Raw genomic sequence first — 187528 nt, 5'->3', positions numbered from 1 at the left:
CAAAGGCATCGCTGGGTAGCTATGTGCGGAAGGGATAAGTGCTGAAAGCATCTAAGCATGAAGCCCCCCTCGAGATGAGATTTCCCATCACTTTATGTGAGTAAGATCCCTGAAAGATGATCAGGTAGATAGGTCTGAGGTGGAAGCGTGGCGACACGTGCAGCTGACAGATACTAATCGATCGAGGACTTAACCACAATTTATAGCGAACTCGGAATACTTTCTTTTCTTCATACCTTTATCTAGTTTTGAGGGAATAATTTTCTCAAGAAACACTTGAAAAAATTATATAACTCGTTATAATAGTACTTGTCCCTAAAAAGGACAGCGTCTGGTGACTAAGGCGAAGAGGTCACACCCGTTCCCATGCCGAACACGGAAGTTAAGCTCTTCAGCGCCGATGGTAGTTGGGGGATCTCCCCCTGTGAGAGTAGGACGTCGCCAGGCTTTATAATGGAGGATTAGCTCAGCTGGGAGAGCATCTGCCTTACAAGCAGAGGGTCGGCGGTTCGATCCCGTCATCCTCCACCATAGTTTTTTGCAAAACAAGCAGAAGCAAGATTTAAAATAAACCTTGCATTCTCGAATCGAATATAGTATAATCGATTCTTGTGAGACAAAAAACACTTGCCGGTGTAGCTCAACTGGTAGAGCAACTGACTTGTAATCAGTAGGTTGGGGGTTCAAGTCCTCTTGCCGGCACCACTTTAAATTTGTACGAGCCATTAGCTCAGTTGGTAGAGCATCTGACTTTTAATCAGAGGGTCGAAGGTTCGAGTCCTTCATGGCTCACCATTGTTTTTCTTCATTGGAAAACAACTTTTCAAAAAAACATGCGGGTGTGGCGGAATTGGCAGACGCACCAGACTTAGGATCTGGCGCCGCAAGGCGTGGGGGTTCGACTCCCTTCACCCGCACCATATTTTGCGGAAGTAGTTCAGTGGTAGAACACCACCTTGCCAAGGTGGGGGTCGCGGGTTCGAATCCCGTCTTCCGCTCCATTACAGGTTCTTAGCCGGGGTGGCGGAACTGGCAGACGCACAGGACTTAAAATCCTGCGGTAGGTGACTACCGTACCGGTTCGATTCCGGTCCTCGGCACCAGAAATTATACAACATGCGCCCGTAGCTCAATTGGATAGAGCGTTTGACTACGGATCAAAAGGTTAGGGGTTCGACTCCTCTCGGGCGCGCCATTCATTTCGGGGAGTAGCTCAGCTTGGTAGAGCACTTGGTTTGGGACCAAGGGGTCGCAGGTTCAAATCCTGTCTTCCCGACCACTTGAATTTTTATAATATGGGGCCTTAGCTCAGCTGGGAGAGCGCCTGCTTTGCACGCAGGAGGTCAGCGGTTCGATCCCGCTAGGCTCCACTTGGTTTTTTTACGAAGCGAAGCGCAGTAAATAAACTTCAAAAGAGTCGCGCAGCAAAGCATTATATACTTTTGTGAAGCTGGAAGCGATGCAGTTTCAATAACATGGCGGTGTAGCTCAGCTGGCTAGAGCGTACGGTTCATACCCGTGAGGTCGGGGGTTCGATCCCCTCCGCCGCTACTTAACGGACCTTTAGCTCAGTTGGTTAGAGCAGACGGCTCATAACCGTCCGGTCGCAGGTTCGAGTCCTGCAAGGTCCACCACTATTATTGATTTATATTACGGAGGAATACCCAAGTCCGGCTGAAGGGATCGGTCTTGAAAACCGACAGGGGTGTTAAAGCCCGCGGGGGTTCGAATCCCTCTTCCTCCGCCATTATTCCCTTATCGTCGCGGGATGGAGCAGTTCGGTAGCTCGTCGGGCTCATAACCCGAAGGTCGCAGGTTCAAATCCTGCTCCCGCAATACAAGAGGCTTTCGCCAAGAGCGAAAGCCTCACATGGTCCGGTAGTTCAGTTGGTTAGAATGCCTGCCTGTCACGCAGGAGGTCGCGGGTTCGAGTCCCGTCCGGACCGCCATTTCTAAGAATTTTATCAAGAAATCTTACTCAAAACTAAGAGGGTTTCGATAAGCAAGAAGGTCGAGGAAGCAACCGAGTGAACACCGGAGCGCACTGACAGGTGCGTGAGGATGTGAGCGAGGGCGCTGACGAAGAGATTCGCAGCTTAGCGGAAGCCGAAACTATTATGGCTCAGTAGCTCAGTTGGTAGAGCACGTCCGAATAAACTTCAACGAGTAAGCTTCAGCGTACAGCTCGAGCTGTAACTTGAATAATCTCCCTGAGAGCTGGACGATATTTACCCGATTTAAGGTTCTTATATGAAATATACTATTATGGCTCAGTAGCTCAGTTGGTAGAGCAATGGACTGAAAATCCATGTGTCGGCGGTTCGATTCCGTCCTGAGCCACCATCTTTTAAAGTAAATATTATGGCGATTGTGGCGAAGTGGTTAACGCATCGGATTGTGGTTCCGACATTCGTGGGTTCGATTCCCATCAGTCGCCCCATTTGGTTTTTGCGGGTGTAGTTTAGTGGTAAAACCTCAGCCTTCCAAGCTGATGATGAGGGTTCGATTCCCTTCACCCGCTCCATGGGCCTATAGCTCAGCTGGTTAGAGCGCACGCCTGATAAGCGTGAGGTCGGTGGTTCGAGTCCACTTAGGCCCACCATGGTTTTGTTCCACAGTAGCTCAGTGGTAGAGCTATCGGCTGTTAACCGATCGGTCGCAGGTTCGAATCCTGCCTGTGGAGCCAATTTGGAGAAGTACTCAAGTGGCTGAAGAGGCGCCCCTGCTAAGGGTGTAGGTCGGGTAACTGGCGCGAGGGTTCAAATCCCTCCTTCTCCGCCATCTAAATATGGCCCGTTGGTCAAGCGGTTAAGACACCGCCCTTTCACGGCGGTAACACGGGTTCGAATCCCGTACGGGTCATCCCAAGAGACTATCTGTTAAGATAGTCTCTTTTTCTATGTCTAAATATATTTGATTTGATGATTTAGTTATCACTTATTACTTTTATACCTGCTGCAGTCTTTCAGTGTCCTCAGCTATGCGAGAAGCGGCCGTTCAGCGCCGTACAGATTAGGGGACTGTCGCTTGGGCTAAAGGACTCTAAATAGAAAATAACAAAACTAAAGTCCTCTAGGGTGTCTATAAAGGACTTTAAAAGAAAGAAATGTAAATTAAAGTCCTCTAAAATGGTTCTAAAGGACTTAAGAAAACAAGCATGAAATTTAAAGTCCTTTAAAACGTCTCTAAAGGATTTTAGAAAGGAAAAAGTAGAAATAATGTCCTGTAGAATACTTCTAAGGGACTTTAAAAATCCCAAATCAGAGTTAAAGTCCTCGAGCGATCCCCCTATAGACTTTAAATATTGATTCAGAATCAAAAGCCCTATAAAGAAGTTACCTCCAAAAAACTCAAACTCCCCTCTTATTTCCCAAGAGGTAAAGGCGTGTAACGTCTTGTTCTCTTCTTGAAGAGTCTCTTATTAGGACATCAACGGAAGCTTGAGGAAGAAATGATGTAGGAAAAGAGTATCTATCCCAGCATCATCAAAAGCAAGAAAGAAGAAATAATGTAACTTAACCTCCCCTGCCCTGCCCCAGTCCATTGTCCATGCTTAAATAACCTCTCATATAAATAATCCAACTCCCTCCCTTTTATATCCTAAAAACTTTTCGACAAAAGTTGTCACAATCCATTAAATATCCCCTCTTTTTAAAAGTCAAATTTCGTGTTAAACGCTTACATATCAAGGCATTGTCGGAATTCTTCGAAATGCCACTAAAGGATTTCCTTCTGTTTGAACGAAGAATTATATAAAATACATTTAAATTTAACTGCAGGTGAAAGAGATGAATGCCGTGATTCCTACTGATTTTAATATTCATTTGTTCCATGAAGGGAACTTATTTGAAGCCTGGCGCATGTTTGGTGCACACCGGATTGAAAATGGTGAAGGATACAGCACCTCCTTTTGTGTTTGGGCTCCTGCTGCTCATTCTGTGAGTGTAGTTGGAAGCTTCAATGATTGGGATAGTAAGGGCTATGAATGCAAGAAGATTAACGAGGAAGGTATCTGGTACTTGGAAATCAAAGAAGACCTTCTGAATCATACTTATAAGTACGAGATCGTGACAGCGACTGGGGAAATCCTGTTGAAGAGCGATCCTTTTTCCTTTTTTAATGAGCTGCGTCCTAATACGGCTAGTGTCGTATACAATCTTGATGGATTCCAATGGACAGATGAAGAGTGGCTGGTGAAGAAGAATGAGGTGCTGCCTTATGATCAGCCGATGTTCATCTACGAGGTCCATCTGGGGACTTGGCGGAAGAATGGTGAAGAAGAGTTTTTGAGTTATCGGGAAATGGCCGCTGAAATTATTCCTCATGCTGTCTCACATGGTTTTACTCATATTGAATTGCTTCCAGTCATTGAACATCCCTACGACCGGTCGTGGGGCTATCAGGGGACAGGCTATTTTGCTCCCACCAGCCGATATGGCTCTCCAACTGATTTCAAATATTTCATTAATGAATGTCATGCTCATGGTATCGGGGTCATCCTGGATTGGGTTCCCGGACATTTTTGCAAAGACGCCCATGGGCTTTACCGGTTTGATGGATCGTTTATGTATGATTATGCACATCCCCATGACCGCGAGAATTACACATGGGGAACGGCGAACTTTGATCTTGGAAAAGGCGAGGTACAGAGTTTTCTCATCTCCAGTGCGCGGTTTTGGATGGAGGAATACCATATTGATGGTTTCCGGGTAGATGCGGTAGCGAATATCATCTACAGGGCCAACCAGGATCAGAAAAGTGTCAATCATGAGGGAATTGGTTTTTTAAAAAAGCTGAACAAGTCTGTATTTGATTTTGATCCACATGCTTTGATGATCGCAGAGGACTCCACTGATTGGCCCCAGGTTACCTCTCCTGTCCATTATGGAGGGCTTGGATTCAATTATAAATGGAATATGGGCTGGATGAACGATGTCCTCAAATACATGGAATCCCACCCATCTGAACGAAAGGAACAGCATTCGCTGATTACATTTTCTCTCTTATATGCTTTCTCGGAAAATTTCATCCTGCCGTTTTCACATGATGAAGTGGTTCATGGGAAGAAGTCATTGCTGGATAAGATGCCGGGTGATTATTGGCAGAAATTTGCCCAGCTTCGTTTGCTCCTTGGATTCATGACGGCCCATCCCGGGAAGAAGCTTTTGTTCATGGGCACTGAAGTGGCGCAATTTTCTGAGTGGAAGGACCTGGAGCAGGTTGACTGGCATTTGCTGCTTTACGAAAAACATCAAAAGTTTAACACATATCTTAAGGAACTCTTGCATTTATATAAAAGGTCGCCTTCATTGTATGAGCAGGACCATAGGTCAGAAGGTTTTGAATGGGTGGATGTGAATAACTCTTCCCAGCAGATTTTTTCATTTATCAGAAAAGCTGAAAAGCCTGAGGATTATACGCTCGTTATCTGTAATTTCAGCCCGCTCGTTTATCACAACTATAAAGTCGGGGTGCTGAAGGCAGACGGCTACAGGGAAATCTGGAACAGCGATCATCATCGGTTCGGCGGTTCCAATCAAATCAATCCAGAGGTTTTGACTGTCAAGAATGAGGGTTACCATGGGAAACCATGTTTTGTGGAGATGACAATTCCACCATATGCAGTAGTGTATTTAAGACCAATTCATCACAGGAAGGAGCGCATTAAATATGGCAAAGTCAAATTGTGTCGCAATGTTGTTAGCAGGAGGGAAGGGCAGCAGATTAAGTTCACTGACTAAAAGCCTGGCAAAACCGGCAGTACCATTTGGAGGGAAATATCGTATCATCGATTTCACCCTGAGCAACTGTACGAATTCAGGGATTGAAACAGTAGGTGTGCTGACACAGTATCAGCCCCTTCTCCTTAACTCTTACATAGGGATTGGAAGTGCGTGGGATCTGGACCGGAAGAGCGGCGGAGTGACAGTACTTCCTCCTTACGCTGAATCTTCGGAAGTCCGATGGTATACAGGGACTGCCAGTGCTATATTCCAGAACCTCAATTATATTGAGCAGTTTGACCCTGAGTATGTTCTCATTCTCTCGGGCGACCATATTTACAAGATGGATTATGAAAAAATGCTGGAATACCATATAAGCAAAAAAGCGGATGTGACCATTTCAGTTCTTGAGGTTCCATGGGATGAAGCCAGCCGCTTTGGAATCATGAATACTTCAGAGGATATGAGAGTAGTAGAGTTCGATGAAAAGCCGCAATTCCCCAAAAATAATCTGGCTTCCATGGGGATCTATATTTTCAACTGGTCGCTCCTGAAAGAGTATCTTGAGATGGATGACCGAAATCCGGAATCAAGTCATGACTTTGGGAAAGATGTCATTCCTTTGCTGCTTGAGGAGAAGAAGAAGTTAATGGCCTATCCATTCAAGGGTTATTGGAAGGATGTCGGGACAGTCAAGAGCCTGTGGGAAGCGAATATGGATCTGTTGGATGACGATTGCGACTTGAACCTTTTTGATCATGAGTGGCGGATTTATTCAGTGAACCCTAACCAGCCGCCTCAATATATCTCGGAAGACGCAGTAGTTGAAGGGTCATTGATCAATGAAGGCTGTTATATTGAAGGAATCGTTGATCACTCCGTGTTGTTCCAGGGGACAAGAGTGGAAGCGGGGGCACATATCAAACAATCGGTCATTATGCCTGATGCTGTAGTCGGAAAAGGGGCTTATTTGGAAAAAGTAATCGTACCGCCGAATGTCCGGATTCCGGATGGAGTGTGCATCATTCCTGAGGAAGGAACTGATGAGGTCATCCTTGTAACAGAAACGTTCCTTGAATCGATTATGGAAGAAGAGGAAGTACAATAATAACTCATCTATGTGACAGGGGGAAAACACGTGAATAAATCAATGCTTGGTGTAATTGATGCAACCACTTATCATCAGTCTCTGGAGGACTTACTGTTAAACCGTTCATTGGCAGCTGTTCCGATTGCAGGCCGGTACAGATTAATCGATTTTATCTTATCCAACATGGTGAATTCGGGAATTCACAGTGTAGCGATCTTTCCTAAGTATCAGTATCGTTCGCTGATGGACCATTTAGGTTCAGGGAAGAATTGGGATCTCAATAGAAAGAGGGATGGATTATTCTTTTTTCCGGCACCTGCTATTGATTCCACAGACCAGGGGATGGGGTCTTTCAATCATTTTGCCCACCATCTGGATTATTTCCATAGAAGCAAACAGAAATATGCTCTGATCAGCAATTGCAACACGATTTTCACGACCGATTTCAATCCAATGCTTAAACGCCACATGGAAACCGGCAGTGATATTACAAAGATGAACCAGGAGCAAAAATCCATGGAGATTTACCTCATGGAGACGTCCCTGCTGATCGACTTGATTGAGACACGGGAAAAAACAGGCTATACCTGTATGAAAGACGTAGTAGAGGATGCATCCAGCAATTTAAAGGTGTGTGACTATGAGCATCTCGGGTATGTCGAGAGAATCGAATGCATTCAAAGCTATTTTAAAGCAAGCATGAACCTATTGAAGCCGGACTGCTGGAAACAGTTGTTCCGCAAAGAATATCCTGTACTCACCAAGGTGAAAGATGAACCTCCTACAAGATACCAGAAAGGCGCAACCGTGAAGAACGCCATCATCGCAAATGGCTGCTTCATCGAAGGGGATGTAAAGGAAAGCACGGTGTTCAGGGGAGTGAAAATTGGAAGTGGCAGCTCCGTCTCTAACAGTATTATCATGCAAAAAAGCCAAATTGGAGAGAATTGTGTTTTAGAATATGTCATTCTGGACAAAGATGTGAAGATAGAGGACGATGTGCAGCTTGTGGGAAGCCCGGAGAATCCGGTTGTCATTAGAAAAGGAATGATTCAAGGAGCGTTGATGAACTCGTGAAGGTATTATTTGTTGTCTCGGAATGTGTCCCTTTCATAAAATCGGGCGGGCTGGCAGATGTAGCAGGCTCTCTGCCGAAAGAATTAAAGAGCCTTGGAACTGACGTCAGAGTGATTCTGCCTAAATATCAATCCATTGCAGAACCATATAAGAACAAAATGAAACAGGTATCCGAGTTTTCCGTTTCCATTGGCTGGCGGGAGCAGTACTGTGGAATTGAATCCTTGGAGCTTGATGGGGTCACGTTCTACTTTGTTGATAATGAATACTATTTTAAACGGGATGGCCTTTATGGCTATTGGGACGACGGTGAAAGATTTTCCTATTTTACAAAAGCTGTATTGGAAAGCTTGGCACATTTGGATTTTTATCCAGATATCCTTCATTGCCACGACTGGCATACAGCAATGATCCCCTTCCTTTTGCGAACACAGTACCAATGGAGGAAAGGATACAGCTTTATCCGCAGTATCTTTACGATTCACAATCTGCAGTTTCAGGGGATTTTTCCTAAAGAAGTCATGACAGAACTGCTGGGGATTGAAGAATCCTACTTTCATCCTGACCAGCTTGAGTTTTACGGAAATATCAATTTCATGAAAGCCGCACTTATTTCCAGTGACTATATTACAACAGTCAGTCCGACGTACCGGGATGAAATCCTGACAGCCTATTATGGTGAAAAGCTTGAGGGTGTCTTAAGAGGCCGCGCAGGCAGCCTCCAGGGGATTTTAAATGGCATAGATGACTCATACTATTCACCGGAAGCGTGCAGTGAGACAGCCCCATATACGAAGGAAGACCTCAATGGGAAAAAAGAGAATAAGAAAAGGCTTCAGCAGAAATTCGGATTAGAACAGAATCCCGATGTGCCGGTGGTTTCAATTGTCTCAAGGCTTACCAAGCAGAAAGGCCTTGACCTGGTCAAGGGAGTCTTTCATGAAATCATGCAGGAAAATCTGCAATTTATCATTCTCGGTACAGGCGACCATGAATTTGAACAATTTTTTAAAGAAATGGCACACGCCTACCCAGAAAAACTGAGAGTCCATATTGGCTTTGATGAAGGACTTGCCAAGCAGATTTATGCCGGGGCAGACCTCTTTCTGATGCCGTCCAGATTCGAGCCATGCGGTCTGGGGCAGATGATTGCCTTGAGATACGGAACGCTTCCTCTTGTAAGGGAAACAGGGGGATTGAATGATACCGTTATGTCGTATAATGAGGAAACACAAGAAGGGCATGGGTTCTCATTCAAAAACTTTAACGCGCACGATATGCTTTATACACTAAATCGGGCATTGTCGTTTTATCAAGAAGACAGGGAAACATGGAACAGAATTGTCAGGGAAGCTATGGGGATTGATTGTGGATGGGCCCAGTCTGCGTTTAAGTACAATCAGCTTTACGCAAAAATTTCATCCAGGAGTGAGAGCCATGTTTTCTGATAAAAATGATTTCAAGGAAGTGTTTCTGAAAAGGCTTGAAATGATGTACGGCAAAACCTTTCCTGAATCGACTTCCCGTGATCAGTATTTCACGCTTGGAAATATGATCAGAGAGTACATCAGCATTAATTGGATCGGCACGAATGAGCAATATCGGTTCAACGGGCAGAAGCAGGTTTATTACCTGTCGATTGAATTTCTGCTTGGCCGTCTGCTTCGTCAAAATCTTATGAATCTGGGAATCTATGAAATAGTAGAATCAGGGTTGAATGATCTTGGTATAGACCTGGAGGAAATTGAGGAAGAGGAAGCGGATGCGGGTCTCGGAAATGGCGGCCTGGGAAGGCTTGCGGCTTGCTTCCTTGATTCTCTTGCATCACTTGATCTCCCGGGACATGGATGCGGGATCAGATATAAGCACGGATTATTTGAGCAAAAGATTGTTAAAGGATTTCAGGTGGAATTGCCGGAACAATGGCTTCGCCACGGCCATGTCTGGGAAGTAAGGAAGCCTGATTTGGCAGTCGAAGTTCTCTTCTGGGGAAGAGTGGAATCATATGAAGACAATGGCCGCTGGAAATTCCGCCAAGTGGATGCAGAGGCAGTGACAGCGGTACCATACGATATGCCGGTCGTCGGCTACCAGACTTCTACTGTCAATACTTTAAGGCTTTGGAGTGCGGAGCCGTCCTCCTATCAGGCTGGCAAGGATATGATGAAACATAAAAGAGAAACAGAGGCAATCACGGAATTTCTCTATCCTGATGATACTCATGATGAGGGAAAAACCTTGCGTTTGAAGCAGCAATATTTCCTCGTAAGCGCTAGCCTCCGTTCCATTCTGAGGTCCTATTTGTCTAAGAAGCGTGACATACGAGAGCTGCATGAGTTCATCTCGATTCATATCAACGACACCCATCCAGTCCTGGCGATTCCTGAATTGATGAGAATCCTGCTTGATGAGCATGGATTGGACTGGGAAGAGGCATGGGGAATTACAACAAAAACCTTTGCCTATACAAATCACACGACCTTATCGGAAGCGTTGGAACGGTGGCCGGTCAGAATCTTCGAGCCATTACTCCCTCGAATTTTCATGATTGTTAATGAAATTAATGAGCGTTTCTGCCAAAGCCTCTGGAGCAAATATCCAGGTGATTGGGGAAGGATTGAAGAGATGGCCATCATTTCCCATGGGGAGATCAAGATGGCACATCTCGCGATTGCAGGAAGCTTTAGTGTAAATGGTGTTGCAGCCATCCATACTGAGATATTGAAGAAACGTGAGATGAATCTGTTCTATCAATTTTATCCTGATAAGTTCAACAATAAAACAAATGGGATCACCCATCGCAGATGGCTTTTGAAGGCAAATCAGCCGCTTGCCAAGCTTGTGACCAATGCAATCGGCAATGAATGGGTGCATCAACCGGAGAAGCTGCAGGATCTCCTTGCTTTTAAGGATGACAGGATGTTCCTTGAAGAATTGCAAAAGGTCAAAACCTACAAAAAACAGAATCTTGCCCGAAGGATAATGGAACAAAATGGAGTGGAGGTTGATCCGGAGTCGATCTTTGATGTGCAGATCAAACGTCTCCATGCTTATAAAAGGCAGCTGCTGAATGTTCTGCATATCCTTCATTTATATAATCGATTCAGGGAAGACTCCAGTTTTGACATGCATCCAAGGACCTTCATATTCGGGGCAAAAGCATCACCAGGCTACTATTATGCTAAAAAAATCATCAAGCTGATTGATTCTGTTGCTAAACTTGTCAATAATGACCCGGTGGTAAAGGGCCGGATCAAAGTGGTGTTTATGGAGAATTACCGGGTATCATTGGCAGAAGACATTATCCCTGCAGCTGATATCAGCGAACAGATTTCAACAGCAAGCAAAGAGGCATCCGGCACCGGGAACATGAAATTCATGATGAACGGGGCATTGACAGTGGGCACCTTGGATGGTGCAAACATAGAGATCCTTGAAAAGGCAGGACCGGAAAATATCTTTATCTTTGGCCTGACGGCTGAAGAAGTGATGAAGTACTATGCCGAGGGTGGATACTATTCCATGGAATATTACCATCATGATGAACATATCAGGCAGGTAGTCAACCAGTTGATCGATGGTACATTGCCTGACTCTGCGGACCATTTTGAAGAGGTGTTTGATTCCCTGCTTACCGAGAATGATCAGTATTTTGTCCTTCGGGATTTTGCTTCCTATGCAAACATTCAGGAGAAGGCAGGCAAAGCGTATGAGGATAAAGACCAATGGCTGAAAAAGAGCCTTATCAATATCGCAGGCTCCGGCTATTTTTCGAGTGACCGGACCATTAGAGAGTATGCAGAGCATATATGGGGCATTGCCGGAAAGCAACTGCAGAAGAAATAAAAGAAGGGAAACACCAAATCACTGGTGTTTCCCTTTACCGTTTAGCTTAAGCGGCAAATCCAAAAAAATGCGCCGCTTAAGCTTTTTATGTAGAGGACCGATTCCACCCGGCCCTCAAGTGTGAGTAAAGATATCTATTGATCATCAGGTACGGTACACCTGTGATTTTATTTCTTTTTATCAGAAACGTAGCTGTCTCTTCTTTTATAAGGAATGTCTCCGATTGGTGACTCCAGATCTTCACGATCCAGTTTTTCTTCATATTCTTCCATTTTTTCATTCCGGACGAATTTTCTGTCCTTTCCTTCTATATCTGTTGCAGAAAAGGAATCGATGTCTTCTGTGTTTCCATCATTGGACCGGATTCCGTCCTGATACATGGAATCATAATCGTCGTAGGTTCCCTGGAAGTCTGACGGCGTTTCGGAAGTCCCATATCTGCCTGCTTCCTGAAAGCTGTCCTGATAGTCTTTGATTTCATCTCTCCGGCCTTTGATGTAACTGTCGTTCTTAGGAGGAGTCAGGATTTCTTCCTCTACAGGCCGGTCTGTCGCACGGGATCTCTCTGGTGTATCGTCTTTGCAGTAAAGGGTGGTCGGCAGGACTTCCAATCTTTCATAGTTAATCTCTTTGCCGCAAACCTTACACTTCCCGTATGTTCCATCCTCCATGGCAGAAAGCGCTTGTTTTACTTTCTCCATTTCTGACTCCGCATGGTCATCAAGGGCAAACCCTTTCTCACGCTCGAATAATTCTGTCCCCAAGTCGGCAGGATGGTTGTCATAGGTGTTTAGTTCCCCATAACGCTCCTGCTCGCTTTGGCCATGGAGTGTTTTTTTGTCATTATCCAAATGCTGCTGAAGCTGTTCCTTTCGTTCCAGCAATTCATTCTTTAACTTGCCAAGTTGTTTGTCGGTCAACATCCGTTTCACGTCCTTTATTCCTGTTTTTATATCGTAGTAAACATCTCAGTGTGAAAAAGTTAAATTGATTTTCTGGTATGTTGTACTTTATCCAATATGTGCAGGACGGAAACATTATTTTCGGGATGGAAAACATTGAGAGGGTGAACTTCTTTCTTGGAGAGAGTTTGTTAACTTAGCTAACGTAAACATTGTTTGTTGTTTTAAAGTGAATATGTTGATTTCCGTTCCGGGTGTTCGACTCCGCGGGGCGGGCGTTGAGCCTCCTCGGCTGCGCCTGCGGGGTCTCACCTGTCCCGCTAGTCCCGCAGGAGGTCGTACACCCTCCACTCCAATCAACATTGCGGGAAAGATGAGAGTTCATGTTAAACAAATATCATTATTTTCATTGCTTTTTAGCGCACATGTCACCTTTAATTCTTCTCAAGACACTTTGCCATTGCTTTTTCGGTGTTCATGTCCTATAGAACTCTTTTGAAGACACTTTGCCGTTGCTTTTCCAGTGTTCATGTACTATAGAACTTTTCTCAAGACACTTTGCCGTTGTTTTTTCGGTGTTCATGTCCTATAGAACTCTTCTGAAGACACTTTGCCGTTGCTATTCCAGTGTTCATGTCCTTTAGAACTCTTCTCAAGACACTTTGCCATTGCTTTTTCGGTGTTCATGTCCTATAGAACTCTTCTGAAGACACTTTGCCGTTGCTTTTCCAGTGTTCATGTACTATAGAACTTTTCTCAAGACACTTTGTTGTCGAATTTTCCTCGTTCATGTCCTATAGAGCCTCCAGTGGACATTGAGAAGTTGGGAGCTCTATAATCACAAATAAAAAAACCAATCGCATGTACGATTGGTTTTTCTTGAACTAGATATAGCTGATGAACAATCCGATTGAAAGCAGGAACCCGAAAATGGTGTTGGTTTGGGCTGTTGCTTTCATGGCTGGCATCATTTGAATCGGCATGGTCTTTCCGATAAATCCTTTGTATGCTTTAAAGGCCTTCGGAATACTGATTAAACTGATGAGCAGCCACGGAGTGAATGAACCGGCAATGACCAATGCGATCACCCAGATATAGGAGAGCGCAAATGCTGCTCCCAAAAGGTTGATTGCATTCTTTCTTCCGATAAGGATTGCCAGCGTTTTTCTGCCGTTTTCTTTATCTCCATCCAGATCGCGGATGTTATTGGCCATCAGGATCATCCCAACCAGAATAAAGATTGGAATAGAAATCAGAATGCTTAGTGACGTCACAATTCCTGTCTGAATGTAGAAAGAGATGAGGATGATGACAATCCCCATGAAAAAGCCTGCTACAATTTCACCGAAGGGCGTATAGGCAATTGGAACAGGTCCACCAGTATAAAAATAGCCCGCCGCCATGCAAACTAAACCTATTACTGCCAGCCACCAGCTGCTGTTTGCACAAATGTACAGGCCGAGCAGGAAGGCAATCCCGTAAAGGCCGAATGCGAGTCCTTTTACCGTAGAAGGCCTGACACCATTACGGACGATGGCACCGCCGATCCCGATAGAGTTCTCATTATCGAGGCCTCTGGCATAATCATAATATTCGTTGAACATGTTGGTTGCGGCTTGAATCAGTATGCTAGCTGCCAACATTGCTAAAAAGAGAAGCCAGTCAATATCCCCGTACTGAACGGCTAAAGCAGTTCCTAACAGAACGGGCACAAATGCGGCTGTAAGAGTATGCGGTCTGGTCAGCTGCCACCAGATACGCCAGCCTTTATCTGACTCCACAATATTGGAAGTATATGTCTCCATCTTGGTCCTCTCCTTAATTGTGGAAAATAGTTAAGTTACAATTACTTTACAGATTAAAGTTTAGGTAAAGGACACAAAAGTGTCAATAACTTTTTCAAAAAGCCGAAAGGTGTTATTTTCCATATCTGCCGGCATAATTCGTTCCGTTTCTCAAATATCTCAAAAGAGGTTATTATATAATAAGGAAATAAAGTGATGAGCGTTGACACGACTATATGTCAGGTGTATCTTATAATAGGTTTAAATCATAGTGAAGAGGCTTTTGAGATCAGAATAAAGCCTGTTTTTAATCAAACATGCTCTTTTTTCGCCAAAAAAGTTTGAAAGTCATAGGGAGAGCGGGTAAACACATTAAAAATAAGTTGAATTTATAGCAGAATGTTTATGAAAAGGGCCGGAAGAAGACTTTATGGGGGGATTGTTTTGAGTATTATTCAAGATATCAAAATCGGAGGAAGCTTTGAAAAGGCATTGGCAAAAGCGAAAGCTGAAGGCAATCCGGTTTTATACAGTGCAGTTCAAAAAGTCAGCCGCTTAAACCCCCTTTCATTTTATTCAAAGGGCTTTTCACTTTATAATGGAGAGCGCTTTTATTGGAAGGATAAGGAGAACACTACCCAAATTGCCGGTTTAGGCAGCACATATATGCTTCGAAATGATTCTGAGGATCATCGTTACACTTCGATTGAGAACGAGTGGAAGCGCTTAATCGAGAATGCGGTGATTGAGTCCGAGGGGGAAATTCCCGGGACCGGTCCTCTTTTATTTGGAGGCTTTTCATTTGATCCATCCGTTCAAAGGTCAGAAGAGTGGACTGATTTTTCGCATGGGATTTTTCAGCTGCCGACCTTTATGCTGACATTGATAGGAGAAGAGTGTTATCTAACGACCAACATTCTTTGTACATCACAAGATGATGAAGGGTTATTGGATATCATCGACAAGAAACAGAGGGAGTTATTTGAACAACTCCAGGAAAGGGACTCCAAGTTAGACCTGCTGAAAGCAAGTGAAATAGCCCCGGAAGAATGGAAGGCGGCCCTTGAAGAAGTGGTTTCACAGTTGAAAGCAGGTAAGATGGATAAAGTCGTGCTGGCACGGAAAATGCAAATGACGTTCAAGGACAAGCCCTGCTCAGATGAAGTCATTCAAAATCTTTGGGATGAACAGCGGGACAGCTTTATTTTCTCATTTGAAGTAGCCAACAGCTGCTTCCTTGGCGCGTCCCCGGAAAGACTTGTCAAAAAAGAGGGAGCGGAAATCCTTTCAACCTGCCTTGCCGGATCAATAGCACGCGGAACAAATCCCAAGGAGGATCAGGAGTTGGGTGTCAGCCTGCTTCAAGATGAAAAAAACCGTCACGAACACAATCTGGTCGTTGAAATGATAAGAGACGTTCTTCATCAGTATTGTTCAGATGTACAAATGCCGAATGAGCCCGCATTGATGAAGGTTAGGGATATTCAGCATCTTTATACACCTGTAAAAGGGAAAGCGGAAAAAGGGACTTCAATTTTGAAATTTGTTTCACAGCTTCACCCGACTCCGGCACTGGGTGGTGTTCCAAGGGAAAAGGCAATGGAAACCATCAAGCATGCTGAAAATATGGACAGGGGTCTTTATGCCGCACCAATGGGGTGGATGGACTCCTATGGAAACGGTGAATTTGCAGTAGCTATCCGTTCGGGTCTAATTTATAAAGATGAAGCGTATCTGTTCGCAGGATGCGGGGTTGTTGCAAATTCCACTGCTGAAAGTGAGTACCGTGAAACACAAATTAAATTCAAACCAATGTTTCGTGCATTAGGAGGAAATACTGATGGACTATGATCATCAGAAAGCATTAACTGAATATCTTTCTGCTTTTATAGAGGAATTACACCGTACGGGAGTCAACAAAGTCGTTATCAGTCCGGGTTCACGTTCCACTCCCCTGGCAATGCTGTTTGCAAAACATCCGAATATTGAAGTGTTTATCAATATAGATGAACGATCAGCCGCTTACTTTGCGCTGGGCCTGGCAAAATCGGAAAAAGAACCGGTTGCCATCCTATGTACATCAGGGACAGCGGCAGCAAATTATTACCCGGCTGTAATCGAAGCAAGATATTCGAGAGTGCCGCTGGTCGTGCTCACTGCTGACAGACCTCATGAGCTGAGGGAGGTTGGGGCTCCGCAGGCCATTAACCAGATTAATCTTTTTGGCAGCCATGTAAAATGGTTTGATGAGATGGCGCTCCCGGAACATAACGTTGCCATGATCAGTTATGCCAAGAGAGCTGCTTCACGTGGTACAGCTGTTGCACGCACGGTTCCTGAGGGGCCGGTCCATTTTAATTTTCCTTTACGCGAACCTCTGCTTCCGGATATGGCGGCATCCTTTAAGGAGGAGAAAAGCCAGACAGTCATTACACATGGATCTGCTGGAGTTTCGCCGGCTGTTCTTGACCGCCTGGCTGCGAGTCTTAGCCGGAAGCGGAAGGGAGTCATTGTTTGTGGGCCTCAGGCTGATTCCGAGGTCGCTGAAGCCATTACCAGGTTTGCCGAAAAGCTGAAATTCCCTGTGCTGGCAGACCCGCTCTCTTCTTTAAGAAGCGGTCAACATGACCAATCGCAGGTCATTGATGGGTATGACAGCTTCTTAAGGGCCGATAAATTCAAATCGCAAATGAAGCCGGATGTGGTGATCCGGATAGGGGCGATGCCTGTTTCCAAAGCTCTGACGCTTTATCTAAAAGATCAGGAGATCGAACACTTAGTAATTGATTCAGGAGGGTTGTGGCGGGATCCGACTGGGAAAGCCACAGAAATGATTTATGCTGATGAAGCGCAGGTTTTGAATGGATTATCAGATATTGTGGAAGCATCAGTTGAAAATGATGAATGGCTGAATAAATGGGTTATGATCAATCGTAAAACACAAGAAGTGACAGCGAGCTACCATGCAAATAATAACCCGTTGGATGAAGGGATGGCCGTCAAGAGTTTAATTGAGGCGCTTCCGGAGAACTCAGCCGTTTTTGCGAGCAACAGTATGCCGATCCGGGACTTGGATACATTTTTTATGAACAACAATAAAAACATTATCGTGATGGGCAACCGGGGAGCCAATGGCATTGATGGTGTAGTCTCCACAGCCATGGGGGTAAGTGCATCAGGAAGGGCGACATATCTCGTGATTGGCGATCTGGCTTTTTACCATGACATGAATGGCCTTCTGGCAGGAAAGATGTACGGGCTCAACCTGAAAATCCTTTTATTGAATAACAACGGGGGCGGGATCTTCTCCTACTTGCCGCAATCAAAAGAGAAGGAGCATTTTGAACTTCTGTTTGGAACACCGGCTGACCTCGATTTTTCCCATGCAGCAAACCTGTATGAAGCCCATTATAAAAAAGCTGAGTCCTATGAGGAATTCATGGATGCATTATCGGATTGGGAAAAGGGTAACGGTTTATCCATCATTGAAGCCATTACCAACCGGGATGAAAATGTCCATAACCATCGAGAAATGTGGAATATTGTTTCCCGGGAAATAGAAAAGATGCTGTAGTTTGTCAAATGAGCCATATTTCTGTACTGAATGTGTGAATTATTCCGGGAAAAGTGCAAATTATATCCTGAAGGGAAATCTTTTTACAGAGGATAATGAAAATGTTTTCTATTAATGGAGTACAGTATCATGTCGAAATGAAAGGCGTTGGGATGCCGGTCCTGCTTCTTCACGGGTTTACTGGGGATGGGAGTACGTGGGATAAGGTCTTCCCTCATCTGGGAAATTACATGACGATTACTGTCGATTTGCTTGGGCACGGCAGGACCGACTCACCTGAAGACCCGGACCGGTACCGGATGGAACACGCCGTGGAGGATTTGAACCAAATTCTAGATGAGTTGAAAATCGAAAAGGTCTATCTGCTTGGATACTCAATGGGAGGAAGGCTGGCTCTCGCGTTTTCATCTGCCTATCCAGAGCGTGTCAAAGCCTTGATTCTGGAAAGTTCTTCACCCGGGTTGAGAAGGAAAGAGGAGCGGACCCAAAGGGCTGCCGGCGATGAAAAGCTTGCGGAAATGATCCTCACAAGAGGGCTGGACTATTTTGTAGACTATTGGGAAAACATTCCCTTATTCTTATCTCAAAAGTCATTGCCTGGTGATGTCCAAGAGGAAATCAGAAACAACAGGCTGTCCCAAAATCCGAAGGGCCTTGCTAATAGCCTGAGAGGCATGGGGACGGGAAAGCAGCCTTCCTATTGGGAGGAACTAAGGGACCTTCCTATGGAAATGCTATTCATTACAGGTGAATTGGACAACAAGTTCTGCTTGATTGCAGAAGACATGAAGAAAGAAACCAGGAATTCTGCCATTGTAAAAGTAAATGGTGCCGGACATGCGTTACATGTGGAAGAACCAGAAAAGTTTGGTACAATAGTAAGTGAGTTTTTAAAGAATACATAAGGAGGTTTTCCCGTTATGTCATTTGAATGGGTAAGCGAAAGAAATTATGAAGATATTCTGTATGAAACATATAATGGAATTGCGAAGATCACGATCAATCGTCCTGAGGTCCGCAATGCATTCCGTCCGAAGACAGTAATGGAGTTAATCGATGCGTTCGCCTATGCGAGAGATGATTCCAAAGTAGGCGTTATCGTCCTTACAGGTGCTGGAGAGAAAGCATTTTGTTCAGGAGGAGATCAAAGCGTCCGCGGCCATGGCGGATATGTCGGTGAAGATGAAATTCCTCGTTTGAATGTCCTTGACCTGCAGCGTTTGATCCGTGTAATTCCAAAGCCGGTAATCGCAATGGTGGCAGGATATGCAATCGGAGGCGGTCATGTCTTGCACGTAGTATGTGACATCACTATCGCTGCAGACAACGCTGTATTTGGACAAACAGGTCCGAAAGTGGGAAGCTTTGACGCTGGATATGGTGCTGGATACCTTGCTCGTATCGTAGGCCATAAGAAAGCAAAGGAAATCTGGTACCTATGCCGTCAGTATGGCGCACAGGAAGCTCTTGAAATGGGCTTGGTCAACACGGTTGTACCTTATGAGAAACTTGAAGAAGAAACAGTACAATGGGCATCTGAAATGCTTGAGAAGAGCCCGACTGCCCTTCGCTTCCTGAAAGCTGCATTCAATGCAGATACGGATGGCCTTGCAGGTCTTCAACAGCTTGCCGGTGACGCAACACTTCTATACTATACAACGGATGAGGCAAAAGAAGGCCGCGATGCGTTCAAGGAAAAACGCAAGCCGGACTTCGGTCAATTCCCTCGTTTCCCTTAATGGGAAAGATGTTCAGAGTCTGAGCATTGCGGTTGGATGACATATAAAAAGGGCTTGATGGAATCTTTTCCATCAAGCTTTTTTCAATCTGCCAAGAGAAAACTACATGTATACGAATACAACAGTAACTAAAGATAAATTAAAGAACCATACTGGATTGGAGACTTCGAAATGGAGAATCATTTATTCCTTCCCAACTTATTGAAACAAAGAGCCTTTTTGACTCCTGAAAGAAGGGCATTGACGTTTAAGGAGCATCGATATACATTCCGGGAAGTTTATGATATTGCAGGAAGATGGGCAGGGGCCCTGCGGAATCAGTTTGATTTAAAGCAGGGGACAAAAGCAGGTGTGCTGATCAGGAATACAAAAGAAGGATATTTCTTACTGCTCGCTCTTCAGCAGGCAGGGGTAACAGCAGTCATGTTGAATAACCGTTTGACCAATGAGGAGTTGGAATTTCAAATACAAGACACTGATATTGATGCTTTATTTTATGATAAAGAATTCCAGAAGCCAGCCTATTTGCTTAAAAGGAGCATCAATAATGAGAGGGTATTCTCGCTTTCTGAAGTAGAGTCACAGCAAACAGAAGAATTCCAGCCTCAGGAACAGACAGAAATGGATAGTATTTGCACGATAATGTATACTTCCGGGACTACAGGCAAGCCCAAAGGTGTTTTGCAATCATACAATAACCATTGGTGGAGTGCAGTGGGGTCAGCTTTGAACCTCGGTCTCAAAGAAACTGACGTATGGCTGTGTGCTGTGCCGCTGTTTCATATAAGCGGTTATTCGATATTGATGAGAAGCATTATTTATGGAATGGAAATCAAGCTTTATGAAAAATTTGATGACGCAGCTGTCAATCAGAATTTGAAAGAAGGCGGCATCACGATTATTTCCGTGGTAAGTGCAATGCTCCAAAGGCTTTTGAAGGACCTGGGAGAAGATACCTATCATCCTGATTTCCGCTGCATGCTGCTCGGTGGCGGACCAGCGCCGAAAAGTATGCTGGACCAATGCAAGGAAAAAGGGATCCCTGTCTATCAGACCTACGGGATGACTGAGACATCGTCCCAGATTGTGACCCTTTCACCAGAGGACAGCTTAAAAAAATTAGGTTCAGCGGGTAAGCCTTTGTTTCCCTGTGAATTAAAAATTATGGTTTCCGGGCAGGAGGCAGCTGCAAAAGAACAAGGTGAAATTGCTGTCAGGGGGCCGAATGTAACGCAAGGCTACTTCAATCGGCAAGAGGCAAACACAAAGAGTTTTGAAAACGGCTGGTTTCTGACCGGGGACATCGGATACCGGGATGAACAGGGCTTTTTATACGTTCTTGACCGTCGATCTGACCTGATTATATCCGGAGGGGAAAATGTCTACCCGGCAGAAATTGAATCTGTTCTTGTTTCCCATCCTGATATTGCTGAAGCTGGTGTAATCGGAATTGATTCAGAACAATGGGGACAGGTCCCGGCTGCCTTTATTGTTGCCGAAAAGAAGCTTAGTATTGCTGATCTGCAGGATTTTTGCCGAAACAGGCTTGCGGGGTATAAAGTTCCTCATTATTTTTATTCTGTAGAAAGCCTGCCTAGAAACGCATCCAATAAATTATTACGCAAGAACCTGAGGGAGCTTGTAGACAAGGGGAAAATCAATGAAAATTGATAAGATTATCCTGCATGTTATAAAAATGAAGCTGAAGAAGCCTTTCTCGACTCATCTTGGAACAGTGAATGAACGGGAAGGTATTATAGTGGAAGTTATCGATGATAACGGACTCCGGGGCTATGGAGAAGGAGTGGCTTTCAGCACTCCGTGGTATACGGAAGAAACGGTTGGTACATCGCTGCATATTTTGAAAGAAGTGTTAATTCCACTTCTGCTCAAGTCATCCATCACGCATCCGAAAGAAGTATTTCCATTATTTTCGACAGTCAGAAGAAATAACATGGCAAAAGCCGCATTGGAATGTGCGGTATGGGACCTTTATGCAAAACAGCTGGGCCAGCCTTTATGGAAGGTGCTTGGAGGAACAAGGGAAGTAATTGAAGCCGGTGCAGTGGCTGGTGCCCCGGCCATTGAGGAAACCATTGCCCAGGTCCATGGTTTTGTGAGAGATGGTTATAAGCGGATCAAAGTAAAAATATCCCCTGAAACTGATTATGAATTGTTAAGAGCGGTCCGTGAAGAATTTCCACAACTTAAATTAATGGCCGATGCAAACTCTGCTTATACATTAAAAGATACAGCCCATCTTAAAAGGCTAGATGAGTTCAGGCTGGAAATGATTGAACAGCCATTAGGGATCGACGATATTTATGAACACAGCCTGCTTCAAAAAGAATTGAAGACTAATGTCTGCCTCGATGAAAGCATCACTTCACTCCATGATGCCAAAAGTGCGATTTCCTTGGGAAGCTGCCGTTTCATCAATATAAAGCTTGGCCGGGTAGGAGGATATGTACCCGCAGTATCGATGCACGATCTTTGCGGACAGCAAGGAGTTCGAGTTTGGTGCGGAGGCATGATCGAATTCGGGATATCCCGGGCTCATAACATTGCCCTCTCCACCTTGAAAGGATTTGATTTTCCTAGTGATATCTCTTCATCATCGCGATATTGGAAAGAGGATATCATCGAGCCTGAAGTGGTTGTTGAAAATGGGAAGATTTCGGTTCCGGAAGCACCTGGGATCGGAGTGGAGTTGAACCGGAGAAGGCTGAAGCAAGTATCTTTATATACAGAAGAATATTCATAAAAGAAGGAGGCTGAATAGATCAGCCCCCTTTTTTTCCAGGATTCAGCGGCCTGCGCTATCCGGATTTCTGCTATGAAAGAGGTTCAAATGTCTTACAATCTGTCTCATGCTGGTCATCTGCCTGTTTTCCTGTATGGCTGACAACATATATCTGCTCAGCAGAACACTTATTTCCTTTTTTCCAGAAGTGACAGTTGTTCACTTCACAAAGTACGTCCTTTGCCATCTTCATCACTCCCCTTTAGAAATGCCGTACATGCTTATTGTTTATTTTCCAGGGGAGCTTTATGAGTGGAAACTATATCTAGGATTTTTGCTTTAAATAACGTTTATCATTCATAAATAAACTCCAAAAGTACACAAACCCTGGAAACAGTATCGCAAAGCCGACGATATAGGTGATAAAGACAGCCTTAAAGGAATTAGGGTCTGTAAAGCCAGAGCTGATGGTAACTTCCGGATAGATGATATAAGGCAGATGTGCCTTGCCGTAAACGTAGCTTGCAATCAGATACTGCAGGGTGATGGCAATGACAGCAATTCTGGGCATCCCCCTGATTCCTTTTTTATCTGTCGGCAGGAACAACGCCGCACCGGCGACCAGGAAGCCGAGCAATGAAAAGACAAGAAGAAGTTGGTCGTCCATCATTTTATCGTATATCCATTGTGCTTCAGTCTTTAAAGTGAACATGATCAGCAATGCGGAAGCGAGTGATAAAGGCCCTGTAATCATGGCATCTCTTCGATAAACATGATAGGCCTCGAGTTCCTCGGATGCTTTCGAATAATCCGCAAGCAGCAGTGAGGACAGAAACAGGGTCGAACTGATGGCAAAGACGATGAAGGCATACTCATTAGGACTGGTAAAAAGCTCTCCCAGCAGGAGGGTCTGCCCGTCTTCAAAATCAACAAATTCACCGTGGGAAATCGGAAGTACACTGATCAAAAGTCCGGGAATTAACAGCCCGCATATCCCTGAAATATAAGTCAGCACTTTTCGGTAATCTTCCGCAACGTGGGAGAAAACCAAAAATGCACTCCGGAGGGCAAGCAACAAAAGAATCATACTCCCCGGAACTAAAAGGACAGTACCCAGGGAATAGGCTGCACCCGGGAAAAAGCTGTAGACAGCCACCACAATGGCTACGATGAAGGTATTCGTCACTTCCCAAGTAGGTGAAAGGTAACGGTTGGCGATATTGGTTGCTTTTGTTTTCTCGCGATTAATATAGACCATGGACCAGAAACCTGCTCCAAAATCCATGGTCGCCATGACGGCATAAATGAAAACGAATCCCCATAAAACCGTGATAGCCAATAATTCATTCGACATCTTTTCACCTCCATTGTTGTTCTCAGGTGTATGTAGTTGAGGTTACGAGAAAAATCCAGTATTTGTGTGCTCTACCTTGTTAAGATCATCTTCAGCGGTATTTCTTTTAAAATAATATAGAAGAACCGAAACCACTGCGATCCCTAATACAACATAGACTGAAGTAAAAGCGACAAACAAAGTTCCCAGATTTCCAGTTGTGGTTACGGAATCCTCTGTACTCAGCATTCTGTATATCGTCCATGGCTGTCTGCCGGTACAGGCAAATATCCAGCCAAATTCGATAGCTAGTATCGAGAGAGGCCCTCCAGTAATAAATAACCACATCATCCATTTAGGGAAGCGGTCCTTCTTAAGTAATTTGTTCCAGACATAAGCGATAAGGCCGAGCAAGATTAACAGGCTGCCGATTCCTACCATCGCATTGAAAAGGGTATGGACAAAAAGCGGAGGCCAGTATTCTTCTGGAAAATCATTAAGTCCTATGACTTCAGTTTTAAAACTGTCTCCTGCAAGGAAACTCAAGGCCCATGGAACTTCAATTCCCCACTTCACTTCCTGTGTTTCCCTGTCCGTGAATCCCCCGATTGCGAGTGGAGCATAGCGCTGGGTCTCGAACAACCCTTCCGCAGCTGCAAGTTTTTCAGGTTGATATTCATGCAGCATCTGGGCAGATTCATGTCCGTTGATGGCTGTGAAGAAGGCGAAAATACTGCCGACAATCAGACCGAGCATCAGGGCCTTACGATGAAACTTATACACTCTGCTGCCAAAATCTGCTTTCATCATTTTGTAAGCAGCGACTGAAGCGATGACAAACCCACCTGTTACATAAGCGGATAATGCTACGTGACCTGCTGTTACAAAGAAACTGGGATTGAAGAATGCTTTCCATGGATCCACATCAACAATCTCACCGTTGACCATCCGGAAGCCTGCCGGCGTCCCTTCGAATGCATGGACATTGGTGATGAGCACAGCGGAAGCAAGGCCTCCGATTACAACCAGCGTCAAACTCAAGATACGCATCCATGGTGCAATCCGGTTAGCGGCATACACATAGATTGACATGAATAACGCTTCCACAAAAAAGGCATAGATCTCAATTTGGAATGGGAGGGCCATGACCCTTCCGACGACTTCCATGAAACCCGGCCAGAGAAGAGAAAGCTGGACACCTGCAATCGTCCCGGAAGGAATCCCGACTCCAAGCAGGACGGCAAAGGCTTTTGTCCACCTTTTTCCCATAAGTTCATACTCGCGGTCTTTCGTCTTTTGATAAAGCAGTTCCGCAACAAGGATCATCATCGGAATTGCAACTCCAAGAGTGGCAAAAATAATATGAAACCCCATCGTCGTTCCGAACATCGACCGTGCAATGACCAAATCATTCATAATGTTACTCCTTTAGCTAGTGATTGACGTTTTTATTGTCCTCCAAACAGAACAAATTATGCAGAGTTATCCAAATGTGGAAAGAAGAATGGCGTCTGGATTGAGAGCAGTAATAAAGACCGAAGATGATGTTTTGATTATAGGAAGTCCTATCCTAAAGTGAGGGGGCGCAGATCCATAAAATAAAGGAAGATTTTTCCTTTAACCTGCAAAAATGACTGATTGAGCGAAAAATAAGGGATGGTCTTTCCCTTATTCCTGGTACAGCCCCCTATTTTTCATGATTTCATATGAATAGCGGAAGATATTTCCCTTATTTCAACTATTTTTAGTTACTTTTCCTTGATAAGGGAAGTTTCTTCCCTTATTTTCATAAGCTCACATTGCTGATTTTCTTTGGCCCCATAAAATATACCGTTTCGCAAGTTACTTGGTTACATAAATCGCTGGACTCCAATATATGTTCCAGTGTTAAGGAAAAGTGTGCGAAACTAAATGCGAAAAGACACTTGAAAGTAGATGATTTACTGTAATACCAATAAAAAATAGCATACGAATAATAGTGCAAATTCGTATGCTAAAAACTATGAATTAATATGGTTTGTACCTCTAAACTGAAGTACTGTCAATCAAAGTCAGCGCTTTTCCCGATCATTCACTGCCAAGGGCTTTCTGCAGTGTTTCTATATTTTCATTCATTAAATCAAAGTAATCTTTATCCTGATTGATATCTTCCTGAGTTCGTACTCCGAGGTTGTGCAGGGTCAGTTTTTCGGCACCGATTTCTTTTTGGACGACCTCAGTCAGGCGGGATGTTCCATTTTGCTCAAAGATGATGTAGGATATGTTGTTTTCTTTTGCATCATCAATGATGTTTTTCAATTCCTGCTGAGAAGGTTCATCAGTGGATGAAATTCCAGAGATGGCTACCTGTTCAATGCCGTAGCGTTTTTCCCAATAACTGTAGGCAGCATGGGCAACAAAGATTTTGTTGTTCTCCGCATTGGCTGCAGTTGTTTCAAAGGATTCATTCAACTCATCCAGCTGGGAAACAAGGTTTTCATAGTTTTCTTTGAATGCTGCTTCCTGCTCAGGCATTTCTTCAGATAGTGTTTCGTAAATGCTGTGAGCCAGCTCCTTTGCATATACGGGATCTAACCAGACATGCGGGTCGACATCATGACCATGTCCGTGAGCGTCTTCTTCATGCGCATGTTCTTCCTCATCAGAGTGCTCTTCGTCTTCATGCGTATCATCTTGCCCGCTTTCCACGCTGCCTTCCAATGCAGCTCCGGTCGCAACCATTTGGACATTTTCATTTTCCAGTACGCTTTCTGCTTTATCAACAAAGCCCTCAAGGCCAAGGCCGATATAGAAGAAGATGTCTGCGTCGGATAATTCCATCATATCCTTTTGAGAAGGCTCGAATGTGTGTTCATCCGCTCCTGGCGGATAGATGGATTCTGTTTCCACATATTCACCGCCGATTTTTTCTGTGAAATCACTTAAAGGATAGACTGTTGTATAGACTTTCAATGTATTGGAATCAGTGCTGTTTCCTTGATCAGTCTCTGTTCCGCAAGCTGCGAGCAGCATGAGAAATGTAATGCTGATTAACATTTTTACGCGTTTCAATGATATTCCTCCTTTTATTCATATATGAGCGAGTCAAAATTATTTTTATTATTTAAAAAGTAATCATTACGATTTATGCTCCCTAGATGATTTTACTATCATCATTCCTTAAAAGCAAGAAAAAAACCATCAAGATTTTTTTCTTGATGGCCATACTTCGGGTACTTGATCAATCCCACCTGGATGGAAGGGATGGCATTTTACAATTCTTTTTATCGTCAGCCAGCCTCCCCGTATGGCTCCGAATCGTTTGATGGATTCCATTCCATAGTGGGAGCAGGTGGGGTAGAATCTGCAGGTTGGAGGCTTGAGGGGTGAAATGACTAACTGGTAGAATCGTATGATTCCGAGGAATATTTTTTTCATGACAGCCTCTCCGTTCTTTTATATCAGAAATATACCATTTGCCAGATAGATAATAAAGCAGGATGTCTGGACTATACAAAAAAAGAACAATTTTCCTGAGGAAAGCTGCTCTCTTTTTAACCGATTATGATTGTTTCGTATCATCCTCTTTTTGATTTTCATCATCATTCAGATGGGGATTGTTCTCAATCGGATCCACTGTGTGCTTATAGTCATATGCTTTGCTGGTTGTCAGTACGCTTACGATAATGATGATGAAAATAAGGATGATCGAAATAATAAGTACACCAACATAACCCATAATTCATTCCTCCCTTACTTTATATTTTACCATGAAAGTAAAAGCGGATTAATACTATCATCTTAAATTGGCGAATTGAAAGGGTAAAGAAAGACCCCCAAAGATTATCTTCTTTGGAGGTTCGTGGTTTAATGAATATTTCTTTTGTAATTGTGCCGATTCTCATGATCGCCGGATGTCAGCTTTTCCTTTAACGTTTCCAATATGTATAAGCGTATAAAATATTGAAGCTCTTCATTGTCCATTTCTTCGATGATGTTCAGCAGTTCCTGTCTTGACGATTCCTCAAGGATTGTCAAGGCAATCATGTCCAAGTCTTCATCGGTTCCCCTGATTTTGCCTCTGTAGATTTCATATAGTTCCTCCACTAGTTTCAAGCATTCCACCTCCTGACACATTTTTCACATTTTTATGACCGCCATAGTTCTTTCTTCATATGATAAAAAAAGGGGACAACTATTTAATCAATATTTACCCTTTTTCCAATAGGTTAATCCCATTTTATTGTTAGAAGGGAGGGAGTGGGATGAACAAGTTCATTATTCCTTTTGCATCCATCATAACCTCGACTGTCTCCAATATGGCAAACAGCGGCTGGAGCAAATTACTTACTTTTTTGATCATTGCAATGATCCTTGATTATCTGACAGGTCTGATAGCAGCAGGAATCAATGGCAAACTCTCAAGCAAAATAGGGCTGAAAGGGATAGGCAAAAAAGTCATTATATTCAGCATCGTGGCTGCAGTTCACCTTATTGATACTATACTTGGAAATCAGCATATTATTCGGGATTCCACAATAATTTTTTATCTTTGTAATGAAATATTATCCATCATTGAAAATGCGGGACGTGCAGGACTGCCGATTCCTCCGTTCTTAAGCAGTGCAGTGGAATCGCTTCGCAACAAAATAAAAATCAAGAAGAAAAAGAACTCTGAATAAGAATTAAAGGTTTGAGGAAAAAGATAAATACTATTGTTAAGGGGTGGAACTCATGGCAGAAGAAAAACATGATTACTACATTGAAATCGCAACAGGAGAGATATCCAGAAGTTCTACCGATTCTCCATGGAATTTTAAAATCTCAGCGACAGATGAGGAAATCACCAGGTTACGGGAAGTATTTGACCAGCAGCATTCCACTGACTGGCGGAATTTTTACCGTGCCCATACTCCATATCTTCAATACCATTTTGACAAAGACAATGATGCCTATGATGACAACCTGCTCCATGCGTACCAGATGATTTACACTTTGGGCGATGAAGAGGCAAAGAATCATATCAAGAGCATGGGGATATTGACAGACCTGACCTGACAGCATTCACAAGAGTGCTGTTTTTTTTCGTTCAAGGGAATGAAGGAGTCCGTGAAGAGTAGTATAATGAGGTTGGGTATGAGAGAGTGAGATTTTTCAAAAACATTAGCGGTCTGGATACATGAGTAGAGAGATTTCCGGTAAGAGATGTATCTGCATTAGCGGTCTGGATACACGAGAAGAGACATTTCCGGTAAGAGATGTACCTGCATTAGCAGTCTGGATACATGAGAAGAGGATTTTGCCGTAAGAGATGTACCTGCATTAGCAGTCTAGATACATGAGTAGAGAGGTTTCCGGTAAGAGATGTACCTGCATTAGCAGTCTGGATACATAAGAAGAGGATTTTGCGGAAAGAGATGTACCTGCATTAATGATCCAGATACATAGGTAGTTTTTTAGAAGGCTGTATTCAAAAGATTGTAGATTTTTTTACAATAGTTTATTCGGGATATATTACGAAAGGTTGATTGGAGCGTAGGGTGTATGATCTCCTGCGGGACTAGCGGGACAGGTGAGACCCCGCAGGCGAAGCCGAGGAGGCTCAACGCCCGCCCCGCGGAGTCACACACCTGAAGCGGAAATCAACTAACTCATCCAGATAGAAACAAGCAATACTAAAAGAACCTTTTAAAACTGGCATTAAAGGGAATGGATTCAATCCTTGTATAAGCACTCACACACTTTTTTTAAAAAGAGTAAAAATAGAAATGGTGAAATGTGATGGAAAAGTTTATTGATTTTAATGGTTATGAAGTTCAATTGGAATTAGGTCATCCTGAGTTTCCGATGCAACCGAAGCATGTATTGGTGGTAGCCCGGTATAATGGGGGCTGGCTCCTGACCAATCATAGTGTACGCGGCCTCGAGTTTCCAGGGGGAAAAGTGGAAGAGGGGGAGACGCTTGAAGAAGCAGCCAAAAGAGAACTCTATGAGGAGACAGGCGGGACAGCCTCTAAGCTGATCAGGATCGGCACTTATATGGTAAAACAACAGCCCCCTTTCGCGAAGGCAATCTTTTTTGCTGAAGTGCAGGCATTAGAGGAAAAAGATAATTACCTAGAAACGAATGGCCCCCGGGTCTGGGATGGAGAATTGGAAACAGTCAAAAAAGACGGACGTTTCAGCTTTGTGATGAAGGATGATGTAATCAGTACTACGCTGGAATACCTAAAAGTCCAAGGGTACATACACTAAGAAACGAGGCGTTTGCTAAGCCTCGTTTTTTTACGATCTTATTAGTTTTTTCTCAATCATCTCGACGATTTTATACATGAGAGTGGCAAAAACGGCGATGATCAGCAGGGAAAGCAGCACAAGTGAGAAGTTGAATACCTGGAAGCCATATATGATCATATATCCAAGTCCTTTTGCGGAAACCAGGAATTCTCCGACTATGACCCCTACCCATGACAACCCGACATTGACTTTCAAAGTTGAGATAATGGTAGGGAAAGAGGCGGGAAGAATAGCTTCCTTAAATGTTTGTTTTCTGGTTGCCCCGAAGGTTTCCATGACTTTTAGATAATTGGGGTCCACCTCCCGGAAGGATGTATAGACGACGATCGTGGTGATGATGACAGAAATGATCGCACCCATGGCAATGATGGACGTAAAGCCGGGTCCCAAGGCAACGATAAGGATCGGGCCGAGTGCCACTTTAGGCATCGCATTCAAGATGACCAGATAAGGATCAAGAACTTTTGAGAGAAAAGGGGACCACCATAATAATGCAGCCAGCAGTGTTCCTAACAGTGTCCCGAGGATGAAACCTGCAACTGTTTCTCCCAAGGTGATCGTAATATGCATAATGAGTGATCCATCACTGATCTTTTCGATGAACAAATTTCCGATCTTATAGGGAGAACTGAAAATCAGAGGATCGATCCATTGTGCCCTGCTCGCTGTCTCCCACAAACTAAAGAAGGAAATAAAGATGAGCAGTTGATATAACCGGACCATCTTCTTTTCTTTTTTCAGGCTTTGTAAAAATTGGTGATGCTGCTTCTCTGTATTATTTTGTGGACTCAAGTGACTCCAACTCCTTCCATATGTGCTGAAAGCAGTCTGAATAGGATTCATGGTTTCTTGACAGGAACGGTTTCAATTCCCTGAGCTCTTCCGGAACGTCAAAAACCTTATGGATCCTCCCAGGCTTTGCAGACAAAAGGACAATCCTGTCACTCATCGCTATTGCCTCCCCGATATCATGGGTGACAAGCAATGCGGTTTTGTTGAATGCTTTTAACGTCTCGAATACGAGGTCTTCAAGCTTTAATTTAGTTTGATAATCAAGGGCAGAGAAGGGTTCATCCAGCAGGAGGAGCTTTGGTTCGACAGCCAGAGTCCGGACAAGGGCGGCGCGCTGCCTCATGCCTCCTGATAATTGTCGTGGAAATTGTTTCGAGACACCCTCCAGGCCGATTTCGTCCAGCAGGTTCAATGCCCATCTTTTCTTTTCTTCCGTCAACAGGTCCATGGTTTTCAGTCCGAGCAGGATGTTCTCCTCGATTGTCTTCCACGGAAATAAGTAGTCCTGCTGCAGCATATAGCCAATCTTATGTTTGCTTTTTTTGAGTGAAGCACCTTCAATTGTGACCGTTCCCGAACTGGGTTCAAACAGCCCTGCGATGATGGACAATAAGGTGGTTTTTCCACAGCCGCTTGGCCCCAGAAACGAGACAAACTCTCCTTCCTGTACAGTCAGTGAGATGTCTTCCAATGCGGTAGTGGCAGAGCTCGGTGTGAAATAAGTGTGATGGATTTGACTGATTTCCAGAAGCTTCATCCTGTTGTCCCTCCTTGTGATTCATGTATAAGAGAAAGAGGGGTTAGCCCCATATCGGACTAACCACCCGGTGCTCTCACCACACTTTATTCAGCAATGACTTCTTCAGCTATAGTGGTATTGACCAATTTGCCATGCTCAATACGCCCTGGAAGTTCACCAGCTTCATCCATGATGTCCTGCAGGTTATTCCATTCCTCTTCATCAAGGATCGGATCTGTGGCAAAAGACCCTTGGCTTCTATACCGGTCGACTACAGTTTCGATGATATCAAGATCTGTATCTTCAAAGTAGGATTGGATCACTTCAGCTGTTTCCGCCGGGTCATGTTCTTCCACCCACTTCTGTGCTTTATAGACCGCTCTTGTGAATTTTTCAACAGTTTCATTGTTTTCTTTCATGAAACTTTCTTTGGCCATAAATGTGGTATAAGGAACATGGCCGGACTGTTCACCAAAGGAGGCAACAATGTGGCCTTTTCCTTCTTTCTCAAATATAGAAGCAGTAGGTTCAAACAGCTGGACATAGTCTCCCGTTCCGGAAGCAAAGGCGTTTGCGATGTTGGCAAAATCAATATTCTGAATGAGGTCCAGGTCCGCGTGCGGATCGATGCCTTGTTTCTTTAGAACGAATTCCCCCACCATCTGCGGCATGCCGCCTTTACGCTGGCCGAGGAAAGTGGAGCCCTTCAGCTGCTCCCAGTCAAAGTTCTCTACTTTTTCCCTTGACACAAGGAAGGTTCCATCGGTTTGCGTCAATTGGGCAAAGTTGATGACCGGGTCATTTGAACCTTGCGAGTCAACATAAATACTTGTTTCAGATCCTACCAATGCTACATCAGCTCCATCGGCAAGGAGGGTGGTCATCGTTTTATCCCCGCCCCACGTAGTAGTCAGTTCAATGTCCAGTCCCTCTTCCTCAAAAAATCCTTTTTCCAGGGCTACATATTGGGGTGCATAGAAAATGGAACGGGTAACTTCTGCAATCCTTACTTTTTCTAGTTTCTGTTCTTTGTTTGCACAGCCCCATACACCGACTGAGAGAATGAGGATCATAAATAAAGAAAAACTAATCTTCAGCAGCCTTTTCAAATTGGTTCCTCTCCTTTAATCTGTCATAATCCGAAGCATAGTGGCTGCAATGAGTCGCTGCGCCGGAATGACAGACATATATTGTTTGCTACCTATCGTATGTGAAAATGAAAATTGTGTGATAGCCTATGTCACATTGATGTTTTTAGGCAGGGACGAAAAGGGGTAAAGGACTTTATCTGATAAGTGACTAAAAATAAAAGGCATTATTAATAAAATGAACAATGAAAGGATGAGACGATGAAGAGCGGCACGATCCTTGAAAAAGAAATGTTTCCTTCACCGAATCCAAATGTTGAGCTTTTTTCCATTACATATTATGCAAACGGCCTTCGTGTGAAGGGCATGCTGGCACAACCAAAAGATAATCAAGCATATCCGGGTTTTCTGTATTTAAGAGGGGGCATCAAAAATGTGGGACAGGTCCGTCCTGCCCGTATTGCACAGTTTGCTTCCGAAGGATTTGTCGTGTTTGCTCCTTTTTACCGCGGAAATCAAGGAGGGGAAGGCAATGAGGACTTTGCAGGAGATGACCGTCACGATGCCTTTGCGGCTTTTGATTTGCTGCAGGATCACCCCAGAGTCTCCGGCCGTAAAGTTCACGTTTTTGGATTTTCACGGGGAGGTGTGATGGCCTTACTCACAGCAATTGAAAAGAAAGAAACTGCTTCCATCGTAACCTGGGGCGGCGTATCCGATATGGTGCTGACCTATGGGGAAAGAAAAGATTTGAGAAGAATGATGAAAAGAGTGATTGGCGGGACACCTAAGAAATATCCATTGAGATATAAGTGGAGAACACCATTGTATCGCCTGGAAGAAATAGAGGCCCCGGTGCTGATCGTTCATGGAGCCAAAGACCAAAATGTTTCCATCGAACATGCTCACTTGCTCGAAAGAAGGTTGAAAGAGCTGGACAAAAAGGTGGATACCTATTATTTTGAAGAGTATACACATTACTTTCCTCCGGCAATCAACAGGGAAATTGTTGTCATGGTGTGCAGCTGGATGAAAAAATACAGTTAAAGGGGAGTGCGGTTCATGGGAATGGGTCTCGAATTAAATACAATGATCGTGACAAAAGGCAAAGAAAAGAGGCTGGAGGAGAATACCTTTCAGCTTGTGAAGGAAGGATATCGTCTATACCCGATGGAGATCCCAGTGGAAGTTAAAAGAACGAAGAATGGGGAAACAAACGGCATTGGTGAAGTTACAAGACTGCAATGGGAAAATGGTGAAACAGTTATTACATACCAATTAAAGTCACTTAACAGCACAAATTAAACAGAAAAAGAGGCGGGCTCATTAAACGAGCCCGCCTCTTTTTCTGTATTCAATTATGCGTTAACCGGTCCGCCCTTGGATTTTATTTCTTCAGGGACATTCGAGAATTTATTAAAGTTATTTTTGAATTTACCTGCAAGCTCTTTTGCTTTCTCTACATAAGCTTCCTGGTCAGACCACGTTTTGCGCGGCTGAAGAACTTCATCAGGAACACCTGGTACATGAACAGGGATTTGAAGGCCGAAGATATCATCAGAAGCTGTTTCAACATTAGCCAGCTCACCTTCAAGTGCTGCTTGAACCATTGCACGAGTGTAAGAAAGTTTCATTCTGCTTCCAACGCCGTACTCGCCGCCAGTCCAGCCAGTGTTTACAAGGTAAACCTGCGCATTGTGCTCATCGATCTTCTTGCCGAGCATTTCTGCATATACTGTTGCAGGAAGCGGCAGGAATGGAGAACCGAAGCAAGTTGAGAATGTAGCTTGAGGAGAAGTGATTCCTCTTTCTGTACCTGCCAGTTTAGATGTATATCCACTCAAGAAGTGGTACATCGCTTGTTCCTTAGTCAGTTTGCTGATTGGAGGAAGGACCCCGAACGCATCTGCCGTAAGGAAAATGATCGTATTAGGATGTCCTGCGACACTCGGGTCAACGATATTGTCGATTGCTTGAAGCGGATAAGCTGCACGTGTATTTTCAGTCAAAGTGCTGTCTTCATAATCCGGGATGCGTGTGTCTTCATCGACCACGACATTTTCTAGAACAGAGCCAAAACGGATGGCATCAAAGATCTGAGGTTCTTTTTCACGTGTAAGGTCAATTGTTTTTGCATAGCAGCCGCCTTCAATGTTAAAGACGCCATTAGGAGACCAGCCATGCTCATCGTCACCGATCAAACGGCGGTTCGGGTCAGCGGAAAGAGTTGTTTTCCCTGTACCGGAAAGACCGAAGAACAACGCAACATCACCTTCCTGACCAACGTTTGCTGAACAGTGCATGGAAAGAATGTCGTTTTCAGGAAGCATGAAGTTCATGACAGAGAAAATGGACTTCTTCATTTCACCTGCATATTCTGTGCCGCCGATCAGTACTGTTCTCTTTTCGAAGGAGACAATGATGAACGTTTCAGAGTTCGTTCCGTCAACAGCCGGATCAGCTTTGAAAGTCGGAGCTGAAATAACGGTAAACTCTGCTTGATGATCTTTTAATTCTTCAGCAGTAGGGCGGATGAAAAGCTGGTGGGCAAACAGGTTATGCCAGGCATACTCGTTCACGACCCTGATTGGCATGCGGTGCTTAGGGTCTGCTCCTGCAAATCCTTTGAATTCAAAGATTTCTTCTTTTTCTTGTAAGTATTCGATCACTTTATTATATAATTTGTCAAAGCTTTCAGCGGAAATCGGCTGGTTAACAGAACCCCATTCGATTTTATCTTTTGTTGAAGGCTCTTCAACAGTGAACTTATCCTGTGGAGAACGGCCAGTGTATTTGCCTGTCTCTGCACGGACAGCACCTGAATTTGTCAGGATTCCTTCATTCCGATTCAAAACCTTCTCAACTAATTGAGGTACGGATAATTGTACTTTCGTATTTTTTCCATTAAGTAATTCATTTAGTTTATTAGACAGGCTAACTGAAGTCATATTAAATAACCTTCCTTTGTACTGTATTTATTGCTCTCCTTTTCATCATCCCCAACAAAAAGGAGAGCGTTATTTAGATACCCCTTTGTTTCTCAAAATTAGTATAACACAATAAATCCATTAGTCTATACTATTTAAAGATTTTTAAACGATGTTTTTAAATTGTCACATTTGTCCAGTAGAATTAAAATCACACTGTAGTAATGATTTAGTCTTAAAGACAAGGCAGTAAACATTTATTTTCTGAAAATGAGGAATAACATATATTAAGTTATGCTATTAAACTGCCGATAAAATGTTACCGCTTTCACCAAGATTCTTATATTATATAGGAAGTTTTGCGGGAATTTAAGCAAAGATTCTTAGATTCTGAAAGAAATTTTCTGATTCGGCCAAAGTAATGAAAATCAATCAATCTACACGGTACTTCAGCTTAATTCGCCAGAATATTTGGCATTAAATAAATATGTTGACACGTTTTGACAAAGTGAGTTAATATTGACCATTGAACGGATACTCTTATTCCGAGCTGGTGGAGGGACAGCCCCAATGAAACCCAGCAACCTGTTTGAGGAAAATAGCTTTGAAACATGAAAGCAGAATTCCTTAAACAAAGGTGCTAAACTGATGCAAGGTTCTCCTTGATCAATAAGAGTGAAAGGCGCGGCTTTAAATCACAACCTTTCCTCTATTAGTAGACGGGAAGGTTTTTTTATTGGAATTTTCCAGCCTGGTAGTTGAAGTCTTTTGATAAAATACCAATGTTTACTTCATACTACTAAGGGAATGAGTACCGTGATTGCACATTGGGAACAGAGCTGGTTTCTGTTCTAATAATTATTTTTTTCTAAGGGAGGAACACCGATGTCAAAAAAACGTCGTCTGTTTACATCTGAGTCCGTAACGGAAGGACATCCAGATAAAATTTGTGACCAAATTTCCGATTCAATCCTAGATGCAATTCTAACAAATGACCCGAACGCACGTGTAGCTTGTGAAACGTCTGTTACAACTGGTCTTGTGTTGGTTGCTGGAGAAATTACAACAAGTACTTACGTAGATATTCCTAAAATTGTCCGTGAAACAATCAGAGGAATTGGCTATACACGCGCGAAATACGGTTTTGATGCTGAAACTTGTGCGGTGCTGACTTCCATTGATGAACAGTCTGCTGATATCGCGATGGGTGTTGACCAGGCTCTTGAAGCACGTGAAGGACAAATGAGTGAAGAAGAAATTGAAGCAATCGGTGCCGGTGACCAGGGCTTGATGTTCGGTTTCGCTTGTAATGAAACAAAAGAGCTTATGCCTCTTCCAATTTCATTAGCTCATAAAATTTCCCGCAAATTGACTGAAGTGCGTAAAGACGATGTACTTCCATACCTGCGACCTGATGGTAAAACTCAGGTAACGGTTGAATATGATGAAAATGACAAGCCTGTCCGCATCGACACAATCGTCATTTCCACTCAGCATCATCCTGAAGTTTCTTTAGAGCGCATCCAAAGAAACCTTAAGGAATATGTTATCGATCCTGTTGTACCAAAAGAACTTATCGACGAAGATACTAAATACTTCATCAACCCAACAGGACGCTTTGTTATCGGTGGACCTCAAGGGGATGCTGGTTTGACTGGCCGTAAAATCATCGTTGATACGTACGGCGGATACGCGCGTCACGGCGGCGGTGCATTCTCTGGTAAGGATGCAACGAAGGTTGACCGTTCAGCTGCGTACGCTGCTCGTTATGTAGCGAAAAACATCGTTGCTGCTGGCCTTGCTGATAAATGTGAAGTTCAGCTTGCGTACGCAATCGGTGTAGCTCAGCCGGTTTCCATTTCAATCGATACATTTGGTACAAGCGATGTTTCTGAGGATACATTGATTGAAGTTGTCCGCAACAATTTCGACCTTCGTCCAGCAGGAATCATCAAGATGCTTGACCTTCGCCGTCCAATTTACAAACAGACAGCTGCTTACGGCCACTTTGGCAGAAGCGATCTTGATCTTCCTTGGGAGCGCACTGACAAAGCTGAGGTCCTTAAACAGCAGGCCCAAGCATAATGCAATAGTATTTTCAGCCCGGAGTATATACTGCTTCGGGCTTTTTATTATAGCTGGAAAGCCTAACGGTATAGAATAGTTCTGGCCAGGGAGCATGGAATGAAGGGATCTAATGAATCCCTGCTCTCAGAATGTCGAGCAGGGAGCATGGAATGGGAGCAAATAAAAATCAAGGCTCTCAGAATGTCGACCAGCCAGCAAGGAATCAGAGAAATAGGAAATCTGTGCTCTCAGAATGTCGAACAGACGGCATGGAATGGAGAAAAAAAGGATTCGATGCCGCCAGGATGAGTCTACGATGCCGTAATACTTTGCATCACTTCAGGTCTTCTTTAAAAAGGACTGTATCCTAAAAGATTTTTATCATTGCTACTTTTTATATTCATAGTTGATTGGAGCGGAAGCTGTGCGATCTCCTGCGGGACTAGCGGGACAGGTGAGACCCCGCAGGCAAAGCCGAGGAGGCTCACCGCCCGCCCCGCGGAGTCGTACAGCTGCAGCGGAGATCAACATCCCTTATAAAACCACAATATTTTGGACGAAAAAAAGCCCCTTCCAAACAAATGGAAAGGACTTTTGCCATTCTATTCCCATTTTCCATCCACAGAAAGAATAACTGGAAGGGATAATGGGTAAAAAACAGTAGAATCTATTACTTAAGAGGTTTTAATGATTTATAATATTGGCCTTTTTCGGCGTACTCCCTGGAAATTCTTTTCATCTCGCTGATATCATGATCATTCAGCTCTCTGATCACTTTAGCAGGGCGTCCGAATGCCATGCTGTTAGGAGGAATCACTTTGCCGGGAGGGACAAGGCTTCCGGCGCCGATAAACGCTCCTTCGCCGATTTCAGCGTTATCAAGGATGGTCGAGCCCATGCCGATGAGAGCTTTTTTTCTGATTTTACAACTATGCAGAATAACGCTGTGGCCAATAGTGACTTCGTCTTCCAAAACTAAAGGGTTATTGGGGCTTTGATGAAGTACAGAGTTATCTTGAATGTTGACTTTGTTCCCGATGATTGTCGGTGCCACATCACCGCGGATAACTGAATTGAACCATACAGAGGATTCTTCGCCTATTTCAACATCACCCGTAATCGTTACATAATCAGCAATATAGGCACTATCGGCGATTTTTGGTTTTTTACCATTATATTCATAAATCATTTTGCTTCTCCTTTCAAAGGGCAGGTATAATTAATCTTAATAAATTGAGTTTATCATAATTTTGGAAGCAGCATTAAGGAGGAATAGCCATGTGGAAATGGGAAACTGAACAGGAAGCGAAAGCGGTCATTGTCATTATTCATGGTGCAATGGAGCATCATGGCCGTTACGGGTGGCTCATTGAAATGTGGCGGACATCCGGCTATCACGTCGTCATGGGGGACCTGCCGGGCCAGGGAATGACCTCCAGGGCGCAAAGGGGCCATATTGATTCTTTTGATGAGTATATCATCGAAGTGAAGGATTGGGTCCAGGCGGCATATCAATTCGATTTGCCGGTGTTTGTCATCGGGCACAGCATGGGAGGCTTGGTTGCGGCCAGGATGATGCAGGAGTCCCACATCAACATTGCAGGGTTGATTTTATCATCCCCTTGTTTGGGCCTGGTGGATTCGATTCCGAAACCGCTGGAACTACTGTCACATGTTTTGAATAAAGTGGCACCGCACGTGAAATTTTCTTCTGGATTATCTGTAGACCTTGCTACCAGGAATGAGGAAGTAAGGGAAATTGACAGCAATGATTCATTATATGTAACCAAGGTTTCAGTCCGCTGGTACAGGGAACTTGAAAAGGCGATAAAGCAGGCATTTATAAATATCCAGAAAATGCCCGATGTTCCTTTGTTGGTCATGCAGGGCGGAGATGATAAGATTGTAGATAAGTCTCTCGTGAAAAAGTGGTTCAATGAACTTTCGCTGTCTGAAATGCATTATAAAGAATGGCCTAAGTTTTATCATGAAATATTTAATGAACCTGAGCGTGATGAGGTTTTTGAATACGCAAAAAACTTTGTGGAAACAAGATTAAAAACCATTGGTTATATTGTGCAAAAGTAAATCCATTGAAGAAAACTGTGTGAGGTGAAGTATATGTCCATTCCCACTCATCCAATTTCGCTGATGAGTCAGGTTTATCGAAAGGTATTTCCAACCGTTCATAGTGAACTGGCCAATTGGACGAACCTAGCAGAATCAATCCCAAATGAAGAATTGAGAACGCAGGCATTGGCAAGCATCCGTCATAAAACCTTCCATTGTGAAGGGGGCTCGATTTTAGCTTTGCTTGCCTTAACGGAGAAAGGCAAGGCAATCAAATTCATTGTTGCTTACCAGACGATCAGTGATTACCTGGACAACTTATGTGACCGGAGCACATCGCTTGACCCCGAAGACTTTTCGGCTCTCCACGAATCGATGAGAGATGCCCTGACGGCAGGGGCCCCGCTGAGAGATTATTACCGGAATAGAGAAGACCAAAATGATGGCGGCTACCTGGCGGGACTTGTACAAACCTGCCAATCCGTGTTGGCGGAAGTGCCGGGATACACATCTATCAAACCTTATCTTCATGAGCTATGCGATTACTATTGTGACTTGCAAATACATAAACATGTCAAACAAGAAGAAAGAACGGACAGGTTGAAAAGTTGGTTTTATCAATATAAAGACAACCTTCCGGAAATGGACTGGTATGAGTTCTCTGCCTGTTCGGGGTCGACACTGGGAATCTTCTGCCTGGTATCATATGGACTGCGGGAAGACTTTGAAAGCTTTCAGGCGGATTCTATCCGCAATGGCTACTTTCCGTATATTCAAGGCTTACATATCCTTCTGGATTACTTTATCGATCAAGAGGAAGATATCGAAGGCGGGGATTTAAACTTTTGTTTTTATTATGAAAGCGAAGATGAGCTTAAGCGAAGATTGCTTCACTTCCTGGAAAAGGCAGATGAAAACACAAGCCAGCTGCCCCACGCTGATTTCCACCGCCTGATCAACAAAGGGCTGATTGGTGTATACCTATCAGATGAGAAGGCATGGAAACAGCAAAAGGTATACTCTTTCTCAAAAGAGTTCCTGAATGCTTCAGGCTGGGTGACAAAGTTCTTTTATTATAATGGAAAAATTTATCGTAAGTTACAGGGGTGGAAGAAAAGCTCCTGAAGGAAACAGATGACCGAGTAAAAGGTCATCTGTTTTTTTTGTTTTTGAGGACCTTTAGATTTGTAAAAAACCGAATAAAACCAATAGTTGGTCATAATTAGTAATTTAATAGTCAAAAAGATTCATTATCTAAACCGGGAAAAGAGCCACCTGAATTCCACTATATGGAACCATAACCACCATGAGTCCTATATGGAAAATTTTATTATGGTACTATAGAATCCTTTTTATTCTGAATAGCTGTATTTTTCTGAATAATACGTTATATTTACATTTGTTAAGCAAAAATCTCATTTCATTTACATAAAGGAGGAATCACGTGTGAAATCACGTAAAGTGTTATCTTTAGCGATTACGGCTGCCATGAGTATCGGCGCATTTGCCGTTCCCGCTTCTGCAACAAGTGTCGTACCAGAGAATGTATTAGCTAAACCAAGTAAGGAAATCCATCATCATTCCAGCAGTCCAATTGACTTGGGGATTGCAAACGATGAGCGTTTAATAGAAATGCTTAAAGAAGAAGGGACAATTGCTAAAAATGCCACTCCTGCTGAAGCAGAAAAAGCATTGAATAAATTCCTGGCTAAAAAAGCTGATGCAGCTGCTAAGAAAGCAGGCGGGGAATTGGAAGATGAAGCAGCAGAAACTAAGGCAAAGCTTCAAAAAGAAATGAAAAAGAACAGTTTGACAAGTGGTAAAGGAAATAAACTTGGTCAAGCCAAGAAAAATGCTCCAGCGGGTGTTGAAGAGGAAGAGTATGATGGGGAGAAACGTACAGATAAAGTATTGGTTCTTCTAGTTGATTATCCGGATAAGCCTCACAACACAATCACTGCTGATGAAACGGATATGCACTATGAAGGTGAAGATGCATACTCCCGCGAGCATTATCAGGACATGCTTTTCGGTGATGGCGGCTGGGAAGGCCCGGATGGTAAAACATATGTATCCATGAAACAGTATTATGAGGAGCAATCCGGCGGAAGTTATTCTGTGGAAGGTGAAGTTGCAGGCTGGTATACAGCAAGCAAACCGGCTGCAGCATATGGCGGAAACTATCCGACGGAAGATGACAGCGATGTGGATGCACGCGGACTTGTTAAAGAAGCTCTTAAAGCTGCGGCTGCTGACCCAGATGTGAACATTGCAGATTATGACCAATGGGATCGTTATGACCTTGACGGTGACGGCGATTATCTAGAGCCGGATGGATTGGTAGACCACTTAATGGTTATCCATTCCGGTGTCGGTGAAGAAGCTGGCGGAGGGTCATTAGGATCTGACGCAATCTGGTCTCACCGCTGGAATCTTGGCGGAGTTACTCCAATTGCCGGTACAGAAGCGACTGTAGATTATTGGGATGGACAGATGGCAGCTTATGACTACACAATCGAACCTGAAGATGGAGCGGTTGGTGTAATGGCGCACGAATTCGGACACGATCTTGGCCTGCCGGATGAGTATGATACTCAATACACTGGAACTGGTGAAGCTGTAGCTTACTGGTCCATCATGGCAAGCGGAAGCTGGGCTGGAGATATCGGCGGAGCAGAACCTACAGGATTCAGTCCTTATGCGAAAGAAATGCTTCAAAATTCTGCAGTGGTGGATAATGAAGGCACAAAAGGTAACTGGTTAACAGGAACAGAAGTGGATCTTGATGAAATTGATGGAGAAGGCTTAGAAGTCCTTCTTGATGAAGCTGCGACTAAAGGAACAAATAACGATGTAGTTAAAGTTAACCTTCCACAGAAAGAAACAGTGATCACAACTCCAGCAAGCGGTGAAAATGCCTATTTCTCTGGAAGTGGGAATGACTTGCACAATGTCCTTTCTACCACTGTTGATTTGACTAATGCCACAAGTGCTGAGTTCAACTTCAAAACATGGTATGACATTGAAAAAGATTGGGATTATGCTTACGTAACGGTTAATGGTGAGCAAATTGCTAGTGATATCACTACTGATACAAATCCATACGGTTCTAACCTTGGGAACGGCATAACTGGTTCTTCTGATGGTTGGATCGACGCATCCTTCGACCTGTCTGCTTATGCAGGACAAGAGGTTGAAGTGGCAATCGAGTATGTAACAGATACAGCTGTTGCAAACCCTGGTTTATATGCAGATGATCTATCTATCGTTGTAGACGGTGAAGAAGTATTGGTTGATGATGCTGAAGGTGATGCTAAGTTCACTCTTAGCGGTTTCGAGAAAAATGACGGAATCAAGCGTTCAGAGCATTACTACTTGCTGGAATGGCGCAGCCACAACGGTGTGGATGAAGGTCTTAAAAACATCCGCCGTGGTGACAGCTTGATGTCTTATGATGAAGGTCTTGTTGTTTGGTATGTAGATAATCTTTACGGAGATAACTGGACTGGAGTCCACCCAGGTGAAGGGTTCCTTGGTGTGGTCGATGCTGACCAGCATACAAACTACTGGAGCGATGGAACAGTCGGTTCAACTCGCTATCAGATACACGATGCCGCATTCAGCCTTGAAAAATCGGATAAAATGTTCTTGGATTATTCAAGCTTGCTTGGACGCACAATGAAGGATAACTATACTAAGCGTACTCCATTGTTTGATGACAGTGCAGACTACAGCAACAAAGATATGGTTGATGCAGGACGTAATGTACCTAACTACGGATTAAACTTCCGTGTTGTTGGACAAAGTGCAGACGGAACTGTAGGTAAAGTGTTGCTTTATAAAAAATAATACTTACGAATGTATAGGGTGAGGGCCATCAGGCTCTCACCCTTTAAGCATGTTGTTGGACATTTTTCACTCAAGAAATGATAATAATAGGCACAAGAATAAGAATGGAAGGAGTTGTAAGTGGCTGTGTCTTTGAAATTGAGCGTATTAGATCAATCACCGATCGCAGAAGGGATGAGCCCTGAAACAGCTCTTAAAAATACAGTGGAATTGGCCAAGTACGTTGAAGAGTTAGGCTTCTCTCGCTTCTGGGTTTCAGAACATCATGATACAAATACCCTTGCCGGCTCTTCACCTGAAGTCCTGATTGCTCATCTGGCTGCGAAGACCGAGAAGATCCGAGTCGGGTCAGGCGGCGTGATGCTTCCGCATTACAGTGCCTATAAAGTAGCAGAGAACTTCCGGGTTCTGGAAGGACTCAATCCCGGACGAATCGATCTGGGGATAGGAAGGGCTCCGGGAGGGATGCCAAGAGCTTCCCTGGCATTGAATAACGGCAGCTACCGGGATGTGAACCAGTACCCTGAACAAATTGATGACCTGCTCGGATATCTTACGGATGAACTGCCTGAAAACAATCCATACGAAGGCCTGCAAGCATCGCCGATTGTAAGTACAAAGCCGGATGTGTGGATGCTTGGTTCAAGTCCATCCAGTGCCATGCTGGCGGCCCAAAAAGGGCTTCCTTATACCTTTGCTCAGTTCATAAACGGTGAGGGCGGTCCGCAGTATACTAATGACTATCGGAAGAACTTTACTCCTTCACCGTTCCTTGATAAGCCGAAAAATATGGCTGCGGTTTTCGTTATTTGCGCAGAAACAGATGAAGAGGCAGAAAGAGTGGCTTCCAGCATTGACCTGTCCATCATCATGGTCGAACAGGGAATGAGTTCGAAGGGGACACCAAGTCCTGAAAAAGCGGCTGCTTACCAATACAGTCCATTTGAAAGAGCAAGGATTGTTGAGAACCGCAAACGCATGGTAATCGGAAACCCACAGAAGGTTAAAAAGCAGCTGTTGGAACTGAGTGAACAGTATCAAACAGATGAAATCATGCTCGTGACCATCACATATGATTTTGAAGATAAGCTGAAGTCATTCAAGTTAGTGGCTGATGAGTTGCTGTGATTTACTGTCACCTTACTCAATGCAAGGCTGAAAAATATAACAAAAGGGATGTCCCATAGCGGGACATCCCTTATCTTTTTTCCAGAGCTACAATAAACGGAGGGTTATTGATGCCGTTCATGAATTGATAACGAAGGACATGGACATAATTTTGGTCGAGCCTTTCCACATATCTAAGAATGTAGTCTCTTTCGACAGCTCCTTCGCGGTGTCCATGATAGATGACAAGGACGATGATTCCTTCGGGTGCCATCATATCCAGAAGGGCTTCTATTGCTTTAATCGTAGTTTTCGGCCTGGTGACAATTTCCTTATCCCCGCCTGGTAAATAGCCAAGATTAAAAACGGCCCCTGTTACTTTCCCGTAGTGTACAGGGGGAATGACATTGCCCACTGTTTCGTGGCCTTGTTTAAAAAGAGTCACCCTGTCCTGTAAGTTGTGCGTGTGTAGCCTTTCCCTTGTATTGAAAAGGGCGTCTTCCTGAATGTCAAAACCGTACACGCGGCCATTTTCCCCTACCAGTTGTGCGAGGAAAAGCGTGTCGTGCCCGTTTCCTAAGGTTGCATCAATGGTGATATCTCCAGGTTTTACTGCCGTGGCAAGCAGGTTGCGTGCAAACGGGAGGACTCTTTCAAGCTTCATACTTCCACCCCCGCCTTATAAAATTTTCCCTGCCAGCTGTCTCTGCGCTGAAGTTCAGTATCTATGGCATTCAGGACATTCCATTTGTTAACACTCCACATCGGCCCGATCATTAAGTCGATAGGCCCATCCCCGGTAATCCGGTGGACAATCATTTCAGGAGGCAGGATTTCCAGTTGATCACAGACAAGGCTGACATATTCATCGAATGAAAGGAATTCAAGCTGTCCTTTTTCGTACTGCTTCACCATCGGAGTGCCTTTGAGTAAATGAAGAAGGTGAATCTTTATTCCCTGTACATCAAGCTTGGCGACTTCTTTGGCCGTTTCCATCATCATCCTGTAATCTTCCTGAGGGAGTCCGTTGATAATATGGGAACAGACGCGGATGCCATGCTTTCTTAGCTTATTCACACCTTCCACATAACATTGATAATCATGTGCCCGGTTGATCAGTCCGGCCGTTTTTTCATGAACGGTCTGAAGCCCGAGCTCCACCCAGAGATAGGTCCTTTCATTCAGTTCTGCAAGGTATTCAACTACATCGTCCGGCAGGCAGTCGGGCCTTGTTGCAATTGAGATGCCGACGACTCCTTCCTGTTTCAGGACCGTTTCATATTTTTCCCTGAGCTCTTCAACAGGTGCATGCGTATTGGTGAAGGCTTGGAAGTAGGCCATGTACTTGCCGTCTTTCCATTTGCGATGCATTCTTTCTTTTATATCATTAAACTGCTTCTCAAGGGGATCGACACGGCTTCCGGCAAAGTCTCCTGAACCTGCAGCGGAGCAAAAGGTGCAGCCTCCGTAGGCAACAGTGCCGTCACGGTTGGGACAGTCAAATCCTCCATCCAAAGCTACTTTAAAAACTTTATGTCCAAAGTGATTGCGCAAATGATAATTCCATGTATGATACCGTTTTACGTCAGCGGCATACGGAAATGGGTTTGTCTTGTTGATGACAAACACCTCCTTAAGTCTCTCTCTGTAGTCATAATAGAAGCATTTTACCATGAAAAGACAGCATATCCAATTACAGCAGGGTTACAGTTGAAGAAGGAAAAAATTTCTACTGATGAATCCATTACTATAACAAACAATAATCACAGAAGCATAGCTTCATTCTGAAGTTTTTGGAGGGATAACGATGGCGACTAGACAATCTGTGGATGAGTGCCTGCAAAAGTGTGAAGATGCACTGCGTTATGCACAGGAACAATATAAAGCAGGAACAAAACAGGAACATTATCATGATCAGGAATATACAGATGCCATGCAGAAAGTGGAAGAAGCGGTCAATGACATCAGACACCTCGCTAATAGTGCCAACTCACAACAGCGTGATCAGCTTCACAGGATGCGTTTGCAGCTTCAGCAATTCCAAAATGAAATGGTTCTGTTAGACCATGATCCAGAATCAGTGGGAGGGAAACTGCATTGAAGAAACGTTCTAAACAAAATAACCCGGAACAGAAAACGCAAACCGCGGAAAGAAATCTGGATACGGAGTTTGGGGAAGAATACAATCCGGTAAAAGAAGTTAAAAAAAAGAATCAGAAACGGGCTCAGCCTGTGAAGTCCAAGAATAGAGAACTGGAAAATTAGAGATAAAAAGAGGAGTGCCGGAATAATTCCGGCACTCCTGATCATTAATTCAACTTAGTTATCCGGCCTTCGATTTGCGGATTCACTTCGCCTTTTGTCTGGATATAGTTCACTAATGCATCCAGATCCACTACGTTGATTGTGCGGTCAGCAATCGTCGCCAGGATGGCATATCCGTCACCGCCGTCAGCCATATAGTTGTTGACTGTGATGCTGTAAGTTTGAGCAGGAACAACTGCTGTTCCGTCATTGGCAATGAGAGAAACGATACGGTCTCCCGCTGGACGGGTTTCATCGTACGTTACCTCTAGTCCGGAAACATGCATGATTCTTGTTTTGGATCCCCATTGCTGCTCGAACAGTTCTTTGATTTGAGCGCCTGTAATATTCATTGTCACCAAATCATTTCCGAACGGCTGAACAGTAAAGGCTTCCTTCCAAGTGATTTCCCCGGCATCAATATCCCCGCGGACACCGCCTGAGTTCATAAAGGCAAAGTCAGTGCCTGTCTGGGCTCTCATCGAGTCAGCAATCAGGTTCCCCATTGGCGACTCACCCGCAGCATTTGTTTCTCTGCTGATGTATTCAGTTGCTGTACCGATTACTCTGTTTAAAATTGGAGCAACATCAGCAATATAACCATCAAGAACAGCTTTAATTTCTGCATCAGGTTCGATACCGTCACGATAAGTTGTCACGATTTCAGCCGTTTTGCTTATGAAATCATTCGTGTCCGGATCGATCAGTAAATCAACGTCAGAGAAAGCTGTACCATAAGAAAAGGATTGAACAAGAAGCTTGCCATCTACCGTCGCATTTGTGTAAGCGTGGTTATGTCCACCGAATAGTACATCGACTTCATCATCGACGGCAGCAGCAATCTCGGCAAGTTCCCCGGTTGCAACACCATCAGTGGAATTAACAGGGCTATGAGTCAGAACCACAATCGCCTCGACGCCCTGAGCTTTCAATTCTTCAGTATACTTATTGATTGCTTCTGCTTCATCAGTGAATTTCACACCCGCTGTTCCGCTTGGAATAACGATTCCAGGGGTATCGGAGTAAGAAACACCGATGAACCCAACCGGCACTCCGCCGATTTCTTTGATTGCATATGGATCAAGGATCGGTTCACCAGTCTCTTCATCCACAACGTTTGCTGCTAAGTAGCCAAAATCGGCACCTTCGAACTCACCGTATTTCTCGGCTGTTTTTTCATGGCTGCCGCCGGAAATCAAGCGGTTCATTTCTTCTACGCCTTCATCGAATTCGTGGTTTCCTACTGTTCCAAGGTCAAAGCCGATGCGGTTCAAGATATCGATTGTCGGCTCATCTTGCAGCAGTGCGGAAACTGGTGAGCTTGCCCCGACTGCATCACCTGCATGGACCATCAAGGTATTGTCAACTTCTGCTTCTCTTTGCTTCAGGTAAGCTGCAAGGTACTCAACTCCGCCTGCATTGATCTTACTGTTATACGTATCCAGCTGTCCGTGGAAGTCATTGATTCCCAATAATTGAAGAGCAATCGGGAATTCTACATTATACTTTCCATAGCCTTCTGGAGCTTCAGAAACAAATTCAATAGAATCATCTGCCGGAAGAGCTTTTTGGGCATCCATGGATGTCTGGAATGTCACGTTTACCTTAGAGCTGACAGGTGCGAACTTCCAGTTGCCGTCCGCTGTTGGGTCGATTGAACCTCGTTCACGGATAAAGTCAATGATTGCCTGGCGGTTTTCATCAGGGTAGATCTCTGTCTGTGTGCTGTTTTTAACGCCAGGGAATGTGCCGCTTGCACGATAGTTATTCGTCACAACCAGGAACTCTTGATCAAAATCAATTGGTTCACCATTGTATTCAAGGTTCTTGATGCGGTTTGCATCAGCGTTAACAAGCTTGCCGTCTTTATCGTATTTGGCTGGTTCCGTAACATCAATCTCATACGAAACACCATCGATGACATCATAGTTGTAAGTAGGGAAGCCACTGTTTAACAAAGATTGTTCTTCACTTACACTTTCGTCAATCTGCTTGAATTGCCCTGCTGACATTTCAAGCCATTCTTTTACATCAGCACCGGTGATTTTTACCGTTGCCACTGTATTTGGATATAGATACAGATCAGCTACGTTCTTGATGGCAATTTCACCTTCAGGAATATATGTGTAGTAGCTCGATCCGTTTCTTCCTGCTTTAAACGGAGCTCCAGCAGACAGGATTGGAAGATCGGCGTCAGCAGTTCCGGCCAATTGTTTTTCAATATACCACTTTTGCGCATTCGTTACGATCTGAATGGAAGGGTCATCCTGTACAAGGGCAAAGTAACTGTGAATATCAGCTGTCGTTGTTCCAACAGGCTGATTAACGTAGTTGACGGTTCCTTCATGCGCTTCTTTTACTGCATCCAGGATCTCCTGGTCTGCATCAACCAAAGGTGTTTTAGTCCCTTTATCATAAATCGCTCTCAGGTTGGTTTCTGAGTTTTTAACTTCCCATTTCCCTTTTACTTTTTCAATTGTAAGGTCCATGACGCCAAGCTGATTGCCCCAGCTTCCAGGCATAACAACCGGTACACCATTGATCGTGCCTTTATCAAGGTCAACACCAGGCAGACTTCCGAAATCCCCCGGGAAGTTCAAGTGGTTATGTCCGGAGATGATGGCATCTACACCTTCAACTTTCGTCAGATCATAAGCAGCGTTTTCTTCCATTTCCACTCTCTGCTCATCACCGATACCCGAGTGTGAAAGGACAACGATCAGGTCTGCGCCTTCCTCTTTCATTTTAGGAATATTCTTTTCTACAGAATCTACGATATCTTTTGTGATGACTTTACCATCAAGATTGGCTTTGTCCCACTGAACAATCTGAGGAGTGACGGCACCGATGACGCCTACCTTGATCACTTTCGTTTTACCTGAAGTATCGACTACTTTTTTCTTGAGTATTTCATAAGGTTTTACATAGTTTTCATCATTAGAAGGGTCATTGTCCCCATCTTCCTTATAGATATTTGAATTGACGTATGGAAAAGGTGCATCATCCAGGACTTCATCCAGGTAATCCAGTCCATAGTTAAATTCATGGTTTCCTAGTGTTGCAGCATCATAGTCCAATAGTTCCATTGCCTGGAAGACTGGATGTTTTTCGCCATCTTCCAAAACGTCGACTTTTGCCTTGTAATCACCAAGCGGATTCCCTTGGATCAGATCTCCGTTATCAAATAACAAAGTGTTTTCTTTCTCAGCTCTTGCTTGTTTGATCAGTGTAGCGGTTTTGGCAAGGCCGAATTCATCAGTAGATGCATCTTTGTAATAATCATAGTTGTAGAGATGTGTATGAATGTCCGTTGTACCCAGGATCCTTAATTCTACTTCATGTTTTCCGGGACTGGCAGGTTTCCCGGCATGATCAGGCTTTTGAGCCATAACCGTCTCCCAGGAAATTGGTGAAGCGAGTACGGATAATGCCATGGCTGTTGCGGCAGCTGTTCTTCCAACTTTCTTGCGGAAGTTTTTGTTCAAGTTTTCCATCCCCTTAATAATAGATTCAATTCCAACTATAATTATAGGGGTTTGTATAATTGTGGGAATGGTCTAATAGTTGCGAGTTTTTTTAACCTTTCGTGTAATTATTGTAAATAAGTAGTCCTTTGGAACCGCTTTCTTTTTTTAAAACTATTAATCAGTAAGATTCGTTCTTTCTCTTTCGTGGTAAAAGAAAAGTATAAAGGTTATATAGAAGGAGGATGAGTATGGAATCTTTGAAAGAACTTTTGAAAGAACTGCTGTTAATCAACAGCTCGACTAGAGAAGGCAGCAATAAGGCGGTCGAATTCTGCGGTCAATGGCTTGAGGAAAATGGACTGCCGGTCAATATCATCCAAAATAATGGCTATAAAATGCTTGTGTCTGAAATAGGCAGCGGAGATAAGAAGGTCATCTTCAATGGACATATTGATGTTGTCAGCGGCCATGATGAACAATTCATCCCGCGGGAAAAAAATGAAAAGATATATGCCCGGGGCTCCGCCGATATGAAAGCGGGGGTTGCCTGTATGATGCAAACGATGGTCGCTTTAAAGGATAAGGGTCTCAATACCAAGATTCAGCTTCAGATCGTCTCAGATGAAGAAATCGGAGGATTTAACTGTACAGGCTATCTCGTTGAAGAAGGGTATACAGGTGACTTTGTCATCTCTTCCGAACCGACTCAGCTGGGCATTGCCTTGCAGGCAAAAGGTGTTCTAAGGCTCAATGTGGAAGTGGACGGGGAGCCTGCGCATGGCAGCAGACCTTGGGAAGGCGTGAACGCCATTGAAAAAGCTTTTGATGTTCATAACAAGATTAAAGAACTTCCTTTCATGCAGGAAAGTTCAGAGTATTATCCAATGCCTTCATTAAACCTTGCCATTATTGAAGGCGGCGACGTTTATAATAAGGTTCCGGAAAAGTGCATGCTGAAGTATGATATACGATATCTGCCGGAACAGAACAAGGACCGTGTTGTTCAGGAGATAGAGGAAGCAGTGGAAGGTCCTGTGTTTATTTCGATGTTCAGTAAACCGGTAAGAACCGATATAGATGATTATTATGTTCAGAAAATCAAAGCGGCGGTCGAGGAACACACAGGAGAAGAGGCTGTATTTTTCGGTCAGCATGGGGCGGCGGACACTCAATTCTTCGCCCAGCTCGGCATTCCGGCAATTGAATTCGGTCCAGTCGGGGAAAACTGGCACGGAAACAGGGAAAATGTTGAAATCGACTCGCTCTATATGTATCATAAGATGCTGATTGATTTCGCGCACAGTGTTTAATTTTTTATAAAGGCAGCTTCGGCTGTCTTTTTTTGTTGAACTGAGTTTTATTAGGAAAGTTCTGGACATTCATCCTGTTTTTGGAATTATCTCTCTATTTCAAATCGTATTGCAGAGGAGGATGAAAACCCCTATAATCATTTTGGGAATCGAAATATCTATAGGGAAAGGAAGCGCTCATTATGCCTAAATCATTGTGGCTGTTAATCGCTGGTATGATGGTGAATGTCACGGCAGCATCATTTTTATGGCCGCTGAACACCATCTATATCAACTCGCATCTTGGCAAATCATTATCAGTCGCTGGATTGGTTCTGATGTTGAATGCCGGGGCAAGTGTCATTGGGAATCTGTTCGGAGGAAGCCTCTTTGACAAAATTGGGGGATACCGCTCAATTTTAACCGGAATCATCATTACCCTGCTGGCACTTGTCGGCATGAACTTCTATCACGGATGGCCTCATTATGTGATTTTTCTTGCTATTGTCGGTTTTGGTTCAGGGATTGTTTTTCCATCTATGTACGCAATGGCAGGATCAGTCTGGCCTGAAGGCGGACGGAAGTCATTCAATGCAATCTATGTTGCGCAGAACGTCGGGGTTGCGGTCGGTGCCGCACTCGGGGGATTAGTCGCTTCTTATTCCTTTCAATATATCTTTCTTGCAAACTTGATTATGTACGTGGTTTTCTTTCTGATTGCATTCTTTGGGTACAAAAATATTTCCGTCAATACCGGGAAACAGACTTCACTTATCCAGGAAGGCGGCTTTATTAAAAACAAATCCAAGTTTACGGCTTTGATGCTGATATGTTCTGCCTATATTCTGTGCTGGATCGGCTATGTGCAATGGCAGTCAACGATTGCCAGTTATACACAGGAGATCAACATCAGCCTCAATCAATACAGCCTGCTCTGGACCATAAACGGAGCGTTGATTGTCCTGGCGCAGCCGCTGCTTTCAAAAATAATCAAACGTTTTGAAAATAACTTGAAAATGCAGATCCAGATTGGGATTGTCATCTTCATGATTTCATTCGGTTTTGCTGCTATGGCTGACGTTTTCCATATGTTTGCGATTGCGATGATCATCCTTACCATTGGGGAAATGCTGATCTGGCCGGCGGTGCCTACCATTGCCAACGACCTGGCACCTAAAGGAAGAGAAGGGTTCTATCAGGGAATCGTCAACAGTACAGCAACCGGCGGAAGAATGATCGGTCCGCTGTTAGGCGGAATCATGGTCGACCTTTTCGGAATTTCAGCGCTGTTCACTTCGCTTATCGGGTTATTCGCTGTGGCGATTGTCATCACAGCAGTTTATGACAGATCCCTTAAGAAAAATGAAACTGTGTCTGTTTCCATTTCATAATCTCAAAGGCTATCTTCTTTAATGAAGGTAGTCTTTTTTGTTTGTAATTATTTATATATTTAACTCTTACATTTTCTCTACCATTTCTTAATATTAGATTAACACTAGATTCCTATAATGATTCTTGTAATAAGAATTTGGGAGGGAATTGACAATGATCAGCAAAAAATTAAAAAAGAAGCTTCTGCCTTTGGCCGTTATGTCTACTGTAGCTTTTGGAAGTTTAGCGGGAACATCGGCGGTTGCAGATGCAAAGGGACCTCAGAAAGCAGATAATGCAGAAATCAAAAATGTAATCTTCCTGATTGGAGACGGTATGGGAGTATCTTATACTTCTGCTCATCGTTACCTAAAAGACAGCGCTGAATCCAAATTTGTGGACCGCACAGTACTTGACCAATACCTTGTTGGACAACAGATGACATACCCGGAGGATCCAGAGCAAAATGTTACAGACTCTGCCTCTGCAGCAACAGCAATGTCTGCAGGAATTAAAACATATAACAATGCAATTGCCGTTGATAATGATGGTCATGAAGTTAAGACAGTGCTGGAAGCGGCAAAGGAGCAAGGTAAATCTACCGGCCTGGTAGCTACATCAGAAATTACACATGCAACACCAGCATCTTTCGGTTCACATGATGAGAGCCGAAAAAACATGAACGCCATTGCGGATGACTACTTCGATGAAATGATTAACGGAGAGCATAAAGTGGATGTGCTTCTTGGCGGTGGGACGAACCTGTTTGTTCGAAGCGACCGAAATTTAATAGAAGAATTTCAACAAGACGGTTTCAGCTATGTAACAAATAAAGATGAATTGATGAAAGATAGAAATGGACAAGTTCTTGGTTTGTTTGCTGAGCGTGGTATGCCGAAGATGCTTGATAGGACAGAAGACATTCCTTCTCTTGAAGAAATGACGACTGCAGCCATTGACCGATTGAATAAAGATAAAGATGGTTTCTTCCTGATGATTGAAGGAAGCCAAATTGACTGGGCCGGACATGATAACGATATTGTTGGTGCCATGAGTGAAATGGAAGATTTCGAAAAAGCTTTCTCTGCAGCCATCGAGTTTGCAAAAAAAGATAAGCATACACTAGTCGTCGCGACAGCGGATCACTCTACTGGCGGATACTCTATCGGGGCAAACGGAATCTATAACTGGTTCGGTGAACCGATTAAAGCAGCAAAACGAACTCCTGACTTCATGGCGGCAGAAATTGCAAACGGAGCCAATGTCGAAGAAACACTTAAGAAGTATATAGATCTTGAATTAACTTCTGAAGAAATCCAGTCCGTTAAAGTGGCTGCTGCCGGGAACAAGGCAGTAAACATCGATAACGCCATCGAGAAAATCTTTGATGTCCGTTCAAACACAGGATGGACTACTGGCGGACATACAGGTGAAGACGTGCCGGTCTATGCTTTCGGACCTCATTCTGATCGTTTCAGAGGACAAATCGACAACACAGATAATGCAAAGATCATATTCGACCTGCTGGAAAAAGGCAAGAAAAAGACAGTCATCGAGGACAATTAACGTTAAGGAGCTCCCGCTGCTCACCAAAAGCAGCGGGAGGTCCTTATTATGAATGAAGGAGTTTAGATATGAAAAAGCTGGTTCTGATTTTCCTGCTTATAGGAACTGTATTATATGGCTGTTCAGACAATAGCAGCCCGGCATCCTCTGGGGAAAAAGAGGTAAAAGCCGCAAGCGGTTATGACAGTGATTATGCACCTAACCCACAGGTTCCAGATGATCGCACACTCTTGAAAAAAGCAGATTCCCATCTTGATGAAAAAGGTGAAGTGACCCTGATTAACGGCAGTTTTCCAGGAGACGTCCACGAACTGGGGCCCATTAAATTAACAGTGCATGATACCAAGTTGATTCACCTGGTTCCTGATTACAGTCTGATTGATTATTTCCATGTACTGACTCATGAAGAGGAATTCGATTTTTTAAAGTTATTTGTGGAAATAGAAAACGCATCCGATTCATCCGTTAACTTTGCTCCCATAGCCTTGCTGGAGACGAATACGGGCGAGAAAATTGATTGGGAAAAAGATATCTACCTGGAAGAGTTGAACGGGGAATTGAAGGGTGGAGACAAGAAAAAAGGGAATCTTGGCTTTATTCTTGAGGATGCTGAAAACCTTGACTGGATTGAGATTACAACAAGTGATGTTTTCGATGAAAAGGCAAATAAGATTCAAGAATCGAAAAAAATTCGGATCGAGTTATAGAAAAACTCTCAGGACACTCTGCCTGAGAGTTTTTTACCTATTAATCTATTTTCTGATTGGAGCAATGTTATGGTTATGGTAGAAACGGTTATCCGGATCATATTTGGTTTTTACCTCAACCAGACGGTCATGGTTTTCTCCGTGGGTCGCTTTGATTACTTCTTCACCAGGTTCGATGCCGTTTAGATACGAAGCGTTTCGATGAGAGTGTTCCAAAAGACCGCTGTACACGGAGTCCACCCATTTTTTGCAAAGTTCTTCTGGTACATGCATAGCCATCATGTCGACGAGCAATACACAACTTGCATCACGCATGGAAAAGGCAGTTGCGTCTGCAGGGATGCGGTTCATTTTTCCATGCAGGGACCAGAGCTGAACCAGTACACTTGGGGCAGGTGCACTATCGATTTTGCTCAGCAGTGTATCCACCGTTTCCTCAGTCAATTCTTTAAAGTATAAAGATGTTCCATACACAGGGATGTGATTTTCCACCATGATATCCAGCTTGCTTTGGAGTGCTGTATATGACATGACACTCGTTCCATCAACGATTGGCTCAGCCAGCTTACGGAGAGGCTGGATTGCTGTCTCCCCTTCTTTAGGATCACCTGCATACATTCCAGTAATCATCACGACTTTCTTCATGTGAAGGAACTCCGGAAGAAATGGTGCTGGCGGCAAGGTAGTAGCAGTGATGTTGATGGAAATTTCATCAGGTGCGTCACTCATGAACTTTTGAGCTTTTAAAATAATTTCCTTTGCATCCTTATAATCGTACATTACATCAAGGGCGAGGACCTCAGGACCCACTTCATGAAGCTGAAATTGGAACTCGGTTACAACACCGAAATTTCCACCGCCGCCACGCAAAGCCCAAAACAGGTCAGGGTGATTGTCTTCATTGATTTCCAGTAATTCACCTTCTGCCGTCACCAGTTTGGCACCTGCAAGGTTGTCACAAGTCAGGCCGTACTTTCCTCTTAAGTAACCAAGTCCCCCGCTTAATGCAAGTCCGGCAACGCCTGTTTCCGAAACAGTCCCTGTTGGCACGGCAAGGCCATACTTCTGTGTTTCTTTGTCAATGTCCTGAAGCAGTGCCCCGCCTTGTACATAAGCAATTTTATTGTCTTCATTTACAGTGACTTTTCTCATCTGGGACAGGTCGATCATCACTCCGTCATCACACACCGCCGTGCCGGCTACATGATGACCGCCTCCTCTGATGGAAATAGATAAACCGTTCTCGTTTGCGAACTTGACAGCTGCCATTACATCCTCAGCAGATTCACAAACGACGATTGCGCCGGGCTTTCGGTCTATAGCACCATTCCATACTTTCCTCGTTTCATCATACTTATCTTGGTGGGGCAGGATTAAACGGCTGCCAACCTTTTTCTCCAGTGTTTCAAACATGTTTTTTTCCTCCTGTTTTATGTAGGTGTTTCAAGCTTTTATTATGTATAATAGGTATATCGCTTGGAGTTCATTATAACACACAAAATACTATTTATGGGTCTGATTTCCAAAAATAAAGGATGTTTTTCCTGGTCCTTATTTCATGCCGATGCAGAGAGAAAGCAGTCCAGAATAAAATATTTAACTTTTTAGGCTTGCAACACAGTATATTTTTGCATAAAATAGTGAATACAATAGTTGTATATAATTCAACGTTGATAAGGAGCAGTAGTGATGTGGAGCCGCTTTAGAGAGTTGACGGCAGGTGCAAGTCAACCGGAAACCATCATGAACTCGCCTTTGAGTTGCAGGTGTGAACCTAAGTAATGCCTGCCGTTTTCCGCGTTAAGGATGGAATCAAGTGAGTGCGTGTACACTAATCTGGGTGGTACCGCGGGAGATTATCAAAGACCTCTCGTCCCAATTATTATTTTTAATAATTGGGGCGGGAGTTTTTTATTGGGCTTTTTTAATAGAAACCCGACACAACCAAAAGAAAAGGGAGGTTCCACAATGAGCTTTAACCACAAAGACATTGAACAAAAGTGGCAGCACTATTGGGAAGAACACAAAACATTCAAAACTGAAACGGAACGGGATAAACCGAAATTCTATGCATTGGATATGTTTCCATATCCATCAGGTGCCGGCCTTCATGTAGGCCACCCTGAAGGATATACAGCAACAGACATCCTTTCACGCATGAAAAGAATGCAAGGCTACAACGTGCTTCATCCAATGGGATGGGATGCATTCGGGCTTCCAGCTGAGCAATATGCATTGGATACAGGAAATGATCCGGCAGAATTCACGGAAAAAAATATCAACACATTCCGCCGCCAGATCAAATCACTAGGGTTTTCTTATGACTGGGACCGCGAAGTCAATACGACTGACCCTCATTACTATAAGTGGACTCAATGGATTTTTACAAAGCTGTATGAAAAAGGCCTTGCTTATGTTGATGAAGTAGCCGTGAACTGGTGCCCCGCGCTTGGAACGGTACTTGCCAATGAAGAAGTCATCGATGGAAAAAGCGAGCGCGGAGGACATCCGGTTGAGCGCCGTCCAATGAGACAGTGGATGCTTAAGATTACGGCATACGCTGACCGCCTTCTTGAAGACCTTGAAGAAGTTGACTGGCCTGAAAGCATTAAAGACATGCAGCGTAACTGGATCGGCCGTTCTGAAGGAGCGGAAGTCAATTTCGCAATCGACGGAACAGATAAGAAGTTCACGGCATTCACTACACGCCCTGACACTCTTTTCGGGGCTACTTATGCGGTATTGGCGCCGGAGCATCCATTAGTTGATGAAATCACAACGAGCGGGCAAGAAGAAGCTGTCTCTGCTTATATTGATAAAGTTAAAGCAAAGAGTGACCTTGAACGTACTGACCTTGCAAAAGATAAATCAGGCGTCTTCACTGGTGCATATGCGATCAACCCTATCAACGGCGGCAAAATGCCGATCTGGATTGCCGACTACGTATTGATGAGCTATGGAACAGGTGCCATCATGGCCGTCCCTGCACACGATGAGCGTGATTATGAATTCGCTCAAAAATTCGATCTGCCAATCAAAGAAGTTGTTGCCGGCGGAGATGTAGAAAAAGAAGCGTACACTGGCGACGGTGAGCATGTTAACTCTGACTTCTTGAACGGACTTGGCAAAGAAGAGGCGATTACAAAAGCAATCGAGTGGCTTGAAAAAGAAGGTGTCGGTGAGAAGAAAACGACTTACCGTCTAAGAGACTGGCTGTTCAGCCGCCAGCGCTATTGGGGCGAGCCGATTCCAGTCATCCATTGGGAAGACGGCACGACAACAACTGTACCGGTTGAAGAGCTGCCTTTGACTCTTCCGAAAACGACTGAAATCAAGCCGTCCGGAACAGGCGAATCCCCTCTTGCCAACATCAGCGAGTGGGTAAACGTAACAGACCCTGAAACAGGGAAAAAAGGACGCCGTGAAACGAACACAATGCCGCAGTGGGCAGGAAGCTGCTGGTACTACCTTCGTTACATCGACCCTCATAATGATGAGGCGATTGCAAGCGAAGAAAACCTCAATCACTGGCTTCCGGTTGATATGTACATCGGTGGTGCAGAGCATGCGGTCCTTCACTTGCTGTATGCACGTTTCTGGCACAAGTTCCTATATGATATCGGTGTAGTGCCAACGAAAGAGCCATTCCAAAGATTGTTCAATCAGGGAATGATCCTTGGTGAAAACAATGAGAAGATGAGTAAGTCAAAAGGCAACGTGGTCAATCCGGATGAAATCGTCTCAACTCATGGTGCAGATACGCTTCGCATGTACGAAATGTTCATGGGACCTCTTGAAGCATCTGTTGCATGGAGCGAAAACGGACTTGATGGTTCCCGCCGCTTCCTTGACCGTGTCTGGAGACTTCTTGTTGACGAGAACGGAAACATCAGTGAGAAAGTGAAAGACGAAGCGAACAAGGATCTTGAAAAGACGTATCACCAAACTGTGAAAAAAGTGACTGAAGACTTTGAAGGACTTCGTTTCAACACTGGTATTTCTCAAATGATGGTCTTCATCAATGACGCTTACAAAGCAAATGTCCTTCCTAAGGAATATATCGAAGGGTTTGTGAAATTGCTTGCACCGGTTACTCCTCATATTGCGGAAGAGCTTTGGAGCAAGCTTGGCCATGAAGGAACTCTTGCTTATGCAGATTGGCCGGCATATGATGAGTCCAAACTGGTAAGCAATGAAATCGAAATCGTCTTCCAGGTGAATGGAAAAGTTCGTGCGAAGCTGACTGTGCCTCGTGACATCAGCAGAGATGAACTTGAGAAAATCGCCCTTGAGGACGGAAAAGTTCAGGAATTCATCGAAGGCAAGACAGTAAGAAAAGTGATTGCCGTTCCTGGCAAACTTGTTAACATCGTAGCAAATTAATTTTTGATCAGCCGGTGCCCCATGGGTGCCGGCCTTCTTATTTTTCCCTTGTATAGAGCTTTGATATAATGAAAAAATAAAGCTGAAAGGTGGTTACATAAATGCCGGATTATAAAACAATCACGACAGATGAATTGAAAAAGATGCTTGATGAGGGAGCAAATCTTGAATTAGTAGATGTCCGCGAAGATGAAGAAGTAGCAGAGGGCATGATTCCTCAGGCGAAACATATTAAAATGGGTGATATTCCTGAGTCTCTGGACAAGTTTGAAAAAGAAAAAGAGTACATCCTGATCTGCCGCTCCGGCAACCGCAGCGGTAAAGTCAGCCAGTTCATGCATGACCGCGGCTACAAAGTCGTCAACATGGAAGGCGGCATGCTGGAGTGGGAAGGCGAAACCCAGCCGAAGGATCAATGCATATAAGTTAGTTTGGAGCACGCTTTGGGCGTGCTTTTTATTTTGGGGAGGCGGCTCGCAGGAATATTTTTGTCGTATATTGTCTAATCGCCGATAAATGGGAAAAATCGCCGATAAAGTTGGATTATCGCTGATAAATTTCTGGAATCGCCGATAAACCTGCCCCAATCGCTGATGAATTTTAAAAATCGCTGATACGACTGCAGTATCTCGAAGGAAGCCAGGTGAATATCGATATTCGACAGGCTTCTGCCGATAAACGACAGGATTTGGTTGTTATTCGACAAAGAATGGTCGATAAACGACAAGGTACAGTCGATATTCGACATGCATGCGGATTTTCGTGAAGAAAAAAAGCCAGGGCTGCCCCCTGGCTTTACTCTTCTAGTAGGCACGCGCCCAATATACAAGACTTTCCGCTTCTTTACCGCAGCAAACACATTCGTCAGAAACTTTTTCTTCATCAAAAGGAATGCAGCGGGAAGTGGCACCGGTTTCCTCTTTAATTTTGTCCTCGCATGCCTGGTCGCCGCACCACATGGCTTTGATGAATCCTTTGTTGGTATTGAGTTTTTCAGTGAACTCTTCAAAATTCAAGGCTACACTTGTTTTTTCTTCACGATGTTTTAAGGCTTTTTGGAATAGATTGTTCTGTACATCATCCAGAAGTTGAGCGATCTTGCTCTCCAGTTCATCAATGGCAACCGTAACTTTTTCGCCTGTATCGCGGCGAGCGATGATGACCTGATTTTGCTCGATGTCGCGCGGGCCGGCTTCCAAACGAAGTGGGATCCCTTTCATTTCATACTCATTGAACTTCCAGCCAGGCTTTTTATCGCTTGCATCAATGCCAACCCGGAAAGAGCCGGCCAATCGATCTTTCAAATCATATGCAAAATCGAGCACACCTTCTTTATGCTGGGCAATTGGCACGATCATCAGTTGTGTCGGCGCCGCTTTTGGAGGGATGACCAAGCCGCGGTCGTCACCATGGACCATGATCATTGCTCCAATGATTCGGGTTGTGAAGCCCCAGGAAGTCTGCTGGACATACTGAAGGTTGCCTTCCCGGTCGGAGAACTGGATGCCGAACGCTTTGGCAAACCCGTCACCCAGATGGTGGGAGGTACCGGACTGCAGGGCTTTTCCGTCATGCATCAGGCTTTCGATGGTATACGTATATTTTGCTCCAGCAAATTTCTCTTTTTCTGTTTTTTGGCCTTTTATGACTGGAATGGCCAGAATGTTTTCGCAAAGTTCGGCGTAGACTTCAAGCATTTTTACTGTTTCTTCATGAGCCTCTTCATCCGTTTCATGGCACGTATGGCCTTCCTGCCATAGGAATTCAAGGGTGCGGAGGAACGGTCTTGTTGTTTTTTCCCATCTCACCACGTTTGCCCACTGATTATAAAGCTTTGGAAGGTCTCGGTAGGAATGGATGATATTTTTATAGTGCTCGCCGAAAAGGACTTCTGAAGTAGGGCGGACACACAGGCGTTCCTGCAGTTCTTCATCACCGCCGTGGGTGACCCAGGCTACTTCCGGAGCAAATCCTTCTATATGATCTTTTTCCCTTTGCAGAAGGCTTTCAGGAATAAAAAGCGGCATATAGACATTTTCGTGTCCTGTTTCTTTGATTTTTTTATCTAATGCATCTTTGATGTTTTCCCACAAGGCATATCCGTATGGACGGATGATCATCGACCCCCGGACACTGGAATAATCAATCAATTCGGCTTTTGTGACGACATCGGTATACCACTGGGCAAAATCTTCATCCATGCCAGTGATGCTTTTTACAAATTCTTTTCCCATTCCTTGCACCTCCGAAATTTTTCATATAAACAAAAAAAGCCCTGCCATGTCAGGGACCAGAAAAACTGGCGGTACCACCCTGATTCAAAGCAAAGCTTTACTCTCATATCATGATAACGGTTTGAACCGCTGTATGCGCTACAGAACTCAAAGGCAGGTTCGAATGGCAGCCAATAGGAGCCTTGCAGCCTGGAGCTCCCTCTCTGTCAGTGACCAGATCATTCTACTAATCCTTTTCAATGTTTCATTATTTTTAAGTATTATATTTTCCCCTGAAGAAAAAGTCAATTTAAATTTTTTGTGAAGTCGCCTGGTATAAATGAGCTGGTTTGTACTACATAGTAAAAAGTGATTGAAAATTAGAAAAAGTGTCCAGAATGCTAATAGAATATGTAAAAGGGAGAAATGATCATGATCCAGGTAAAAGTATTTGATTATGAGCATGAAAAAGATTTGGAGAAGGATATGAATAAATTTCTGAAGTCGGTGGATGAAAACAGTATCGTCGATATCAAATATCATGTCGCGGCGATGCCGGAAGATGAGGATGACGAGCAGATTTACTGTTTTTCAGCAATGATTGTTTATAAGAAATGATTCAGCTTAATGGTGAAGCTTCAACACGTTAAAGCGCTAAGAGGGACTGTCCCTCTTAGCGCTTTAGTGTGATAAAGTGTTTTGCTTTTTAGTGTTGTTCCAGGGCACTCAATGCGGCGTTTACGCCTGCGAGTCTTCCGGTGACGAGGGCGGAAGTGATGTTGTATCCGCCAGTGTATCCGTGAATATCGAGGACTTCTCCGCAGAAGAAGAGCCCGTCCATTTTTTTGGAAGCCATTGTTTTGGGCTGGATTTCTTTGACTGAAACCCCGCCGCCTGTTACGAAGGCTTTCTCAATGGAAAAGGTGCCGTTTACGGTGAAGGTAAAACCTTTGGCTAAGCGGGCAAACTCCCTTATTTTTTCGCCTGGGAGAGTAATTCCTTTTTGGTCCGGATCAATCTCGGCACGCTCTAATAGAAACAAAAGATACCGTTCAGGCAATAAGCCTTTCAGGATGTTTTTGACTGCTTTCTTCTCATCTTCTTTTTTGATAAGCGAATTCAATTCCTGGAACAGCATCTCCTCGTTTTTCTCCGGAATGCTGTCGATGTGCATGGTAACATGTGTCAGGTTCCACTTTTTCATAGCCTTGACGACGTACTGGCTGCATCTGAGAACGGCAGGGCCGGAAATGCCCAGATGCGTAAAGATCATGTCCATCTTATGGGTGATCAGCGGTTTTCCTTTTGGGTTTAATACGCTTAGCGCCACATCACGTAAAGACAATCCCTGCAATTCACGTTCTTTGATGAAAGGTTCATCAGAAGTTAACGGAACTTCGGTAGGGAATAAATCCGTGATAGTATGTCCGGCTTCCTCTGCCCATGCATATCCGTCACCTGTTGAGCCGGTATGGGGAACGGATTTTCCACCTACCGCAATGATGACAGAATCGGAAGAAAAGGTTTCCCCGGTTTCCAGCGTCACTCCGGCTGTCCTGCCGCCCTCATAGTTCACTTTTCTCACCGGGGAATTTGTCCGGATATCAACACCAAGGTCGCTCATACGATTCAACAGTGCGTCCACAACGGACTGTGCCTTATTTGAAACGGGGAACATTCTCCCGTGGTCTTCTTCTTTCAGCTCAATTCCCAGTTTTTCAAAGAATGCAATGATATCTTCATTATTGAACTCCGAGAAGGCACTGTAAAGGAAGCGTCCGTTTCCTGGGATATGTTTGATGATTTCATCAATGGGGAGCCTGTTTGTGACATTGCAGCGGCCCCCGCCTGAAATAGCGAGTTTTCTTCCCAGTTTATTTCCTTTATCTATCAGGAGGACTTTCCCGCCGTTTTCTCCTGCGGCGATGGAAGCCATCAGACCCGATGGCCCTCCTCCGATTACGATTACATCATAGTTTTTCAATAGATCCACCAACTTTCAAGCTTTCACCGCTAATTTTAATGGTATTTGCCATAGATTACAAACTATTCCCCGATAGCTTTCTAGTTGTGTTTCAGAAGTCTGAATAGTAAACTACGTATAGTGTGAAATTAGAAGTTTCGGAAGGGAATTTTTATGTCATCGACTTTAATTAGAGGTACGTTTATTTTAACGCTCGGCGTATTTATTTCAAAGTTTCTCGGTCTTTTTTTTGTTATACCGTTTTACGCTTTACTGGGCAATGAAGTTGAACCGACTTCCTTGTATTCATACGGATATGTTCCTTACACGATCTTTTTGACCATTGCGACTGCGGGTGTTCCGCTCGCTGTGTCAAAGTTCATTTCAAAATATAATTCGCTGCAGGAATACAGCGTCGGCAGGAAATTGTTTAAATCCGGCTTGGTGTTGATGACCCTGACCGGTATCGTTTCATTCCTGATTATGTATGCCTTTGCACCATTCTTTGCGAAGGTCACAATCCCGAGTGATGAGCAGGTCATCACGGTTGCGCAGGTCACAACGGTTATCAGGGCTGTCAGCTTTGCCTTGATCATCATTCCGTTCATGAGTTTGATCAGGGGATTTTTCCAGGGACACAACTCCATGGGACCAACAGCTGTATCACAGGTCATTGAACAGATTGTCCGGATTGTGTTCCTGCTGGTTGGTGTTTATGTCGTTCTTTATGTCATCAAGGGCGAAATGACAACTGCCATCAGCGTCGCTACTTTCGGTGCATTTGTCGGAGGGGTTGCAAGTCTTGCCTCCTTGATTTGGTATTGGTTCAAGAGGAAGCCGCATTTCGATAAGCTGCTGGAAGAGGATAAAGGAACAGTTGATATCTCATTGGTCGAAATTTATAAAGAAATCATTGCTTATTCGATTCCGTTTATCTTTGTCGGAATTGCGAATCCTCTGTTTCAGTTAGTCGATCAGGTGACATTCAACAGGGCGATGGGCGCAATCGGAAATGCCGATATTGCGGATACAGCTTTTGGGGTCCTGAACTTTGCAGCCCATAAGCTTGTCATCATCCCGGTTTCGTTGGCGACTGCTTTCTCGATGTCCTTGCTTCCTTTGATTACGTCCGCTTATACGCAGAATGAATATGGGAAGATGAACCGCCAGCTGGACCAGACATTCCAGATTCTTTTATTTTTAACCGTTCCTGCTGCCTTTGGGATTTCCTTGCTGGCTGAACCTACCTACACTTTATTCTACAGTCATAGCGACCTTGGGACAGAAGTATTGAGAACGTATGCCCCTGTCGCGATTTTGTTTGCATTATTTGCGGTCACAGCAGCGATCCTGCAGGGAATCGATAAGCAGAAGTATACTATTCTCAGCTTGCTTGTCGGTTTGCTGTTGAAACTGGCCCTGAACATCCCGCTGATTAAATTGATGGAAACCCAAGGTGCCATCCTTGCTACAACACTGGGGTACCTGGCTGCAGTCATCATCAATCTTGTGGTGATTAAGGTTTATGGAAACTATCAGTACAATTCCGTATTCAGAAGAACCTTGCTGATTCTGATGTTCAATGTTGTAATGGGCGTCGCTGTCATCATTCTGTACGGGATCCTGACTCAATTCCTTGACCCGTCAGCCAAGATGCAGGCCATTGTCCTCGTCGCTGTATGCGGTCTTGCGGGCGCCGGTATCTATTTCTACTTAAGCTTCAGGTCAAGGCTTGCCGACAGGCTGTTCGGTGAACGGGCTGCCAAGGTGAGAAGAAAGTTAAGGCTTGGAGAGTAGCAATTCCTTTTATAGAAATCAATAGTAGAGGTAAAATAAAAAGAGGTGGACTTTGTTGAAAAGTCACCTCTTCATTTTTGATAAAGGCTATGCTGCTAGTAACCGAGCTGCCGCTGGATTCTTTCAACCTGGCGCTCCAAGCGGTCTACACGGCGGTCAAGCCGCTGATACTGCCTTTCCAGACGGTCCAATCTAGTTTCAAAAGAACCGTAACCTCCGCCATAGCCGCCATCGTAGCCCCCGCCGTAACCCGGGGTCTGCGGAAATTGCGGAAGCGGAAGGAAAAGCCCGCCCTGTCCTTGTTGTCTATGATACATAAGTGCACACCTCGCAGTATTTATATATTCACTACAGCCTATGCGAAAAGCTCGAAAGGGTATAGGCAAACACCTAAAAGAATGGGAAGTGACTAAGAATTGAGAATCGATAAATTATTATCCAATATGGGATATGGAAGCAGAAAAGAAGTGAAAAAACATTTAAAAGGCGGAGGGACGCTCGTAAATGGGGAAGTGGTCAAAGATCCAAAGTTCCATGTTGACCCGGAACAAGACACCGTTACGGTTCATGGGGAAGAAGTTGTCTATAAAGAGTTTGTTTATTTGATGATGAACAAACCGCCGGGAGTCCTGTCCGCTACGGAAGATGCAGAAGGCGAGACCGTCATTGATCTCCTTGAATTGGAAGATCAAATTTTCAATCCATTCCCGGTCGGAAGACTTGATAAAGATACAGAAGGATTACTGTTGATCACGAATGACGGCCAGCTTTCTCATCAGCTCCTATCTCCTAAAAAACATGTTCCGAAAACTTACTTTGCCGTGATAGATGGAGAGGTAACAGAAGAAGATATCAAAGCTTTTGCTGATGGTGTTACACTGGATGACGGGTATGAAACAAAACCGGGTGAACTTGAGATCATCTCTTCAGGATTAAGATCGGAAATCAACCTTACAATCACTGAAGGAAAATTCCATCAAGTGAAAAGGATGTTCGAGGCAGTAGGCAAGCGGGTCGTTTATCTCAAAAGAATGTCCATGGGGCCGCTGCCGCTGGACGAAACGCTTGAGCTTGGAGAGTATCGGGAATTGACAGAAGAAGAAGTTGAGGAATTAAAAAACTATAAGATTGAATAAGAGTTTGATGATTAATTGCTGAAAAAGAGCTGGTGCAGAAGGCATCAGCTCTTTTTGGTGTTTATACTCAATTATCGCTTCCAGTTTCAGCTATGTAGCTAGGAGGTCATCTTAACCTTCTTTTCCGTCGTTGTCCACTGGCCCCGGCAAGGACTTTCTACCAAGTCATTGTAAGCCAAAACATTCAGATCTCTTTGAATGGTGCGCGGAGTAATGCAGAACTCATCTACAAGGTCCTGTGTTGTGACAGTACCATTCTTTTTGATGAAAATGTAGATTGATTTGATTCGAGTCAGCATTCGATTTGTTGAAGGTTTCAAAAAACCACTCCCTCATCTTTTTTCCCAAAGGCCAGCCTGCATATCAGCTTTAAGAGTTTTTCTCATCAAGGAAATTTATCCGTTTGAGACAGCTCCTTTTCATTTGGTTTTCATAGATGCCGGAACAACTTCTATTTTACTCCTCTTCTACCCTGATTTCTAGAAAAATGTCCAAATTTACTAAAAATTAAATAATTCTTAAAGCCATTGATACATTTATTATATGTAAATAATAGAAAAAAATTAAAAAAATCAGAACTTTTTTTCCGATAATCCGTACTTATCTTATGGAGGGGAAAATATGAAAATTCTAAATGTAGATATAAAAAAGGGCGGGTATGAAGCTGGGAAAACAATGATACATACTATATCTTTTGCGATTTCTTCCGGAAAAATTTTGGGGATGATCGGTTCCAATGGAGCTGGAAAAAGCACAACCATCAAAGGGATGATGGGGCTTCTGCCGTTCATGGAAGGCAGATCGGATATTGAGGAAGGAGTCTCTTATTCTTATATTCCGGAAAGGCCGGTTTATTATGATGAGCTTACCCTTTGGGAACATATTGAATTTGTGGGCAGTGTAGAAAATATCCCACAGGCGATTTATAAAAAGAGAGGGGAGGAACTTCTTAAGAAGTACCGGTTGATTGATCATGCTCACCAGTTTCCATCTACCTTTTCAAAAGGGATGCAGCAAAAAGGAATGATTGTCCTGGCACTGTTGACAGAACCTGAACTTTTGATCATTGATGAACCGTTCATAGGACTTGACCCGAATGCAACCAAATTGATGCTGAAGTCTTTGGAAGAAGAAAGAGCCAGAGGGGCAGGCATTTTAATGTGTACACATGTCCTGGATACGGCCCAAAGGGTTTGTGATGAATTTGTGGTCATCAACCAGGGGACGATGCTTGCATCGGGCACCCTTGAAGAAGTTTTAAAAGAATGCGGGACAGAGGGAGGAAGTCTCTATGACTGTATCCCGGACGAGGAGGGGGAGGAACTTGAGTAGTTTCAAACTTTTCTTCAAGAGATTCCGAAATAACTTCCTGTTTCAATACAATGTAATCAAATCTGTCGCAGACTGGACCGTCATGCTTTATATCATTATTCCCACCGTTGTCATAGGTGGGATGATTTATCGTTCCTGGTGGATCGAAATCCCGGAGTGGGCTGTGTCCATTCCATTTGAACTATTCTTTCTGATTCCTTTTCTCTACATCCTTACCGGGTATTTTCGAACTTATATTCTTGGGGCTGATCAGGTGTTTTTGGTCAAGCATTACAAGGTATTTCTGGGATTGAAAAAATGGGGTGTAAGCAGCACATACGGCATGACTTTGATTTTGACAGCTGGGATCGGTGTGCTTATAGCTCCTTTTTGGCTGCAGCATTACAACACCGGGCTGTTTGTCCTCCTCATCTATTTATTGTTTCTTCTATCATCAAAATGGAGCCACATGGCCATAAAAGGAAAATTGGCCCGTTTACAGAAGGGCTGGAGGAGAACACTTCTATTTTATTTGACAATCATTGTGCAGTTACAACTTTGGGGTGCTGCTTATCAATTCATATATCATAGACAGTATATTATTCTTGCTGCCGAAATTATCGTTTTGATGACTGCCTCTTTTGTTATGAATCGCAGAAGGATACACAGTAAGAATTCCATCCAAAGAGATTTACGGATTGAAGGGGACTTGAAGGTGAAGTGGATTTCCCTTATCTTCATGTTTTCGTATCAGGTTGAAAAAGAACTTGTTTCTTCAGAACGAACCAGACCCAGACTTTTCAGCAAATCTCAGGTCGTTTTTAAAAGGAGGACGCCTTTCTTTGGTTATCTGGAATTATTCACTAAAGCCCTTATCCGAAACTTCACGTATAGTACAACCTACTTTCAATCGATAGGAGCTCTGACCTTCTCGCAAGTGGTCCTGCCCCCTCTATGGCTCAAACTCGGGGCTGCAGGATTGGTGGCCCTTTCGATTCTTGCCTGGAATGAGTGGGTCTGGACCAAGCTTATCTCTAAGCATCCTATCGGAAACAAGTACAGCAGCAAAACAGAATTGTTGAAAGCTCAAACAGCAACACGGATTGCCGCTTTCATTCCGTATTTCTGCATCATAGCCTTCACGCTGCTGCGTTATCTTGGTGTTTTTTCTTAATGACCTGGAAGGAAACGGTCCCCATCCAATTGTGAAGTTGTGAGGATTTGCATGAGGGCGTAGAACGTATAGAATAGAGAGTAGTCAAACATATAGATAAAGGAGACTTAAGAATGAATATTAACTGGATGGAAGAAGTAGAAAAACGGAGAGATGATCTTCTGCAAGATTTGCAAAAGTTCCTGCAAATCAAAAGTATCCTTGATGAAGACAATACGACAGAAGAGGCTCCGCTTGGAGAGGGAGTCAAAGAAGCACTTACATATTTATTGAACCTTGGAGAAAAAGATGGCTTTAAAGCCAAAAATGTCGACCACCTTGCAGGACATCTTGAATTTGGCCAGGGAGAAGAGCTGCTGGGGATACTTTGCCATGTCGATGTTGTTCCGGAGGGGGACGGCTGGAGTGTCGACCCGTTTGGCGGAGAAATCAAAGATGGCAAGATTTTTGCAAGAGGAGCCATGGACGATAAAGGGCCGACTATAGCCGCCTATTATGCCATGAAAATAGTGAAGGAATTAGGAATCCCGCTTGATAAGCGTGTCCGCATGATCATCGGGACAGATGAAGAAAGTGACTGGCGCTGCGTCGAGCATTATTTCAAAGTGGAAGAGATGCCGGCCATGGGGTTTGCACCTGACGCGGATTTCCCCATCATTTATGCCGAAAAAGGGATTGCCGATTATGACCTTGTGATGGGGGCGCCATCTGATAACCAGGACACGGGCATCACAGTGATGAATTTCGAATCCGGCAGACGCTATAATATGGTTCCCGACTTTGCAAAAGTGAAGATTGCGGTTTCAGCAGACCATTCAACGCTTATACAGGATTATGATGCATTCATGGAAAAGCAAAGCCTGACCGGGAAGTACTACATGGAGAATGGGGACCTTTTCCTTGAGCTTGAAGGCGTTTCAGCACATGGGATGGAACCGGATAATGGAAAAAATGCAGGATTGCTGCTTGCAGACTTTTTAAGCACTGCGAGGATTGATTCAGCTTCCAAGAAGTACTTTTCCTTTATCAAAAATTATCTCTGCGGTGATTCAAGAGGGAAGAATTTTGGAATCAATTATGAAGACGACATTACTGGACCGCTGACCATCAATGTCGGCAAGCTTCGATATGACCACCAAGAAGGCGGTTCACTTGGATTGAATATGAGATATCCTGTTACATTTGAGCTTAATGGTGCAAAAGATAAATTGAATGAGCTTGTGAGCCAGCATGGTTTCTCAATTGAAAACTTCTCTGACTCCAAACCGCATCATGTGGATAAAGATCATGTATTAGTAAAAACCCTGCAAAAGGTTTATGAAGAGCAGACGGGTGATAAAGGGGAACTATTAAGCATTGGCGGCGGAACATATGCCCGTTCGCTGGAGTCGGGAGTGGCATTCGGTCCGTTGTTCCCTGGAAGAGCGGATGTTGCCCATCAGAAGGATGAGCACATGTTTGTCGAAGACCTCCTGAAAGCAACGGCAATCTATGCACAGGCGATTGCGGAGCTTGCAAAAAAATAGTTTCTGAAAGGGAGAGAAGAAATTGAATTATGTTATTCTAAACGGCCAGATCCTGGAGCGGAATGAAGCAAAAGTCGATATTGAAGACAGAGGTTACCAATTCGGAGATGGTATATACGAAGTTATCCGTGTATACAACGGAACTTTTTTTACGGCTGACGAACATCTCACCAGATTATTTGAAAGTGCTGAAAAAATCGGTATGACCCTTCCCTGCACCTTTGAGGAGCTGAAGAACCTGTTAGCCTCTTTGGTCCAGCGCAACAAGGTTAATGATGGCATCATTTATCTTCAATTTTCCCGCGGGGTGGCAGCCCGGCAGCATCATTACCCTGATAAGAATGTGGAACCGGCGTTCACAGCTTATACTAAGGAAATGCCAAGGCCGAAAGATAAGCTGGAAAATGGTGTGCAAGCCAAGCTCGTTGAAGACGTCCGCTGGCTTAGATGTGATATCAAAAGCCTCAATCTGCTGGGCAACATCATGGCAAAGCAGGAGGCAGCTGAGGCAGGCTGTTTTGAAGCCATTCTTCATAGGGGAGACAAGGTTACAGAGGGATCCTCTTCAAATATGTTTATTGTAAAAGATGGTACGATCAAGACCCACCCTGCAACCAATTTGATCCTGAACGGAATTACCCGCAGAGTGATCCTGGATATATGTAAAGAACAAAATATTCCGGTACAAGAAGAAGAATTCACGGTAGAAGAACTTCTCTCCGCTGATGAAATCTTCCTTGCGAGCACAACTTCAGAAGTAATGCCGATTGTTAAAGTAACAGGGGGAGAGTTTGAAGCAGGTGAGCCGGGAGAGATTACGAAAAAATTGCAAGCCGTGTTTGAGAAAAAAATAACGCAGCAGTGCGGTTAAATAATATGAAGATAAACAGCCTTCAGTCAAGAGGCTGTTTATTTTTATTGAAATGGAAACCGCTGAAATATCTTATTGCCTAAATTTTTCAGATTTGTAATAATTGGTAGGGTTGCTCATCAAGTTAACAGGCATCCATCACTTGGACAAAGCGGGGGAACCTTATGGATAAGGTATTACATGATATAGCCAATTACATTGGCAGGGCAGATAAAAGGATCATTATTGGAATTTCGGGCCACGGTGCATCAGGAAAAACAACATTTGCTCAAAACCTTTCAAAACTCTTAGGCAGCGAAAATGTGAATTACATTAATACAGATACATACATAATTGGTTCTAATCTGAGACAGTACACGACGATTCATTATGAATATATGAACGAACATCATCAGGATAAAATGACAGCCTGCCATCCTGCCGCTCATACTATTTATGCATTAGAGAGAGACGTGCGGATGCTGAGGGAAGGGTTTGACCTTTATACGATTGGGACAAATTTTACAAAGAGTGTGTTCGTCTCTTCCCAGAATAAGATAAACATTGTGGAAGGGATGACTGTCGCTTTTACCAATCCAGATCTCTATGACTTAAAGATTTATTTCTATACAGACGGAGAAACCGAACTGGTGAGAAGAAGCGTGCGTGATGTTTCCGGGAGAGGGACAGATATCAATTACTTAAGGAAATCTCATGACCAGCGCAGAATTCAATACGAGTTATTCATGCATCCTTATCATAGTGATTTCGATATAGTCATCAAGAATTCGAATGAGGGCTATGAGGTTGAAAAAGATGAAATATTGAATTTAAAATAACGGAATACCTTGTTTAAAAGACTCGCCAGAAGGCGAGTCTTTTGCTGTCTATTCATTTAGAAGGTGGATAATCTTTTTTTGAAATTCCACTGCTTCAAATGAAATTTCTTTATTCTTGTTATAGATGACCCAAAAATAATTGAGGATCTTGCCTGGATTCATAAAGGGGATGATTGACAGATTCCCTTTTTTGACATCAGGGTGGTTTTTAAAGGTAAAGTTATACACCAGGGAGGAAGCATGTCCATCCAAAAGGGCGCTTTTCAACACTTCAAGATTATTGGTCGTAAAAAGAAGGGAAGCATTCGGCAGATATTGATTGTTGAATTCGTTGGAACGCTTCGAGCTGTACATGACCATCTTTTCTTCTTTTAGATCCTCTAAAGTTACAAAATCTTTTAGGTAAAGGGGAGAGTGTTTTCCTGCACAAACACAAGCATATCCTGTGTACATTAATTTATAATCAATGAAATCACTGATATTAAGGCCATTTAACTCTTCCTCGCTAAAAGGCGAGAAAGCCAGGTCTATTTCTCCATGGATGAGTTTATTCAAAATCTCCTCTTGATCCAGCTCTATTATTTCTACTTTGACATTTCTGTGTTCTTTGTGAAAAAGCAGGAAAGCATCATAAACAATATAGGTTATGGAAGGAGAACACCCTATCTTCAGGAATTTTTCTTCCTGGTTAATAGAGAGCTCTTTATACATTTTTTCAACGTTGGAAAGGATTTCATTTCCTCTGTTTATAATTTTTTTTCCCTCTGAAGTCGGAACGGTACCTTTTCTGGACCTGGAAAAGATCGTCACTCCTAATTCCTTCTCCAATTGCGAAATAGATTGACTTAAAGCTGAAGGGGATAAGTGCAGACGTTCAGCAGCTTTTGTAATCGACCCTTCTTTGCTTACTTCCAGGACATATTTGATTTGTTCAAAGTTCACAGTAGAATGACATCTCCTTCAAAATGATTAAGTAGAACTTAAACAAAGTTTAGTATGATTAAATTTACATTAATATTAACACGTTTTATAATCTTTAGGAGTATTGAATTTACAAATTCTGTTTAATGGACTCTGGAGGAGATCTTTTTGAGAGAGTGTGAAATTCATAAACGTATCGAAGAAACCAGGTCACGGCTGTTCAGGTCCGCTTCACAAAATGGGATGAATAGTGAAACGACGATTAAGATAAGCCAGGAGCTTGATATTCTTATAAATTATATTCAGAGAAAACAAATCACTAAAGGACAGATGGAGTGTTGAGATAAGGGAATCAATAAAGAAACACGGCTCCTGTAAGCCGTGTTCCACCAAGTTTTAATGTATTTTTCCATTTTTGTCTACATAGATGGATCTTACAATCGTTCTTTCAAACTTGTTTCCTGCTGCAGTCTGCCCGCTGACGTCCAGAGTGATTGTATAAACACCTTCTTCTTTATAGGTGAATGGCACTTTCCCTTTAGTGGTCATTTTCATAAGGGATTGTTTTTTCTTTTTGCCATCTTTATTGATGTTGATGTTAACTTGCAAATCTTTTACCTTGTTCCCCTTGTTTTTCACTTCAAGCGTTGTGTCGTCAAGGACGATTTCTTCATTAATGTCGGAATGGAAGCCGGCTGTCATCAGGTAAGCTGCCTTGTTCATTTTCGCTGTCACCGTCCATTGTCCTGCTTCAGGGTTTGGTATTTGAAAGCTGTGATGGTGTCCGCCTTTGAAAATCCCGTCATCTAATGAATGGAGGAAGTGGTCGTACACAGTGCCTGAAGGACTAATTATCTCTATATCTTTAGTCTTTTTATCACTCAGCCAGTCCAGGTCAAGCTTTGCCACATTTTCTTCCACCTGAAAGGTTTCCCGTGCTGTTTTTTCAAATTGTCCTCCTCGGTGAAGAGTGCTGATTGCTGCCTCTATTTCAGTTGAAGACAAAGGAGGGGACTCTTCTGATGCAAGGGTGGCAAATTGCTGCACACCGGTCGTCAAATAAGGACGGAAGTATTGAAAGGTTTCTCCTTCACGAACAGTGGTATGATTCCACTTTCCGACGCGGACCTCCGTACTGTAGGGAAGGCGGGAACTTGCCACTGTAACGGCTCCATCATTTGAACCATAGGAGCTTAAGTATAATCCACCCCAGTAAAGAGAGGATCCAAAGCTTCCCCAGCTGGTTCCGGCTAAGGTATAAACTGGATTTTTCAAACGATTGCTATGTGAATCAATCTGGGTGCGGTAGTTCTTCATGTAACCTGTCTGAAGTGAATAGGTAGCATCATTCTTGCTTCCTAAGATACTTGCAAGCCATCCGGCCCAGCTGCTGTAGGCAAGATCGGCAAGCTGCGATCCGTAATGTGGAGTTGATAGAGTAATAAGGTTCGAGACATAAGGGTATGCATTGTATTCGACCAATGCATTCTGGGAATCAATCCCGCCTTTGCTGTGAGCAACTATGACGATCTTTTTCTGCCCAAAATAATTATAAATATCGTGAAGCCTTTCCTTGATAATCGCTCCGTTTTCCCGCATGTCCCTGTCTGGATGAACATCGATAAATGCTGTTTGATATCCATTATTGTAGGCAGTCTGATACATATTATTGTTTTCCCACCAAGTCTTCGATGAACTGTTGATTCCGTGAACAAAGACAAGTACCGGCTTATTCGGATCAATATAACCAGGGGCATCACCGCTGTACCATTGCCCGGGGACACCGCCTGGATCATCTTTTCCGCCTATCGTTCCGGCATGGGCGCTGACTGGAAGAAACAAAAACAATACTAACAACATCAATCCCAACCTTTTCATATTCCCACTCCATTTCGTTCGAAATAGGGGAAGTTCTCCCCATTTATCCTATCTGAAAACAGGTGCTATTCAGAAGCATTTTTTGGAAAATGAGCATATGGACATAGGGAAGGCAGGAAAAAGGATGGATTAAACAGAAAAAAGGCTCAGAAACCGTTGAAAAACAGTTTACCAAGCCTTTTGGTATTACTTGATTAAGCTTTCCTTGATATCTTCAAGCATCTTTGTATTGGCGATTGGTCCAGTATATAACCAGCTGGAGTCATCTGCAGCATATTCGTAGATATTGCCGTTCTTCACCGCAGGGATGTTCTGCCAGATATCATCCTGAAGTGCATCAGCCCCATTTCCATCACTGTTGATGAGGAAGATATGATCAGCATCCAGCTCAGCTAACTTCTCCAGGGAGATTTCCGACCAGTTCGCTGTCGAATTATCTGAGATTTCCTGTACCACATTTGGAGGTGTTACGCCAAGATCATTGTATAGTACGTCTCCGCTTGATAATGCATCATTTACGATATAGAAGGTGTTGCCCACCAACCAGATGGCTGCGATGGATTCATCATTGATGGATGCCTTCAGCCCTTCTTTGGTTTCTTCCACTTTTTGATTATATTCTTCTAATACTTTGGCAGCTTCATCTTCTTTTCCGAAGACTTCACCGATTTTTTGAAGTTCTTCTCTCCAATCGTTATTCTGCTCAGTACCTACTACGTAGGTCGGTGCGATTCTGGAGTATTGGTCATATTTGTTTCCTTCTACCATTTCAGCGGAATCCATAATGATCAGGTCCGGTTCAAAGCTGGTAACGGTCTCCAGCGGGAGGTCATATGGAATAGTCGGAACATCAGCCAAAGAATCTTGAAGGTAGCCTTGGACTGTAGCACCGTCCGCGACCGACCATTGAGCAGCTGGAGTGATATCTAACGCAACTAAGTAATCTTCCAAGTAAGAAGCAATAACACTTTGGGGTTCTGCAGGCACTGTAACTTCATGACCCATTGCATCTGTCAAGGTTCTTTCCGTCTCTGCATTTTCGTTCGTGGAATCTGCCTGTCCTTCATTTGTGTCCGCTGCTGAATTGTCATTATTGTTTCCGCAAGCGGTAACTGTCAGGAACAGTGCAAGCATCAGGGATGTTATGTACATGGATTTTTTCTTCATCTTTCTTTCCTCCTATGATAAAAAGCTATTCTGTTAAGCTATAAAGATGATAACAATTCTCATTATCAATTACAAGAGGGAATTGAAAATATTTTTTGCAATATTGTTAAAAGAAGGCGCAGCCTGCAATGCATGAGATTGCCCTTCTATCTTTTGTATAATATAATGAAAATTATTCTCATTTATTTTTATGTTTTTACGATAATAATCAGATAGTTTGGTAGGAGGGTTTTTTTCATGTCCAGCCAGTCTTCGGCAGATCATCTGCCCCCTAAAAAGGACTTGCGGTCTGCAGCAATGATTCCGCTTTTATTACTGGCAGGCGGTTCGATAGCGCTTGTATTCACTATGGGTTTATCCATTATATATGGAGCTTCTGACATTGATTTGGCAACTATTTGGCTTAGCCTGACGCAATTTGATGCATCCCTGCCGGCGCATCAGATCATTATGAATCTGAGGATTCCCCGTGCATTGGCAGGCGCATTGATTGGAGCGGCTTTAGCGATGTCGGGTTCAATTATGCAGGGGATGACAAGGAATCCACTTGCCTCACCTTCCATTATGGGGGTGACAGCAGGTGCCATGTTCATGATGGCGATTGCCTTGGCCATGATGCCATCAGCATCCAATCTAACATTAATGCTGTGGGCGTTTCTAGGTGCGGGTCTCGGAACCTCGATTGTCTTTCTGGTGGGCTCGGTTTCCAAGTCAGGCCTGACACCAGCAAAACTGGCTCTTGCCGGGACAGCTGTAACAGCTTTATTCACTTCGGTCTCATCTGCGATCACCATTCACTTTAATATAGCGAAGGATATCAGTTTCTGGTACGCAGGCGGATTATCCGGTGTTCAATGGGTGCATATCAAACTCCTTGCTCCTGTTGCTTTGTTTGGAATAATCCTGGCGCTATTAATAGGAAGGTCGATTTCTGCCCTCAGTCTGGGGGAGGACATGGCGAGGGGCATGGGTCACCGAACACATTTGGTTAAATTCGCCGGGACCATCGTGGTCCTGCTGCTGACCGGTGCTGCAGTGTCTGTGTCGGGTACGATCGGCTTCATTGGATTGGTGATTCCCCACATTACAAGATTTCTTGTAGGAGCGGATTATCGGATCATCATACCATGTTCTGCGGTACTTGGAGGGATCCTGCTCGTTGCTGCTGATACTGTATCACGCATGATCAATCCTCCATTCGAGACGCCTGTTGGCACTGTCACGGCTTTGGTCGGTGTTCCCTTCTTCCTCTACTTGGCACGCAAAGAAGGGAGGAACCTTTGATGTCACCCGATGTAAAGAAAAATTGGAAGCTTTCCATTTTGCTTATTCTTTCAATATTTGCTGTACTTGTTCTGAGCCTGAACATGGGTGTAATGAAAATTTCGCCGATGGAGGTGTTCCAAACCTTTACGGGGAATGGGACTTCCCAAAACAGTATGGTCTTATACCACTTTCGGCTCCCAAGAATGATGATTGCCCTGCTGATTGGGGCTGGGATGGCTGTGTCAGGGGCCATCTTGCAAAGTGTCACACAGAACGAACTGGCGGACCCAGGCATCATTGGGATTAACGCAGGAGCCGGTTTCTCGGTCGTACTTTATATTTATTTCTTCCAAAGCAGTGTAATGGAGGCATCCTCTCTTTCCATCTTCATATTGCCGATTGCATCTCTGGCTGGATCATCCATAGCAGCTGCGCTGATTTATGCGATCTCTTGGAAAAATGGAATTTCCCCGATCAGGCTGATATTGGTCGGTATCGGGATCAATAGTGCCTTTTCTGCATTGATCATGATTTTTCAGTACATGATGGACCCGAAGGATTTTACGAGGGCGACCGTCTGGCTTTCTGGAAACATATCCGGGACGGATTGGTCATATGTTTTGACATTGCTGCCTTGGATCCTGATCTTGATACCGCTGGCAATTATTAAAGCCCGGACATTGAATTCTCTCCATTTGGGGGATGATGTGGCAGCAGGATTGGGAACGCATGTTGAAAGAGAAAGGCGTGTTCTGTTATTCATTGCTGTAGCACTTGCAGGAGCGAGTGTCTCTGTTGGAGGCGGAATTGCATTTCTAGGTCTTGTGGTGCCTCATCTGGCCCGAAAGCTCGCCGGCGCAAGGCACGGAGCAATGCTCCCGGTTTCTGCACTTCTCGGGGCGCTTTTGCTATTAGTGGCCGATACGATCGGTCGTAATATTTTGGCACCTTCAGAGATACCTGTGGGGTTAGTCGTATCTGTTGTCGGCGGTATTTATTTTATTTACTTGTTGATGAAATCGTAGATTAATTTTAGGGAACGGGTACCTTTGCTCGTTCTCTTTTTTCGTTGTTTAAGAAATTATAAAAGTCTTAGAGTGTGATAACAAAGATTGTTATCCAGCACCCAGCACCTCGGGTTACTGATTTAAATTTAAAAAGAGGTGGCTCTAGGGAAGCCCAGGACATCAACAAAGGAGCGAGAGGGAAATGATGCGCCCTAAGAGTGTCTATACTGTCATCAAAAGAGAAACGGGAGGAAAATGGTGTACCCAAAGAGTGTCTATACCGTCATCAAAAGAGGAACGGGAGGAAAATGGTGTACCCAAAGAGTGTCTATACCGTCATCAAAAGAGGAACGGGAGGAAAATGGTGTACCCAAAGAGTGTCTATGCCATCATCAAAAGAGGAACGGGAGGGAAATGATGTATCCAAAGAGTGTCTATGCCATCATCAAAAGAGGAACGGGAGGGAAATGATGTATCCAAAGAGTGTCTATGCCGTCATTAAAAGAGGAGCGAGAGGGAAATGATGTATCCAAAGAGTGTCTATGCCGTCATCAAAAGAGGAGCGAGAGGGAAATGATGCTCCCAAAGGGGGTCTATTCCCTCACCAAAAGAGGAGCGAGTAAACAATGATGCCAGTTAAAACCGGCAGATTTCTCGCTGGAGTTTCCTTGCTCTATCAACGAAAATACAGCTTCTATCAACAATTTTCTCTGGTCTATCAACGAAATTTGAATTCTATTAACAAGATTCACTCCTTTATTAACAACTTTTCCATTTCTATTAACAAGTCCCTTTTTTATATCCGAATAAAAGCTGTTTCTAATACATAAAAAAGCCGGTCCCCATGGGAGGCCGGCATTTGCTTATTTATCTTCATAAGGATCGATCGTTTGAATGGTACCATCTTCGTTATATTTCAATTCCGTGAATTTTACAGAGCGTTTATGATCCACTCCACCTGATAATGAGCAGTCGTGATAGAACAAATACCATTTATCATTGAACTCGACAATGGAGTGGTGCGTTGTCCAGCCGCTTACAGGAGTCAAAATCGTTCCCTTGAACGTGAATGGTCCCTGAGGATTTTCGCTGACGGCATAAACAATTTTATGAGTTGTGCCTGTTGAGTACGACAGGTAGTAAAGTCCATTATACTTATGGACCCATGGGCCTTCAAAATATCTTCGGTCTTCGTCGCCTGCAAGGATTGGATTTTCGTCCTCATCCACAATCGATATTTCCTGAGGTTCATTTTTGAAAGTAAGCATGTCATCGCTTAATTCTGCCACTCTTGGTCCGATGGCAGGGGCTGTTGCCGGTGGTCCTTCCGTCACATCAGCAAGGAAAGTCCCAGTCTGCCATTTTTCCAGCTGGCCTCCCCAAAGTCCTCCGAAGTAAATGTAGGATTTTTCATCCCCATCGACTAATACTGCGGGATCAATGCTGTAGCTTCCCGGTATGTAATCTTCTTGTGGTGTAAAGGGGCCTGCAGGGTTGGAGCTTGTTGCCACACCGATTCTGAAGATACCATCCTTGTCTCTGGCAGGAAAGTATAGATAATACGTATCATTTTTGTATGCAGCATCCGGAGCCCACAGCTGTTCGCTTGCCCATGGAATATCTCTTAGGTGAAGAGCTTCTCCATGATCCACACACGGTGCATTTTCGTCTTCCATTGATAATACATGATAATCTTCCATTGCGTATTGGTCCCCATTGTCGTTAGAAGGACCGTTATGGTCAAGGTCATGAGAAGGGTAAATATAAAGCTTGCCTTCAAAGACATGAGCAGAAGGATCGGCCGTGAAAATATGCGTAACTAAAGGTTCATTTTGTTTTGATTTTGTTCCCATCATAACTCTCCCCATCTGTTAAATTTAAACGCTTACATTTTTAGTATAGCGGAGTTTCTGTACTTTGTATATCGAGGAAACTAAGTTATCGATGAAATCCAATAATAATGGAATTTCTGATAAAAAAAGTAGAATTTTTCATAGAAAAGAACCAGACGAAGCCTGGTTCTTTCCCCTTTATTCAACCTCTACAGTTACCGGAGTAATGTCCATCTCGACATTTACAAAAGAATAATCATCTTTGCTGCCGTCTTTATATCCCCAGAAGCCTTCTGTGTGCTCCCCTTTGCGGAAATCCAATTGGAATCCTTTTCCTTCAGCAAAACTGTAGCTTGTAATTTCTTTTTCTCCATAGTTGTCTGCCAAACTGTAAGAAATGAAGTTTCCCAAGCTTCCGTGAGGCGTCAGCACTCCTGTATGAGGGGCAGCGTTATAATCATAATATTCGTAGTCCTTTGTTGAAATTTTATGATCACTGATAGTAAATTCTTTTGTCTTCAAATCCAGTGTATCGCCTGACTTAATCCAAGAAAGACGGATGTTTTGAAAGAAAGATGGTGCTGAATTTTGGATTTCTGCCTTTGACAGATCAACTACGGACACACCGCCTCTGCCAGCAACAGTTAAATCTCCTGATGCGTTATCGTACACCAAGGCTGTGTCTTCATCGATTCCATAAGCAAAATGTTCTTTCTCACCGTGTTCTTCCGCTGTTGCAATCAGGCGCCCGAGTCTCGCTTTCTTATCGAAATGCTGATCGATGATACCATGAGGGAAGAACCCTAACCCTTTCTCTAGATAACCCGGTCCGCCTTCCTGCTGGGTCATACTGTCATATTTTTCAGTAAACCCATGAGCGAGTGTATCATAGCTGCCGCCACCGGCGAGCATGACATTGCTCATGATGGCTGCACCTGCACTCGTTCCGCCGATGACACCGCCTTCATGATAAATGTCCCAAATGCTTTGTAAAACTTTTGACCTTGAACCATCCTTATTCAGGAGGGAAGCCGTAATATAAGTTTGATCTCCGCCAACGAACCAGATGGCATCATAGCTTTTGACTTTTTCCGCCAGCCTGTCATCATTTTTATTCGTTTCCCATGCTGATTCATCTTTCTCAGTGCCCTTAAAATCATGATTTGAAATTTCGATGATTTCAATGTTCTGAGGTGGGACTCCATAATGCTCTAAATCAGCCTTGAAAGCATAAGAAGACTTTAAGCTTGAGCTCGCTGCCGGAATAATCCCGATTTTTCCATTCTTACCAGCCCTGGTTATGAATTCGTTGTAGACTTCCTGATTGCTGCTGCCAAGAGCGCCGCCAACCATCACTAAGCTTCCTTTTGTTCCATCCTTCACGCCTTCGTTCTTTACGGTAAAAGTAGATTTTCTATAAACATCCTGGAATAATTCCGGACTTTTCTTAAAAGATACAGCAGCCGGTTCTATACTCATTTTCACATGTTCAAGTGAATATGAATCTTTCTGTCCGTCTTCATATCCCCAGTAACCATTTGTGTCCTCATCCTTTTTAAAACTCAGCTTGAAGCCTTTTCCATTTGAATCGTATAGATAGCTTTCCACTTGGTCGCTGCTCTTATTGTCGACAAGAGAGTATGCCAGATAATGTTTCAATGTCCCATAGGAAGTGAGGACGCCTGTAGCAGGAAGCGGTTTGAAGTCATAATATTCATATCCTTTTGTTTCAAGTTTATCTTCCTTGAAAGTGAACTTCTTCGAGTCAAGGTCCAGTTCATCTCCTGCTGACAAGTAACTGACATCCACATCTTCAATTCTTTTTCCTTTTTTCCTGGCACCATTCACATCAATGACAGCAACACCGCTTCGTCCCGTGACCGAAATCGTTCTTTCCTGATTGTTGACGACCATGGCTGTATCTTCATCAACACCATAAGCAAAGTGTTCCGATTTATACTTTATAGCTGTTGCGGCCAGACGTCCCAATCTTGAACGCTCATCAAAATGCTGATCAACGATGCCCCATTGAAAGAATCCCAGCCCTTTCTCTATGTAGACCGGAGCATAATCTTTGGAAGGGTCGGAGGTATCTTTTTTAATGAATTCCTGTCTAAAACCACCAAGGCTGTCGCCTCCTGTAATCATCACATCACTCATGATGGCTGCACCGGCACTTGTTCCACCGATTACAGCACCGTCTTTGTAGATATCCCAAATAGCATCTAAAGCTTTCGTGTTCTTCCCATTTTTCTCAAGAAGAGTATCAGTGATTTTCAGTTGATCTCCTCCAACGAACCAAATGCCGGTCAGACCCTTAATTGTTTCTGCCAGTTCGTTACTATTGCTGTTTTTAACCCACGTACTTTCATCTTCATCAGTTCCGCTGAAGTCATGTGAGGACAGCGGCAGAATTTCAACCGACAATTCATTCACCCCCAAGTTCACCAAGTCTTCTTTGAAAGCTTTGGAGGATTTCAATGAACCGGAAGCTGAAGGAACAATCCCTATCTTCGCGTTTTCCTCACCACCCGCTAGTTCAATAAAAGACTGATATACCTCCAGATTGGTATTTCCAAGTGCACCTCCCGCGATCACAAGATTACCCTTGATGCCTGCTGTCTCTTTGTTCGCCAGTACCCCCGAAGTGCACATACTGCCGACTAATAAAAAAACAACTGCCAAAATAAGAAGTTTTTTCAACTCACCATTCTCCCTTCACACCTTGATTTGGTTATTCATTAGTAGGTATGCAAGTTTTATGCCAGTGAAAAAAACACCGAATCTTCAGATTTTATTTGGTTGCAAGAAGGTATATTGGTTGAAATGGGTGATTAAAGGATGAATTCATTATGAATAATAACCTATTAAAATAATCAGGAGCCCAAACTCATATTTATTTAATATTGAAACTTTCAGTCTTTCTAAATCGTAATATACATAAACATCCAAAATGGAAGCAAGGGGGAATGGGGATTGGAGAATGTTATTAAAGTCGAAAATCTATCCAAAAATTTCGGTTCGGTTCAAGCGGTGAAAAACATTTCCTTTTCAGTGAAAAGGGGAGAGATATTTGGGATTATCGGGCCGAATGGAGCCGGCAAGACGACGACACTTGAAATGCTGGAAGGAATCAGCAAACCGACACAAGGGACGATTGAGGTGCTTGGATTGGTGCCAAGTCAGCAATTACGGGAGTTAAATAAGCGGATTGGAGTTCAATTTCAAGCAACCTCAATCCAAAAGAAGATGAAAGTGAAAGAGGCCCTTGACCTTTTTGCATCATTCTACAGTGATTCAACAAAGAAAGATTACCTGATTGAACTATTGAACCTGAATGAGAAGTTGAATGTCCATTTTGAGGATCTCTCAGGCGGGTGGAAGCAAAGGGTGACCTTGGCGCTGGCAACTCTCCATAGTCCGGAAATTGTGTTTCTTGATGAACCGAGTATGGGACTGGATCCGCATGCCAGGAGAGAGATGTGGTCAATGATCAGAATGTTAAGGGACGAGGGATGCACAATTGTGGTCACGACCCATTATATGGAGGAGGCGGAGAAACTCTGCGACCGGGTAGCGATGATTTACAACGGGGAATTGAAAGCACTCAATACACCTGCAGAGCTGCTGAAAAATCCTGCAGGACACTACATTGCCTTTGAAAGTGATCAGGTTGAAGAGAGGTTTTTGGAGTCCTTGCCTGAAGTGATGAGGATCGAGAAAGAGGAGAAGCTGTTTAAGGTATTCAGTGAGAACAAGCAGGTAACAGCCTATCACATTTTTACATATTGCCATGATAATCAGATCCATCTTTCCGATTTCAGGTTTGAAAAAGGATCTCTTGATGATTTATTTGTTCATTACCTGGAAAAGGAGGAGGCGGTTGGATGACAGCTATCACAAAGCTTGCTGCTTTAGAAACTAAGATGTTTTTCAGGGACCGTCTCAGTGTTTTCTGGACATTTCTATTTCCAGTGGCCATGATTTGGCTGTTCGGTTCCATGTTTGTCGGCCAGGAAATGGATTCCCGCATGTTTGCCGAGATGTTTGTTCCCGCCTGGATTGGAGTCAATATCGTCACGACATCTTTCTTTACCCTTGGAACAGTTTTGACAGGATATCGTGAAACAGGGGTGCTGAGGCGCTATCAGTCGACACCGCTTCAACCATGGAAGATCCTGGCCGCCCATACTTTTCAAGGGACTGTCATTTTTGCCATCTCGGCTGTCCTGCTGCTGGTTTTCGGAATCTTAATGTATGATTTAACGCTGCCCGCATACATCGGCAGTACGTTACTGGCATTACTGGTCAGTATCCTAGCTTTCTTCCCTTTTGCCCTGTTCATGACTTCGCTTGCCAAAAATACCCAGAGTGCCGCTGCTATCAGCTCCTTGTTCTTGAATCTGATGCTGTTTTTATCTGGAGCGACCTTCCCGCTTGAAATGATGCCGACCATCCTCCAGTATGTCGCAAAGGTCCTGCCTTTGTACTATGTCATTCAAATGCTGAGGGGGACCTGGAGTGAGGCGCCTATTACCGACTTTGGGCTTGAAGTCATCGTTCTGCTGGGAATAGCTGTTGTCTCGACCATTCTGGCTTCACGTTTTTTCCGTTGGAGTGATAAATAATACAAATAAAGGGCGATTGCTTAGTCCAGCAGTCGCCCTTTAATTTGTTAAATGGACTTTCAGAACATTACCGATGAATAGAAGACCATACATATCCAAAAGCTATAGACATGAAACCATTAGGTGTTATATAATCTTATATGAAACCAAAAGGTGTTATTTAAATTGCAAGTAAGGAGTGTTTTTATGAATAAAGTACAGGATATCCAGCAAACGGCAACATTCAAAGCCCCGATTGACAAAGTGTGGGAGACAGTATCAACGTCTGAAGGTATCTCTTCATGGTTCATGCCGAATGATTTTGTGCCAGAGGTCGGCCGTGAATTTCATATTCAATCTCCATTCGGGCCGTCACCTTGTAAAGTACTTGAAGTCGAAAAACCAAACAAAATCTCTTTTTCCTGGGATACGGATGGCTGGGTCGTTACTTTCCTTTTAAAAGAAAAAGGAGATGAAACGGAATTCACCCTTATTCACAGCGGATGGAAAGAAGCAGAGACAGTATTGCCTAAAGCCCGAGAAAAAAGTTCTATTGTCAGAGACCGGATGAACGGCGGATGGACTGGCATTGTGAATGAAAAACTTCGAAAGGTGCTCGAAGGATAAGTGGGTGCGGCCAAGCATGATGTTTTTCAGGCGATAGCCGAACCGACCCGCAGGGAAATATTGAGGCTCCTGGCCAAAGGCGACTTGTCCATCGCTGATATAACTTCCCATTTCAAGGTCAGCAGGACTGCCATCACCAAACATTTACAGATTCTTTCTGAAGCTGAGCTGGTCTCATCGGAGAAAGCCGGAAGGGAAAAGATTTATCATCTTCATCCGGAACCCCTTGGAGAAGTGAAGCAGTGGCTTGCCTATTATGAACAGTTCTGGTCCAATAAACTGTCCATATTAAAGCATGTTCTGGAGAATAATGAGGCAGAGGATAAATAAAGAAAGGTCCAGAGAAGTTGTTCTCTGGACCTTTAAGCTTATTAGAACCTGAACAAGTCACTGGACAGGTATCTTTCACCTGTATCGCATGCGATACATACCACAACATCCTCCGGGGATAGCTTCTTAGCTACCTGAATGGCTGCATAGCAGGCAGCGCCGGAAGACGGTCCTACCAGGATGCCTTCTTCGCTTGCCATACGGCGCGCGATGTCATAGGCATCTTCATCTTCGATTTTATGAATTTCATCGTAAACATCCTGATTCAGGATTTCGGGAACAAATCCCGGGCTTGTTCCAACTAGTTTATGTTTGCCGGGCTGACCGCCGGAAAGGACAGGAGAACCGGCAGGCTCCACGACGTGGACCTCAATATCTTCATAATGCTCTTTGAGCACTTCACCAGTTCCTGTGATTGTTCCGCCGGTCCCCGCTGTCGCTACGAACGCAGATAATGGTTTGCCCAGTTCTTCCATCGCTTCGATGATTTCAACGGCAGTTGTCTTGCGGTGTGCGTTTGGATTCGATTCATTTTCAAACTGCATCGGCATGAAACTATTTTCAATCTCATCGGTCAGTTCTTTCGCTTTTTGAATGGCACCCGGCATTTTTTCGTCACCAGGAGTAAGAACGACTTCCGCTCCATAGGCTTTCAGAAGATTGATTCGCTCTTGTGTCATGGTATCCGGCATGACAAGAATGGCTCTGTATCCTCTGGCAGCCGCATTCATGGCAAGTCCGATACCGGTATTGCCGCTGGTGGGTTCAATAATCGTGGAACCCTCTTTCAAAAGTCCGGATTTCTCAGCCTCGACGATCATTTGGAAGGCAGCGCGGTCTTTTACGCTTTTACTCGGATTGTAGAATTCAAGCTTTACATAGATATCCGCTCCGCCTTCAGGTTTAAGACGATTCAATTTAACCAGTGGAGTATCACCGATCAAGTCAGCTATATTTTGGACAACTTTCATTTTATTACGCCCTTTCTAATTGTCTATACAGTCATTTTAAGGCAGCAAACAGCTTTTGCCTTTAATTAAAGTGATTATATTATTATGTTACTAATTCTCATAAATCTTATCAAATATATAAGTTTTAAAACCTTGGTAAAAGGATTTCCGCTCCAGGTGCCCGACTCGCTGGCATGTAATCAAGTTTAGAATACGAGCCTAAAGGATATTAAAAATGGCAATAATTGTGATGAGACTGCAACTTGGTTTTCTTATTTAGATATCTGTTGATAGCCATGTCTGCTAAAATAAGAATAATGAAAAAACGGGAAGGTGTGTATGATGAAACAACACCATTATTTTTATGCTGTGCCGCTGCCTCAAGATACCCAAAAACAAATCGAGGAATGGGCATCTGAAATTAAAAGCAGCCTGCCGTTTCAGCGCTGGGTCCATCCCGAAGATGTACATATCACTTTGGCTTTTCTAGGCGGAACCGAAGAAGACCGGTTAAAAAGAAGCATGGAAAGAATCCATAGCGTTACGGATGGTGTATCCACATTTCAGTTGGAAACCAAAACGCCTGGAGTTTTCGGTAATCCTGCATCACCCCGGGTCCTCTGGGCAGATGTAAGTTCTTCAACTTCATTATCCGCCCTGAGAGACACAGTATACTCAGCATGTCAGCTGGAAGGTTATGAACTGGATAAAAGACCGTTCAATCCGCACATTACCCTTGCCAGGAAGTGGAAGGGAGAAGGGAAGTTCAGCAGCAGTCTGCTGGAGCATTATTTGCTGTCCGAGCCTATCAGTTTCCAAGTCGAAGAGTTTGTCCTATACCGCACGCATCTTGACAGGATACCTAAATATGAAACCATTGAGAGATTTAAATTAAATAGAGGTTGAAAAATATTATTCGTAAGAAACACTGAAAACAAACATATAATGCAAGAGGGGAAAAAATTTATGGCACAATTAATTAAGCTGCAGGACTATATTTCAAGATATGAATTGGATACTTATCGTTATCCTACCCAATTTGTCCGGTTAAAAAAGCAGCAGTGGGAAAAATGGAAGGAAAGCTGGGAACAAGGGGATCTCCTATTCCAGGATGAACCCGGGGAAATGGAAGAAGTGGAGAAAAAGGGCTTGATATCGAAGGTTGGCGGATTCTTTAAGCGCCGTGAAAAAGACAGCATGGATGAGCCTTTGAATTCTGAGGTGTACACATCTCAATCGGAAGAAGATGCAGAAATGGATTTAAAGATAACGGAACTTCCTTCCACCGAGGAAGAATTGAAGCATCTGTTCCTCGACCAGCTGTTTCACTTCCAGCTTAGATGGGCGAGTTCCACTTTGACAGAAAAGTCCTATGTGGATAAAAGCTATACATCGGATGAGCGCCTTAAGTATTTTTTAAAAAGGTTTCCGGATAATATCTTTCTGATGTATTTTCCTGTGTTCAAGTTCAAGAATGCACCGATGGAAATGGACATTCTCCTCCTCACACCGACAGACATTTGGTGCCTGACTTTCCTGGAGGAGGAAGATGGAGCGGCATATATAGGATCCCAGGAACGGTTTTGGCTGAAAAAATGGGGAGACCGGGATATGAAGGTGTTAAATCCGCTCATTTCCCTCAATCGAATGGAATCGGTCATCTCCACTGTCATGAAGCATCTCCAGCTCGATCTTCCTATAAAGAAAGGGATCATTTCACGCAATGGATATGTCGACTATCAAATGGCTCCTCATAATTTATATCTTATTGACAAAAGGGAGCATAAAGGGTGGTTTGAAAAAATGAGGTCGGTGCAGTCCCCCATTAAAAATGTGCAGCTGAAGCTTGCAAAGGGACTTCTTGATTTTTGCCAAAGCACTTCTTTTAAGCGGTCGGGGTGGCAGATGGACTACGATTCAGTTTTTCAAAGCGAAGAGGAAAAAGAATGATGAGAACCATTTATATTGTCAATATCAATGCCAAAGACAGTTATTCCATACAGGTGTGGAAAAGACTGCAAAGGCAATTGTTGGTTCCAAGAGAAGATGTTTTTTACACCCGGTCTGCTGAAGAAGTAAAAGACATTGTCCAGGCTGCTTTCGATAAAGATCCCGCTCAAAAGCTGTTCGTGGTCGGAGTCGGCGGAGATGGTACCATCAGCGGCATTATCAACCATTGTGCAGGCTATGAAAATGTTACGATCGGTTATTTTCCTGCAGGAAGCGGCAATGATTTTGCCAAAGGATATCTCTGGCCTGTAAAACCTGAACTTGGGGCCGATGTCATTCGACGGATTCAGCAGGAACAGCATAAAGATAGATTCTACGATACAGGATATTATGTACTGAATGGGTATCGCAAGGGGTACTTTGTGAATAGTATGGGAGCAGGGTTTGATGCAAAAATTGCAGAAAAGGCGGGCAAATCTTCAATCAAAAAGTGGTTGAATAAACTCTCAATGGGCAAACTGATTTATGCTCTTCTGGTACTTTCAGAAGCAATGACTTATAAGCCGATCTGTATTGAAGCAGTCATCAACGGCGAAAAGAAAACGTTCAATGGTACATGGTTTATAACCATTTCAAACCAGCCGTTTTATGGAGGAGGAATGAAAATCTCGCCATCGGCTGATCCTTCTGACGGACTCCTTGACCTGACTGTTGTCCACAGCCTGTCGAGATGGAAGCTGCTGTTGGTTTTCCTATCTGTTTTTTCGGGGAAACATACGTTATTTAAAGAGGTTGAAACTTATAAAGTGAAAGAAGTCTATATAATAACCCATGCTCCTGTCCCTGTACAGGCGGACGGTGAATATATCGGTATACTCAAAGATACCGGAAAGCTACATATCGAAGTTCAGCATCATAATTGGAAGACAGCGGAGATGAGCTGAAATCACGGGGGAGGTGTTTGTATGTTGATCATTCAGAGAAGTTTTTTTGCCTATTTAGATAAAATGAGAACGATAACAATCCTGCTTCCCCATTCTTACTATGAAGGACAATCTTCTGTCTTTTTTATAAAAGAAGAGAACAATGAAAAGACCCCTCTTGCCATTCAGGAAACACACCCGCTTCAAGGACAGAATAAATACATCTGTTCTTTGGAGTTTGAACCGAAACTGGACCGGACTTATTATATTGAAGATGAACATGGAACGATAACAGACCTCCAGATCGGAGCGGTTATCAGGACACCTGAATTTGATGAAAAATATTATTATGATGGCAGCGATCTGGGGGTAACCCTTAAGGATGATGAAACGATTTTTAAGGTATGGGCGCCGACTGCAACAAAGGTGAAGGTGAAGATCACCGACCCTCAGATGAAGTCACTGAAACAATATGAAATGAACAGGGGGGAGAAGGGAGTATGGTCCTTCACTCTTAATGAAAAAGCAGAAGGATGGTTTTACACCTACCTGACCTGCATTAACTTGCATTGGCATGAAGCAGTTGATCCTTATGCGAAATCGGTGTCGCTTAACAGTGAGTGGGGAGCCATTGTCGACCTGGTTAAGAGTACTCCTCTCGAGTCACTTCCTCCTATAGAATCCAAGACGGACAGTATTATTTATGAATTGCATGTACGGGACTTCTCGATCCAGGAAGAAAGCGGGATGAAACATAAGGGAAGATATCTCGCATTCACAGAGGAAGGAACGGAATCCCCTGAAGGACTCAGCACAGGACTCGACTATTTGAATGATCTGGGTATCACACATGTTGAACTTCTGCCTGTCAATGACTATGAAGGAGTTTCAGACCTCAGGGACGACGGCAGGTATAACTGGGGCTACAATCCCTTATATTTCAATTCGCCGGAAGGCAGTTATTCCAGCTGTCCCGAGGACCCTTACTCCAGGATCAATGAACTTAAATCAGTGATTCAGTCCCTGCATAATCGGGGAATCCGGGTCATTCTGGATGTTGTCTACAATCATGTTTATATAAAAGAGGATTCTTCTTTTGAGAAAATCGTGCCGGGATATTACTTCCGTCATGATGAAAATGGTATGCCTTCCAATGGGACCGGGGTAGGAAATGATATTGCTTCTGAAAGAAAAATGGTGCGTAAGTTTATCATCGACTCCACCCGCTACTGGATGGAAGAATATAAAGTTGATGGTTTTCGCTTTGATCTAATGGGGATTCTTGATGTGGAAACAATGAATCATGTGCAGGAAGAGGCGGAAAAAATCCTGCCGAATGCACTGGTCATCGGAGAAGGCTGGGATTTGAATACACCCCTGCCTCAAAACCTTAAAGCCAATATCCGTAATGCAGCCAAAATGCTTGGAATCAGCCAGTTCAATGATTCTTTCAGGGATGGAATCAAAGGGAGCACATTCAACTTATATGACCGGGGATTTGCACTCGGACACAGCGGGCTTGAAAAAAGAGCAGCTGAAGTACTCACAGGAAGCATCGGTTTAACGAATGATCCTGGATTGTTTACACATCCATCACAAACCGTAAACTATGTGGAATCCCATGATAACCATACACTTTGGGATAAAATTTCAGCTTGTTGTTCAAATGAAGTTGAGAAAGAAAAGCGGCATATCCTGGCAAGTACAATGGTACTGCTTTCCCAAGGAATCGTGTTCCTGCATGCAGGACAGGAATTTTTCCGTACAAAACAGGGAGTCGAGAACAGTTATAGGTCTCCGGATGAAATCAATCAGCTGGACTGGAAAAGAAGAACATTATACCAGGATAAGGTTGAGTACATTAAAGGGCTGATTTCCATCCGAAAAGCCCATGGAGCTTTCCGGTTCACTGCTTCGGAATTGATCAAGAAACATGTTCGCGCAGACCACAGCTTACAAGGTACGGTCACTTTGCATTTTCAAAATGTAAAAGCCTACGGACCCTGGAATGAACTTTTTTTGATATTCCATGCAAATGAAGAAACCATATCTGTTCCCTTGCCGGAAGGGGAAACAGCCTGGAAACTCATATCTGACGGCCGGAAAGCGGGGCTTGAAGCATTGGAAGAACTGGAGGGAGACAGCTTGTCAGCCGGACCGGTCAGCTGTTACGTATGCTGCAGGTAGTTTGAATAGGACTTGACGAAACAGGGGAAGAGACGATAATATTGAAAAGGATGGCTATTGAACTTTTTGCCCAATAGCTGTCTTTTTTATTTTAAAGACATTATTTTAATATAAATGAAGCGAACCAATAGAAGGTGAATATTATTGGAACACTTATTTGATCAAGAATGGGAAATCGTACCGGCGGGCGGAGCAACGGGAGAAGCCTTTTTTGCCCGTTATCAGGAGCAGAAGCTTTTCCTGAAAAGAAACTCTTCTCCTTTTTTGGCTGTTCTTTCAGCTGAAGGAATTGTCCCTAAACTTGTTTGGACGAAGAGAATAGAAAGTGGTGACGTCATCACAGCCCAGCACTGGCTGAACGGGAGAGAATTGAATCCCGATGAGATGGAAGAGGAGAGGGCGGCCAAGCTCTTAAAGAAAATCCATTCCTCCAGGCCGCTGTTGACGATGCTGGAAAGATTGGGGAAAGAACGTTTTCAGCCCGAACATATGTTGACGGAGCTGGAGACGGGCCTCGACTTCGAATTACTTTCACATCCGAAGGTAAGGGAAGCCTTGCATTTCCTGCAAACAGACCTGCCAAACATTTCCCATGACGAATATGTCGTATGCCATGGGGATGTTAACCATAACAACTGGCTGTTGTCTGATAACAACCAGCTGTATCTTATTGACTGGGATGGAGCCATGATTGCCGATCCTGCAATCGATATCGGGCTTCTTTTGTATTGGTATATCCCTGAGGAAAACTGGGAAACATGGCTCTCCCAATATGGAGTTCCGTTAACAGAAAATCTCCGATTGAGGATGAAATGGTACGTAGTGTCGCAAACCCTTATATCCATACAATGGCATAAGGGAAAAGCACGATTCCACGAAATGAATCATTGGCTGAAGTACCTGCATTCCATCGTTTAAGAGAGAGTATCCATATTCTGGACCCATTGAGACAGATTACTTTTTTGAGAAGTGATATGGGCATCCAGATTGGATGAATTGATCCCATCCTGGCTGTAGTTATACACTTCCTGAAGAATCGGTTTGATCCCATCGCCGATATTGGTATTGACCATCAAGGATTTCACCAGGCGTTCCAATTGTTCACACTCTGCTACCGAACCACAGCAATCGTCAGAGTGATTCGTTAATATATCCTTTAACAAGTTCATTTGATCTTGATGTCCGAGCGGCATACAAACACCCTTTCCGGTTTGATATAAAGAAAAGAATTCACACTTAGTTTGTGAATTCTTTTTTTGTTTATTCATGGCCGCTGTATGGTTCGGTAAATACAAAAGCCGCCACGAAAATCGTGGCGGCTTTTTCATATCTTATATTGAGATAGAACGCTGAGTCAGTTTCTCGAAAGGATATACGAACAAGCTGTACCCTACAAACATAACAGTCATTCCAGCTAGAACAGAAACCTCAGCAGCCATATTTAATAATTTCATCATAAACATTTCATCCCCTTTGGTTTATTTCCAAGACCGATCAACAATGTACATTAATAACCTTACCAGAATGAACCTCTAATCCAAATTGGCATAGGGACGGTCTGAACAGCCCTATCAGGGATAAACCTCAATGTAAACGCATACAAAGGTGTGAACTATATAAATACAGGAATATCCTCAAGGATACTTCAGATTATAGAAACAAGGACCAAAATCTGATTCTTTCCGACATTGCTTGCAGAGAAAGGGATGTCGTGGTATTGTTTTGACGATAAGAAATTATATTTTATTGCTTTTTTTTAAAATGAAAAGAGCCTAAGAAAAAAGAGGTGTCTATATGCGTTTAAGAAATAAACCATGGGCAAGCGAAAAGCTTAATGATCATCCTCAATATGTCATTGCCCAGCCGGAAGAACATAAGGGTAAATGGAATGAAGTATTCGGGAATGATAATCCCCTTCACATTGAGGTTGGAACGGGTAAAGGACAGTTTGTGACGGAAATGGCCAAAGCCAATCCTGACGTTAACTATATTGGTATCGAGTTGTATGAAAGTGTCATTGTGTCGGCTTTGGACAGGATTATTGAAGCGGACATCCCTAATGTGAAATTGATGAATGTCGATGCCAAAAATCTGAAAGAGTATTTCGAGAAAAATGATGTGGACAGGGTCTACCTGAACTTCTCAGATCCATGGCCGAAAAGCCGCCATGAAAAAAGGCGTCTGACATATAAAACGTTCCTGAAGCTGTATGAGGATATCCTTGTAGATGAAGGTGAAATCCATTTCAAGACAGATAACCAGGGATTGTTTGAATACTCCCTCAAAAGTTTCTCTCACTACGGACTTTTGCTGAACTTCCTCAGCCTTGACCTTCATAACAGCGATTTTGAAGGCAACATCATGACGGAATACGAAGAAAAATTCTCATCAAGAGGACAGAGGATTTACCGCAGTGAAGTACAGTATCCAAAAAAATAATTTGAACAAAGAGCAGCTCATGAGATGGGCTGTTCTTTTTTATGAGCAGAGCCTTTTAAATTGTAAAGGACTTTAAAAAAGAAGGAGGGATACAAGAGTCCTTTAAAAGTGTTATAAAGGACTCTAAAAAAGGGGAAAGAGAAACTTAAGTCTTTTAAAAGCCCCTTAAAGGACTTTAAAAAAGGGAAAGAGAAACTAAAGTCTTTTAAAAGCCCCTTAAAGGACTTTAAAAGAAGGAAAGAGAAACTAAAGTCTTTTAAAAGCCCCTTAAAGGACTTTAAAAAAGGGAAAGAGAAACTAAAGTCTTTTAAAAGCTCCTTAAAGGACTTTAAAAAATGAAAAGGGAAACCAGCGTCCTTAAAAAACCTCATCGATGAAAGTCAACCAGTTTCAATTGCAATAAATTTTCTGATAATATGAAGAGGAAGAAAGGGGAGAGATTATATGGAATCATTGGAGCTTCAAGGCCTGACCTTTAAATGGCTTAATGGAGGGGTAACCAGGATGGATGGCGGTGCGATGTTCGGCGTGGTGCCAAAGCCGCTGTGGTCCAGAAAGTACGAGGTCAATGACAAAAATCAGATCGAGTTAAGAACAGATCCAATCTTTTTTCAGCTCGATGGTAAAAATATTCTGATCGAATCCGGAATCGGAAGCGGTAAACTTACAGATAAACAAAAGCGGAACTATGGGGTAACGGAAGAATCCTCTATAGAAGATTCTTTGAAAACACTGGGGGTGACCCCGGAAGACATCGACATCATTTTAATGACTCATATGCATTTCGACCATGCGTGCGGGTTAACGAAATATGAAGGAGAAAAATTGGTGCCTGTATTTCCTAACGCGGAGATTTACACTTCCCAGACGGAATGGGATGAAATGAGAAATCCTAATATCCGCTCCAAGAATACATACTGGAAAGAAAACTGGGAGAGTATTGCTCACCAGGTAAAACCATTTTCAGAAGAAGTGGAAGTCCTTGATGGAGTAAAAATGATTCACACAGGAGGCCACAGTGACGGCCATTCCATCATCGTCATTGAAAGAGGGGAAAACAAACTCATTCATATGGCAGATCTCATGCCGACACATGCGCACAAAAATCCGTTGTGGGTCCTGGCCTATGATGATTATCCGATGACATCAATTTATGCCAAGGAAAAATGGATCCAAAAAGCCATTGATGAAGGGTTTTGGTTCTTGTTTTATCATGATGCGGTATATCGTGCATTGAAATGGAATGAGCAGGATGAAATAGAAAAGACTATAGATCGGGAAAAATAATAAAAAACTGAAAGGCATCCGCCTTTCAGTTTTTGTTATGATATTTGCTCAATGTTCAAAACAGTTCCATTTGTGGAGTCGGCAACAAATTCATACTGCTGCAGTTCCCCATCCTGCCGCCGGGATATTCCTCCGCGGTATACTTTGGTTTTGACTGGATACATTTCATAGCTCTCTGGGACCATACCGATCCAGGAGCCATCGATCGGACCTTCTTTTTTAAAAGCATCTTTGACTGTCTGCAGAACTTTTTCAGGAGAATGCAATGTTTTTGTATCAAGCGTTTCTTTCAGTAAGTATCCTCCGGCAATTCCCACTCCTGCACCGAGTAAAAACGATTTCCAATTCATTACTTTTCCTCCTCGAACGAATATTTCTGATTATATTATACTAAACTTTCCAAGAAGGTACACTTTAAAGGGCTGACTGATTTTAAGCAAGATTTGTGGAAAGTCGCTTGAAAGTTCTGTAAAATAGAAAAAGGATATCATCAATACATACATAAAGGGGTTTAACCATTATGAATCAAGAGACAATGGAATTGTTCCGCACGCTGACAGAATTGCCTGGAGCACCGGGTAATGAGCATGCGGTACGTAAATTTATGAAACAAGAGCTTACGAAATACTCAGATGAGATCATCCAAGATGGATTGGGCGGTATCTTCGGAGTAAGAAAAGGAAAAGAGAACAGCCCTAAAGTAATGGTAGCCGGACATATGGACGAAGTTGGGTTCATGGTTACTTCCGTGACAGAAAACGGAATGATCCGCTTTCAGACATTAGGCGGCTGGTGGAGCCAGGTTCTATTGGCACAGCGCGTTCAGGTCATTACTGATAATGGCCCGGTAACCGGTGTGATTGGTTCCATTCCTCCTCATTTGCTGGATGAATCACAGCGCAGCAAACCAATGGATATTAAAAACATGCTAATTGATATCGGCGCAGACGATAAAGAAGATGCGAAGAAAATCGGTATCAAGCCTGGCCAGCAGATCGTGCCTATCTGCCCATTCACACCGATGGCAAACGAAAAGAAAGTCCTTGCAAAGGCTTGGGATAACCGCTATGGCTGCGGACTTTCAGTTGAACTTCTTAAGGAACTGAAAGATGTGGAACTGCCAAATACTCTGTATTCCGGAGCTACAGTACAGGAAGAAGTGGGACTGCGCGGAGCCCAGACAGCTGCCAATATGATCAACCCGGATATCTTCTTTGCCCTTGATGCAAGCCCGGCAAATGATATGTCAGGAAGCAAAAACGAATTCGGCCATCTTGGAAAAGGAGCTTTACTGCGTATCCTTGACCGTTCAATGGTCACACACAGAGGCATGAGGGAATTCATCCTGGATACAGCGGAATCCAATGATATCCCTTACCAGTATTTCGTTTCTCAAGGCGGTACAGATGCAGGCCGTGTTCATATCTCAAACGAAGGTGTACCAAGTGCGGTAATCGGTATCTGTTCACGTTATATCCATACGGCTGCTTCAATGATTCATGTTGACGACTATGCAGCTGCTAAAGAATTACTGACGAAGCTTGTAAAAGAATGTGACCGTTCCACTATTGACAGCATTCTTCAAAATTCTTAATAGTGATTTGTGAAAGAGGGGGCTGACCTCTCTTTCTTTTTGTACAATGGTTAGGAGGATTTCCATGATCGTAGGAATTGGGACAAAAAACAAAGCAAAAATTGCAGCGGTTCAAGGCGGTTTTTCTGAATTGCTTAAAGAAGAGATCCAGTATGAAAGCTTTAAGACGGAATCCGGTGTAAGTGAACAGCCTTTTTCCGATGAAGAGACGATTCAGGGCGCCATCAATCGTGCTGCCGCTGTGCTTGAAATGTCAGGCGGCCATATCGGCATTGGTTTGGAAGGAGGAGTGGTCCAGACCGGGTATGGCCTGTTTCTCTGCAACTGGGGGGCACTGGTTGAAAAGGGAAAGCATCCTATCATAGCAGGCGGTGCCAGGATTCTTCTCCCGGATTCCATTGCCAAAAGACTGGCTGAGGGTGAAGAATTGGGTCCGGTCATGGACGATTACTGCCAGAGTGAAGGAATCCGCCATCATGAAGGGGCGATGGGGATTTTTACAAATGGGGCTGTCAACCGGGACGAAATGTTCAAGCATACGGTCAAGCTGCTTGTGGGCCAGTGGGAATTCAGGAGAACGGAGTCTTAGCGCATAGGATTTAGGAGATATTCACTCCATTGAAAAAAGGAAGCTGACAAGGCTTCCTTTTTTTATTTCTCATCAAAAATATAAGACAGCGCTTTAAGGGCCTGATTGACAGTTTCAACCGTTACATTTGCTTTGTTGGAAAGTTCTTTGAGCGGGTGATGAAGTTCTTTAGGACGGATTAAGATCAACGGCTTCCCTTTGGCGATGGCAGCACTTGCATCCATTGCCGTGTTCCATTGTTTATACTTTTCTCCGAATAAGGCGATCACCAGATCCGCCTTCTGCATTAAAATCTCTGTACGAAGATTGTTGAAATCAGACGCTGCGTGATCTTTAAATACGGCATCCGGCTGTTCTCCCAGTATTTCTTCTCCAATATTATCTGAGCGTTCATGGTATTCCATTGGACCGACAAATGACAGGGGCAGCTGCAAAGCTTTGGCCTTTTCTTTAATTTCATTTCTCCAGTCACTGTGAATCTCACCGGCTAAGTAGACCGTTAATTCCATATACAAAACCTCCACAAGATCATTTGTTTACATTTTAGCATGAATAGAAAAGGTAAACGAATGGAAAGGCTCTCATGAATTGTCGAAAGATGGGGAATATTAATAAATAGAGGGTTGTCAATAGTGCTTTTTGAGGGGTATGATAGAAAAGAACTATTGCTAGGCAAGGAGTGATGTGGATGTCAAAGTCAATCATATTCAAGCTTTCTGTCATTCTTATTCTAATGCTGACAGCAGGATGCAGCAGTGCAACGCTGGAGGAAAGTCAGGAAGAAGCAGTGGAGACTGTGAAAGAAACTTTCGAAAATCCTGTCGATGATGCTAATGAGGAAACAGAAAATTTCCAGTTTCATCTCCCATCTGGTGCTTCAATTAAAGAAGAAAATGCTAATAACGTCATTATTGAAGATGGAAATAATACTTATATTTTATTTTATAATCAAAACGTTGCAGCGGACAGCGAACAGCTATATGAGCTGGCTGTACAAGACGACACTAGCATCATCAAAGAGGATACATTCAATGAAGGGGACAGGTTTGGGTACTTTGTGATCCGCGAAGTGGAAGAGGATCAATTCGAAGTGACTGTCGGCATCGGCGGAATTAAGATGACCACACAATCTGTAAAAGATGATCTTGTGGATGATAGTGAATTCATGATGAAAGTCGTATCTTCTGTGAAAAATAAATAAATGTTGATTACCATTTGCGCTTGATCGGGGATCAGGCGTTTTTATTTTGTCAAAATAAGTTCATATAAACGGGAATTAAGGGAAGACAAAGGAAGAGAAGAAAATTTTAGTGGACATTTATTACATGTGTCTTTACACTAGTAAATGGTTCTGTTTGCTTATGAATATAGAAAAAGGAGGCCAATCATGAAAGAATTTTTGGATAAACAGGGAGTCAAGCCTTCAGCAAAAGTATATTTTATTGATGCCCTGTCCTATATGGCACTCGGTTTGTTTTCATCTTTAATTATCGGACTTATTATAAAAACAATTGGGCAGCAGCTCGGCTTTAACTTCTTTGTTGATATGGGAGACCTGGCAATCAGCCTGATGGGACCTGCCATCGGAGCTGCCATTGCTTATGGACTTGGGGCACCGCCGCTGGTTCTATTTGCTGGTGTGGTGACCGGTGCAGCCGGTGCTGCGTTGGGTGGTCCGGCTGGAGCTTATGTAGCAGCCGTACTTTCAACTGAAATCGGAAAGCTTGTCAGCAAGACAACCAGGATTGATATCATCGTCACTCCGCTTGTGACGATAGCAGCCGGTTACACTGTAGCTGCCTTGATCGGCCCGTGGATCGGAGAATTCATGGTACTTTTCGGAAGCTGGATTGAATGGGGGACTGAACAACGTCCTGTAATCATGGGAATTCTTGTTGCAGCCTTGATGGGCTTGGCATTGACAGCTCCTATTTCATCTGCCGCCATCGCCTTGATGCTGGATTTAAGCGGTGTGGCAGCCGGGGCAGCGACAATCGGATGCAGTGCCCAGATGGTCGGCTTCGCGGTCATGAGTTACCGTGAAAATAAATTTGGCGGTCTCCTGGCGCAAGGCATTGGAACATCCATGCTGCAGGTGCCGAATATCGTCCGAAACCCGCGCATACTGATCCCGCCGACATTAGCCGGAATGATCCTTGCTCCGATAGGCACCACATTGTGGGTCATGGAAAATAACGCAGCCGGAGCTGGAATGGGCACTAGCGGTTTCGTAGGGCAGATCATGACGCTGAAAACCATGGGCTTTTCCCCGGATGTCTGGATGAAAATCCTGATCCTGCATATTGTTGGACCTGCGGTTCTGACGCTGGTAATATCTTTTTATATGAGAAAAATCGGCTGGATCAAGTCTGACCAGCTTTATATCAGTACAGGAGGAAAATAACATGCAAAAACTTTCCAGTATGGAAGAATTCAATTCAATGAAGGAAAGCGGAAAGCACATCTTTATGTTCTCCGCAGACTGGTGTCCGGACTGCCGGGTGATCGAACCGGTGCTTCCTGAAATCGAGGAGAACAACTCAGAATACACATTTGTATACGTTGACAGAGATGAATTCATTGATTTATGCGCGGACCTCGGAGTATTCGGCATACCGAGCTTTGTGGCCTTCCAAGACGGAAAAGAACTTGGACGGTTCGTCAGCAAAGACAGAAAAACCAAAGAACAAATTGAAGAGTTCATCCAGGGACTATAAAATCATTGAAAAACAGAGGAGCACCCATGCTCCTCTGTTTTTAGTATCTTCAGTGACAGGCACACCCCGGGATTTTTTTAAAGGCAGGGGTTGTCAAGCAAATGCTTGAATATGCCTTCGTTTGATAACATAAACATCCTGTTAGAAAGTGAACATCTCCTTATAATGGGGTGATTAAGGAGGAAACAGGGGATTATAGAAAGGCTCTCCGTTTATAATCAGGTGATTAAGAAGGAAACACCGGATTATAGAAGGAACCCTGTTTTATATTAGTATGTTTAAGAACTGCCCTTACTAAAATGAAAAATCCCTTTACTGCTGTTGCCCCTTTCCGCACAACATCCCCTTTCATTTTGTATCACAGGCCTTTTATTGTACAATAAGAACGATTAAAGTATGCTCCTGGCGAAGAGGAGGACAACCAAATGGATGCAAAGAAAATGAGGAAGAAGCTTGAAGAGAAGCTTTCTTCTCCTGACCGCAAGTTTATTTTTGATAGAGAAAAAGAGGTCTTGCGTATAGAGAATACCAAAACGGGAAAAGGGATCAGCGTTACCCTGGCACCGATTGTGGCAAAATGGGAAGTTTCTAAAGATAAGGCAGTCGATGAAGTGGTTTACTATGTGGAAGAAGCCCTGGAGGTAATGGGGTATCAGCATACATTAACTGATAAAGAGAAGAAGATCTTCCCTGTGATCCGCTCAACATCTTTCCCGACTGAAACCCATGAAGATGTACCTTTTATAACAGAAGAACATACAGCGGAAACCCGGATTTACTATGCTGTAGATCTTGGGACTACATACCGGATGATTGATGAGAAATTGCTGCAAACGGAGGATTGGACACCTGACAAAGTAAAAGAAGCGGCTCTTTTCAACCTTCGATCCCTTCCGATTAAGTTGAAGCAGGATACACTTGCCGGCAATGTGTTTCACTTCTTAAATACGAATGACGGCTATGATGGAAGCCGGATCCTGAACACTTCCTTCCTGAAGGACATGAAATCAAAAGTGGAAGGCGAGATGACGGTCTCAGTGCCTCATCAAGATGTCTTGATAATTGGTGACATCCGCAATGAAACAGGGTATGATATTCTTGCTGAATTGACAATGAGCTTTTTTACTAACGGAAAAGTTCCGATTACTTCTTTATCATTTCTCTATGAAGATAACGAATTGGAACCGATTTTTATATTGGCTCAAGACCGTAAATCTGGAAGGGAGAAATAAGAATGAATGTTTTTTACAATTTAGAAGGCATTGGAGATACTTTAATCATTACAATGGTTCCCGGGTTTGAAGGAGAAAAGTCATTTGATAAAAAGGGTGACGCAGTAAGGATCTTTGATGAAAAGACTGGCGAAACGCTTGGTTATAACTTGTTTAACGCTTCATCATACATAAACGTTGAAGGTAAGGGACAAGTTGAAATGAATCAGGACAAGCTGCAAGAAATCAACGCAGCGATTCAAAAGAATGGATTCGACGAAGAACTAAAGGCGGATTTCTCGCCAAAATTCGTAATTGGTTATGTTCAGGAAAAAGAAAAGCATCCGAATGCAGACAAGCTGAGTGTGTGTAAAGTGGATGTAGGCAGCGAAACACTGCAGATTGTTTGTGGTGCACCGAATATTGACAGTGGACAAAAAGTAGTCGTTGCTAAAGTCGGAGCTGTTATGCCAAGCGGAATGCTCATTAAAGATGCAGAACTAAGAGGCGTGGCTTCTTCAGGCATGATTTGTTCAGCCAAGGAACTGGACCTTCCAGATGCTCCTAAAGAAAAAGGCATTCTGGTACTTGATGAAGATGCAAAAGTTGGAGAACCATTCTCATTCTAATAAGTGATTGAAAAAAATTGACTCAAATGGAGAATTTTAATCCGCTTGAGTCAATTTTTTTATCGGGAAAGCACCTCTTTCATGAGCAGCTTGACTTACATAGGATTATGGAGCAGGAAGCCAATTATGGACAAAATCTCCCATTCTGGTGATTTTACTCGAATTTTTTCTATTAACTGTTAAAATGAATAGTGATTACAGTAGAGAGAGTGATAACAATTGAGTTGGTTAAAGAAAATGTTTGGTAGATTAAAAGAAGATGACATTCACTCAGATGACCCCTCTTATCAAGAGGAGAGACAAATAGATCAACCGAATAAACCCAATGATAAAAATAGAGAAATAGAAGCAAAAGTATCCTACCACTATCCGAAAGGTGAATTCCGGTTCCCGATCATCCCTGATAAAAGGGATTCCGGCAGGGAAGAAAGAACTGTCCGTTCAGAGCAGAGAAGGCAGAGGCGCAGTACTTCCATGAACGAGGAAGCGCCTGTTGAAAAGGAAAGGGACGTTCAAGCAGAACAAAAGAAAGAAGAAAAGCTAATTAAGAAAAAAGACGATGCGGCGAGACGCCCATTCCGACCGACTGAAATCCCTTCCCCGATTTATGGTTTCAGCAGGCCGGTTAAGAAGAAAGAACCCATCCAATTTGAATTAAAAAATAGTGAGCCAAGAGGGTGGATGAAATCAGAGAATCTCCATCAAGAGGAGAAAACAGGCTCAGAGAATCTTAGTGTAGAAGAATCTGATACTGCTTACAATGCTGATGTACAACCGGCCTCTGAACATACCGACTTGAAATCGAACATCTCCAATCCTGCAGCAAGTCATCATACAGAGGAGCCGTTTCAAGGCGTACATACAGAAACTTCGTTTGACATGGTGACAGCAGAGGAAGTCCAGGAAGGAAAAAATACAGATGTTGAGCCAGGGCCAGAACTAACGGAATCATCCATTCTGCAAATGGAAGAAAGCATCTTGGAATCAGATGATAACGAAGAAACTGAAGAACATGAAAACTATTCCTCTTCAGCTGAAGTGCAAGAGCCAATTGGATATGAGACCGAAGAGGAATCACAGCAGGAAGATTCAACACCTGAACCAGAACCAAAACCAGAACCAGAACCAGAACCAGAACCAGAACCAGAACCTGCTTCTAAGCGTTCGCACCTTCCGTTCAATGTCCTGATGCTAAAACAGGACAAGCGGATGATGGACCGGAATAAGCGCCTGGCTGGGATGAGGTCTGAAAGGGTCCAGGAAGAAGACACTGAGACTGCAAGTGCAGCAACTGAAGAGGTAAAGGAAGAAACCATTGAACAAAATCCGCTAGTAGAGGACCTTGCAGTTTCTGACGAAATCGAAACTGAAGAGGCTTCTGCAGAAGAAACTCGGCATGTTGAACAAGATGAACAAATTCCAACAGATGAAGAGGAGACTGTAAAAGAGGACCAATCTCAACAAGGACAGTCTTCTAAACGTTCTCATCTTCCTTTCAACGTCTTGATGTTGAAGCAGGACAAAAGGAAAATCAATCAGCCTCAGGTACCTGAACCTGCTCCTTCTTCCGCAGAGCCGGCGGTTACAGCAGAAAAGAGCCAAGTGGATGATACTTCAATAAAAAAATATGAAGAATTGGCCGGCCAGCCTTTAGAGAATGAAGGCTATGCCTTTCCACAATTGAACTTTCTGGCTCCTCCGGTAGTAAAGGAGTCCAGCGGTGAGTGGCTTGAGACACAGAAGAATCTGCTGAATGACACACTCGCAAACTTCAATGTCAGGGCCAGGGTTGTTAACGTTACAGAGGGACCTGCAGTAACCAGATTCGAAGTACAGCCTGAGCCGGGTGTCAAAGTGAACAAAATCACGAACCTGTCTGATGATATTAAATTAAGTCTGGCTGCAAGGGACATCCGTATCGAGGCACCGATTCCAGGAAAGCATACGATTGGAATTGAGGTTCCGAATCAACAAAGCCGCCCGGTAGCTCTAAGCGAGATCATTTCAAGCAGTCCGTTCCAGGAAAGCTCATCGCCGTTGACAGCCGCTTTGGGCCTTGATATCTCAGGAGAGCCGATTGTGACGGATTTAAACAAGATGCCCCATGGACTCATTGCGGGTGCTACAGGTTCAGGAAAAAGTGTCTGCATAAACTCCATATTGGTCAGTTTGTTATATAAAGCATCTCCCCATGACCTGAAGATGCTGCTGATTGATCCGAAGATGGTGGAGCTTGCTCCTTATAACCGCATGCCCCATCTTGTCAGCCCGGTTATTACAGATGTTAAAGCTGCTACAGCAGCGCTTAAATGGGCAGTTGAAGAAATGGAAAGAAGGTATGAGTTATTTGCCCACGCGGGTGTCCGCGACATCAGCAGATATAATGTGAAAGCCGAGAGAAATGGAGAGAAGAGCCAGAAGCTGCCGTATCTAGTCATTGTGATTGATGAGCTTGCAGACCTGATGATGATGTCCCCGGCAGATGTAGAAGAGGCCATTTGCCGTATCGCCCAGAAAGCAAGGGCTTGCGGAATTCACTTGATCATTGCGACTCAGCGTCCGTCGGTGGATGTAATCACAGGCTTAATCAAGGCAAATGTACCTACAAGAATAGCGTTTTCCGTATCATCCGGAGTCGATTCCCGGACGATCATCGATGCAAGTGGAGCGGAAAAGCTTCTTGGGAAGGGTGACATGCTGTTCCTTGAGAATGGTTCGTCGAAGCCTGTACGGCTCCAAGGTACCTTCGTTTCTGACGATGAAATTGATGAAATTGTGAATCATGTCAGGGAACAAGGAGAGCCGGATTATTTGTTCCAGCAGGATGAGCTGCTGAAAAAAGCTCAGGTCGACGAGCAGGAAGATGAACTGTTTTTTGAAGCATGTGAGTTTGTGGTGGACCAAGGAGGGGCTTCCACTTCCCTTATTCAGAGGCATTTCCGGGTCGGATACAACCGGGCGGCCAGACTGATTGATATGATGGAAAGCCACGGGATTGTATCAGAAGCAAAAGGAAGCAAACCAAGAGATGTGTTAATTTCTTCTAGAGAGCTTGGAGAGCTGCAAGACACTAGTACAATCATTTAATAAGTGGTATTCTTAAAAGACAGACTAAATCACAAAAGATACATGTAACTGAATAGCAAAGAAGTGAAGGATGTTCGTATCGTTCTTCACTTTTTTGTTTCGTCTGATAAATTAAATCTTATTCTTAAAATAAACGAACAACTTAATAGACGTGTACAGTTGATGGTAAGGAGCTTTTAGGATGAAAGAAATTCAGTTGAAACTTCAGGGGAAATTGAAAAGGTTGACAAATGAAACATTCAAGTTCGATGAGAGGGTCAAAGAAGGCTGGTTCTCTGCCGTTTACTTTTTAAAAACAAGAGAAATCGCAAAAAAGTATAAACCTGATACAATCATCACGATGCAATTCTTCCAAAAGGAGCATGCCGTTCTTTGTGGTACGGATGAAGTCATTGCCCTGCTTCATACATTTGCGGAAAATCCGGAGGAACTGGAGATCCACTCTTTAAAAGATGGAGACAAAATCTCACCTTTTGAGACTGTTCTTACAGTTAAGGGAAGGTATCAGGATTTCGGCTATCTTGAAGGAATTATTGACGGAATTCTTGCGAGAAGATCCTCGGTAGCTACAAATGTTTATAAGTTGATGAAAGCAGCTTCGCTTTCAGGGAAACAGAAACCGGTCATTTTTATGGGTGACCGTGATGACCATTACACCCAGCAGGCAGGCGACGGATATGCCGCTTTCATCGGCGGATCTACTGCACAAGCGACTCATGCAATGAATGAATGGTGGGGCAAGCAGGGGATGGGTACCATGCCGCATGCTCTGATCCAGCTTTTCAATGGCGACATTGTCGCAGCTACCCAGGCATACAAAGAAACGTTCCCCGAAGATGAATTGATTGCACTCGTTGATTATAATAATGATGTAATCTCCGATGCCCTCAAAGTGGCAAGGGAGTTCGGTTCTGAGCTGAAAGGGGTCCGTGTTGATACTTCCAGGACAATGATTGATAAGTATTTTGTCAGAAACCAGCAGGTACTTGGAACTTTTGATCCAAGGGGCGTCAACGCTGAGCTGATACAGGCGCTTCGCCGCGGGTTGGATGCAGAAGGCTATCAGCATGTGAAAATCGTTGTGTCTGGAGGGTTCACTGAGGAACGCATACGATCTTTCGAAGAGAATGAAGTACCTGTAGATATGTATGGGGTCGGAGGAAGCCTTTTGAAAGTAAATATCGGCTTCACCGGTGATAATGTAACATTAGACGGAAAGCCGCAGGCCAAAGCAGGAAGAAAGTTCAGATGGAATGAGCGTCTGGAAAAAGTCGAATGGCAATAGGTGTGAATGAAGGGTGAAGAAACAAGAATCGCTGATCAACCTTGCATCTTATAAGCGGAAAAAACAGCAGCAGGCTGAAAAGCATACGGAGGATCTGTATGAGCAAAGCCTGCTTTTTTTGGAAAGAGAGACGAACATCAGGGAAAAGGTCAGGGCGAAGTTCATATTCTCAAAGAAATTTTCCCTTCCGCTTGAGCGTGTTCCATCAGGTTCCGATTTGGATACCCTTTTCAGGCAGTGGCTGTTATTTGATTATAAGACCGCAGCAAACAAAACCGTATTCCATCAATTCCTTAACGTGAAGTCGGGACAGATGAAGGAAACGGACAGGATGCTTGGCGCCCTGTTTCTAACAGCCCCATGGGAACCGGTGGAAATACTGGAATTTGATTGCGATGAAAATTCATTAATTGTGCAGAATATATTACATAAGCATAAAGAAATGGTCAGGTGTCCTTATACTCAAGAAAAAGCCTGGAAACCCGGGAACATGGCTTTTATAAGAAAAATTCCTTTAGTTTCAAACGGGATGTTAATCGGGCCGCCTTTCAGGGTAAAGGATGGAGAAATATTTGAAGGTCTTAGGGACCATTATGAAAACATGAGTACGGACCATGGCATTACATGGAGAAGCTATTTGAAGGAAAATGCCGCACGGTTCATTGCTCAGTCACTATAAAGTCGTACTTGCCGTTCATAGCCACTGGAAGAAAAAGATGATATAATCTTTTCATTATAATACGGTCAATATACTGAAGTTGTTATGGTTCATTAAGTATTTCTGTTTTTGGCAGGCCTGCGGGTCCATCCGAGGCTGGCAAAAATGGATTAATGTCATATACTGCTTACAGAAAGATGATTGTTGGAGGTTCTAATATGACAATATACCATTTCGTTGGAATAAAGGGATCTGGAATGAGCGCGTTGGCCCAGGTGCTTCACGATATGGAGTATGAAGTACAGGGCTCAGATGTAGAGAAGTATTTTTTTACACAGAAAGCTCTTGAAGATTCTCAAATAAAAATCCTGCCTTTTCAGAAGGATAATATCGGCGGGGATATGAGTGTTATTGCAGGTAATGCATTTCCGGATACACATGAGGAAATTGAAGAAGCAAGAAATCAAGAGCTGCCGGTCACTAGATACCATAGCTTCCTTGGTGAATTCATGCAGGAGTTCACATCTGTAGCAGTGACAGGAGCCCATGGAAAGACATCAACCACTGGTCTTCTTGCGCATGTCATCAGAGGGGCGAAGCCTACCTCCTATTTGATTGGCGACGGAACCGGGAAAGGCGAAAAAGATGCGGAGTATTTCGTGTTTGAAGCCTGCGAGTACAGAAGGCACTTTCTATCCTATCATCCTGACTATGCCATCATGACGAATATAGATTTTGACCACCCTGATTATTTTGCGAATGTGGATGATGTTTTTCAGGCATTCCAGGAGATGGCGATGCAAGTCAAGAAAGGAATCATTGCCTGCGGTGATGATGAACACCTGCAGAAGATTCAGGCGAAAGTTCCCGTCCTTTTCTACGGATTTGCCGAAGAAAATGATTTCCAGGCAAGAAATGTAAATAAAACACCAGAGGGAACGACTTTTGATGTGTTTGTAAGGAACGAATTCTTTGCCACTTTCTCCATTCCGGGCTACGGAGATCACAGCATCCTGAATGCTCTTTCTGTTATCGCCCTGTGTCATTATGAGGATATCGACACTGAGGTTGTTAAAGAGAGGCTGGCTACATTCCAAGGGGTCAAGAGAAGGTTCTCTGAAAAGAAAATCGGAGAGCAGATCCTGATTGATGACTATGCTCATCACCCAACGGAAATCAAGGTGACCATTGAAGCGGCCAGACAGAAATTCCCGGATCGGGAAATCATTGCTGTATTCCAGCCCCATACATTCACAAGAACGCAGACATTCTTAAACGAATTTGCCGACAGTTTGTCAGAAGCTGACCAGGTCTATCTGTGTGAAATTTTTGGTTCGGCCCGCGAAAATCATGGGAAGCTCTCAATAGATGACCTCAAAGATAAAATTGAGAATGCCAAAATCATCGACGAGCATGATACAAAGCCTTTGATGGCTCATGAAAAAGGAGTTCTGATCTTCATGGGAGCCGGGGACATCCAAAAGTTTCAGAATGCTTATGAGGAAACACTCAGAAACCATGTAGAATAAAGTGAACACAAAAGCTGACAGCCAGAATACAGGCTGTCAGCTTTTTTAATTTGTACAACTTTAACACTTTAAAGCGTGAAGAGGGACTGTCCCTTTTTCTGCTTTAAAGTGTTAAAGTTAAATTATTTTCGTGAAAGGTGAAACCTTTTTCAGACTTATTCGTCTTAGCAGTAAAAAGAAAATGAGGTGACAACAAGGTGAAGAGTGTCACAGAAAATGAGCCGGATTTTAATGGCTGCAGGGATATTTGGCTTGAGGCCATTATGGATGGATACGGTGAAAATCTTACAAAGCTCGCTTATAACTATGTGAAAGATTGGAAACTGGCAGAAGATATAGTCCAGGATGTTTTCGTTACCTGCTATCACCATTTTGAAAAGATAGAACAAATCATTTCTTTTAAAGCCTGGATTTACAGACTCACAATAAACAAATCAAAGGATGTTCTAAAAAGCGGCGCTTACCGAAAAACATTTGTTCATTCAAATTTACTTACTCTCTTTCGATCAAATGAACCCTCACCGGAAATGATGACGATTAAACGCAGTGAAGAAGAGTTTCTTTCGGTGAGTGTCTTATCGCTCCCTGTAAAATACCGTGAAGTGATTATTCTTTATTACTATGAGGAAATCACAGTTGAAAAGATTTCTGAGATTTTGAAAATGAAACCGAATACTGTCAAAACCAGATTGAAAAGGGGCAGAAACAAGTTAAGAAAGATAATGGAAAGGAGGGAAAAGCATGAATAGTCAGCTTGAAGATTTGAAAAAATCAATGGATGCGACTACCCATAAAGGAGATCACTTCACAGAAGCCCAAAAACAAAATATCAAATCAGCCATTCATTCAGAAACGGTGGAAAAAAGAAATCCAAACAGTGGATTGATATTTTTAATCTTAACGGCCGCCGCAGCAATAATGATTATCTTATTTTCAGCTCATGGGCTGCCGAATTTAGAGTTAGAGAGTAGAGGTTCGAATCCAGCAGTGGTAGACAATTGGGAGATTCGAGATGAATATGTGGAAAAGAATATTAAGATTTTAAATGTATACCCCGAACCAGAACTGACAGCAGGTAGAAGGTCTGGATACATTTTCAGTTTCCAAGAACCTTTTGAAACCTATAAAGGAAAGAAAATATCAATCAATGCTCTCAACAAAGACACAGGAGAAAAGATTAATGTGTTAGCTCCTGAAAAGATAACTGAACCATCACCAGGCTACAGCAGCCTTCAGCGATTTACCGCAGGTTTTGAGATTCCGTACGGAGGGCTGTGGAAATTGGAGGTTCTTCTTGACGGCGATGTATATGGAGATGTTGTTTTATCTGTTGGTGAAAAACAGGATATCGTTCTGCCTGATGATATTCCTGCCTTTGTGCAGGAGGATGATTTCGAAGAAATTGACTGGGAGAGAAAAGCCAATAATTTTAGAGGAGGCATAATTGGCAATGAAAACAAATCAGGTGTAATCGGGGCCGATATGCCGAGTTTGACACCGCAGAAATGGATGTGGCATCTATGGGGGAATCAAACTTCAGAACTGACAGTGGTTGGGTTACATCGGAAATCCCAAACCGTTCACCCGATCCTGGATAATGGGTGGGCATGGACCATGCAATTAGGCGGAGCGGTAAATGGAGCCGATGCCCATGTCCCTACTGCAGTGACCATACCGAAACCAGGCGAGTGGGCATTCCTTCTTTATGATGGAGAAGAGTTATTTGATGTACTGGTGATGAACATTGAAGAATAAAAAGAGATTTCGATCCATAATACACAAAAAAGAAACCCGCAGCCACATCAAATGAGCTGCGGGTTATTCATATTTACTTCAGGTTCTCAGGATTCAGTTGCTCCAGTTCAGGAAGGGTGAAGCGGCCGTCTTTGCGGATCAATACCTCATCAAAATAGATCTCTCCCCCGCCATACTCAGGTCTTTGAATCATGACCATATCCCAATGGATGTTTGAATGGTTTCCGTTGTACGCCTGTTCATAACATTCACCAGGTGTGAAGTGGAAACTTCCATCAATTTTTTCATCAAACAGGATATCCTGCATTGGATGAAGGATATACGGGTTCACTCCAATTGCGAATTCACCTATGTAACGCGCGCCTTCATCTGTATCAAAAATCTTATTGATTCTTTCCGTATCATTGGCCTCAGCAGAAACAATTTTTCCGTTTTCGAATGTGAGCTTCACGTTCTCGAAGGTGAAGCCGTGATAAGGAGAAGGAGTGTTATAAGAGATGGTTCCGTTCACAGAATCTTTGACAGGAGCCGTATAGACTTCTCCATCCGGGATGTTCAAACGGCCGGCACATTTAACGGCAGGAATGTCTTTGATGGAGAAGGTCAAATCAGTTCCTTCACCCGTAATGCGAACCTTATCCGTCTTATTCATTAATTCAACCAGGCTGTCCATGGCCTTGTCCATTTTAGCGTAATCAAGATTACATACATCGAAGTAGAAGTCTTCGAAAGCCTCTGTACTCATTTTGGCAAGCTGAGCCATTGAGGCGTTCGGATATCTCAATACAACCCATTTTTTCTTTGGAACACGGATTTCACGATGAACTTTTTTACCTACCGTGTTACCTTGGATCTTCATCTTTTCATCAGGGACATCCGCCTGCTCATTGATGTTGTCTCCGGAACGCAGACCGATGTAAGCATCCATCTTTTCCATGACATTGGCTTCAAATTCAGCCATCATTTCGTATTGCTCTTCTTGTGCTCCCATCAACAGCGAGCGGTCCACTGTATGGTCCTTCAGTGATACAAATGGAAAACCGCCTGCTTCATAGGCTTCCTTGACGAGGGCAGTCACAAGCTCGCGCTGCAAGCCAAAGTTTTCAATCAATACTTTTTCACCTTTTTGCAGCTGGACAGAATAACGGATTAAATTTCTCGCCAGCTTTTCAATACGAGGGTCTTTCATATATGTATTCCTCCTAAGTAAGGGTCCTTCACTGTGGGCAGCAAAGGGATTTTTTTAAAACCTAATTATATTGTAACCGAAAAATGAATTATTTTTATATATGAAGATTGTATTTTAGTTGAATGTCGTAAAGTGGTGCCTGGCTCAAAACACAAACCCTCTCTCTATAGAAAAAACCAAACATGGATATAATAAACTGATGGAATCAGGCAGGATATTCACGCTTTGATGGAGAAACTAGTGTTTAAGGACACTTAGTGCCGGGTAAAGAATTGCTATAAACAGGAGGTGCTCAAGGAATGGAAATAATTTTATATTTGAGTGTGGCTGTAATTGCTATTGCGTTCCTCGTATTGGTAATCAGTCTGACCAAAACCCTTAAGTCGGTCCAATCGACTTTAGATAGTGTTTCCCATACCTTAGACGGCTTGGAAACACAATTACAGGGAGTGACAAAAGAATCTGCGGATCTCCTACATAAGACCAACAGGCTTGCGGAGGATATCCAGCAGAAATCAGAGGAACTGAATACGGTTGTCTATGCTGTCAAAGATGTAGGCAGTTCTATTCAAGGTTTGAACTCTTCCGTAAAAAAGGTGACAACATCGATTTCAACTAATTTAGAGAAGAATCAAGAAAAAATTTCTCAGGTTGTTCAGTGGGGAAAAGCAGCTATGGAGCTTCGTGATAAGTGGAAGACCAAAGAGAAGCCTTATCATGGAACAAGAAATGCTTATGCCGCTGAAGAGGCGAGAGCTTCTGCAGAGATGGACAGACGTGAGAAGATGATCCGAAGAGCAAGACAAAATTAATTATATTAATTCAGGGGAGGATGTTACGATGACACAACAACAACAAAATGATGTTTACAAAAATCAGGTGAGCCATGGCCATCCAAACGGAGGCAGCAGCAATACTCATGAAGGCAGCATCAATGCTAAAGACTTCTTGATCGGTTCCTTGATTGGCGGAATCGTAGGAGCGGCTACTGCTCTATTCCTTGCACCAAAGTCCGGGAAAGAGCTTCGTGAGGACCTGAATACACATGCAGGTACGCTAAAGGAAAAAAGCAGCCAGTGGAGAGATACAGCTATGGAGCGTGGAAATGAACTTGCTGCTGCAGCTAAAGAAAAAACATCAGGAATTACAAAGACTGTTCAGGACCAATCCAATAGTCTGGTTAACAAAGTGAAATCAAGCAATAATAATGATAGCAGTGAAACTGAAGGAGAAGAGCAGCTTCCTGTTGAAACAGAGCAAAACGATGCTCAGGAGCTTAATCAAAGACTTGAAGAAACAAAGAAAGCTTTTGATGAGACTGAGCAATCTATCCATCAATAATGGAGGATGGTGCAGGCAGGCAGCTGCCTCACCGTTTTCTGCTGAAAGGGGCAAGGATGTTGAAAAAAATAGAAACGATTGAAGAATTCAACCAGCTTCTTGAAGGAAAAGAGAAATTCTTTTTCCTTAAACACAGCTTAACCTGCCCAATCAGCGGCAGTGCTTTTGATGAATATCAAAAGTTTGCTGAAGAAACGGGAGAAGAGGATGCCTATTATTTGGCTGTCCAGGAATCCAGGGACTTGTCTAATCACATTTCGGAAACATTCGGAATCAAGCATGAGTCTCCACAGGCCTTCCTGTTCAAGGAAGGGAAGCCGGTTTGGAATGACTCCCATTGGAACATCAAGAGCCAGGAATTGAAAAGTTTATAAGACCCACAAAAAGCCTGAAGGTGTAGAAACCTTCAGGCTTTTTTGCTGATGGGCATTTCTATGGCTTATACAGATAGCGGCCAGCGGATTTCTAATTTATCCCCTGTCTGTATGCTTTCGTAAAAGGTGGTTTCTTCCCCGTTCTTCAAAAGCAGGAATTTCCCCTGGGCATTGGAGGGCATATTAATTTCAACATGGCGGAAGAGGTCCTGGAATATAAATGCTCCTGTTTCTTTAGCTATTGCTGTTAATTTATCTCCTGAATGAATCAGGCAGTTTTCATCAATCTTATCTCCATTGCGAAAGACCTCAGTGATTTGCTTGGAAAGCTCGAGCTCCTCATCATTAAAAAACACCTTGATTTTATCACTTAATTGCATTTGTCTTTTATCCATGATCATTTTGAGTGTCGGGGCTTCTGCCTTTTTCATCTCTATGACGTCCCCGTTTTTGACGACTGTCGACAGTCTGGACTCTCTTCCGTTTATGGTGATTCTTCCAGAGAAGGCAGGTATGAATGTCTCTTTTTCATTGATGGCGATATGGAAAGTCTTTAAAAGTGGAAGCAGGTCTTCATGTCCTGTCCGTTTTAATACAGTTTCTACAGAAGGAAGCGGCTCCATTTCAATTCTGTCCCTGTCATTCACGATGACATCCATGGCTGCCGGTTTGCCGTTTACTTCTACATTCATGTCAATAGAATAAGGCTGCTCATTTAATGTAAAAGAAATGTTAGGCTGGGTTTCAATTAAATCCGAGATCCTGATGACTGGTGCTTCCCCGTTTTCACCTCTCGTTACCGTTATTCTGTCTCCATTTTGAATAGGTTGGTCAATTGTGCTTTTCTGCCCATTTATCATAATCGTCGGTGCATTTCCATGTTTGCCTGGAAGTGTGATGGATTGGCCGTTTACTGAGATGATCATGGCCATTCCTGGTTTGCCGTAAAGTTTGTTTATTTTTAGACCGGCTGCAAGCAGGCAGTCTCCAATAGTCAATTCCTTCACTTCAAATAACCGGACAGGCTGGTCGTTCACATGGGCTGTCACGTATTGGACAGGTGCCTTCTTTGCTGCGATGGCAATCCCGATCGGTGTCACGAGCTCAGGTCCATTGGATATCTGATCAACGATTTTCAGGTCCTGAATGGCATCGATGCCGCGGACTGCTACCCGGTTAACCGGCAGCTGCAAAGCACTGGCTAATCTTTCAGGCAGTTCGGGTGTCAGGCTGCCACCGCCTACAAGCATCACTGCTTTTGGGGATTTTCCATTATTGAGTCGGAGAACCTCAGCTTTTATTTCTTCCGCCAGATGATTAATGGAAGGTGAGATCTTTTCTACTGTCTCTTTACGGGAAATCTCTGTTTCAAAACCGAGTATATCTGACACCGTAATGGTCTCCTGATTGATTAAATCTCTTTTGGCTTTTTCGGCGAGCGAGAAGTCCAGAAGAAGAGCATCGCTGATGGCTTCTGTTATTTCATCGCCTGCAGTCGGGACCATTCCAAATGCGATGATGGTTCCCTTGTCCGTTAAAGCGATATCGGAAGTGCCGGCGCCAATATCGACCAATGCCACATTCAACCTTCTCATTGAAGCGGGGATAAGAACGTTTATGGCTGCAATTGGCTCAAGTGTCAATGCATCCATTTCCAGCCCAGCCCTGTTTAATGCTGCCAGAAGGGACTCAACGACAACCTTTGGCAGGAATGTGGAGATAATCTCTACCGTGGCTGTATCTCCTTGCTGATCGACAAGGCTGCCAATCTCCTCACCATCCAATTTATAATATAGAACCGAGTATCCAACACAATAATAATGATAGGTTTTATCTGTATCCTGAGCGGCAATTGCCTGTGCCTGCTGGACAGCACTGAGTTCCAAGTTAAGGACATCTTCTTTTGTCAAAAGCGGCTTGCCGGAAATGGAGATGGAGGCACTTGCAACCTCAGTTTTCAAAGCTCTTCCGGCCGCCGCTACACATACTTTGTGGAGGGGGCCATGCTTCTTTTCCATCTCGGCTTTTATATAAGAAATGACGGCTGCCACCGCAGGAACATCATGGATCTGCCCATCAAGCATTGCCCGTTCCTTATGCTCTTTTGAAAGAATGTCAATGACCTCATATTGTTTCTGTTCATTTTCTATCAAAATAATACCCACCACTGAACGGGTACCGATATCCAGTGCAAAAATCTTCTTATTCTCGGTCACTTTATACACCCACTTTAATCTATTTCAATTTATTTCAGAGATTGAAAGTTGAATCGGAAACCACTAAATACTTTAATGCGTGAATGCGTTGAAAGAATAAAGTGTTTTCCGTGACTTTTACTTTACATTCCATTATAATAAATCCTATTATAAAAAATGTATCATACTTTTGTAGAAAAAAGTCATGCAGTGTTGGAATTTCAAAATAAAAGGATGTCAATGCAGAGAGGATGTTTGGTTGTGAGTAATAAAGAGCTCGACCAGCTGAGAAGCCAGGTCGATGAGATAAACCTGAAGTTATTGGAAAGCATCAATGAACGTGCCCGTCTCGTACAGGAAATCGGCAGGGTAAAAGAGAAGCAGGGAACGAGCCGCTTTGATCCTGTCCGTGAAAGAGATATGCTGAACAACATCATTGCCAACAATGACGGCCCTTTTGACAACACCACGATTGAACATATATTTAAAGAGATTTTCAAAGCCGGACTGGACTTGCTTCAGGACAGCCACCGCAAGGAGCTTCTAGTATCAAGGAAGAAAAAGCCGAGTGATACGATTGTCAGAGTGAATGGAGAAGACATTGGTGACGGAAATCCTCACTTTATCTTTGGACCATGTGCAGTAGAGTCCTACGAGCAGGTCTCAGAGGTTGCAAGTGCTATCAGAGGAAAAGGATTGAACCTTATCCGCGGGGGCGCTTTTAAACCTCGTACATCTCCATATGACTTCCAGGGGCTGGGACTTGAAGGATTAAAAATCTTAAGAAAAGCTGCAGATGAACATAATCTGGCAGTTGTCAGTGAAATCGTTAATCCAGCCGATATCGAACCTGCATCTGAATATGTGGATATCATTCAGATCGGTGCCCGAAATATGCAGAACTTTGAATTATTAAAAGCTGCGGGTGCTGCAAGAAAACCTGTTCTATTGAAAAGGGGACTATCTGCGACATTGGAGGAATTCATGAATGCCGCTGAATATATCATTTCCCAAGGGAATGGTGACATCATTCTCTGTGAAAGAGGCATAAGAACATATGAACGCGCGACAAGAAACACCCTTGATATTTCTGCGGTGCCAATTCTGAAACAGGAAACACATCTTCCTGTATTTGTTGATGTCACTCACTCTACAGGACGTCGCGACCTGCTGCTGCCTGCTGCAAAAGCAGCACTTGCCATTGGAGCTGACGGCGTAATGGCGGAGGTCCACCCTGACCCGGCTGTGGCCCTTTCTGATGCTGCCCAGCAAATGAATTTAGAACAGTTTGATCATTTCTTTTCTGAATTAACTGGCGGTAAATAAGTTCCGCCTTGATTGGTCATCTCATCGATGGCCATTTTTTGTGGAAATTATTTTCAAAAAGCTTCAATTAGGGTAGGGTTAAAAGTAGATTCTTTGCAGTTAAGCCCTTGCTCAAGTATGATATATCTATATTTCATACAATGGACATGAAAAGATTTTCACAGCATTTTTTAAAGATGGATAATTAGTGTAAAATAAGGACAATCAGCTAAAACGAAATCGAAGGAGTGGATTCCATGAATGTAACGATATATGATGTAGCCAGGGAAGCGAATGTTTCCATGGCTACCGTTTCCAGGGTAGTAAACGGAAATCCAAATGTGAAACCGGCAACAAGGAAAAAAGTAGTCGAGGTCATCGAGAGACTTGGTTACAGGCCAAACGCAGTGGCAAGGGGTCTTGCCAGCAAAAAAACGACCACTGTCGGGGTCATCATACCGGATATCTCCAATATCTTTTTTGCAGAACTTGCCCGGGGAATCGAAGATATTGCAACGATGTATAAATATAACATCATCCTCAGCAATTCCGATCAGAACACTGAGAAAGAATTGCACCTCTTGAATACCATGCTTGGAAAACAGGTTGACGGGATCGTGTTCATGGGCGGAAACATCACAGAGGAGCATGTAAGGGAGTTTGAAATGTCCCCTGTCCCTATCGTATTGGCAGGCACTGTCGAAGATTCTCAAAAGACTCCATCCGTTAATATTGATTATCAAGCTGCGGCATATGATGCAGTTAAAGAACTGATTGATAAAGGCCATAAAAAGGTTGCATATGTCAGCGGTCCATTCCATGACAAGATCAACAATGAAGCAAAACTTCCTGGTTATAAACAAGCATTGGAAGAAGCGGGAATCGACTATGATGAAGAACTTGTGATTGAAGGGGATTATACATATGATTCCGGGCTTGAAGCTTGGCAGAAATTGAGTGAACTGAAAGATAAGCCGACTGCCGTATTTTCAGGAAATGATGAAATGGCACTTGGTGTTGTTCATGGAGCCCAGGATGCAGGTGTAAATATTCCTGAAGAAGCAGAAGTCATCAGCTTTGACAATACACGGCTTGCTTTAATGGTCCGTCCTCAATTGACATCGATTGTCCAGCCTTTATATGATATCGGGGCTGTAGCGATGCGCCTGCTGACGAAATATATGAATAAAGAAAAAGTGGATGAGCATATTGTTGTCCTTCCTCACCGGATTGAAGAACGGGGTTCAACCAAATAAAATACTTGTTGAAAAGTCTTCTGCTTAAGTGGTTTTTCATTAGAAATGACGTGTGGGTGCCATGCGTCATTTTTTTATTGCTTTTCGAAGGCTATATAGTTTAATACTCTATATAAAATTTTTTTTTTCATAAATCATTTCAAGCATCATAACTATAAAGGAGTCGACAGATAGTTTCCACAAATCATGAATGGGGGAGAATCATGATGCTGAAACAAAAGGCTAGGGAGCTTCTTGATTCAATGCAAGCACCGTCAAAGGAAGACCTTAAGGAGACTCTCGTAAATCTTGACCTGGCGCTGGAGGATTTAGTGGATTTTTTGGAGCCTGCCAATGGGCGGCCGTACTATAGAAAGCTTCTGTATCAAAATGAAGAGGTGGAGGTCCTGGTCATGAACTGGTCACAGCTTGAATGTGCTCCACATGATCATGGAGAATCGCAAGGGTGGATTCAAGTAATGAAGGGTACATCGGTCAATGCCGTTTTTGAGGTGGATGAAAAAGGCTGGCCTTCAGAGCTGTTTGAAGAGAAGCACCATCAAGGAAAATGCTTTTATGCACCGAAAAGAGGCGTCCATAAAATGAAGGCAGGCGGTGGCAGGGACTTGGTTACTCTCCATTTATACTCTCCTCCGATCAGCGGAATGAAAGTATATGACCTGGAGAAATGTGCGGCCTGCATCGTATCTGACGATTGCGGAGCCTGGTGGCCCGAGGAAACGAGACAAAAAGTGAAGGAAATAAGGTTAGAGAAAAACAGGGTGAAATAATTTGGAAATGGAAATGTATTTCAGGTGTGAAGGAAGAAGACCCGTCATGAGTGACGGGTCTTTATCTTTTACATTGTCTCATAAGCAGCAGTTATTTATTGAGCAGAAGTTTTGTTATTATTCTGCTGCTGTCTCAATTGATATAGTGCTTTTTCAACTGTCTGGGCATTCTTTTCCGTGATTTCCGGCTTCCGGGGGATTTCGGGGTATATCCCCGGAGGATCATCCCAGCTTGCCGGAAGAGTGACGGGAGCTTTTTCCTGCCATCGTTCTGTCCAAACTTTTGGAAAATGAGAGAGGCTTTCATTGCGTTCTATCATTTCCATCCACAAGAGACTCCAGGCACGAGGGACGACCCGCCAAATATCATATCCGCCTCCGCCAACAGCAATCCACCGGCCGTCACAGTATTGATGGGCAAGTTCATGTGTGATTCTGGGAATTTCCCTATAAATCTTCATGGTGGAAGACAAGTGTGTCAGCGGGTCGTAATAGTGTGCATCCGTACCGTTCTGGGATAGAATGACGTCCGGCTTGAAGAATTTTATGACTTCCCTGAAGGAAGTTTCATAGGCCTGAAGCCAGGAGTCATCTTCTGTAAAAGCATCCAGCGGGATATTAAAGGAGTATCCATAGCCTTTTCCATGCCCCCGTTCATTGATATTCCCGGTCCCGGGAAACAGATACCGTCCGGTTTCATGAATGGACAGGGTGCAGACATCCGGATCATCATAGAATGACCACTGCACTCCGTCGCCATGGTGAGCATCTGTATCTATATACAATACTCTGGCCCCATACTTCTCCTGCATGTATTTAATAGCTACAGAGCTGTCATTATATATGCAGAACCCAGAGGCCTTTCCTTTGAACCCGTGATGCAGACCGCCACCAAAATGGGCAGCATGTTTTGATTTTCCTTCCATTACCCAGTCGACTGCTGTAAGCGTGCCTCCCACCATAAGGGAACTGGCTTCATGCATTCCTTTAAAAATAGGGGTGTCTTCCGTTCCGATCCCATAGCTTTCGGCTTTGTCGGGAGGGAGATTTCCGCTTCCCGCCGCTTTGACAGCGCTTACGAAAGATGGATCATGAATCAGGTGGAGCTCTTCATCAGAAGCCATCCTTGGTTCAACTATATCGTCTTCTTTCAATGCTCCCGTTTCTTTAAGTAAATCGATTGTCAACTTGAGCCTGAATTGATTGAACGGGTGGTTGTCGGAAAAACGGTAGTCTAATAGCTTATCAGAATAGACAAATACGGCTTCCTTCGTCATGATGACATCCCGGGCATGTTAGGCCAGAGCACTTCATACCCTTCTTTCTTTAAATCGTCAATCACGGCCATCGGATTGATTGTCCGTACTCTGAAGACAAGTATCTTATATTTTTCATTTTTTCTGTCAGGATAGACAAGGACACTGTGTATATTTGCATTATGATTCCGGATGATACCTGCCACTTCATATAAAACACCCGAACGGTTTTCCACTTTCACTTCAATTTGAGACCCGGGCTGGTGTGCCCCAGTCAATTGGATCAGTGTATAGAGGAGGTCCGTTTCTGTAATGATGCCGACCAATTTATTTTCTTTGACAATCGGCAGGCAGCCAATATGGTGTTCATAAAACAGGGCAGCCGCTTCCTCGACAAAGTCCAGCGGGTGTCCTGTGATGACATTTGTTTTCATAATCAGCTTCAAAGGGTTTTGAAGTTCTTCCTCAGCTTTATCCTTTTGAAAGATAGAGGGAGTTCCATCTTTCACATCCCGGTCACTGACGATACCGATGACCTCCATGTTGTCATCGACAATAGGAATATGCCTTATTTTCTTGTCCCGCAGGGTTTTGATCGCCTGTTCTATCGTATCATCTGCTCTTAGTGTCTCTACTTCTGTTTTCATGATTTCTTCTACTATCATGGTTTTCCATCCCCTTTGAGAGAGTCATTAATACATATAGCGGTTCATGAATCTCAATCTGTCAAACTGTTGGACAGAATCACTTTCGATTCTTTTTCCGATTCTGGCCATCAGGCAGTTGGCCGGGTGTGAACTGATCTCAGGGTCGTCCGTCGCATAATATTCCAACCCGCCTGCATTCATCATCTTTTCCATGATCTTTCGGTATTCCCAAACATTAAGGCCGGTGCCTTTCAAATCCCAGTGCCAATAATATTCAGTTGTAATAATGATATAGTCTTCCATGGCATCGTCCATCATCGACACCCTCAGTAAATTCTTGCCGACCGAAGCTCCCCTGAACTTTGGGATGACCTCGATTGCACCGAGTTCAATCAATTCTTCCATATTGCCCTGTGACCAACGTTCAAGCGGATCAGGGTACAGATATGTAACATAGCCGACAATGATGTTATCTTCCCTGGCTATGATGATTCGTCCTTCCGGCAGTCCAGCTATTTCCACAAGGGCCTTATGCTGTTTTTCAGGTGTGCGGAAGGCCGTCAAATCTTCATGGAACTCTAAATCTACCAATTCATTTACGGGAACAGGCCCTTCAATGATGATATTTCCTTTTGGTGTTTTCAGTTCCATTGCGTTATACGTTTTTTGGTGGTTCATTTTGTCACCGCCTCGAAATAATATCCATAGTCATTATGACATAAAACAAGCAGAGAAAATAGAAGCCTCAAGCGCTCTATTAAAGCCTTTTTATGAAACTTTACATATTGGAGAAGAACTTCTCATACCAATATTATAACAAAAACCAAAAATCGAACAATTTTTAAAATTGAGAAAAATAGATTTTTGTAATATAATAATATAGTAAATTCTTACATAAGGAGGAATCGCTCGAATGAAGTTGGAAGCGCTGCCAGTAACCCAAGGAAACTATAACCTTTCCAGTTACGAAGATACCTACAAGGATTTCGATTGGAATGAAACGAAAAAGAACTTTTCCTGGAATGAAACAGGCCGTGTGAATATTGCGCATGAAGCAATCGACCGCCATGCAGAATCCTTCAGGAAAAATAAAGTGGCACTGTATTATACTGATGACAGCAGAGATGAAAAGTATACCTTCAGGGAAATGAAGAACCTGACAAACAAAGCAGGTAACGTCCTGAAAACATATGGTGATGTGGAAAAAGGAGACAGGGTGTTCATCTTTATGCCAAGATCACCGGAGCTATACTTTACTGTTCTTGGAGCACTGAAGCTGGGCGCCATTGTAGGACCATTGTTCGAAGCGTTCATGGAAGGTGCTGTAAGGGACCGTCTTGAAGACAGTGAAGCGAAAGTCCTGGTAACTACGCCTGAACTGCTTGAAAGGGTTCCGGTTGATGAACTGCCTGCACTCGAGCATGTATTCCTTGTCGGAAATGATGTAGAAGAAAAAGGGAAATACGTTGATTTCCTTACACGATTTGAGGATGCGAGCGATAAGCTTGATGTAGAGTGGGTGGAATTGTCCGACGGCATGATTCTCCATTACACTTCCGGCTCCACAGGCAAACCTAAGGGTGTCCTTCATGTCCATAACGCGATGCTTCAGCATTATCAGACAGCCAAATGGGTTTTGGATCTCCAAGAGGAAGATGTATATTGGTGTACAGCAGATCCAGGATGGGTAACGGGAACTTCCTATGGAATCTTCGGTCCGTGGCTCACAGGTGCTTCAAACATCATCGCGGGCGGCAGATTCAAGCCGGAAAAATGGTATAGCACGATCCAAAAATACGGCGTTACTGTTTGGTACAGTGCACCCACAGCTTTCAGGATGCTGATGGGAGCAGGGGATGAGGTCGTTAAACAATTTGATCTAAGCAGCCTTAGACATATCCTGAGTGTCGGCGAGCCTTTGAACCCTGAAGTTATCCGCTGGGGTATGAAGGTGTTCAATCTCCGCATCCATGATACATGGTGGATGACAGAAACCGGCGGACAGGTGATTTGTAACTATCCTTGCATGGAAATCAAGCCAGGCTCCATGGGGAAACCGATTCCTGGCATCCAAGCGGCTATCGTCGACGACCAGGGGAATGAGCTTCCTCCATATAGAATGGGGAACCTTGCGATCAAGCGTGGATGGCCGTCCATGATGAACGCCATCTGGAAAAACGAACAAAAGTATGATTCCTACTTCATGCCTGGTGACTGGTATGTTTCAGGTGATTCCGCCTACATGGATGAGGACGGATACTTCTGGTTCCAAGGCCGTATCGATGATGTCATCATGACTTCCGGAGAAAGGGTAGGACCATTCGAAGTGGAAAGCAAATTGGTTGAACATCCTGCAGTTGCCGAAGCTGGTGTCATCGGGAAACCGGATCCGGTTCGCGGGGAAATCATCAAGGCATTCGTTGCATTGCGTGAAGGATACGAAGTAACGGATGAACTGAAAGAGGAAATCCGCCAATTTGTGAAAAAAGGTTTGGCTGCCCATGCAGCACCTCGGGAGATCGAGTTCAAAGATAAACTTCCAAAAACACGCAGTGGTAAAATCATGCGTCGCGTGTTGAAAGCGTGGGAACTTGACCTTCCAACTGGCGACCTTTCTACAATGGAAGATTGATTTAAAAAGCGAAACCGCTCAGTAATCTGGGCGGTTTTTTTGTGATGTTAATGCGGTATAGAAAAAGAGGTGTTCCGCTATGCGGAGCACCTCTTTCAAATTATTATCCTTGACTGTTATTGTTTCCTCCAGAACCTGAGTTGTTGCCGGTGCCTGAATCTGAATCAGAATCAGTGACTCCTCCGCCGTTTCCGGAGTCAGCGCTGCCGTCTCCCTGGCCTGAACCGCCGCCGGAGTCACCAGTGTCTGGTTTTGGCTCTTCGGGTTTATCCGGTTTTGGCTTATCCTCTTTAGGAGGTTTTGGTTCCTCTTTTTCTTTTCCAATTCGTACCGTATTCGATTTACCTGACTGTTTGCCGGCCACATCCACCGCAACGACATAGTATTCACCGTCACCGAGAGTGGAGACCAGGTTTTCATCAGATTTGATGCTTGCTACTTTTTGTCCGCTTACTGTAAAGACTCTGTAACCGACGACATCGTTGCTTGCTGATGCAGTCCAGGTTACTTTATTGCCGGAAGCGCTGGCCTTGACTGTTCCAGGTGCTGCCCCATCATCTTCTATCTTGTTTTCAGCAACAAGGATATTCTTATACTTTTCCGAGTCAGCCGGAATCAACTGTCTTGGATCGGCCTTGATGCCATTCAGGATATTCTCAACGAAGTCAGGGTTCAATATGACTCCCGGCTGTGAGAACTCAGCTGGAGTGGAGTCCAGAGCCAAATACTTCTTGCCGTTTATCATCACATAACGGCTGCTTAAAAGACTGTCGTCCGTTTTGTTTGGAACATATTGTGCATTGAACAGGTCGCTCTTCACCAATCCGGCCTGGCTGCATGCCTCTGAAGGAAGCAGGCCTGAAATACCACAGAAAGATCTGGTTACGATACCTTCTGGAGCCTGGAATGATGCTTCAGGATCGATTAAATCCGGTGCAAGGTCATGCGCATCATTCAGGAAGTAAGACCATAAACGTATGTTTCTTAAACCATAATGTCCGTAGGTTTCCATGGCTCTGTACATTGATTTAGGATCATCATATCCGAACCATGTACCGAAAGTAATGCTTGGATTTGATGCGATGAACCAGTGGTCCTTGTAGTCCTGAGTGGTTCCTGATTTACCTGCCCAATCGGAAGAGAAGTTAAGGAACCGCTTCGCGTAACGTCCCGTTCCTGCATAGTGGTCAAGGGTGTCCCTCATCATATCAATGGTTAGATAAGCTGTTTGCGGACTGAATACATCCACAGGCTCAATTTCATGCTGGAAAATCGTATTGCCATCTTTGTCTACAATCTTTTCGATCATATACGCATCGATGAACTTACCGCCGTTAGCAAATGTTGTATAGGCGTTTGTATTTTCTTCAAGGGTAACTCCGCGCTTCATTCCTCCAAGGGCAAGAGCATAGTTCTCTTTTTCGCCGCTTGTCAGTGTGGAGAAGCCCATTTTTTCAAGGAACTGAATCGGCTGTTTGTTGAAAATCCGTGTATATAGGCGGGCTGCAGGAATATTCAAGGATTCTGCCAACGCATATCTGGCAGGAATCAAACCATTATAATTAAACGAATAGTTCTGCGGATTCCACATAACTCCGTTCCCTGCCATGATGGACATTTCAACATCCGGAAGCGGAGTACCCGGTCCGATTTCACCGAACTCAAGTGCCGGTGCATATACAAGAAGCGGCTTCATCGTCGATCCATTCTGGCGGATGGACTGAGTGGCATGGTTAAGCTGTTCCTGTTTGAAATCACGTCCGCCGACGAAGCTGATGATTTTACCGGATTTGTTCTCAATCATGATTGCACCGACCTGGACAGGGTTCGGTACTTCAACTTCTTCACCTGTTTCAGGATCGATTTTGGTGCTGGTTAGTTCTTGTCCGTACATTTCGTATGCATCTTTTGTCTTTTGCATACTGTCGTAAATTTCTTTGTTGACCGTCGAGTGGATATGGTATCCGCGCTGTCTCATTTCACGGTCAGCGAGTGTTGTATATTTCTCATATAATTCATCGTTATTCGCAAGGTCATCTTCAGAGTATCCATCTTTTTCAGCGAGGATTTTAGAAATGATTTCCTTGGCACGGCTTTCAATTTCAGCAGTCAGCCAAGGGTAATTGTCATTGACTGAAGGCTTAGGCCCGATGAAATCTTTTGAAATATCATAATTGGAGGCAGTTTCATATTCTTTTTCAGTAATATAGCCTTCCTCAAACATGCGGTACAGCACAGTCTGCATTCTGGTAAGTCCCGGTTCAAGGTTTTCTTTGATTTCCCCTCCATTGGTAAAAGGAGTGTAGGCAAATGGTGCCTGTGGCAGACCTGCGATAAAGGCTGCCTGAGGCAATGTAAGGTCTTTCGGTTCCACACCGAAAATTCCTTTTGCTGCAGACTTGACTCCCGCAATATTTCTTCCTGAGGAATTACGGCCGAGTGTTGCTACATTTAAGTATGCTTCAAGGATTTCATCTTTTTCAAAGAAGCGTTCCAACCTCAAAGCCAAAAGGATTTCTTTTGCTTTCCGGTCAAAGGATACTTCGTTTGTAAGGATTTGGTTCTTGATCAGCTGCTGAGTAAGTGTGCTTCCCCCGGACTGGGTAGCCGAATTGGTGAATTCCTGGACGATTGCACGCAGGATTGCTTTCGGCACAACCCCATTGTGCTCTTTGAAATATTCATCCTCAGTTGCGATGATGGCATTGATCAAGTTTTCCGATACCTCATCAATGTTTACCTCTTCACGCTCCAAGTCGGTCCTCATTTTACCGAGATAGACATCATTGGCAAAATAGAGCTGGGAGGTCTCCTCATAATTATAAATATCCTGTTTCATGTTTTCATATGGGCGAATCGGTTCTTCTTTTACCAAGGAGGCAAAATAACCGGCCCCGACCCCGCCAGCGAATGCTGTGCCCAGAACAGCCACCACAATTAATATCAATAATAAATTCCATAGAACTCCATAGGTGATTCTGGCACGTTTTAACAATCTATTGTTAGTAAAGAACTTGATGACAGGCTGAGACCGCTGCAGTAGAGATTGAAATTTTTCCTTCATATATACACTCCTCCTAAAATCATCTATATTATAGCATAATTCGACCATGTGAAGACCACAATAAGGAATTTACAGAGAGACAGTCTTACAGCACGGGAAGAATAGGGGATGACAGGGAAAGGTATTTTTTACCTTCAGGGGAATAATACGGGGCTCAAATTGACAAAGGCCCTAAAACTATGATAAAAAAAGTATATCTGAAATAAATTTTTATAACGAAATGGCTTCGACAGGAACAAGTAGTCCCGTTATCCCTATTCCAGAGAGTCAGTGGGTGGTGCAAACTGACATACATAACGTGATGAATTACCTCCTTGAGCTTTTGCTGTGAAAGACACCGGTTCATTAGCAGCAAACGGGAAAACCGTTACATTATCAAGTGGAGGATACTTGTGTCCTTAAGTTGGGTGGTACCGCGTGTAAAACGTCCCTGCATTGGCAGGGACGTTTTTTTGTGGGGTTTTCTGCCTTATAAAAAACCAGGAGGAAGATAAAATGGAATTATTGAAAGATTTAGAGTGGCGCGGCATAACGTATCAACAAACAGATGAAGAGGGACTGAAGAACCTTTTAGACAAAGAAAAGATTTCGATCTACTGCGGGATCGATCCTACTGCAGACAGTATGCATATCGGTCATTTACTGCCATTTTTAACACTGAGACGCTTCCAAAATCATGGACATCGTCCATTGGTGCTGGTAGGAGGAGCCACGGGGCTGATTGGAGATCCGAGCGGTAAGAGTGAAGAACGCAAGCTGCAGACCGTTGAGTCGATTCAGTATAATGCAGAAAGCATCAAGAATCAGCTGAAAAGCATCTTTGATTTTGAAGGTGAAAATGGCGCTGTCATGGTCAACAACTTTGACTGGATCGGACCGATGGACATGGTGACATTCCTTCGTGACTTCGGTAAGCATATCGGTGTGAACTATATGCTTGCAAAAGATACCATTGCATCCCGCTTGGAAACAGGTATTTCCTACACTGAGTTTACATATACGATCTTACAGGCTATGGATTTCAACCATCTGTATGAAAACTATAACTGTAAGCTTCAAATCGGCGGAAGCGACCAGTGGGGCAATATTACGACAGGACTTGAACTGATCCGCCGCACAAGGGAAGAAGAATCTAAAGCATTTGGATTCACGATTCCGCTTGTCACTAAAGCGGACGGTACTAAATTCGGTAAAACAGAGAGCGGTGCAATCTGGCTTGATCCTGAAAAAACGTCTCCTTACGAGTTTTACCAATTCTGGATCAATACAGCGGATGCTGATGTGATTAAATACCTTAAATACTTTACATTCCTTTCACATGAAGAAATCGAAGCATTAGCTGAAACAGTAGAAACTGAACCTCATCTGCGCAAAGCTCAAAAGGCTTTGGCAGAGGAAATGACAAAGCTTATCCATGGGGAAGATGCTCTTGCGCAGGCAATCAAGATCACTGAAGCTCTTTTCAGCGGCAACATCAAGGAATTGTCTTCTGCAGAAATCAAGCAGGGCTTCAAGGATGTTCCATCTTTTACACAGTCTAAAGACGAGGAAATCAATTTAGTGGACCTTCTGGTGAACACTAAAATTGCCCCTTCTAAAAGACAGGCGAGAGAAGATATCGGAAATGGCGCCATCTACATTAACGGTGACCGTACAACGGACCTGCAGCATGTCATGTCCGATAGTGACAGGATCGATGACCAATTCACGATCATCAGAAGAGGGAAAAAGAAATATTTCATGATTCAATATTCATAAGAACATAGAAAAAAGGTGCTTATCGCTAAGCACCTTTTTTGTATTTGCAGCTTCAGGGGATGTCGATCTGCTGAAGCTGTTTGTGTTAGTCTTTCTTAATGAGCTTGTACACTATCATGCTGTTTCTTGTTTGTCAGGAAACCGGCACCCAGAACTACAACAGTAAGGGCGGCAATGATCAGGTAGGTGTAAGGGCTGTGTGAAAGATGAATCAAGTTCAAGAACTGTTTATCCGCCATCACCATTTCACCGGCTGTCCACGCCAGGATCCCAGAACCGATATAAGCAATCCAGCGATATTTCTCCAGTAGTCTAACAATTGCCTTTGATCCGAAAATCATGATTGGGATACTGATCAGAACACCAAGGGCAATCATTCCGATATGGCCATGGGCAGCACCCGCAACAGCCACGACATTATCAAGGCTCATCACGGCATCTGCGATGATTATGGTTGTGACTGCTTGTCTAAGTCCAGTGTGAGACTTAATGTTGGCATCCTCTTCTTCTTCTACAAGAACTTTATAAGCAATCCACAGAAGCAGAAGTCCTCCGAAAAGATGTACATAAGGAATCTGAAGCAAGTAAACAATAACGGCAGCGAACAGAATACGAAGGATTACAGCTCCTCCGGTTCCAAAGAAAATCGCTTTGTTCTGCAGTTCCTTTGGAAGATTCTTTGTTGCCATCGCAATGACGATCGCGTTGTCACCCGACAAAATGATATCGATGGCGATAATTTTTAACAGGGCAAGAATCGCACCTGAAGAAATGATAAATCCTGTGGAAAACAGAAAGTCCATAAACCTGTTCCTCCTTTTAAACTGAAAAACTATTAAATGGTTTTTTGTAAAAAATATCAACCTATCTATTATATCATATTTGGTTTAATAGAAGTGACTTTGGATTTGGACAGATAACGAAGAGGGGAAATTATAGATGGAAAAGCGGTGTATTTCATCTGGAAAAAGAGTTGAAAGAGAATTAGGGATGGAAAAGCGTGTGTATTCCATCAGAAAAGAGAGCAGCAAGAGAACTAGAGATGGAAAAGGCGGTGCATTCCATCTAAAAGAGAGCAGCAAGAGAACTTGGGATGGAAAAGGTGCTGTATTCCATCAGAAAAAAGAGCAAAAAGAGAGCCAGAGATGGAATAGTGTGTTCGTTCCATCAATCTAAACTTCGCATTTCCTCCCAACCAAACAAAAAAACCCCTTCCCAAACGGGAAAGGGTTCTGGAAGAATATTAACGAGAGTAGAACTCAACGATAAGTGCTTCGTTAATTTCAGCTGGAAGTTCAGAACGCTCTGGTAAGCGAGTGAAAGAACCTTCAAGCTTGTCAGCATCGAAAGTCAAGAAGTCAGGAACAAAGCTGTTCACTTCAAGAGCTTCTTTGATGATGTCAAGGTTGCGGGATTTTTCACGTACACCGATAGTTTGACCAGCTTGCAGACGGTAAGATGGGATATCTACGCGAGATCCATCAACAGTGATGTGTCCGTGGTTAACAAGTTGGCGTGCTTGACGGCGAGTACGAGCCAAACCAAGACGATAAACAACGTTATCAAGGCGTGCTTCAAGAAGTGCCATGAAGTTTTCACCGTGTTTACCTTGCATTTTGCCAGCTCTGTCGAATAGGTTACGGAATTGACGCTCAGTCACTCCATACATATGACGAAGCTTTTGCTTCTCTTGTAATTGTAAACCATATTCAGAGATTTTTTTGCGTTGGTTAGGACCGTGTTGTCCAGGAGCGTAAGGACGCTTTTCTAATTCTTTACCTGTACCGCTTAGAGAGATTCCAAGACGGCGGGATAATTTCCAGCTAGGGCCAGTATAACGAGCCATGAAAGACTCCTCCTTCGTGTTTTTATTTTGTTGTAAAATAAAAACCGTGTGTGAATTAACAATTATGGGTATTATGTTTTCATGTACCTTCGCTCCAGCAGCAGAGAGTTACAAGATACACCTCATTCGCGAGGAACAAAATACAGCATAAAGGACTTCACATAGGCTGCTTTTATTTTACACAAAGAACATTATATGTTTTTGATGGGACTAAGTCAAGGGCAATTTAGGTTTTTTGAAAAAACGACTGTTTGAGTGAACGTTAATGGGGCTTTGATAAAAGCAGAGGATTTAGAATAATACATAGGAATCAATTGGATTTTTATGCTATAATTTAATTTGATAGAATGACATGAAGAAGTTGCTTTTCATGATTATCCGTGCAGCCAATCAATTGGATTCATGGATAATCATGAAACGTTAAGAGACCACCGCCAAGGGAATATATCAGGAAAGCGAAGATAAGAGGGACATACTATGGTAAATGATGATCGGATGGATACGCAGGTGATCGGGTTGGAGACTAAAGACCAAATCTTCCTGAATGACTATAAAGCTCGCTTGTTCGACTTGGTCAATGAGGAGTTCAATGAAGATGAAAGTCATTGCAGGGATTGTCATTCCACCTGGATAAAGGCTGTACAACATTCATTGAAGGCGGATGCCGTTCTATATTATCAGTGGATGGAAAACAGCTATCAGCTTACTGACAGCCTGTCATTGGACAAATATCCGTTGACTCTTTTTCCTGATGTTTTTGACCGTATGTTCGAAGGGGCAGAGGGTGGAATTGCAAAAGGATTCAATGCCGATCCCATTTTTGGCAGATTCGAACTTGCTTTTCGGTTAGCCGGCCAAACAGGCAATCTCTTTGGGGTACTCCTGATTTCCGGCCTTCAGTCGCCATTGTCGCGCAGCAGTCTCCGGAGCTTTGCTGACCACAGCTGTGCATATTTAAGGAAAATGCATTATTTCAACCAAGTTGTTGAAGAGGAGCATCGTTACCGTGAACTCTTTAAAGTCAATGAAGCATTCCATTCTTCGATGGATATCAACATTCTACTTGGACAGATTGTCAGTACGTTGACAAGGGTTTTTCCAAATTATGATTTTCATCTGCTGCTTTCCAATGATAATGATAAAAACCATGGTAATCTTCCTATCTCGGATTTCGATTACGATAATGCCACTGCTGCAGCCATGCAGGCTTTTGTCAATGGAACCTTTGAGGCAGAATTTCAGCATGCCGCTCAAAAGCTGACACTATATGCTCCATTAAAAGGAAAGCAGGGAGTATATGGGGTACTCGAGATAATCACGGCAGGGCAATTCAGATTTCCGGACAACCACCGGGAGTTTATCCGCCTTCTTGCTTATACCGCAGGGAGCGCACTTGAAAATGCAAAACTTTATCAGCAGTCCAGAAGGTTGATATCAGATCTGCAGCTGATAAACGAGACATCACACAGGCTGAACTCAAATTTGCGAATGACCGAAACCCTTACATTTTTGAAAAAGCAAATTAAACGTTCTTTCCAGGCTTCTTCTATCGGCTTCATTTTTATTGATGAACGGGAAGAATCCAGGGTCCTTCCAGAAAGCTCTGCCTTCTTTCATGGTTTGGAAGGAGCATCTTATGTAAAGTATGTGAAGCGGAAAATCATCAAAGAAAAAGAAGCTATCTTTATAGGGGATCTCAGCGGTAAGTTTGGGAAAGAGTTATCCTATCTCTCCCTTATGGCGGTCCCTATGGTACAGAATGATTCGATTATCGGTTTTTGTATTGTCCTTCATAAAGATCCATATTCTTTTTCTTTTGACATGTACAAACTGCTGCAATCCTTCATCCATCATTCAACGCTTGCTTTAACTAATTCCATGCTGCGTGAAAAGTTGGAAAAGCTTGTTGTAACGGACCATTTAACACAGCTTTATTCACGGAATTTCCTTGATGGGGAAATGGCCAGGTCCATGAGGGATGACAAGCAGGGGGCCCTTTTGCTGATGGATATCGATGATTTCAAGAAAATCAATGATACTTATGGACATCAGACCGGGGATGACGTTCTTATTCAGGTTGCCAATACGATTATGCATGAATCGAAAGAAATTGGCTTTGCTGCCAGATGGGGAGGCGAAGAACTTGCTGTTTACCTTCCTCACAAAGACTTGAAGTCCGGCCTTGAGTTCGGAAGAAGGATTGTTGAAAAAATTCCTGCAATGACAAATCCATCAGTGACCGTATCCTGCGGAGTCTCATGTTGGACGAGCGGCCGTGAGGACCACGTAAAGGACTTGGTGAAAAGGGCAGATACCTCTATGTATTATGCTAAAAATAACGGAAAGAATCAGATGGCAATCATCCATTCATAATGAAAAAGACTTTGAAATGCCTCTGGCTTCAAGGTCTTTTTTTTGTTTCCTCCCAAAACAGGAAGCATAAATCAAAATGAATGTAAACGCTTTCTTTTTCAGAGGAAATGTCATATGCTATTAATGAATTCTAATGAGGAAAATAGGCCGGGCGAATAAAGTCGCATCGGAGAGACCTGTACTAATGGGATAGATAAGATAGAACAGCTTACGAGTTCGGATTAGATAACAGGAGGAGAAACAAATGAAGAAGGACTTTGAAAGGTTCGAAACGAAAGTAATTCATAACGGGTACAATTCTGTAGAATATAATGACAGTCTAGCGCCGCCACTCTATCAAACTTCCACCTTCACTTTTAAAGATGCCCAGCAGGGGGAAAGAAGGTTTGCCGGTGAAGAGGCGGGATACATTTATTCACGTCTTGGAAATCCTACCGTTTCCATGCTGGAAGAGCGGATGGCATCACTTGAAAATGGAGAAGCGGCCCTTGCTTTCGGTTCTGGGATGGCTGCCGTTTCTGCTGTCCTGCTGTCAATGACAAAAGCCAATGATCACATCCTCTGCTCGCAAGGGGTTTATGGCTGTACATTCGGTTTGTTGAGCCTCATGGAAGAAAAGTATGGCATCACTCATGACTTCTCAGCAATGGACAGTGAAGATGAGATAAGAAATAGCATTAAACCGGAGACTGTCTGTATCTATGTGGAAACGCCGATCAACCCTACAATGAAATTGATCGATCTTGAAATGGTCGCAAGTATTGCAAAGGAAAAAGGCATTCCTGTCGTAGTGGACAATACCTTTTCTTCACCATACCTGCAAAAACCACTTGATTTAGGTTGTGACGTCATCATTCACAGCGCCACTAAATATATCTGCGGACATGGGGATGTCATCGCCGGTATTGTTGTGGGTAAAAAAGAATTGATGGATGACATTAGGATGACGACTCAAAAGGATATCGGAGGTGTCATTTCCCCATTTGATGCCTGGCTGTTATTGAGAGGCGTAAAGACGCTGCCGGTCCGAATGGATCGCCATTGTGAAAACGCCGAGAAAATTGCCGCCTTCCTAAAAGAGCAGCCGCAAGTGGATAAAATGTTCTTCCCGGGCGATCCGGATAATCCTAACTATGAAACTATGAAAAAACAAATGAGCAAACCTGGCGGATTGATAGCTTTCACCATTAAAGGGACTAAAGAGACTGCCCAGCAGTTCATGAATGAGTTAAAACTGATAAAGATTGCGGTAAGTCTAGGAGATGCCGAAACACTAATCCAGCATCCGGCAACCATGACACATGCTGTTGTTCCCGAACAGTCCAGAGAGAAGATGGGGATAACGGATACTCTGCTAAGGCTTTCAATAGGCCTTGAAGCATGGGAAGATATCCGTGATGACTTAATGCAGGCGTTCAGCAGAATAAAATAAACAGAAAAGACAGAGCCCCAGCGGTTCTGTCTTTTCTTTGTCCAGCATACCGGGAGGATTCTAAACTCGGACAACCTAAGGGTCAAGAAAAGGTGTGGTGTGAAAAAACTAATATAATTTACAGGGGCATAATGTTTTAACTACTTTAAAAGAGTACAAACACAGAGAAAGGTTTTTCCAAAAGATTGTTAATTTGAGCCACGGTGCTGCCTTTTATAAACGCAAGTTGATTGGAGCGGAAGCTGTGCGATCTCCTGCGGGACTAGCGGGACAGGTGAGACCCCGCAGGCGCAGCCGAGGAGGCTCACCGCCCGCCCCGCGGAGTCGTGCAGCTGCAGCGGAGATCAACGACCCCTGTATAAATCCACAATATTTTCGTAAGAGCCAAGTTAAAAACAGAATCTCTCCTTAAGCACTCTTAAGCAAATCCTTCAAAGCATACCAAAAGGCATTTTCTGATGAATTTCGGGTAAGTAACCTGTATTAGAAGATGGGGAGGTAACGCCAAGATGAAGGAGCAAAAGATACCGAAAGAGTCCCATTCTTACTGGCGGAAAGCTGCTGAAGAGAATGGACTGGTTTTTAAGAAACTGGGAAATAAAACACACGAGACAGATGTGACCATTGTCGGAGCAGGGATTACAGGGATCATCGCTGCCTATTTACTTTCGCGTGAAGGGAAAAAGGTTGCACTTGTGGAAGCAAGCAGGGTCATCGATGGCACCACCGGTTATACAACCGCAAAAATCGCAGCACAGCATGGCCTGATATATGATGACTTAATGAAACACCATGGAGAGGAAAAAGCATCTCAATATTATCATGCGAATACCGAAGCATTAGACTTTATAGAAAAACTGACAGAAGAATTAAACATAGATTGTGAATTTACGAAACAGCCTTCTTATGTTTATGCTGAGACCGAGCAAGGAGCAGAAAAATTAAAGAAGGAAGCAGAAGCTTATCGGAAACTGGATATTCCGGGAGAACTTACAACGGAAACGGACTTGCCTTTCCAGGTAACATCCGCCTTGAAAATGCCGAATCAGGCACAATTTCATCCTGTGAAATTTTTGATGCCGCTATTAGATGAAATCCAGAAAAACGGCGGAAAGATTTATGAACAGACCAGAGTAACAAAAATTACCGAAGATAACCTTGCAGAAGTGGTGACGGAAGAGGGAGGTAAGCTGACATCCCCAAAAGTCATCGTGAGTACACATTTTCCAATCAATGATTTTAAGGGGTTGTATTTTTCGAGGCTTGATATTGAGAGGTCCTATATTCTTGCAGCAAAAACTGATGATCGAGTTCCAGACGGGATGTACCTGAGTGCCGACCAGCCTAAAAGATCCATCCGGTATGCTGCTGATTCAAACGGAAGCAAAATGATCCTGTTCGGCGGTGACAGCCATAAAACCGGGCAAGGCGGGAATACAGAAGAACACTATCAGAATCTCAAACACTTTGCCGAAAGATATTTTTCAGTAGAAGACTATCCATATCGCTGGTCTGCACAGGACTTGACCACACTGGATAAAGTGCCGTATATAGGCCCTGTAACAGAACACCAGCCTAACATCATGGTTGCGACAGGATACGCGAAATGGGGAATGACCAATGGTACAGCCGCCGCCCTGTTATTATCCGATTTAGTACTTCAAAAAGAGAACCGATTTCAGGAGTTGTTTTCTCCTTCAAGGTTTAACGCAAACCCAAGCATAAAGAACTTTGTCACGGAAAACGCCAATGCAGCCAAAGAATTTGTAAAAGGCAAACTGGATAAGCATGACAGAAAACTGGAAGAGCTGGAGAACGGTGAAGGTGGTGTCGTTACCGTTGATGGAAAAAGAGCGGGGGCATATCGAAATGAAAGTGGCGAGATCACCGTGGTGGATACGACATGTACCCATATGGGATGTGAGCTGGGGTGGAACAATGCTGAAAAATCCTGGGATTGTCCGTGTCACGGCAGCCGTTTTTCCTCATCTGGAGATGTCATTGAAGGTCCGGCGGTCAAACCGTTGAAAAAAATTTATGAATAATAACACACCCGAAAAGAAGATTCATTCTTTTCGGGTGTGTTTGTTACTGTTCCTTTTTCCATAGTGAAAGCAATGGACCGCTTTCTCCGTAGACGGGATCCTGGGAAGGGATTTCAACTTCCTTGATTTCGATTAGCAGCTGTGTCCTTTGATTGTCCTGGTCGGTTTTCAAGTTGTGATCCTTTCCATCAGGATAGGCGCCGGCAACTTTGAAGTTTTCACTTGCTGTCAACCTTTTATGTCCCGTGCCGGCTGGCAGAACAATTACATCCCCTGGATGAACTTCGACTTTCCTGCCGCTTTCCCCGCCGACAATAATCTCTGCTGAACCACTGATCACGCCAAGTACTTCATGGGTGTTGCTGTGGAAATGATGGTAATCAAACACCCCGCCCTGCCAGCTGTTTCTCCAGTTATGACTGTTGAAAACACTCTCTGCCTTTTCTGGGTCATCCTTAAAAGCACCCTTGTAAAAAAGGACTGGCAAATCAGGATTATTCGGGATTGATCCACTCTCTTCAAAATATAAAGTTTCGGGTTCTTTGCTTTGCATGTTCATCCTCCTTTACAGTCTTATATCCATAGGAATTCCCTTGGTGCTACCCGGGTAAACTTGTGGCGCAGAAAGGCTGGGGAAGGATGAAAAAGAGAAAAAGCCGGAAATCTTTTCCGGCTTCAACGATTAAATATATTGCATCAAAGCCTGAACAAACCCTTCAAGCTTTTCTTTATCCATGTCATCAAATCTGCTTTTCTCAGGGCTGTCGATATCAAGTACGCCGATTACTTCTCCGTCCTTCATCATCGGCACAACAATTTCGGATTGAGATGCTGCATCACAGGCGATGTGGCCGGGGAATGCATGAACATCTTCAACAAGATAGGTTTTTTTGTCTTTTACAGCGGAACCGCATACTCCTCTTCCAACTTTGATGCGTACACATGCCGGCAGACCCTGGAATGGTCCGAGGACAAGTTCCCCATCTTCCATAAGATAAAACCCAACCCAGTTAATGCGGTCCAGAAATTGATTCAACAATGCAGAAGCATTACTTAAGTTGGCAATACGATTACTTTCTCCCTCTAAAAGAGCATGTAGCTGCTTGATGACCAAGTCATAATTTTCTTCGCGTGTACCTTGGTACATAGATGTTTGGAACATGGAACTCCCCCATTTCTACAGAATGTGATTTCAAATTCATAAATTCATCGATTTCCTGCAAGTTTGGCAGGAAAGTGTCGAGAAATACATAAAGGAATATCAGGTGCGGCACCGAATGTTTATGTATTAATCGGGTAGCGCTTTACAGAGATCTATTCAAAAAATAAGAGCTGCCTGAAAGCGGACCCTTAGATTAGCGGCAATCCTGATGAACCATTTTTAGCACATTTTCAAAAGTGATTCAACTAATAAATTCAAAGGTAGTGAGAACATGGCAAAATCAGCTGCACAGGGCTTGACTAAAGAAAATATTCTCTTATCTGCTGTTTCGCTGTTTAATACGAAAGGATACAACGGTACTTCTGTCAGGGATATCGCCAAAAAAGCATCCGTTAACGCTGCCAATATTTCATACCACTTTCACGGCAAACAGGGGCTGCTGGAATCCTGTTTCACACGCTTTTTTGAATCTTATTTGGAGTGCCTTGAGACGGAGGCTGATAAATTGGACTTTACTCCTGCTGATGAATGCCTGAAAAGGGCTGTCTATAATATCCTTCAGTATCAAAGTGAAAACCACCTTCTCTCCCGCTTTGTCTGGAGAGAAGTTTCCATCGATTCACAAATTGTGCGTGAAATCATTTCCTCTTACCTTATGAAAGAGCGTTACTTGCTGAAGCGGTTTTTTGAGGTGGGAAAAGAACAAAACCGCTTTACATCCATGCCTGTGAGTATATTTATCATCCAGTTGAAATCCATGCTCTCCATGCCGTTCCTGAACAGCCAATACTTGAGGGAAGTATGGCATGTGTTCCCGCAGGAGCAATACTTTGTCGACCGTTACTTCACTTCCCTGGAACAGTGGATTGATCAATGCCTGCTAAATGGCAGCCTGAACCGGCTCAGTAATTCATTTTAAAATCATGCGGTCCCTGCCTTGATTCAAGTCCTTTGCTTGATGAGCATCAGATCCATAAACAAGAGGGATTCCCATTTCAATAGCTTGCTGGGCGATCCCCGGCGGCGGATAGGAAACACCGCATCCTTTCTTGAAAAAGCCTGCCCCGTTATAATCAAGTTCCATTTTGCGGTTCGCCACTTCGTCAAGGATGGATTGTATCTCAATCCCAAATGAGCCGGCTGGAGGAAAATCTTTCTTGAACTTATCGGCAAGTGTGATATGGCCGATTCGGTTGGGTTTGAATTTTCCCAGGTCTGCTTCTATGGACTTCAGGACCGTTTTGTAATAAGTTCGGTGGATTTCGTCCACGCCCCCGTAGAACTCAATCATTCTCCCAAAGTTGTCCCTGCTGAAATCCAGGCAGTCATAAGTTCCCTCTTTTAGTAAAAAGTGAACGGAAAGCAGACTGTCATCAAGGTGCGGTCCGATCTTGTCCAAAAACTGAGTTGTCTGCTTTTCGTATCCTTCAATATAATCAATTTCCAGTCCCGTTTTGATGGTGATTTTGTCAGTGAACTCCCTCTTGAGATCTGTGAGCTCTGCGATATACCCCTCCAAATATTCCAGCTTCATTCCGCTGTCTTTATCCGGTACAGGGTCTTCAAACCCCTCTGGAAGGGGTGCATGTTCTGTAAACGTTATTTCTTCATACCCGAGCTCGATGGCTCTGTTTATATATTCATAAAATGAATCCTTAGTCCCGTGCGGGCAGTAAGGGCTGTGAATATGGCCGTCAATCTTCATCCAATCCCTCATTTCCTTTTACTGTCATTTCCATATATAATAGTAAAATATCAATATTTTTATTAAATAGGTAGACTTTTATAATAAATATTCCATTTGAAGAGGAAAAATTGCAAATAAATCGTCAAAAAATGTCGTTATCATGGTATCATAATAAAAGCTATAATGTGAGATTTTACAGTTTTTACATAGAGCAGATCAAGTTATAGAAGCAGGGGGCTTACGATGGAATTTATCATCGGAGGAATTATACTTTTAATTATTCTATTTATTATCGGTTATTTTATAAGAAGAAAATATTATCATCATGTTGACCGGCTCGAATCGTGGAAGGTCGATATTATGAACAGGCCAATTCTGGATGAACTATCGAAAGTAAAACAGCTGAACATGACCGGCCAGACAGAAGAGCTTTTTGAAAAGTGGCGTAAAGGCTGGGATGACATTGTTACGGCTGATCTTCCAGAAGTAGAAGAGCTGCTGTTCACAGCGGAAGAAAAGATTGACAAGTTTCGCTTTGGGGCCGCTAAAGAGGTTCTCGCAAAGATTGAAGGAATTCTGAATCTGACTGAAGACAAGATGGAGAGGATCCATTCCGAAGTCGAGGAACTGGTTGGAAGTGAAGAGAAGAACAGGCTTGAAATAGAAGAACTGATGGAAGACTTCCGAAAAAGTAAGAAGACTTTGCTTGCTCACCGTCATGCATATGGAAAGTCAGCATATGGGCTTGAAGCAAAACTGGATGAAATGGCAGAGAAAATCGAAGCCTTCAATACTCTTACAGAAGAAGGAAATTATCTTGATGCCAGGGAGATTGTCCTGGGGCTGACAGCAGACACCGAGGATATCGTAAAGAAAATGGATACGATACCGGATTTGCTGACAGAATGCCAAACAGCTCTTCCGAACTCACTTAATGAAGTAGAAGCGGGATTCAAGGAGATGGAGTCTCAAGGATACGTGTTGAAACACCTTGGCATCAGTACGGAAGTCTCCAGATTGAGAGAAGAGCTTGCGGCATGCCTTGACTCCCTGGAAAAACTTCAAACCGAAAAGGCTTCAGAAGAAGTGGACAGCCTCAAACAAAGCGTTGAAAATTTATATGACATGCTTGAAAAGGAAGTTTTGGCCAAACATTTCGTCCTGCAGAATGAGGGGAAATCTTCGGAGCTTCTTGAAACTCTCAAGACTGTCAATAAAGAAATCAAGCAGGAAACTGAATTTGTGCAGCAGGGTTATCATTTAAAGGATGAGGACCTGCAGGTTCCAGTCCAGTTGGAAAAGAAAATCAATACACTGTTGAAACGTTTCCAGCAGCTCAAGGAAAAAGTGGAAGAGAATGAATCCGCTTATACATTCCTTAGTGAGGAACTTCAGGATATCAATCAGCAGCTTGAATTGATCCAGAGTGAGCAAAACACGTTTTCGGAGCAGCTTCAGACCCTTCGAAAGGAAGAAATTGAAGCAAAGGAAAAGGTTTCGGAACTTAAGAAAAAAATCGGTGAAGCAAGCCGGATGATCTCCAAAAGCAATATTCCGGGCCTGCCTACCGACTATAACGCTCTTCTCGAGGAAGCCTATAAGAATATCAGTGATGTGGTAAGGGCACTTGAAGAAAAACCGCTTAACATGCCAGTCGTTCAAAAGTACTTGGAAAAAGCGGTGGACACAGTCGACCACTTCCATAAAAAGACGACAGACTTAATTGAAACAGTCATGCTGGCAGAAAGAGTCATCCAATACGGTAATCGTTACAGAAGCCGAAGTGGCGATGTGTCGCAGAAATTGCAAAAGGCAGAATCTGCATTTAGAAGCTTTGATTATAGAGAGGCTCTGGAGCAGGCAGCTACAGCCATTGAGGAAGTAGAGCCTGGCGCCATTAAGAGAATTGAAGAGATCGTCAATGAAGAATTGAATGATTAAAGTAAAAGATCCCGGCTGGATTTTCCAGACCGGGATCTTTTTATGCTGATTTTTTTTCTGCTCCTAAAGCAGCTGAGAGGATGAAACCGATGACGGCCCCTGTAATTGCCGGCAGCAGCCAGCCGATGCCCTGGTTGAATAAAGGCAGAAAACTAAATGTATCATTTATACCTGAAAGATCCATTCCTGCCGTCTTTAATCCGTCAATGAAGCTGATAAGGAACGTTGGAATCAATGCCCCGATATAGACACCGGAGTATCCATTGAACCAGTTATGCATGAAAGAAAGCAGAATCAGTACAATCGCCAGAGGATATATGACAATCAGGACCGGAAGCGATACGGAGATCAGCTGTGTCAATCCTATATTCGCAATGACCATACTGAAAATACTGATAACGATCACTAACACGCGGTAAGAAACAGGTAAAAGCTTGGAAAAATATTGAGCGCATGCTGATACCAGACCGATTGAAGTGGTCAGACAAGCAAACGTGATGGCCAGTCCCAGGATTATCGTTCCAATTTGGCCATACAGATAATTTGCTGATCCTGCCAGGATTGCCCCGCCATTATCTTTAAGTCCAATGGCGTCCGTACTTGTCGCTCCTATATACCCAAGTGAAAGGTAAACAAGTGCCAAGCCAGTTGCTGCTATCACACCAGCTAGAATACAGGCTTTGGTAATGGCAGCAGTGGAAGCAATGCCTTTTTCTCTAACGGCATTGATCACGACGATTCCAAAGACCAGTGCGGCAATGGTGTCCATTGTCAGGTACCCTTCAAGGAACCCTTTGAAAAACGGACCATCTACATAGTCACCCGATGGAGCCTGAAATTCGCCCATTGGAGAGATGATGCTTTTAATCACTAATACTGTGAGGATGACAAGCAGTGCAGGAGTCAACACCTTGCCGATTCTGTCCACAAGTTTGGCAGGGTTCATCGCCAGCCAGATAGTCAATCCAAAAAAAATGATTGTATAAATAAACAACGGAAGTCCGTATTTACTGATATCTTCTCCAAGGAAGGGAGTGACCCCTATTTCATAAGCAACCGTTCCAGTTCGGGGGATCCCGAAGAAAGGCCCGATGGCAAGGTACATAATAACAGTAAAAATGACCCCGTAAACCGGGTTTACCCGGTTTGCAAGAGTTTGCAGGTCGCCTCCTGTTTTTGCAATGGCGATAATTCCGAGTAAAGGAAGGCCGACACCGGTTATCAAAAATCCGGTGATCCCGGTCCAAATATTTTCTCCAGCCTGCTGTCCCAAAAAAGGCGGGAATATCATGTTGCCCGCCCCTAGAAACAATGCAAACAGCATGAGGCCGACAGTGAAAATCAAATTAAATGATAGCGCTTTCTCCTTCATTGAGAATACCCCCTATAATTCAAAGGTGAATCGAGCTGTTATATAGTAACACAGAAATCGCGAAAATTGTCGAAATAATTAAAAGTTAAAAAATTCAGTATATTAAAACGAAAAGTGAAATTACTTTGTATTAATACACTTTACCAAAATAATAAAACCATACTAGTAAGTCAAGGTGTTTAAAGGAATCGTAAAAGCGAATTTTTTTAATGAAGGATTTGTGATAGTATAATCATTTGTAAACAGTAGAAAGAATGTATTCTTAATTTGAAACATCAGAAGGTGTAAATATCATGATTTATTTTGATAACAGCGCAACGACGAAACCATATAAAGAAGTGTTGGATACATTTTTAAAAGTGAATGAAGATTATTTTGCGAATCCATCATCGATCCATGCACTTGGAGGCAGAGTCGAGACATTGGTCGGCAAAGCAAGAAAGCAGGTTGCCAGTCTGCTTAATACCAAAGAAACAGAAGTCTTCTTCACTTCAGGAGGAACGGAATCGAATAACCTTGCCATAAAAGGCACAGCCCTCCAATACAGAAATCGGGGAAGGCATATTATTACCTCTGCTGTTGAGCATCCGTCCATTATTGAAACATGTGAACAACTGAGGGAGCTAGGGTTTGATATCACATACCTCCCTGTCGACTCGAATGGCCGGGTCAGCGTGCAGGATGTATTGAATGCCATCACCGATGAAACGATTCTGGTGTCCATCATGCATGTAAATAATGAAGTGGGAACCGTTCAGCCAATCGAACAAATCGGAAAAGCGTTGAAATCCTATCCGAAAATCATTTTTCATGTCGATCATATTCAGGGAATTGGCAAGGTGCCGCTTGATTTCCAGCAAGCGGGGATTGATCTTTGCTCCATCTCCGGGCACAAAATACATGGATTGAAGGGTACAGGCATGTTATATATTAAGGAAGGATTGGAAATATCACCTTTACTTTCAGGCGGTGAACAGGAAAGGAAAATCAGAAGCGGCACTGAGAATACTGGCGGCATAGTTTCTTTTGCAAAAGCTTTAAGACTGCATTTTGAAAAAAGCAGTAAAGAGCTTGGGAATATGCGGAAGCTTAACGCTTACTTCCGGGATAAGCTGAGAAACATAGAGGGCATTACAGTTCATTCACCTGAAGAAGGGACAGCACCGCATATAGTGAATTTTTCAGTGCATGAAATCAGGGGCGAAATTTTCGTCCATGCATTGGAAGGCTTCGAAATATATGTCTCAACTACAAGCGCATGTTCGTCCAAAAAAAATGTCCCATCCAGGACACTGCTGGGAATGGGTTTGAGTGAAGATCTCCTTGATACATCTGTCAGGGTCAGTTTTTCATTTGAGAATACAATGGAGGAAGTGGATCAATTGTGTAAGGCGATCCTGCAAGTAAAGAAAAATCTAGAAGAAACGACAAGGAGAAGAAGATGATTTATGATCAAATATTAGTCCGGTATGGAGAAATTTCCACTAAAGGACGCAACCGCAAGGCATTTACGAAAAAACTGAGAGAAAACATCCTCATGGTACTCAAAGACATGCCTGAAATTAAAATCAGCGCTACCCGGGACAGACTCCATATCTATCTTAATGGAGAAAACGGGGAAGAGGCACTGAAGAGGTTATCCAGTGTTTTTGGGATTCAGTCCTACAGCCCCGTTATGAAAACGGAAAAGGATATGGAAAAAATTAAAGATGCAGCTCTTCATCTTGTTCAGAAATCGCATAAAGAAGGACAAACCTTTAAAGTCTCAGCAAGAAGGGCAGACAAAACGTTTGCTTTGGACACCAATGAAATCAATTATGCAGTGGGATCTCATGTATTGAAAAATACGGAAGGCTTAACCGTGGATGTCAAAAAACCCGACATCAAACTGAACGTTGAAATCAGAAAAGAAGGCGCATATCTTTCAAGTGAAATTCATCCTGGAGCAGGAGGTATGCCTGCAGGTGCCAGCGGGAAAGCCATGCTCATGCTATCCGGCGGCCTTGACAGTCCGGTTGCGGGTTATTTGATCATGAAGCGCGGAGTTGAGGTCGAAGCTGTCCATTTCCACAGCCCTCCTTTTACAAGTGAGAGGGCCAAGCAGAAAGTCATTGACCTTGCAAAGACATTATCTGTCTTCAGCGGAAGAATTAAACTTCATATTGTTCCATTCACTGAAATCCAGCAGACTGTCCATAATCAAGTCCCTGAGAACTACACAATGACATCCACAAGAAGAATGATGCTGAGGATTACAGAGAAATTGAGGGAAAGACATAATGGTCTGGGCATTGTCACGGGAGAGAGCCTTGGGCAGGTAGCGAGCCAGACATTGGAAAGCATGCTGGCAATCAATGAAGTGACCAGCACTCCAGTCCTGAGGCCATTGATTTCCATGGACAAGCTTGAAATCATTGATATTGCAAAACAAATCGGGACGCATGATATTTCCATTCTTCCATATGAAGACTGCTGTACGATTTTTACCCCTCCAGCGCCAAAAACGAAGCCGAAAAGCGATAAGATCCAATACTATGAAAGCTTTGTTGATTTTGAAACGCTTATTGAACAAGCGGCGGCCGATACCGAATTGCTTGTCATTGAAGGCGGAATGCTGCAAACAGAAAACGATGACCTTGATGAGCTGCTGTAATATCATTAGGAAGAATTACCAATAAGAAAACCGAATGAAGCCATGTGTTTTCGCACAATCTATACTCACAAGGAGGTGAAAGACACATGGCAAACAACAACAGCTCAAACCAACTAGTAGCTCCAGGAGCTCAACAAGCAATCGACCAAATGAAGTATGAAATCGCTTCTGAATTTGGTGTACAACTTGGTGCAGATACAACTGCACGTGCTAACGGTTCTGTCGGTGGTGAAATCACTAAACGTTTAGTTCAAATGGCTGAACAACAAATCGGCGGAAGCTACCAACAGTAATTAACTGAATACAATGGCTACAAGGAGCGGGTTATCCCGCTCCTTTTTGTATGGTTTGAAAGCCTCTTTCTGCAGTCTTTTACAGAATAAGTCAAAATACCCGTTGGTAAATAATTTAAAATATTATAAAAATTTTGTATAATGGAGAAGAATACATCAAAGGGGGAGAATTTATGAGAAGAGAAGATTTACTTGCACCAGAAAGGTACAACTTGATCAGCGAAGTTGAAAAATTTTCAGGCGATCCAGGCAAGAAGGCCATCCTCTGGAAGAGTGAACAAGGGGAAGAGAAAGAAATTACATATGAAAATTTAATGAAAAATGCGAACAAAATTGGAAACGCATTCATAAACAATGGATTGGAAAAAGGCGATGTCATCCTGGTCATGATTCCAAGGTTGATTGAGGCGTATGAGACCTATGTAGCCGCTTTAAAATCAGGAATGGTCGTCATCCCGAGTTCTGAAATGCTTCGATCCAAGGATTTGAAATACCGCATAGAACATGGTGACGTCAAAGCGATCGTTTCCTACGCTCCATATACAGAACAATTCGATGACGTGGAAGAAAGTTCAGGATTGAAAAAGTTCGTGATTGGTGCAGAAAAAGAAGGATGGCTGTCTTTGGACCACCTGAAGAACGAAACATCCGACCAGTTGGAGCTTGCCGACACCGGCAGGGAAGATATGGCATTTTTGTCTTACACCTCAGGGACAACAGGCAATCCTAAGGGTGTTGTCCATACGCATGGATGGGCTTATGCACATCTGCGCACAGCAGCCAAAAAGTGGCTGAGCATTGAAGAGGGTGACACCGTTTGGGCAACGGCGGGCCCTGGCTGGCAGAAATGGATATGGAGCCCGTTTCTTTCCGTATTGGGATCTGGAGCAACCGGGCTGGTTTACCAAGGGAAATTCGAACCGGATACTTACCTTCAGATGCTTGAAGATTACCAGGTGAATGTGCTCTGCTGTACTCCGACTGAGTACCGTTTAATGGCGAAAGTCGATAATCTTGGCCAGTATAATCTTGAACACTTGCACAGCGCTGTTTCAGCTGGCGAACCATTGAACAGGGAAGTGATTGATGCGTTCCAAAAACATTTTAAAGTCGACGTGAGGGACGGGTATGGCCAGACGGAGAATACACTGCTTGTCGGTATCATGAAGGGTATGGAATTGAAACCTGGTTCCATGGGGAAACCAACTCCTGGAAACCGTGTGGAAATCATTGATGAGGACGGCAAGCCTTGCGCTCCTGGCGAGGTCGGTGATATCGCCGTTCATACAGATACGCCGGCGCTGTTTAAAAACTATTATAAAGATCCTGAAAGAACGGCAATGCAGTTCCGTGGAGACTATTATATCACCGGCGATAAAGCAAAGAAGGATGAGGAAGGCTATTTCTGGTTTGAAGGCAGAGGTGATGACATCATCATCAGTTCAGGATACACGATTGGACCTTTCGAAGTTGAGGATGCGCTGGTGAAACATCCGTCAGTGAAAGAGTGTGCCGTCGTGGCAAGTCCTGATGAAGTAAGAGGGAATATTGTCAAAGCTTTTGTTGTCCTAAGAGATGGAGTCGATGCAGAAGATCCTGACTTGATAAAAAATCTTCAGAATCATGTAAAAGAATTAACTGCTCCATATAAATATCCGAGGAAGATTGAATTCCTTGAAGAGCTTCCGAAAACAACTTCAGGTAAAATCAGAAGGATTGAACTTAGACAAAACGAAAGCAAAGCATTACAAAAGTAATAACACTGCAGCACATTTTGTTGGCTGATATTTCTGAAAACGAAATCCTTTAAAGTATTAAAGCGGTATAGTAAAATAATATAGACAAAAGAAGACGGGAGTGGCTCCCGGCCTTGATGGATATGCGGCAAGTCGATGCCTTTGCATGAAAAAACCTCTATCAGGACGGTGAGCCAGTCCTTTTTTGTGCAGATAACGACCAGGACAAGGAGTTTTAAATATGGGTACATTATGGTATAACGGCACGTTTTATACAATGACAGCTCAGGGTGATGCCGTTGAGGCTGTCTTCACAGAAAATGGATTGATTAGTGGTGCCGGTTCGCTAAAGGAAATGGAAACACGCTTTGCCGATTCCATTTCAGAAAAGGTGAACCTGGAGGGGAACACGATTTTTCCAGGATTTGTTGACAGCCACATGCATTTAATCGGACATGGAGAGACATTGATTCGCCTGGACCTTTCCCAAATGAATACAAAAGAGCAGGTGATACAGGCGGTAAAGGAAAAAGCCGAAAATACATCTGAAGGCAGCTGGGTAATCGGCGAAGGGTTCAATGAAAACCTTTGGGAAAACAGTGAAGTCGTAACAAGGCAGGAGATTGATGAAGTTGTAGCGGATAAGCCTGTCCTGTTGAAACGGATCTGCCGCCATGCTATGGTTGCCAATTCGCGTGCATTGGAACTCGCGGATATTGACCTGGACACTGAAAACCCTGCAGGCGGAGTGATTGAAAGAAATGAAAATGGCGAGTTGAATGGTGTTTTAAAAGATACAGCTCAGGACTTACTGGTGGAGGCCCTGCCTTCTCCAACAGGGGAGTATTTGGAAGAAGCTTTGACAAAAGCGGTTGAAAACTGCTGGAGACTTGGACTTGTTGGCGGACATACAGAAGATTTGAGTTATTACGGGAATTTCCATAAAACGTATCAAACCTTCCTGAATGTCATAGAGGAAGGCGGCAAAAAGTTCAGATCTCACCTGCTTGTTCATCAGGCAGTCATCGACGATTGGAAGGAAGCTGGATTTACCTTTATGGGAGGAACACCTTTTGTGGAGTTCGGAGCAATGAAGATCTTTGCTGATGGAGCACTTGGAGGTAGAACTGCCTTATTAAGCCATCCGTATAATGATGATCCATCGACCAATGGTGTGGCCATTCATTCACAGGAAAATCTGACTGAGCTCGTGAAGAAAGCCAGGGAATACCAGCTCCCTATCGCTGTTCATACAATCGGCGACCAAGCGTTCGAAAATGTGCTGGATGTTGTGGAAGCTTATCCAACATACAATGGCCGAAGGGATCGATTCATCCATGCCCAGCTTCTCCGCAGAGAGCTGATCGACAGAATCAAAGGCCTGCCGTTGATCCTCGATATTCAGCCAAGATTTGTCCCTTCTGATTTCCCTTGGGTAATCGACCGTGTAGGGGAAGAAAATATGGAATACAATTATGCGTGGAAAACACTGCTGGATGAGGGGATCCCTTGTGCGGGCGGCTCCGACGCGCCGATAGAGCCGGTCGATCCATTACTGGGAATCCATGCTGCTGTGACAAGGACCAATCCTTTGGATCCGGAACGGACGGTCTATATGGAAGAACAAAGACTATCCATGTATGAAGCCGTTTCCTTGTTCACGAAAGGAAGCGCGTATGCATGCCACCATGAGCATGACCATGGCTTGATCAAAGAGGGATACAAAGCAGATTTTACTGTTCTTCCGAAAGACTTGTTCAAGGTGGAGCCGGATGAGCTGCTTGATATGAAAGTGGAAATGACAATCGTAGATGAAACGGTTGTTTATAAGAGAGAAAACTAAGATTTAAGGGTGTCTGATTATTACAGGCACCTTTTTTTGATGAAGTTCTAAAAACGTAAAATACCATTTTTGAATTACCATTAATGTAATGGGGCACCCAAACTTTGAGATTGCCCTTTAAGGGGAACCGATATATAATGAAATTATTTCGAGAATGGAAATAATTTTGAGAGGTGGTGGCCGTTATAAAAACAGAAGAACAAGCCGGCATTTTGTATACGGCATTTTCTTATTTTCTATGGGGAATTCTGCCGATTTATTGGAAGTGGCTTAACCATGTACCGGCAGATGAAATATTAGCGAACAGGATATTCTGGTCATTCTGGTTTATGATCGTCTTTTTAATTATCATCAAAAAGTTCCGGGTCTTCTGGGATATGATAAAGGGAATGATGAATACAAAGAAGAAGCTGGCTGCCTTGGCAACCGCATCGCTGCTTGTCAGCACAAACTGGTTCATTTATATCTGGGCGGTCAATACTGACCAAATGGTTGAAGCAAGTCTCGGTTATTATATAAATCCGCTTGTCAGTGTATTGCTGGGGGTATTTATCTTAAGAGAGAAAATGACAAAAGCCCAAGTGGTCTCGTTTATCCTGGCAGCTGTCGGTGTCATCGTACTGACTGCTTCGTATGGAAGGTTCCCTTGGATAGCCATTGGCTTGGCTGTTTCCTTTGGTTTGTATGGATTGGCGAAAAAATTGATCAAAGTGGATTCTGACGTCGGGCTTACGCTGGAAACCATGACTACAGCGCCGTTTGCCCTTATATACCTTATTTATTTGTCTGCCCAGGGAGATCTGTCTTTATTTCATTTTTCAGCTGGGACTGACTTGTTATTGATTGCGGCAGGAGCTGTAACAGCTGTACCGCTGCTCTATTTTGCAAAAGGGGCCCAAAGGATTCCGCTGTATATGGTAGGGTTCCTGCAATATATCGCTCCTACGCTGACATTGATTTTGGGTGTATTCCTTTACGGAGAACCGTTCACTCAAACGCATTTAATTGCATTTACATTCATCTGGTCAGCATTGACGATTTTCTCTGTTTCAAGAATGAAGAGAGTAAAACGGAAAACGAAAGCACAGGAAAAGTGTGCTTAGAACTTCATCCCAAAAAGAGAGAAGCCTGTCCGTCAGGCTTCTCTCTTTTTCCTTATAAAAACGTCCTTTTCACTTTTTCCCAGAAGGAGTTGTCTTTCAGTTTGACCGTCTTGATTTTCTCTTCGCTTAATTCAATGACCACTTGTTTCACATGCTGGATTCCAAGTGCCTCGTTATCCATCCCCATTGATGGATAATCATTTCCGTCCTGAACAACTTCAAGCTTCAGTTTGCGCTCACCGCTCAGGATGAAGGAGGACCCAAGGGTTCGGTAACGGTTGTTGTTCAGTGAGGCAAGTTCGCTGACCTGAAGGCATGGAAGCATTGGATCGACGACTGCCCCGTTTACTGATTTGTTGTAGGCTGTGCTACCTGTCGGTGTCGCGATGACCATGCCGTCTCCACGGAAAGTCTCGAAATGCAGGTCATCAATATGTACTTCAATTACAAAGGTTTTAATGATTCCAGATCGTATGCTGAACTCATTAAGGCATTTGAAGGTTGTCTGATCGTCGATGGTCACGTCAATTGTCGGATAGCGGCGGACTTCAATCTGCTCTTCTGTCATGGCTTTGATCATTTTTTCAGTATCATCAATATGGAAATCGCAGTACATGCTCAAGCTGCCGGTTGTTGAGATACCTGCATAGAGACAGTCCTGGCGGAAACCTGTATTCCGGACGGCCTGAAGGAATGCACCATCCCCTCCGATGCTGACGATAATATTTGCTTCTTTTGCATTTTTTACAACGTTGAATCCATACTGAACCGCAAGTTGGGTCAACTCTGCAGCCTGTTGAAGAGTTTCATTATCTTTAAGTGTGTAAAAATATAGATTTCGTCTTTCGTTCATGATGATGCCTCCTCAAAAATAGTCAATCATTGGACAAAATTTTTCCAATCACGTTAGATTTTGCTAGAATAATGATTATATGCAATCTGCTGCTTCTCTTGGTGATTTTCATGAGGTACATTCTGAGAGACGGGATACAATTTGCATGCATCATTATTTTATCATGATAGTGAAACTTTATGATAGGGAAGTACGTATTCATCATGAAGAGAAAAAGAGGAGGAATATATAAATGAGTGGAAAACGTTGGACAGCACTCGCGATTGCTGCCGGTCTATTCATCTTTTCAGTGGTGGCCAATCTTGCGAGTTCAGCGATGACAGGTGATTTTAATCAGGCGTTTGAAGACATGTTTGCAGCAACTGATAATCCTTTCACGGAAGAAATCATTGAAGACGGCAGTGCTGCACAGAGGATTGCTGTTCTGGAAGTGGATGGCGTCATTCAGGATGTGGATACAGCCGCATCTATTTTTGAAAGTCCAGGGTACAATCATGAATTGTTCATGGAGCAGTTGAAGGCTGTTCAGGAAGATGACAGTATCCGTGCAGTTATCTTGAAGGTGAACTCCCCGGGCGGCGGTGTAGTGGAAAGTGCCCAGATACATGAAAAGCTTGTAGAAATTCAGGAAGAGTCCAACAAGCCGATTTATGTTTCGATGGGCTCCATGGCTGCATCAGGCGGTTATTATATCTCAGCACCGGCTGAGAAGATCTTTGCCAGCAAGGAAACACTGACAGGGTCTTTAGGTGTCATCATGCAGAGCATCAATTACTCTGAACTGGCTGATAAATACGGAGTTGACTTCGTCACAATCAAAAGCGGACCGCATAAGGACATCATGAGCCCGACAAGGGAGATGACAGAAGAAGAGAGACAAATCCTTCAGTCCATGGTCAATAACTCTTATGAAGGTTTTGTCGATGTCATCGCTCAAGGCCGGGGCATGTCGGAAGATCAGGTGAAGAAAATTGCAGACGGCCGTGTGTATGATGGAATCCAGGCTAAGGAAATCAATTTGATTGATGATTTTGGCTATATTGAAGATGTTATTGCCCAAATGAAGAAAGACCTCAAACTTGAAGATGCACAGGTCATTGAGTATACAAATGACGGCGGATTTGCATCATTATTGAACATGGGGGCAAAAAGGCTTTCTGGTGGAGACATCGAAGCAGCGGCATTGATGAAAATATTATCTCAGCCTAATTCGCCGCGCCTGATGTATCTCTATGCGGAATAAACGAGGAGGTGCCATTCATGAATGAAGTGAATAATCAGGAAGAACTCACAGCAGTGGAACATGAAAAGGAAGAGAGAATTTTTGAGCTCGGAGGCTTCTGGATGAGATTCTGGGCCTATCTCCTGGATCTGATTGTGATTTCAAGCATAGGCAGGCTGGTTGTCTACCCAATATTCAGGGCTCTGGACCTTTCTTTAGTAAAAGATGATATGTTTGCGCCGATTTCCATTCTAAGTGCAATCATTTTTTACGGCTATTTTGTTTTAATGACAAAGTATTTGGGACAGACACTCGGGAAGATGGCATTTGGATTAAAAGTCATAGAATTGGATGGGAAGCCTTTAAAGTGGAGCACTGTCCTTTTTAGAGAATTGATAGGCAGGTTCATTTCTGCGAGTATTATAATTTTATATATCGTTGTGGCATTTACAAATAAGAAGCAGGGGATTCATGACTTGTTTGCGGATACAACTGTGGTCAGGGAGAAGCGAGCTGCAGTGTATAAACCTGCAAGTGCCTAAAGTAATCATAAAGAAGCAGCCATCATGAGGGCTGCTTTTTTTATATTTTCAAGGTCTGTTACTCTCTAAAATCGCTCTGATTTTCGCCAGATCTTTCTTGTTTTCTTTCTTCATCATTGGACCCATGAATGGAGAGAATAGTTTGGAAAATCCTGCGGGCTCCCCTTTATTTTGCAGGACCATCCTAGTGTGATGGTCATCGATCGCGCTCCAAGTATAAGTCGTTTCCATCGGAAAAGGTCCCTGTGCTGTTCTCATGACTAGTTTTTTCTCGGGAATCAATTCTACTATTTCATATGTGTAGGAAAGGCTGCGTCCAAGAAATTCAGCCTTGAAGGCAATTTGTGAACCAATCTGAAGAGGTTTAGGTGTTTTCCATTCAGCACTTGAAATGTTACTGTACCACTGTGGTGCATTGTCAGGATTGGCTGCATAGGCAGCCACTTGGGAAATTGGTGCTTCAATCACTGTTTCAGTCACTACTTTTACCATTCTCGTTCCTCCTAATATTTGAATTTCTAAATCCGCTATTTATTTTCTTCAACATACTTTTTCAACAAAGTTCCCAGCAGATATTCCCAGCCTTTCCGGTGGCTGTTTTCCCATTCCTCTTCAATCAAACCGGATGCGGTATGGGAAAGCTGAAGAGTGGTTACGCCGCCTTCTTCACTTAAACGATAGGTATAGGCGCTGTTGACCGCACCATGCATACCGAGATGTCCCTGAATTCTTATTTCCTTGGGTGCGTTTACATAGTAAACAGTCCCCCAGACAGCACCGGCCTTTTCTTCCCATTTCTCAAGGAATTGTCCTCCTGGAACTGGGTCCAATTTCAATGATGAGGTTTTTCCTTCAGGGGCAAGGCGGAATTCCCACCAGCTTTCTACTTTTTCTGTTAATGCTTTAAAGACTTCCGTTCTGGAAGCATTGATGATTGTCTCTTGTTCAATCTGAAATTCTTTACTTTGTACGGATGGTTTCATTTTAGTATCTCCTCCTGTGATTTCGGCCAGTGCCTTTAAGTTGAGGATTGATTTGGCGGCCGGTTCCATATATTTTCCTACCCAGCGATTATGCATCTCCTGAAGGGGAACGGCATTCAAAAAATTGACTCTGTATTTCCCTTTTTTCCTTGAAAGGACTAAGCCTCCCTCCTCTAATGCCGTTAAGTGTTTCATGATGGCATATCGTGATACTTCAGGAAAATGGTCATTGAGTTCACCAGTTGTTGAAGGAGAATCTTTAAGGATATCAAGAATCCTTCTTCTTATTGGATGCGATAATGCTTTGAATAATGGTGATAGATCGTCTTCCATAGAAAGATCCTCTCTGGTTAATTTATAAATAACATGTGACTAAATAGTAACATGTTATTTTTGAAGAGGCAATTCTATTCAGCCTGCACTCCTAAGGTTTATTTTGGCAAGAAATAGCCAATACTTTCTAATTGAAGGGTTGTGAAAAAAAGTGAATGGGTGGATCTTAACGCTGATCATAGTTTTAGGTCTGATATTATTCTTATTTATACTAATCTTCATCACAAAGCTGACGATTACAATTTCACTTTACCATGGAAATGATAATGACCATTTTACGATTAAGTTCCGGGCTTGGTTCGGCCTGATTAAATACAAAATAGAAATTCCGATGGTCAAGGTGGATGATGACGGACCTAATTTGGTTTTTGAGGAAAAAACGCAGAAAGGCCCGGAAGGAAAAAGTAAGGAAAAAGATAAGTTGAAAAAGGAAACACCTGAAGAAATCCTGACTTCTATAAAAGACTTTAGGGAACTGCTTCAGCATGTGGCAGGGCTTCATCGTATAATTCGCCATTTCTTCAGCAAGGTTAAGGTATACGATGTTGAATGGCAAACTGTTTTTGGAACAGGTGATGCGGCTTCAACGGGAACGATGACCGGTATGATCTGGGGGGCCAAAGGAAGTATGATCGGTGTCATAAGCGGCTATATGAATCTGCAATCCATGCCCCAAATAGCGGTGGTTCCTTCTTTTCAAAAAGCAATCATTCAAACGGATTTTTCATGTATCATAACTTTTCGAGTCGGGCATGCTATATTAGCAGGAATCAAATTAATCAGATTTTGGAAAGGCGGCAAACCAAACTTTCAATCCAAGCCTCTTTCCATGGTGTCAGAAAAGAATCAATCAGTCTAACAAGACAACACTTTACCGCACTACCGCACTGGGGGACTGTCCCCCGCTGCTTTAGAGTGATAAAGGGTCTGTACATAACAACTTAGGAGGTAATCTTATGTCTGATCATCCAATTGAAGGACTTATGACAACAGCAATGGAAAATTTAAAAGAAATGATCGATGTCAATACGATTATCGGAGATCCTGTTGAAACGCCTGATGGAAGTGTGATATTAACAGTTTCAAAGGTCGGTTTTGGATTTGCGGCCGGGGGAAGCGAATTTGTTATCAAGGGCAAGGGAAGTAAAGATGGACAGGATGACAAGCAAGGGGAGAAAAAGCAGCCCTTTGGCGGAGGTAGCGGGGGCGGCGTCTCCATTACTCCAATTGCGTTTTTAATCGTAGGCTCGAAGGGGATCAAAATGCTTCACCTTGATGAAAATACTCATTTATTAGAAAAGCTGGTGGATTTAGCTCCGGGTGTAATGGAGAAAATTCAGGGAATGATGAAAAAGAACAATCAGAACAATGGGCAAGGACAGCAGCAGAACCAGCAGCAAAATCAAAATCAAGGACAGAATCAATCGTTTGATTTCTAATAGGATGAAATGGCGGACTGATCAGAAATTCACCCAGTGAGTGAACTTGATCAGTCCTCATTATTTGTGTACTAAATAATCATATTAGTTGATTTCTGTTCAATCCGTTATGTACGATGAAAGAGGTTCATACTTAATAGAGGAGGTATTTCGAAATGGCTAATATCACATTTAAAAATAATCCTGTAACACTTGTTGGGAATGAAGTGAAACCTGGGGACACAGCTCCTGATTTTACTGTTTTAGCTAATGATTTATCAGAAGTATCTCTTGCAGACACAAAAGGCAAGGTTCGTTTGATCAGTGTCGTACCATCTCTTGATACAGGAGTTTGTGACGCTCAGACACGCAAGTTCAACGAAGAAGCAGGAAATCTTGACAATGTAGAAGTCCTTACCATTTCGGTTGACTTGCCATTTGCTCAAAAACGCTGGTGCGGAGCGAACGGAATTGAAAACGTCCAAACATTGTCCGACCACCGCGACCTTTCTTTCGGAGAAGCATATGGCGTGTACATCAAAGAATTGCGCTTATTGGCACGTGCTGTATTCGTGGTCGACAGCAATGATAAAGTGACATATGCCGAATATGTCAGCGAAGCGACGAATCATCCTGATTATGATTCAGCAATCGAAGCGGCTAAAAACGCACAGTAACTTCATTTTTAACATCATGACGAGACTGACCCGGGAGCAATCCGACAGGGTCAGTTTTTAGTTGGAAGACAGCATGATTCAACAAATAAGCGGCAACTTCTTTGACACCTGCTCTGTCAGAGGTAAAATAGAGAAAGAATTATTAGTAAAGGAGACAGAGAACTTATGACGGTTTCTCCAACAGAAATGTTATTCAATGTGTTAGACGAAACAGCATTGATCCTGCAAGAAGAATTATCTTGTACATATTTAGAAGCCATTGCGGAAACTGGGGAAAATCTTTTCCACCAGGATATCCTGCAAGATGAATTAACTGAATTGACCAAGAAGCGGCTTCAAAAGAAATATGATGAAGCCGGTTTGGGCCAAATCGGCAAAGAACAAATCCGGAAAGCCTTGCAGCTTGCCATTCTAAAAGGAATGAAACAAAGCTCCCAGCCTAATCATCAGATGACACCAGATGCGATCGGCATGTTCATCAGTTATCTGGTCGGGAAATTTACAAAGGGCAGCCAGGAGCTTCGGGTGCTGGACCCTGCAGTCGGAACAGGAAATTTGCTGACAACGGTCCTGAATGGATTGGCAGATAAAAAAGTTGAATCGGTTGGTGTGGATATCGATGACCTGTTAGTTAAGCTTTCCTATGTTGGAGCTAATCTTCAAAAACATCCATTGCAATTGTTCAACCAGGATTCACTTGAACCGCTCTTTATTGATCCGGTCGATGCCGTCATCAGTGATTTGCCTGTCGGTTATTATCCAAACGACTTGAGAGCGGCCGATTATGAATTGAAAAGTGATGAAGGACATTCTTATTCCCATCATCTTTTCATTGAACAGAGCATCAAGCATACAAAGCCGGGAGGATATCTGTTCTTTCTCGTACCAAATCATTTATTTGAGTCCGAAGAGGCGAAAAAGCTTCATGCCTACTTTAAGGAGCAAGTGTATATTCAAGGACTACTTCAGCTGCCGATGTCCCTGTTCAAGAATGAGCATTCAGCCAAAAGTATCCTGATCCTGCAAAAGAAAAAAGCGGACGTAAAACCGCCAAAAGAAGTTCTGATGGCCAACATGCCGTCACTGTCCAACCAAAAAGCAATGGAAAACATGCTTGCCAAGATGGACCAATGGTTTAAGCAAAATAAATAAGGGAATGCAATGATAAGGGTAAAGTCACAATGTCTATGGGGCTTTACCCTTTTTAAATTTAGGATGTATTGTGTATGAATGCCATTTAACAAGAAAACCTACTTTGCCCATAAATCGCCCTTTTTTTATTTTGATGTGAGAAAGAGGTTGTATCGAATCATTTTTATAAAAGGATTTTCGTCTTCTGTACAGAATTGATTGGAGTGGAAGGTGAGTGACCTCCTGCGGGAGCAGCGGGACAGGTGAGACCCCGCAGGCGCAGCCGAGGAGGCCAATCCAGCTCCAGCAGCCAGCACCTAGCAGATTTCGGTCTCTTTCCTTCCGATAAGTCATCATCGAATCGCTATCGCTCTTCGTGATTCCTTTATCCCATGCAAGAGTCCTCCAATCTGTACGGTGCTAATCGGCTGCTTTCGCTTTTTAGTTCACCGCCCGCCCCGCGGAGTCACCCACCTGGAACGCAAATCAATGGACCCCATATTAATCACCACTATTTTTCTGAAAATATTTATTTTAACATGAAAACGATTACCTAAGAATCTTATCCTTGAAATGGCAAAGAAGCAGTGATTAAATGAAAAATTGAGAGATATAAAGTCCTGAAATGAACACACTATGATAGAACGCTACAAGCCAGATTTAACAGAAAAAGGAGCGGTATAAGAAATGGCTAAAATGATCGCGATCAACGCTGGAAGCTCATCACTAAAGTTCCAGCTTTTCGAAATGCCTCAGGAAGAGGTCATTACAAAAGGGTTAATCGAACGAATCGGGTTAAATGATTCAGTTTTCAGTATTTCAGTAAACGGTGAAAAGCAGGAAGAAGTAACAGATATTCCTAACCATGAAGTAGCCGTAAAGATGCTTTTGGACAAATTGACTTCTGCAGGCATCATTGAATCCCTGGACGAAATTGAAGGAATCGGACACCGCGTTGTCCATGGCGGTGAAGTCTTCAATGACTCCGTCGTAATCACAGATGAAGTCCTTCAAAAAATTGAGGAGCTTTCTGAACTTGCCCCTCTTCATAATCCTGCCAATGTGACAGGCATTAAATCTTTCCAAAGTGTTCTGCCAAATATACCGGCAGTAGCTGTTTTCGATACAGCTTTCCACCAAACAATGCCGGAAAGTTCATTCCTTTACAGCCTGCCTTATGAATATTATGAGAAATACGGCATCCGTAAATATGGTTTCCACGGAACTTCCCATAAATATGTATCTGAAAGGGCCGCTGAAATGCTTGGACGTCCAAAGGAGCAGCTGCGATTGATTTCTTGCCACCTTGGTAATGGTGCAAGTATTGCAGCAATCGAAGGCGGAAAATCAATTGATACATCAATGGGATTCACACCGCTTGCAGGTGTAGCCATGGGAACAAGATCTGGTAATATCGACCCTGCGCTCATTCCTTTCATCATGGAAAAAACAGGCCAGACAGCGGATGAAGTACTTAATGTATTGAACAAGAAATCCGGTATGCTTGGTGTCTCCGGTCTCTCCAGCGACCTGCGCGATATCGAAAGCCAGGCGGCAGAAGGCAACGAGCGTGCCGAGCTGGCATTGGAAGTATTCGCAAACCGTATCCATAAATACATCGGATCTTATGCATCCCGCATGTATGGGGTAGATGCAATCATCTTCACTGCAGGTATTGGTGAAAACAGCCAGATCGTCCGTGAAAAAGTCTTGAAAGGCCTTGAGTTCATGGGTATCTACTGGGATCCGGCAAGAAACAAAGTAAGAGGAGAAGAAACATTCCTCAACTATCCTCATTCGCCTGTTAAAGTCATGATCATCCCGACAAACGAAGAAGTCATGATCGCCCGTGACGTTCAGCGTTTGACTGTCTAAAATCATGCATCAAAACAAGACTCCGCTTCGGCGGGGTCTTGTTTTGCGATAGGGGAATAATTCCATGTCCGAGTAGGATGAACACCGGTGTTATGGTATATTAAAAGTAATCATGTCTCTACAAAAGGAGTTGAAACCGATGGAATGGTCAGTAAGAGAGGAACAGGTTCTTGAGGAAATCAGGCAATGGCAGGATTCACTTTATAATTACGAAGCGAATGACCTTGAAAATACATATGTGAAGTGGCTGGATAGTGCTTTTTCCAACCTTCCTCCAGAAGTACAAGAACAGTTTTTTCAAAGACTCGACGGCTGGTTGTTTCACCTGCATTCTTTACTGCAGGGCTCACAGCTTCAGAACGATGCACGAGAACGTATTTTAAAAACTGCCCGTGCATTTAATCAGGAGATTCAAACAATCCAAGACCTTCATTTATTAACAGTCGACCAGCTTCATTACATTGCAATGCAGCACACAGGAAGACACCAGCTTTACTCCTTCATCCAAGGTGGAATGACGGGTACTGGTGGAGCGGCTGTCCTAAGTGCCGACTTACCGGCTATGGCAGTCATCAATCTGCGTTCGGTGCAGCTCGTGGCAATTTCGTATGGTTTTGATGTCCAGACACCTTTTGAAATGATGACTTCGTTAAAGGTTTTTCATGCCGCCACACTGCCTGCAAGGCTAAGAGCAGAAGCGTGGGAAGAGTTGATGGAGGACCTCGATAGAAAAGAGAACGACTATTTTTATGATGGTACGGAAAAGCTGACGGATTATACGTGGCTGGAAGGGCCTTTAAAGCATTTACTCAAAGGGATGGTCATTACCACGTTCAGAAAAAAACGCCTGTCCGGTATGCCTTTGATCAGCATGGCGGTTGGGGCAGGGGTCAATTATCAATTCACGAAAAAAATCAATGACTTTGCAGAAAAATATTATCAGTACCGCTACTTAATGAGTAAGCGAAGTGAGGACTAGTAATTAAGAGGCTGCCGGGAGTTTTCCCGGTAGCCTTTGATGTTGGCAGAAGTTGTACTCCTTTACCTAACCATCTAACAGGAAAGAAGAATAGGATCCGATTATTTTCACTTTGCATTGAAGTGCTTCCATTTCACTGATTGCCCCCGGAAGCAGGATGTCATCCATCTCCTGCTCAACATCTATAAGGAAAAAATAATCGCCAAGACCTGTTTTCAAGGGCCTTGATTCGATTTTGCTGAGGTTAAGCTTTCTCCATGCAAAAGTCGAAAGAACCTGATGCAGTGCACCGGAGCGGTCTTTCGGCAGTGTTACCATCAAGGTTGTCTTGTCGGTGCCTTCCTTATTGAGAAGATTCAGTTTGACAGGCTCTTTATGAAGAACGATGAACTTTGTCTGGTTGTATGCAAAATCATGAATGTTTTCATGAATGATGTGCAATCCATAAACCTTGGCAGCTAACTCATTTCCTACAGCCCCCACCTTTTCCTCGGGATGGTCACTCAAGTATTTAGCAGCAGCGGCAGTTGAAGTCGTTTGCTCCAGGGGGGTGCCCCGGTACTTTGTATTAAGGAATTTATGGCACTGTGCCAATGCATGAGAATGAGACAGGATTTTCTTCAATTCACTGGTGTTATTCTCAGGATGAACCATCAAGTGCTGCTGAATCGGTGAGGTAAGCTCTGCCGCAATGGATAAGTTCGCTTCATGAAACAGATAATCGACTGTAATATGTACTGATCCCTCCAGTGAGTTTTCCAAAGGAACCACGGCATATTCTGCTTCCTCTTCGATGACGGCTTCTATACAATCAGGGATTGTTACGCATGGTACTGCTTCACTTTGCGGAAAAGCCTTTTTCACAGCCAAATCTGTAAAAGAGGCTTGAGGTCCTAAATAAGCAATTTTCAAGTGCACTCTTCCTCCCAAGAAAAATTTATTGAATATTCTAGCATGTTATGGGTTGGATTGTATATAAATCATTCTGAAAAAATAACTTTGTATTATTTCGAAAGGTGCACAAAAAAGCTTGCAGAGAATACTCTGCAAGCTGATATAAACATTTGACTAATCCTGATCGTCTGTTCTGACGACAAGGACATCGCATTTAGCTGAGCGGGTGATGTGTTCTGAAACACTACCAATCAGAAATCTCTCCATGGCACTCAAGCCGGTTGCGCCGCAGACGATAAGGTCTGCATTTACTTTTTCCGCTCCATCTTTTGGAATGACGACTTTAGGGGATCCGTATTCAATCAGGGTATGGACATCGGTAACGCCTGCCCGTTGAGCCTGCTCTTTATAAGAGGTCATGATTTCATCCGCATACTTGCTGGCTCTTTCACCGACGGATTGATCATATGCTTCAACTGTTGCAAAAGATCTTGAATCAATAACATGGATAATCGAGAGTGCTGCATCGTTACGTAAAGCAATATCTATTGATTTCTTAAATGCCCATTCTGCTTCTTTAGATCCATCAACTGCTACGAGTAAGTTCTTATACTTTAAAGTCATTGCTCATCCCTCCTTACCTTTAGTTTACTATATATTTCCTATAATAACTGTTACAGATTTTCAAAAACTAAACTATTACTAATTATTTTTCCGGAAAAGGAGGGCATTAAACCATGGCAAAAAAGAACCGGTTGAAGCAGGAGAGCTTTTATGATGAAAGGGCAGCCTCGGAAACATCTGCTCAAATCATGGATTCCTATGAGTCGGGACTGCATGATGGAGAAGCGGGGCCTTTAAGTTCGAATATTGTTCAAGTTGAGGAGAAGATGTAATAGGTAAAGGGCTGTCCGAAAGATTATTTCGGACAGCTTTTTTCATTAAATAAAAGAACGCTCGCTAAAATAACAATAAACTTATTTATATATACAAGATACAATCCCATTTTCCTGTCAATACAATGCAGTATGTGTGAATGAAAAGGAAGAGGGGAGAAAAATAGTGAATCAGGAACTTCAAAGATTATTTAACAATTTAATCAGCATTGAGCATGTATCGACAACTCTTTACCTTGCCATGTCTGCTTATTTGGGGAAAGAAAATTTTACAGGGATAGCAACTTGGCTTCGGATGCAGTCTGAAGAAGAAAGGGGTCATATGCTGACATTGATTAACTATGTCGTTGATAAAGATGGCACTGTCAAATTAGAAAGTATTCCTGCGCAGCCAAGTGATTTTGGGACACCTCTGGAAACGTTCCAAAAGGTACTCGCTCATGAGCAGTTTGTTACCAATTCATACCGCCAGGCTTACGATTACGTAAACCAGGTAGATCCTCAGGGTGCTGTCATCATACAAGATTTCTTAAGGGAACAAATCGATGAGGAAGCACAGAGTAAAACGATAGTCGACCGATTAAGACTTGCCGGAGACAATCCATCAGCACTATTGGTGATTGACCAGGAACTCGGACAGAGGCAGCCTGCAGGAGGCGCTCCTGCTGCCGGATAATAAGAAAGCCGCCATGCTCAAAGGGCATGGCGGCTTTTCTTCTGACTATCGGCTTCTTTTTTTGCGGGAACATGGGATACCAAACTATACATCATAAAGGTCAGCAAGAAACTAATAAATCCCGGTGACCAGCTTTCTGGTATTAGGAAGTAAATAACCAGGGCGGCAGTGAGAATATAGATGGCTTTCAAATTATATTGAAATTTGCCTGAAGCGAGAGATGCCAAATCCTCTTCAGATATTCTCGCTTTTTTAATATATAAATAGTCTGCCACAATTACAGCTGAAAGCGGGATGACAAAGGCACCTAACAGCGAGATGTAATCCTTGGCATTTTCAACCAGTGCAGGAAAGCAGCTTAAGACAATACCGGCAGCTCCGAAAACAAGGGCGCTTCTGACTCTTCCAAGTGAAGGGATGGCATTAAGCAAACTGAACCCTCCCGTATAGGCATTGCTTAGATTGATGGATATCATGGAAACCATGGCGCAAATTCCGATCAATATGGTCAGCAGGACAGATCCTGTCTGTTCCGTAGCAGCTACAAATGGATTTAAGTTATTAAAGAGAGCGGCACTGAAAGTCCCAAGAAGGGCGGTCATGAAGAACCCGAAAACATTTCCGGCGAACAGCCCCCAAAAACCTTGTTTCCCTGATTTTGCGTATCGTGTGATATCAGACGATGCGCTTACCCCGGAAACATATTGAACGAATGCAAGGCTGGCGAAAAATATAAAAGCGCCTAAGGAGAACTCTTCTCCAGAAAATAAGATTCGGCTTCCTGCTCCTTCTTCTGCTTTTGTGATGAAAATAATAAGAATGGCAGCCTGCCCGATCAAGAGGAAAGGCATAAACAGCTTTGTCGCTTTTTTTACAGCCTCAAATCCAATTAAAGCCAGGATGGTCATGATTAATGCGAGGGATACAGCAATCGGTATCAAAGACAGCTCAATCCCTAACGCTTTCTTCATTAGAGACAGCACTACCAGCGTACCGCCGATTGTCTGGACACTGAACCAATAAAGCGAAGTGAGAGATCTGACCGGCGAGGCTATAAGTCTCGAAAGCTTAGTTCCAATCATGGACCTGATGACGTACTGGGCAGGCAATCCATACCTTGCTCCCGGCAAAGAGAGCACGGAAACGAAAAAGAATGCCAGACTCCCCCCGAGCAAGGTGCTGAGTATGGCCCATATCATGGGAAGTCCGCCTTCCATTACAGCTAAAGCAGGGACGAGGAAATTCCCTGAATTGACCGAAAAGGCGAGCTGGATAATGAAGTATTCAAACCAGGTAGTGGTCTTTAGATTTTCCGGAACGGATTCCAATCCCAGTCTTTCTATTGCTGGATTTTTCATTTCAAAAACTCCTTATTTCGTTCTGCGAAGTAATTCTATACCTATTGTAAAGGAAGTTTGCCAAAAGGAAAGGATAGATTTTTCATAGAGAACATTCAGGAAAACAGATACTATTTCTCAACACCGTTTTGAACAGGAAAAAAGGACATTTGATGATCGAATTGGAAAGGGAAAATTCAGGCTTTTCTGTCTAAATGTAAATGCTTACATTTTATTTAAAATTGTTTAGCATTTTAAGAATGATAGTGTTATATTAATTAAGAAGTTTTACATATGGATTTGAAATAAGGAGGTTTTTCTAATGCGTATCGGAGTACCGACAGAAATTAAAAACAATGAAAACCGAGTGGCAATGACACCGGCAGGAGTGGTGAATCTTACCCAGTTCGGTCATGAAGTGTATATAGAATCCGGGGCGGGCCTCGGCTCTGGTTTTACAGACGAAGATTATACAGCCGCTGGAGGTCACATTGTTGGAAGCGCATCTGAAGCATGGTCCATGGATATGGTCATGAAAGTAAAAGAACCGCTGCCAAGCGAATACCAATATTTCCGTGAAGGATTAATCCTGTTTACATATTTACATTTGGCTCCAGAGCCGGAACTGACGAAGGCTCTTATTGAGAATAAAGTAGTCGGAATTGCTTATGAGACTGTTGAAGTGAACCGTACGCTTCCGCTTTTGACTCCAATGAGTGAAGTAGCAGGAAGAATGTCCACTCAAATTGGAGCTCAATTCCTTGAGAAAATCCATGGCGGAAAAGGCATCCTTCTTTCCGGAGTGCCCGGCGTAATGCGCAGCCGTGTAACAATCATCGGCGGCGGTGTAGCTGGAACCAACGCAGCTAAGGTTGCAGTCGGAATGGGAGCTCAGGTAACAATCCTTGACTTAAGCCCTGAACGCCTTCGCCAGCTTGATGACATCTTTGGAAGCGATGTTCAAACATTGATGTCCAACCCGCTGAACATTGAAAAAGCAGTTGCCGATTCTGACCTTGTAATTGGGGCAGTATTGATTCCAGGAGCGAAAGCACCGAAGCTTGTAACCGAAGATATGATCAAATCCATGATGCCTGGTTCAGTAGTTGTGGATATCGCCATCGACCAGGGCGGAATCTTTGAAACAACAGACCGCATCACTACTCACGATGACCCAACTTATGTAAAACACGGAGTTGTTCACTATGCGGTAGCGAATATGCCTGGTGCTGTTCCTCGTACATCTACTATTGCACTTACAAACGTAACGGTACCTTACGCAATCCAGATTGCAAACAAAGGCTACAAAGCTGCATGTCTTGAAAATGAGGCTCTGTTAAAAGGTATCAACACATTGAATGGATATGTGACGTATAAAGCAGTAGCTGAATCACATGAACTGGATTACTCTGATACAAAAACACTGCTTGATCAAATTTAATGATACACAAGGCTGTCCCTATAATGCGGGACAGCCTTTTTCGATGGAAGCTTTTAAAAAAGGAATAATCAGGGTAAAAAAGAAGGGGATGCTTGACTGAAGAAGGATATGTCCCATCAATCAAGAAGTAAGTAGTATAGTAATGTATTTTAAGGAGGGCTTTTAAATGAAAGTTTCTTATCATGGACATTCAGTTGTCAAAGTCGTTACAGAAAAACACACCATCCTGATCGACCCTTTCATCAACGGAAATGAACTTACCGACCTGAAGGCTGAAGAAGAAAAACCTGATGTGATCCTGCTGACACACGGGCATAATGATCATGTGGGCGATACAGTAGAGCTGGCAAAAAGAAATGATGCCCTTGTAGTAGCTCCATTTGAATTGGCTACATATTTAAGCTGGCAGGGAGTGAATACACATCCGCTTCATATTGGCGGCGGCTATGACTTCGACTTCGGAAGAGTGAAACTGACCCAGGCTTTCCATGGTTCTTCCTATGAGACAGAAGACAAACAAATCATTTATACAGGAATGCCAGCTGGAATCCTGCTCACAGTAGAAGGAAAAACAATCTATCATGCAGGGGATACAGCTCTTTTCTCAGATATGAAGCTAATCGGAATGCGCAATTCAATTGACTTGGCATTCCTGCCTATCGGAGATAATTTTACAATGGGACCGGACGATGCAGCTCTCGCAGCAGAGTATGTAAACGCTAAAACAGTGGTGCCTATACACTACAATACCTTCCCGCCAATCAAACAGGATCCTGAAAAATTTGTATCCATGTTGAAAGGGCAGGAAGGGAAAGTCATGAATGCAGGAGATGTCATTGAGCTTTGATAGAATATCAGAAGCACCGATCCGTTTTGGGTCGGTGTTTTTTAATCTTTGGCGGTGGCAAATGAGCCAGCCACAAAAAACTGTAATGGGTAACCCTCATAAAAGAAAAAGATTAATGAGAAGGGTTTGTCCGGCATACATATGAAACAAGCGTGAAAAAGGAGGAAGGATATGAAAAAGCAGCGATATTTGATTTGTTTGTTGCTTGCCGGGATGATGCTTTATTACGCTGTTCCCCGCTTGAATGTTTTAGCTGAAGGACTGCCGGGTTTATTCGCACTGAGCTGGCTTGCGTTTGCGGCCATAGTCATAGCAGGCAATTTGTCGGGATTGCTTTTTGCCCCCCGTACTTTCAAAGCTAAAGGTAATCAGCTGAGACCAAGGAAAGATAGAAGCAGAATGCGCTCTCTTGGCTGAGCATTAAGGAGAAAAATTGAAACGCCAGGCTTTTCACTTTATAATGAAAGGTATATTCAGGCAGTATAAAAAGGGTGAAAAGCTTGGCAACCAAACACGAACAAATCATAGAATATATCGACACACTCCCGATCGGAGAAAAAATATCCGTCAGGCAAATTGCCAAGGCATTGAATGTCAGTGAGGGAACAGCATACAGAGCCATTAAAGATGCCGAGACTAAAGGATATGTCAGCACTATTGAACGAGTCGGAACCATCAGGATTGAACGAAAGAAAAAAGACAACATTGAAAAGCTGACTTTTGCAGAAGTAGTCAATATCATTGATGGACAAGTTCTCGGTGGAAGAACAGGATTACATAAAATGCTGAATAAATTTGTCATCGGCGCAATGAAATTGGAAGCGATGATGCGTTATACAGAAGCGGGGAACCTCCTGATTGTCGGTAACCGGACACAGGCTCATGAACTTGCCTTGAAAGCAGGAGCGGCTGTTTTGATAACAGGCGGATTTGATACCGATGAAAGTGTAAAGAGGATCGCTGATGAACTGGAACTGCCGATCATTTCAACGAGTTATGATACTTTTACTGTAGCAGCGATGATCAACCGTGCTATCTATGATCAGTTGATTAAAAAAGATATTGTCCTGGTTGAGGATATTTTGACAGCTGAAGATAAGACGGTGTATTTACATGTTGGTGACACGCTGGAAGATTGGTATGAGAAAAATCAATCCACCTTTCACAGCCGCTTCCCTGTCATTGACAAGAATAGAAAAGTTCAGGGCATGGTGACGTCCAAGGACGTGATGGGGCAGGAAAAGGATGTGGCGATTGATAAGGTCATGACCAAGAAGCCGATCACGGTAAGGGCGAATACAAGTGTGGCGTCCGCTGCACACATGATGATATGGGAAGGGATCGAAGTCCTGCCGGTAGTCGATGACCACAACAGGCTTCAGGGGATCATCAGCCGCCAGGATGTATTGAAAGCGATGCAGATGATCCAGCGCCAGCCTCAGGTTGGAGAAACCATCGATGATAACATAACCAGCAACATGTCCTCATCCGATACGAAAGATTCAGATGAAGTAAGTTATCAATTCCCGGTTACCCCGCAAATGACGAATGGTCTCGGAACCATGTCATATGGAGTCTTTACGACCCTTGTCACTGAAGCCGCCAACAGGGCTTTGAAATACTATAAAAAAGGCGACCTGGTAGTCGAAAATATGACCGTGTATTTTATCAGGCCGGTCCAGATGGAAAGTATTATAGACATTCGTCCAAAGGTACTGGATGTTGGCCGTAAGTTCGGTAAAGTCGACGTGGAAGTCTATCATGAAACCGTGCTGGTTGGAAAAGCGATGATGATCTGCCAGCTGATTGATAAACATTAAGAAAAAACCTGCATTCCATTAGGATGCAGGTTTTGAGAATCTTATTGGTTATCCAGCTGCTCTGCTTCTTTCTGGGCCTGTGGAAGGAAATGTTTATACACCTTCCAGCCCATCCATGCACTGCCGAGGCCGATTATGATAAACACAGCAGCGATGATGTAAGTGAAAGTACTTTGAAATAGGAACAGCTGATTGATTCCAAACAGGGCGACAAATAATCCGAGGGCTATGCTGGATTTACCTGAAAGCCATTTTTTCTCGATGAATCTGCTGCTTCTTACCGATTTCACTTTATAGTAAATATAAAAAGAAAATGCAAGAATGATTAAAAATACAAATACAGGCATATCTTAAATCCTCCAAAAATATCGTTATAAATCTCCTTCTACTATTTTAACGGTATTCCTGCAGGATTCCAAATGAACGTTTTATGTCTAAAAAGGAGTTTGGCATGAAAGATAAAATTATTGAGACGATTAAAGAATATCAAACCATCATCGTTCACAGGCATGTAAGGCCTGACCCGGATGCTTATGGTTCACAGGGCGGGCTCGTGGAAATCTTGAAAGCTTCTTTCCCGGAAAAGGAAATTTACGCTGTCGGGGAAGAAGAACCGACGCTCCATTACTTAAGAAGGCTGGACAAGATTGAAGATGATGTATTCAAAGGAGCCTTGATCATCGTTTGTGATACAGCGAACTCGGCCAGGATTTGTGACGGCCGATATGAGATGGGAGACAAGCTGATCAAAATAGACCATCATCCAAACGAGGATCCTTATGGCGATTTGCTTTGGGTTGATACAGAAGCGAGCTCAGTCAGTGAAATGATATATTTACTCTATCAGCACGGCAAGGACCAGGGCCTTAAGATGACAACGGAAGCGGCAAGGCTCTTATATGGCGGCATTGTCGGCGATACCGGGAGATTCCTGTACCCAAGCACAACCCAGCGCACATTTGATGTGGCAGGAGAACTCATTCGTTATGATTTTGACCGGAATGACCTTTATAACAAAATGTATGAATCAGATCCTCAGGTATTGAAGCTGCAAGGCTACGTTCTCCAAAACTTCGAGATGCTGGAAAACAAGGTAGGCTGCATGATCATCACTAAAGAAATCCTGGAGCGTTTCAACCTTGTGCCGGCTGAAGCCTCATTGCTTGTAAGTTCCCTTGGGAATGTTAAAGGAATCAAAGCCTGGGTCTTTTTCATAGAAGAGAGCGACCAGATCAGGGTCCGTTTACGCTCTAAAGGACCAGTAATCAATACAGTTGCCAAAAAATATAACGGCGGCGGGCATCCACTTGCTGCAGGTGCATCCATCTTTGATTGGAAACAGAAGGATGAAGTGCTGAAAGACTTGATAGACGTTTGTAAAGAAAGTTAATAAGCATGGATGGGAGGGGATTCGCCTGGCGGCGATGAACCTCTTTTTTTCTGCCTATCCCCCAACAAAAAACACTCAGGGAAACAATCCCCTGAGTGTCATCTACCACTATCCATCGTACTCCAACTCCAGAATGATCTGGATGACTGTATAAAAGTAGATTTCCTTAATCTTGACTTTGTATCTTTTATCATTGATTTTAAGAGTCTTGTTCTCAATGGTCTTTTTAACAAGGTCCTTGTTCTTGTAAACAGAGTCCAGATCTTTTGCGAGAAGTGGGCTGAGATCGCCTTTGATTTCCTCTTCAGCTTCAAAGATACTGAGCGAGTCATCGATACGGTATTCCTTGGCGTTGACGATTTTCAGTTTGATGTCCTGGATGGTCAACAATTTGCTGTTCTCTTTATTGAGCTGCTTAAAATCCTCCTGCCAATGAGATATATCAACCTTCAAGTCACTGATTGTTTTCTGCTGTTTTTCAATCAAAGAAGTTTGTTCCTCCTGAAGCACTCCAAACATGAACAAGAAAATCATCCAGCTGATTATGCCGCCGATAAGGGCCCCTGCAAAGAATCTCTGCCATGCAGGCTGCCGGTAATAAGGAGGGATTCTCATGGTGAAATATGCTCCTGTGTAAGCCAATAGATGAAGAGCGCGGCTGTCTGGGCTCCTCCCATCGCAGCTAGAATAAGAAGAAACTGTTTGAACACTTCTTTTGTCTCACCGTTCAGAAAACCCTTCTCGAAACTGTAGAGCGTATCAAAAGTCCCGCCGATGGCCGCGATGATTGCCCAAATCCTTAATATGCTGGACAGACGGGAAATTTCAGTGAGCAGCGGCTGTCCTGTCATGAACGCCGCCAGGCCGCCGAGGAGGCAGCCTCCCAACAATACACCCATTGCAATAAAATAACTTTTGAAAAGCTCTGGAAAGAAAGCTTCCGCCATACTAATCAACTCCGAAAATAATAATCTTCTTCCATAACCGATACCTGAATCAGAGCTTCATTGTCCAAAAAATTCACTAGTAGTAAATATATATGGGACTGGCTGCTGACATATGAAGAATCCGGGAATGAAAAAAAGCGAACATATTTTCTTTTTCACTTATTGTTTTTTATAATGTAAGAAGGAGAATGAGAAAAGGAGTGTGAGTGCTCATGTCGTTTGTCCACTTGCAGGTGTCAAGCGCTTTTAGTTTATTATCGAGCACAGCTTCGATCAAAACGCTTGTACATAAAGCTGTACAGCATAACTACCGTGCGTTGGCCATAACGGATCGAAATGTGATGTATGGGGTGATTCCGTTTTATCAGGAATGCCTGAAAAATGGCATAAAGCCGATCATCGGAATGACGGCGGATATAATGAGCGAAAGTGAAGAAAAAAGCTTTCCGCTTGTCCTGCTGGCGAAAAATAATGCAGGCTATCGGAACCTGCTTAAAATATCAAGTGTGATTGGAACAAGAACCCCGGAAGGTATTCCATATAAATGGCTGAAAGGATACGGAGAAGGCCTTATTGGCATTACCCCTGGGATTGCGGGAGAAATAGAACAGCATTTGCTTGCGGGTGACTATGACAAGGCGGAGTCCGTTCTTCGCAGGATGCAGCAGGTTTTTGGTGAGGATTCCTTTTTTCTCTCGCTTCAGAATCATGGTCTGCCGGATGAGAATACACTAGCGGCAGCCTTCGAAAAGCTGGGGCAAAGAGCTGCAGTCAGACAGGTCGTGACAAATGATGTCCAATTTGTTGAGAAAGAGGATGCATTCGCCCACGAATGTCTTCTGGCCATCAGGGACGGCGTTAAGCTGGCAGATGATGAACGGGAAACACTGCCGAACGATCAGTATTATTTCAAAAGCAGGGATGAGATGCTCGATTTGTTCGGCGGTTATGTCGATGCATTAGAAAATACAATGAATGCAGCCAATCAATGCAACGTAGAGATTGCGTTTAACCAAAACCTCCTCCCAAAATACCCGCTGCCCACAGGTGAGTCAGCCGGCAATTACCTTCAGGGCATTTGCTTGCAAGGATTGAAAGAGAGAGGTTTGGAGAATGATCAAAGATACCTGGAAAGACTGAATTATGAATTGTCAGTGATTCAGAAGATGGGTTTCAATGATTACTTCCTGATTGTTTGGGATTTTATGAAGTTTGCCAGAGAACAGCACATCTTGACTGGACCGGGAAGGGGATCTGCAGCAGGTTCTCTTGTGTCATACGTGTTGAGGATAACGGATGTTGATCCGATTCGCCATGACCTGTTATTTGAGAGGTTCCTTAACCCAGAAAGAGTCTCCATGCCGGATATTGATATCGATTTCCCTGATTACCGCCGGGAAGAAGTGATTGAATATGTACACAAAAAGTACGGAGAATTGCATGTGGCCCAAATCATCACATTTGGAACCCTTGCAGCCAAAGCGGCTCTCAGGGATACGGCCAGGGTTTTTGGTTTTAACTCTAAGGAACTGGAGACGCTTTCGAGGTTTATATCATCAAGGCATGGAAGGTCTCTGAAAGCGGCCTATGACGAGTCTGCTGATTTTAGAAACTTCATCAATGAATCACAGCATAAACAGAGGTTATTCGAAACTGCTCTTAAATTGGAAGGGCTGCCGCGGCATGCTTCCACGCACGCGGCCGGTGTCATCATCAGTGAGAGGCCGCTGGTTGATTTAATCCCGATACAAGCTGGACAGGGAAGTGTCCATCTGACTCAATATCCAATGGAGATCCTTGAAGAGATAGGACTTTTAAAGATGGATTTTCTGGGGCTCAGAAACTTAACGATCCTCGACCGGATTGTGGCTTCTGTCAAGAAAGGGACAGGAAAGAGGGTGTCCCTGGATGACCTGCCTCAGAATGACCAAAAGACTTTCGAGCTTTTGAGCCAGGGGAGAACGGACGGTGTGTTCCAGCTGGAGTCAGAGGGCATGAAGAATGTCCTTGTGAAATTAAGGCCGAATTCTTTTGAGGATATCGTTGCGGTCAATGCTTTATTCAGACCGGGGCCAATGGAAAACATCCCATTATTTATTTCGAGGAAACATGGGGAGGAAAAGGTTGATTATCCCCATCCGGATTTGCAAGAGATCCTTGGGGTCACCTATGGGGTTATTGTTTATCAGGAACAAATCATGCAAATTGCCTCTAAGTTGGCCGGTTTTACTTTGGGAGAAGCCGATTTGCTCAGAAGGGCGGTCAGCAAAAAGAAACGGGATGTCTTGGACAGTGAACGAAAACACTTTATAGACGGTGCTCTTAACAAGGGGTATTCTCTTGAAACGGCAGAGGAAATTTATGACTTGATCGTGCGTTTCGCCAATTACGGGTTTAACCGTTCACATGCTGTTGCCTATAGTATGATTGCTTATCAGCTTGCCTATCTAAAAGCTAATTACCCTTCTTATTTTTTGGCCGCTCTGCTTACCTCTGTCATAGGGAATGATACCAAGGTGTCTCAATATATCCGTGAGGCGAAACAAAGTGATATCGATATTCTTCCACCATCCATAAATCTGAGCCAGTTTCCTTTTAAAGTGGAAAAAGGCGGGATTCGTTATAGTCTTGGCGCCATCAGAGGTGTGGGGGCTGCAGCGTTAAAAGAAATTTACCAGGAGAGGCAGGAAAAGCCTTTTGCCGACCTGTTTGATTTCTGCTTAAGGGTTTCACTTAAAGCGGTGAATAGAAAGACCTTGGAGTCTCTTGTGTTCTCAGGGGCCCTTGATGATTTCGGGGAAGATCGGGCGACTCTGCTTGCGAGTTTGGATGTGGCACTTGAGCACTCTGAACTGGTCAGGCCGCAGGATCAGGATTATGATCTTTTTCAAGAGGAAGAAGCTTTCTTTCTAAAACCGAAGTATAACGAAGTGGAAGAAATGCCCCTTGAGAAGAAACTCGAATACGAAAAACAAGTGCTCGGCCTTTATCTTTCCGACCATCCGGTTTCACCTTACGAAAAGCTGTTTAAAGACATTTCTGCCATCGACCTTTTTGACTTGGAGCCGGGCAACAAAAATATCAGGGCTGGTGTCTATATCACAGCAGTGAAGACCATACGGACCAAAAAAGGAGAAGTAATGGCCTTCATTACCATAAGCGATTCAAGCGGTGAAATGGAGGGTGTCGTTTTTCCAAATGCATTCCGTCAGTATTCAGCCGCCCTTAAAGAGGGGAATATTGTAATGATGGAAGGTTCTGTTGAGGAGCGGAATGAAAAACAGCAGCTTCTGGTCAATAAAGTGTACACCATCGATGAAGTGAAGAACCTTTCAGATGAAATCAATAAAAGGCTCTATTTGAAAGTAGATCATGCTGCAGGGGAAAAATTCGCTGCGGTGAAAGGGATTTTAAGAAAGTTCAAAGGCAAGACCCCGGTCATCGTTCATTTCGAGGAAGAGGGACGTACTGTTCAGCTTCCGAATAACCAGTGGGTCAATCCGACAGCCGAGTGCCTTCATGAATTGCGAGAGACTTTAGGCGGGAAAAATACGGTGTTGAAGTAGTATGTACCGAACATCCACAATTTCAATTTGATAATAATTCCTTTACTTACTACGGCATTTATTATATTGTTTAAAGGGAAAAGGGTGGTCTGACCACCTCTGCTATTATAAATTACTTAAAATAAATTAGCGCAAAAGCAGATACTTAAGGAGTGAACCAGCTTGTCATTACGTGAAGAAGCGTTGCACATGCACCGGGTAAACCAGGGGAAATTGGAATCGAAATCAAAAGTTGAAGTCAAGAATGCAAAGGATTTAAGTCTGGCTTATTCTCCAGGTGTAGCGGAACCATGTAAAGTGATTTACGACAAACCTGAAACTGTTTATGAATATACTATGAAAGGCAATATGGTAGCAGTTGTTTCCGATGGGACAGCTGTTCTTGGGCTGGGCAATATCGGCCCGTCAGCCGCACTTCCGGTTATGGAAGGAAAAGCCGTATTATTTAAGAGTTTCGCGGGAGTAGATGCATTTCCAATCTGTCTGGATACAAATGATGTGGACAAGATTGTCGAGACGGTCAAGTTGATGGAACCGACATTCGGCGGTGTGAACCTGGAGGATATCGCAGCACCGAACTGCTTTGTCATAGAAGAGCGATTAAAGAAAGAAACCAATATCCCGATTTTCCACGATGATCAGCATGGAACAGCCATTGTGACGGTGGCAGGACTTGTGAACGCCCTGAAGATTACAGGGAAAAAAATGTCTGAAATCAAGGTAGTGGCAAATGGAGCCGGCGCAGCCGGGATTGCGATCATCAAGCTTCTTCACAACTATGGAGTCCGCGATATCGTCATGTGTGATTCAAGAGGAGCCATTTATGAGGGACGCCCGGCTGGCATGAACGATATCAAAAATGAAGTAGCCAAGTTCACTAACCGCAGCCGTGTGGAAGGCGGCCTGGAAGATGTCATCAAGGAGGCGGATGTTTTCATCGGGGTTTCTGTTGCCGGTGCCTTGACGGAAGAAATGGTCCGCTCCATGAATGAAGACCCGGTTATCTTTGCTATGGCTAATCCAGTACCTGAAATCATGCCTGATAAGGCGAAAGCTGCAGGAGCAAAAGTTGTGGGAACAGGACGCTCCGACTTTCCTAACCAGGTAAATAACGTTTTGGCGTTTCCCGGTATTTTCAGGGGCGCTCTTGATGTGCGGGCAACCCATATCAATGAAAAAATGAAACAGGCTGCAGTAGAAGCAATAGCCTCACTTGTTGATGAGAAGGATTTGAATGAAGATTATGTCATACCAGCGCCATTCGATGCCCGTGTAGCACCGGCTGTAGCGGCAGCAGTAGCTCAGGCAGCGATGGAGACAGGTGTTGCAAGGCAGAAAGTCGATCCAGAAGAGGTGCGGAGAAAGACTGAACAGCTTGCAGTCATCGGAAAGGGTGAATGATCCAACCAATGGATTCACCGAAACCAAATTCCAAGATATTCATTGAAATCGTTAATAGAATCAGGGATATGATCTCGAAAGATGGTTTACAGCCTGGAGATAAAATCCCATCAGAGAGAGAGTTATCAGAACGCCTGAAAGCCGGGCGTTCTTCTATTAGAGAAGCTTTAAGGGCCCTGGAGCTGTTAGGGCTCATCGAAACTCGCCGCGGAGAAGGCACGTTCCTGAAAGACTTCAGGAACCATCAATTAGTTGAACTGCTGGGAACCTTTATCTTAAGGGAGGGCCAGGCAAGGGATGATGTAATCCTTACAAAGGAATGGCTGGAAAAAGAGAGTTTGAGGACAATTTTTCATTCCGGCCTGAGTCTGGAAACTCTGCAGCACTGCCTGGAGTCCGATGACCTCAAGACGGTAGACAGTTTTTTGAGGGAGATCATACATCAATCCAACAATCTGCTTGCGGAGAAGATTTGGTATATACTTTCCCAATATGGAGCAATGGTGGTAGAAGCAGTACCGATGGACCAAGATTATAAAGAGGCTTGCAGGGGTCTCATTCAATCTCTTCATGCAAAACAAGAAGATGAGATGTGGAAGTATTATTATCTGTTAAAAAAATAGGTCGATCCATCCTTATGACAGGGTGAAAGTTGTCGAGAAAATACCGACATGTTCCTACATCTTTTTTGCGGGAAGTAAGGTAGAGTGAATGAAAGCATGTCCCCATTCAAAATCATCAGCAGAATATATACTTTGTCCTTTAAGGGCAGTTACAGACACTAGTGTAAATAAGGAGGTTTCACTCTTGCTTAAGGATCTTTTTGTTAAAACGAAAAAGAAGAAGTATGCAACCATCCCCTCCGATGCGGCTAAACAAGACGTACCGGAAGGAATCATGACGAAATGTCCAAACTGTAAAAAAATCATGTATACAAAAGAGCTCCAAAAAAACCTGAAAGTCTGCCTGCATTGCGATTATCATCATAAGATGAATGCATTCGAACGAATGGACAGCTTTTTTGATGAAGGCACTTTCGAAGAATTGGATGCTGGTCTCGTCTCAGAGAATCCATTGAATTTCCCTGATTACATAGAAAAACTGGAAAAAGACCGTGAAAAAGCCAATATTAACGAGGCCGTTATTACCGGTGCGGGTAAGGTAAACGGATATGACGCAGTAGCGGCAATCATGGATTCCCGTTTCCGCATGGGGAGCATGGGTTCTGTTGTGGGCGAGAAAATTACGAGGGCGATTGAAGAGGCAGACAAAAGAAACTGCCCATTTATCATTTTCACCGCTTCAGGCGGGGCTAGAATGCAGGAAGGTGTCTTATCGTTGATGCAAATGGCCAAGACTTCTGTTGCTTTGAAGAGATTCAGTGATAATGGGGGATTGTTCATCTCGATAATGACCCATCCGACGACAGGGGGAGTATCAGCAAGTTTTGCATCCCTTGGCGATTATAACTTCGCGGAACCTGGCGCGCTGATTGGATTTGCAGGAAGAAGGATCATCGAGCAGACGATCCGGGAAGACCTTCCTGAAGATTTCCAGACGGCAGAATTCCTCTTGAAGCATGGGCAGCTGGATGATGTTATTTCACGATTGGACTTAAAGGAGAAGATCTCCAACATCCTGGAGATCCATCAATGGGACGGTGAACTGACATGGTAAATGAAATGGAATTTGAAAAACCGGTAACACAGTTGAGGAACAAGATTTCTGAGCTGAAGGAATTTACGAAGAAATCGGATGTGGATCTTTCATCTGAAATCGAAAAATTGGAGAACCGTTTGCAAAAGCTTGAAAATGATCTTTATGAAAATATGAAACCGTGGGACAGAGTCCAAGTTGCAAGGCATCCTAACAGACCGACAACACTCGACTATATCAGCCACCTGTTTACTGATTTTCATGAAATGCATGGTGACCGCCTTTATGGTGAGGATGAAGCGATTGTTGCCGGGATTGCGAAATTCAACGGACTTCCTGTGACAGTCATTGGCCATCAGCGCGGCAAGGACACGAAAGAGAATATCCGCCGCAACTTCGGGATGCCGCATCCGGAAGGGTACCGAAAAGCTTTGAGGCTGATGAAACAGGCGGATAAATTTGGCAGACCAATTATCTGCTTCATTGATACGAAGGGTGCTTATCCTGGGAAAGCTGCCGAAGAACGGGGACAGAGTGAAGCCATTGCGCGCAACCTGTTTGAAATGGCGGGCTTGAGTGTACCGGTCATCTGTATCGTCATCGGTGAAGGGGGAAGCGGCGGAGCTCTTGCACTGGGTGTGGGTAACCATATTCATATGCTGGAGAACTCCACCTATTCTGTTATTTCGCCAGAAGGTGCAGCAGCATTGCTTTGGAAAGATTCGACACAGGCTAAAAGAGCTGCTGAAACAATGAAAATCACTGCTCCCGACTTGAAAGAGCTGGGTGTGATCGATGAAATCATTCCAGAAGTAAAAGGCGGGGCTCACAGGGACGTAAAGGAACAGGCGGGCAGCATCGGCGAAGTGATCAAAACTTCATTAGAGCAGCTGGTACCGCAGTCTTCTGAACAGCTGGTCCAGAATCGTTATGAAAAATACAAATTAATGGGTGAATATTCAGTTTTAGATGAATATACAAGGGTAAATTCTTAAGCGTGGGTACTTTTCCACGCTTTTGCTTTTTTTAAAAGTAAGGATGCATGATTGGTCAAGCGATGATATGAAAACGCATTATTTTACAATGAAACGCTTTCAGTATTTTGATAATTTCGTCTTTTGTCTATTGCGTCCTATATTCGTTGTTCACTATCAATCTTCATGTTATTTTAGAAATAATCCATAGGTATTTTGCCTATAATAGTGAGTGTTGAACCTGTATCCCCGAAACTCTTCTTTGCAGCTCCCCAAAAAGCACAATAACAAATTTACTATACATAAGACATATTAAGAGGTGGTTATTTATGAAAAGAATAGGTGTATTGACAAGCGGCGGAGATTCACCGGGCATGAATGCGGCCGTAAGGGCAGTCGTCAGGCAGGCTATTTATCAAAACATGGAAGTATACGGTGTCTACCAGGGATATCAAGGCTTGATCACAGGCAATATCAAAAAGCTGGAATTGGGATCTGTCGGTGATATTATCCATCGCGGAGGTACAATGCTTTACACAGCCCGCTGTGAAGAATTCAAGACAAAAGAAGGTCAGCAAAAAGGCATTGAACAGCTTAAAAAGCATGGAATCGAAGGCTTGGTCGTTATAGGTGGAGACGGTTCTTACCGCGGAGCAAAAGCATTGACTGAATTGGGATACCCTTGTGTAGGTGTTCCGGGTACGATTGACAATGATATTCCGGGAACTGAATATACAATCGGCTTTGATACAGCATTGAATACCGTTATTGATGCTATCGATAAAATTCGTGATACTGCCACTTCCCATGAAAGAACCTTCATTGTTGAAGTAATGGGACGCAATGCCGGGGACCTGGCCCTTTGGTCCGGGCTTGCAGGCGGAGCAGAAACCATTCTTATTCCTGAAGACAATCATGACATGGACGATATTGCCAGCCGCCTTAGAAAAGGCCAGGAGCGCGGCAAGAAGCACAGTATCATCATAGTAGCAGAGGGTGTAATGAGCGGTAACGAATTTGCCGCAAAATTAAAAGAAGCAACCAATCTTGAGACTCGTGTGTCTGTACTTGGCCATATCCAGCGCGGGGGCTCCCCGACAGCTTCCGACCGTGTACTTGCGAGCCGTCTTGGTTCACATGCGGTTGACCTGCTTGCGGATGGCAAAGGCGGAAGAGCAGTTGGAATTGAGAAGAATCAACTTGTCGATTATGACATAATTGAAGCATTGGCTAAGGAACATGTGATAGATTTAAATATGTATAAACTTTCAAAAGAATTGTCTATCTAAAAGAGATGGGACGGCTTGAAAATGACAGGAAATATCCAGGAGGGCATGTAGTAATGAGAAAAACTAAAATTGTATGTACCATTGGACCGGCAAGTGAAACGGTTGAAAAATTAACAGAGCTGATTGAGGCAGGAATGAATGTAGCCCGTTTGAATTTTTCTCACGGAGACCATGAAGAGCATGGGGCGAGAATCAAAAACATCAGGACAGCTGCTGAGAAGACTGGAAAGACGATTGGAATCCTATTAGATACAAAGGGTCCTGAAATTCGTACGAACAACATGGAAAACGGAGCGATCGAACTTGAAAAAGGTTCAGAAGTGATTGTTTCCATGAAAGAGGTGCTGGGTACACCTGATAAGTTCTCCATCACATATGAAAGTTTAATTGATGATGTAGAAGCTGGATCTAAAATCCTTTTGGATGACGGATTGATCGGCCTTGAGGTCATCTCCCTTGATAAAAATGCAGGAGAGATCAAGACGAAAGTACTTAACTCAGGTACATTGAAGAATAAAAAAGGTGTCAACGTTCCGGGAGTTTCCGTCAATCTTCCTGGAATCACTGACAAGGATGCTAAAGATATCATTTTCGGTATCGAGCAAGGCGTTGATTTCATCGCAGCTTCCTTCGTGCGCCGTGCTTCAGATGTCTTGGAAATCCATCAGCTTTTGGAAGACCATAATGCAGGAAACATCCAAATCATCCCTAAGATCGAGAACCAGGAAGGCGTCGACAATATTGATGAAGTCCTTGAAGTTTCTGATGGTTTAATGGTAGCTCGTGGTGACCTTGGGGTAGAAATACCGGCAGAAGAGGTTCCGCTTGTACAAAAGGCATTAATTAAAAAATGTAATGCGCTGGGCAAGCCGGTCATCACAGCGACACAAATGCTTGATTCCATGCAGCGCAACCCGCGTCCAACAAGAGCGGAAGCTAGTGACGTGGCAAATGCTATCTTCGACGGAACGGACGCTATCATGCTTTCAGGTGAAACAGCAGCGGGTGCTTATCCTGTTGAAGCTGTTCAAACGATGCATAACATTGCTTCACGTGCAGAAACAGCACTTGATTATAAAGAAATCCTGTCCAATACCAGTAAAGATGCTGGACATAATATGACGGATGCCATTGGACAATCCGTTGCTCATACAGCCATCAATCTTTCTGTAAATGCCATTGTAGCTCCGACAGAAAGCGGGCATACAGCCAAAATGATCTCTAAATACCGTCCAAAGGCGCCAATCATTGCCGTTACAGCAAATGACTCTGTTTCCCGCAAGCTTGCTTTGGCATGGGGCGTTTACCCGCAAATGGGCCGGAAAGTTGAAACGACAGATGAAATGCTGGAAATGGCTGTCGAAGAGAGCGTTAACTCCGGATTGATCACCCATGGTGACCGAATCATCATTACAGCTGGTGTTCCAATCGGCGAATCTGGTACGACAAATCTTATGAAGATTCATGTTGTCGGTGATATCCTTGCAAAAGGCCAGGGGATTGGCCGCAAAACTGCATTTGGTAAAGCAGTAGTTGCAAGGAATGCAGCGGAAGCCAATGAAAAAGTACAGCCTGGCTCTGTATTAGTCACAGTTGGCAGTGACAAAGATATGGTTCCTGCTCTTGAGAAATGTGCTGCACTAATCACAGAAGAAGGCGGATTGACAAGCCATGCCGCTGTTGTTGGAATCAATATCGGCATCCCTGTCATCGTCGGAGTGGAAAATGCAACGTCCATTTTGAAAGACGGCCAGGAAATCACAGTTGATTCTTCCAGAGGTGTCATCTACGACGGACATGCAAGTGTATTATAATCGTTACTTCTAAAAAGTGATGTCTCCCATGAGGAGGCATCACTTTTTTTCAATGGTTGTTCAAATTGTTGCAAAATTGTCGCAGTCTGGCATCAGCTCATTCTGCCCGCATATGATATAATAGACACAGGTTGTCCAAAAAAATGGGGGAATCCAAAATAATGAGATATATGATGTTCTTTTTAATAGTAGTGCCTGCACTGGAAATTGGGCTCTTGATCCTTTCTGGACAGACATTCGGGGTGCCCGCGACAATTCTTATGATTATTGCCACAGGTGTCCTTGGTGCTTACCTGGCAAAAAAACAAGGCCTTCAAGCTATAAGAAGCGTTCAGGAACAAATCAGATTCGGCCAGCTTCCCGGCGATGCCATCGTTGATGGACTCTGCATCCTGGTAGGCGGAGTAGTCCTTCTTACTCCCGGATTTATAACAGACGCAATAGGGTTCTTTCTGTTATTTCCGCAAACCAGAAAGATCATTAAACCTTTCCTTTATAAACTGTTTAGAAAATGGATTGATAACGGCAACGTTATAATATATCGATAGCAGAAAGATCCGTTCGGTTTGAACGGATCTTTTTTTATGCCTCCAGCTGAACGTAAGAGTTTATCCAGAACATCCTTAAGAGGGGTGCTTAAGGACATCAACGACGAGAAACCTGAGTGAAAGTGTCTTGAGAGGAGTTCTAAAGGACATCGACAACTAGAAAACTGAGTGAAAGTGTCTTGAGGGAAGTTCTAAAGGACATCAATTACGAGAAACCCGGAGTGAAAGTGTCTTGAGAAGAGTTCTAAAGGGCATCAACGACGAGAAAAAAGAATGAAATTGCCTTGAGAGGGGTTCTAAAGGACATCAATGACGAGAAACCCAAGTAAAAGTGTCTTGAGAGGAGTTCTAAAGGACATCGACAATGAGAAAACCGTACTTGAAGCTGCTGCCCGATTGCATCTTAGAGGGGTACTTAAATAGTTTGCCGACCTATAAAAATACTCCCCAGAAAAGCTTTTGATAGTTGAACTGAAACTACCAAAAAATCTTCCAGGAGAGCTGTAAAAGGTTTATTCTTTTATGTCCGGCCGCCCTTTTATGAACGCCCATAAATCATGAAACACACCGGCATTTCTCAGTGTGGATAAGATGACCAAGGTGACAGGACCGAGTATGAGGCCGAGGAATCCGACAAGTTTGAATCCGACAAAAAGGGCGATTAATGTTGCCAATGGGTCCAGTCCAATGCTCGATGACAGCACTTTTGGTTCCATTATTTGTCTTTGGACCACCACAACCAGATAAAGGACACCGAGCCCGATTCCCAATCCGATATTCCCCGTGATCAACTCATAAATGATCCATGGGACAAAGACTGCTCCTGTCCCGAGATAGGGAAGGATATCCACCAGCCCTGTGACCAAGGCAATGGTGATGGCATAGTCCACACGAAGGATCAGAAGGCCGATCAGGACGATAACCGCTGTTATGGAAATCAGGGTGAACTGCGCACGGATAAATCCAAGCAGTGCTTTCTTTAAGTCGTCAAAAACCCTTCTTCCGCTGTCAGCCGCTTTTACAGGTACGTATTTAGAAAATCTATCAGAAAGATGATACCAATCTTTGCTGATGAAAAAGGTTGCCAAGGCAGAAAAAATTAAAACAGTAGCTGCATTTGGAATCCAGGAAACCAGATTAGGCAGTTTTTGAAAGAAGTTTTGCAGGAAGTCTCCTGCGGATGAAGCAATTCTTTCACCGGCAGCCTGGATATTTTCGAGGATGGCCCCTTGCTGTCCAGCTTCCAAATTCTTAAATAGGCCGCTGATCTGATGATAGAAAGGAATAACCTGTCCGGCAATAAAGTTTTCGAAGTATTCCACTAGGGTATTTACATGCTGGGGTACCACATTCCCAAGGTAGTTGGCTCCTGAAACGATTTCCGTGATCAGCAAGGTAATGAGGCCGATAAATATGGCTATGATCAGTATCAATGCTACAGCGACAGCGAGCCCCCGAGGCATTTTGGCTTTCGTTTCCAGGAAATTAACGATTGGATTAATTAGAAGGGCGATAACTAAAGCGATGATGAATGGATATGTTACTTTCGATATGTAAAAGATGGCTACCCCCGTTAAAACGACTACCGCTACGACAAATAAAAAGCGCAAGCAGCGGTAAAGAAATTCTAAATTCATTCATGTCCCCCCTGCCGGAATTTTCTATATATTACTATTATATTTTAGCTGAGGAAGGAAATGAAAGAAAGATAACTTTTTCCCTTCTACCAAATATACTTGGGGGTGAATTGCATATTCTTTCAATTCCTTGTAGGATGCTTGGTGTAATTTTTTGAGAAAGTATGGAAAAATATTAGTTTCCCTATATACTATCATTTATGTAAACCAGCCTGGAATAAAGCATGGATTATGGGAAAATATATTTTTAAGAATACGAACCAGACCTTGATATTTCAGTGTTTATTGGTCTTTTATATCAAATATCAATCCAAATTAGAGGAAAACGCAATACTATGTTACGATAAAGATGGAACTACTGTGGTTTATTTTTCTGATAAAATAATTATTATAGAAATTAATCCGTTTTCATTCACAAAAGTCAGATAATTGTTTATAATAGAAAATGAAAGCGCATCCCGTAATTTGAATCTGTATTATATTCAGAATTCACCATTGGTGTATGTGTGGTACTGTGTTGAGCGAGCGCTCGATAGCGTTAGTTATAAACAATTATAGGTATCTTTTGAAACAAGCCTATTTAAGAGATGAATGTTCTCTTGAAAGATGTTCATTTTATAAATGGACGACTGGCAATAATTCAAATAAAGGAGAGGTTTTTTATGACAGCAACTCGCGGATTAGAAGGTGTTGTAGCTACTACATCTTCAATCAGTTCAATCATTGATGATACCCTTACATATGTTGGATATAACATCGATGATCTGACAAACAATGCTAGCTTCGAAGAAATAATCTATTTATTATGGAATCTTAAATTGCCGACGGCTTCAGAGCTTGATCAGCTTAAAAAGGACCTGGCAGAAAATGCTGCCCTTCCTAAAGAAGTAATCGAGCACTTTAAAATGTATCCAATCAAAGATGTTCATCCGATGGCTGCATTAAGATCGGCTGTTTCATTGCTTGGTTTATACGATGAGGAAGCGGACGTTATGGAAGAAGGAGCAAACTTCCGCAAAGCGATCCGACTTCAAGCTAAAATCCCGACAATCGTTACATCATTCGCCCGTATCAGAAGCGGAAAAGAACCAATCGCTCCAAGAACTGATCTTGGTTTTGCTGCAAACTTCTTATACATGCTTACAGGCAATGAGCCTGCAGACATTGAAGTTGAAGCGTTCAACAAAGCTCTTGTTCTTCATGCGGACCATGAATTGAATGCATCCACTTTCACTGCGCGTGTATGTGTGGCGACACTGTCTGACGTATATTCCGGTGTGACTGCTGCTATCGGTGCATTGAAAGGACCTCTTCATGGCGGTGCCAACGAACAGGTTATGAAAATGCTTACTGAAATTGATTCAGTAGACAATGTAGAATCTGTCATCCGCCAAAAGCTGGATAACAAGGAAAAGATCATGGGCTTCGGCCACCGTGTTTACCAGCAGGGTGACCCAAGAGCGAAACATTTGAAAGAGATGTCCAAGAAGCTGACTGAGCTTAGGGGCGAAAGCAAATACTATGAAATGTCCACAAAGATAGAAGAGATCGTGACATCTGAAAAAGGACTGCCGCCAAATGTTGATTTCTATTCAGCTTCTGTGTATCACAGCCTTGGTATCGACCATGATCTGTTCACGCCGATCTTTGCGGTGAGCCGGGTGTCAGGATGGCTTGCACATATCCTTGAACAATATTCCAACAACCGTCTGATCCGTCCTCGTGCGGATTACATCGGGCCTGGGAAACAGGAATATGTTCCTGTAGATCAGCGCGGTTAATATTTTACAAAAAGCTTAATATCTGGTGTAATGACTATGGAAAAGGCTTTGCTTTTAAAAAGTCCGGCCTTTTCCGTCAACAATAAGCGGGTCTGATTCCAAAGGTTTTCACGCCTTTTGTCAGTCCCTTTAATCATGAATATGGAGGTAATATTATGTCTGAAGGTCAAAAAATTACTGTTGAAAATGGCAGCTTGAATGTGCCAAACAACCCAATCGTTCCTTTCATCGAAGGTGACGGAACTGGTCCTGATATCTGGGCTGCAGCTTCCCGTGTGCTGGATGCAGCAGTTGAAAAAGCATACAATGGTGAGCGCAAGCTTGTCTGGAAAGAAGTATTGGCTGGAGAAAAAGCCTACAATCAAACTGGCGAGTGGCTTCCAAGTGAGACACTTGATGCAGTGCGCGAATATTTCATCGCGATCAAAGGACCTCTTACAACACCAATCGGCGGCGGAATCCGTTCATTGAACGTTGCTCTTCGCCAAGAGTTGGACTTGTTCACATGTCTTCGCCCTGTACGTTATTTTGAAGGTGTTCCTTCACCTGTAAAACGTCCTGAAGATACAGACATGGTTATCTTCCGTGAAAACACAGAAGACATCTATGCAGGTATTGAATATGCAAAAGGTTCTGATGAAGTGAAGAAGGTTATCTCTTTCCTTCAAAATGAAATGGGCGTAAACAAAATCCGTTTCCCTGAAACTTCCGGTATCGGTATCAAGCCAGTATCTGAAGAAGGTACAAAACGTCTTGTACGCGCGGCTATCAACTATGCTATCACTGAAGGCCGTAAGTCTGTAACGCTTGTACATAAAGGTAACATCATGAAATTCACTGAGGGTGCCTTCAAGAACTGGGGTTACGAGCTTGCTGAACAAGAATTCGGCGAGAAAGTATTCACATGGGCTGAATATGACCGCATCAAGGATGAAAAAGGTACAGACGCTGCTAACCAGGCTCAATCTGAAGCAGAAGCAGCTGGCAAAATCATCGTGAAAGATGCAATCGCGGATATCTTCCTTCAGCAGATCCTTACTCGTCCTGCTGAGTTCGATGTAGTAGCTACGATGAACCTGAATGGTGACTATATCTCTGATGCACTTGCTGCACAAGTTGGAGGTATTGGAATCGCTCCTGGAGCAAATATTAATTACGATACAGGACATGCGATCTTCGAAGCAACTCATGGTACAGCACCTAAATATGCTGGACAGGATAAAGTTAACCCATCTTCAGTAATCCTTTCTGGTGTACTTATGCTTGAACACCTTGGCTGGAACGAAGCTGCTACAATGATTACAAAATCTATGGAAAAAACAATTGCTTCTAAAGTTGTAACATATGACTTCGCTCGTCTAATGGACGGCGCTACAGAAGTTAAATGTTCTGAGTTCGGTACAGCATTAATCGAAAACATGTAATTTCATAATCCATTCATTTGAGTGAAAACGAGCCGGCTTGCATTTATGCAAGCCTTCTCTTTTAAAAAACTAATAATGGGGGCGATTCTTATGGCAATCAGACGTAAGAAAATTTCAGTTATCGGCGGCGGATTCACAGGGGCTACAACAGCTTTGATGCTAGCTCAGAAAGAATTGGGCGATGTAGTGCTGGTCGACATTCCACAAATGGAAGATCCCACTAAGGGAAAAGCGTTGGATATGGCAGAAGCCAGCCCGGTCCAAGGGTTCGATGCGAAAATCACCGGAACCTCAAACTATGAAGATACAAAGGAATCTGATATCGTCGTCATTACGGCTGGAATTGCACGCAAGCCAGGCATGAGCCGTGATGACCTTGTGCAGACGAACCAGAAGATCATGAAGTCCGTTACTCAGGAAATCGTGAAGTATTCTCCTGAGAGTATCATCATCGTTCTGACAAACCCGGTAGATGCAATGACTTACACTGTATTCAAAGAATCAGGATTCCCTAAAAACCGTGTCATCGGGCAATCGGGTGTATTGGATACAGCCCGCTTCCGTACATTTGTTGCCCAGGAATTGAACCTGTCTGTAAAAGACATAACCGGGTTCGTTCTGGGCGGACATGGCGATGATATGGTTCCGCTGGTACGCTATTCCTACGCTGGCGGAATTCCATTGGAAAAGTTAATTCCTAAAGACCGCCTGGATGCCATCGTTGAACGCACGCGTAAAGGCGGCGGTGAAATTGTCGGCCTGTTAGGAAACGGAAGTGCCTATTATGCTCCTGCCGCTTCACTTGTTCAAATGGCAGAAGCGATTCTCAAGGACCAGCGCAGGGTCATCCCGGCTAT

General features: G+C 43.5%; 165 protein-coding genes, 21 tRNA genes, 2 rRNA genes, 1 riboswitch and 3 other annotated features (2 of these 192 cut by a window edge). Of the genes, 134 read left to right on the top strand and 54 right to left on the bottom strand.

All coding sequences use genetic code 11. The features are described from left to right. The 28 genes from ACOJQI_RS18695 to ACOJQI_RS18560 all read left to right on the top strand — a co-directional run. Positions 1-197, top strand: a 23S ribosomal RNA gene (locus ACOJQI_RS18695); it begins 2739 nt to the left of the window's first position. A gap of 133 nt (positions 198-330) precedes the next feature. After that, positions 331-447 (top strand): 5S ribosomal RNA (rrf, locus tag ACOJQI_RS18690). A gap of 8 nt (positions 448-455) precedes the next feature. After that, positions 456-531: transfer RNA gene (locus ACOJQI_RS18685), tRNA-Val, on the top strand. 98 nt (positions 532-629) lie between these two features. After that, positions 630-705: transfer RNA gene (locus ACOJQI_RS18680), tRNA-Thr, on the top strand. 14 nt (positions 706-719) lie between these two features. Beyond that, positions 720-795: transfer RNA gene (locus ACOJQI_RS18675), tRNA-Lys, on the top strand. Positions 796-835: 40 nt separating this feature from the next. Beyond that, positions 836-920 (top strand) — tRNA-Leu (locus ACOJQI_RS18670). A 6-nt stretch (positions 921-926) separates the two neighbouring features. Further along, positions 927-1001, top strand: a tRNA-Gly gene (locus ACOJQI_RS18665). Between the two features lie 13 nt (positions 1002-1014). Next, positions 1015-1103, top strand: a tRNA-Leu gene (locus tag ACOJQI_RS18660). Between the two features lie 15 nt (positions 1104-1118). Beyond that, a tRNA-Arg gene (locus ACOJQI_RS18655) sits at positions 1119-1195 on the top strand. Positions 1196-1202: 7 nt separating this feature from the next. After that, positions 1203-1279 (top strand) — tRNA-Pro (locus ACOJQI_RS18650). A gap of 18 nt (positions 1280-1297) precedes the next feature. Continuing rightward, positions 1298-1370: transfer RNA gene (locus tag ACOJQI_RS18645), tRNA-Ala, on the top strand. Between the two features lie 107 nt (positions 1371-1477). Further along, positions 1478-1551: transfer RNA gene (locus tag ACOJQI_RS18640), tRNA-Met, on the top strand. A gap of 6 nt (positions 1552-1557) precedes the next feature. Then, positions 1558-1634 (top strand) — tRNA-Ile (locus ACOJQI_RS18635). Between the two features lie 20 nt (positions 1635-1654). Further along, positions 1655-1747: transfer RNA gene (locus ACOJQI_RS18630), tRNA-Ser, on the top strand. A 15-nt stretch (positions 1748-1762) separates the two neighbouring features. Then, a tRNA-Met gene (locus tag ACOJQI_RS18625) sits at positions 1763-1836 on the top strand. Positions 1837-1872: 36 nt separating this feature from the next. Then, positions 1873-1949, top strand: a tRNA-Asp gene (locus ACOJQI_RS18620). 318 nt (positions 1950-2267) lie between these two features. Further along, positions 2268-2343, top strand: a tRNA-Phe gene (locus tag ACOJQI_RS18615). Between the two features lie 21 nt (positions 2344-2364). Further along, positions 2365-2440 (top strand) — tRNA-His (locus ACOJQI_RS18610). 10 nt (positions 2441-2450) lie between these two features. Further along, positions 2451-2524 (top strand) — tRNA-Gly (locus ACOJQI_RS18605). 1 nt (position 2525) lies between these two features. Continuing rightward, positions 2526-2602 (top strand) — tRNA-Ile (locus ACOJQI_RS18600). A 9-nt stretch (positions 2603-2611) separates the two neighbouring features. Continuing rightward, positions 2612-2686: transfer RNA gene (locus ACOJQI_RS18595), tRNA-Asn, on the top strand. A gap of 4 nt (positions 2687-2690) precedes the next feature. Next, positions 2691-2781: transfer RNA gene (locus tag ACOJQI_RS18590), tRNA-Ser, on the top strand. Positions 2782-2790: 9 nt separating this feature from the next. Next, positions 2791-2862, top strand: a tRNA-Glu gene (locus ACOJQI_RS18585). 926 nt (positions 2863-3788) lie between these two features. Continuing rightward, a complete protein-coding gene (gene glgB, locus ACOJQI_RS18580) occupies positions 3789-5741 on the top strand; it encodes a 1,4-alpha-glucan branching enzyme (RefSeq protein WP_421380821.1) in 1953 nt (650 codons plus the stop codon). After that, positions 5671-6831, top strand: coding sequence for a glucose-1-phosphate adenylyltransferase (locus ACOJQI_RS18575; protein WP_421380818.1), 1161 nt, complete (start codon positions 5671-5673; stop codon positions 6829-6831). The genes glgB and ACOJQI_RS18575 overlap by 71 nt, the downstream gene beginning before the upstream one ends. Before the next feature lie 30 nt (positions 6832-6861). Further along, a complete protein-coding gene (locus tag ACOJQI_RS18570; protein ID WP_421380815.1) occupies positions 6862-7890 on the top strand; it encodes a sugar phosphate nucleotidyltransferase in 1029 nt (342 codons plus the stop codon). Continuing rightward, positions 7887-9338 carry a glycogen synthase GlgA gene (glgA, locus tag ACOJQI_RS18565; protein WP_421380812.1) on the top strand — a complete coding sequence of 484 codons (1452 nt, stop codon included), beginning with the start codon at positions 7887-7889 and terminating at the stop codon, positions 9336-9338. The genes ACOJQI_RS18570 and glgA overlap by 4 nt, the downstream gene beginning before the upstream one ends. Next, positions 9328-11736: a glycogen/starch/alpha-glucan phosphorylase gene (locus tag ACOJQI_RS18560; RefSeq protein WP_421380809.1), complete on the top strand. Its 2409-nt coding sequence runs from the start codon at positions 9328-9330 to the stop codon at positions 11734-11736. Before glgA ends, ACOJQI_RS18560 begins: the two co-directional genes overlap by 11 nt. A 167-nt stretch (positions 11737-11903) precedes the next feature. Here ACOJQI_RS18560 and ACOJQI_RS18555 read toward each other — a convergent pair whose 3' ends face one another. Further along, a complete protein-coding gene (locus ACOJQI_RS18555) occupies positions 11904-12659 on the bottom strand; it encodes a TraR/DksA C4-type zinc finger protein (protein WP_421385510.1) in 756 nt (251 codons plus the stop codon). Between the two features lie 863 nt (positions 12660-13522). After that, the gene (locus tag ACOJQI_RS18550) at positions 13523-14443 is read right to left on the bottom strand and encodes a 1,4-dihydroxy-2-naphthoate polyprenyltransferase (protein WP_421380806.1); all 921 of its coding nucleotides are present in this window, start codon (positions 14441-14443) and stop codon (positions 13523-13525) included. 423 nt (positions 14444-14866) lie between these two features. Between ACOJQI_RS18550 and ACOJQI_RS18545 the strand changes: the two genes are divergently transcribed. The 6 genes from ACOJQI_RS18545 (at position 14867) to menC (ending at position 22499) form a co-directional block, all read left to right on the top strand. Next, a complete protein-coding gene (locus ACOJQI_RS18545) occupies positions 14867-16273 on the top strand; it encodes an isochorismate synthase (RefSeq protein ID WP_421380803.1) in 1407 nt (468 codons plus the stop codon). Next, complete coding sequence (gene menD, locus ACOJQI_RS18540; RefSeq protein WP_421380800.1) at positions 16263-17996, top strand: 2-succinyl-5-enolpyruvyl-6-hydroxy-3-cyclohexene-1-carboxylic-acid synthase; 1734 nt, start codon at positions 16263-16265, stop codon at positions 17994-17996. The genes ACOJQI_RS18545 and menD overlap by 11 nt, the downstream gene beginning before the upstream one ends. Positions 17997-18091: 95 nt before the next feature. After that, the gene (gene menH, locus ACOJQI_RS18535) at positions 18092-18901 is read left to right on the top strand and encodes a 2-succinyl-6-hydroxy-2,4-cyclohexadiene-1-carboxylate synthase (protein WP_421380797.1); all 810 of its coding nucleotides are present in this window, start codon (positions 18092-18094) and stop codon (positions 18899-18901) included. Positions 18902-18916: 15 nt separating this feature from the next. Next, positions 18917-19735 (top strand): 1,4-dihydroxy-2-naphthoyl-CoA synthase, encoded by an 819-nt coding sequence (gene menB / locus ACOJQI_RS18530; RefSeq protein ID WP_421380794.1) that lies wholly within the window; start codon positions 18917-18919, stop codon positions 19733-19735. Between the two features lie 171 nt (positions 19736-19906). Further along, positions 19907-21406: an o-succinylbenzoate--CoA ligase gene (locus ACOJQI_RS18525; protein ID WP_421380791.1), complete on the top strand. Its 1500-nt coding sequence runs from the start codon at positions 19907-19909 to the stop codon at positions 21404-21406. Beyond that, positions 21396-22499, top strand: a complete 1104-nt coding sequence (menC, locus tag ACOJQI_RS18520; protein WP_421380788.1) for an o-succinylbenzoate synthase — start codon at positions 21396-21398, stop codon at positions 22497-22499. Before ACOJQI_RS18525 ends, menC begins: the two co-directional genes overlap by 11 nt. 70 nt (positions 22500-22569) lie before the next feature. Here the strand turns inward: menC and ACOJQI_RS18515 are convergent, their stop codons facing one another. The 7 genes from ACOJQI_RS18515 to ACOJQI_RS18485 all read right to left on the bottom strand — a co-directional run bounded on the left by ACOJQI_RS18515 (position 22570) and on the right by ACOJQI_RS18485 (position 27897). Further along, a complete protein-coding gene (locus ACOJQI_RS18515; RefSeq protein ID WP_421380785.1) occupies positions 22570-22725 on the bottom strand; it encodes a DUF1540 domain-containing protein in 156 nt (51 codons plus the stop codon). A gap of 78 nt (positions 22726-22803) precedes the next feature. Then, complete coding sequence (locus ACOJQI_RS18510; protein ID WP_421380782.1) at positions 22804-23832, bottom strand: cytochrome d ubiquinol oxidase subunit II; 1029 nt, start codon at positions 23830-23832, stop codon at positions 22804-22806. Between the two features lie 42 nt (positions 23833-23874). Next, positions 23875-25227, bottom strand: a complete 1353-nt coding sequence (locus ACOJQI_RS18505; RefSeq protein WP_421380779.1) for a cytochrome ubiquinol oxidase subunit I — start codon at positions 25225-25227, stop codon at positions 23875-23877. Positions 25228-25878: 651 nt separating this feature from the next. Then, positions 25879-26862: a metal ABC transporter solute-binding protein, Zn/Mn family gene (locus ACOJQI_RS18500; protein ID WP_421380776.1), complete on the bottom strand. Its 984-nt coding sequence runs from the start codon at positions 26860-26862 to the stop codon at positions 25879-25881. 129 nt (positions 26863-26991) lie between these two features. After that, a complete protein-coding gene (yidD, locus tag ACOJQI_RS18495) occupies positions 26992-27228 on the bottom strand; it encodes a membrane protein insertion efficiency factor YidD (RefSeq protein ID WP_421380773.1) in 237 nt (78 codons plus the stop codon). 124 nt (positions 27229-27352) lie between these two features. Further along, on the bottom strand, positions 27353-27529 hold the full coding sequence (gene ytzI / locus ACOJQI_RS18490) for a YtzI protein (protein ID WP_421380770.1): 177 nt from the start codon (positions 27527-27529) through the stop codon (positions 27353-27355). Positions 27530-27657: 128 nt separating this feature from the next. Beyond that, positions 27658-27897 (bottom strand): DUF6154 family protein, encoded by a 240-nt coding sequence (locus ACOJQI_RS18485; RefSeq protein ID WP_421385509.1) that lies wholly within the window; start codon positions 27895-27897, stop codon positions 27658-27660. A 158-nt stretch (positions 27898-28055) separates the two neighbouring features. On the opposite strand from ACOJQI_RS18485, the gene ACOJQI_RS18480 reads away from it, so the two are divergent. The 3 genes from ACOJQI_RS18480 (at position 28056) to ytkD (ending at position 30045) form a co-directional block, all read left to right on the top strand. Beyond that, a complete protein-coding gene (locus ACOJQI_RS18480) occupies positions 28056-28472 on the top strand; it encodes a phage holin family protein (RefSeq protein WP_421380767.1) in 417 nt (138 codons plus the stop codon). A 52-nt stretch (positions 28473-28524) separates the two neighbouring features. Continuing rightward, positions 28525-28848: a hydrolase gene (locus ACOJQI_RS18475; protein WP_421380764.1), complete on the top strand. Its 324-nt coding sequence runs from the start codon at positions 28525-28527 to the stop codon at positions 28846-28848. A gap of 723 nt (positions 28849-29571) precedes the next feature. Beyond that, entirely contained in the window at positions 29572-30045 is a 474-nt protein-coding gene (gene ytkD, locus ACOJQI_RS18470; protein ID WP_421380761.1) for an RNA deprotection pyrophosphohydrolase, read from the top strand. 30 nt (positions 30046-30075) lie between these two features. Here the strand turns inward: ytkD and ACOJQI_RS18465 are convergent, their stop codons facing one another. The 3 genes from ACOJQI_RS18465 to ACOJQI_RS18455 form a co-directional block, all read right to left on the bottom strand. Then, positions 30076-30879: an ABC transporter permease gene (locus tag ACOJQI_RS18465; RefSeq protein WP_421380758.1), complete on the bottom strand. Its 804-nt coding sequence runs from the start codon at positions 30877-30879 to the stop codon at positions 30076-30078. Beyond that, a complete protein-coding gene (locus tag ACOJQI_RS18460) occupies positions 30863-31636 on the bottom strand; it encodes an ABC transporter ATP-binding protein (protein WP_421380755.1) in 774 nt (257 codons plus the stop codon). Before ACOJQI_RS18460 ends, ACOJQI_RS18465 begins: the two co-directional genes overlap by 17 nt. Positions 31637-31722: 86 nt before the next feature. Continuing rightward, a complete protein-coding gene (locus tag ACOJQI_RS18455) occupies positions 31723-32727 on the bottom strand; it encodes an ABC transporter substrate-binding protein (RefSeq protein WP_421380752.1) in 1005 nt (334 codons plus the stop codon). A 240-nt stretch (positions 32728-32967) separates the two neighbouring features. On the opposite strand from ACOJQI_RS18455, the gene ACOJQI_RS18450 reads away from it, so the two are divergent. After that, complete coding sequence (locus tag ACOJQI_RS18450) at positions 32968-33753, top strand: alpha/beta hydrolase family protein (protein ID WP_421380749.1); 786 nt, start codon at positions 32968-32970, stop codon at positions 33751-33753. A gap of 15 nt (positions 33754-33768) precedes the next feature. Then, positions 33769-34011, top strand: a complete 243-nt coding sequence (locus ACOJQI_RS18445; RefSeq protein WP_421380746.1) for a DUF2584 domain-containing protein — start codon at positions 33769-33771, stop codon at positions 34009-34011. A 53-nt stretch (positions 34012-34064) separates the two neighbouring features. On the opposite strand, the gene pckA is transcribed toward ACOJQI_RS18445, so the two are convergent. After that, the gene (pckA, locus tag ACOJQI_RS18440) at positions 34065-35654 is read right to left on the bottom strand and encodes a phosphoenolpyruvate carboxykinase (ATP) (protein WP_421380743.1); all 1590 of its coding nucleotides are present in this window, start codon (positions 35652-35654) and stop codon (positions 34065-34067) included. A gap of 516 nt (positions 35655-36170) precedes the next feature. Further along, positions 36171-36309, top strand: a riboswitch (SAM riboswitch). 209 nt (positions 36310-36518) lie between these two features. Here pckA and metK point away from each other — a divergent pair. After that, positions 36519-37718 carry a methionine adenosyltransferase gene (gene metK, locus ACOJQI_RS18435; RefSeq protein ID WP_421380740.1) on the top strand — a complete coding sequence of 400 codons (1200 nt, stop codon included), beginning with the start codon at positions 36519-36521 and terminating at the stop codon, positions 37716-37718. Between the two features lie 652 nt (positions 37719-38370). On the opposite strand, the gene ACOJQI_RS18430 is transcribed toward metK, so the two are convergent. Next, entirely contained in the window at positions 38371-38889 is a 519-nt protein-coding gene (locus tag ACOJQI_RS18430; protein ID WP_421380737.1) for a gamma carbonic anhydrase family protein, read from the bottom strand. Between the two features lie 89 nt (positions 38890-38978). Between ACOJQI_RS18430 and ACOJQI_RS18425 the strand changes: the two genes are divergently transcribed. From ACOJQI_RS18425 to ACOJQI_RS18410, 4 genes are all read left to right on the top strand, one after another. Continuing rightward, positions 38979-39788: a lysophospholipase gene (locus ACOJQI_RS18425; protein ID WP_421380734.1), complete on the top strand. Its 810-nt coding sequence runs from the start codon at positions 38979-38981 to the stop codon at positions 39786-39788. A 33-nt stretch (positions 39789-39821) separates the two neighbouring features. Next, positions 39822-40895, top strand: a complete 1074-nt coding sequence (locus tag ACOJQI_RS18420; protein WP_421380731.1) for a tetraprenyl-beta-curcumene synthase family protein — start codon at positions 39822-39824, stop codon at positions 40893-40895. A 321-nt stretch (positions 40896-41216) separates the two neighbouring features. Further along, positions 41217-43619, top strand: a complete 2403-nt coding sequence (locus ACOJQI_RS18415) for an immune inhibitor A domain-containing protein (protein WP_421380728.1) — start codon at positions 41217-41219, stop codon at positions 43617-43619. Between the two features lie 126 nt (positions 43620-43745). After that, on the top strand, positions 43746-44747 hold the full coding sequence (locus ACOJQI_RS18410) for an LLM class flavin-dependent oxidoreductase (RefSeq protein WP_421380725.1): 1002 nt from the start codon (positions 43746-43748) through the stop codon (positions 44745-44747). 70 nt (positions 44748-44817) lie between these two features. Here the strand turns inward: ACOJQI_RS18410 and ACOJQI_RS18405 are convergent, their stop codons facing one another. Further along, positions 44818-45390, bottom strand: a complete 573-nt coding sequence (locus tag ACOJQI_RS18405; RefSeq protein ID WP_421380722.1) for a class I SAM-dependent methyltransferase — start codon at positions 45388-45390, stop codon at positions 44818-44820. After that, complete coding sequence (locus ACOJQI_RS18400) at positions 45387-46346, bottom strand: TIGR01212 family radical SAM protein (RefSeq protein WP_421385508.1); 960 nt, start codon at positions 46344-46346, stop codon at positions 45387-45389. The genes ACOJQI_RS18405 and ACOJQI_RS18400 overlap by 4 nt, the downstream gene beginning before the upstream one ends. Before the next feature lie 187 nt (positions 46347-46533). Here ACOJQI_RS18400 and ACOJQI_RS18395 point away from each other — a divergent pair, with 187 nt between their 5' ends. Continuing rightward, on the top strand, positions 46534-46827 hold the full coding sequence (locus ACOJQI_RS18395; protein ID WP_421380719.1) for a YtzC family protein: 294 nt from the start codon (positions 46534-46536) through the stop codon (positions 46825-46827). Beyond that, positions 46824-46991 (top strand): glycogen biosynthesis protein GlgD, encoded by a 168-nt coding sequence (locus ACOJQI_RS18390; RefSeq protein WP_421380716.1) that lies wholly within the window; start codon positions 46824-46826, stop codon positions 46989-46991. Before ACOJQI_RS18395 ends, ACOJQI_RS18390 begins: the two co-directional genes overlap by 4 nt. Before the next feature lie 44 nt (positions 46992-47035). On the opposite strand, the gene ACOJQI_RS18385 is transcribed toward ACOJQI_RS18390, so the two are convergent. Beyond that, positions 47036-50515, bottom strand: coding sequence for a bifunctional 2',3'-cyclic-nucleotide 2'-phosphodiesterase/3'-nucleotidase (locus ACOJQI_RS18385; RefSeq protein ID WP_421380713.1), 3480 nt, complete (start codon positions 50513-50515; stop codon positions 47036-47038). 230 nt (positions 50516-50745) lie between these two features. On the opposite strand from ACOJQI_RS18385, the gene ACOJQI_RS18380 reads away from it, so the two are divergent. From ACOJQI_RS18380 to ACOJQI_RS18365, 4 genes are all read left to right on the top strand, one after another. Further along, positions 50746-51807 carry a M20 family metallopeptidase gene (locus ACOJQI_RS18380; protein ID WP_421380710.1) on the top strand — a complete coding sequence of 354 codons (1062 nt, stop codon included), beginning with the start codon at positions 50746-50748 and terminating at the stop codon, positions 51805-51807. Positions 51808-51989: 182 nt separating this feature from the next. Then, positions 51990-53177: an MDR family MFS transporter gene (locus tag ACOJQI_RS18375; RefSeq protein ID WP_421380707.1), complete on the top strand. Its 1188-nt coding sequence runs from the start codon at positions 51990-51992 to the stop codon at positions 53175-53177. A 154-nt stretch (positions 53178-53331) separates the two neighbouring features. Next, on the top strand, positions 53332-54723 hold the full coding sequence (locus ACOJQI_RS18370; protein ID WP_421380704.1) for an alkaline phosphatase: 1392 nt from the start codon (positions 53332-53334) through the stop codon (positions 54721-54723). A 68-nt stretch (positions 54724-54791) separates the two neighbouring features. Further along, positions 54792-55430, top strand: a complete 639-nt coding sequence (locus ACOJQI_RS18365; RefSeq protein ID WP_421380701.1) for a hypothetical protein — start codon at positions 54792-54794, stop codon at positions 55428-55430. A gap of 45 nt (positions 55431-55475) precedes the next feature. Here the strand turns inward: ACOJQI_RS18365 and ACOJQI_RS18360 are convergent, their stop codons facing one another. After that, a complete protein-coding gene (locus tag ACOJQI_RS18360; protein WP_421380698.1) occupies positions 55476-56843 on the bottom strand; it encodes an FAD-binding oxidoreductase in 1368 nt (455 codons plus the stop codon). 248 nt (positions 56844-57091) lie between these two features. Further along, positions 57092-57311 (top strand) — a binding site (T-box leader). 87 nt (positions 57312-57398) lie between these two features. Here ACOJQI_RS18360 and leuS point away from each other — a divergent pair. Both leuS and ACOJQI_RS18350 read left to right on the top strand, forming a co-directional pair. Beyond that, positions 57399-59813 (top strand): leucine--tRNA ligase, encoded by a 2415-nt coding sequence (leuS, locus tag ACOJQI_RS18355; protein ID WP_421380695.1) that lies wholly within the window; start codon positions 57399-57401, stop codon positions 59811-59813. A 101-nt stretch (positions 59814-59914) separates the two neighbouring features. Next, on the top strand, positions 59915-60238 hold the full coding sequence (locus ACOJQI_RS18350) for a rhodanese-like domain-containing protein (RefSeq protein WP_421380692.1): 324 nt from the start codon (positions 59915-59917) through the stop codon (positions 60236-60238). A gap of 378 nt (positions 60239-60616) precedes the next feature. Here ACOJQI_RS18350 and proS read toward each other — a convergent pair whose 3' ends face one another. Continuing rightward, the gene (gene proS, locus ACOJQI_RS18345; RefSeq protein WP_421380689.1) at positions 60617-62047 is read right to left on the bottom strand and encodes a proline--tRNA ligase; all 1431 of its coding nucleotides are present in this window, start codon (positions 62045-62047) and stop codon (positions 60617-60619) included. Between the two features lie 48 nt (positions 62048-62095). After that, positions 62096-62296 (bottom strand) — a binding site (T-box leader). Positions 62297-62458: 162 nt separating this feature from the next. On the opposite strand from proS, the gene ACOJQI_RS18340 reads away from it, so the two are divergent. Continuing rightward, a complete protein-coding gene (locus ACOJQI_RS18340; RefSeq protein WP_421380686.1) occupies positions 62459-62644 on the top strand; it encodes a sporulation protein Cse60 in 186 nt (61 codons plus the stop codon). Positions 62645-62732: 88 nt separating this feature from the next. On the opposite strand, the gene ACOJQI_RS18335 is transcribed toward ACOJQI_RS18340, so the two are convergent. Beyond that, entirely contained in the window at positions 62733-64010 is a 1278-nt protein-coding gene (locus ACOJQI_RS18335) for an NAD(P)/FAD-dependent oxidoreductase (protein ID WP_421380683.1), read from the bottom strand. 153 nt (positions 64011-64163) lie between these two features. On the opposite strand from ACOJQI_RS18335, the gene ACOJQI_RS18330 reads away from it, so the two are divergent. Next, complete coding sequence (locus tag ACOJQI_RS18330) at positions 64164-65786, top strand: putative polysaccharide biosynthesis protein (protein ID WP_421380680.1); 1623 nt, start codon at positions 64164-64166, stop codon at positions 65784-65786. A gap of 95 nt (positions 65787-65881) precedes the next feature. Here the strand turns inward: ACOJQI_RS18330 and ACOJQI_RS18325 are convergent, their stop codons facing one another. Then, positions 65882-66103: a hypothetical protein gene (locus tag ACOJQI_RS18325; RefSeq protein ID WP_421380677.1), complete on the bottom strand. Its 222-nt coding sequence runs from the start codon at positions 66101-66103 to the stop codon at positions 65882-65884. A gap of 99 nt (positions 66104-66202) precedes the next feature. Here ACOJQI_RS18325 and ACOJQI_RS18320 point away from each other — a divergent pair, with 99 nt between their 5' ends. After that, positions 66203-66922 carry a pseudouridine synthase gene (locus ACOJQI_RS18320; RefSeq protein ID WP_421380674.1) on the top strand — a complete coding sequence of 240 codons (720 nt, stop codon included), beginning with the start codon at positions 66203-66205 and terminating at the stop codon, positions 66920-66922. A 98-nt stretch (positions 66923-67020) separates the two neighbouring features. Here the strand turns inward: ACOJQI_RS18320 and ACOJQI_RS18315 are convergent, their stop codons facing one another. After that, on the bottom strand, positions 67021-67242 hold the full coding sequence (locus ACOJQI_RS18315; protein WP_421380672.1) for a DeoR family transcriptional regulator: 222 nt from the start codon (positions 67240-67242) through the stop codon (positions 67021-67023). A gap of 301 nt (positions 67243-67543) precedes the next feature. Between ACOJQI_RS18315 and ACOJQI_RS18310 the strand changes: the two genes are divergently transcribed. The 5 genes from ACOJQI_RS18310 (at position 67544) to ACOJQI_RS18290 (ending at position 72622) form a co-directional block, all read left to right on the top strand. Beyond that, a complete protein-coding gene (locus ACOJQI_RS18310) occupies positions 67544-68254 on the top strand; it encodes an ABC transporter ATP-binding protein (RefSeq protein WP_421380669.1) in 711 nt (236 codons plus the stop codon). Then, positions 68247-69407 (top strand): ABC transporter permease, encoded by a 1161-nt coding sequence (locus ACOJQI_RS18305; protein ID WP_421380666.1) that lies wholly within the window; start codon positions 68247-68249, stop codon positions 69405-69407. Before ACOJQI_RS18310 ends, ACOJQI_RS18305 begins: the two co-directional genes overlap by 8 nt. Positions 69408-69520: 113 nt before the next feature. Continuing rightward, complete coding sequence (pepV, locus tag ACOJQI_RS18300; protein WP_421380663.1) at positions 69521-70933, top strand: dipeptidase PepV; 1413 nt, start codon at positions 69521-69523, stop codon at positions 70931-70933. Positions 70934-70955: 22 nt separating this feature from the next. Beyond that, a complete protein-coding gene (gene dat / locus ACOJQI_RS18295; RefSeq protein ID WP_421380660.1) occupies positions 70956-71804 on the top strand; it encodes a D-amino-acid transaminase in 849 nt (282 codons plus the stop codon). 164 nt (positions 71805-71968) lie between these two features. After that, the gene (locus tag ACOJQI_RS18290; RefSeq protein WP_421380657.1) at positions 71969-72622 is read left to right on the top strand and encodes a uridine kinase family protein; all 654 of its coding nucleotides are present in this window, start codon (positions 71969-71971) and stop codon (positions 72620-72622) included. Between the two features lie 48 nt (positions 72623-72670). Here ACOJQI_RS18290 and ACOJQI_RS18285 read toward each other — a convergent pair whose 3' ends face one another. Beyond that, positions 72671-73564, bottom strand: coding sequence for a LysR family transcriptional regulator (locus ACOJQI_RS18285; RefSeq protein ID WP_421380654.1), 894 nt, complete (start codon positions 73562-73564; stop codon positions 72671-72673). 147 nt (positions 73565-73711) lie between these two features. Between ACOJQI_RS18285 and ACOJQI_RS18280 the strand changes: the two genes are divergently transcribed. Further along, positions 73712-73885, top strand: coding sequence for an aspartyl-phosphate phosphatase Spo0E family protein (locus tag ACOJQI_RS18280; RefSeq protein WP_421380651.1), 174 nt, complete (start codon positions 73712-73714; stop codon positions 73883-73885). Positions 73886-73939: 54 nt separating this feature from the next. Here ACOJQI_RS18280 and ACOJQI_RS18275 read toward each other — a convergent pair whose 3' ends face one another. Both ACOJQI_RS18275 and ACOJQI_RS18270 read right to left on the bottom strand, forming a co-directional pair. After that, entirely contained in the window at positions 73940-75421 is a 1482-nt protein-coding gene (locus ACOJQI_RS18275; protein ID WP_421380648.1) for an esterase/lipase family protein, read from the bottom strand. A 186-nt stretch (positions 75422-75607) separates the two neighbouring features. After that, a complete protein-coding gene (locus ACOJQI_RS18270) occupies positions 75608-76588 on the bottom strand; it encodes an ABC transporter substrate-binding protein (RefSeq protein ID WP_421380645.1) in 981 nt (326 codons plus the stop codon). 237 nt (positions 76589-76825) lie between these two features. Here ACOJQI_RS18270 and ACOJQI_RS18265 point away from each other — a divergent pair, with 237 nt between their 5' ends. From ACOJQI_RS18265 to ACOJQI_RS18255, 3 genes are all read left to right on the top strand, one after another. Then, positions 76826-77872 carry a FecCD family ABC transporter permease gene (locus tag ACOJQI_RS18265; RefSeq protein WP_421380642.1) on the top strand — a complete coding sequence of 349 codons (1047 nt, stop codon included), beginning with the start codon at positions 76826-76828 and terminating at the stop codon, positions 77870-77872. Further along, a complete protein-coding gene (locus tag ACOJQI_RS18260) occupies positions 77872-78879 on the top strand; it encodes a FecCD family ABC transporter permease (protein WP_421380639.1) in 1008 nt (335 codons plus the stop codon). The genes ACOJQI_RS18265 and ACOJQI_RS18260 overlap by 1 nt, the downstream gene beginning before the upstream one ends. A gap of 184 nt (positions 78880-79063) precedes the next feature. Continuing rightward, positions 79064-79279, top strand: coding sequence for a hypothetical protein (locus tag ACOJQI_RS18255; RefSeq protein WP_421380637.1), 216 nt, complete (start codon positions 79064-79066; stop codon positions 79277-79279). A gap of 445 nt (positions 79280-79724) precedes the next feature. Here the strand turns inward: ACOJQI_RS18255 and ACOJQI_RS18250 are convergent, their stop codons facing one another. After that, the gene (locus ACOJQI_RS18250) at positions 79725-80714 is read right to left on the bottom strand and encodes a glycoside hydrolase family 43 protein (RefSeq protein ID WP_421385507.1); all 990 of its coding nucleotides are present in this window, start codon (positions 80712-80714) and stop codon (positions 79725-79727) included. A gap of 177 nt (positions 80715-80891) precedes the next feature. Further along, complete coding sequence (locus ACOJQI_RS18245) at positions 80892-83396, bottom strand: cyanophycinase (RefSeq protein ID WP_421380635.1); 2505 nt, start codon at positions 83394-83396, stop codon at positions 80892-80894. Positions 83397-83669: 273 nt separating this feature from the next. Here ACOJQI_RS18245 and ACOJQI_RS18240 point away from each other — a divergent pair, with 273 nt between their 5' ends. From ACOJQI_RS18240 to ACOJQI_RS18225, 4 genes are all read left to right on the top strand, one after another. Continuing rightward, entirely contained in the window at positions 83670-84584 is a 915-nt protein-coding gene (locus ACOJQI_RS18240) for an ABC transporter ATP-binding protein (RefSeq protein ID WP_421380633.1), read from the top strand. Continuing rightward, positions 84581-85321: an ABC transporter permease gene (locus ACOJQI_RS18235; RefSeq protein ID WP_421380632.1), complete on the top strand. Its 741-nt coding sequence runs from the start codon at positions 84581-84583 to the stop codon at positions 85319-85321. The genes ACOJQI_RS18240 and ACOJQI_RS18235 overlap by 4 nt, the downstream gene beginning before the upstream one ends. A gap of 186 nt (positions 85322-85507) precedes the next feature. Next, positions 85508-85927 carry an SRPBCC family protein gene (locus ACOJQI_RS18230; RefSeq protein ID WP_421380630.1) on the top strand — a complete coding sequence of 140 codons (420 nt, stop codon included), beginning with the start codon at positions 85508-85510 and terminating at the stop codon, positions 85925-85927. Further along, a complete protein-coding gene (locus ACOJQI_RS18225) occupies positions 85928-86257 on the top strand; it encodes an ArsR/SmtB family transcription factor (protein ID WP_421380628.1) in 330 nt (109 codons plus the stop codon). It abuts the gene before it with no gap. 41 nt (positions 86258-86298) lie between these two features. On the opposite strand, the gene cysK is transcribed toward ACOJQI_RS18225, so the two are convergent. Beyond that, complete coding sequence (gene cysK / locus ACOJQI_RS18220) at positions 86299-87228, bottom strand: cysteine synthase A (RefSeq protein ID WP_421380626.1); 930 nt, start codon at positions 87226-87228, stop codon at positions 86299-86301. Positions 87229-87546: 318 nt separating this feature from the next. Here cysK and thpR point away from each other — a divergent pair, with 318 nt between their 5' ends. From thpR to ACOJQI_RS18195, 5 genes are all read left to right on the top strand, one after another. Continuing rightward, entirely contained in the window at positions 87547-88113 is a 567-nt protein-coding gene (thpR, locus tag ACOJQI_RS18215) for an RNA 2',3'-cyclic phosphodiesterase (protein ID WP_421380623.1), read from the top strand. Between the two features lie 60 nt (positions 88114-88173). Continuing rightward, on the top strand, positions 88174-89157 hold the full coding sequence (locus ACOJQI_RS18210) for an NERD domain-containing protein (protein ID WP_421380621.1): 984 nt from the start codon (positions 88174-88176) through the stop codon (positions 89155-89157). Then, a complete protein-coding gene (locus ACOJQI_RS18205) occupies positions 89154-90101 on the top strand; it encodes a diacylglycerol/lipid kinase family protein (protein WP_421380619.1) in 948 nt (315 codons plus the stop codon). Before ACOJQI_RS18210 ends, ACOJQI_RS18205 begins: the two co-directional genes overlap by 4 nt. 21 nt (positions 90102-90122) lie before the next feature. Further along, a complete protein-coding gene (pulA, locus tag ACOJQI_RS18200; RefSeq protein WP_421380617.1) occupies positions 90123-92267 on the top strand; it encodes a type I pullulanase in 2145 nt (714 codons plus the stop codon). Positions 92268-92411: 144 nt separating this feature from the next. After that, positions 92412-93185 (top strand): phosphotransferase, encoded by a 774-nt coding sequence (locus tag ACOJQI_RS18195; RefSeq protein ID WP_421380615.1) that lies wholly within the window; start codon positions 92412-92414, stop codon positions 93183-93185. Here the strand turns inward: ACOJQI_RS18195 and ACOJQI_RS18190 are convergent. Together ACOJQI_RS18190 and ACOJQI_RS18185 are read right to left on the bottom strand one after the other, a co-directional pair. After that, a complete protein-coding gene (locus ACOJQI_RS18190; protein ID WP_421380612.1) occupies positions 93182-93460 on the bottom strand; it encodes a YtzH-like family protein in 279 nt (92 codons plus the stop codon). The two genes, ACOJQI_RS18195 and ACOJQI_RS18190, sit on opposite strands and share 4 nt — an antisense overlap. A 138-nt stretch (positions 93461-93598) precedes the next feature. After that, the gene (locus ACOJQI_RS18185) at positions 93599-93724 is read right to left on the bottom strand and encodes a hypothetical protein (RefSeq protein WP_421380610.1); all 126 of its coding nucleotides are present in this window, start codon (positions 93722-93724) and stop codon (positions 93599-93601) included. Between the two features lie 337 nt (positions 93725-94061). On the opposite strand from ACOJQI_RS18185, the gene trmB reads away from it, so the two are divergent. Both trmB and ACOJQI_RS18175 read left to right on the top strand, forming a co-directional pair. After that, positions 94062-94706 (top strand): tRNA (guanosine(46)-N7)-methyltransferase TrmB, encoded by a 645-nt coding sequence (trmB, locus tag ACOJQI_RS18180; RefSeq protein WP_421380607.1) that lies wholly within the window; start codon positions 94062-94064, stop codon positions 94704-94706. 444 nt (positions 94707-95150) lie between these two features. Beyond that, positions 95151-95993, top strand: coding sequence for a YtnP family quorum-quenching lactonase (locus ACOJQI_RS18175; RefSeq protein WP_421380605.1), 843 nt, complete (start codon positions 95151-95153; stop codon positions 95991-95993). Positions 95994-96028: 35 nt separating this feature from the next. Here the strand turns inward: ACOJQI_RS18175 and ACOJQI_RS18170 are convergent, their stop codons facing one another. Then, a complete protein-coding gene (locus ACOJQI_RS18170) occupies positions 96029-96343 on the bottom strand; it encodes a hypothetical protein (protein WP_421380603.1) in 315 nt (104 codons plus the stop codon). A gap of 170 nt (positions 96344-96513) precedes the next feature. Here ACOJQI_RS18170 and ACOJQI_RS18165 point away from each other — a divergent pair, with 170 nt between their 5' ends. Further along, entirely contained in the window at positions 96514-97587 is a 1074-nt protein-coding gene (locus ACOJQI_RS18165; protein ID WP_421380601.1) for a M42 family metallopeptidase, read from the top strand. 64 nt (positions 97588-97651) lie between these two features. Next, complete coding sequence (locus ACOJQI_RS18160) at positions 97652-98176, top strand: DUF84 family protein (RefSeq protein ID WP_421380597.1); 525 nt, start codon at positions 97652-97654, stop codon at positions 98174-98176. A 62-nt stretch (positions 98177-98238) separates the two neighbouring features. On the opposite strand, the gene ACOJQI_RS18155 is transcribed toward ACOJQI_RS18160, so the two are convergent. Then, positions 98239-98685, bottom strand: a complete 447-nt coding sequence (locus ACOJQI_RS18155; RefSeq protein WP_421380595.1) for a YtoQ family protein — start codon at positions 98683-98685, stop codon at positions 98239-98241. Between the two features lie 179 nt (positions 98686-98864). On the opposite strand from ACOJQI_RS18155, the gene ACOJQI_RS18150 reads away from it, so the two are divergent. The 11 genes from ACOJQI_RS18150 to ACOJQI_RS18100 all read left to right on the top strand — a co-directional run bounded on the left by ACOJQI_RS18150 (position 98865) and on the right by ACOJQI_RS18100 (position 111047). Then, complete coding sequence (locus ACOJQI_RS18150; protein ID WP_421380592.1) at positions 98865-99377, top strand: hypothetical protein; 513 nt, start codon at positions 98865-98867, stop codon at positions 99375-99377. A gap of 186 nt (positions 99378-99563) precedes the next feature. Next, a complete protein-coding gene (locus ACOJQI_RS18145; protein WP_421380590.1) occupies positions 99564-100580 on the top strand; it encodes a PTS transporter subunit IIC in 1017 nt (338 codons plus the stop codon). 1 nt (position 100581) lies between these two features. Continuing rightward, the gene (locus ACOJQI_RS18140) at positions 100582-100893 is read left to right on the top strand and encodes a thioredoxin family protein (protein WP_421380587.1); all 312 of its coding nucleotides are present in this window, start codon (positions 100582-100584) and stop codon (positions 100891-100893) included. 425 nt (positions 100894-101318) lie between these two features. Next, a complete protein-coding gene (locus ACOJQI_RS18135; protein ID WP_421380585.1) occupies positions 101319-102125 on the top strand; it encodes a DUF1444 domain-containing protein in 807 nt (268 codons plus the stop codon). A gap of 2 nt (positions 102126-102127) precedes the next feature. Next, entirely contained in the window at positions 102128-102733 is a 606-nt protein-coding gene (gene ytpR / locus ACOJQI_RS18130) for a YtpR family tRNA-binding protein (RefSeq protein WP_421380583.1), read from the top strand. A gap of 219 nt (positions 102734-102952) precedes the next feature. Beyond that, on the top strand, positions 102953-105820 hold the full coding sequence (locus ACOJQI_RS18125; RefSeq protein WP_421380581.1) for a DNA translocase FtsK: 2868 nt from the start codon (positions 102953-102955) through the stop codon (positions 105818-105820). 181 nt (positions 105821-106001) lie between these two features. Further along, the gene (locus tag ACOJQI_RS18120; RefSeq protein ID WP_421380579.1) at positions 106002-107105 is read left to right on the top strand and encodes a nicotinate phosphoribosyltransferase; all 1104 of its coding nucleotides are present in this window, start codon (positions 106002-106004) and stop codon (positions 107103-107105) included. A gap of 13 nt (positions 107106-107118) precedes the next feature. Next, entirely contained in the window at positions 107119-107784 is a 666-nt protein-coding gene (locus ACOJQI_RS18115; RefSeq protein WP_421380577.1) for a hypothetical protein, read from the top strand. Between the two features lie 197 nt (positions 107785-107981). After that, a complete protein-coding gene (murC, locus tag ACOJQI_RS18110) occupies positions 107982-109292 on the top strand; it encodes a UDP-N-acetylmuramate--L-alanine ligase (RefSeq protein ID WP_421380575.1) in 1311 nt (436 codons plus the stop codon). 197 nt (positions 109293-109489) lie between these two features. Further along, a complete protein-coding gene (locus ACOJQI_RS18105; protein WP_421380573.1) occupies positions 109490-110041 on the top strand; it encodes a sigma-70 family RNA polymerase sigma factor in 552 nt (183 codons plus the stop codon). Beyond that, on the top strand, positions 110034-111047 hold the full coding sequence (locus ACOJQI_RS18100) for a hypothetical protein (RefSeq protein ID WP_421380571.1): 1014 nt from the start codon (positions 110034-110036) through the stop codon (positions 111045-111047). Before ACOJQI_RS18105 ends, ACOJQI_RS18100 begins: the two co-directional genes overlap by 8 nt. Before the next feature lie 73 nt (positions 111048-111120). Here ACOJQI_RS18100 and ACOJQI_RS18095 read toward each other — a convergent pair whose 3' ends face one another. Next, entirely contained in the window at positions 111121-112236 is a 1116-nt protein-coding gene (locus ACOJQI_RS18095; protein ID WP_421380569.1) for an aminopeptidase, read from the bottom strand. Between the two features lie 299 nt (positions 112237-112535). Here ACOJQI_RS18095 and ACOJQI_RS18090 point away from each other — a divergent pair, with 299 nt between their 5' ends. The 3 genes from ACOJQI_RS18090 to ytxJ are packed head-to-tail and all read left to right on the top strand — an operon-like array spanning position 112536 to position 113951. After that, the gene (locus tag ACOJQI_RS18090) at positions 112536-113048 is read left to right on the top strand and encodes a DUF948 domain-containing protein (RefSeq protein ID WP_421380567.1); all 513 of its coding nucleotides are present in this window, start codon (positions 112536-112538) and stop codon (positions 113046-113048) included. 28 nt (positions 113049-113076) lie between these two features. Then, complete coding sequence (locus ACOJQI_RS18085; RefSeq protein WP_421380565.1) at positions 113077-113577, top strand: YtxH domain-containing protein; 501 nt, start codon at positions 113077-113079, stop codon at positions 113575-113577. Positions 113578-113633: 56 nt separating this feature from the next. Then, complete coding sequence (gene ytxJ, locus ACOJQI_RS18080) at positions 113634-113951, top strand: bacillithiol system redox-active protein YtxJ (RefSeq protein WP_421380563.1); 318 nt, start codon at positions 113634-113636, stop codon at positions 113949-113951. A gap of 65 nt (positions 113952-114016) precedes the next feature. Here ytxJ and ACOJQI_RS18075 read toward each other — a convergent pair whose 3' ends face one another. Beyond that, positions 114017-116167, bottom strand: coding sequence for a cell division protein FtsA (locus ACOJQI_RS18075; protein ID WP_421380561.1), 2151 nt, complete (start codon positions 116165-116167; stop codon positions 114017-114019). A gap of 240 nt (positions 116168-116407) precedes the next feature. On the opposite strand from ACOJQI_RS18075, the gene ACOJQI_RS18070 reads away from it, so the two are divergent. From ACOJQI_RS18070 to ACOJQI_RS18060, 3 genes are all read left to right on the top strand, one after another. Continuing rightward, complete coding sequence (locus ACOJQI_RS18070; RefSeq protein ID WP_421380558.1) at positions 116408-117472, top strand: bifunctional 3-deoxy-7-phosphoheptulonate synthase/chorismate mutase; 1065 nt, start codon at positions 116408-116410, stop codon at positions 117470-117472. A gap of 236 nt (positions 117473-117708) precedes the next feature. Next, positions 117709-118707, top strand: a complete 999-nt coding sequence (ccpA, locus tag ACOJQI_RS18065; protein WP_421380556.1) for a catabolite control protein A — start codon at positions 117709-117711, stop codon at positions 118705-118707. Positions 118708-118910: 203 nt separating this feature from the next. After that, positions 118911-119477, top strand: a complete 567-nt coding sequence (locus tag ACOJQI_RS18060; protein WP_421380553.1) for a cysteine dioxygenase — start codon at positions 118911-118913, stop codon at positions 119475-119477. A gap of 95 nt (positions 119478-119572) precedes the next feature. On the opposite strand, the gene ACOJQI_RS18055 is transcribed toward ACOJQI_RS18060, so the two are convergent. Genes ACOJQI_RS18055 through ACOJQI_RS18045 form a run of 3 tightly spaced genes read right to left on the bottom strand, consistent with a single transcriptional unit; the run spans position 119573 to position 122058 of the window. Beyond that, positions 119573-120754, bottom strand: coding sequence for an acetoin utilization protein AcuC (locus ACOJQI_RS18055; protein WP_421380551.1), 1182 nt, complete (start codon positions 120752-120754; stop codon positions 119573-119575). Next, positions 120751-121398: an acetoin utilization AcuB family protein gene (locus ACOJQI_RS18050; protein WP_421380548.1), complete on the bottom strand. Its 648-nt coding sequence runs from the start codon at positions 121396-121398 to the stop codon at positions 120751-120753. The genes ACOJQI_RS18055 and ACOJQI_RS18050 overlap by 4 nt, the downstream gene beginning before the upstream one ends. Before the next feature lie 27 nt (positions 121399-121425). Then, positions 121426-122058 carry a GNAT family N-acetyltransferase gene (locus ACOJQI_RS18045; RefSeq protein ID WP_421380546.1) on the bottom strand — a complete coding sequence of 211 codons (633 nt, stop codon included), beginning with the start codon at positions 122056-122058 and terminating at the stop codon, positions 121426-121428. A 235-nt stretch (positions 122059-122293) separates the two neighbouring features. Here ACOJQI_RS18045 and acsA point away from each other — a divergent pair, with 235 nt between their 5' ends. Continuing rightward, positions 122294-124012: an acetate--CoA ligase gene (acsA, locus tag ACOJQI_RS18040; RefSeq protein WP_421380544.1), complete on the top strand. Its 1719-nt coding sequence runs from the start codon at positions 122294-122296 to the stop codon at positions 124010-124012. 103 nt (positions 124013-124115) lie between these two features. On the opposite strand, the gene ACOJQI_RS18035 is transcribed toward acsA, so the two are convergent. After that, on the bottom strand, positions 124116-127076 hold the full coding sequence (locus ACOJQI_RS18035; RefSeq protein ID WP_421380541.1) for a transglycosylase domain-containing protein: 2961 nt from the start codon (positions 127074-127076) through the stop codon (positions 124116-124118). A 217-nt stretch (positions 127077-127293) separates the two neighbouring features. After that, positions 127294-127511 (top strand) — a binding site (T-box leader). 60 nt (positions 127512-127571) lie between these two features. Here ACOJQI_RS18035 and tyrS point away from each other — a divergent pair. Further along, the gene (gene tyrS, locus ACOJQI_RS18030; protein WP_421380539.1) at positions 127572-128834 is read left to right on the top strand and encodes a tyrosine--tRNA ligase; all 1263 of its coding nucleotides are present in this window, start codon (positions 127572-127574) and stop codon (positions 128832-128834) included. 95 nt (positions 128835-128929) lie between these two features. Here tyrS and ACOJQI_RS18025 read toward each other — a convergent pair whose 3' ends face one another. Continuing rightward, the gene (locus ACOJQI_RS18025) at positions 128930-129637 is read right to left on the bottom strand and encodes a TerC family protein (RefSeq protein ID WP_421380537.1); all 708 of its coding nucleotides are present in this window, start codon (positions 129635-129637) and stop codon (positions 128930-128932) included. A 136-nt stretch (positions 129638-129773) separates the two neighbouring features. Here ACOJQI_RS18025 and ACOJQI_RS18020 point away from each other — a divergent pair, with 136 nt between their 5' ends. Beyond that, complete coding sequence (locus tag ACOJQI_RS18020; RefSeq protein ID WP_421380535.1) at positions 129774-130010, top strand: hypothetical protein; 237 nt, start codon at positions 129774-129776, stop codon at positions 130008-130010. A 67-nt stretch (positions 130011-130077) separates the two neighbouring features. Here ACOJQI_RS18020 and rpsD read toward each other — a convergent pair whose 3' ends face one another. Continuing rightward, entirely contained in the window at positions 130078-130680 is a 603-nt protein-coding gene (gene rpsD, locus ACOJQI_RS18015; protein ID WP_421380532.1) for a 30S ribosomal protein S4, read from the bottom strand. Positions 130681-131157: 477 nt separating this feature from the next. On the opposite strand from rpsD, the gene ACOJQI_RS18010 reads away from it, so the two are divergent. From ACOJQI_RS18010 to ACOJQI_RS18000, 3 genes are all read left to right on the top strand, one after another. Continuing rightward, the gene (locus ACOJQI_RS18010) at positions 131158-133053 is read left to right on the top strand and encodes a sensor domain-containing diguanylate cyclase (protein ID WP_421380529.1); all 1896 of its coding nucleotides are present in this window, start codon (positions 131158-131160) and stop codon (positions 133051-133053) included. A gap of 244 nt (positions 133054-133297) precedes the next feature. Further along, positions 133298-134485 carry a methionine gamma-lyase gene (megL, locus tag ACOJQI_RS18005; RefSeq protein WP_421380527.1) on the top strand — a complete coding sequence of 396 codons (1188 nt, stop codon included), beginning with the start codon at positions 133298-133300 and terminating at the stop codon, positions 134483-134485. 509 nt (positions 134486-134994) lie between these two features. Further along, positions 134995-136530, top strand: a complete 1536-nt coding sequence (locus ACOJQI_RS18000) for an FAD-dependent oxidoreductase (RefSeq protein WP_421380524.1) — start codon at positions 134995-134997, stop codon at positions 136528-136530. Positions 136531-136573: 43 nt separating this feature from the next. Here ACOJQI_RS18000 and ACOJQI_RS17995 read toward each other — a convergent pair whose 3' ends face one another. Both ACOJQI_RS17995 and ACOJQI_RS17990 read right to left on the bottom strand, forming a co-directional pair. Then, positions 136574-137083 carry a cupin domain-containing protein gene (locus tag ACOJQI_RS17995; protein WP_421380522.1) on the bottom strand — a complete coding sequence of 170 codons (510 nt, stop codon included), beginning with the start codon at positions 137081-137083 and terminating at the stop codon, positions 136574-136576. Between the two features lie 129 nt (positions 137084-137212). Then, positions 137213-137692, bottom strand: coding sequence for a GAF domain-containing protein (locus ACOJQI_RS17990; RefSeq protein ID WP_421380519.1), 480 nt, complete (start codon positions 137690-137692; stop codon positions 137213-137215). Positions 137693-137963: 271 nt separating this feature from the next. On the opposite strand from ACOJQI_RS17990, the gene refZ reads away from it, so the two are divergent. Next, positions 137964-138611: a forespore capture DNA-binding protein RefZ gene (gene refZ, locus ACOJQI_RS17985; protein ID WP_421380517.1), complete on the top strand. Its 648-nt coding sequence runs from the start codon at positions 137964-137966 to the stop codon at positions 138609-138611. Here refZ and hisJ read toward each other — a convergent pair. Next, on the bottom strand, positions 138603-139397 hold the full coding sequence (gene hisJ, locus ACOJQI_RS17980) for a histidinol-phosphatase HisJ (protein ID WP_421380515.1): 795 nt from the start codon (positions 139395-139397) through the stop codon (positions 138603-138605). The two genes, refZ and hisJ, sit on opposite strands and share 9 nt — an antisense overlap. Before the next feature lie 225 nt (positions 139398-139622). Between hisJ and ezrA the strand changes: the two genes are divergently transcribed. Further along, positions 139623-141320: a septation ring formation regulator EzrA gene (gene ezrA / locus ACOJQI_RS17975; protein ID WP_421380513.1), complete on the top strand. Its 1698-nt coding sequence runs from the start codon at positions 139623-139625 to the stop codon at positions 141318-141320. Between the two features lie 40 nt (positions 141321-141360). Here the strand turns inward: ezrA and brnQ are convergent, their stop codons facing one another. After that, positions 141361-142692 carry a branched-chain amino acid transport system II carrier protein gene (gene brnQ / locus ACOJQI_RS17970; RefSeq protein ID WP_421380511.1) on the bottom strand — a complete coding sequence of 444 codons (1332 nt, stop codon included), beginning with the start codon at positions 142690-142692 and terminating at the stop codon, positions 141361-141363. A gap of 293 nt (positions 142693-142985) precedes the next feature. On the opposite strand from brnQ, the gene ACOJQI_RS17965 reads away from it, so the two are divergent. From ACOJQI_RS17965 to rarD, 6 genes are all read left to right on the top strand, one after another. Beyond that, positions 142986-144137 carry a cysteine desulfurase family protein gene (locus ACOJQI_RS17965; protein WP_421380508.1) on the top strand — a complete coding sequence of 384 codons (1152 nt, stop codon included), beginning with the start codon at positions 142986-142988 and terminating at the stop codon, positions 144135-144137. Next, complete coding sequence (gene thiI / locus ACOJQI_RS17960) at positions 144134-145345, top strand: tRNA uracil 4-sulfurtransferase ThiI (RefSeq protein ID WP_421380506.1); 1212 nt, start codon at positions 144134-144136, stop codon at positions 145343-145345. Before ACOJQI_RS17965 ends, thiI begins: the two co-directional genes overlap by 4 nt. A gap of 86 nt (positions 145346-145431) precedes the next feature. Then, positions 145432-145638: an alpha/beta-type small acid-soluble spore protein gene (locus ACOJQI_RS17955; protein ID WP_148945666.1), complete on the top strand. Its 207-nt coding sequence runs from the start codon at positions 145432-145434 to the stop codon at positions 145636-145638. A 173-nt stretch (positions 145639-145811) separates the two neighbouring features. Then, positions 145812-147395 (top strand): acyl-CoA synthetase MbcS, encoded by a 1584-nt coding sequence (mbcS, locus tag ACOJQI_RS17950; protein WP_421380504.1) that lies wholly within the window; start codon positions 145812-145814, stop codon positions 147393-147395. Positions 147396-147615: 220 nt separating this feature from the next. Beyond that, a complete protein-coding gene (locus ACOJQI_RS17945; RefSeq protein WP_421380501.1) occupies positions 147616-149217 on the top strand; it encodes an amidohydrolase in 1602 nt (533 codons plus the stop codon). Positions 149218-149393: 176 nt separating this feature from the next. Further along, entirely contained in the window at positions 149394-150320 is a 927-nt protein-coding gene (gene rarD / locus ACOJQI_RS17940) for an EamA family transporter RarD (RefSeq protein ID WP_421380499.1), read from the top strand. A gap of 52 nt (positions 150321-150372) precedes the next feature. Here the strand turns inward: rarD and ACOJQI_RS17935 are convergent, their stop codons facing one another. Further along, positions 150373-151173: an NAD kinase gene (locus tag ACOJQI_RS17935; protein ID WP_421380497.1), complete on the bottom strand. Its 801-nt coding sequence runs from the start codon at positions 151171-151173 to the stop codon at positions 150373-150375. Between the two features lie 232 nt (positions 151174-151405). Between ACOJQI_RS17935 and sppA the strand changes: the two genes are divergently transcribed. Further along, positions 151406-152416 carry a signal peptide peptidase SppA gene (gene sppA / locus ACOJQI_RS17930; RefSeq protein ID WP_421380494.1) on the top strand — a complete coding sequence of 337 codons (1011 nt, stop codon included), beginning with the start codon at positions 151406-151408 and terminating at the stop codon, positions 152414-152416. A gap of 17 nt (positions 152417-152433) precedes the next feature. Beyond that, positions 152434-152937, top strand: a complete 504-nt coding sequence (locus tag ACOJQI_RS17925; RefSeq protein ID WP_421380492.1) for an RDD family protein — start codon at positions 152434-152436, stop codon at positions 152935-152937. 48 nt (positions 152938-152985) lie between these two features. Here ACOJQI_RS17925 and ACOJQI_RS17920 read toward each other — a convergent pair whose 3' ends face one another. Both ACOJQI_RS17920 and ACOJQI_RS17915 read right to left on the bottom strand, forming a co-directional pair. Further along, on the bottom strand, positions 152986-153429 hold the full coding sequence (locus ACOJQI_RS17920; protein WP_421380490.1) for an SRPBCC family protein: 444 nt from the start codon (positions 153427-153429) through the stop codon (positions 152986-152988). A 35-nt stretch (positions 153430-153464) separates the two neighbouring features. After that, positions 153465-154253: an SRPBCC domain-containing protein gene (locus ACOJQI_RS17915; RefSeq protein WP_421380487.1), complete on the bottom strand. Its 789-nt coding sequence runs from the start codon at positions 154251-154253 to the stop codon at positions 153465-153467. A 151-nt stretch (positions 154254-154404) separates the two neighbouring features. Here ACOJQI_RS17915 and ACOJQI_RS17910 point away from each other — a divergent pair, with 151 nt between their 5' ends. The 6 genes from ACOJQI_RS17910 to ACOJQI_RS17885 all read left to right on the top strand — a co-directional run bounded on the left by ACOJQI_RS17910 (position 154405) and on the right by ACOJQI_RS17885 (position 160333). After that, positions 154405-155112 carry a DUF2953 domain-containing protein gene (locus ACOJQI_RS17910; protein WP_421380485.1) on the top strand — a complete coding sequence of 236 codons (708 nt, stop codon included), beginning with the start codon at positions 154405-154407 and terminating at the stop codon, positions 155110-155112. A gap of 97 nt (positions 155113-155209) precedes the next feature. After that, on the top strand, positions 155210-155692 hold the full coding sequence (gene ytfJ / locus ACOJQI_RS17905) for a GerW family sporulation protein (RefSeq protein ID WP_421380483.1): 483 nt from the start codon (positions 155210-155212) through the stop codon (positions 155690-155692). A gap of 155 nt (positions 155693-155847) precedes the next feature. After that, positions 155848-156348 (top strand): thiol peroxidase, encoded by a 501-nt coding sequence (tpx, locus tag ACOJQI_RS17900; RefSeq protein ID WP_421380481.1) that lies wholly within the window; start codon positions 155848-155850, stop codon positions 156346-156348. A gap of 165 nt (positions 156349-156513) precedes the next feature. Beyond that, complete coding sequence (locus ACOJQI_RS17895) at positions 156514-157500, top strand: class I SAM-dependent methyltransferase (RefSeq protein ID WP_421380479.1); 987 nt, start codon at positions 156514-156516, stop codon at positions 157498-157500. Between the two features lie 666 nt (positions 157501-158166). Next, positions 158167-159354 carry an acetate kinase gene (locus tag ACOJQI_RS17890; protein ID WP_421380477.1) on the top strand — a complete coding sequence of 396 codons (1188 nt, stop codon included), beginning with the start codon at positions 158167-158169 and terminating at the stop codon, positions 159352-159354. A 139-nt stretch (positions 159355-159493) separates the two neighbouring features. Next, positions 159494-160333 (top strand): EcsC family protein, encoded by an 840-nt coding sequence (locus tag ACOJQI_RS17885; protein WP_421380475.1) that lies wholly within the window; start codon positions 159494-159496, stop codon positions 160331-160333. Positions 160334-160399: 66 nt separating this feature from the next. Here ACOJQI_RS17885 and pheA read toward each other — a convergent pair whose 3' ends face one another. Together pheA and ACOJQI_RS17875 are read right to left on the bottom strand one after the other, a co-directional pair. Next, positions 160400-161245: a prephenate dehydratase gene (gene pheA, locus ACOJQI_RS17880; RefSeq protein WP_421380473.1), complete on the bottom strand. Its 846-nt coding sequence runs from the start codon at positions 161243-161245 to the stop codon at positions 160400-160402. A gap of 156 nt (positions 161246-161401) precedes the next feature. Then, positions 161402-161851, bottom strand: coding sequence for a universal stress protein (locus ACOJQI_RS17875; protein WP_421380471.1), 450 nt, complete (start codon positions 161849-161851; stop codon positions 161402-161404). Between the two features lie 113 nt (positions 161852-161964). Between ACOJQI_RS17875 and ACOJQI_RS17870 the strand changes: the two genes are divergently transcribed. Both ACOJQI_RS17870 and ACOJQI_RS17865 read left to right on the top strand, forming a co-directional pair. After that, positions 161965-162123 (top strand): hypothetical protein, encoded by a 159-nt coding sequence (locus tag ACOJQI_RS17870; RefSeq protein WP_421380469.1) that lies wholly within the window; start codon positions 161965-161967, stop codon positions 162121-162123. Positions 162124-162289: 166 nt separating this feature from the next. Further along, positions 162290-162799 carry a ferritin gene (locus ACOJQI_RS17865; RefSeq protein ID WP_421380467.1) on the top strand — a complete coding sequence of 170 codons (510 nt, stop codon included), beginning with the start codon at positions 162290-162292 and terminating at the stop codon, positions 162797-162799. Positions 162800-162816: 17 nt separating this feature from the next. Here ACOJQI_RS17865 and ACOJQI_RS17860 read toward each other — a convergent pair whose 3' ends face one another. Next, the gene (locus tag ACOJQI_RS17860) at positions 162817-164157 is read right to left on the bottom strand and encodes a purine-cytosine permease family protein (RefSeq protein WP_421380465.1); all 1341 of its coding nucleotides are present in this window, start codon (positions 164155-164157) and stop codon (positions 162817-162819) included. 301 nt (positions 164158-164458) lie between these two features. Between ACOJQI_RS17860 and ald the strand changes: the two genes are divergently transcribed. The 4 genes from ald to ACOJQI_RS17840 all read left to right on the top strand — a co-directional run bounded on the left by ald (position 164459) and on the right by ACOJQI_RS17840 (position 168244). Further along, a complete protein-coding gene (gene ald / locus ACOJQI_RS17855) occupies positions 164459-165577 on the top strand; it encodes an alanine dehydrogenase (RefSeq protein WP_421380463.1) in 1119 nt (372 codons plus the stop codon). Positions 165578-165743: 166 nt separating this feature from the next. Then, positions 165744-166424 carry a metal-dependent hydrolase gene (locus tag ACOJQI_RS17850; protein WP_421380461.1) on the top strand — a complete coding sequence of 227 codons (681 nt, stop codon included), beginning with the start codon at positions 165744-165746 and terminating at the stop codon, positions 166422-166424. 171 nt (positions 166425-166595) lie between these two features. Then, complete coding sequence (locus ACOJQI_RS17845) at positions 166596-166841, top strand: hypothetical protein (RefSeq protein ID WP_421380458.1); 246 nt, start codon at positions 166596-166598, stop codon at positions 166839-166841. 83 nt (positions 166842-166924) lie between these two features. After that, positions 166925-168244 carry a DRTGG domain-containing protein gene (locus ACOJQI_RS17840; protein ID WP_421380455.1) on the top strand — a complete coding sequence of 440 codons (1320 nt, stop codon included), beginning with the start codon at positions 166925-166927 and terminating at the stop codon, positions 168242-168244. Between the two features lie 41 nt (positions 168245-168285). Here ACOJQI_RS17840 and ACOJQI_RS17835 read toward each other — a convergent pair whose 3' ends face one another. Continuing rightward, a complete protein-coding gene (locus tag ACOJQI_RS17835; protein WP_421380453.1) occupies positions 168286-168591 on the bottom strand; it encodes a YtpI family protein in 306 nt (101 codons plus the stop codon). A 104-nt stretch (positions 168592-168695) separates the two neighbouring features. Between ACOJQI_RS17835 and ACOJQI_RS17830 the strand changes: the two genes are divergently transcribed. Further along, a complete protein-coding gene (locus ACOJQI_RS17830) occupies positions 168696-169634 on the top strand; it encodes a DHH family phosphoesterase (RefSeq protein ID WP_421380451.1) in 939 nt (312 codons plus the stop codon). Positions 169635-169742: 108 nt separating this feature from the next. On the opposite strand, the gene ytrI is transcribed toward ACOJQI_RS17830, so the two are convergent. Together ytrI and ACOJQI_RS17820 are read right to left on the bottom strand one after the other, a co-directional pair. Further along, positions 169743-170249, bottom strand: a complete 507-nt coding sequence (ytrI, locus tag ACOJQI_RS17825) for a sporulation membrane protein YtrI (protein WP_421380449.1) — start codon at positions 170247-170249, stop codon at positions 169743-169745. Beyond that, positions 170246-170581: a YtrH family sporulation protein gene (locus ACOJQI_RS17820; protein WP_409251616.1), complete on the bottom strand. Its 336-nt coding sequence runs from the start codon at positions 170579-170581 to the stop codon at positions 170246-170248. The genes ytrI and ACOJQI_RS17820 overlap by 4 nt, the downstream gene beginning before the upstream one ends. Positions 170582-170793: 212 nt before the next feature. On the opposite strand from ACOJQI_RS17820, the gene dnaE reads away from it, so the two are divergent. The 8 genes from dnaE to ACOJQI_RS17780 all read left to right on the top strand — a co-directional run bounded on the left by dnaE (position 170794) and on the right by ACOJQI_RS17780 (position 181829). After that, on the top strand, positions 170794-174147 hold the full coding sequence (gene dnaE, locus ACOJQI_RS17815; protein ID WP_421380447.1) for a DNA polymerase III subunit alpha: 3354 nt from the start codon (positions 170794-170796) through the stop codon (positions 174145-174147). Positions 174148-174309: 162 nt separating this feature from the next. Further along, complete coding sequence (locus ACOJQI_RS17810) at positions 174310-175548, top strand: NAD(P)-dependent malic enzyme (protein WP_421380445.1); 1239 nt, start codon at positions 174310-174312, stop codon at positions 175546-175548. Next, positions 175545-176171, top strand: coding sequence for a FadR/GntR family transcriptional regulator (locus ACOJQI_RS17805; protein WP_421380443.1), 627 nt, complete (start codon positions 175545-175547; stop codon positions 176169-176171). The genes ACOJQI_RS17810 and ACOJQI_RS17805 overlap by 4 nt, the downstream gene beginning before the upstream one ends. A gap of 184 nt (positions 176172-176355) precedes the next feature. Beyond that, positions 176356-177225: an acetyl-CoA carboxylase, carboxyltransferase subunit beta gene (gene accD / locus ACOJQI_RS17800; protein ID WP_421380440.1), complete on the top strand. Its 870-nt coding sequence runs from the start codon at positions 176356-176358 to the stop codon at positions 177223-177225. Beyond that, on the top strand, positions 177219-178199 hold the full coding sequence (gene accA / locus ACOJQI_RS17795) for an acetyl-CoA carboxylase carboxyl transferase subunit alpha (RefSeq protein WP_421380438.1): 981 nt from the start codon (positions 177219-177221) through the stop codon (positions 178197-178199). The genes accD and accA overlap by 7 nt, the downstream gene beginning before the upstream one ends. Positions 178200-178507: 308 nt before the next feature. Beyond that, a complete protein-coding gene (pfkA, locus tag ACOJQI_RS17790) occupies positions 178508-179467 on the top strand; it encodes a 6-phosphofructokinase (protein WP_421380436.1) in 960 nt (319 codons plus the stop codon). Positions 179468-179520: 53 nt separating this feature from the next. Further along, the gene (gene pyk, locus ACOJQI_RS17785; protein WP_421380434.1) at positions 179521-181281 is read left to right on the top strand and encodes a pyruvate kinase; all 1761 of its coding nucleotides are present in this window, start codon (positions 179521-179523) and stop codon (positions 181279-181281) included. 161 nt (positions 181282-181442) lie between these two features. Beyond that, positions 181443-181829 carry an FxsA family protein gene (locus ACOJQI_RS17780; RefSeq protein WP_421380432.1) on the top strand — a complete coding sequence of 129 codons (387 nt, stop codon included), beginning with the start codon at positions 181443-181445 and terminating at the stop codon, positions 181827-181829. 512 nt (positions 181830-182341) lie between these two features. On the opposite strand, the gene ytvI is transcribed toward ACOJQI_RS17780, so the two are convergent. Continuing rightward, complete coding sequence (ytvI, locus tag ACOJQI_RS17775) at positions 182342-183466, bottom strand: sporulation integral membrane protein YtvI (RefSeq protein WP_421380430.1); 1125 nt, start codon at positions 183464-183466, stop codon at positions 182342-182344. A 662-nt stretch (positions 183467-184128) separates the two neighbouring features. On the opposite strand from ytvI, the gene citZ reads away from it, so the two are divergent. The 3 genes from citZ to mdh all read left to right on the top strand — a co-directional run. Further along, entirely contained in the window at positions 184129-185247 is a 1119-nt protein-coding gene (gene citZ, locus ACOJQI_RS17770; RefSeq protein ID WP_421380427.1) for a citrate synthase, read from the top strand. A gap of 155 nt (positions 185248-185402) precedes the next feature. Continuing rightward, the gene (gene icd / locus ACOJQI_RS17765) at positions 185403-186671 is read left to right on the top strand and encodes an NADP-dependent isocitrate dehydrogenase (RefSeq protein ID WP_421380425.1); all 1269 of its coding nucleotides are present in this window, start codon (positions 185403-185405) and stop codon (positions 186669-186671) included. Positions 186672-186761: 90 nt separating this feature from the next. Beyond that, positions 186762-187528, top strand: the 5' portion of a protein-coding gene (mdh, locus tag ACOJQI_RS17760; RefSeq protein ID WP_421380423.1) for a malate dehydrogenase. Its footprint extends 172 nt past the window's final position; 767 of the gene's 939 nt are visible here — the first part of the coding sequence; it begins with the start codon at positions 186762-186764; the stop codon falls past the right edge of the window.

The organism is Bacillus salacetis (genome assembly GCF_049177075.1).
Classification (GTDB): Bacteria; Bacillota; Bacilli; order Bacillales; family Bacillaceae_B; genus Rossellomorea; species Rossellomorea salacetis_A.
Note: the sequence above shows the minus strand (reverse complement) of the source record. Positions and strands in the feature narration are given on the sequence as shown.

What these genes read in the sequence shown, in the direction of transcription:
- glgB (WP_421380821.1), top strand. Translation starts at nt 3,789, where the DNA reads ATGAATGCCGTGATTCCTACTGATTTTAATATTCATTTGTTCCATGAA.
- ACOJQI_RS18575 (WP_421380818.1), top strand. Translation starts at nt 5,671, where the DNA reads ATGGCAAAGTCAAATTGTGTCGCAATGTTGTTAGCAGGAGGGAAGGGC.
- ACOJQI_RS18560 (WP_421380809.1), top strand. Translation starts at nt 9,328, where the DNA reads ATGTTTTCTGATAAAAATGATTTCAAGGAAGTGTTTCTGAAAAGGCTT.
- ACOJQI_RS18555 (WP_421385510.1), bottom strand. Translation starts at nt 12,659, where the DNA reads ATGTTGACCGACAAACAACTTGGCAAGTTAAAGAATGAATTGCTGGAA.
- ACOJQI_RS18550 (WP_421380806.1), bottom strand. Translation starts at nt 14,443, where the DNA reads ATGGAGACATATACTTCCAATATTGTGGAGTCAGATAAAGGCTGGCGT.
- menD (WP_421380800.1), top strand. Translation starts at nt 16,263, where the DNA reads ATGGACTATGATCATCAGAAAGCATTAACTGAATATCTTTCTGCTTTT.
- menH (WP_421380797.1), top strand. Translation starts at nt 18,092, where the DNA reads ATGAAAATGTTTTCTATTAATGGAGTACAGTATCATGTCGAAATGAAA.
- menB (WP_421380794.1), top strand. Translation starts at nt 18,917, where the DNA reads ATGTCATTTGAATGGGTAAGCGAAAGAAATTATGAAGATATTCTGTAT.
- ACOJQI_RS18525 (WP_421380791.1), top strand. Translation starts at nt 19,907, where the DNA reads ATGGAGAATCATTTATTCCTTCCCAACTTATTGAAACAAAGAGCCTTT.
- menC (WP_421380788.1), top strand. Translation starts at nt 21,396, where the DNA reads ATGAAAATTGATAAGATTATCCTGCATGTTATAAAAATGAAGCTGAAG.
- ACOJQI_RS18515 (WP_421380785.1), bottom strand. Translation starts at nt 22,725, where the DNA reads ATGGCAAAGGACGTACTTTGTGAAGTGAACAACTGTCACTTCTGGAAA.
- ACOJQI_RS18510 (WP_421380782.1), bottom strand. Translation starts at nt 23,832, where the DNA reads ATGTCGAATGAATTATTGGCTATCACGGTTTTATGGGGATTCGTTTTC.
- ACOJQI_RS18505 (WP_421380779.1), bottom strand. Translation starts at nt 25,227, where the DNA reads ATGAATGATTTGGTCATTGCACGGTCGATGTTCGGAACGACGATGGGG.
- yidD (WP_421380773.1), bottom strand. Translation starts at nt 27,228, where the DNA reads ATGAAAAAAATATTCCTCGGAATCATACGATTCTACCAGTTAGTCATT.
- ytzI (WP_421380770.1), bottom strand. Translation starts at nt 27,529, where the DNA reads ATGGGTTATGTTGGTGTACTTATTATTTCGATCATCCTTATTTTCATC.
- ACOJQI_RS18480 (WP_421380767.1), top strand. Translation starts at nt 28,056, where the DNA reads ATGAACAAGTTCATTATTCCTTTTGCATCCATCATAACCTCGACTGTC.
- ACOJQI_RS18475 (WP_421380764.1), top strand. Translation starts at nt 28,525, where the DNA reads ATGGCAGAAGAAAAACATGATTACTACATTGAAATCGCAACAGGAGAG.
- ytkD (WP_421380761.1), top strand. Translation starts at nt 29,572, where the DNA reads ATGGAAAAGTTTATTGATTTTAATGGTTATGAAGTTCAATTGGAATTA.
- ACOJQI_RS18460 (WP_421380755.1), bottom strand. Translation starts at nt 31,636, where the DNA reads ATGAAGCTTCTGGAAATCAGTCAAATCCATCACACTTATTTCACACCG.
- ACOJQI_RS18450 (WP_421380749.1), top strand. Translation starts at nt 32,968, where the DNA reads ATGAAGAGCGGCACGATCCTTGAAAAAGAAATGTTTCCTTCACCGAAT.
- ACOJQI_RS18445 (WP_421380746.1), top strand. Translation starts at nt 33,769, where the DNA reads ATGGGAATGGGTCTCGAATTAAATACAATGATCGTGACAAAAGGCAAA.
- pckA (WP_421380743.1), bottom strand. Translation starts at nt 35,654, where the DNA reads ATGACTTCAGTTAGCCTGTCTAATAAACTAAATGAATTACTTAATGGA.
- metK (WP_421380740.1), top strand. Translation starts at nt 36,519, where the DNA reads ATGTCAAAAAAACGTCGTCTGTTTACATCTGAGTCCGTAACGGAAGGA.
- ACOJQI_RS18430 (WP_421380737.1), bottom strand. Translation starts at nt 38,889, where the DNA reads ATGATTTATGAATATAATGGTAAAAAACCAAAAATCGCCGATAGTGCC.
- ACOJQI_RS18425 (WP_421380734.1), top strand. Translation starts at nt 38,979, where the DNA reads ATGTGGAAATGGGAAACTGAACAGGAAGCGAAAGCGGTCATTGTCATT.
- ACOJQI_RS18420 (WP_421380731.1), top strand. Translation starts at nt 39,822, where the DNA reads ATGTCCATTCCCACTCATCCAATTTCGCTGATGAGTCAGGTTTATCGA.
- ACOJQI_RS18405 (WP_421380722.1), bottom strand. Translation starts at nt 45,390, where the DNA reads ATGAAGCTTGAAAGAGTCCTCCCGTTTGCACGCAACCTGCTTGCCACG.
- ACOJQI_RS18395 (WP_421380719.1), top strand. Translation starts at nt 46,534, where the DNA reads ATGGCGACTAGACAATCTGTGGATGAGTGCCTGCAAAAGTGTGAAGAT.
- ACOJQI_RS18380 (WP_421380710.1), top strand. Translation starts at nt 50,746, where the DNA reads ATGGAATCTTTGAAAGAACTTTTGAAAGAACTGCTGTTAATCAACAGC.
- ACOJQI_RS18375 (WP_421380707.1), top strand. Translation starts at nt 51,990, where the DNA reads ATGCCTAAATCATTGTGGCTGTTAATCGCTGGTATGATGGTGAATGTC.
- ACOJQI_RS18370 (WP_421380704.1), top strand. Translation starts at nt 53,332, where the DNA reads ATGATCAGCAAAAAATTAAAAAAGAAGCTTCTGCCTTTGGCCGTTATG.
- ACOJQI_RS18365 (WP_421380701.1), top strand. Translation starts at nt 54,792, where the DNA reads ATGAAAAAGCTGGTTCTGATTTTCCTGCTTATAGGAACTGTATTATAT.
- ACOJQI_RS18360 (WP_421380698.1), bottom strand. Translation starts at nt 56,843, where the DNA reads ATGTTTGAAACACTGGAGAAAAAGGTTGGCAGCCGTTTAATCCTGCCC.
- leuS (WP_421380695.1), top strand. Translation starts at nt 57,399, where the DNA reads ATGAGCTTTAACCACAAAGACATTGAACAAAAGTGGCAGCACTATTGG.
- ACOJQI_RS18350 (WP_421380692.1), top strand. Translation starts at nt 59,915, where the DNA reads ATGCCGGATTATAAAACAATCACGACAGATGAATTGAAAAAGATGCTT.
- proS (WP_421380689.1), bottom strand. Translation starts at nt 62,047, where the DNA reads ATGGGAAAAGAATTTGTAAAAAGCATCACTGGCATGGATGAAGATTTT.
- ACOJQI_RS18340 (WP_421380686.1), top strand. Translation starts at nt 62,459, where the DNA reads ATGATCCAGGTAAAAGTATTTGATTATGAGCATGAAAAAGATTTGGAG.
- ACOJQI_RS18330 (WP_421380680.1), top strand. Translation starts at nt 64,164, where the DNA reads ATGTCATCGACTTTAATTAGAGGTACGTTTATTTTAACGCTCGGCGTA.
- ACOJQI_RS18325 (WP_421380677.1), bottom strand. Translation starts at nt 66,103, where the DNA reads ATGTATCATAGACAACAAGGACAGGGCGGGCTTTTCCTTCCGCTTCCG.
- ACOJQI_RS18310 (WP_421380669.1), top strand. Translation starts at nt 67,544, where the DNA reads ATGAAAATTCTAAATGTAGATATAAAAAAGGGCGGGTATGAAGCTGGG.
- pepV (WP_421380663.1), top strand. Translation starts at nt 69,521, where the DNA reads ATGAATATTAACTGGATGGAAGAAGTAGAAAAACGGAGAGATGATCTT.
- ACOJQI_RS18290 (WP_421380657.1), top strand. Translation starts at nt 71,969, where the DNA reads ATGGATAAGGTATTACATGATATAGCCAATTACATTGGCAGGGCAGAT.
- ACOJQI_RS18275 (WP_421380648.1), bottom strand. Translation starts at nt 75,421, where the DNA reads ATGAAAAGGTTGGGATTGATGTTGTTAGTATTGTTTTTGTTTCTTCCA.
- ACOJQI_RS18270 (WP_421380645.1), bottom strand. Translation starts at nt 76,588, where the DNA reads ATGAAGAAAAAATCCATGTACATAACATCCCTGATGCTTGCACTGTTC.
- ACOJQI_RS18265 (WP_421380642.1), top strand. Translation starts at nt 76,826, where the DNA reads ATGTCCAGCCAGTCTTCGGCAGATCATCTGCCCCCTAAAAAGGACTTG.
- ACOJQI_RS18260 (WP_421380639.1), top strand. Translation starts at nt 77,872, where the DNA reads ATGTCACCCGATGTAAAGAAAAATTGGAAGCTTTCCATTTTGCTTATT.
- ACOJQI_RS18255 (WP_421380637.1), top strand. Translation starts at nt 79,064, where the DNA reads ATGATGCGCCCTAAGAGTGTCTATACTGTCATCAAAAGAGAAACGGGA.
- ACOJQI_RS18250 (WP_421385507.1), bottom strand. Translation starts at nt 80,714, where the DNA reads ATGGGAACAAAATCAAAACAAAATGAACCTTTAGTTACGCATATTTTC.
- ACOJQI_RS18235 (WP_421380632.1), top strand. Translation starts at nt 84,581, where the DNA reads ATGACAGCTATCACAAAGCTTGCTGCTTTAGAAACTAAGATGTTTTTC.
- ACOJQI_RS18230 (WP_421380630.1), top strand. Translation starts at nt 85,508, where the DNA reads ATGAATAAAGTACAGGATATCCAGCAAACGGCAACATTCAAAGCCCCG.
- cysK (WP_421380626.1), bottom strand. Translation starts at nt 87,228, where the DNA reads ATGAAAGTTGTCCAAAATATAGCTGACTTGATCGGTGATACTCCACTG.
- thpR (WP_421380623.1), top strand. Translation starts at nt 87,547, where the DNA reads ATGATGAAACAACACCATTATTTTTATGCTGTGCCGCTGCCTCAAGAT.
- ACOJQI_RS18210 (WP_421380621.1), top strand. Translation starts at nt 88,174, where the DNA reads ATGGCACAATTAATTAAGCTGCAGGACTATATTTCAAGATATGAATTG.
- ACOJQI_RS18205 (WP_421380619.1), top strand. Translation starts at nt 89,154, where the DNA reads ATGATGAGAACCATTTATATTGTCAATATCAATGCCAAAGACAGTTAT.
- pulA (WP_421380617.1), top strand. Translation starts at nt 90,123, where the DNA reads ATGTTGATCATTCAGAGAAGTTTTTTTGCCTATTTAGATAAAATGAGA.
- ACOJQI_RS18190 (WP_421380612.1), bottom strand. Translation starts at nt 93,460, where the DNA reads ATGCCGCTCGGACATCAAGATCAAATGAACTTGTTAAAGGATATATTA.
- ACOJQI_RS18185 (WP_421380610.1), bottom strand. Translation starts at nt 93,724, where the DNA reads ATGATGAAATTATTAAATATGGCTGCTGAGGTTTCTGTTCTAGCTGGA.
- trmB (WP_421380607.1), top strand. Translation starts at nt 94,062, where the DNA reads ATGCGTTTAAGAAATAAACCATGGGCAAGCGAAAAGCTTAATGATCAT.
- ACOJQI_RS18175 (WP_421380605.1), top strand. Translation starts at nt 95,151, where the DNA reads ATGGAATCATTGGAGCTTCAAGGCCTGACCTTTAAATGGCTTAATGGA.
- ACOJQI_RS18170 (WP_421380603.1), bottom strand. Translation starts at nt 96,343, where the DNA reads ATGAATTGGAAATCGTTTTTACTCGGTGCAGGAGTGGGAATTGCCGGA.
- ACOJQI_RS18165 (WP_421380601.1), top strand. Translation starts at nt 96,514, where the DNA reads ATGAATCAAGAGACAATGGAATTGTTCCGCACGCTGACAGAATTGCCT.
- ACOJQI_RS18160 (WP_421380597.1), top strand. Translation starts at nt 97,652, where the DNA reads ATGATCGTAGGAATTGGGACAAAAAACAAAGCAAAAATTGCAGCGGTT.
- ACOJQI_RS18155 (WP_421380595.1), bottom strand. Translation starts at nt 98,685, where the DNA reads ATGGAATTAACGGTCTACTTAGCCGGTGAGATTCACAGTGACTGGAGA.
- ACOJQI_RS18150 (WP_421380592.1), top strand. Translation starts at nt 98,865, where the DNA reads ATGTCAAAGTCAATCATATTCAAGCTTTCTGTCATTCTTATTCTAATG.
- ACOJQI_RS18145 (WP_421380590.1), top strand. Translation starts at nt 99,564, where the DNA reads ATGAAAGAATTTTTGGATAAACAGGGAGTCAAGCCTTCAGCAAAAGTA.
- ACOJQI_RS18140 (WP_421380587.1), top strand. Translation starts at nt 100,582, where the DNA reads ATGCAAAAACTTTCCAGTATGGAAGAATTCAATTCAATGAAGGAAAGC.
- ACOJQI_RS18135 (WP_421380585.1), top strand. Translation starts at nt 101,319, where the DNA reads ATGGATGCAAAGAAAATGAGGAAGAAGCTTGAAGAGAAGCTTTCTTCT.
- ytpR (WP_421380583.1), top strand. Translation starts at nt 102,128, where the DNA reads ATGAATGTTTTTTACAATTTAGAAGGCATTGGAGATACTTTAATCATT.
- ACOJQI_RS18120 (WP_421380579.1), top strand. Translation starts at nt 106,002, where the DNA reads ATGAAAGAAATTCAGTTGAAACTTCAGGGGAAATTGAAAAGGTTGACA.
- murC (WP_421380575.1), top strand. Translation starts at nt 107,982, where the DNA reads ATGACAATATACCATTTCGTTGGAATAAAGGGATCTGGAATGAGCGCG.
- ACOJQI_RS18100 (WP_421380571.1), top strand. Translation starts at nt 110,034, where the DNA reads ATGAATAGTCAGCTTGAAGATTTGAAAAAATCAATGGATGCGACTACC.
- ACOJQI_RS18095 (WP_421380569.1), bottom strand. Translation starts at nt 112,236, where the DNA reads ATGAAAGACCCTCGTATTGAAAAGCTGGCGAGAAATTTAATCCGTTAT.
- ACOJQI_RS18090 (WP_421380567.1), top strand. Translation starts at nt 112,536, where the DNA reads ATGGAAATAATTTTATATTTGAGTGTGGCTGTAATTGCTATTGCGTTC.
- ACOJQI_RS18085 (WP_421380565.1), top strand. Translation starts at nt 113,077, where the DNA reads ATGACACAACAACAACAAAATGATGTTTACAAAAATCAGGTGAGCCAT.
- ytxJ (WP_421380563.1), top strand. Translation starts at nt 113,634, where the DNA reads ATGTTGAAAAAAATAGAAACGATTGAAGAATTCAACCAGCTTCTTGAA.
- ccpA (WP_421380556.1), top strand. Translation starts at nt 117,709, where the DNA reads ATGAATGTAACGATATATGATGTAGCCAGGGAAGCGAATGTTTCCATG.
- ACOJQI_RS18060 (WP_421380553.1), top strand. Translation starts at nt 118,911, where the DNA reads ATGATGCTGAAACAAAAGGCTAGGGAGCTTCTTGATTCAATGCAAGCA.
- ACOJQI_RS18055 (WP_421380551.1), bottom strand. Translation starts at nt 120,754, where the DNA reads ATGACGAAGGAAGCCGTATTTGTCTATTCTGATAAGCTATTAGACTAC.
- ACOJQI_RS18050 (WP_421380548.1), bottom strand. Translation starts at nt 121,398, where the DNA reads ATGATAGTAGAAGAAATCATGAAAACAGAAGTAGAGACACTAAGAGCA.
- ACOJQI_RS18045 (WP_421380546.1), bottom strand. Translation starts at nt 122,058, where the DNA reads ATGAACCACCAAAAAACGTATAACGCAATGGAACTGAAAACACCAAAA.
- acsA (WP_421380544.1), top strand. Translation starts at nt 122,294, where the DNA reads ATGAAGTTGGAAGCGCTGCCAGTAACCCAAGGAAACTATAACCTTTCC.
- ACOJQI_RS18035 (WP_421380541.1), bottom strand. Translation starts at nt 127,076, where the DNA reads ATGAAGGAAAAATTTCAATCTCTACTGCAGCGGTCTCAGCCTGTCATC.
- tyrS (WP_421380539.1), top strand. Translation starts at nt 127,572, where the DNA reads ATGGAATTATTGAAAGATTTAGAGTGGCGCGGCATAACGTATCAACAA.
- ACOJQI_RS18025 (WP_421380537.1), bottom strand. Translation starts at nt 129,637, where the DNA reads ATGGACTTTCTGTTTTCCACAGGATTTATCATTTCTTCAGGTGCGATT.
- ACOJQI_RS18020 (WP_421380535.1), top strand. Translation starts at nt 129,774, where the DNA reads ATGGAAAAGCGGTGTATTTCATCTGGAAAAAGAGTTGAAAGAGAATTA.
- rpsD (WP_421380532.1), bottom strand. Translation starts at nt 130,680, where the DNA reads ATGGCTCGTTATACTGGCCCTAGCTGGAAATTATCCCGCCGTCTTGGA.
- ACOJQI_RS18010 (WP_421380529.1), top strand. Translation starts at nt 131,158, where the DNA reads ATGGTAAATGATGATCGGATGGATACGCAGGTGATCGGGTTGGAGACT.
- megL (WP_421380527.1), top strand. Translation starts at nt 133,298, where the DNA reads ATGAAGAAGGACTTTGAAAGGTTCGAAACGAAAGTAATTCATAACGGG.
- ACOJQI_RS18000 (WP_421380524.1), top strand. Translation starts at nt 134,995, where the DNA reads ATGAAGGAGCAAAAGATACCGAAAGAGTCCCATTCTTACTGGCGGAAA.
- ACOJQI_RS17995 (WP_421380522.1), bottom strand. Translation starts at nt 137,083, where the DNA reads ATGCAAAGCAAAGAACCCGAAACTTTATATTTTGAAGAGAGTGGATCA.
- ACOJQI_RS17990 (WP_421380519.1), bottom strand. Translation starts at nt 137,692, where the DNA reads ATGTTCCAAACATCTATGTACCAAGGTACACGCGAAGAAAATTATGAC.
- refZ (WP_421380517.1), top strand. Translation starts at nt 137,964, where the DNA reads ATGGCAAAATCAGCTGCACAGGGCTTGACTAAAGAAAATATTCTCTTA.
- hisJ (WP_421380515.1), bottom strand. Translation starts at nt 139,397, where the DNA reads ATGAAGATTGACGGCCATATTCACAGCCCTTACTGCCCGCACGGGACT.
- ezrA (WP_421380513.1), top strand. Translation starts at nt 139,623, where the DNA reads ATGGAATTTATCATCGGAGGAATTATACTTTTAATTATTCTATTTATT.
- brnQ (WP_421380511.1), bottom strand. Translation starts at nt 142,692, where the DNA reads ATGAAGGAGAAAGCGCTATCATTTAATTTGATTTTCACTGTCGGCCTC.
- ACOJQI_RS17965 (WP_421380508.1), top strand. Translation starts at nt 142,986, where the DNA reads ATGATTTATTTTGATAACAGCGCAACGACGAAACCATATAAAGAAGTG.
- thiI (WP_421380506.1), top strand. Translation starts at nt 144,134, where the DNA reads ATGATTTATGATCAAATATTAGTCCGGTATGGAGAAATTTCCACTAAA.
- ACOJQI_RS17955 (WP_148945666.1), top strand. Translation starts at nt 145,432, where the DNA reads ATGGCAAACAACAACAGCTCAAACCAACTAGTAGCTCCAGGAGCTCAA.
- mbcS (WP_421380504.1), top strand. Translation starts at nt 145,812, where the DNA reads ATGAGAAGAGAAGATTTACTTGCACCAGAAAGGTACAACTTGATCAGC.
- ACOJQI_RS17945 (WP_421380501.1), top strand. Translation starts at nt 147,616, where the DNA reads ATGGGTACATTATGGTATAACGGCACGTTTTATACAATGACAGCTCAG.
- ACOJQI_RS17935 (WP_421380497.1), bottom strand. Translation starts at nt 151,173, where the DNA reads ATGAACGAAAGACGAAATCTATATTTTTACACACTTAAAGATAATGAA.
- sppA (WP_421380494.1), top strand. Translation starts at nt 151,406, where the DNA reads ATGAGTGGAAAACGTTGGACAGCACTCGCGATTGCTGCCGGTCTATTC.
- ACOJQI_RS17925 (WP_421380492.1), top strand. Translation starts at nt 152,434, where the DNA reads ATGAATGAAGTGAATAATCAGGAAGAACTCACAGCAGTGGAACATGAA.
- ACOJQI_RS17920 (WP_421380490.1), bottom strand. Translation starts at nt 153,429, where the DNA reads ATGGTAAAAGTAGTGACTGAAACAGTGATTGAAGCACCAATTTCCCAA.
- ACOJQI_RS17915 (WP_421380487.1), bottom strand. Translation starts at nt 154,253, where the DNA reads ATGGAAGACGATCTATCACCATTATTCAAAGCATTATCGCATCCAATA.
- ytfJ (WP_421380483.1), top strand. Translation starts at nt 155,210, where the DNA reads ATGTCTGATCATCCAATTGAAGGACTTATGACAACAGCAATGGAAAAT.
- tpx (WP_421380481.1), top strand. Translation starts at nt 155,848, where the DNA reads ATGGCTAATATCACATTTAAAAATAATCCTGTAACACTTGTTGGGAAT.
- ACOJQI_RS17895 (WP_421380479.1), top strand. Translation starts at nt 156,514, where the DNA reads ATGACGGTTTCTCCAACAGAAATGTTATTCAATGTGTTAGACGAAACA.
- ACOJQI_RS17890 (WP_421380477.1), top strand. Translation starts at nt 158,167, where the DNA reads ATGGCTAAAATGATCGCGATCAACGCTGGAAGCTCATCACTAAAGTTC.
- ACOJQI_RS17885 (WP_421380475.1), top strand. Translation starts at nt 159,494, where the DNA reads ATGGAATGGTCAGTAAGAGAGGAACAGGTTCTTGAGGAAATCAGGCAA.
- ACOJQI_RS17875 (WP_421380471.1), bottom strand. Translation starts at nt 161,851, where the DNA reads ATGACTTTAAAGTATAAGAACTTACTCGTAGCAGTTGATGGATCTAAA.
- ACOJQI_RS17870 (WP_421380469.1), top strand. Translation starts at nt 161,965, where the DNA reads ATGGCAAAAAAGAACCGGTTGAAGCAGGAGAGCTTTTATGATGAAAGG.
- ACOJQI_RS17860 (WP_421380465.1), bottom strand. Translation starts at nt 164,157, where the DNA reads ATGAAAAATCCAGCAATAGAAAGACTGGGATTGGAATCCGTTCCGGAA.
- ald (WP_421380463.1), top strand. Translation starts at nt 164,459, where the DNA reads ATGCGTATCGGAGTACCGACAGAAATTAAAAACAATGAAAACCGAGTG.
- ACOJQI_RS17850 (WP_421380461.1), top strand. Translation starts at nt 165,744, where the DNA reads ATGAAAGTTTCTTATCATGGACATTCAGTTGTCAAAGTCGTTACAGAA.
- ACOJQI_RS17845 (WP_421380458.1), top strand. Translation starts at nt 166,596, where the DNA reads ATGAAAAAGCAGCGATATTTGATTTGTTTGTTGCTTGCCGGGATGATG.
- ACOJQI_RS17835 (WP_421380453.1), bottom strand. Translation starts at nt 168,591, where the DNA reads ATGCCTGTATTTGTATTTTTAATCATTCTTGCATTTTCTTTTTATATT.
- ACOJQI_RS17830 (WP_421380451.1), top strand. Translation starts at nt 168,696, where the DNA reads ATGAAAGATAAAATTATTGAGACGATTAAAGAATATCAAACCATCATC.
- ytrI (WP_421380449.1), bottom strand. Translation starts at nt 170,249, where the DNA reads ATGAGAATCCCTCCTTATTACCGGCAGCCTGCATGGCAGAGATTCTTT.
- ACOJQI_RS17820 (WP_409251616.1), bottom strand. Translation starts at nt 170,581, where the DNA reads ATGGCGGAAGCTTTCTTTCCAGAGCTTTTCAAAAGTTATTTTATTGCA.
- dnaE (WP_421380447.1), top strand. Translation starts at nt 170,794, where the DNA reads ATGTCGTTTGTCCACTTGCAGGTGTCAAGCGCTTTTAGTTTATTATCG.
- ACOJQI_RS17805 (WP_421380443.1), top strand. Translation starts at nt 175,545, where the DNA reads ATGATCCAACCAATGGATTCACCGAAACCAAATTCCAAGATATTCATT.
- accA (WP_421380438.1), top strand. Translation starts at nt 177,219, where the DNA reads ATGGTAAATGAAATGGAATTTGAAAAACCGGTAACACAGTTGAGGAAC.
- pfkA (WP_421380436.1), top strand. Translation starts at nt 178,508, where the DNA reads ATGAAAAGAATAGGTGTATTGACAAGCGGCGGAGATTCACCGGGCATG.
- pyk (WP_421380434.1), top strand. Translation starts at nt 179,521, where the DNA reads ATGAGAAAAACTAAAATTGTATGTACCATTGGACCGGCAAGTGAAACG.
- ACOJQI_RS17780 (WP_421380432.1), top strand. Translation starts at nt 181,443, where the DNA reads ATGAGATATATGATGTTCTTTTTAATAGTAGTGCCTGCACTGGAAATT.
- ytvI (WP_421380430.1), bottom strand. Translation starts at nt 183,466, where the DNA reads ATGAATTTAGAATTTCTTTACCGCTGCTTGCGCTTTTTATTTGTCGTA.
- citZ (WP_421380427.1), top strand. Translation starts at nt 184,129, where the DNA reads ATGACAGCAACTCGCGGATTAGAAGGTGTTGTAGCTACTACATCTTCA.
- icd (WP_421380425.1), top strand. Translation starts at nt 185,403, where the DNA reads ATGTCTGAAGGTCAAAAAATTACTGTTGAAAATGGCAGCTTGAATGTG.